The sequence below is a fragment of the Bartonella sp. EBT8 genome (assembly GCF_055796165.1).
Genome location: NZ_JBTTDJ010000001.1, coordinates 56,196 through 286,881, shown reverse-complemented (window position 1 = coordinate 286,881; position 230,686 = coordinate 56,196). Strand labels below are relative to the sequence as shown.

The window sequence follows — 230,686 nt, the reverse complement described above, 5'->3', positions numbered from 1 at the left end:
GATGAAACTGGTCATAGAAGAAAATGTGCTGTTAAAGTCATCCGCCCTAATATTAGAACGCGTTTTGCTAGAGATCTTAGAAGTTTTTATCTCGTTGCTCATTTACAAGAACGTTATATACCAGCTTCTCGACGGCTTCGCCCTGTCTGTGTGGTTGACACCTTGGCACAAACGACACGTATTGAAATGGATTTACGGTTAGAAGCAGCTGCCATATCAGAAATGGCTGAAAATATTCAACATGATACAGGCTTTCGGGTTCCACAAATCGATTGGGAGCGAACAGGACGCAATGTTTTAACAATGGAATGGATCGATGGTATCAGAATATCTGAAATTTCTGCTCTCAAAGAAGCTGGTTTTGATTTGAAAGTGCTTGCAATTACGCTTATTCAATCTTTCCTTCGTCATACTTTGCGTGATGGTTTTTTTCACGCAGATATGCACCCTGGTAATTTATTTGTAGACCAAAACGGATGTATTGTTGCTGTTGATTTAGGAATTACAGGACGGCTAGGCAAAAAAGAAAAGCATTTCCTTGCTGAAATTCTTTACGGCTTTATTACCCGCGATTACCACCGGGTAGCACGCGCTCATTTTGAAGCAGGATATGTACCTCCACACCATAATATGGAGAGCTTTGCTCAAGCAAATCGTGCTATTGGTGAACCAATTCATGGACAATCAGCACAAAGCATTTCTATGGCTAAATTGCTCACCCTGTTATTTGAAGTTACTGAACTCTTTGACATGCAAACACGTCCTGAACTTTTATTGCTACAAAAAACGATGGTTGTCGTGGAAGGTGTTGCGCGTACATTAGACCCTCATTTTAATATGTGGAAAGCCTCTGAACCGGTTGTCAGAGAATGGATTGGAAAAAATTTAGGTCCTGTTGGAATTGCAAAAGACTTCAGTGAAGGAGCACAAGCACTCCTTTCTCTGGCACGCAAAACACCGCAATTGATACAAAATTTCCAGCGTATGGAAGAAGATCTTAACCAAATAGTAAAAACCGGATTTAATCTTTCACCGGACACTCTTAAGCAACTTGCTGTTGAACAAAGTCGTACCAACCGTTTTGGACGTTATAGTTTGTTCATTATTGCTCTTTGCTGCGTTTGTTTAACTTTTTACATTTTTCGTTTTTTTTAATCCACTCAATATGCTAAAAAATATAAAGTATGCAATCATTGCAATCAATTTATTTCTTGGAGATATTTTATGGCTAGTCTTACTATTCGCAACCTCTCTCCTGAAATCAAAGAAGCTTTACGTATACGTGCCGCCAAAAATGGCATTTCTATGGAAGAAGAAGTCCGCCGCATTTTAAACAATCCTATCGCTCAATCTATCTCTCCCTCTCAAGCAACTGTCATTGAAACGCAATCATTGCAATCAAAATCACTGCTCCTTATTATTGGTGGTAGTATTGCAGCCTATAAAACTCTTGACCTCATTCGCCGTTTGCAAGAACGTGGCGCGCACTTAAACATTATCATGACAAAAGCAGCACAAAAATTTATTACACCTTTAGCAGCTGAAGCTCTAAGCGGTCGTAGTGTGTATTGCGATTTATTTTCACGAGAAGAAGAGCATGATATTGGGCATATCCGCTTGGCACGCGATGCTGACCTTATTATTTTAGCTCCTGCCACTGCTAACCGCATTGCAAAAATAGCCAATGGCATAGGAGATGATTTGGCTGATTGTGTGCTTTTAGCTGCACGCTGTCCACTCTTAATTGCACCAGCTATGAATCCAGCGATGTGGAGCCATCCAGCAACTGTTCGTAATGTTGCAAAATTACGCATAGATGGCGTTCATATAGTAGGACCAGAAATTGGCAAAATGGCTGAGCGCGATGAAACAGGTTGTGGACGCATGAGTGAACCTCTCACTATTGTAGCTGCAGCAGAAGCTCTTTTAGGTGTGCAAGAAAAACCTCTTGTTGGTCGCCATTTTATTGTTACTTCTGGTCCTACCCATGAACCAATTGATCCTGTGCGTTATCTCGCTAATCGCTCATCTGGCAAACAAGGGCACGCCATTGCAACAACTCTTGCACATTTGGGTGCCAAAGTGACACTTATTTGTGGACCGGTTAATCTTGCCGCCCCACAAAGGGTGAAAACCCTTCATGTTGAGACAGCATGTCAAATGTTACAAGCCGTTCAAGCGGTACTCCCTGCCGATGGTGCCATTTTTGTCGCTGCTGTTTGCGATTGGCGCAGCCAAACACACTCTTTGCACAAGATAAAAAAGGATGCTCAGAAAACACCACTATCCTTACAGATGGTTGAAAATCCTGATATTTTAGCAACAATTGGTCATGCTCCAAACCGCCCCCCTCTGATAATTGGATTCGCTGCCGAAACCTCTGACATCATTGCAAATGCGCAAAAAAAATGTATCGAAAAAGGTGCAAATTTTATTCTTGCCAATGATGTTTCTCTTCATACGGACGGCACAAGCGTCATGGGCTCTGATACAAATCAAGTTTGTCTTGTTAGCAAAGACACTGTCGAACAGTGGCCGCACATGAGTAAACACCAAGTAGCACAAAAACTAGCAAAGGTTATTATAGCATTCTTCGAATCTCATAGCCCTGCTCATTCATGAGCAAAGAACTCTTTGTTACAAATGAATATAAAAGTTCTTTAGAGAGAAAATAAGTAAATGCTTAAAAAAATGCAAAACAGAAATTGAGATGTATTCACAAAATCATGTAAAGCTATTTGTAAATATGATTTTATTCATTCAATGATCACCTTTATACAAACAGTGAGCTTCTACCACTTTGAAAGAAATGAAAATTTTGAAGTGTTTTAGATTATTTGCAAAATGATCAGTTTTGGCATTTTTTACCATTCACTCTCGCTGTTCAGTTCTGAGAATTACAGAAAAATCACAAGGGGACTTTTCTGTAATGTATAAAAAATAACAGCTGTTAGCTCTGTACCTTTCATTAACAAAATTATACAATCTATAAAATCAAGTGTATATAAAGCTCTCGCCATCCTCTTTTTTGTTTTCACTTTTTTTAATTTACTTAGTTATTATGATTTTTACTTCCGCTTATCGCGCTTTACAACGTCTTTTGACCCCGCAATACCGCATTATGATCTTAAAAGCATTGGGTATTACCTTTGCTGTACTTGTCATTGTATGGTTAGGTGTGCACCAGCTTTTTGTATCCTACTTTTGGCCTTGGGTTTCTCATTTTTTCCCAGGATTACCTAGTTGGGCGGGATGGTTAGGTTTGGGCATTCTTATCATTTTTAACCTTGGTTTAGCTTTGCTAATGGCTTTTTTGATTGCTCCAATCACCGCTATGGTTGGTGGTTTTTTCATTGATTCTGCTGCTGAAATTATCGAAAAAGAAGATTATCCAAACGAGCCTATTGGACATGCCCTGCCTTTTGGACGTTCTTTGATTCTTTCCTTGAAATTTGTCCTCTTAAGTCTTTTCGGCAATGGAATCGCTTTTCTTCTCTTTTTCGTTCCAGGGATTAATTTGATTGCCTTTTATGTTATTAATGGCTTCTTGCTTGGCCGTGAATATTTTGTGTTTGCAGCCTACCGCTTTCGATCTGAGCAAGAAGCACATGCTTTCTTACACGCTCATTACCTAACGGTTTTTGGCGCAGGGTTATTGATCGCACTTTTTGTTTCGATTCCTATTCTTAATTTAGCAACACCACTTTTCGCAGCCGCTTTTATGACACATCTCCACAAGATGCTTTCCCAAAAAACCAATGAACATGCTACACAAAAATAATGATCCTCATTCACTTAAAATCTACAAAAATCCTTGAATAAAGGAGAGCTTAAAAGGAAATTTTTCTTTTAAATGTCCGTCTTCACTCCTCTCATCAAAAGAGCCTTTTTAAAAAAATCTTGCTCTGATGCTGGTAGCTCGTTAAAATACTATTGTGTCCATTGTTTTTATGAACTGTTATAATCTTATTGATATTTTATAATGCAATGTTTCTCTGCTTAAAAACTATTGATGTTATGATTAAATAAATGAGGAGTTAACCAAAACAGGGAGGAGATTTTGCTCTCGAAGCAAGAGAACGGAGAATGCAAGTTATTAAAACTGCTAAGAGATTTATTGTAAGGAATACTCTTAATGCTAGTGATTGCTGAGACATTGGAAAAAAATTAAAAGGCAATCAAGAAAGAACGATGCGTATACTTGTAAAAGTATTTAAAAAATTCGTTTATTGAGATGCAAAGCGAGTTTAATCATTTAAATCCTATATTCTTTAAAATGGTACAAAAAGTTTATAATATTTAAAGAGAGGCGATAAAGATGAACTGGATTACAAATTATGTTCGTCCTAAAATTAATTCTATATTGGGACGCCGTGAAATTCCAGATAATCTATGGATTAAAGATCCCACGAGTGGTGAGATGGTCTTCCATAAAGATCTCGAGGTAAATCAATATGTAATTCCTAGCTCTGGTTATCACATGCGTATCAGTGCCAAAGACCGTCTTATGCATTTTTTTGATGATGGTGTTTATACGCCTTTGGAAAATCCAAAAGTTATAACAGATCCTTTAAAGTTTCGCGATGAAAAGCGCTATATTGATCGGTTAAAAGATTATCGTTCTAAACTTGGAGTTGATGACAATATTTTAAGTGGACGCGGCACGATTGAAGGCTTACCTATTATAGCTACTGTTCAGGACTTTGCCTTTATGGGTGGATCCCTTGGTATGGCTTCAGGAGAAGCTATTATCAAAGCTTTTGAGACTGCCATTGCCGAAAAATGTCCCTTGGTTCTTTTTGCCGCTTCTGGTGGTGCACGTATGCAAGAAGGAACACTCTCACTCATGCAAATGCCCCGCACAACCGTAGCAATTGAAATGCTGAAAGAAGCAAAACTTCCCTATATTGTGGTTCTTACCAATCCTACTACCGGTGGTGTTACGGCTTCTTACGCTATGCTTGGCGATATTCACATTGCTGAACCCGGTGCTATGATTGGTTTTGCAGGGCCACGTGTGATTCAACAAACCATACGTGAAACTTTGCCTGAAGGTTTTCAAAGCAGTGAATACCTACTCGAACATGGTATGATTGATATGGTTGTATCACGTTTAGAAATGAAAGCGACCATTGCACGGCTTTTACGGTTGATGATGAAGCATCCTGCGACTGTTCATCCTTCCAATCCATCTCCAACAGATTCTCAGATATCGCTTTCTAACAGAGATGCTGCTTAATCTTATGGGGAAAAATCAAATACAAGGAATGGTCGATGATTTACTAAAAAACTATCCCAAAAAATTTGATCTTTCTTTAGAACGTATTCTTCATCTTTTAGAACATCTTGGTAACCCGCATTTAAAACTCGCACCTGTTATTCACATTGCCGGAACAAATGGTAAAGGGTCTGCTTGTGCAATTTGTCGTGCTCTTTTGGAAAGTGCAGGCTATCGTGTTCATGTCTACAGCTCACCCCACCTTGTTAATTGGAATGAACGTTGCCGGTTAGGTCAAAAAGGAGGGGGGCAACTTGTTACAGAAAACCAATTAGCTGAGACAATTCGTGAAATTATAAAAGTAAATCATCAACAACCAATTACTATTTTTGAAATTTTCACAGCCGCCGCTTTTATGCTGTTTAGTACACACCCAGCTGATGTTGTTATCTTAGAAGTCGGATTAGGAGGACGATTTGATGCCACCAATGTGATTAAAAAACCTGCCGTATCACTTATTATGCCTATAGATTATGATCATGAGACTTTTCTTGGAAAGACAATTGCAAAAATTGCTTTTGAAAAAGGGGGGATTATCAAACCAACAGTTCCTGTCGTCATTGGTAAGCAAAATCACGAGGACACTCTTTCTATTTTAACATCTATTGCGGATAACAATAAGGCACCTTATTCTCTGTTTGATCAAGATTATCAAAGCTATACAGAACATGGGCGTATGGTCTTTCAAAATCGTCAAGGTCTCATGGATCTTCCACTTCCTAACCTCATTGGCGCTCATCAAATTGCTAATGCAGGAGCTTCTCTTGAAGCAGTTTATCAAGCAGGTTTTCAACTTTCAGAACAAGCAGTAAATCACGCTTTACAAAATATTTATTGGCCCGCACGGATGCAACATCTTACCCATGGATCTTTGGTCGATCAACTCTCTTCCAATATTAATTTATGGTTAGATGGTGGCCATAATCCCGCTGCTGGAAAAGTTGTTGCGGAAGAAATTGCTCAATGGAGAAAAAAAACAAACCGTCCTATTATTATGATTGCTGGTATGCTTAACACTAAAGATGCTATCAGTTATTTTCGTCCTCTAGCCAATCTCGTAGATAAAATCTATACAATCCCATTAACAGATAATACTGCTAGTATTTGTTCAAAAAAATTAGCGGAATCCGCTCAAAAAGTAGGGCTTCTTGCCAGCCCCCAAGCCCATCTACAAGATGCTTTACAGAGAATTAATTTAGAGCATAAAGATGCAATTGTCTTTATTGGTGGTTCCCTTTACCTTGCCGGTGATATTTTGCGTGACAATAAAACACCACCATGCTAGGAATTGATTATTCATAGAGCTTTGAAAGATAGACCTTGTAATCATGCAACTTGATTGTGCACTTTATCAACATCCTAAACTTATTACTGTTTTCGGCGGCTCTGGTTTTGTGGGGCGGCATGTCGTTGAAACTTTAACAAAACGAGGTTATCGCGTTCGCATTGCCGTTCGTCATCCGCAAAAAGCTTATTACATGCTGCAAATAGGAGAAGTAGGACAAACCCAAATGCTCAAGACTGATATCAAGCACCGCGCTTCTGTTGCACGGGCATTGCTTGGAGCAGAAGGAGCCGTGTTTCTTCCTGGTAGCTTAGGGCAAGCAAATCAAGCAAACTTTCAAAAGACACAAATTGACGGCACACAAAATGTTGCTGAATTAACAGCTGAAGCTGGTATACCGCTTCTCTATATGTCAGCGCTGGTAGCTAACGAAAACGCTTCATTTCTTTATGGACGTATCAAATCTATGGGTGAGAAAATTGTTCAGGATAAGCATCCTCAAGCAATTATTATGCGTCCATCCGTTATCTTTGGGCCAGAAGATTGTTTCTTTAACAGCTTAGCAAACTTAGCACGCTTTTTACCAATCATGCCTCTTTTTGGAGGTGGGCAAAGTAAATTGCAACCCGTATATGTTGGTAACGTTGCTGAATTTGTCGTGCGTGCTTTAGAAAATCCTGCTCTTTCTGGAAAAAGCTATGATCTTGGTGGTCCCCAAATTATCACATTTCAAAATGCCCTTGAAAATATCTTAAAAATCATTCATCGGAAAAAAACAATTCTCTCTATGCCTCTTTCTATCGGTCTATTGTTTGGAGGTACTTTAGGACTTCTCGGTAAATTACCCCTCGTGCCAACACTCGTGACAGCCGATCAAATACGCTTCTTGCAAGTGGATAACATTGTTTCTCAAGAAGCTAGAGAAAATGGATATACTTTAGAGGGTGTCGGAATTACCCCGAGAGCAATGGTCGCTCTCTTACCAAGTTATCTCTGGAGGTTTCGTCCACAAGGTCAGTTTTCCAAAAATTTACAAGCTTAGCAAAAATTCTTGCAAGGATGAGCTCAAGAACAAGCAACGATATTGATTTACAATAATTCTTTGTTTTTCCTATGTAAAATTAAAGTACTGAAGAGAACAAGACTTTTTCATTTCAGCTTTTTGCATTCAAAATGCATATAAGTGTTCACTTCTACATCAAAAGAAAAAACATTTTAGGTCAAAATGGCGTGAACATGAGCCAAATATGCCTGTTTATAAACCCTCTTAATACCGGAGTGAGTACAAGATTGAAACTGGAAAATCTCATTATAATTTTGTCTTATGATGACAAGTATGAAGGTGGTAGTGTTCCATGAACATGCATTCATTTACAAGGCAACGCATTGATTTATAAAGATATATCATCGTTTTTCAACTTGTATCATAACCTCGAATAGTGTAAAATTTTCTCATTTCAAACCTTCTCCTATTGAGTCAAATAAAATTTCTTGCTTGCACGTCATAAGCAATGTTGATTGTGAGTAACAACACTAGAAGAAAGAAGTAAAAACGCCTCTTATGAATCGCGTTAATGCAAGGGCCGTCGCAACATTGGACGTTAGTAGAGATAATGATATTGTCAGTTTACGACACCATCATAGAAGAGAATGAGAAATAAGGTGAGGCATCCCTTTAAAATTACATAAATGCACAAAATAACAACGGACTTTTTTTCGTGAAAGGACAGAATATTGTGAAAGAACGCAATGCATAAAGTTATAATGTATTATGTAGTCTTATTATTTTAAAAGATATTACTCTGGATATTTTTGAAAATTGCAAGTTCAAACTAAAGAGGATAACAAGTCTGAGAGATCTTTCTATTTTCGCTTCCATAATCTCTACAAATAAAACTGTATTCTAATTTCTGATATAAATTAGATAAAATAAGCAATACCTTCCTGTCTACCCTGCATAATAGCTAGAACAATTTAGCTTTATCCACCCAACATCTTTGTTCTAAACGTGCAATATATTAGAATTTAAAACTGATTTATAGACAATAATAGAGCGTGTGTTTCATGAGATCATCTTCTTTTTTAAGAAAATATACCCTCATAAAAGCCTTTCTTATTAGGCTTCCCTCCTTATAGCTCAAATACAGATAAATATTGATAAATTTTTCTTACTCAAAACAATTTCTTTAAGTCCTCCTAAATTTTGTCGGTAACATCATAATTTACTCCATAAAATGTGTTTTTTTGCGTAAATTTATGGGAACTTGAAAAGAATTTTTCACAGAGAGAAGTCGTGCTATTGGCTTGCATTTTTTTTTGATTTCTCCTACCGTCTTTTTTAATTTCTCCTACCCTCTAGAGAAAAATAATTTTAAAGGAATGAAAGAATGGCAACCCCAGATTATGTTGTCAAAGACATCGCACTTGCTGCATACGGGCGCAAAGAGCTTGATATTGCCGAAACAGAAATGCCTGGTTTAATGGCTTGTCGTAAAGAGTTTTCTTCTAGTCAACCTTTGCGCGGTGCTCGCATTTCTGGTTCATTGCACATGACGGTTCAAACCGCTGTTTTGATTGAAACATTAAAAGCAATTGGGGCTGATGTACGGTGGAGTTCTAGCAATATTTTTTCTACACAAGACCATGCAGCCGCCGCTATTGTAGCCACAGGTACTGCTGTTTTTGCGGTCAAGGGCGAAACACTTGAAGAATATTGGACTTATATAGATGCTATTTTCCAATGGCCTGATGGCAATCTTTCAAATCTTATTTTAGATGATGGAGCTGATGCTACAAACTATATTTTGATGGGATGGCGTGCAGAAACAAATAAAGATGTCCTCTCTTATCCCAAAACAGAAGAAGAGGAATTTTTTTTCAAACAAATTCAAAAACGTATGACTCTCACACCAGGATTTTTCACACGCCAACGCGCAGCAATCAAAGGTGTGAGTGAAGAAACGACAACAGGGGTGCACCGCCTTCTTCAATTACAAAAGCAAGGGCTTTTGTCTTTTCCTGCCATTAATGTCAATGATAGTGTCACAAAATCAAAATTTGATAATAAATATGGATGTAGAGAATCATTAGTGGACGGTATCCGACGTGCAACAGATGTCATGATAGCTGGTAAAACAGCCATTGTCTGTGGTTACGGCGATGTGGGTAAAGGTTCAGCAGCCGCTCTTTCAGGTGCAGGAGCACGCGTTAAAGTGACAGAAATTGATCCAATCTGTGCTCTTCAAGCAGCTATGGATGGCTATGAAGTGGTTCATTTAGATGACGCCGCGGCCAGTGCTGATATTATCATCACAACAACAGGCAATAAAGATATTGTCCGTTTAGACCATATGCGGCAAGTGAAAGATATGTGTATTCTTGGAAATATTGGCCATTTTGATAATGAAATCCAAGTAGCAGCCCTTAGAAATTTGCCATGGACGAATATTAAACCTCAAGTCGATATGATCACCTTTCCTGATGGAAAACGCATCATTTTACTCTCTGAAGGGCGTTTACTTAATCTTGGTAATGCTACAGGACATCCCTCTTTTGTCATGTCAGCTTCATTTACAAATCAGGTTCTAGCGCAAATTGAACTCTTTAACCATTCAGAACACTACAAAAATGAAGTGACTGTTTTGCCTAAACATCTCGATGAGAAAGTTGCACGCCTTCATCTTGATCGATTGGGAATAAAATTAACTGTTTTATCAGAAGAACAAGCTACCTATATTGGAGTTACACCTCAAGGACCCTATAAACCAAATCATTATCGTTACTAGATGTTTCCTTAGGTTAAAAGAAAAAGGAAAAGGCGCCATGCCCCGTTGTGGTGACTATGATCCCAAAGAAAAAGTTCAAAAAATGATCCGAATCTGTCAGCATGTTTTTTGTCTTCTTTTCCTTTTTTTTCCAGCAACCGTTGTTGCTCAGTCATTGGAAATCCATCTACCTTTCGGATTCACTTTGCCAGATGGTCCATGGCTGCTTCTAGCACTGTGTGGAGGGATTGGGTGCGCCTCGCTTTTCACCTGTATAGCAGTTATTATGCGTGCGAAAAAAGCTTCACAAAAACCCCTACAGGCTCTTCAAGCAGACTTTTCTGAAAAACTTAAATATTATGAATGGCTTCTGGAAGAAACAGAGCAATTGCTTCTTATTTGGGAAAATCCAACGGTTTCTCCTCGTATGGTTGGTAATATTTCCGCGTTACAAAAAGTAGGAATTATGCAGCAAGATTTTCAGAATTTTGATCTTTGGCTCGAGGAGAATTCTCTGCGAGAACTTGACTACGCATTAACGCAATTACGTTACGAGTCTCATCCTTTTGAGCTTTCTATCACCACTAAAAATAATATGCTGTTACACGTTACAGGAGTCATTGCTGGAACAGTAGCCATTGCACGTTTTCAAGATATCTCAACCCAGCAGAGTGAAAATGTGCGTTTACAGAAAGATATCGCCAAAATTCTCATCGAATTAAGAATGCAACGCAATCTTCTTGATCGCATTCAAGAACCTGTATGGATAAGAGATTGTGAAGGAAAGATTTGTTTTATCAATCGCGCTTTTAAAGAAATAACAGGTTTTCGAGAAGGCAGCAATGAAGTCAATGACCTTTTCAATGAAACAACACAGCACAAAACAGATGAGACAGAAACAATTTTTCAGGAGCATGTCCATACAGTTATTGATGGAGAACGACACTGTTTTCACCTCACAAGAATTACGACAGCCGAAGGAATGGCAGCTTTTGCACATGATGACAGCGCATATGAAAATCTTACTAATGAACTAAGACGCGTTCTCCAAAGCCATTGTGAAACACTTGATCAAATCTCAACAGCTGTGGCTGTTTTCGATACCAATCAGAAATTAAAATTCTGCAACCACGCTTTTAAAATTTTATGGCCGTTGGAGAGTTCTTTTTTAGAAAGTGAACCAAGCCATACACTGCTGCTTGAACGTTTACGTGAAAAAGGATTCATTGCTGAACACCCTGATTGGCGTGGATGGAAAGAAGAACTTTTTAAAGCTTCCCAGCAAACAGAATCGAATCAACAAATTTGGAATCTTCCAGATGGGCGTACAATACGTGTTATTTCCAGCCCTCATCCACAAGGAGGCGCCACTTGGCTTTATGAAAATCTTACAGAAAAAATTGATCTTGAACGACGCTATAACACACTCATTAAAATACAGGGCGAAACCCTTGATAAACTTTCAGAAGGCGTGGTGGTTTTTGGTACGGATGGACGTCTTCGTTTATCGAATCCTGCTTTATCAAAATTATGGTCTCTCCCTTATAATTTATTGGTGGAAGGCACCCATATTACGCAGTTAAAAAGCCATTGCGCTGCCTTAACCATAGGAAAGGAATGGGATCAATTTACCAAATTGATTACAGGCTTGGATGAAAAACGCGACACCTCTTCAGGTCGTATGGATCTCATAAATGGAATAATTATTGACTATACACTGGTTCCGCTTCCCAATGGGCAGACGATGCTTACCTTCGTGAATGTTACCGACAGTGTTCATGTTGCACGCGCGTTTCAAGAAAAAAATGAAGCTTTAGAGAGTGCTGATCGTTTGCGAAATGAATTCGTTCAACATGTTTCCTATGAACTGCGAACACCTCTTACCAATATTATTGGATTTTCTGATATTTTACGTGATCAAATTTTTGGCTCTGTCAATAAACGCCAAAAAGAATATCTTGGACATATTCATTCAGAATCAGGCACACTTTTGAATATTGTTAACGATATTCTTGATCTTGCAACCCTTGATGCTGGTATTATGGAGTTGGATGTGCAACCCGTTAATATTGCCGATGCCATGATGCAAGCAGTAACACGCGTAGAAGAGCGTCTTAATGGACGTTATATTGTGCTGTCACAACAAATCTCTCCATCCTTAAATTTTATCTTCGCTGATGCAACACGTTTGCATCAAATTTTTGTTAATCTCCTTAGCAATGCTATTAATTTTGCAACAGAAGCGAGTACGATTGAATTTTGTGCCGACGAACAAGATGGTAATATCGTCTTTAGTGTTCATAATGAAGGATCTGATATTCCAGAAGATGTTCTGGATCGAATTTTTAAACGTTTTTCTTCCCATGCACATCATGGTGGGCGCGCTGGAGCAGGTCTTGGTTTGTCCCTCGTTAAAAGCTTTGTTGAGCTCCATGGTGGACGTGTTGAAATTCTTACCGGTGCCGGACAAGGAACAACAGTTAAATGTTTTTTTCCGATTCCCAAAGGAGATAAAGTTCTTTAATCTCATTCTTTCTTATTAAAAAATTTTGTACATCCATTTTACGGAACTGTTTATGAATTTTAGTTTTTTTCTTGAAAATGAAGAAGCAACCAAACTTTTTGCGCAAGATTTAGCCCTTGCTTTAAAATCAGGTGACCTTGTAACACTGCAAGGTGATCTTGGCACAGGAAAATCAACCATCGCACGAACAATCATTCATACACTTGCTAACGACAATACTCTGGATGTTCCAAGCCCTACTTTCACTCTTGTTCAAAGCTATCAACTTCCACAATTTGAAATCATTCATGCTGATCTTTATCGCCTTTCTATGCCAGAAGAAATTGATGAATTAGGACTTCATGAAGCACGTGAAAAAAATATTTTACTTATTGAATGGCCAGAAAAAAGTGAAGATCTTTTAGGACCAGTTACCTTTGCTCTCACTTTACAATATAAAGACCATGGGCGTTACGTGATTCTCACATCAGCACAACATTCTACGGAACGTCTTCAAGCGATCTTTTGCAATTCGCACATTTTTAAAAACCCATAACCGTGGTCATGTTCATCGTCATTTTTTAGCTAGTGATGCTTCCCCACGTACCTATGAATTTCTCAAAGGTGCGAATCATCAAGAAATCCTTATGAATACACAAACTATGCAAACAGATCTTTCCTATGCAACAATGACATACCTTGCGAAAGATATTCGTCAATTTATAGGAATTAACCAGCTTATCTTAGACAACGGATTTTCTGTTCCTCATATCTTTGTCGAAGATTTTGAAAAAGGTCTTTTGATTTTAGAAGATTTCGGATAGGAAGGGCTCTTAGATCAAAACAATACCCCTATAGAAAAGCGTTCTATTGCTTGTAGCAAATTATGGGCTGCCTTTCATCAAAAATTATGGCCTTCACAAAAGCAATTTGCAACATTTTTGCTTTTCAAATCCCCTCCTATGATTGTCAAGCACTACAATCAGAGCTTTCCTTATTGCTTGATTGGTATTTGCCTTTCCAAACACAAAAAAACTTAAATCAAGAACAGCGTAAAGCCTTTTTAGCTGTTGGCAATCCTATCTCATAAGCCTCATTCAAGGAGAAAATACCTTTGTTATGCGTGATTATCATTCACCAAATATTCTTTGGCGTATGCATCAGGAAGGAATTGCCCACATTGGTCTTCTTGACTTTCAAGATGGTTTAAAAGGCCCAACGATCTATGATATTGTCTCTTTAGCGCAAGATGCTCGCACCTTTATTGCTCCAACACTTGAGATGAAAATTCTCGATGCTTATTGCACTGCACGCCATAAAGCACCACGCCCTTTTGATGAAAAAGAATTGCGCAAGCTTTATGCAATCGCAGGTGCCCAAAGGGTTTCAAAAATTCTAGGGATTTTTATCCGTTGCCATCAACAAGATGGAAAATCATCTTATCTTAAGCATCTTCCCCATATGTAAGATTATCTTGCTCGCAATCTCTCACATCCAATGCTCGCACCTTTACAAAGATTTTATCAGGAAGCAGGACTCCTTGCAAAAACGGAATAAAGTCTCATAGTTTAATCTTTGGATATTCTTCATCCAAATGATCATTTTTGCTAAAAAATATGAAGATCAATATAGCCCGTGACCATGCTTTTTTCCACACCTTTGATGAAAATATATAGAGATTATCTGGAAAATTGGCTGTTTAACATAAGTTAAAAAATGCATTGCGCAAGTATAGCTTTTTAGTTTCTCTCTGCATGAAAATTGTATACAGTAGAAATAACATAAATAATACCGAACATTTCCACGCATCCCAAACGAGATTACATGACCTACAAACCACGTGTCTTTTCTATTTCTCCGGGAACAGCTTTTCTACCGCACTTTGTTGATGCACTGCTCTGCGGTGCTCTTATTGATAATTTTGCACCAAATGGGGATCTCCAAATAGCCCTTGCTGATACCCTCATTTATGTGCCAACACGCCGTGCTGCCCGCGCTTTACGTACAGCCTTTGTTGAAAGAAGTGACACAAAATCAACCTTCTTGCCAACCATTCGTCCTTTAGGAGATCTAGATGATGAGAGTTTTCTTTTTCTAGAAAATCATACCAACACCCTGAATCCTCCCATTGGAAACACTGAACGTCTTTTACTTTTAGCACGTCTTATTCGCCCTTGGCGTGAAAATTTGCCAGCACATTTGCGTGCCATGTTTGGTACAGAAGACGTGCTTATTCCTGCTCATACTGCCGATGCAATTTGGCTTGCTCAAGATTTAGCAAATTTGATGGATGAAATCGAAACGGAGGCAGCGGATTGGTCAAAACTTAAAGAAATTGCGCCCGATATGGTAGCAGAATGGTGGCAAATAACTCTCGATTTTCTCACGATTGTTACACAAAATTGGCCAAAAATTTTACAAGAAAGACAACGAAGCAATCCAGCAGAATGGCGCAATCAAGCACTCAAAATACATGCCGATATTTTACAACACACACAACCTGATAAACCTATTCTTGCAGCTGGAATATCAGGTTCTATTCCCGCAGTTTCTGAGCTTTTAAAAGTGATTGCTTCCCTCCCTAAAGGTGCGGTTGTTCTTCCTGGACTTGATCTTCATATGGATGAAGAACAATGGGAAGCCTTAGGCACAATCCATAAAGAAAAAACAACTTGTGATATTTTCGATCATGCAAAGAATGCTTTTAGCCATCCTCAATATCATTTAAAAAAACTTCTCTCTCTCATGAAATGTCATCGCATTGATGTTCGTGAAATTGGTCAACAAAGTACAATAAAGAAAAAGCGTATCGCTCTTTTATCAGAAGCATTTCGACCAGCCTCGACAACAGATCGCTGGATACAAGTTGTCCGTGATGATTATGAACAGCTTTGTGCAAACTGGTCATTCATTGAAGCTATCAACGAGCGTGAAGAAGCTCTTGCTATCGCTGTTGCTTTACGCACTGCTATTGAGGAACCTCAAAAAAATGCAGCTCTTATTACAAATGACCGTAATTTAGCACGCCGTGTGGTAGCTGAATTACAGCGTTTTGGTATTGAAGCAAATGATTCAGGAGGGATTCCACTTGCACAAACATTGCCTTCAACCTTATTACGGCTTCTTTTAGAAAATGTGTTTCAACCTCATGATCCCATTGCTTTTCTTTCTCTTCTTAAACATCCCCTCACAAGGTTAGGACAAACTCGGCATTGTTTACGTGAAATGGCAGAAAATTTTGAACTCTTTGTTCTTCGAGGAAATACCAGCTGTATCAATCTTTGCGAATGTGATCAATTTGTCGAAAAATGGATAGAAACCTACCCCCAAAACACTTCTGAAAAGAGTGCCCTTGATCAAAAAAAGTGCGAAGAAGCACGTTTTCTTTGTTATCTTTTGGTCAAAGCTGTCGAGCCGTTAGCATCTCTCATGAAACAGGGAAAAGAATACACTCTCAATGAAGTCGCAATAGCGACCGTTGAAGTTTTTGAAAATTTTGGGCGTGATGAAAATAATTCGCTTGTACATCTTTATCAACATGAAGCAGGGCAAGCTTTAGCAACTTTTTTGCGTGAATTGGCCAGTGATCAATCAGAATTAAAATTTTCCTTTCGTGAATGGCCCGCTATGTTTTCGGCTCTGATCGCACCCCGCTCTGTAACCCCTCCACCCGGAGGGCATCCACGTTTATTCATCTGGGGCACGTTAGAATCACGCCTGCAAACGGTTGATACAGTGGTTATTGGCGGTCTTAATGAAGGATCATGGCCGATTATAACCCGTAATGATGCTTTTTTATCACGACAGATGAAAATGATGTTAACGCTTGAACCACCAGAAAAACGTATTGGCCTTTCCGCCCATGATTTTCAATGGGCTATGGGAATGAATAACGTGGTAATGAGTCGAGCTATGAGAGTTAATCATGCTCCTTCACTTCCTTCACGCTGGTTACAACGTTTAGAAACCGTTATAGGAAAACAGGTTTGGCAACAAATCCGTGCACGAGGAGAAATATTGCTTCATTGGGCGAAAATGCTTGATGATACAAATAGGGTCGCCTGTGCACAACGCCCTTGTCCTGTACCACCTCTTGAGACACGCCCGCGTTATTTTTCGGTCACTGAAATCTCAACGTTGCGGTATGATCCTTATGCAATTTATGCCAAAAAAATCTTGCGTCTTAAACCCCTTAAAGAACTCATCAATGCTCCTAGCGCTGCTGAACGCGGAACACTTTATCATGCTATTCTTGCTGCTTTTTGCACACAAATAAAAAATCCACATGCTGCAAATGCATTGAATGCATTGCTCTCTCTTGCACGTAAAGAATTTGATAAATTAAATTTACCCCCCGATATTGAAGCAATTTGGTGGAATAATTTTGAAAATCTTGCTCCCTTTTTAATCCAATGGGAACAAAGTCTAAGCCCTCGGGAACGACATGCCGAAGTGGTCTCACAAAAAATACCTATAGGAACAACAGGTGTAACTCTTGCTGGGCGTGCTGATCGTATTGATGTTTTACCAAACAAAAGGGTTGAAATTGTTGATTTTAAAACCAGTACGCCTCCCTCATCAAAGCAAGTTCGTGATTTATTATTTCCACAATTGGCATTAGAAACAGCCCTACTCATGCACGACGCCTTTACAGATTTCCAAGATCTTACTCCTGTCAATTTATTTTACATTGCTCTTAATGGAAAAGGTAAAATATCGCCTCAATCAATTTTTTCAAAAAAAGAGGAAAATGAGCACCAAAGTGTCATCAGTCTCGGTGAAAAAGCATGGCAACACCTTATCGCATTAATGGAATATTACCAAAATCCACAACAAGGCTACCTTTCACATGCAGTCCCTTTAAAAAAAGAATATGAAGGTGATTATGACCATCTAGCACGCTTGTGGGAATGGTCTAATGATCTTCATAAAGCAGGCCAATCATGATTCCTTTTTCTATCCCTAAAGCAGCGCTTGAAGCACAAGCAACGGCAACACACCCTAAAACAAATGTATGGGTTTCTGCAAATGCTGGATCTGGAAAAACCCATGTTTTAACCGAACGCGTCATCCGCTTGCTTTTAAATGGCACTCCTCCAGCACGTATTTTATGCCTTACTTACACAAATGCAGCTTCTGCTGTTATGCAATCGCGGATTTTTCGTACACTTTCCAGCTGGAATGAACTTGATGATGAACAGCTTCAAAAAACCTTATCGCAGCTCGAAAATACGCCCATCAATGCGCAAAAGTTAACCTATGCACGTCAACTCTTTGCTCGTGCCCTCGAAACACCAGGGGGCTTAAAAATCCAAACTATTCATGCTTTTTGCGAATCTCTCTTACATCACTTTATGTTAGAAGCCAATATTGCAGGGCATTTTGAACTCATCGATGATATTAATCGAAAAAAATTATTACAAGAATCGCGTCGCCAACTTTTAGCCCATAAAGATGCGCAATCCGCTTTGAAACAGCTCCTTAAAGTCGTCAGTGAGCATACTTTTAATCAGTTACTTTATGAAGCAACCGAAAAACAACATAAATTGTCTTATTTTTTATCCTCTCTTTTGTCTGAAAACAAAGAAGAAAAATTGCGTGCACTGTTTAATTTAGCGCCCGATGAGACCAATCAACAATTGCTAGAAAACATTCAACAGACTGCTCATCTCCCTCTTTATGCTCTTATACATTGTCAAACCTATGGTAACAAAAACACCAAGGATATCATTGAGACACTTTCTCAATTAAAAACCACTGATGATGAAACAACTATCATTAACATTATTTCCAATGTTTATTTTAACAAGAAAGGTGATCCCCGTAATTTTTCACCTCTCTCTTCTAAAAAATCAGATGAAATTTGGCCCTTTATTCAACAAATGGTTGAAGATAAACAAAGCAAACTTTCTGTTCTTTTAGAAAAATATCAATGTGCAAAAGTTCTCACACTCAATCAGGCTGCTTTTCAGCTTTGTTCTATTTACCTTAAAATCTATGCGAATTTAAAAAAAGCCAATGGCTTGTTAGATTTTGATGACCTCATTGAACGAACACTTCATTTGTTACAACGTAAAGGCGCAAGCCAATGGGTGCACTATAAACTTGATAGTGGTCTTGATCATATTTTGCTCGATGAAGCACAAGATACCAATCCTGACCAATGGCAAATCATTCAACTTTTAGCGCAGGAATTTTTCACAGGTCACAGTCAACGCACGAATATACGAACTCTTTTTGCTGTTGGAGATGAAAAGCAATCCATCTATTCCTTTCAAGGGGCTGCTCCAGAAAACTTTGCTGAAAATGGACGAATAATTCAAAAAAAAGCGCAGCAAGCAAAACAGAAATTTGAAAAAATACAATTGAACTATTCTTTCCGCTCGACAGTTGATGTCCTTAAAAGCGTCGATCTTGTCTTTGAAACACCAGAAAATTACAAAGGGCTTTCTGCAGAAAACACAAAAACAGTGCACGAAGCTATTCGTGTTCATAGCCAAGGTGATGTGATTTTATGGGATGCATTTTCCAAAGAAACAAGTAAATTTCCTAGTGATTGGCATGTAACTGTTGATCATTTAGATACGCCGGCAAGACATTTAGCGGAAACTATTGCGGAAACCATTGCGAACTGGTTGAATAAAGGAGAAATTCTGCCAGCAAAAGGACGCTTAATGCGTGCGAGCGATATCATGGTTTTGGTTCGTAAGCGTGATGAATTTGTCTCTGCACTTACTCGTGCACTTAAACAGCGCAATATTCCCGTAGCGGGTGCTGATCGTTTACAACTTACCAACCATATTAGCGTGCGTGATTTGATGGCACTTGCGCGTTTTGTTTTGCAACCACAAGATGATCTTTCTCTTGCTTGTGTTTTAAAAAGTCCTCTTTTCTCGCTTAGCGAAGAAGAACTTTATCAGATTGCAGCAAACCGTACAGGATCCCTTTGGCAGAGCCTCTGTATGCACACATCATCGCATACATCTTTTAAGGGCGCTTTTGAAAGTTTAAGTCATTATCGCACTCTCGTGGATAAAATACCAGTTTTTGAATTCTATAGCCATATTCTAAACAATGATAAAGGACGACAAAAAATTCTATCCCGCTTAGGATCGGAAGCAAATGACGTGCTCGATGCTTTCATGGACTATACACTCACTATTCAAAAAACCGGATTGCCAGGGTTACAAGCTTTTTTGGAAACATTAAGCGCAAGTAAACCAGAAATTAAACGTGAGTTTGATCAAAATCATGAAGAAGTCCGTATCATGACTGTTCATGCTGCTAAAGGAATGGAATCTGCTGTTGTTTTTCTCATCGACCCTGGGAGTGCCATTTGGCATCCTCAACATGCACCACATCTTCTGAAGGTTCCCTTAAACAATGCACAACTGAGCGATCAACAAGCTTTTATCTGGCATCCCAACGCGGAATTTAACACAAAACCCTCTGAAAAAGCACTTTCGCATTTAAAAGAGCGTGCTGAAGAAGAATACAAACGTCTTCTTTATGTAGGAATGACGCGTGCTGAAGATCGATTATTTGTTTGCGGTTATAAAAATGAGAGAGCCTCCTCTGGGACATGGCTAGAATTGGTAAAGAAAGCGCTCAAACCACACATGGCGTCAATAAAAGGTCCTGCTGAAGATATTGCAGCTTGGCGCTATTGTATAACGCCCGCTTCTCACGCCCCAACAAATCAAGAAGGACCTTCCGCGAATAACCAAGCACTCCTACCTTTACCCGAGTTTTTCTTCCATAAAGTACCGGCAGAACCAACCCTACCAAAACCATTAAGGCCCTCTGTTGCTAGTCTCTCCATTGAGGCTGATAATGAGATTTTTTCCAATACAAAACAGCATAATATTTCACCTGTTTTAGGAGAAACAAATACCAATAGAGCTTTTTACATTGAATATGGTAATATTATTCACCGATTGTTACAATATTTACCTCATTGCCCTCTTGAAAAACGTCGTGATTATGCCCAACACTATCTCAACATCAAAGCCTCTCATTGGCCCAAAGCAAAAAGAGAACAAGCTCTTCATCATGTTTGGCAGATTTTAGAGCACTCCTACCTCAAACCTCTCTTTTCTATTGATTCACGTGCTGAAGTCTCCTTAATGGGTATTGTTAAAATTCGTGGAAAAGAACAAGCAATTTCCGGTCAAATTGACCGGCTATACATTACACAAAATAGCATTATCTTTGCTGATTTTAAAACCGGAACCCCACCAGACAATGAAAACGCTATCGCCCCACGCTATTTGTTGCAAATGGCTCTTTATCGAAAATTGCTGCAAGCTATCCATCCCGATAAAAATATTCAAGCTCTTCTTGTCTACAGTAAAGACGTGAAAGTTTTTAAACTCCCTCCAGAAAAACTCGAAGCACTTCTTGATGAAATTGCTTTATGAACTGCGAAAACCTTTTTTACAAAGACTTCTATAATTTATCTTTGCAATACAACTTGATATGAATGGTTATCGTACCAATCTATAGAAGTGGATATAAAGGATAAACCTATGACCTGTATAAAAGTTGATAAGAGCAATTTCGAAAGCGAAGTTCTGACCTCCTCTACCCCTGTTGTCGTTGATTTTTGGGCAGAATGGTGTGGACCTTGTAAAATGATTGCTCCGATTTTGGATGAAATTTCAGCAGAAATGCAAAATCAAGTTAAAATTGCCAAAGTCAATATTGATGAAAGTCCAGAACTCGCTACCCAATATGGAGTACGCTCGATTCCTACCTTGTTGATGTTTAAAGGTGGAAATGTTTCATCAAATATGGTTGGAGCCGCTTCTAAGGGGCGTGTTTGTGAATGGATCAAAGATGGTCTTCGTTAAAGACTATCCATAATGATTTTTCTAAAAAGGAGAGAGATCGTGGCTCTCCTTTTGTTTGTTTTTTTAGAAAAATTTCTCTGTCGGCAAAAAAGATATCTGTAAAGGTCTTCCCTTTATTCAGAACGTATTTGATAATCCTTAAAAGCTGTAAACTTTACGTTCGGTGCTCGTTCTGCTTCATAATTTAAAGAAAAATGATTTTCTGCTAAAAAAACTGGATCGCCTTCTAGGTCATGGGCAATAGCAGAACGGTGATTGATAAGAAATTTTTGCAATTCATCTTTGTTCTGTGCTGAAATCCAACGGCATATATTAAAGCGTGCTGGTTCAAAACTCACTGGCAAGCCATATTCTGCCTTCAGTCGTTCCTTCAAAACATCAATTTGCAAAGCACCAATCACACCAATGAGAGAAGGTGATCCATCATCAGGGATAAATAATTGCACTACCCCTTCTTCAGCCATTTGTTGTAAGGCTTCTTTGAGTTTTTTTGCTTTCATCGGATCGCCCAAACAAACACGACGTAAAATTTCCGGTGCAAAATTAGGCACACCTTTAAAAAGAAGATCTTCCCCTTCTGTTAGGGTATCACCAATCCGCAATGTTCCATGATTGGGAATCCCTACGATATCACCAGCATAAGCTTTATCAGCAATTTGACGTGAGCGTGCAAAGAAAAATTGTGGGGCAGAAAGTGTGATTGGCTTTCCGGTTCTTATCAATTTTGTCTTCATACCACGTTCAAGTGTTCCCGAACAGACTCGAAAGAATGCAATACGATCGCGGTGATTAGGATCCATATTAGCTTGAATTTTAAAAATAAACCCTGTCATTTTAGGTTCAGTTGCTGTGATATTGCGTTGATCTGCAATCTGATCACGAGGGCTTGGACCAAAATCCGTGAGTGCATTGATCAAATCACGAACACCAAAATTTCGTAAAGCCGAACCAAAATAAACCGGTGTCATATGTCCCTCACGGAAAGACTGCAAATCAAAATTTTTGCAAGCACTTCGCGCAAGTTCTATTCCTTCTATAAAAGACAAACGTTGGTTTTCAGGAAGTAAGTTTGCAACTTCTTCAGGTCCTTTCACCGTCTGTTGCGTTATCTCATCATCTTTTTGACGAAAATGATTATGATGGAGATCAAATGTTCCAACAAAATCTTTACCCGTACCAATCGGCCAAGTTATTGGTGCGGTATCAAGGGCGAGTTTTTCTTCAATTTCATCTAAAAGTTCTATGGGGTCACGCGCTTCACGGTCCATTTTGTTAATAAACGTAACAATAGGAATATCTCGCATCCGACACACCTCAAACAACTTCAGTGTTCTAGGCTCAATTCCCCGTGCACCATCTAGCACCATGATAGCACTATCAACTGCTGTAAGGGTGCGATATGTATCGTCAGCAAAGTCCTCATGTCCTGGGGTATCGAGGAGATTAAAGATATGATCTTCATATTCAAATGTCATCACCGATGTTACAACCGAAATACCGCGATCCCGTTCAATATTCATCCAATCAGAACGGGTTTGAATACGATCTTTTTTTGCCTTCACCTCACCAGCAAGCTGAATAGCTCCACCAAATAATAAAAGCTTCTCTGTTAGCGTTGTTTTTCCCGCGTCTGGGTGGGCGATAATCGCAAATGTACGACGCCGCTTTACCTCTTGTGCTCTTTTTTCCATTATTCCCCCGCAGATCGCGCAAGCGCTTCAGCAATCAGTGCACGCGTCTCATTAATTCCATATAAAGCAATAAAGGACCCCCAACGTGGTCCTCGTTCTTGCCCTAACAAAACTTCATAGAGCATTTGAAAAAAGACATTCGAAACACCCGGCCCCCCTTCAGGGCTTTTCTTGCTATGATCTTGATAGCGCTCCGTTAAACGTGCAACATCAAGAAGCGCATTTTGAAGGGTGTTTCCATCAGCAGTTTCAGGCAAGTTGGCTAATTTTTCATCAATTTGCGCTAATGTTGTTCGTTCACTGTCATCTGGTGTTCGAAACTTTTTGTTTGGTTTGACAAAAAGTTCAAAATATTTAAGAGCAAATTGCACCAACTGATCAAGTTCTGGATAAGTTTGTGCATTTGCACCATTCGCGTAACGAGAAATAAAACCCCAAAGAACACCTTTATTTTCAGCATTTGAAGCACTTACTAAATTCAGGAGCATGGCAAAGGATACAGGCAAATCAACCTGCGGAGGAAAGCCATTATGGATATGCCATACAGGATTATTAAGCCGTTCTTGCCACCTTTGCCGACCATAGGCTGAAAGATGTGTATAATATTCATCAACAGCTTTTGGAATGACATCAAAATAAAGCCGTTTTGCTGTTTTGGGCTTGGAAAACATATAAAGCCCGAGACTCTCCGTTGGTGCATAGGTTAACCACTCATCAATGGTTAAACCATTTCCTTTGGATTTAGAAATTTTTTGCCCCTTATCATCCAAAAAGAGCTCATAATTAAATCCTTCTGGCGGATTTCCACCAAGCACTTTGCAAATTTTAGAAGAAAGATTGGTCGAATCAATAAGATCTTTTCCTGCCATTTCATAATCAATGCCAAGCGCTCTCCAACGCATTGCCCAATCTACCTTCCATTGGCATTTGACTTTTCCCCCTGTAACCTCCGTTTCAATGGTTTCTCCTGTTTCAGGCTCAATGTAAGTAACAGTGCCTTTTTCAACATTACGAGAAATCATTGGAACCTGTAAGACTTTTCCAGAAAATGGGGAAATGGGTAAAAACAATGAATAGGTAGCGCGTCGTTCTTCACCCAATGTTGGCAAAACAATTGCCATCACCTTATCATAACAAGCAAGTATCTTTAAAAGCGTTTCATCAAAACGACCGGAACTATAATAATCCGTGGAACTTGCAAATTCATAATCAAAACCAAAACGATCAAGAAAAGCACGTAAGCGCGCGTTATTTGCTGCTCCAAAAGAAGGATAAGTATCTCCAAAAGGATCTGGTAGGCGGCTAAGAGGTCGACCAAGATAATTTTCCATTTTCTCGCGATCAGGAACATTATCAGGAACCTTGCGTAAACCATCCATATCGTCAGAAAAACAAAGCAGTTTTGTTTTAACTTTATTCTCTGTGAGAATATGGAAAGCATGACGCACCATGGTTGTACGTGCTACTTCCCCAAAGGTTCCAATATGCGGTAAACCAGAAGGACCATAGCCTGTTTCAAATATTACACTTTCTGGATAACCTGTCTTTTCATACCGCTTGATAATTTTGCGTGCTTCTTCAAAGGGCCAAGCTCTCGATTGAACAGCCGCATCTCTTAATTCTGGCGTAAGGTTAAGGGCATCATACGGATCACGCATCATTATCTTTATCCTAAAATTACATTCTTTAATAGTATGGTGTATGGTTCTTGAATTTATTCGTCAATAATAACAAGCGAAAAGCTCCTAAAATCTTTTATCACGCTTTTGTTATGACCCGTATTTGCTTTATTCTTTTCATTGCATTCTCTTATTGTTCCTTTTTATATTAACAAAGTATAAGCATCATGAAGCGTAATTTACTCATTTTGAGTATTGGTGTTTAATTGCCATTACTCTAAGCTTTTCCTCCTCAAATTATCAGCAGAAATAAAACTTCTAACACCAAATTAAAAATTGGATAAAGACCCTAGTCGTCAATACCACTACGTTAGAAAAAGTGCAAAATTAAACGTTCTATACAAAAACACCCTTTTTGTTACACTAGAAGGGTGATTTTATAGGATTGTTTATTTTCACTCAGACGAACGCGTTGCCAATGTGCGCAAACGTAGAGCATTTAATTTAATAAAACCAGCAGCATCTTGTTGATTGTATGCACCTTCATCATCTTCAAAAGTCACCAATTTATCAGAGTAAAGCGACTTTTTGCTTTGGCGTCCTTCAACAATTACATTACCCTTATAAAGCTTTAATGTAACTTCACCTTCAACATTTTCTTGGGACAAATCAATCGCAGCCTGCAACATTTTCCGCTCAGGTGAAAACCAAAAACCATAATAAATAAGCTCTGCATAACGCGGCATTAACTCATCTTTCAAATGCGCCGCCCCTCGATCCAATGTGAGAGATTCCGCCGCACGGTGAGCAACCAAGAGAATGGTTCCTCCTGGCGTCTCATAAACACCCCGCGATTTCATGCCAACAAAACGATTTTCTACCAAATCTAACCGACCAATACCATTATCGCGCCCATAATCATTCAATTTAGAAAGTAAATTTGCAGGAGATAAGTTTTTTCCATTGATCGAGATAGCATCACCTTTTTTAAAGCCAATGGTGATTCTGGTGACTTTATCTGGAGCAGCTTCCGGTGAAAGAGTCCGCATATGCACATATTCAGGGGCAGGAAGTGCTGGATCTTCTAAAACTTTCCCTTCTGACGACGAATGGAGTAAATTTGCATCCACTGAAAAAGGTGCCTCACCTTGCTTATCTTTTTCTACTGGAATTTGATGTGCATGCGCAAAATTAAGCAAATCCGTCCGACTTTTAAAAGACCAATCACGCCATGGAGCGATAATTTTAATATCAGGATTAAGGGCATAAGCAGAAAGTTCAAAACGTACTTGATCATTGCCTTTCCCTGTTGCACCATGAGCAATTGTATCTGCCCCTGTTTCTTTGGCAATTTCAATAAGGCGCTTTGCAATAAGCGGACGCGCAATTGATGTTCCCAAAAGATAGGTTCCCTCATAAACGGCATTCGCTCGAAACATTGGAAAGACAAAATCACGCACAAATTCTTCGCGCAAATCTTCAATATAGATTTCTTTAACACCAAGCATCTCAGCTTTATGACGGGCAAGCGCTAACTCTTCCCCCTGCCCCAAATCAGCTGTAAAAGTTATAACTTCAACACCCAATTCACTTTGTAACCATTTAAGAATAATTGACGTATCCAATCCCCCTGAATAAGCCAAAACGACTCTCTTTACATTCTGCCATTTTTTCATTTTAAAGCTCTATATGATTCGCTTTCCCTTCTTGTACTCAGAAAGTAAAACGATGTAAGCAGTATAAAAATAAATTCTCTTTAAGCAACATGAAAAAAACGCAAAAAAAATGTAAGGAAGCGTGTTCTCAGAGCATAAATGGTGAGAACCGCTTACAAACAAGAGGAGATTTACGTGTCATTTCTACCGGAGTGGTCTATTGTTATACAATTCGCTTTAGCATCGCTGATTTTAGCAATCATTCCAGGACCTGATCTCATGCTATCAGTAGGACGTACTATTGCACAAAGTAAAAAAGCTGGGATTATGTGCGCTTTAGGGAGTGCAACAGGTTTTGCCATTCAAGTAACAGCTGTAGCACTTGGCTTATCAGCGCTCATTTTCGCTTCGCCACGTGCTTTTTTCCTCCTCAAAATTGCAGGAGCTTTTTATCTTTTATGGCTTTCTTTGCAAGCATTATGTAAAAGCTCAACACTTTCTCTCAAACAAACTCCTCAGAAAAACCAAAGTTTTAGGCGTCATTATTTTGCCGGCATTGGAATTAATCTTTTAAATCCTAAAGTTATTCTTTTTAACGTGACCTTTTTACCGCAATTTATCAATGCTAATGATCCTATGGCTACACAAAAATTACTTATTTTAGGACTTTCTTATATCCCTATTTCTCTGCCAATTACAATTTCTATGGTTTTTATGGCTCATAAGCTTACTCAGAGCCTTAAAAAAAATCCCTCTTATCTTCGCTTTCTAGATTGGTTTATGGCTAGTATTTTTACCAGTTTTGCTTTACGTCTTCTTATTAGCCAAGATTAAAACTATTGATTGCTCACTGCATCTTCAAATTTTAAACGTTCAGATCTTCGTAAGCGCTCTGAAGCCGATTTAAGTTGACCACATGCAGCCAAAATATCACGCCCCCGCGGTACTCGAATAGGAGAAGCATAGCCTGCTTGATTAACCACATCAGCAAAACGCTCAATTTGTTCCCAATCAGAACATTGATAGTTACTTCCAGGCCATGGATTAAAAGGAATCAAGTTAATCTTCGCTGGAATCCCTTTCAATAATTGAATCAACCGTTTAGCATCATCCAAACTGTCATTTATATCTTTCAGCATAACATATTCAAACGTAATTCGCTTAGCATTAGAAAGACCAGGATAATTACGGCAAGCATCCATTAATAGAGAAAGCGGATATTTTTTATTAATTGGAACAAGCATATCTCGTAGCGTATCATGCACTGCGTGAAGCGAAATCGCTAACATAACTCCAATTTCTTCTCCAGTTCGAATAATTCCAGGAACAACCCCACTGGTTGAAAGCGTAATTCGGCGTTTTGATAAAGAAAGCCCTTCCCCATCAGATGCAATCAATAAAGCTTTTTTAACTTCTTCAAAATTATAAAGTGGTTCGCCCATCCCCATCATAACGATATTGGTTATTTTACGCCCTTCAATTGGAACTATTGCTCCCTCAGGAGTATTTTTATCAGGAAAATCACCCAAACAATCACGTGCCACTAATAATTGTGCTAAAATCTCTTCCGCTGTCAGATTACGAACAAGGACTTGTGTTCCCGTATGACAAAAGGAACAAGTTAACGTACATCCTACCTGTGATGAAAGACACAAAGTACCACGCCCTTCTTCAGGGATATAAACTGTTTCAATTTCAACCGGTCTTCCTGCCCCCCGTGCTGGAAAACGCAGCAGCCATTTACGCGTACCATCTCTTGAGATTTGTTCTCCAACAATTTCCGGACGTGCAATGGAAAAATGATTTTTAAACATTTCTTGCATTGGTTTAGAAATATTCAGCATTTCATCAAAGTTTGAAACACCACGGACATAAAGCCAATGCCAAAGTTGACGTACACGCATACGTGTTTGACGTTCTGGCACACCAACTGCCTTTAAAACTTGCATCATCTCAGCTTGCGATAAGCCAATTAAAGGAAGCTTAGAACTCTCCTCCACGATAACACCGTTTGTTTCTCGTGCTAAACGTGAACCAACCGGTCTAAGGTCATATGAAATGGCCATTGTTTTCCAATTCACTCGTTTAAAATTACAGAGACCTTAATGGCACTTCTGAGCAGCATTTAATGCAGCAGTGATCCCTTTTAAGGAATAAGTATAGGTGGTATTGGTTCCACGTTTTGAGACTGCTTTTACTGTCATATTTATCCCAGAACGCATAGCAGAAACAAGCTGCTTTTCCAACGCTGATGATGCCAACCAAGCTGATGAATCCTTCGTGAAAAATTCAAAATCCATATTTCCAATGGTCACTGTAACTTTTGACCCATCTTTAAGGGTGTAACCTGCCATAAATTGTGGTTCAAATGAGATCGGTGAATTTGAACGTTTGGTAACCAAAAAGAAATTATCACCATGATTAACTGTCGTTGGAAGGGCCTCCAAGGGTACTGATAATACATAGCAAATTGTATTTTTGGGGGATTTATAAGAATAAGCTCCCCATGCCTCAAATTGGTTTAAACGGCTTGGCGTTTGTGCACACGCAGCTCCAACAGCAACCAAAATCATTATAGATGCAGCAATAGCAGACTTTCCAAACATCTTCATTTAGCTCACTTCTCTAGTCTCTAACAAGATTCTCTTCATTGAAAAAGCTCAACAAAAGCTCTCGATGCTTTAGTGTAATATTCTCATCTCTTCAACAAGCGAAATATTTTCGCGCCAAACAGAAAAGACCTTTGCATTTAATTTTAACCTTTCAGTTGTTACTAACATGAATTCTTTACTCAGTAATTAGGTTTAAAAAATATGAATATAGCACCACCCTGTTAACAAATAAATTCTGCCCCTCTACCATAAACAATTCGTTGCAAACCTCGCAAATGACCCCTCTAAAGGAATATGCTTCGCTGCACTTCCTTTCAAACACACTATAATTTAACATATTCAACGCATTTGCGTTAATAAAAATCGTAAAAAAATACTCATTCTTTTATCAATTATAGTGTGTCAATAGTTCGTATTCAATAGCATCTAGATGCTGCCTTTTTATACTTCTCAAATCATAAGGTTGGTATTTTTTCTGTTTTTTGAAACAAGAACCCTCCTTGGTGAAAATTCCTTCAAAATGATATGATATAAAGAGTAAACCTTAACTCTTTGAATTACAGACGATATCATTACCATTTTCCAACCTGTGCTGTAGTGCACTCTTCCATGGACACCACACCCTTTTTTAAGCTGCATTCGATTCTGAATTTTTAATTAATAAAGCATAAAGCGCATAAGCATCATGCGTATTGCGCAATTTTTGCACAACATCAGCATGACGCAAAACACGCGCAATCTGTGACAAAGCTTTTAAGTGGTCTGCACCAGCATTCTCAGGCGCTAAAAGGAGAAAAATAAGATCTATTGGCTCATCATCAAGAGCTTCAAAATCAACAGGGCTCTCAAGGCGTGCAAATATCCCAATGATTCGGTTCATATCAGGCAATTTCCCATGTGGAATCGCAATACCACTCCCCAAACCTGTTGAACCAAGTTTTTCACGTTGTAAAATAATATCAAAAATCACACGTTCACTCAAACCTGTCAATTCAGCAGCTTTTTTGGATAAAATTTGTAGAACTTGTTTCTTTGAATTCGCTTTAAGAGCCGGAATAATTGCTTCCGGTGCAATTAACTCACTCAAATTCATATTTTAATTTTCCTTTTACACGCTCAAATGCTCAGCAATAAACCTCTAAACAGTGTTATCTAAAGTTCTCTCACTTTTTGCATCATTGCATAGAGCTTTATTGTTCAATTTATAATGGGTGATGGCTTATTCATTTCATATCACTATCAGTGCAGCAATAAATAGTTACTCAAATCCTAATTAACAGCCTGACAAAAAGGAAATGAAGCTGTCCATAAAATTTAATCTCTCTATGATACTCTTAAAGTCTATCATTCATAAATTTATTGACCTTTTTGTCACAAGAGTTAATGTACAATCCCTCATCAGATTATCCTCTTCCTTTTAAGTTCTAACTCCTAATAAAACGAGAAGCACCCCGAAGCAAAATGATATTTTACTTTGACAATCACTGTGCAGCTTGAGCACTGCTCAGCGAAAACGATTTAAAAAGTTTTAAGTCGTTCAACAATTATTTTAAAAGAAATTCACATATTTAGATGAATACCCGCTGTTCTAAACCCGCTTTTAAATGCGTAATGCAAACCAATAAAAACTCACAAACCCTATTTGATAACTGTAATTTATAACCTCTGGTGCTACCATCAAAATACCCGAAACAATGTCATCGATCTGTTGTTTTCAACACAGAAAAGCATTATCAATCTTATACACCCTCCAGCAATACGCGCATTTATTTAAAACCTCGTTTACCATTCATTATAAGATTAATCTAGTATATCTTCTTCATGTACAATCAAAAGCAAATTCAACTTATAAAATAATAAAATTAAATCATATTGATGTTTTTTTACACGCAGAAAAAATCCGGTGTGAGACGCCAATTATAAAAAAAGTTTTGGCACAAATAAGAAATTTCTTAACATTAACGCTATGCGTGTATCAACACTAGAAGGTTTATTGTTTAATCCAATTAAAAAATATCTCCGCTCATTTTGTCCATAAACCATTGTATCTGTTGTTTTAAAAACCCTTAATAACATAATTATAGTTTTCGCAACGTGCCAATAACCGTTCCTAATTTATGGGCTGGAAATGCATACCGCTCTCCCCATAGAATCAAAATACAATTTCAGTCTCTTCTGTGTAATGGGCTTTTAATTGCCTGAATAAAAAATAGAAGGCTTGTGCTTCCCATAACCCGTTTAAGCTTAAAAAAGACTCTTTGAAGTAGAAAAATTAGAGAGAAAACTGATTCCCCAAATAAATTCTGCGTACATCAGCATTGTTGATAATATCATTAGGACGACCGTGAACTAACACACGTCCTGCATGAATGATATAAGCACGGTCTACAAGACCCAATGTTTCGCGCACATTATGATCCGTTATCAACACACCAATTCCACGCTGAGTTAAATAACGAATAAGCTGCTGAATATCAAAAATGGCGATAGGATCAATTCCTGCAAACGGTTCATCAAGTAACATAAAATGAGGGCGAGAGGCTAAAGCGCGGGCAATTTCAAGCCGTCGGCGTTCTCCCCCTGACAAAGAAAGTGCTGGCATCTTGCGTAAATGATCAATTTTAAATTCATGTAAAAGAGCATCTAATTCTTCATGCCGCTTGAGGCGATCTTTTTCGACCACTTCCAAAACAGCCTTAATATTATTTTCTACTGAAAGACCACGAAAAATCGATGCTTCTTGGGGTAGATATCCAATACCTAAACGCGCGCGCCGATACATTGGAAGATGGGTAACATCAAATCCATCAATTCGAATAGATCCTCCATCCGATTTAATAAGCCCCGTAACCATATAAAAACAAGTCGTCTTGCCCGCACCATTAGGACCTAAAATACCAACGGATTCTCCGGTACGAATACCAAAAGAAACACCATTAACAACTTGCCTTCCACGGTAAACTTTAATCAAATGACTGGCAATTAAGGTTCCCTTTAAGCGTTTTCTTAAAGTTTCACTTGCAAGATCATGTTTGTCCGTCGGTTTTTTTCTTTTGATTCCAAACATGAAATCTTAATGGCCATCCTTTTGATTTTGTTTAAAAATGATAGAAACACGGCCTTTTTTCTCGGATGTCTCACAACCTTCTAGAAAAGCCTTTCCACTTTGCATATCTGCTGTCAATTTGCATCCTGTTGCCACATTATCACCATCGGTTAAGACGACATGATTCCCTGTCAAACGCATTATTTTTGACTGACCATCAAAAACGCCCTTCTCACCTGTAGCGACTTGCGTAGCAATTTTTATATAAACTTTGCCTAAAGCTTCCATTTTCCTAATACCTGTCGAGCCAAACCAAGCAGACGAAGATGCCTTCGTATCTCCTTGATCTTTATTAGTGCTTTTATGCGCTTTATCGTAGTAAACAACTAATTTTTCTGTTCGCAAAAGGCGTTCACCTTGCCTCACCGAAACATCACCATTAAAGAGGGCTATACCATCTTTATCGCGTATTTCTAAAGAATTGGCATAAAGTTCTACCGGTTCTTTGTCATTTGATAAATTAATTCCAAAATTTGTACCTTCAGCATAGCAAAAAACTGTTAAAAACCCTAGGACTCCGAAGCTTAAAACCAGAGAAAAATCTATCCATTTTTTGTATGATCCCCTCGACTTCATCTCATCACTCTCAATTCTTCTCTTTACGTATACACAAGATTTCTCTTTCATAAAGGTCATTTCAAGATTTCATATTGAGACTCTCTCATTGCTTATCAAGCACTAAATGCACACCACCATGAAAGTACATGTTTTGTCCTTTTTCTCGGATTTGTAAAGCATTTGCTATAAGATGGAAACCCGCACGTTGAATTCTGACACGTTGATCTGTGTTTAATTGCCCCTCAGATAAATTAATATTTGCTGTCATAAATTGCGCAGTCATTCCGTCATTTATTGTAATAGTGAATGGTTTATCCAACTGTAAACAACCATTAATATTATCGTAAATTGCCCCTTGCGCATCGAGAAAAACCCGTCTTTGTTTGCCCATAAACGCTTCAGCGGTAAGATTCTGCAAGCCAATCACTCCAGCACGGGTACGATCTTGAAATGCCTTTTCTGCTTTCAGCCAATAAGGCTCATGAGAGCGCGTATAACCTTCTAATTTGGGATTGAGCATTGTCAATTTTGTAATTTCTCCTTCTTCATTATTTAAAGTGACGGATTCAGAAGCAACGGGAACAAAGAAAAATGTAAACCAGCAAAAAACAAGTGCTATAGTCAATGCTAAGAGAGGTAAAAAAATTTTTAATATTCTAATGCAATACGAATGACGAGATGCTTTTTTAAAAACATCTCCAAAAGACGATTTTGTTAAAACAACTTCATAATGATTTTTTACGGACATACTGTCTGAGTCTCTCATAATCCTCCACATTTTTCAATTCGTATACCCCTTATAAGAGATATTTTCAAATTTTGGTTCTTGCAATTTGTTTTTTCTTGGTTTTAACCATTTATATGTTGTAATATGTATGCATGAAATGCACAATAACAATTATAGAGATCCTTTTTGTATGAAAGCGAGGCTATTTTGGTTAAATCAGAGCTCGTGCAAATTATTGCCCGTCAGAACCCACATCTTTTTCAACGCGATGTGGAAAATATTGTAAATGCTATTTTTGAGGAAATTTCAACAGCACTTGCGAACGGTAATCGTGTTGAACTTCGCGGTTTTGGGGCTTTTTCTGTTAAAAGCCGTTCAGCCCGTAATGGCCGCAATCCACGAACAGGTGAAGCCGTTATCGTTGAAGAAAAATGGGTTCCTTTTTTCAAAACTGGCAAGGATTTACGTGATCGGCTTAATCAGTGAGTAAACTTATGACAATTAAACGTATCCTTTTAGCAATTGTTTTGCTTATTCCCACAGCGCTTTTGATTGCTTTGATGGTCGTTAATCGTCAGATGGTTACATTAACTCTTGATCCTTTTTGGACAAGTTCTGAAAATCTTACTTATCACGCTCCTTTTTCTATATGGCTCTTTCTTTTTTTCGGTCTTGGTATTTTATTAGGAAGTCTAATGAATTGGGTTGCATATCATAAATGCAAAAAAGCTCTCAAAAAAAGCAAAACCGAACTCGAAAAACTGAAAAGATCAATTACAGATATGGTATAAGAATACTATTGTCTTTTAAAGAATTTATCTCCTGCTGTGTTCAATACAGAATTAAAAGTGTCTTTCTCTTTTTTCCTATACATGCTTTAATTGATTTTAAGCTTTTATACTCTTATGAGAGTTTTAAAAACCTTCTAACGCTCGTTTTTTTATATCTGTATCGTGGTACCGAATATGCCTGCACAATATTTCCAATCTCATCTCAACGATAGATATCCGCAGGAAAAGTTACCTCTTATTTTAGAAACAGGTAGGAGTGAAGATTATGCTCTCATTGACTCTGGTAATGGAAAAAAATTAGAGCGTTATGGTGCTTACCGCATTATTCGTCCTGAAGGTCAAGCATTATGGAAACCCACTTTATCACAAAAACAATGGGCTAATATTGATGCTATTTTCACCGGCAATCGAGAGGAAGAAGGTGTTGGTCGTTGGCATTTTCCCAAAAAACCACTTGGTGAAACTTGGCCTCTTTCTTGGAATGGTTTGTCTTTTCTCGGTCGTTTTACTTCCTTTCGTCACGTAGGGGTCTTTCCTGAACAAGATGCCCATTGGCGCTTTATGGAAGAACAAATTATTAAAGCTACACGTCCAATCAAATTGCTCAATCTTTTCGGCTATACAGGTATCGCTTCTTTGATTGGCGCACGTGCCGGTGCAAATGTTACACATGTTGATGCTTCTAAAAAAGCTATCGCTTGGGCAAAAATTAATCAAGAGAAAGCAGGATTGTCAAATCACCCTATTCGTTGGATTTGCGATGATGCTGTAAAATTTGTCGAGCGCGAACTGCGTCGTAAAAAAACTTATGATATGATTCTTCTTGATCCTCCTGCATATGGGCGTGGTCCTCATGGCGAAATTTGGCAACTCTTCGATCACTTACCAACTATGATCACAAACTGTCGCAAACTTCTCTCTGATACTCCCCTTTCTATTGTACTGACAGCTTATTCTATTCGTGCTTCTTTCTATGCACTTCATGCTTTAATGCGTGATGAATTGATAAATCTTGGCGGTACAGTCGAATCAGGAGAATTAATCTTGCGTGAAGAAGCCGCCGGACGCGCCCTTTCTACTTCTCTTTTTAGCCGTTGGACTGCCTGAATATGTGTATAAAAAAAACTGGTAAGGTTAAAGAAATTACCTCCCTTAGCAATCCCATTATCAAAGATCTTCGAGCACTCAGCCAAAAGAAAAATCGGAGTCGAGAAGAGCTTTTCATGGCAGAAGGGCTTAAATTAGTGATTGATGCTCTTAATCTCGGCTGGACTATACAAACACTTATTTTTTCCAAAAACACAATCGGTAATCCCACTATCGAAAACACTGCCGCACGCACTGTGGCCAATGGTGGTTTCGTCATCAAAGCCTCACAAAAAGTGATGGAATCCATTACCCGCCGCGATAATCCACAAACAGTTATTGGTATTTTTAAACAACAGTGGCAATCACTCGAAATGATAAAAGAAAAGGTCGAAGATGTTTATGTTGCGCTTGATCGAGTGCGTGACCCTGGAAATCTTGGAACCATTATTCGCACTGCTGATGCCGTGGGAGCTAAAGGTGTCATTTTGATTGGTGAGACAACAGATCCCTTTTCCCCCGAAACAGTACGAGCAACAATGGGATCAATTTTTTCCATACCACTTTATCGCTGTGATGAGAAAACCTTTTTAAAATGGTCTAAAAATTTAAAAGGCATGGTTGTTGGCACACATCTCGAGGGTTCTACCGATTATCGCACAATTAATTTCAAAAATGGACCAATTATACTTCTCATGGGGAATGAAAAACAAGGATTACAAGATATTCTGACGAGTTGCTGTGATAAACTTGCGCGTATACCACAAAGTGGAGGCGCTGATTCTCTTAATCTAGCAATAGCAACAGCTCTCATGCTTTATGAAATACGCCGTCCTTATTTAAAACTGTAACATGTGAGGCCAAAATATGATACGTAAATCACTGCCTTTTTTCCTCCTTGGTTTGGCATTTACAGTAGGAATTGACCAAGCCGTAAAATACTGGGTTATACACAATATGCCCCTAGGAACAGAAAAACCGCTTCTTCCTTTTCTCTCTCTATACCATGTGCGCAATTCTGGTATTGCATTTTCGTTTTTGTCTTCTTTTTCTCATTGGGGGCTTATTGCTATTACGTTTATTATTCTTATTTTTCTTTTATGGCTCTGGAAAAATGTTGAATATCACAAATCTTTAACGCGCTTTGGCCTTACTCTTATTATTGGAGGAGCAATTGGCAATTTTATTGACCGCATCTGCTTTCATCATGTTACGGATTATATACTTTTTCATATAGATGATGTTTTTTATTTTGCTGTTTTCAATCTTGCCGATAGCTTTATCACTTTAGGCGTTGTTGCCATACTTATTGAAGAATTACGAACTTGGATAAAAACAAAACGTCATTCCAATCAGACATTTTCTAAATAAAAGTCCGTTTATTCATTTTTCTCTTTGCTTTTTATATATTTCTCAATCACAAAGGTAATATATTGATTTTAAAGATACATAACCTCTTTTTATTTTGAATTCGGACTCTTTGATCGTGTTGTTTTTTCAACACTTCTTATTCTGAAAGATAAAAAGCATTCAATAGATTAATTTACAGATCTCCAAAAGGGCTTTTTTTAAATTCACTCTGTTTTTGATAAACTATGAAATTACACTATTGAGAGCTGAAAAAAATAATGATCTGCTTATTTTCTCTCTTCATGAACACAAAAATGCTCGCACCTCATGAATTTAATCATTTAAATGAGAAATAAAAAACGCATATTCTAATAATTTTCCTTGCACAAAATCTTACAAAAAGACGGAATAATTTTACGCAAAATAAGGTTTTTCCTTACCAATTTGTAAGGTTTATCTCTAACGAAAATCTCTTGTAATTTTAAAATAAATCCCCATAATAAGAGGAGGTATGCTGGAATTTCATCAGCAGCGCCTGGGGTTGCTTATGGAGGTAAAGTAAGAGCTCACATAAACCTGTTGCTTTAACAGTATAAGTTTTAACCCCGACATCTGATGGAACATATGCTAAAGGACTTTATATTATGGCTGATTTTAAAAATTTACGTTCGGCGTCTGTTTCCCATGCCGATGCATCAATTGATCAAGGATTGCGCAGCTATATGCTGGGCGTTTATAATACGATGACTATTGGATTGCTTATTACAGCAGCTGCTGCTTACGCAATTGCATCATTAGCAACAACGACAGATATGAGCCAAGCAGCCGCTCAAATCAGTAGAAGTATTTACTTGACTCCATTTGGAGTGACGTTTTACACATCGCCACTTTCCTACATTGTCATGTTTGCACCACTTGTGGCGGTATTATTTCTCAGTTTTAAAATCAACACATTGAGCACAAGTGCAGCGCGTAGCCTCTTTTTTGGTTATGCTGCCCTCGTTGGACTTTCACTGTCCTCCATAACTTTGCGTTACACGACAGAAAGTGTTGTACAAACTTTTGTTATTACCGCTGCAGCTTTTGGTGCTCTTTCGCTTTATGGTTATACAACAAAGCGTGATCTCACAGCGATAGGGTCATTCCTCTTTATGGGTTTGGTTGGTTTAATGCTTGCTATGGTTGTGAATATCTTTCTTGGATCAAGTGCTTTGCAATTCGCAATCTCCGTGATTGGCGTATTGGTTTTTGCTGGTTTAACAGCTTACGATACACAAAACATTAAATTAATGTATTATGAAGGAGATGGGGCTGATACTAAAGGACGTAAAGTTATTATGGGTGCTCTCAGTCTTTATCTTGATTTCATAAATATGTTTGTTTTCTTGCTACAGTTTCTTGGCTCAAATCGTGACTGAGTATAAAAATCATAGCTCAATTAAAGAGCCTTGTTTCTTTTAAGAAACAAGGTTCTTTTATTTTTAATCGAGCGTTTACCCTTTACCTTTTAGGTAAAACCCTCTTCATAAAATAATAAAGATGCCTTATAAGCAAAAATTTCCTTGGTTTACCGCATTTATCCAGAAAAAGCTCCATAGCTCTCTTTTAAAGGCTATCCGTAATAGTTCTTATTATCAATCAGATATAATCAACCGAAACAACCATTATGATCTTACCGTTGCTTCCTATAATGTTCATAAATGCATAGGTGTTGATAAGGTTTTTAACCCTACCCGTATTGTAAATGTTATTGCTGAATTGCAAATTGATATACTCGCCCTTCAAGAAGCAGATAAACGTTTTGGAGAACGCGTAGGTTTGATTGATCTTGAACTGTTAAAAACCGAAACGGGATTGATTCGAGTGCCTTTGAATCCCATGTCCCCTCACGGACACGGTTGGCATGGTAATGCTCTTTTTGTGCGAAAAGGACGTATCCGTGATATCTTACAAATCGCTCTTCCTGGTATTGAACCACGTGGCGCTGTAATTGTAGAGTTGGAAATAGATGCAGGCCTTATTCGTATTATTGCTGCTCATTTTGGTTTACTACGCCATTCTCGCAATCAACAAACAAAAACGCTTCTCACACTCTTACAAAAACGCCCCCTTATGCCTACACTCCTTATTGGAGACTTTAATGAATGGCGTGTGGGTAAAGGCTCATCCTTAAACCATTTTTCTCCTTATTTTGACAGCACACTTGGAACTGTGCCAAGCTTTCCTTCTCGTTTTCCCTTTCTAGCTCTTGATAGAATTTTTGCTTTTCCTCACCAATTGGTAACAAATATTGAAAACCACCATTCACCACTTGCACGCATTGCCTCAGATCATTTGCCTATCAAAGCCTATCTTAATCTTGCCAATGCAATGACCATTCTTGAAAAGAAAATAAGTGGAAAGAACTAATGTGCCTCATCCCAATTTTGAGCAACCATTACTTTCACCTCAAGCGGTACAGACAAAGAAAGGACTGGCATTGTAGCATTTTCCATAACTTTTTTAACAACAGCCATGGTTTTTTCACTCTCATTTTCTGGTACCTCAAAAATCAATTCATCATGCACTTGTAGCAACATTTTTGCTGACAATCTTTCTTTTGCCAAAGCATCTTCCATTTGAATCATAGCACGACGAATAATATCTGCCGCTGATCCTTGAATTGGTGCGTTGATAGCAGCCCGCTCATTAAAGGCACGTACCTGTGAATTAGCTGCTTTTATTTCTGGATAATGGATACGACGTCCAAAAATTGTTTCTACATAACCATTTTGGCGTGCAAATTCTTTAGTCGTTTCCATATAGTCTTTAATTCCTGGAAACCGTTCAAAATAAAGTTGGATATAACGACTTGCCTCTTGGCGTGAAAGACCCAATTGGTTTGCTAAACCAAAAGCTGAAATACCATAAATAATGCCAAAATTAATCGCTTTTGCACGTCGGCGTATATCTGAATGCATTCCCTCTATCGCAACTCCAAACATCTGTGATGCTGTAATAGCGTGAATATCCTGGCCTTGTGCAAAAGCTTCTTTTAAGGCCGTAATGTTGGCAATATGCGCGAGAATGCGCAATTCAATCTGGCTGTAATCAGCCGAGAGGAGCATATGCCCTTTTGGAGCAATAAAAGCTGCTCGTATTTTACGTCCCTCTGTTGTCCGTACAGGAATATTTTGTAAATTAGGTTCCGATGATGATAAACGACCCGTTGATGTTATTGCCAAAGAATAATTCGTATGAATGCGTCCTGTTTTTGGTAAAATATAAGAAGGTAAAGCATCTGTATAAGTCGATTTTAGTTTTGCAAGTTGACGCCAATCGACAATTTTACGTGGTAAAACATGACCATCAGCCGCCAACTCCTCTAAGGTCTGAGCAGAAGTTGACCATTGACCACCTTTGGTCTTAGCACCTCCAGGTAAACCCATTTTGCCAAAAAGGATATCCCCTAATTGCTTTGGTGAGGCAAGATTAAATTTTTCACCAGCTAGCTGATAAATTTCTTCTTCCAGAATCAAAGCAGCTTGTGCTAATTCTCCTGAAAGGCGTAATAAAACTTGCCTATCAACCAGAATCCCACGTTCTTCCATTCTTGCAAGAACTTCTATCAGTGGTCGATCAAGGCGCTCATAAATTTTTGTCATTCTTTGAGCTATAAGCTGTGGTTTTAAGACTTGCCATAAACGAAGCGTCACATCAGCATCCTCAGCAGCATAAAGAGTTGCCTGCTTCAAATCTACTTGCGCAAAAGAAGTAATCTTTTTCCCATTATATGTTAAATCTTTGTAAGCTATCGGTTGATGTCCCAACCAACGCTTCGATAAATCATCCATATTATGTGTTAAAGTTCCAGCATCTAAAACATATGATAAAAGCATAGTATCATCAAAAGAGCGTATCACAATGCCGTATTGTTTCATCACTAACCAATCATATTTGATATTCTGACCAATTTTTAACACTGCTTGATTTTCTAATATCGGCTTTAAAAGTGTCAAAGCCTTTTGTGTCTCAATCTGTTTGACAATACGCCCCCCTCCTAAAAGATCATCCCCTCCTTCAACATGTTCAAGAGGCACATAAGCCGCTTTTTCCGGCTGTAATGCCAAGGAAAAACCAACAAGCTTTGCTTGCATAGGATCAAGAGAAGTCGTTTCAGTATCAAAAGCGAAAAAACCTTGCTCTTGTGCTTCCAAGAGCCATTCTTTTAAAATTTCTTCATCAAGAATGGTCGTATAGCCATCTCTTGTAATTTTTTGAGCCAGCGCTTGATCTTTGCGTTTTTGTGCTAAAAATTGTGGAGAATCTTCAGAAAAATTATCAGATGTTGCTTTCTCAGCATTTTTAATATTCTGATCCCGCTCTTGTGCAGAATTAACCCATTCAACATCGATATCAAGTGCATCAATAGCTGCTACGTCACATGCTGTTGCCTCTGCTACACGACGTGTTAATGTTGTAAATTCCATAGATTTAAGAAAAGCGATTAAACGTGGACCATCTTGTGGTTCTAAAATAAAATCATCTAAACTATTGTCTAGCGGCACATCTCTTTTAAGTCGAACCAATTCACGAGAAATTTGTGCCTGTTCACTGTAGGCTTGAAGATTTTCACGTCGTTTTGTTTGCTTAATTTCCAAGACATGCTGAAATAAAAGATCAAGGGTACCAAATTGATCTAACAATTGAGCTGCAATTTTAGGACCAATACCTGGAATACCAGGAACATTGTCAGTTGGATCCCCAATCAAAGCTTGCAAATCGACCATTTTTTCCGGTGCAACACCCCATTTTTCTATAACCTCAGAAACACCAATATGCTTATCTTTCATCCCATCATACAAGGATACATGCCCATTCACCAATTGCATAAGATCTTTGTCAGAAGAAATTATTGTTGTTTTTGCTCCAGCCTTCGTTGCCAATTGCGCATAGGTAGCAATTAAATCATCCGCTTCAAATCCTTCCTTTTCAATACAAGGTAAATTAAAAGCCTTCGTTGCTTGGCGTATTAAAGAAAATTGAGGAATAAGATCTTCAGGAGGTGTTTCTCGATTCGCTTTATATTGTGGATAAATTTGTTTGCGAAATGTATCGGATGAATAGTCAAAAATAACAGCAAAATGCGTTGGAACAACACCGGTAGCTGTATTTCGCGCATCACAGAGCAATTTCCACAGCATATTACAAAAACCAGCTACAGCTCCTACAGGAAGTCCATCCTTTTTGCGCTTTAAAGGCGGCAAAGCATAATAAGCACGAAAAATATAGCCCGATCCATCAACCAAAAAAAGATGATCTGTTTCTTTCATGACAGGTTCATTCTCTCCATTTCAATCAAAAAATAATTCATTTTCATATATTTTTTTACTTTAAATTTTAAAATTTATCGAATTGCCTCTAAAAAGCCATTTTTTGTTTTCATAAAGCGTGAAGTCGTTGCACTGTAGTACCTAGAGCTTTTCTTTGCTGTTACAGGATATAATAGCTTTCATTTTGCTCCTCCTATGATAGCTGAGGTACGATGTAATGACAGGGTCGTTGTGGTGTTCCCCTCCCCACAACGACCATATTTTTTGAGCTGTTTTTTAGAGATTTTTTTCTTTCTAACTTTTTAAATAATCTTCTTAAGAAAAAGAGGGGAAAATTACTCAGGAATTTCGAAGTCATTCCACAGAGCCTTTTCACCCATTTTACTAATAAAATCAGCATGCATATTTCTTTCTTGCGCACTTAATCTTGAAGGTAAGGTTTGTGGACGAAATTTAACTGTGTTAAGAGCATCTTTGTCATTTTGAGTACTTTCATAAACATCCTCTCTATTATCAAAACTCAAGACGCCCTGTTTTCCACCAATGAGTTCAATATAAACATCAGCAAGAATCTCTGCATCAAGCAAAGCACCATGAAGAATACGATGGCTATTATCAATTCCAAAACGTTTGCACAAAACATCAAGAGAGTTAGGACCCATAGGAAATTTACGCCGTGCCATAGCCAATGTATCAAGAATATTATCAACACTGATAAGCGGTTTATTTGCTCGTCCTAGCTCTGCATTAAGAAAACCAATATCAAAACTAGCATTATGCGCAATCATCATTGCACCATTGATAAATTCTAAAAATTCATCAGCAATATCACTAAAGCTTTTCTCATTTTTCAAGCGCTCATTGGTTAATCCATGAATTGCTACAACTTCATCAGGAATAATAACGCCTTGTGGGTTCAAATAAACGTGGAATCGGCGTCCTGTGAGATAACGATTAACCATCTCTACACAACCGATTTCAATTATGCGATCTTTCTCTTTATCTAAACCCGTTGTTTCTGTATCAAAAATAATTTCACGCATGATTTCAATTCTTTAGTAAACTCTTTATTACATAAAAAACTTGTTGCCGTGTATTCTCTAAATCTTTTCCTGTATCAATAACAAAATCAGCACGTTCTCGTTTTTTTTCATCAGACATTTGCCTAGCATTTATAAAGGCAAATTTTCTTTCATTCATATTTGAGCGAATCAGAGCACGCTCCTTCTGTATTGATAGTGGTGCAGAAACAACAATCACACTGTCTACACGCTTTTCACTCTTTGTTTCAAAAAGAAGAGGAATATCGAGAACAACTAATTTTTCTCCTTGTTGGCGTGCTGTATCAATAAACTCTTTTTCTTTCCTTTGTACCAAAGGATGAATTATTTTTTCTAATGTTTGTAATTTTTTATTATCGTTGATCACAATCTCCGAAAGCTTGAGGCAATCAATTTTGCCATTTTCAACAACACTAGGAAATATACGTGCTATGAGTGATAAGATTGGCTCACTTTTATAAAGTTGGTGCACTGCATTGTCAGCACTAAAAACAGAAATACCAGCTTGTTTAAAAAAATCAGCAACTGTTGATTTTCCCATAGCGACTGATCCGGTCAACCCTATAATTTTCATCCTATCTCTTCACCCATATCCTTTAAAATTGCTGTTCGTAGTGCCTTTGTTACCTGTGGTCTTATGCCAAACCATCGTTCAAAACCAGGAACAGCTTGATGTAAAAGCATACCAAGTCCATCTACTATCCTTAAACCATGCGCTTTTGCTTGTTGTAAAAAAGGCGTTATCAATGGCGTGTAAACTATATCTGTTACTAACGCTGTTGTTTTTGTTTTCTGAAAATCACAAAAAAAAGAATCACTTTTTTTTTCGTGTGAGTTTGTCATACCCACCGAAGTTGTATTAATAATTAAATCAGCTTTGTGAAGTACTTCATCAACACGATACCAATCATGGACCTCAACAGGTTTTCCAAAATGCTCTGCTAAATCATCGGCACGTTGTTTTGTACGATTAAGTAACAAAATACGTTCAAATCCACGTTTTTTTAAAGCATATAGGACAGCTCGAGCAGCACCACCCGCACCAAAAACAAGTGCTGTTTCACCACCCCACTCAGGAACAAAATCATCAAGATTGGCACTAAAGCCATAGGCATCGCTATTTGTTGCACAAAGTTTATCCCCTTCATACCACAGTGTATTAACAGCACCAATTATTGTTGCTACATTATCTTTATAATTTGCTAAGTGAAAAGCTTCTTGTTTATAGGGAAGAGTGACATTTCCCCCGCAAAAACCCCTTCTTTGTATAGATGTGAAAAAATCTTTAAATTTTTCAGGAGCTACTTCCTGTGCTAAATATTCACCTTGCAAATTATATTGTTTAAGCCAAAAATTGTGAATTTTTGGTGATTTTGAATGGTGAATAGGTGTGCCAATAACAAAAACACGTGGAAAAACTGTTTTTTTATACCCTGTTGTCAACTCAACCATCTATAGCCCCTAAATACCGCAATTTTATTAATAAAGGCAATAAAGGTAAACCAATAATGGTAAAAAAATCTCCATCAATCTTTTCAAAAAGTTGGATTCCTTCCCCTTCAATTTGATATACTCCCACACTGTTAAAAACATCTATTCCTACACGTGTTAAATAACCTTCAATAAACTCTGATGAAAGAGAACGGACTGTCATCTGTGCACTAAAAGCTTCATTCCAAATTTCTTGACCATTTTTAAATAAAGCCACCGCACTATGAAGGAAATGTGTCTTTCCTGATAAATCACATAAACGTTGATGTGCTTCCTTTTTACTTGTAACTTTATGGATAACTTGTCCCTCTAAATCAAGAACTTGATCACAACCAATGACTACAGAATCAGGAAAGCGATCAGAAACATTTTTTGCCTTTGCACTTGCAAGAAAACAACTCAGTTTTTTAGGATCTTTTATTTTTACTGTTTTTTCTATTTCTCTTTCATTAAAAGAAGCTCCTTCAATGAAAAAGTTTAAACCTGCTTTTTTCAATAATTGTGCACGATAAGAACTAAGAGATGCCAATATTAATCTATCTGCTACCATATTTTCTCATTTTCCTTCACGGAATCGCGACAAAAGCTCAAAGATAGCAGCAGCTGTTTCTTCAATAGAGCGTCTTGTTACATCAAGAATAGGCCAACCGAAGCGTTCGCAAATACGTTTTGCATAGATTAACTCTTCAGCTATACTGATTCTATTCGTATAACTTTCAATAGCAGGAGACTCTCCTAAATCTCGATTTTGACGAACATGTGAGATTCTTTCAGCTGAAGCAATTAAACCAATAATCAAAGCATCTTTTGCTTCTAAAATAGCTTCTGGTAAATCAATACCCGGAATAAGAGGAATATTAGCTGTTTTGATTCCACGATTTGCTAAATAGATACTGGTAGGTGTTTTAGAAGTTCTTGAAATCCCTACAAGGATTACATCTGCCCCTGTTAAATCATTGGAAGACTGTCCATCATCATGCTCTATTGTAAAATCTAATGCATCAATACGACGAAAGTAATCTGCATTGAGATCATGCTGTGCACTCACACGTAAATTTGTTGGTATTCCAAGGTAAGACTGAAAAGCATCCAAAACAGGATGTAGTATATCAATACAAGGAACTTCTATTTTTTCACATCTTTTCCTAAGAAGTAGCTTAATTTTTTTATCAATAATTGTATAAAGAACAATACCCGGTTCTTGCTGTATCTCATCAAGAGCTCTCTGCAACTGTGTTTCATTACGAATCATAGGATAGATGTGCTCTATTGCGTGACTCATCGTGTATTGCGATGCAACCGCTCTTCCAACAGAAATTAATGTTTCCCCCGTTGCATCAGAAAGCATGTGTAAATGAAAGAATTTTTTCTCTTTTGTCACAAAAATTTTAACTCCTTGTTAACAAATGTGTATATATGATCAGCCTCTTTTATAAAACTAAAATTTAGCAAAAAAATTCCATTTTTATGCACAAATTGAACAGCTGTGATAATTGAATTTCCTCTTATGATGAAACAATGGGGATAATGCTTTTAAGATCATGTTATAACTGTTCTTTTTTCTTTTATTTTTGGGGATAAAATTGAGGACAGAGAAAGTATAATTAATAATTCACATTATACACAGACATAAATAATAAGAATCCCCTTTTAGAATCTATATTAATATAAAAAATATAGGAAAAATAAAAAAATAATATATTATCTCTTATAAAAATGTTTTTTATTTTTACTTAAAATTATATAATCAATTTTTTTATAAAATTATTTAATATCATATGATAATAATTCATGTAAATGATGCTTGCAGATTTTAAAAATTGAGTGTAGAATTCTTTTTTCTTATAAGAATATTTCATTCTTTTTATTCTAAGGATAATTCCCCCATCACTTAAAGAGCGTATTTCATGCAAGAAATGAAACTACAAGAACTTAAAAGTAAAAATCCCGTTGAACTTGTTTCTTTTGCTGAAGCATTGGAAGTTGAAAATGCTTCCCTAATGCGAAAACAAGAGTTAATGTTTGCCATTTTAAAAAAACTTGCTTCACAAGACGTAGAAATTATTGGAGAGGGAGTCGTTGAAGTCTTACAAGATGGATTTGGATTTCTGCGATCTGCTGATGCCAATTATCTTCCAGGACCTGATGATATTTACCTTTCTCCTGCACAAATTCAATCTTTTTCTTTAAAAACAGGTGATACAGTTGAAGGTCCTATACGGAGCCCAAAAGAAGGTGAACGCTATTTTGCTCTTCTTAAAATTAATACGATCAATTTTGAAGATCCTGAAAAAATTCGTTATAAAATTCATTTTGATAATCTCACTCCTCTTTATTCAAATGAACGCTTTCAGATGGAAATACAAAATCCTACAGAAAAGGATATGTCATCACGGGTAATTGATTTAATATCTCCATTAGGAAAGGGACAGAGAGGACTCATTGTAGCACCTCCTCGGACAGGAAAAACAGTTTTACTTCAAAATATTGCCCATTCTATCACGACTAATCATCCTGAATGTTACCTTATTGTTCTTTTGATTGATGAACGACCAGAAGAAGTTACTGATATGCAGCGTTCTGTAAAAGGAGAAGTTGTTTCTTCTACTTTCGATGAACCAGCAATACGTCATGTTCAAGTTGCTGAGATGGTCATTGAAAAAGCAAAACGACTTGTTGAATATGGGCGTGATGTTGTTATCCTCCTTGATTCTATTACACGCCTTGGACGTGCTTATAATACGGTTGTTCCTTCATCAGGGAAAGTTTTGACAGGTGGTGTGGATGCAAATGCTCTACAGCGTCCTAAACGTTTTTTTGGTGCTGCACGTAATATTGAGGAAGGTGGATCTTTAACTATTATTGCAACGGCTTTGATTGATACTGGTAGTCGTATGGATGAGGTTATTTTTGAGGAATTCAAAGGAACAGGTAATTCAGAAATTGTTCTTGATCGTAAAGTTGCTGATAAGCGTATTTTTCCCGCTATGGATATTTTGAAATCTGGAACACGTAAGGAAGAGCTTTTAGTAGCACGGCAAGATTTGCATAAGATTTTTGTACTTCGTCGTATTTTGACACCTATGAATGTCACTGATGCAATTGAATTTCTCATTGATAAATTAAAACAAACGAAAAATAATAGCGATTTTTTTGATTCAATGAATACATAAAAACATTAAGTTTTTCGCTTAGGATATATCCTGTGGATACAATCTTTGCTGTTTCGAGTGGGTTGTTGCCTTCAGGGGTTGCAGTCATTCGACTTTCTGGTCCTCATGTTGTGAATATTGTTAAGACGCTTTGTGGTTGTCTACCTAAAGCGCGCTTTATGCATTACGGAAATCTTACTGCTTGTGATGGTAGTTTTTTAGATTCTGCTTTGACTGTTTTTTTTCCTGCTCCTCATAGTTTTACAGGAGAAGATTGTGCAGAGTTTCATTTGCATGGAGGAAAAGCAGTTGTTAATCGTTTTCTCGATGAATTATCTACATTTTCTGGATGTCGTCTTGCAGAAGCGGGTGAGTTTTCACGTCGTGCATTTATGGAGGGAAAATTAGATCTTGTTCAAGCAGAAGGTCTTGCTGATTTAATAGAAGCAGAAACGGAAAGTCAGCGACGTTTAGCTGTTATGGGGACAAGTGGGCATTTAACAACGCTTTATCGTGATTGGCGTCATAAAATTATGAAAGCACGTGCTTTTATTGAAGCAGAACTTGATTTTGTTGATGAAGCTGATATCCCAAACGCAATATCTGATAAAGTTTGGAAAAATATAGAAGATCTTTGCGCTTCTCTTCATAAACATATTGATGAAGGGGAACGTGCGAGTATTTTACGTGATGGGTTAAAAATTGTTATTGCCGGTTCACCAAATTCTGGAAAATCAAGTATTATGAATCGTTTGGCTGGAAGACCTGTTTCTATTGTGACAGAGGAAGCGGGTACAACCCGCGATGCTTTAGAAATGAGGTTGATTCTTGGTGGTTTACCTGTTTTTTTAACGGATACTGCTGGTTTTAGAGAAACAGAAAATAAGATAGAACTGTTGGGAATAGAAGTAGCTAAGCAGCATGTTAGGGATGCTGATTTGGTTGTTTTAGTTTATGATATGGGAAATCCTAAAGAGATTGATTTACCAGAAACATCAGCTGAAATATGGCATGTTGGGAATAAACTTGATCTTTATGAAGAAAATAAAAAACATTATTTTATACAATTTTCTGCTTTAACTGGTTTAAATTTTGATTGTTTTATTAAGGAACTTGAATCCTTTTGTTTACGTCGTGTTTCTGAAATTGGGAATCTTGTTCCAGCACGTAAAAGACAACTTCAGTTATTAAAAGAGGCTGTTAAAGAAATTGAGACTTCTGTGAATTATACTTCTCTTGATTTAAGTTTACGGGCAGAACATCTTCGTCGTGCGAGTGATTTTCTTGGAAAAATTACTGGAGATATAGATGTTGAAGATTTGCTTGATATTATTTTTTCAGAATTTTGTGTTGGTAAATAATGATTCACGTGAAACATTGATTATTTCAATAGACACATTTAAAAGATGATGTATTTTATATCTTGTTTCACGTGAAACTTGAAAAGTGTTATTTATGGAATGAATTCTGATGCAATTCTATGATGTTATTGTTGTTGGAGGTGGTCATGCTGGTTGTGAAGCTGCTTCAGCTTCAGCTCGTGCAGGTGCGCGGACAGCTCTTGTTACACAGAAAATATCGGCATTAGGGACAATGTCGTGTAATCCCGCTATTGGTGGACTTGGAAAAGGGCATCTGGTTCGTGAAATTGATGCTTTGGATGGTCTTATGGGAAAAGCAGCAGATGCTGCTGGAATTCAATTTAGACTTCTTAATCGACGAAAAGGACCAGCAGTAAGAGGACCTCGTACACAAGCTGATAGACAACTCTATAAAAAAGCAATTCAAAATTTTTTACAAGAACAAGATAATCTCATTCTCATTGAAGATGAAGTTGTTGATTTGATTATTAAAGATGGTTGTGCTTCAGGTGTTGTTTTAAAAAATAAAGGAACAATTTTTTCTGGTGCTGTTGTTTTAACAACAGGGACGTTTTTAAATGGTTTTATTCATATTGGTGGTAAAACGTGGACTGCTGGACGGATGGGAGATGAATCGAGTATACATCTCGCTGAACGTTTAAAAAGTTATAAAATAAATCTTGGAAGATTAAAAACAGGAACTCCTGCACGCCTTAGCAAAAAAACAATAGATTGGGATTCTCTTCAAAAACAGCAAGCTGATGAAGATCCCGTTCCCTTTTCTCTTTTAACAGAAAAAATTGAACAACCACAAATTGAATGTGCAATAACACGTACAAACGCCAAAACACATAAAATTATTAGTGAAAATATTCATCGATCTGCTTTATATTCTGGAAATATTGAAGGGTTAGGACCACGTTATTGTCCTTCTGTTGAAGATAAAATTGTTAAATTTGGAGAACGTGATGGACATCAAATTTTTTTAGAACCTGAAGGGTTAGATGATGATACTGTTTATCCAAATGGTCTTTCTACTTCTCTTCCTGAAGATGTACAAATTTCTTTTTTGAAAACTATTGAAGGTTTGCAAAATGTTAAGATCCTTCAACTTGGTTATGCTATTGAATATGATTTTGTTAATCCACAACAATTAACAAAAACATTGGAATTACGCTCCTTACCAGGTTTGTTTTTAGCAGGTCAAATTAATGGTACAACGGGATATGAAGAGGCTGCAGCACAAGGTCTTTTAGCTGGATTGAATGCCGCACGTAAGGTCGGTAAATTAGAGGAAATACTTATAAGCCGGTCTACAGCTTATATTGGTGTTATGATCGATGATTTAGTCTCACGTGGAGTTTGTGAACCCTATCGAATGTTTACATCACGTGCTGAATTTCGTTTGTCTTTACGGTCTGATAATGCTGATGTTCGATTAACACCTTTAGCACAGCAATGGGGTATTGTAAGTAAAGCCCGTTGGGAGTGTTATAAACAAAAACAACAACGTCTTGATCAAGCACGATCAATATGTCAGGAGCTTTTTCTAACCCCCAATCAAGCTTCTGCATATGGGTTGAAAGTCAATCACGATGGCGTTCGACGTTCAGCTTATGATTTTCTTGCTTATCCTAGCATAACTATAGAGCGCCTTTCACAATTTTGGCCGCAACTACAATCACTCGACTCTAAAACTGTTGAATCCTTAGAAATTGAGGCACAATATGCAGTTTATTTAGAAAAACAAGCACAGGATATAGCTTCTCTTCAGCGTGATGAACGTTTAGAAATCCCTTCTTCTCTTGATGTTCAATCAATTTCAGGTCTTTCAAATGAATTGAAGACAAAGATTCAACAAATATCACCACGTTCAATCGCTGATGCTCAAAAAATTGATGGAATGACGCCAGCAGCATTATCCCTTATTATTACATCTATTCAACGTCAACGACGCGAAAAGGCTAAATCAGCTTAATGGATATTTCTATACAGAAAAAATATCAAGAACTCTTAAATATTGTTCCTTCTGTTTCACGTGAAACGATGGAAAATTTAATACAGTTTGAAAATTTAATAACACAATGGAATACACATATTAATTTAGTCTCTCATGCGACAGTACCAGTTTTATGGACACGCCATATCTTGGATTGTGCACAAATTTATCCCTTGCACAGTGATTTATTAAATTGGTGTGATCTTGGATCAGGTGGTGGATTTCCTGCAATCGTTATTGCCATTTTTCTGAAAGAAAAAAAAGAAGGGCATATTGATCTCGTTGAGAGTAATGGGAAAAAAGTAGCTTTTTTGCGAACAGTTATTGCTCAGCTTAATCTTCCAGCAAAAGTTTATCATTGTAGAATTGAAGATGTATACAAAAAAATAGATGCACCAGAGATTATAACAGCACGGGGATTAGCTTCTCTCGATACGCTCCTACAACTTATTTTTCCTCTCTTAACAAAAAAAACAATAGCTCTTTTGCAAAAAGGTCGGGATTACTCTACAGAAATAAAAAATGCCTCTGCCAATTGGCAGTTTGATCTGCTAGAACATAAAAGTAAAATTGATGAAAATTCTGTTATTTTAGAAATTTCTCATGTTCGATCATATAGAGGGTAAAGCAAAATGAGCGAAACACGGATTATCGCTATTGCAAACCAAAAGGGTGGAGTCGGAAAAACAACCACTGCAATTAATCTTGCTACAGCTTTGGCAGCTATTGGTGAAAATGTTCTCATTATGGATATTGATCCACAAGGGAATGCAAGTACAGGATTGGGAATTGATCGTAATAGCCGTCCTTTATCTTCTTATGATGTGTTTATTTCAGGAATTTCAGTCACACAAGCAGCTTTGAAAACAGCCGTCCCAAATCTCCATATTGTACCCTCTACACTTGATCTTTTAGGTGTAGAAATGGAAATTGCTTCCTCTCAAGATCGTATACAACGATTACGTAAAGCTCTCTGTGATGATCCAAAGATGGAAAAAAAATACAGTTATATTTTAATTGATTGTCCGCCGTCTCTTAATCTTCTCACACTTAATGCTATGGGGGCTGCAGATTCGGTTTTAGTCCCTATGCAGTGTGAATTTTTAGCACTTGAAGGCTTAAGCCAATTGCTTGAAACAGTAAAGCAGGTGCGATCTGTTCTTAATCCGTCTCTAGAAATTCAGGGTATTGTTCTAACAATGTATGATGGACGTAATAATCTTTCAAATCAAGTTGTCCAAGATGTTCGCTCTTTTATGGGAGATAAAGTTTATCGCACTGTCATTCCGCGAAATGTGCGGGTATCAGAAGCACCTTCTTTTGGTAAACCAGTATTGCTTTATGATTTAACATGCGCCGGTAGTCAGGCTTACTTGCGTCTAGCTTCGGAAGTCATTCAACGCGAAAAACAAGCACATGCTGCTGCTTAAAAATATAAAAAAACAATTTTTATAAAAAACTCAAAGAGAAAAACTATGAATGATGATCAATCAAAAAAAAGACTGGGTCGTGGATTAGCGGCATTAATTGGGGATATCGGTTTAAACAATGATTTTACACGTTCATCAAATACTGACAAATTTACAGAGTCCTCCACAGTATCCCCTGTTTCTGAAAAATTTGTTTCTCTTGAATCCATTTCGTGCAATCCACATAATCCACGACGTCATTTTACCGATTCAGAACTTGATAATTTAGCGCAATCAATTCGCCAGCATGGTGTCGTTCAGCCTGTTATTGTGAGACCTTCCCGTGATAATTCTCACCGATTTGAGTTGATTGCTGGTGAAAGACGGTGGCGTGCTGCACAGCGAGCCAATTTAAGTAAATTACCAGTTATTGTTCGCGATGTAGATGATAAAACAGCTTTAGAATTGGCAATTATTGAAAATGTTCAACGTGCCGACCTTAATCCTATCGAAGAGGCAATGGGGTATGAAATTTTGCTCAATGAGCATGGATATACGCAAGCAGATTTGGCACAAGTTATTGGGAAAAGCCGGAGTCATGTTGCTAATACGCTTCGTTTATTAAAACTTCCACAAAAAGTGCAGCAATTTTTAACGGATGGACAACTTTCAGCTGGTCATGCACGCTGTCTTATTACTGTCGATAATCCACAAGATTTAGCTGAAAAAATTATTCGCGAAGGACTTTCTGTTCGTCAAACGGAAATACTTGCATATGAACAAGCAAATCCTAAAGTCAAAAAAAGAACCGCCATGGAGAAAGATACAGAAACAAAATCTTTAGAAAAATTACTTGCAGATGTTATTGGAATGAAAGTTATCATTAGGCATGGAAAAAAAGGCGGTGATCTAAAAATACATTATTCTTCATTAGAGCAATTGGATGATATTTGCCGACGTTTACAAGGTTAAATTCATTGTCTAAAAAGAGATAAGCTATTTACAACTTCCTTTTAAAATAACAAGCAATCGATATAAATGTTTTTTACCAAATTCCAAATTGCTTAAAAATATAGGAGTTTTTTCAGGAGAAGAAAAACCTTCTCTTTTAAGCTTTTCAGGGGAAGATTCAAAAGATTCATTTAAAAGTTCTGTTACTATTTCTTGAATTGCCAAATTACCAAGAGCAAAATCTCTTGCTGTGATCTTATTTTTTCTTAAAAGAGCCATTAATTTTGGTTGATTAGAAATAAGAGCGATAAATCCTTCAAGGTTACTATTATAGTTCTTATGAGATGTTTTTAGCTCTGGTGGTAAGTTTTTACAATCCTTTTCAATTTGTTCCATTTTTAAAAGGAAATCTTCTGTTAAGGTATAGTTTTCTATAACATATGGAAAATTAAACGAATTGTTTTTTTCCTTTGCTGTTGTCATTTGGATATATAGTACGAAAAGAAAAAGGAAAAACAAAAGGTATATAAACCTAAACATGGTTAGAAATTATCCTTTCTTCTTCGGATTTCAGCAAAAACCTCTTCATCTGTTTGATTTTCCATAGAAAGTTCTTTTCGCAAAGGACTACTATCCCAGCGAAGAAAAGGGTTGGTAGCTTTTTCTTGCCCTAAGGTTACTGGTAAAGTCATGGCGTTTTTTGCGCGTAGTAAGAACACTTCTTCTGTTCTTTGATGAAGTTTTTGATTGTGTGGGTCAATTGTTAATGCGAAAAGAGCATTGGCTTTGGTATATTCATGACCACAATAAAGAAGTGTTTCATCGGGAAGATAACGAAGCTTTTTTAAAGAGTTTAGCATTTGTGAAGGCGTCCCTTCAAAAAGACGTCCACAACCGAGAGAAAAAAGTGTGTCTCCAGAAAAAAGGATCCCCTCTTCAGGGAAATAATAAGATAATGCACCTAAAGTATGACCTGGTGTTGAAAGAGCTAAAAGTGGGCACGTACCAAAGAAAAAACGTTCATCAGGTTGAAGTGTTTGGTCAAGATGATTAATCTTTTCTTTTTCTGGTCCAATCACTACGGCTTTATAAATTTGTTTTAATTCTTCCAGTGCTTCTACATGGTCATAATGATGATGCGTTACAAAAATAGTTTGAAGAGTCCAGTTGCGGCGTTTTAGAGCTTTTTGAATCGCATTGCTTTCCGGTGCATCAATTGCTGCTGTGTAGCCACTTCTTTCATCATGAATGAGTACACCAAAATTATCTTCTCGACACATGAACTGTTCAACTAACACGTATTCTCTCCATGAATAGTCTATGGCGATGAAGCTACAAAACAATTTATAGTAATAAAGGTGTTGTTTTCAAGAATTAGATTTGTCCTCTTCTGTAAAAAGACCTGTTGAATGTTTGATTATAAGAGGCATTTGAATGAGCATAAAAAGAACTGTTATAGGCATAACACCAAATACTTTAAAACTGGTCCAAAAGTTATCGCTAAAATTACGCCAAACAATTTCATTGAGAAGAGCAAGAAAAATGAAAAAAAATGCCCAACGATATGTGAGTTTTTTCCACCCTAAATCATCAATTTTTAAAGTAGAATCAAGAGCATAACGCAAAAGTGGTTTTTTAAAAAGCATGCCACCAAAAAGAATAAGAGCAAATAAAATATTAATGATTGTTGGTTTCATTTTGATAAAAGTGTCATTATGAAGCCAAAGCGTTAAAAATCCAAAGACTAGAACAAAGATTCCTGAGATAAGAGGCATTATAGGAATTTTTCGTGTAAGAACCCATGATAGGCTTAGGGCAACTATGATCGCTACCATGAAAATGGCTGTTGCAGGAAAAATAGGTTTACTAAAATTTTTAAAAATTCCAATGTTGTTTATCAACCACTCACCCTTATAATTAGCAAGAAAAAAGGCAACCAATGGTCCCATCTCTAAGAAAAATTTAAGTGTGGGTGAAAGGAGATCTTGTTGATTATTCTTGATATGGTTAGAATCGGGATTATTATGCGAATGTGGCTTAAATGAAGTTTTTTTCATGCGTGTCTTCCTGCAATAGTTTCGGCGAAGTCAGAAGCAGAAAAAGGTTGAAAATCCTCTATATTCTCTCCTATACCGATAAAATAAACGGGTAATTTATATTTTGCTGCAATGGCAACAAGAATTCCTCCTCGTGCAGTGCCATCGAGCTTTGTCATGATGAGACCATTAACGCCAGCAATTTCACGGAAAATATCCACTTGGTTTAGTGCATTTTGCCCAGTGGTTGCATCAAGCGTCTGAAGGATTGTATGGGGTGCTTGGGGAGAATGTTTACCTAGAACACGAATAATTTTTGCCAATTCATCCATCAGTTCAGTTTTATTTTGCAAGCGTCCAGCTGTATCAATAATCAAAACATCACTGTTTGCTTCTTTTGCTTTTTCATAAGCATCATATGCTAGACTAGCAGCATCTGCTCCTAGTTTAGTTGAAATAACAGGAGATCTGGTGCGTTCACCCCAAATGTGTAATTGTTCAATAGCGGCAGCACGGAATGTATCACCAGCAGCCAGCATAACTTTTAACCCTCCTGCGGTGAGTTTTGCTGCAAGTTTTCCAATAGTTGTCGTTTTTCCAGTACCATTTACACCAACCAATAAAATAACATGAGGCTTATGATTAAGGTCAAGTTCTAGCGGAATTGCAACAGGTTCCAACACTTTTTTTATTTCGTCAACGACAATAGTATGAATGTCATCTGGAGTTAAATTTTTTCCATAACGATTAGAAGCCAAAATATCAGTGATCCGTGTAGCCGTTTCTATACCAAGATCAGCTTGAATAAGAATATCTTCTAATTCTTGTAATGTATCTTCATCAAGTTTTCCCTTAACAAAAAGGTCACCAATCGATCCACTTAAGCGTTGTGAAGAAAGGGCTAATCCTTTTTTTAGACGCCCAAACCACGCTGTTTTTTTCTCTTCAACAGAAGAAATCGATGAAAACTCGTCAATTTTTTTTTCACTAATTGTATCTGTGACGATTATTTTTCCAGAATATGGCGCAAAAGATGGAGCTTTTTCATCACACTTTTCAGATGTTGTCTTTTGATTTACTCCTTGTACCTCTTCTTTTTCTTTATCGATAGAAGATTGATTGTTATTTATGCTTTTATTTTTGTCGTCACTTTCTTTCGTCGTACCTGCTTCATAAGGGATACGCACTTGTTCATTTTCTTGTTCTTTAGATTTTTTAAAAGAAAATATTTTTTTTATAAAAGATTTTGTCATAAGGGCTTTCCTGCTCAAGCGGCATTCAATTTTGGAAGAACAGCAATCAATTTATCACCATCATGGTCAATGATAAGGGCCTGAACAATTGTTCCAGCTTTTGCACCTTTTATTTGTACAAGGGTATAATCTTCTGTTCGTCCAATTTCATCTTTTTCAACGAGGATTGTTTGTTGACTATTTTGTAAGTGAGAAAGATGTTTTTGATATGCTTCATCACCAGCTTTGCGTAGTCTTTCTGCACGCATTTTTACTATTTTACGGTTAATTTGCGGCATGCGCGCAGCAGGTGTTCCTTCTCTTGGAGAGAAAGGAAAAACATGAAGATGTGTTAAATTACAATCGTTAATCAAAGAGAGACTCTTTTCGAACATCTCTTCTGTTTCAGTTGGAAAACCAGCAATTAAATCAGCACCATAAACCATTGTAGGACGTTTGGCACGCAAATCTTGGCAAAATTGAATTGCATGTTCACGCAAATGCCGCCGTTTCATCCTTTTTAGTATCATATTATCGCCTGCTTGCAAAGATAAATGCAAATGTGGCATTATTCTCTTTTCATAGGCTAAAAGATTGATAAGTTCTTCATCTGCTTCAATAGAATCTATTGATGAAAGGCGTAGTCGAGGCAAGTCAGGAACATGATGCAAAATGGTTGAAGTTAATTTTCCTAGAGTAGCTTTTCCTGGAAGATCATGACCGTAGCTTGTAAGATCTACACCTGTCAGAACAACTTCTTGAATACCATTGTCTGTCAGTTTTTTTATTTGTTCAATAACAGCCCCCATGGGAACTGAACGTGATGGACCGCGTCCATAAGGAATAATGCAAAATGTACAGCGATGATCACATCCATTTTGCACCTGTACAAAAGCACGGGTGCGTTCTTCCATTGCACTTACCATATGGGGGGCAATTTTTTGTACCTCCATGATGTCATTGATACGCAACTTTTCGGAATGGTTGATACCGAAATCAGGAAGTTGACGATAAGAATGAGCATGGAGCTTGTCTTCATTCCCTAAAACAAGATCAACTTCTGTCATTGAGGCAAAATTTTGCCCTTCTGTTTGTGCGGCACATCCTGTCACAATAATGCGGGCATGAGGATTTTCACGTCTTGCTTTACGGATAGCTTGTTTTGCTTGTCGCACGGCTTCGGCAGTGACAGCACAGGTATTAAAGATTATAGCACCGTCTTTGAGTTGACCTAGTCCTGAAGAAGTACTTTCTTTGCGTATGATTTCCGATTCGTAGCTGTTTAGTCGACAACCAAAAGTTACAATTTCTACTGTCATCAAAAGTGATCCTTTTTGGAACTCCCTGTTAAAGGGTTAAAAAAACCACTAAACTCATATTTTACTGGACCGGTCATAATAACGTGATCATCTTCTCGATAAAAAATATTAAGTGTTCCCCCTGGGACATTCACATCGATCTGGCGTTTTGTCAGTCCACGTCGATAAGCCGCTACCGCACCTGCACAAGCTGCACTTCCACATGCTTGCGTTAATCCTGCTCCACGCTCCCATGTGCGTAAATTTAGGCTTTTTTTTGACGAGACAGAAGCAATGGAAATATTGCACCGTTCTGGAAAAAGAGGATCATGCTCAAGTTTTGGTCCATAGATTTCTAATGGAATATTTTGAATATTATTCTCAATAAAAAAAATAGCATGGAGATTACCCATAGATATAAGGCAAGCATCTTTTAAAGGACCAGCAGCAATCTCTACGTGATTGGTATCAAGTATTTCACGTGAAACAGGCATCTCTTTTGCATTGAAATGAGGCTTTCCCATATCAACAGAAATGAGTCCGTCAGCGTGGCGTTTACCTTCAATCATTCCAGCAGGCGTTTCCAAATGAAAAATTTCACCAAGATTGTTGTCTGTGAGCCATGCAATTACGCAACGAGTACCGTTCCCACAAGCTTTAGCCATTGAACCATCAGCATTCCATATTTCAATACGAAAGTTGGCTTCTTTTTTAGTTGATGAATGGATCGCCATAATTTGATCAAAACGAGTTTGAGGATCTTCCGATAAAGCAAGGATTGCTTGCTGTGTAAGCGAATGTTCACTTTCACGCATATCAGCAACAATGATTTGATTACCAAGACCGTTCATTTTGCTGAAAGGCGTTTTCATGAAATTTCTCTATTTTTAGTGATGGCCATCATAGATGTATGACTGAAAATCTTATAAATTTCTAGTACTTAATCATGAAACTGGTGGTAAAAAATTATTTATTCTTTAAAATAATCGATTTTCGGCCTATTTTTCTTAATTTGTTAATTTATCTTTGTAAAATGCCCTATAATGATGTTTACCTATTCCTTTGAGTGAACTTATTTAGTTGTGGGAAAGAGTATGGATATGCCATTTTCAAAAATTTCGTTTTTCATTGCAATCTCAATGGTAATGTTCTTAGCGGGATGTTCTACATCGCGATTTGACAGGAATGTTCGTGACAACACAGCAGAAATTTTTTATCCACTTCAAGAAATGCCAACAGAAGTAATGTCTGATCCTGCCTCTTCTTATTCGTTAGAGTCTGAAGCATCAGATGTTTCAATGTATGAAAAAGGCGATTCTCAGAGTGATGGAAGAATGGCTAGTCTTGAGTTGCCAAGTAATGCTGTTGATTTGTTTCCTGCAAGTATTGCTGGAGTATGGAATCTTTCTGTGGGGGGTAAAGTTTGCCGAATTGCAACGCCACAAACGAAATTTGGCCAAGGGTATCGGGCTGGTCCTTTACACTGTCCAGGAATCATTTCTCAAATAAACTCATGGGCTGTTAAAGGGAAAAGATTATATTTCTATAATAATTCGGGACGCGTTATTGTTTCCCTTTATTCTTCCAATGTTGATCGTTTTGAGGGGTATACACTTGATGATCGTCCAGTTGTTTTAAGCCGTTAGAGTGTTTTTGACCGGTTATGAAAAAGTAAGAAATATGGACACTGGTTTGTGACGAGAACTTGTATTTTTCATTGAAAACAGGTTGAAAAGGTTATTTGGATGGTTTTAGTGTCAACGCGCTATAAGGAGCTGGTATACAAAGGAGACATCTATTTTGATCCTGCTCAATTGGCTTTAACAGAACATTTTGATCATTTGTTACAAGATGTTATGGATCAAAATGTTTCCCGCCCTTGGCAGTTCTGGAACTTTTTCAAGAGGATTTTTTTTCCCCGTCTTTCAAGGCAAAAAGAGGGTTCCTTTCGAGGGTTATATCTTTATGGCGAAGTAGGACGAGGCAAAACCATGCTTATGGATTTGTTTTTTTCTTGTTTACCGCAAGGGTATAAAAAGCGTGCACATTTTAATGATTTCATGGCTGATGTGCATGAACGCATTAATTTTTACCGTCAAACATCAACGAATGTAAAAACTGGAAAAGATAGTCCTATTTTAGCTGTTGCTGAAGATCTTGCACAAGAAGCGCGCGTGCTTTGTTTTGATGAATTTAGTGTCACAGATATTGCTGATGCTATGGTGCTGGGGCGTCTTGTTTCTGCTTTGTTTGATAAAGGCGTTTTCTTCATTGCGACTTCAAATGTTGCACCCGATAATCTTTATTATAATGGTCTAAACCGAGAGCTTTTTTTGCCTTTCATTCAAGTTTTGAAAGCGCATGTTCGCATTGTCAATCTTGATACAAAAACAGATTATCGCCTTGAAAAGTCAAATCTACAGCATGTGTATATAACGCCGTTAGGGGGGGAAGCAAATGAGTGTATGGATCAAGCTTGGGCACTGGTGCTAAAAGGACACAAGGAAATCTCTGATGAACTTGCGATAAAGGGGCGTTTGATTCATATTCCACGCTCTGGCGGGGGATGTGCACGCTTTGATTATCAAGATTTATGTGCAAAACCTTTGGCAGCAGCTGAGTATTTAGCATTGGTTGAGCGTTATCACACGATTTTTGTCGATAATGTGCCTGTAATGGATGATACATGTCGCAATGAAACGAAACGTTTCATTCTACTCATCGATATTCTTTATGAGCGCCACATAAGATTATTTATATCAGCGGCGGATATCCTTGAAAATTTATATAAAGGGCGTGCTCAGACGACGGAAACATTTGAGTTTAAAAGAACACAATCACGTCTTTTTGAAATGCAAAGCCAAGATTATTTGAAACTTTGGGCAGAACGTTTTCTTTGAAGGGGAAAAGCTGAATAGAACTTTACCTTTACGTAAACTGTAAGAATAATAATTCCTTGCACTTAAAAGAACATTGATAATTCTGTTGTATTTTTTTTAAATACACTTTATCGATACTTCATGGTAATTTTCTAATAATTATTTCTATGGAGAATTGTTACTGTTGTAAAAAGAGAAATTTGGTAGGTTTTATATTTTTCTCTTTTTGTTGATATTGTTAAAATATAACTAAGGTCAAAGAAATATTCAGTGTACTGATGCTGATAAACGTGTGCTGAGTTTTTAATGTTAGGAAGAAATAAAATGACCCGAAAAAAAATAGCTCTCATTGGTTCAGGTATGATCGGGGGTACTTTAGCGCATATTATTGGATTTAAAGAGCTTGCCGACGTTGTCCTCTTTGATATTGCGGAGGGTGTTCCACAGGGTAAGGCTCTTGATATTGCTGAATCTTCACCCGTTGATGGTTTTGATATCAGTTTAAAAGGTGCAAATGCTTATGAAGCCATTGAAGGTTCTGACGTTGTTATTGTAACAGCAGGCGTTGCACGAAAACCTGGTATGAGTCGTGATGATCTTTTGGGTATTAATCTAAAAGTGATGGAACAAGTTGGTGAGGGAATTAGAAAATACGCGCCTTCAGCGTTTGTTATTTGTATTACAAACCCCCTTGATGCAATGGTATGGGCATTGCAGAAATTTTCAGGTCTTCCTGCCCATAAAGTGGTTGGTATGGCTGGTGTTCTTGATTCGGCGCGTTTTCGTCATTTCTTGTCTGAAGAATTTAAGGTCTCTGTTAAAGATGTGACTGCATTTGTTTTAGGAGGGCATGGTGATTCGATGGTGCCTCTCGTGCGTTATTCAACAGTTGGTGGTATTTCTTTGCCGGATCTTGTGAAGATGGGGTGGACAACACAGGAAAGAATTGATCAAATTATCCAGCGTACCCGTGATGGTGGTGCAGAAATCGTTAGTTTGCTAAAAACAGGTTCTGCTTTTTACGCACCAGCAGCTTCTGCTGTTTCTATGGCTGAAGCCTATTTAAAGGACACTAAACGTGTTGTTCCTGTTGCAGCCTATCTTTCAGGGGAATATAGAGTTAATGACACCTATGTTGGTGTTCCTGTTGTCCTTGGTGCAGGGGGTGTTGAACGGGTCATCGAAATTGATCTTGATAAAAACGAAAGAGATGCTTTTGAGTATTCAGTAAATGCGGTGCAAAAGCTTTGTGAGGCTTGTATCGCTCTTATGCCTCGTCTCAAATGAATTGAGCAAGGTTTTGTTGGTTAAAACAGAGTATTTTAAATATTAAGGTTTAAGGGTTAGTGAAATAATCCGTAAAAGAAAAGGACAAATGCATGAATATCCATGAATATCAGGCTAAACGTCTGCTTCATGAATATGGAGCACCAATTGCAAATGGTGTTGCTGTTTATTCTGTAGAGCAAGCTGAAAAGTGGGCAAAAAAATTACCAGGGCCACTCTATGTGGTTAAAAGCCAGATACACGCCGGTGGTCGTGGTAAAGGTAAGTTTAAAGAACTCAGTCCTGATGCAAAGGGTGGTGTTCGGCTCGCAAAGTCCGTTGAAGAAGTTGTTGCAAATGTCCAAGAAATGCTTGGTAAAACTTTGGTAACAAAACAAACTGGTCCAGAGGGTAAACAGGTTAATCGCCTTTATATCGAAGATGGCGCCGATATCGAACAGGAGCTTTATCTTTCACTTTTGGTTGATCGTACAGTTGGTCGCGTTTCTTTCGTTGTTTCAACGGAAGGTGGAATGGATATCGAAACAGTTGCTGAAGAAACACCAGAAAAAATATTAACTCTCCCCATTGATGCTATACAGGGTGTTACTTCTGATGATTGTACAAGGCTTTGTGATGCACTGAATTTGCGTGATAGTGCAAGAGAAGATGGGGAAAAGCTTTTTCCAATTCTCTATAAGGTCTTTTGTGAAAAAGATATGAGCCTTCTTGAAATCAATCCGCTTATTGTGATGAAAGATGGCCATTTGCGCGTTCTTGATGCAAAAGTTTCTTTTGACAATAACTCTTTGTTCCGTCATCCAGACATTTTGGAATTGCGCGATATCTCAGAAGAAGATCCAAAAGAAATTGAAGCCTCAAAGCATGATCTTGCTTATGTTGCTCTTGAGGGCACAATTGGTTGCATGGTCAATGGAGCGGGTCTTGCTATGGCGACAATGGATATCATTAAACTTTATGGAGCTGAACCAGCGAATTTCCTTGATGTTGGTGGTGGGGCTTCAAAAGAAAAGGTAACCGCTGCTTTTAAAATTATCACTGCTGATCCAAATGTTAAGGGCATTTTGGTCAATATTTTTGGTGGTATTATGCGTTGCGATGTTATTGCTGAAGGTGTGGTTGCTGCTGTGAGAGAAGTTGGTTTAAAGGTTCCTTTGGTTGTCCGTCTTGAAGGCACGAATGTTGAGCAGGGTAAGGCGATTATCAGTGACAGTGGTTTGAATGTTATTCCCGCTGATGATTTAGATGATGCTGCTCAAAAAATCGTTGCAGCTGTGAAGGGAGCTTAAACTATGTCGATTCTTGTGAATAAAGATACAAAAGTTCTCGTTCAAGGGCTTACAGGAAAAACAGGAACGTTTCATACAGAACAAGCGCTTGCTTATCATGGCACGCAAATGGTTGGTGGTGTTAATCCTAAAAAGGGTGGTGAAACATGGGAAGGTTCAAAAGGTGAGACACTTCCTATTTTTTCCAGTGTTGCAGAAGGAAAAGAGAAAACCGGTGCAGATGCTTCGGTTATTTATGTTCCACCAGCAGGAGCCGCGGCAGCTATTATAGAAGCGATCGACGCTGAGATTCGCTTGATTATCTGTATTACGGAAGGTATTCCTGTTATGGATATGGTTAAAGTCAAAGCTCAATTGGAGAAATCAAAATCACGTCTTATTGGTCCCAATTGTCCTGGTATTCTCACTCCCAATGAATGTAAAATTGGTATTATGCCTGGGTCTATTTTTAGAAAGGGCTCTGTTGGGGTTGTTTCGCGGTCAGGGACTTTGACTTATGAAGCTGTTTTTCAAACGAGCCATGAGGGGCTTGGTCAGACAACAGCTATTGGGATTGGTGGTGATCCTGTTAAGGGCACCGAGTTTATTGATGTCTTGGAAATGTTTTTAGCTGATGAGGAAACTCAGTCTATTGTTATGATTGGTGAAATTGGTGGTTCTGCTGAAGAAGAGGCGGCACAGTTTCTTCAAGATGAAGCGAGAAAAGGTCGTAAAAAACCAGTCGTTGGTTTTATTGCTGGTCGTACAGCCCCTCCAGGACGTACAATGGGGCATGCTGGTGCTGTTATCTCTGGTGGTAAAGGAGGAGCAGAAGATAAAATTGCTGCAATGGAATCCGCTGGGATTCGGGTTTCTCCTTCACCGTCACAGATAGGAAAAACCTTGATGTCGGTTTTAAAGGGATAAAAAACTTCATCTGAATAAAGATAAATTTTATTCAGATGAAATATTGAGTATAAAAAGGCAAAATTTTTTCGAACTTTTTGACCCTCATTTGCTTTATAAGCATTAAAGGTTGAAAGAAACTATAAGGAGACGGAATCGATGTTCCGGAGAGAGATATGGCAAGGCAGGACGAGATAAATAGTCTTTTTGCACAAACGTCATTTCTGTATGGTGGAAATGCGGATTATATAGATCAGCTTTATGCCGAATATGAAAAAGATCCCACCAGTGTAGATTCACAGTGGCGTACTTTTTTTGAAAACCTTCATGATAAAAAAGAAGATGTTCTAAGAAATGCTGAAGGTGCAACATGGCAACGGGATCATTGGCCGTTAAGGGCAAATGGTGAGTTGGTTTCTGCTCTCGATGGAGATTGGTCTGTTCTTGAAAAACATGTTGGTGATAAATTAAAAGAAAAAGCAGCAACAAGTGCTGCGCAAAAAGGAAAAGCCACTAGCGAACAAGATATTATTCGAGCAACGCGTGATTCTGTCCATGCACTTATGATGATTCGTGCTTTTCGTGCCCGTGGGCATCTTCGTGCACAGCTTGATCCCCTTCAATTGGCAGAAAAAATTGAAGACTACAAGGAGCTTTCTCCAGAAGCTTACGGTTTTACTCCTGCTGATTATGAGCGACCCATTTTTATTGATAATGTGTTAGGATTAGAATACGCAACTATTCCGCAAATGCTTGAAATCCTCAATCGTACCTATTGTTCAACGATTGGGGTGGAATATATGCATATTTCTGATCCTGCTCAAAAAGCATGGCTTCAAGAGCGTATTGAAGGACCGGATAAGCGGATTGCTTTCACACAGAAAGGCAAAAAAGCTATTCTTAATAAGCTTATTGAGGCAGAAGGGTTCGAACAGTTTTTAGATACGAAATATAAAGGAACAAAGCGTTTTGGACTTGATGGTGGTGAAGCCTTGATACCTGCTCTTGAGCAGATTATTAAATGCGGGAGCGCTTTAGGTGTGCAGGAAATTATTTTAGGAATGGCACATCGTGGTCGTTTAAATGTTCTTTCACAAGTTCTTGCAAAACCACATCGGGCTATTTTTCATGAATTCAAAGGGGGGTCTTATAAGCCTGATGATGTGGAAGGATCGGGTGATGTCAAATATCACTTAGGGACTTCTGCTGATCTTGAGTTTGATGGTAAGAATGTTCATTTATCGCTTTTGGCTAATCCGTCTCACCTTGAGATCGTTGATCCAGTCGTTATTGGCAAGGCGCGTGCTAAACAAGACCAACTCGTGGGTTCTAAGCATACTGACACACTTCCGTTGAATGAACGGGCAAAAGTCTTGCCGTTGCTTATTCATGGTGATGCTGCTTTTGCAGGGCAAGGCGTTATTCAGGAAACTTTTGGTCTTTCAGGTCTTAAAGGTTACAATGTTGCTGGATCTGTTCATGTCATTATCAATAATCAGATTGGTTTTACAACGGATCCGCGCTTTTCGCGTTCTTCACCTTATCCATCAGATGTGGCGAAAATGATCGATGCGCCAATTTTTCATGTGAATGGTGATGATCCTGAAGCGGTCGTCTTTGTTGCAAAAGTAGCGACAGAGTTTCGTCAAATTTTCCATAAGCCGGTTGTAATTGATCTGTTCTGTTATCGTCGTTATGGGCACAATGAAGGTGATGAACCTTCCTTTACACAGCCGCTCATGTATAAAGCAATTCGTAATCATAAAACAACACTTCAGCTTTATGGTAACCAGTTGGTAACAGAAGGTGTGATTACTGCAGAAGATATTGAGCAGCAAAAGAAGCAATGGCGTGATAAGCTGGAGAATGAATTTGAAGCGAGTGCTTCTTATAAACCTAATAAAGCGGATTGGCTTGATGGAAGCTGGACAGGACTCAAGGCTTCCAATAGTGCTGAGGAGCAGAGTTGTGGAAAAACAGGCGTTGAGATAGAAATTTTAAAGGAAATTGGTCAGAAACTTGTAGAGATTCCAGCAGATTTTCATGTGCATAAAACGATACAGCGTTTTTTAAGTAACCGCGCTAAGATTTTCGAAACTGGTGAAGGTGTTGATTGGGCAACAGCTGAAGCTTTAGCTTTTGGTTCACTTTGCTTAGAAGGAGCGCCGGTGCGTCTTTCCGGTGAAGATGTTGAGCGTGGAACTTTTTCACAACGCCATTCAGTTCTTTATGATCAAGAAAATGAGGCACGTTATATTCCTTTGAATCATTTGAGAAAGGATCAAGCTCTTTATGAAGTTGTCAATTCTATGCTCTCTGAAGAAGCTGTTCTTGGTTTCGAATATGGATATTCTCTTGCTAGACCACGGGGATTGACGCTTTGGGAAGCACAATTTGGTGACTTTTCTAATGGAGCACAAGTCATTTTTGATCAATTCATTTCCTCTGCTGAACGTAAATGGCTTCGTATGTCTGGTCTTGTCTGTTTGTTGCCTCATGGTTTTGAGGGACAAGGACCGGAGCATTCCTCGGCGCGTTTGGAACGTTTTCTTCAGCTTTGTGCTGAAGATAATATGCAAGTTGCTAATTGTACGACCCCTGCGAATTATTTTCATATTTTGCGTCGGCAGATTAAACGCGATTTCCGTAAACCTTTAATTTTAATGACACCAAAATCACTTTTGCGTCATAAGCGAGCTGTTTCTTTTCTCAATGAAATGGGACCAGAAATGGGTTTTCAGCGTTTGTTACTTGATGATGCAGAATGTCTCAAAAATTCTGTTATTAAATTGCAGAAAGATAATAAAATTCGCCGTATTGTTCTTTGTACGGGTAAAGTTTATTACGATCTTTATGAAGAACGTGAAAAAAGAGGCGTTGATGATGTTTATTTGCTCCGCGTTGAACAACTTTATCCTTTTCCTGCAAAGGCTTTGGTCGATGTGTTGTCGCGTTTTTTACAGGCAGAAGTTGTTTGGTGCCAAGAAGAACCAAAGAATATGGGGGCTTGGTCATTTATTGAGCCTTATTTAGAATGGGTTTTGACGCATATTAATGCGCAATATTCACGTGCGCGTTATGCGGGGCGTCCTGCAAGCGCATCACCAGCCTCTGGGTTAATGGTGAAACATCTTGAACAACTGGCTGCGTTTCTTCAAGACGCGTTAGGTTCTTAATTTATGACTACTCTGATGTATGGAAGAATATTATGACTACTGAAATCCGTGTTCCTACTTTAGGCGAATCAGTTACCGAAGCGACAGTTGGCAAATGGTTTAAAAAGCTTGGTGATGCTGTCGCTATGGATGAGCCCTTGGTTGAATTAGAAACCGATAAAGTAACAGTTGAGGTTCCTTCACCTGTTGCAGGAAAATTATCTGAGATCATAGCAAAGGAAGGCGATACGGTTGAAGTGAAAGCGCTTTTGGGAACAGTTGAAGCTGGAGCAGCTGGTGTTTCTAAGGCACAAGCTTCTTCTGAGACATCCGTGTCTACAGCTCCATCTGAATTGAAGCAGCCTTCTTCGAGCGATACAATGCCTCCTGCTCCTTCAGCAGCAAAATTAATGGCTGAAAATAATATTGCAAAAAGTGATGTTTCAGGTTCTGGAAAACGCGGGCAGATTCTTAAAGAAGATGTTCTTAATGTGTTGGTGCAAGGAATAAAGACACCACCACCTGCTGTTCCAGCACCCAGCTCTACTCCTGCCTCTGTATCTAGCTCTTCAGCGGTGCCTGTTCAAGAAATACGTGAGGAACGGGTTCGTATGACGAAATTGCGCCAAACAATTGCGCGCCGTCTTAAAGATGCACAAAACATAGCTGCAATGTTAACCACATTTAATGAGGTTGATATGTCGGCGGTGATGGATTTGCGCAAGCGTTATAAGGATCTTTTTGAAAAGAAACATGGTGTTAAACTTGGTTTTATGGGATTTTTTACCAAGGCTGTTTGTCATGCTTTAAAGGAGCTTCCTGCTGTTAATGCAGAAATTGATGGAACGGATATTATTTATAAAAACTATGTCAATGTCGGAATTGCTGTTGGAACAGATAAAGGACTTGTTGTTCCTGTGGTTCGTGATGCAGATCAGATGTCGTTAGCAGAGATTGAAAAAGAAATTGGTCGTTTGGGACGTCTCGCTCGTGATGGAAAATTAGCGGTTTCTGATATGCAAGGTGGGACTTTTACCATTACCAATGGGGGAGTCTATGGATCATTAATGTCAACACCGATTTTGAATGCTCCACAATCTGGTATTTTAGGAATGCATGCTATTAAAGAACGGGCAATGGCTGTTGAGGGACAAATTGCGATCCGTCCTATGATGTATTTAGCACTTTCTTATGATCATCGTATTGTAGATGGGCAAGAGGCTGTGACTTTCCTTGTGCGTATTAAAGAAAGTTTGGAAGATCCGGAACGCCTTGTTCTTGATTTGTAAAAGTACAATTTTCAGGATGAAAGGAAAAACGGATGTCTTATGATGTGGTTGTAATTGGAGCGGGACCAGGTGGTTATGTTGCAGCAATCAAAGCTGCGCAACTGGGGCTTAAAACAGCAATTATTGAAAAGCGGACGACACTAGGTGGCACTTGCCTTAACGTTGGTTGTATTCCTTCTAAAGCATTGTTACATGCTTCGGAAGTGTTTGCTGAAACACAACATGGCTTTGAAACGCTTGGTATTTCTATTGAAAAATCTAAGCTTAATCTTAATCAAATGATGGCGCATAAAAAGGCTGTTGTTACAGCCAATACCAGCGGCGTCTCTTTTTTGATGAAAAAGAATAAAGTTGACACTTTTTTTGGTACAGCCAAAATTTTAGACGCAGGTCAAGTTGAAGTGGTTGCTAGGGATGGTCGGCAACAAACAATTGCAACAAAAAATATTATTATTGCAACGGGGTCAGAGAGTTCTAGCATTCCGGGTGTGGATGTTAAAATTGATGAACAGGTTATTGTCTCTTCTACAGGAGCCCTTGCCCTTGAAAAAGTACCAGAACGCATGATTGTTGTTGGTGCTGGTGTTATTGGTTCAGAGCTTGGTTCAGTTTGGAGTCGCTTAGGTGCTAAAGTGACTATTATTGAATATCTTAACAAAGTTTTAGGCTCAATGGATGGTGAAGTTTCACGGCAATTTCAGAAAATAATGGAAAAACAGGGGCTGGAATATAAGACTGGCTCTAAAGTGACAGAACTTACGCAATCTGGTTCAATGGCTCAAGTGAGTTTTGAAGCAGTTAAGGGCGGTACTGCTGAAACTTTGGAGGCTGATGTTGTGCTTATTGCTACTGGACGTTCTCCATATACGGAAGGTCTTGGTTTGGTGGAAGCTGGTATCAAAGTGGATGAACGTGGCTTTATTGATATCGATGCGCATTGGCAGACGAGTATTCCAGGAATTTATGCAATTGGTGACGTTGTTAAAGGTCCTATGTTGGCGCATAAGGCTGAGGAAGAAGGCGTTGCTGTGGCAGAAATTTTGGCAGGTCAAAGGGGACATGTTAATTTTGATGTCATTCCTAGTGTTGTTTATACACAGCCGGAAATTGCTAGTGTGGGAAAAACAGAAGAAGAGCTTAAAGCGGCTGGCATTGATTATAATGTGGGTAAATTTCCTTTTATGGCCAATGGTCGTGCACGTGCGATGCAAAAAAGTGATGGGTTTGTTAAAATTCTTGCCGATAAAAAGACAGATCGGGTTTTAGGTGGACATATTCTTGGATTTGGTGCTGGTGAAATGATTCACGAAATTGCAGTTCTGATGGAATTTGGTGGTTCATCAGAAGATTTGGGGCGTTGTTGCCATGCGCATCCTACTTTATCGGAAGCAGTGCGAGAAGCGGCTTTAGCAACATTTGCTAAACCACTCCATATTTAATATTTAAGTTCTTTTTAGAGTCCCATGATCTTTAATAGCTTTTTTATCGATTTATGCGGTGTCTGTTAAAAAAACGCCCCTTTAAAAGGGGCGGTTTTTTTGTCTGTATCGCTGTATGGGGAATAAGTTTAAAACTGTAGTTGTTTCTCTTCTTGTTGTTCTCTTATCCACGTTGAAAGCCCCATATGCTCAAGATATTTGAGGAAAGGACGCGATGGTAATTCCTCTACATTAACCATGGTTTTAACATCCCATTCGCCGGTGGCAATAAGAAGGGACGCAGCTGCTGCTGGTACACCAGCTGTGTAAGAAATGCCTTGTGCACCGGTTTCATTAAAAGCTTGTTTATGATCCGCTACATTATAGATAAAAACTTCTCTTGGTTTACCATCTTTTTCGCCTTTAATGAGGTCTCCAATACACGTTTTTCCTGTGTAATTTGGTGCTAAAGAAGCAGGGTCAGGTAAGACGGCTTTCACAACTTTTAGAGGAACAACTTCTTGTCCTTCTGCCGTTTTAATAGGCTGTTCGGATAACAACCCAAGATTTTTCAAAACAGTAAAAACAGTGATATAATGTTCACTAAATCCCATCCAGAAGCGAACATTTTGAACATCGAAATTTTTGGATAATGAATGAATTTCATCATGTCCTGTCATATAGGCTTTTTGTTTCCCAACAACGGGAAGATCCCATTCATGGCTCACTTCAAACATTTTATTGGAAACCCATTTTTTATTTTGCCAAGACCATACTTGACCTGTAAATTCTCGAAAGTTGATTTCTGGATCAAAATTCGTGGCAAACCAATGCCCATGGTTTCCAGCATTAATATCAATAATGTCAATATCGGTAATTTTATCAAAATAACACTCACGTGCTAATGCTGCATAAGCATTGACAACACCTGGATCAAAACCGGCACCTAAAATAGCCGTTATACCAGCTTTTTCACATTCTTGACGTCGGGGCCATTCATAATTGCTATACCAAGGGGGCGTTTCACAAATTTTCAAAGGATCTTCGTGAATTGCAGTATCGATATAAGCGCATTTTGTTTCTATACAAGCTGAAAGAACAGACATGTTAAGAAAAGCAGATCCAACATTGATGACAATTTCGCATTTTGTTTTTTGGATGAGTTTTACAGTCTCTTCTACATTCATTGCATTGAGCATATGGCTCTTAAGAACACCTTGCTCTTTCATTGTGTTCTTTTCTTTAATGGAAGCAATGATGGCTTCACATTTTTTGAGTGTTCGTGAAGCAATATGAATTTCACCGAGAATATCATTGTTTTGAGCACATTTGTGCGCAACAACCTGTGCAACACCTCCAGCACCAATAATGAGAATATTTTTCTTCATTGTGGGTTTATCTCCTTTTTAATACCGTTCTACACCGTTTTTTATACGGTTATTTTTTATGAAAGACTTTCCTGATAGTCACTGTAGCTAAATTGGCGTTGAAGCGTTAGTGTACCATCAAATTCTTTTATAACAATGGCAGGCATTGCAACGCCATTAAACCAATTCTTCTTAACCATTGTATAGCCTGCTGTATCTTGAAAGGATAATCTGTCACCTATTTTAAGGGGTTCAGGGAAACGAAATGTTCCAAAAATATCACCAGCAAGACAAGATTTTCCGCAAACCATAATTTCGTGTGGTCCTTGATTTGGTTCTAACTTAGCATTTTCACGATAAATTAAAAGATCGAGCATGTGCGCTTCAATGGAGCTATCAACGATAGCAAGTTTTTTTTCATTATATAATGTATCAAGAACACTTACTTCTAGAGTGGTGCTTTTGGTTATAGCGGCTTCTCCTGGTTCTAGAAAAATGGTGACACCATAGGTTTTTGAGAAATTTTTTAAGCGTTTTGCAAAAGTTTCTAGAGGATAATTTTCAGCGGTAAAATGAATTCCACCGCCAAGACTTATCCAATCAACTGCAGCGAAAAGTTCTGAAAACTTTTCTTCCATGTGATTCAGCATTTGATTAAAAAGATTAAAATCAGCATTTTCGCAATTGTTGTGGATCATTAAGCCATTGATGAGAGGGAGAACTTCTTTTATAGCGCTTTTATTCGTTTCTCCTAAGCGACTAAAAGGGCGAGAGGGGTTGGCAAGATCAAAATTGGATGCACTGATTCCTGGATTTAACCTTAGTCCTCGCTGAATCGTTTTTGTTGCATCAGAAAAACGTTGAAGTTGTTGGATAGAATTAAAAATAATTTTGTCTGCGTAACCACATGCTTCATCAATTTCATGATCTGCCCAAGCAACCGAATAGGCATGGGTTTCCTTGCCGAATTTCTCTCTTCCCAAACGCAGCTCATAAAGGGATGATGATGTGGTTCCATCCATGAACTCAGACATTAAATCAAAAACACTCCATGTAGCAAAACATTTCAAAGCAAGGAGAACTTTTGCGCCAGACATTTCGCGTAAGCAAGCAATAGTTTTCATATTTTTTATGAGTTCAGATTTATTTATAAGATAATAGGGAGTTCTTATCATTGTTTATCCATTCTCTTTTGAAGGATCTTATTGCAAAGTTCAACGTTTAATACAAAGAGCAACAGAATGTCTCAAAAAAAAGAACTTGTTTCTTTCTTACATTAAAAAAACTTTCTGTCACTGCATTTTAATTTTGTAATGTTGAGATTTGCGTTATGTATATGAAAAAAAAATTATATTATATTTGGAGTCTTGTATTTATTGGTGTTTTTTTCATTGTGACAACCAATATTGTTAATTTAATGCAAAATAAGAGTAACGTTGAAGCTAAAGCCATTCATCAGGCTTTTGTTCCAGAGAGTGTAGTGCCTTTGACTTTTACAGGGCGTAGAGAACTTAACGGCTTTAAAGGGTATCATAACTATCGACGTGGTTATCGTAAGTATAAAGACAATTGGTGGTATCCTGAAGCAGCTTTTGTTGCGTTATCACATTTAAACACAAAACCTACATTATTAAAAGCTGTATCAGAAGCAAAAAAGTTGCCTCAACAACATATCGAATCTTGTCGTGCACGTTATCGTTCTTATAATAAAGATGATAATAGTTACCAACCTTTTCATGGAGCTCGTAAGCAGTGTCTTTCACGCTTTTTTAAAGGGTAGCAATTGTTAAATGTGAAAAATCTCTCTTGAGCCTTATCATGCTTGTTGTTGCTCTTAAAATAAAAGAGCAAGTTGTATGATATGGAGCTTTTTTTCACGCAACAGTTGTTTTTTGAAAAATTTAAATACCTTTAAGTTTTATTAAAGCTTATTATCATAAGTCTGGGATGAGGGGGGTAACAGTGTAGTTTTTATTTTGTTGACAACAAAATATTAAGAGAAAAATGGAGTCTAAAGAATGACAACATGGGAAGCAATGTTGATATTGCTCGTTTTGCTTCCCTTTTGTGGAAGTGTTGTTATCGGTTTTTTTCGTTCGACAGCAAAAAACAATGAAGCGTGGTTTGCCGGTGTCATTGCACTTTTCAGTCTTCTTTTTACAATAATGCTTTATCCAGCGGTTCGTGGAAATCGCGTGGTGCGTTTAGATATTGCTTGGCTACCAGAATGGGGCGTTAATTTGATCCTCCGTATGGATGGTTTGTCTTGGCTTTTTTGCTTACTCATCACAGGAATTGGACTGCTCGTTGTTGTCTATGCACGTTACTATATGGATTCGGCGGATTCTGTACCGCGGTTTTTTTCTTTTTTTCTTGCCTTTATGGGATCAATGACAGGAATAGTCTTGTCAGGAAATCTCGTTTTTTTAGTTGTTTTTTGGGAACTCACCAGTATTTTTTCTTTTTTGTTGATCGGTTATTGGTACCATAATGCAAGTGCGCGTGAAGGGGCGCGGATGGCTTTAACAATCACAGGTTTTGGTGGTTTTGCTCTTTTTATTGGGATTTTATTGATTGGACACATCGTTGGCAGTTTTGATTTGGATAAGGTATTACAGTCTGGTGATATGATTCGGTCAAATCCTCTCTATAATGCTGTACTTATTTGTATTTTATTGGGGGGATTAACAAAAAGTGCACAATTTCCTTTTCATTTTTGGTTGCCCAATGCAATGGCTGCTCCGACACCCGTATCCTCTTATCTCCATTCAGCAACGATGGTGAAAGCAGGATTGTTTTTGCTTGTTCGTTTATGGCCCGTGCTCTCTGGAACAGAAACTTGGTTTTGGCTGGTTGGCTTTTCAGGTCTCTTGACGCTGTTGCTTGGGGCCTATTTTTCCATGTTTCAGCAAGATTTAAAAGGGCTTCTTGCTTATTCAACCATTAGTCATCTTGGATTGATTACGACCCTTTTAAGCCTTGGTAGCCCACTTTCATGTGTTGCGGCAATTTTTCATATGGCCAATCATGCTACTTTTAAAGCTTCTTTATTTATGGCTGCTGGCATTATTGATCACGAAACGGGAACACGTGATATGCGTAAGCTGACAGGGCTTTATCGTTCGATGCCTATTACAGCAACTCTTGCTTTCGTTGCGAGTGCAGCGATGGCCGGAGTTCCTTTGTTGAATGGCTTTTTATCGAAAGAGATGTTTTTCGCTGAAGCCGTTGAAACGCATATGGAATCATGGCTCGATTGGATTGCACCTTATGTAGCAACGCTGGCAAGCTTGTTTAGTGTGACTTATTCTATACGCTTTATTCATGGTGTCTTTTTAGGACCAAAGCCTATCGATTTACCTAAAACACCCCATGAACCACCGCATTTTATGCGTTTACCAATGGAACTTTTAGTTTTTATTTGTTTAGCCGTTGGTATTTTTCCTAATATAACAATAGGTCCCATTTTGGATAATGCTGTTATGTCTGTTTTAGGACCAATGACAGTTCCTTATAGTTTAGCTGTTTGGCATGGAGTTAATACCCCATTAATGATGAGTTTAGTGGCTTTATTAGGGGGTGGATTGCTCTATGCTGTCGGGCACCGTTATTTTTTATCTTGTGATGATGGGGCTCCTTTCTTTCGTCATTTGAATGGACCGCGTATTTTTGAACGCATTCTCGTGATTATTTCATGGAAATGGGCGCGTTTTGTGGAATCTGTTTTGTCAACACGTCGTTTGCAAATACAGTTGCACTGGATTTTTTTGGTGTGTTTTGTCTTTGTTGGTCTTTTACTCCGGTTTGATGGTTTAATCCCAGCGGGTGCGTTGCCGCTTTTTCCGCTTGATATTCCTTTTCTTGCTCTTTGGTTGGTCGGTGGATTGTGTGCGCTTTTGGTTGCTTGGCAAGCAAAGTTTCATCGCCTTGCCTCATTGATGCTTTTGGGGGGAGCCGGCTTGATGACATGCGCAACATTTTTATGGCTTTCTGCTCCTGATTTGGCAATAACACAATTGGTTGTTGAAGTGGTGACAACTGTTCTATTATTGCTTGGTTTGCGCTGGTTGCCTAAGCGTTTGTATAATCCTGCTCCGACTCCTGTTCGTTTTTTTGTGCGTTTGCGTCGTGTTCGTGATTTCTTTATAGCTCTTTTGGGAGGCGCTGGAGTCGCTTGGCTTTCCTTTGCGATGATGACACGTCCTCAAGGGACAACAATTTCCGATTTTTTTCTGAAAAATGCTTATTCTGGTGCTGGTGGTCGTAATGTCGTAAATGTCTTATTGGTTGATTTCCGTAGTTTTGATACCATGGGAGAAATTGTCGTTTTGGGTGTTGTTTCACTCACTGTTTTTGCTCTTTTACGACGGTTTCGTCCTGCTCCTGAAAGTATTGATGCGCCGTTTCAACAACGTATTCAGAAAGCTTTTGATATGGAACAACCTGATAGAAATGTAGGGGATACAGTCGTGAATTATTTAACTGTTCCTGTTGTCATTATGAGTTGGCTCTTTTCAGTTATTATCGCTTTTTCGATTTATTTATTTATGCGGGGGCATGATCTTCCAGGAGGGGGATTTGTCGGTGGTGTGACCTTAGCAATAGGCTTTATTTTGCAATATCTTGCCCGTGATATTCGTTGGGTGGAAACCCGTTTGAGGGTTTTACCTTTGCGGTGGATGGGGTTTGGCTTACTGTTGTCAGCGGCAACGGGAGTAGGGGCTTTGTTCGTTGGCTATCCCTTTTTAACCTCCTTTTTTCAATATAAGTATTTTCCATTGATTGGAAAGATTCCTCTGGCATCTGCTTTTTTGTTTGATTTTGGTGTGTTTTCTCTCGTGCTAGGTGCAACTGTTCTCATTTTAATTGCCCTTGCACACCAGTCAATTCGTAGTTACCGAATCGGTAAAAAACCACTTTTGAAGGAGAAGGAGAATTAATGGAAATTGTTCTTTCTTTGAGCATCGGTATTCTTGTTGGATCAGGTATTTGGCTTATTTTACGTCCACGAACTTTTCAGGTCATTCTTGGTTTGTCTTTGATTTCCTACGGTGTTAATCTTTTTATGTTTTCAGTAAGTAGACCGCGGAGCAATGCTGCTCCTATCGTTGATCCTTCTATGGTGATTAATCCAGAAAATTACGTTGATCCTCTTCCACAAGCTTTGGTTTTGACAGCAATTGTGATTGGTTTTGCAACGACAGCTTTATTTTTGGTTATTCTTCTGGTTTCACGCGGATTAACAGGTTCAGATCACGTTGATGGACGTGAGGTACAGTGATGCACTTTTGCGTACAGCATCTTCTTATTTTGCCTATTCTTTTACCGTTAAGTATCGGAGCAGTCCTTCTTTTTTATGATGAACGCTATTCAAAATTTAAATCATTCGTAAGTCTTTTTTCTGCGGGATTATTGGTTGTTGTTGCTGTTTTATTGGTTGTACGTGCTCTCGAAGTTGCGCCGGTTTCAGATGTTTATCGACTAGGCAATTGGCCTTCTCCTTTTGGAATTGTTTTGGTCCTTGATCGTTTAAGCGCTATGATGCTTTTACTTTCCAGTTTGTTAATGACTTGCGCGTTGGTTTTTGCACAGGCTTATTGGTATAAAGCTGGTCCTCATTTTCAGTCGTTCATGCAATTTTTCATGGTTGGAATAAATGGCGCTTTTTTGACAGGTGATTTGTTCAATTTATTTGTATTTTTTGAAGTGATGTTAACAGCTTCTTATGGTCTTGCCTTGCATGGTTCTGGTCAATTACGCGTGCGTGCGGGGTTGCATTATGTTGCCGTTAATCTTGTTGCTTCGCTGTTTTTTTTAGTTGGGACGGCACTCATTTATGGAGTCGTTGGTACCCTTAATATGGCCGATTTGGCTGTAAAAATGAAAGATATAGCGTCTAGTGATATTGTTTTATTCGAAATAGGTGCTGCGCTTTTGGGAATCACCTTTTTGCTCAAAGCTGGTATGTGGCCTCTTAATTTTTGGTTGATGCCTACTTACAGTGCCGCAGCAGCGCCTGTTGGGGCTGCTTTTGCGCTTTTGAGTAAGGTGGGTATTTATATTATTTTACGTTTAACATTGCTATGGTTTGGTCCTGAAAGTGGATATTTTAGCAATTTTGGTCATACGATTTTGTTTTATGGTGGACTTGCCACTATGGCTTTCGGTTTTATTGGGACATTGGCTAGCCAAGTTTTGGTGCGTTTAGCAGCTTATAGCGTTCTTGTCTCTTCCGGTACATTATTGACGGCAATTGGGATTGGCAACACAGAATTGATAGCAGGTGTACTCTTTTATATTGTTTCTTCAACGTTAGCTCTTGGTGCTTTTTTTCTTCTCGTAGAGCTTGTTGAACGCTGTCAAGATGTAGCTGCCAATGTTTTGACTGTCACAATGGAAGTGTATGGTGATGATGAAGAGGAGGAGGAAGATGAAATTGGTACTTATTTGCCGGTAACTTTGGCAATTCTTGGGGCTTGTTTTGGTATTTGTGCTGTTTTAATTATTGGCTTGCCACCTTTTTCAGGTTTTGTTGCTAAATTTATGATGTTCACGGCAATATTAAACCACACTAAGGAAGATTTATCTGCTTCTTTACCGGTTTATTATGATTGGATTTTTGTAATTTTTGTTACCCTCTCTGGTTTTGCGGCTCTGATTGCTCTAACACGTGCAGGTATCCGGACTTTTTGGGTTTCTCTTGAAGGAAGGGTTCCGCGTGTACAGGTGATTGAATTTGCACCTATTGCTGTTCTTCTTGCTTTGTGTTTTCTTATAACCATTGTCGCTGGCCCTGTTAGTCATTATATGTCTGAAACAGCTAAAGTTTTATATCATCCTCAAAATTATATTGGCAGCGTTTTAGATGATTTTTCTCTTGAAAAGGCGGAGATGAATCGGTGAATTCTTTTTGTCCTTTCCCTTTTTTCAGTGTAGCAATTGTGTTTATGTGGTTGACCTTAAACGGTTTTAGTTTAGGACAATTGCTTTTAGGGATTATAATTGCTTTGTTTAGTGGTTGGATGATGCGGTTTCTTGAACCCGAAAAGATCACTATCAAGAGTTGGCGTGCAGTTTTTCGTCTGATTTTTCGCGTATTTATTGATTCTATAACTTCAAATATCTCAGTAGCTTGTTTGGTTTTTACAAAAAGGTATCGAAAACAGCAATCTCGTTTTGTTGTGGTGCCTCTTTTGCTTGAGAGTCATACAGCTTTAGCTATTTTAGCATGTATCCTTGCGGTAACGCCAGGTACTGTTTGGATTGCTTATAATAGAAAAAATAGTGAACTTTTGCTCCATGTCTTAAATTTTAAGAATGGATATGATTACCAACAGTTGATCAAACAACGATATGAACAATTGCTTTTGGAGATTTTTTCATGAGTATGGTTATCCTTTATTGGGGAATTTTCCTTTCACAGTTTTTTTTGAGTTTAGCGATGATTCTCGCCTTATTTCGGTTGATTCGTGGCCCTCGGGCGCAAGATCGTATTGTTGGTTTGGATGTTCTTTATATAAATACAATTCTTTTGTTTCTTACATTCGATATCCGTTCAGGAACAACAATTTATTTTGTAGCAGCTCTTATTCTTGGGCTTTTAGGGCCTGTATCGAGTATCGCTTTAGCAAAATTTCTTATGCGTGGGGAGATTATTGAATGAAAGATGATATATCACTTGTGGTTGCTATTACTATTACAGTCTTTTTAATAGTGGGATCTGCTCTTACACTCATTGGAGCGATAGGATTGGTACGTTTTTCCAGTTTTTATGAACGCTTGCATATGCCTTCCTTGAGTACAAGTTGGGGCGCTGGGAGTATTCTCATTTCTTCTTTTCTTTATTCAATATTTGTAGACCATAATTTTGTGTTTCATGAACTCTTGTTGGTGACCTTTTTGTTTGTAACAATACCAGTCGCTTCTATGCTGCTGTCACAAGCAGCGGCTTACAGAAGTCATTCAGAAAACAAATCAGAAAAACCGCTGGCTCTTTTATCTCATCACATGGAAGAAAAAAACTCTACATTAGAAGAAACATCAGAAGAGTGAGAGCCAGCGTATAAGAGCCTTTTTTATTTTGTATCTTGTTCTTCTACACAGAGAAGAGGTTTTTCCTCCTTTGGATCATTAATGAGGTCATAAAATGAGGCTTCGTTTCCTTTTGTCCACCAAATATATTCAGCTCCCACATATTTTGCTCCAGAAGCGGCAATGACATTGGAAGCGATAATACGCTTTCCATTCCATTTGAGATCAACTAATGAAATCTCACCGGCATTATGGTAGGTAGCTTCAACGCGCACTTTTTTTGTTCCCATCTCGCATTGATAGGCAACAGTTTCTGTCGTTGGTTCTGGAGTGTCTGGCACTTCAATGACTAAAGAACCAGCATGGGCAGCGACTGAGCTAAACAGTGATAGATTTAAAATGGCAAAAAAACGTAAATTTAAAAAAGTTTTTTTCATAATGTTTCCTTTGTTGTTTAAAACAATAATGTTGATTCATCTTTACAATGGATGAGTTTTTTTCCTTCTGGATCATGAATAAGATCACGAAGTGTGACTTCGTTATTGTTTTCCCACCAAATATATTGTGCTCCTTCGTATTTCTTCCCTGTATCTGCGATTACATTTGCAGCAATAACGCGATTCCCTTTCCATCTGAAATCAACCAATGAAATATTATTAACATTGAGATAGACAGCTTCAACACGTTCTTTCCTTGTTCCAGTATCACATTGATAGGCAATGGTTTGTGTTTTTGGTGCTGGAGTGTCTGGTACTTCAATGATTAAAGAGCCAGCAAATGCATTCATTGAGCTGAACGATGATAAAATTAAAGCGGCGAAAAATCCTAAAAGTTGTAGAGTTTTTTTCATAATGCTTCCCTGTATTATACGGAACGAAATAATTTGATTGATAGGATGGTGTCTACGGCAGGATTCGAACCTGCGACCCCAGGATTCATACCACTTCGATTTTCACCGCCAGCTTTACAAGGCTGTTTGTGGTCTGGACTGTCTCTTCACCTTGGAGCTTAGGCTCTTTAGGTGCTGCCCGTTCAGTCTCTACACCTTCCTTTTGTTGAAAAAAAGGCTTGGCTCGGGATTGGCATATAGTCTCCTATGAAGCTTTCCCCGAATTTGAGCAGATCCACTTTAAAAATTTCTCTTTAAGGCGCCCAATTTCTTTAGGAATCCTGTGCTCTATCCTCCTGAGCTACGCAGACATCATCATACTTATTTCTTTAATAGAAGTATAAAAACGAATCAATTATATTCAATATGAATTAACGAATTTCTGCTAATTTTTGTTCCAGAAAGGACAAAACTGCTTCCGGAGAGACATTTTTTGCAATAAATGATTGGCCAAATCCACGTGTTAGAATGAAGGTCAAGTTATTTTGCGAAACTTTTTTATCTTGAGCAAGGAGGGTCATGAGTGTTTTCGCATCGGGGAGTTCACCTGGAATATCTTTTAATTGTGTCGGTAATCCCATAGCTTTGAGGTGCGTTTCGACACGTTGTGTGAGTGTGGGGTCTATTAAATTCAGTTGAGCAGAAAATTGATGGGCTAGAACGATGCCAATTGCTACAGCTTCACCGTGGATTAAGCGGTTTTTGTCATAGGTGGTTGCTGTTTCAAGCATGTGTCCAAATGTATGGCCAAGGTTTAAGAGTGCACGTTCTTCTGTTTCATATTCATCACGGGCTACAATATCAGCTTTAAATTGGCACGAGCGGACAATGGCTTCTGTTCGTATTGGACCGTTAGAAAAGATTTTTTGCCCATTTTTTTCAAGCCACTTAAAAAAATCAGGCTGGTTAATGAGACCATATTTTACCATTTCTGCGTAGCCAGCACGAAATTCGCGCGGTGGAAGTGTATCAAGAAGACAAGTATCAGCAATAACACAGCTTGGTTGATAAAAAGTACCAATAAGATTTTTACCATATTGGCTATTGATACCTGTTTTTCCACCAACGGAAGAGTCAATTTGTGCAAGGAGAGTTGTAGGCATTTGAATGAAATTCATACCACGGCGTATAATGCTTGCGGCAAATCCTGCTAGGTCGCCAATGACGCCTCCACCAAAAGCAAGAACATAGTCACCTCGCTCTAAACGTGCAGAAAGAATTTTATCGATAACAGTTTGTAGAGTTGAAAATGATTTTGATTGTTCTCCTGCTTCTATGATAATTGGGACAGTATGGATTTCGTTCTTTGTTAATTCTGCCTGTAACTTAGCCAAATGGAGAGATGCAACATTTGTATCTGTAACAATGGCTAAACGTATTTCATGAGAACTTTTTGGGTGAAGAGAACGTTTAATGTGTGAAGCAGCTTGTGTAATCAGATCCGGACCAATGATGATATTGTAACAGCGTTTGTCCAGTTTAACAGTGACGGTCTTGGTTTGCATGTTTGTTATCCCCTATCGTTATTTTCTGTATTAAAGTAATGTTCTACAGACCGTATGACATTTTTTGCTACGGTATGGCGGCTTTCTTTATGACTGTTAATTGTTAAGTTTGCTTTTGCATAGATAGGATAACGCTGTTCCATGAGTTTTTGCATGGTTTCTTGAGGATTTGCGGTTTGAAGGAGTGGGCGCGTTGGGCGCTTTGCTACACGTTGCATGAGGATATTGAGATCGACTTTGAGCCAGATAGATATCCCATTTTTATGTATGGCTTTTCGAATATTTTCATTAATGTAGGCCCCGCCGCCTGTTGCTAAAACAAGGGGACTTTTTTTTATAATGTTTAAAATAACCCGCTGTTCAAGAGCCCGAAATTCGGGTTCACCATAAATTTTAAAAAGTTCCGTGATGGTCATTTTTGAAGCTTTTTCAATTTCCTCGTCCGAATCATAAAAGGGTAAATGAAGCATGGTGGCGACGCGTTTTCCGATGACTGATTTCCCTGCACCCATCAGACCAATAAAGACAAGTGCGCGGTTATTAAGAGAGGATAAAAGTTGTTTTTTTATCTGTGTCATCGGGATATGTTGAGAACGATTATTTTTCATAACGTATTTCGATATTTATCTGCTTTAAAGTCAATTCCTGTTAATCTTTGTGAGACATAATCAGAGGATAGAGTAGTTTAGGGTAGTTTATTGTTTTATGCCAACATTGACTAGATTTTTAATGATTCTTTTCATTTTATTTGCTGTTTTTCTCGGTATAATGGTGACTCTCGTCGTTTTGGTGGAGCCGGTGACGGTGGATATATCTATCGATGTTCCTTTGGATTCAGCAAACCTTTCTTCGAAAGCGAATCAATGAAAAGTGGTATTGTGATAGATCGTTTTCTTGAGATGATGAGTGCTGAGCGAGGCGCTGCTACTCATACGCTTGCGGCTTATCAGCATGATTTGCAGTGGGCACAAGAAACATTGTCTTCACGTTCTGCTTCGCTTTTTTCAGCAAAAAAAGAAGATTTAATTGGTCTTTTATCTCTTATGCACACTCTTGGTTTTACAGCGTCTTCGCAAGCGCGTCGTTTATCGACTTTACGTCAGTTCTACCAATTTCTTTATGCAGAAGGGTTAAGAGCAGAGGATCCCTCTTATGATATTGATGCCCCTTGTCAAGGGCGCTCTTTGCCAAAAACTATCAGTGAAGGTGCAGTGACAAAATTGCTTGATTTAGCACAATTGGAAGTGGAACAAGCAGATTATGGGTCAAAAGATCATTTTCGTGCCCTGCGCCTTCAGTTGGTCATTGAAATGCTTTATGCGACGGGGCTACGTATTAGTGAGTTGGTAAGTCTTCCGGTGCAGGCTGTTCGAGGGGAGGAACGTAGTATTTTGGTTCATGGTAAGGGCAAAAAAGAGCGAATGGTCCTTTTATCAAAGAAGGCATGCCAAGTTCTTTCGCAATGGTTGGATTTGCGTGATCAGGGAAAGGATGCAGTAAGTCCTTATCTTTTTCCTGCTCATTCAGAGACAGGATATATTGCTCGACAAGTTGTTGCACGGGAGTTGAAAAATCTTGCAAGCAGATCAGGAATAGAAAGTCGTCACTTTTCTCCTCATGTGTTGCGCCATGCTTTTGCAAGCCATCTCTTGCAAAATGGTGCGGATTTGCGTGCTGTTCAGCATTTGTTAGGTCACTCTGATATTTCTACCACTCAAATTTATACACATGTATTGGAAGAAGGTCTTTATCGTTTGGTTAATGAACATCATCCCCTTGCAGATGAGCAGAAGGCTGAGTAAAGAAAAAGGTGATGTTTTTTAAAAATACTTTATAAAACAGTTTATAAGTCTATAAATGACACAAAATAAGTTGAGTACAATGTATAATTATCTTGATTTTGAAAAACCGGTTGCTGATCTTGATGGGAAAATTCTTGAGTTAAAACAAATTTCTCAAGAAGAGGGTAGTCTTGATATGAGTGATGAGATCGCTCGTCTTGAAAAACGTTCTCAAACGGCATTGCGCGATCTCTATAAAAAGTTATCACCATGGCAAAAAACGCAAGTAGCGCGTCATCCTGATCGTCCCCATTTTATGGATTATGCTGCACGTTTGCTTAGTGATGTTACAGCTTTGGCGGGAGACCGCAAATTTGCTGAAGATGAGGCTATTCAAGCTGGATTTGCACGTTTTAAAGGTGAAGCTGTTGCCTATATAGGGCAAGAGAAAGGTCATGATACGCAAACCCGTTTGCGCTATAATTTTGGGTCTGCGCGTCCGGAAGGATATCGCAAAGCCGTACGTATTATGGAAATGGCTGATCGGTTTGGTTTGCCATTACTCACTTTTGTCGATACAGCAGGAGCTTATCCTGGTGTGAGTGCTGAAGAGCGCGGTCAGGCAGAGGCTATTGCTCAATCAACAGCTGCAACTTTGCGCCTAAAAGTGCCCGTTGTTTCGGTGGTTATTGGAGAAGGTGGTTCAGGAGGGGCGATAGCAATTGCAGCAGCCAACAAAGTTTATATGTTGGAACATGCGATTTATTCTGTTATTTCTCCAGAAGGAGCAGCTTCTATTTTATGGCGCGATCCAGCTCGTGCAAAAGATGCGGCGATGAATATGCGTATTACTGCTCAAGATTTATACCGATTAAAGATTATTGATGACATTATCCTCGAGCCTTTAGGAGGTGCACATCGCGGTAAAGAGGCCGTGATTGATGAAACGGGGAATGTAATTTCTTCTGCTTTAGAGTCTATGGCGGGAAAAGCTGGTGAAGTTCTTAAACGAGAGCGTTGGGAAAAATATCTTCAAATTGGCAGGTCTCTAGCATAAATATTTTTGTGAGGGGATAAAGTGGAGTTTTATTCGATGACATTCAACAGATTCCTCACAGTGTGTGTTTTATTTGCAATGGGAATATTGACGGCATGTGGAGGGAGATTGCCGGCATCTATTCGGGCTAAAGTGGAGCAACCACTTCCACAAGAAATCCACAATAGAATGGCTTTATACAATATCGATCCTTATGCACCGATTATGATGCGGTTTTTTAAAGAGGAAAATGTTGCTGAAATTTGGAAGCAGTCTCGTTCTGGGCCTTTTGTATTAGTGGCTCGCTATGGTATTTGCAAATGGTCGGGGCAGCTTGGACCTAAATATAAAGAAGGCGATCTTCAGACACCGGAAGGTTTTTATACCATTACGGCAAATCAAATGAACCCTTACTCAAAATATTACCTTTCCTTTAATATAGGCTTTCCAAACCTTTATGATCAAGCACATGGTCGTACAGGAAGCTATCTTATGGTTCATGGTTCTTGTTTTTCCGCAGGTTGTTACTCTATGAGTGATAAAAATATGGCGCAAATTTATGCTTTTGCACGGGATGCTTTTAGAGGGGGACAGAGAGAATTTCAGTTGCAAGCTTTGCCTTTTCGCATGACCGAAGCTAATATGGAACGCCATCGCTCTGACCCCCATTATCAATTTTGGGTAATGCTTAAAGAAGGTTATGATTTCTTTGAGGAGAATCGTACTCCCCCGACAGTTGAGGTTTATGAAAAACGTTATGTTTTTAATCGTAACACTGATAAACTTTCCGCTTCTTTAATACTGAGAAAGTAGTCTTAAATAATCGTAGATTTCTTTGCTCGTTTTGGAATGTTTTGTGATTAACGAATGGTGTGTGAGTGCTTGTGATGAGATGTGGTGAAGTGTGTTCAAAAATCCGCTCTTTCTATCCGTTAAAAATTTTCATTTATTGAAGATTAAAGGAAAAATTAAAATTTCATCCCTGGAATGACTAAGGGATTGTCTAGGAGAGCAGTTTTGTCTGCAGTATCTATTGCTGGCTTATTTAGAAAAGCATCGAAGAGTTTTTGTATCGCTTCTTTTTCAATTCCGTCTGCAATGATGACAAAACGGGTTTGTATGATACCTTGTGGCCAAGCTGAAAGTCTTATGGGCGGATGGAAAAATGTTTGTACACCGTGTAACACAAGGGGGCGATGGGGGTCATCACGCAAGGCAATAATTGCTTTGAGACGTAATAATTTGGTACCATAACGTTCTCTTAGGAGATCTAAAAAAATTTCAATAGTTTTGTAATCAATTGGCTCATCGTAGTCTAGTGAAAAAGCATGAATAGTTCTCTGATGCGTATGCTCTTGTGGTGAAAGAGTAAGCCATTGTTTAAGTTCTGAGTTTTCTTGTTTTTCATCCCATAATGTCTTACTCATTAATAGATTTGAACAGCAGTGGTCGGAATGCACATCTATGATTTGCGCTGTAGGATTTATCGTTTTGAGTGTTTCGATGAGCGTATTTGGAAGCGTTTTTTGGTCTATAAGGTCTGTTTTGGTAAGGATAATTTTATCAGCAAGGGCTAATTGTTTTTGTATTTCAGAATAACACTCAAATATGGAAGGCCTGCTTAATGCATCAAATGTTGTAAGAACAGAATCAATTGATAATGTCTGACTTAAGAGTGGTTGGCTTAAAAGAGCTTGTAAAATAGGGGCGGGGTCAGCTAGTCCTGTTGTTTCAATGATGATACGGTTGAGTGGTTTAAGATGCCCTCTATGGATGCGATCAAGCAAATCAATTAATGTATCGATAAGATCACTCCGCAAATTACAACATAAGCAACCATTTGTAAGTTCGATGATTCCTTCGGTCGCTTTTTCAACCAGAAGATGATCAATCCCCACTTCGCCGAATTCATTGATGATAACAGCACATTCAGCTAAAAGAGGATCGCGTAGCATACGATTGAGCAAAGTTGTTTTGCCAGAGCCTAAAAATCCGGTAATGAGAGTGAGAGGAATGCGCGTTGTTTTCATAATCATCGGCTGTGGTTTGCTGTCTTTGTTATAAGGCGGTTTTCTTGATTTTTATACGGGATATGAAATTTTTTAAGTGGTTTTGCTTTGCTGTTAGAGGTCTGTGGTGTACTAATAAGACGTACTGGTAAAGGAAAACTCGAAGAAGGTGAAGGTGTGATAAAAGGCGAAATGAGGATAATATTTCCTTGATCATCATAGGAGTTTGCGTGCATTTTTACGGCTTCAGGTGTGCATGTTTGTTGGCTCATATCACGTGCTTGTGTTCTTTTTGTGCCATAAGGTTTCAGTGTTGCCAATGTTGATTGGAATGATCCCTTGAGTGAAAAACCTGTCTCAAGCAGTTGTGCGGCTTTTTCTTCTCTTTCACTCACGTTATTAGATCCTAAAATAACAGCAACGATTGTGCGTTTATTGCGGGTTGCTGAGGCAACAAGATTGAAACCAGAAGCACAAATAAAGCCTGTTTTCATGCCATCTATTCCATCAAAACGACCGATGAGATTGTTTGAATTTTGTTGAATTTTGCGGTTGTTACCAAAATCAATGGCTGGAATAGAAAAATAATGGGCATATTGAGGAAATTCTCGACGAATCTGAACTGCTAAAAGAGCAATATCACGTGCTGTAGAATAATTGTATAGGTCTGGTAATCCACTTGCATTAGCAAAATGCGTTCCAAACATGCCAAGACGCCGAGCTTCAGCATTCATTTTTTTTACAAAAGCTTCTTGCGAACCAGCAACCGCTTCGCTCATGGCTATAGCCAAGTCATTGGTCGATTTAACCAGAGTAATCGTTAAGGCGGTATCAAGGGTGAGAACGGAACCAGCTTTATAGCCCGAACGGTGAGCGGGAGCTTTTGCTGCATATTCACTAATGGTGATGTGTTTCTTTGGTGAAATTTCCCCTGCTCTCATGGCGTGAAAAATGACATAAGCTGTCATTAATTTTGTTAAAGAGGCAGGATACCAACGCTCAAAAGCTTGATTATGTTGTAAAATTTGTCCAGTTGTCACGTCAACAGAGATAAAAGGTTGAGCGAGAGCAAAGGGACTCATACAACTAAAAATGAAAGCTAAAAGTAAATTATAAAAAAACTGCCGCATTAAATTTAAGTCCAATTTCTACCTATCAGTGATTTAGAACTGTTTTAATGTAGCACACAAAACTTTTGAATCCATAATAGAGGTGATAGATGGTTAATACCCTTTCAATTCTTGAAGTTTTTTTACAGCAGAGGGTGGCATAGGTGGAGGGTTAGAATCTTGTGCTGCTAATAAAAGCAATTCATCGCAAGCTCTTTCTGTTTTTTGAACAAGTTGATCTAGAAAATCACGTTTGCTTAAACCAGCTTCTATGGGAGGAAGAATGCGAACGCGGATTGTTCCAGGATAGCGGCGAAAATTGCCTCGAGGCCAATATAAACCAGCATTGTGTGCAATGGGAACGACTTGAAGTTCCAATTCATTGTAGAGAGCAACAATTCCCGATTTATAATCTGGTTCTTGACCTGGCTGTCGACGTGTCCCTTCTGGAAAAATCAAAATTTGGCGCCCTTGTTTTGCCTTTTCTTTTGCTTTTTGTATAATGGTTTTTAAGGCTTTAATGGGGGTGGTTCGGTTAATGGGGATAATTTGTGTTTTTGCCATATACCAGCCAAAAAATGGAATCCACATCAGTTCACGTTTTAGGATGAGAGTAGGGTCATCAAGAAAGGGTACAAGACCAAAGGTTTCCCATGCGGATTGATGTTTGGGAGCAATGATATAGGGGCCTTTGGGGAGATTTTCTAATCCTTCAATTTCATAGTTGGTGCCGGCAATATATTTTTGTAAAAAAAGTGTAACACGCGCCCATGTTTTAGGAACAATCCATGCTTTTTTGCGTGGCATTAAAAAATAAACAGGAGCATAAAGAATCATTTGTACAAAAGTTGTTGTATAAAAAGCAAATGTGAAAAGAAGAGAACGAAGAATAAGCACTATATTGTCCATTTTATATCTGTAAAGAGACTGTGTATATAACGTACTTTATATGAGAAAACATCTCTCTTTATGTTTTTCAAAACTCTATTTTTTCGATAATTTCTTTTCTGATATTAAAAAATATAAGGAAACGGGCTGATGAAACAGCAGGATAGCCGAAATATTCTTTTTATTCCACGAATTTTATCTATTGCGGGTACTGATCCTTCTGGTGGGGCTGGCATGCAAGCAGATTTAAAGGTGTTTTCAGCGATGAAAACCTATGGCATGAGTGTGGTTACAGCTGTTGTGGCACAAAACACGCAAGGTGTACATGCTTTTCAGGCGCTGGACGCTTCTTTTGTTGCTGACCAAATTGATTCTGTTTTTGAGGATATTCATGTCGATGCCGTTAAAATTGGTATGGTGGCAAATGCTCAGATTGCGCAGATTATCGCAGAGCGTTTAGCTTATTACAAACCCGCTTTTATTGTTTTTGATCCTGTTATGGTGGCAAAAAGTGGCGATGTTCTTTTAAAACCTGATACGATTGAAATTATGCGCGATGTTTTGGTGCCAATATCAACTTTGATTACGCCAAATTTGCCTGAAGCAGCTTTGTTGTTGGGAAGTGAAGTGCAATGGTCGTTAAACGCTCTGTATCAATATGGTCCGCAGCTTTTGACATTAGGTTGTCATGCAGTATTATTGAAGGGTGGACATTTGAGCACTCTTGCTAGAAAGAGTACGGAAAATCACGATAATTCCAGCCCAGATCTTTATTGTGATTCCAAAGATCTTTTCATGCTTGAAGCTCCTCGTGTCATAACCACTCATGATCACGGTACAGGGTGCACTCTTTCGGCTGCTATTGCCGCTTTATTGCCAACGCAGCCTTTGCTTTGTGCTGTTAAACAAGCGAAAAACTATATAAATGGAGCCTTATCTACTTCAAGCGCTTTACAAGTAGGAAAAGGGCGAGGGCCACTTCATCATTTTTATGAGTTATGGAAAAATGGATAAAGCCTTTGAGGTGAAAAATTTTTTATTCTATGGCTTGTTGAGGCATTCTGCTTTGTTTTGCAGTTATATAAAACTTGATAACGGGTTGTTGTTTGGCAATTTTATACTTATTAGCAAAAGATGAGATGAGAGAGGATACGTGATACCCTGTTGTTTTTATGCATATTTTTTACTATTAAATGCGTGTTTTGTCAAATAAAATTTTGATACCTGAAATTTGATACCTGAAAATAGAAAAAAGAGAAAAAACCAGAATTCTGCGTTAAAAAAGGGAAAAGATTTTGAAAGGTCTTTAAAAATTTTTAAAAAGTCTGTGAAAGTTCAGCAAACCGCCTTTGAAGACCCTTTAAAAAAATAAATTGAGGCAAAACATTTTAATATCTACAGATAAAGAGTAAGGAAAAAAGTCATGGGACAAGTCAACTTCGTAGAGTGCAGTGCGCTAGAAAATCAAATGGACAAGTTGCTATTTGTGCATGCAAATTAAAATGCAAATATTGCACTTTGATCTTCTGATGAGAAATTGTGTCAAGTTGTTCCACTTTCTCAAACAATTAATGGTATCTCTTCAGATCACGATGAAATTGTGTGTGAAGGGGATGGAAAATCAAAGGGTCAACTTTCCCCTTTGCTCGATGATGATAGGCATTTGGAGAAATTAGTGCAAGTTGCACCAATTGCGTGAGGATGAGAAAAAGGGTAATGTTTACCCAATTGCTTAAATGCTTTTTCTCTTTTTAGTAATATGCTTGGGATAGGAAAAAACGATTATTCAATTTCCAAAAGAGGCACTAAATGACCTTTTAAAGGTCTTTGAAGACCCTTTGAGAGCCCTTTGAAAAAATGAAAATCCTTTGAAAATGAAGTCATTTTTGCAAAATATCATGCAAATGATACAAAATTTACTGATCTCTGCATGCATATTTTAGAGATTTTAGGTGTCAAATAATGGGATTGTTGGAAGAAATGAATCATCTCAAATTGTGATTCTGATCCAAAGAAAATAAGACTCAGGAAAGCGGCTCTAAACACCTCTTAAAGCTTCTCTGAGAAGCGCCTAAAAACGCTTTTGAAAAAAATGAATTGCTGCAAAACCTAGTGGCAAATTATGCAAAACTTGGTGGCAAGCTACATACAGCAAGCTACAATAATCAAAGTATATTATTTGCGATTTATGGAGCGGGCGATGGGATTCGAACCCACGACCCCAACCTTGGCAAGGTTGTGCTCTACCCCTGAGCTACACCCGCTCACCGATTCGAAACATATTTTGCTTCAGATGCTGCTTGTATGGCGTAGCCTTTTGCGAATTGCAACAAAAAAATAACATTTCAGTTTGATTTATTTTATGAATGTTCCAGAAATAAAAATAAAGATTGATTTTGAAAGAGCTCTTCAATAGGTTATTACCTCTTTAATTGTTGTGAAAAAGGGGCGGAGTAGAATGTCGAAAAAAATAAACCTATTAGGGATTGTGATTGCAGCTGTTTTTATCATGAATGGTTTTGCAAAAGCAGGGAATCATATTCAACATGTTAAAGTTGCAATTACGCAATTTATGGCGCATCCCGCTGCAGATGCAGTGCGCAAAGGGGTTATAGATGTCCTTGCAGAAAATGGCTATAAGCAAGGTGAAAACTTCGAACTCACTTTTTTATCGGCACAGGGCAATATTTCTACAGCAACCCAAGTTGCACGCAAATTTGTTGGTGATAAACCTGATGTAATTGTCGCTATCAGTACGCCTTCAGCACAAACAGTCCTTGCGGCAACAAGAACAATCCCTGTTGTTTTTGCTGCGATTTCTGACCCTGTCGGGGCAAAAATAGTGTCTTCACTCACTAAACCCGGTGGCAACGTGACGGGAACTTCTGATTATATAAATGTTGCAGAAAGTCTTAAGCTTTTAAAGGAAGTAAAACCAGATTTGAAAAAACTTGGTTTTCTTTATAACGCTTCTGAAGCGAATTCTGTTTCAACACTTAAGATGTTGAAGGATGTAGCAGATAAAGCGGGCGTTGAAGTTATAACTTCATCTGCGTCTAAATCTTCTGATGTTCAGGTAGCAACACGTGCTTTAATTGGTAAGGTGGATATCATTTTTATTCCCGCTGATAATACGGTTCTTTCCGTTTTAGAGGGAGCATCAAAAGTTACACAGGAAACCAATACTCCTTTATTTACTGTCGATGCTAACTCTATTGGGCGCGGTCCTTTTATGACGCAAGGTGTAAATTTCTATAATGTGGGCATGGAAGCTGGGAAAATGGTCGTGCGTATTTTGGAGGGTGAAAAACCGGGCGATATTGATGTTATGCAGGCAGCTAATAATGATATCCGAATTGATATGAAAGCAGCTAAAAAAGCCGGTATTATCATTCCACAGGCAGTTACTGAACGCGCAACAAAGGTTATTCAGTAGCTTTCCATTGACATGATAGTGACACGATAAAAGTCCGTTTAAGTTTTCATGAGGTGGGTTTTTGGATGAGTATATTTGCATTTTCTGGTGCTGTAGAATTAGGTCTTATTTATGCATTCGTTGCACTTGGCGTTTATCTTTCGTTTCGTGTCTTGGATTTTCCTGATTTAACTGTAGATGGTTCATTTCTCCTTGGGTCATGTGTTTGTGGTGTTTTGATTCTTTTAGGTTTCAATGCATGGACGGCTATGGTATGCGCTTTTTTTGCAGGTATGGCAGCCGGTTTATTGACAGCTTTGCTGAACTTGCATTTTGGCATTTTAAATCTTTTGGCTTCCATTTTAACGATGTCGGCGCTTTATACGATTAATCTGCGTATTATGGGGATTTTAGGAGGATCTAGTGTTAATTTAGCGCTTGCTGATACTGCCTTAACACCTTTTTATGATCTATTTGGTTTACCTGCTATTTTTGTGCGACCTCTTTTTGTTGGTTTTGTATTGCTTATTGTGGCGTTTTTGATTTGGCGCTTTTTGGAAAGTGAAATAGGTCTTGCTATGAGAGCAATGGGCTCTAATCCACGGATGGCTACCGCGCAAGGGATTCATAGATCGGCATTAATTTATTTTGGTATGGGCCTTTCAAATGCGTGCGTTGCGCTTGGTGGTTCTCTCTATATTCAAACCGCTATTGCTACCGATATTACCGGTGGAACTGGGACAATTGTCTTTGGTTTAGCCGCGGTCATTATTGGTGAAACTCTTTTTCGTACACGCAATATTTTGTGGATTATTGTCAGCTGTATTGTCGGCTCTGTTCTTTATCGTGTTGCAGTACAATTCGCTTTTGAGGCAAACGGGATTGGTATTGATACGTCAACGGATCTTCAGTTGATCACTGCACTGTTAGTTGCTTCAGCTCTCATTATACCACGCTATTGGGGGAGGCGTAAACATGATTGAGTTTTCTCATGTCGGAGTCACATTTAAACCGCAAACGCCTTTGGAAAAACAAGCATTAATTGATATTAACCTCAAGATTGATCGGGGGAGTTTTGTCACAATTATTGGTTCAAATGGTGCTGGTAAATCAACTCTGCTTAGTGTGTTAGCGGGTGCTATTCTTCCTACAGAAGGAAAAGTGATTATCAATGGGCAAAATGTTTCTAGGCAATCAGTCAGTGAGCGCGCTGGAAGGGTTGCTTGCGTTTTTCAAGATTCGTTGGTGGGAAGTTGCGGTTCTTTAACAATTGAAGAAAATTTGGCTCTTGCAGCTCTCCGTGGTAGTCGTCGTGGTCTGCGTTCAGCTTTAAATCACAAAAAACGACAATTTTTTCGTGATGAAATTGCCCAATTAGGTATAGGTCTTGAGGCGTGTATTCATAATCCTATGGACAGTTTGTCAGGTGGGCAACGGCAGGCTGTTTGTCTTGTGATGGCGACTTTGGCTCATGCCGATGTTTTATTGCTCGATGAACATACTTCAGCATTAGATCCAGGAATGGCTGATTTTGTCATGCGGTTGACCGAAAAAATCGTTGAAGAGAAAAAATTAACCACTATTATGGTGACACATTCTATGCGTCAAGCTCTTGATTATGGAGATCGCACATTGATGTTGCATGGTGGAAAAATAATTTTGGATGTGTGTCAAGAAGAACGTAATGGTTTGAATGTAAATGATTTAATAGGCATGTTTCAGAAAGTTCGTGGGGAAGCTCTTGATGATGATGAACTTTTAATGGATTAATATTTTGGCTCAGAAAAAAGCGCATGAAGTTGATCATTTTCTAACGCGTTTTTCACGTTCTTTTCCTATTGTTCTCATTTACGGGCCGGATCGTGGTCTTGTTTGTGAACGTGCGCAACGTTTTGCTAAGCTTACAAAGGTGGCTGTAGAAGATCCATTTTCAACGATTCGTTTGGATGCAGCTGAAATTGATAAAGATCCTCCTCGCTTGGAAAATGAAGCACGAACTTTATCTCTTTTTGGGGGAGATCGTTTGATATGGATCTCTAATGGTGCTAACCAAAAAGGTTTTCTTACAGCTTTAAAGTTTTTAATTGACGAACCACCAGAGAAAAGTTTTATTCTCATTGAAGCAGGGGATTTGAAAAAAGGAACAGGATTGCGCAATGTCGTTGAAACGGCAACAAAAGCAATGGCTTTGCCCTGTTTTGCAGATGATGCTCGGTCTCTTGATGGACTAATTGATGAGGTTTTGAGTCATTTTAAGAAGACTCTTTCTTTGGATGCACGTAAGTGGTTGCATGAAAGTTTGGGAGGGGATCGTCTTGTATCACGAAGTGAATTAGAGAAGCTTTGTCTTTACGTTTCGGATACTCATATTACTCTTGAAGATGTGAAAGCTGTTGTAAGCAATGTGAGCGCTCTCTCTATCGATGAAGTGATTGATGCTCTTTTATTGGGCGATATAACAAATTTTGAGGCTCATTTTAGTCGACATGCAACACTACAGGGTACAGTGTTTTCTATTTTGAGTACGGCACAAAGACATTTTCAACAATTGCAACTGTTACGTTATCAAGTTGAGGTTGAAGGGAAATCTCCTTCTGTAGTAACTTCACAAGCACGACCACCAATTTTTTTTCAACGAAAAAAAACAGTTGAGCAAGCTTTAAGATATTGGAAGTTAGAACATATTTCTTATGCAATGGAAAGAATTCAAAGTGCTGTTTTAGAGAGTCGTAAAAATCCGCTTTTGAGCGAAGCGATCGTTCGTCAAGTTTTGCTAGGACTTACAATTACTGCGCGGCGTCAAATGGTTGCTTAAGATAAGCAGTTCGTCTTTATGGTAGTTTATTTGAAAACTTTTGAAGTTTTATAAAATAATTGTTCTCTTATAAAATTTATTTATTTTTTTAATAAAATGGCGCTCTTTGAAAAGTAAAATGAAAAGGAGTTTGCTATTCATCATTCTTGTTTGTAAGCGATAAATTGACAAGTTTTAGGGCTTAATGTTACGTGCTCTGTCTCTCTTTTTTGCACATTTTCTAAGGGAAAAATGATCTGTTGGTCGTTTGCGCAAGGGATTATTGAAGGATGCATGACTTTATTATTTGTTTTCTTGTCGCTTGTGGTTTTTTAAATGTTTGATACATAAATCTTGAATAAACAGTAGAGATAAACTTTGGTTTTGTTGCTGTTTTCAAAGAGTTCTTAAAGGTGGAAAATGCTCCAAATTCAATTTGAAAAAATAGCACTCATTGGGATTGGCCTTATTGGCTCTTCTTTAGCAAGAGTGATTAAAAAGAAAAATCTTGCTGCTCATATTTCTATTGCAACACGTCGTCAAGAAACATTGAAAAGAGCGCGTGAATTGGAACTTGGAGATTTTTATACAACGGATAATGCAAAAGCTGTTGAAGGAGCAGATCTCGTGATTGTTTCTGTTCCTGTTGGAGCAAGTGCCGAGGTAGCAAAAAATATTCATGATCATTTAAAGCCTGGAGCAATTGTGAGTGATGTTGGGTCTACGAAAGCGTTGGTCATTGCAGAAATGGCACCTTTATTACCAAAATCAGTGCATTTTATTCCTGGTCATCCGATTGCGGGAACAGAGTATTCAGGACCAGATGCTGGTTTTGCTGATTTGTTTATGAATCGCTGGTGTATTTTAACACCTTTTGCTGAAAGTGATGTTGTGGCTGTAGCGCAATTGACAGCGTTTTGGGAAGCTTGTGGCGCACGGGTTGAAAAAATGGATGCTAAACATCATGATCTTGTTTTGGCCATTGTTTCACATTTGCCGCATTTGATTGCATATAATACTGTTGGAACAGCGAGTGATTTAGAAAAAGTGACGAATTCTGAAGTAATTGCTTATTCTGCTTCAGGTTTTCGTGATTTTACCCGTTTGGCTTCTTCTGATCCTGTTATGTGGCGCGATATTTGTTTGCATAATAAAGATGCTATTTTAGAAATGTTAAGCCGTTTTAGTGAAGGACTTGCTTCTTTGGAACGGGCAATTCAGTTGGGAGATGGTGAGACGTTGTTTAATTTTTTTACACGTACCCGTGCTGTGCGCCGTAGTATTATTGAAGCTGGGCAAGAAATTGATGCTCCTGATTTTGGACGTCAGAATGTTTCTAAAAAGGGTAAGTAAAAAAGTTTTTGTTGAATTCCGTTGGTTGCTTCTGGAAATTTCTGTTCCTTTAAGTTGTGAATTGTCATAAGGAAGAGAGGGGACTTTGGGATACAGATGATCAATGTTCAAAAAGTTTTACGGAAGCAAGATTATCATTTGGGGCATCTATAGGATGTAAAAAGGGATTACGGAACTCAAGAAGAGTTCTTCATATTGTGTGATTGGTATATTTTTTAGAAGACAATGCTTTTTTTATGCGCGTTTAAAGGTTATTTTTCGATAACTTCGTGTGTGCATTGGAGCTTTCCAGCTGTAATTGGTCTGTTTCGAAATAAAAAGATTATTTGGTCTACCCTCAAATTTTCATCATAGATTCGTTTGGGTAGGGTTTTGAGACGTATCACTTTTTTATCGATAATCGCGATGGTTATAATGTATTACTCTTTAATTCTTCATGCGTAAAATTTGTTCATTAGTGTTTTTCGGTTTTGCTACAGAGTGAGGCTTGACGGTATTGATTATTGTCTTTTATAGTAAAGAAGGTTTTTTATTGCGATGATTTTTGTGAAATTTTGAGTGGTTAAGAAGACAGTATTACCAGAAAGTATTGTGGTTTGTTAAAAAATATCTTTTGGTATAGCTATCGTGTTCTTGTTGATGCAATAAATCATTATTGGCGTGATAATGGCAGTGTTTTTGCTAGTCATATCGCGTTGTCAGGGCTTTTAGCGTTTTTCCCTTTTTTCATTTTTGGGACATCTCTTGCTAGTTTTATCGGTGCTTTTACATATACACCGCAAAAAATCAAAGCTTTGGTGCAGTTGTTACCAGATGTTATTGCAGAGCCTTTATTGAAAGAAATTATCAATGTTTTAACTATTCAGCGGGGAGGAGTGTTGACGGTTTCTGTCATTGGGGCGGCTTATTTTGCTTCTAATGGGATAGAAGCATTACGGTCTGCTTTGAATAAAGCTTATCGTGTTGTTGATCGGCGTAGTTTGTTATTTTGCCGTTTTCAAAGTTTGTTTTTTGTGATTCTTGGAGCTTTTGGCCTTGTTGTTATAAGCTTTTTATTGATTTTAGCACCTCTCTTAATCAAGATTATGCAAAATCATTCTTTTTTCATGACTGAATATATTGGGGTTATTCGTTTATGGCGTTACATAATCGCAGCAGTTGTTTTATTTGTAAGTCTTTTGATTGTTCATAAATGGCTCCCAGCGGAGCGGCGGAAATTTATAGATATTTTTCCAGGAATTATGGTGACAATGGCAGTATGGTTTGTAGCTTCCATTGCTTTTGCGCAGTATTTGGCAATGTTTGATTATATTTCTACCTATGCGGGGTTAGCATCTATTATGGTGGCTATTATTTTTCTTTATATATTAAGCGCAATTTTTATTTTTGGCGCTGAAATAAACGCTGCGATGATGTTTTACCGCAAGCGTTTACAAAATTCAGAGGGGTGAAAGAACTTATTATTGCGTGAAAATCAAAATATCAATATCCCGATAAAACCTGCTATCACTTTGTTTATTGATGCGGATGCTTGTCCTGTAAAAGACGAAGTTTATCGTGTGATGAATCGTTATCAGCTTAAAACATTTGTTGTGGCAAATCGTTTCTTGTCCCTTCCAGATGAAGCACTCATTGAAAGAGTGGTTGTTGCTGGTGAACTCGATTGTGCCGATGATTGGATTGTGGACCATGTGCATGAGGCAAGTATTGTTGTTACCAGTGATATCCCTTTAGCAGCACGGGTTGTGCAGGCTGGTGGTGCGTGTCTTTCGCCAACGGGGCGTATTTTTGATGTAAGCTCTATCGGTCAAGCTTTAGCAATGCGCAATTTGATGGAAGATTTGCGAGGACAGGGCAACATGACAGGTGGGCCCCGTCCTTTTTGTCGTAAAGATCGTTCTGCTTTTTTATCAGCATTGGATCTCATGATACAACGTTTAAAAAGACGTGGTTATTAGGTTACAATGCTTCTTTTATGACGGCTTTTATAAGTGCTTTGGCATCGTTATTAGCCCATGGAGCTGCACCATTGAAGGAAGCAATGAGATGACCATTTTTATCAATGAGAAATGTAATGGGTAATCCTAAAGCGAGCCCTTGTTTTCTAACATTGTTGAAAATATCCATTGTTTCATCACGATAGTAGAGCAAATTATCAGCATGAACATCTTGTAAAAATTGCTGAATTTTTTCAGGAGAACCAGTTTTATCGATATTAATGGCTATCACATCAAAATTTTCTCCAGCCAGTTCACGTTTTAATTGCGCCAAGTCTGGCATTTCTGTGCGGCAGGGTGCACACCAAATAGCCCATAGATTAACTAAGAGTGGTTTTCCGGTAAATTCGCTGAGTTTACGGTTTTTTCCTTGAATATCTTTAAAAGAGAGCTGATTCATATCGGAGGGTGTATCAGCAAATCGTATGTGGGTGAAAAATCCTTTTGCGGCTTTTCGGATTGCTCTCATTTTTTCTTCTTGTTCTTTTACGGTCTTTTCTCCTGAAATAAAGTCTGTAAAAGAGGACTCTCTCTTGTTATAGGAGTTTTTTATTGCGTATAAACTTATGGCAGCTAAGATGACGACAATAAAAAAGGATGCGATGAAAATCCTCTTTTTGTTCTTTTTTTTTCGGTTGGTAAAAGTTTGAGGAATCATGATTTTTGTCCTTTGTATGGGTGTTTTTAGAGTATGACAGATAAAAAGTTAAAGAACCAGATGTGGGGTGGACGGTTTATAGCAGGGACTGCTGCAATTATGGAAGAAATTAACGCCTCAATTGATTTTGATCAAAAGCTTTATCGGCAAGATATTGAAGGTTCTCTCGCTCATGTGGCAATGTTAGCGCACACTAAGATTATTTCACAATCGGATTATGAAAAAATTGTTGATGGTTTAAAGCTTATTCATCAAGAAATTGAGGAGGGGAAATTTGTTTTTTCACGAAAACTTGAAGATATTCATATGAATATTGAAGCGCGATTGAACGAATTGATTGGTCCTGTGGCAGGACGTTTGCATACGGCACGTTCTCGCAATGATCAAGTGGCTGTTGATTTTCGTTTGTGGGTGCGTGAAGCCTCACAGAGAATTGTGCAAATTTTAAAAAGATTGATAGAGCAATTGCTTGTTCGAGCAGAACAACATGTTGAGACCTTTATGCCAGGTTTTACACATTTACAATCGGCACAGCCTGTAACATTTGGTCATTATATGATGGCTTATGTTGAAATGTTTGGGCGAGATTTGTCGCGGATGCGAGATGCCGTTGAGCGAATGAATGAATCACCTTTAGGAGCTGCTGCTTTGGCAGGAACAAGCTTTCCAATTGATCGTTTTATGACAGCAGAAACATTGGGTTTTCGAGAACCAACACGCAATTCGATTGATAGTGTTTCCGATCGTGATTTTGCACTGGAATTTTTAAGCGCTGGTGCTCTTTGTGCTATGCATCTTTCCCGCTTAGCGGAGGAAATTGTCCTGTGGTCAAGTGCACAATTTCAGTTTATTCGTTTATCGGATGCTTTTTCCACTGGTTCCTCTATTATGCCACAAAAGAGAAATCCCGATGCTGCGGAACTTGTGCGTGCTAAAAGTGGTCGACTAAATGGTGCATTGATGGGGCTTTTAACTGTGATGAAGGGATTACCTCTTGCCTATTCAAAAGATATGCAAGAAGACAAGCAGTATGTGTTTGATGGAGCTTTGAGCCTAGAATTATCGCTAGCAGCAATGATAGGGATTATTGGTGATTTGCAAGTCAATAAAGAAACTCTCAAACAAGCCGCTGATTCTGGTTATGCTACCGCAACTGATTTTGCCGATTGGCTTGTGCGTGAATTAGGGTTTCCTTTTCGTGAAGCACACCATATTACTGGGTGTGCTGTGGCATTGGCAGAAAAAAAACAATGTGATTTGAATGATTTATCCTTGAGTGAACTACAAACGATCTGTCCACAAATTAATGCAACGCTTTTTGAGGTTTTAACGGTTGAAAAATCAGTTAAAAGCCGTAAAAGTTTTGGTGGCACTGCACCTTCAGAAGTGCTTAATCAAATTGCTTATTGGAAAAAACGCCTTGTAACTGCTTGAATGGTTGATTTGTAAATCCGAAAAAATAACAAGAGGAGAGAAAAGGGCGTATGAAAGTCATTTTAAAAAATTTAGCAATTGTTCTTTTGGGGAGTGTTATTCTCGTTGGATGTGGACGTAAAGGGGCATTAGAATTGCCGCCTTCAGCAGTGAAGAATTCTTCGCAAGAAGCATCCGATCTTCAAAACAAAGTAGATACCCCTTTTGTTCTCGATCCATTGATACAATAGGGGATTTTATGCATTTTTTTTCTTATCAGCAAGATGTTTTACACGTTGAAGGTCTTTCGCTTTTGCAACTTGCGCAAGATGTTGGAACACCTTTTTATTGCTATTCAGCAAGTGCCCTCATTACAAATTTTAAAGATTATCAGAATGCATTTCGGGATATGCCGAGTTTGATTGCTTATGCGGTTAAAGCGAATTCTAATCAAGCGGTTTTACAGCTTTTAGCGAATAATGGAGCGGGAGCTGATGTCGTCTCAGAAGGAGAATTACGGCGTGTCCTTGCTGTTGGTATTCCTGCTCATCGCATTGTTTATTCTGGTGTTGGTAAAAAGATTGAAGAGATAGATTTTGCTCTTGCACAGGATATTTGCTGTTTTAACGTTGAATCAGAACCAGAACTTGAACAATTATCGGCACGTGCTGTTGCTCTTTCAAAAAAAGCACGTATTTCTTTGCGTATTAATCCAGATGTGGATGCTAAAACGCATAAGAAAATTACCACAGGGAGATCAGAGAATAAATTTGGTATTCCGCTGTCATTGGCAAGGGATGCCTATAAAAAAGCAGCTCAATTGCCTGGTGTGGATGTTTGTGGTGTTGATCTCCATATTGGTAGCCAAATTTGTGACTTAAAGCCCTTTGAAGATGCATTTATGATTGTCGCAGATTTTGTGCGTCAGTTATGGAATGATGGTTATGCAATAACCCATATCGATATTGGCGGGGGGCTTGGTATTTCTTATGGGTGCGAGCAGCAACCAGTCCCAGCTCCTTTTGATTATGCACAACTGGTAAAAAAATATATTGCTCCTCTAGGAATCAATATTATCCTAGAACCTGGGCGCAGTATTGTTGGTGAAGCTGGTCTATTGGTGACATCTGTTGTATATTTAAAAAAGGGGGAAGGGCGGAATTTTGTTATTGTTGATGCGGCGATGAATGATTTCATGCGTCCGACACTGTATGATGCGTGGCAAAATGTTATACCAGTGAAGAAAACACCAATCGATGCTCCGCTGATCAGGGCAGATATTGTGGGTCCTGTTTGTGAAACTGGGGATTATTTAGCATTAAAGCGTTGCGTACCGATTTTAGCGGCAGGTGATTTCCTAGCAATTACTGGAGCGGGTGCTTATGGCGCCGTGATGGCAAGTACCTATAATAGTCGACTTTTGGTGCCGGAAGTTCTCGTTCAGGATAGGCGTTATGCAATTGTTCGTCCGCGTCTTGATTATGCCCAATTGATAGGGTGTGATCATATTCCAGATTGGATTAAACAGTGCTAAGGATTATTGGTCTTATTTTTACTAAACTTTAAGGGAACAATTTATTTTAATGTCTGGAAATTGTATCGTATAGAATTTTTCTGGAGTGTTGTTTCTCTCTGATTTCAGTTTTCTTTTGCATCAGCTAAGTGTAAAAGTGTAAAGTTGAACGGGTTTTTCTGGGTAAAATTTACCTAGTTATCTTGGAAAATGGGTTGCGTAAGTGATCAGAGGGTTAAGCCTTCTTGAAAAAATAATCTGGTTGCAAATGAGTGGGGGGTAAGAATCTTGGTTTTTTTAGGGCGAAGAAGAGATTAGGGTTTCGATTCACCACTGTAAAAGGGGACAAATGCTTGTCTATGAGAAATGAAAACGTCAAAAGTTTTGCGAGAAGAAAGCTTTTGTATGTGCGCATTTTTATGTGGTTTATCCTCTTATTGGAGCGAATATGGATACGGTTGTTGCCGCTTTTTCTCGTTCTCAGTCTCTTTTGTTCGCTTAGTTGGTTGGGTATTTTTGGAATTTTAGATTATTGGCCACATGTGCTCTTGCTTGGGCTTATGTTTTTTTTGGCTGTGGGGAGTTTATTTTTTCTTATTCATTTTCGCTTTCCCATAATGAGGGAAGTTGATCAGCGTCTTGAACGCGTAAATAACCTTGAAAATCAACCTTTAAGCACTCAAACAGATCGTTTGTTTTCTGAGAATGATGAAGATTTGAGTGCACTTATTTGGCGTGAACATCAACGCCGCATGGCAGAACAATTATATCCTTTAAAAACCGGATTTATCGATCCTAAAAGTGCGGCTTTTGATCCTCTAGCTTTGAGGACTTTATGTATTCTCCTTTGTGTGTGCGCTTTTAGTTTTTCTTTTGGCTCATTAGGAGGTCGTTTGGCAGATGCGTTCGATTTACGTCCTGTAATCGATGAGACATCAATGCGGATTGATGCTTGGGTAACACCTCCTGCTTATACGAGTGTTCCACCCCTTTATTTAACAAAAGATAACAAAACACAGCTTACTGTTCCTGAAGGGAGTGATTTAGTTGTCCGTGTTGTTAACGGTGCTGGTATTACAGTAAAAGCAAATACTAAAGAAGATGCGCGGGAAATTTCGTTTTCCAAAAAAAATGAAAAGGAAGCTTTGAATGATCCAATTGTTCATTTTGAAACACGTTTAGAACGTTCAATCAATTTAATTGTATCATCGCGGCATAAGAGACAGCAATGGGATTTGCAAGTGATTAAAGATCAGCACCCAACAGTTCGTTGGTTAGAAAAACCAGGACGGATTTTAACCGGTTCTTTGGAGCTTCAATATGAGCTCGATGATGATTATGGGGTGACAAAGGCTTTTGTTGAAATAGAACCTTTTTTTAATGTACATAAAAATGCTTCTTCTCTTTATAAGGCACCTGAAATAAAACTTCTTCTACCCCGTGGTGGAAAGGGTAAAATGCGCACGGTACAAGATGTATCAGCACATCCTTGGGCTGGTTTAGAAGTCAAAATTACTTTGGTGGCAGAAGATGGTGCAGGGCAGAAAGGGCGGAGTAAAACTTTTGTTATGACGCTTCCACAACGTGTTTTTTCCAATCCTGTTGCGCGTGCAGTGGCTGAATTGCGTCGTATGTTAGTTCTCAATGCTTCTGCAAAAGAGCGAGTCCTTGATATGCTTTCTGCTTTGCTTGTGCGGCCAAAAGAGGGGCTGCAAAATCTCACACATTTTCTTGTCTTACAGAGTGCATGGACAAGGCTTTCTATGGCAGAAACAGAAGATGATTTGCGTGGTGTTGTCGATTATTTATGGCAGATTGCTTCAGGCATTGAAGGCAATCAGCTCGAATCTGTTCAAAAAACTCTAAAACAAGCGCAAGCTGCTTTGCGTGACGCACTTCGTTATGGTGCTCCAGCGGCGGAAATTGAAAGGCTTATGGCAGATTTACGCCAAGCTATGGATAATTATATTCATTCTTTGGCTGAAAGTGCACAGGATAAGAGTAATCCTCACAATAATAATCTTAGTTCTCCTAATCTTTCGGAGGATTCATTAGAAAAAAAGCTAAATTTAATTGAGGAAATGGCCAAGATGGGCTCTTCTTTAGCAGCTGAACAGTTGTTGGCAGAAGTTGAACAAACTCTTGATCATTTGCAAGTTCGAAAAGGCAATAAAAATGGAAAGCAGGATCAGAGCCAATCTGCAAGGATGAAAGAAAAAATGGATAAGTTGGGAGATTTAATGCGTCGTCAGCAAGAAATTCTCAATGAAACACACCAATTAGAAAAGCAAAAACAACGTGGAGAAACGCTTTCCGAACAACAAAGAAAATCTTTAAAAAAACGACAGGCTGAATTGCAGTCTGAATTATCAATGTTAGAAAAAGAATTATCAGCGCAAGGATTTGCGTCGAATGATGCATTCAAGAAAGCAGAAGAAAAAATGAACTCTGCAGAAGATGCTCTTGATCATGGAAACAATCAAGTGTCCATGCAGAATCAGTCGGATGCTTTAGAATCTTTGCGGCAAGGTGCGCAAAGTGTTTTGGAAAAAATGCGTGAAATGCTTAAAGAAACCAGCGGTAGTCAAGATGCTGTTCGTAGTCCTGTCGATCCCTTAGGGCGTTCACTTTCTTCAAAAACAGATCAAGAAGGGAAAGAAGGTGCAGTATTACCACAAGAAAATGATCAAATGCGTGCACGGCAGATTTTAGAAGAAATTCGCAAACGCCTTGGTAAGGAGCATCTTCTTGAAGCAGAAAAAAACTATCTTGAAAAGCTCCTTCATTTTAATTAATCGCTTCCTCTTTTAACTGAGGTCAAAAAGAGCGCATTAGAAGCAGTATGAAGTTCAAAGATAAAGAGCATGATTAAAGCGCTTTTGCATGAAGTGGTTATGAAAAATATTCTATGCGATTTTTTATTATTTGGGTTTACAATATGAAATATTAAAATTTTTGCCATTGCGGAAAAAAGGCAAAAGTCCATATAAGTGAGGTATGTGAAAGCACCTGTTAGGTTTGAAGTTTTTTCTATATGGTATGTTGAGTTGGATATAGTCACACTGAGAGATTTTTACGATTCTGCCCTTGGATTGCGTGTACAAAGGACGTTGTGTGAGCAATTAAATTTATGGTGGCCCGATCTTACTGATAAACGCGTTATGGGTTTAGGGTACGCTCTTCCTTATCTTTCTGCGTTGTGTACACGCGCTCAACAATGTTTCGCTTTTATGCCAGCTGCTCAGGGAGCTTCGCCTTGGCCTTGTGCTGATAAGGTCGCTACAGCACTTGTTTTCGAAGAGGACTTACCGCTTCCTGATGCTTCGGTAGATTGTATTTTATTGGTCCATGCATTGGAATATACAGAAAATTCATTTGAAACACTCAATGAAATATGGCGCGTTTTAGCGCCTAATGGTAGTTTGATCGTTGTTGTTCCTCATCGTCCTGGTTTTTGGGCGCGCAATGCTTGTACACCTTTTGGTTATGGTGAACCCTATAGTCGACAGCAAATCGCTCGTTTGTTTGAAAAAACAAATTTTATTTCTGGACCAGTACAAGAAATTGTTCATTATATGCCTTCTTCAGGACGTGTTTCACGGTTGTTCTCATTTTTTTATGAACCATTTGGGCGTTATCTTTTGCCTTATTTTGGTGGACTCTTAATGTGTCAGGCGCAGAAACGTGTTTATCAAGGTTTACTCGTACAGCGTCGTCAATCGCGGCGTGTTTTTATTCCAGCATTATCGCCACAAGCCTATGAGAATTCTTCTCAGCTTGGTACCAATTTCACTTCACGATCGCATCTGAAGAGTCACAAAATCGATAGAGTATACAACCTTTCTTTCTGTGAAGTTCGAGTCAGAACTCTCATTCTCTTTGCCAGCTTAATATCGCGATGGTTGTGACATTGAGATAGTTTTGAAGAGTATATGTTAAGTCTTTTCTAAGGAATTACCCATCGTTAATCTTCTTTGTGATGTGCAAGAAAACGGTTTTATTGATCTATCATAAAGGAAATTTGTAATAAGAAAGCTTATTTAAGCTGTAAAATTATAAATTATAATTATTAATCAATATATTAAATATATTCATCTTATTGTATTTTTATATTCGAAAAATTAAGAATCCTAAAATCGCTTTTGAAGCAGTTACTGTTAAAGACGTGTTAAAGATTTAAACGATAGCCATTTTGATGGGTCACAAGAATTTGTGCGTTGGAAGGGTCTTTTTCGATTTTTTGTCGCAGACGATAAATATGGGTTTCTAAGGTATGGGTGACAATATTTGTATTGTAACCCCAAATTTGTTCTAAGAGTGTTTCACGGCTTACAACTTTGTCAGTGGTATAATAGAGATATTTAAGAATTGCTGCTTCTTTTTCTGTAAGGCGCGTTTTGTTGTTGGATTGATCAATGAGAAGTTTTTGTCCAGGTTTAAAAGTATAGGGACCAATATAAAAGATTGCCTCATCATTTTGCTCATATTGGCGCAATTGGGCACGAATTCGTGCCAATAATACTGCAAAACGGAAGGGTTTTTTTACATAATCATTCGCACCTTCTTCAAGATCTAAAAGGGTCTCGGAGTCTGTATCGTGATTCGTAATCATGATGATGGGAGCACGAAATCCTTGTGCACGTAATTTTTGAACGGCCTTTCCGCCATCAAAATCAGACAGTTCAAGACCAAAAATAGCCAGATCAACATTTTTCTCTTGCGTTATTGTCATTCCTGCTGCAGCCGTTTTTGCTTGCAATACTTTAAACTCTTTATACATTTGCAATTGTTCTACCAAAATAGCGCGCAGATCATCATCTTCTTCAACGATTAAAAGGGTATAGCAGTTCATTTTTGTTCCTTATAAAATAAGATAGAGTGACGCACCGATTGGTGAGGAGTAGTTTCATGAAAAATAAGTTTTCATGCAAGGAAAATTAAAAAGTAAGCCTCTAGAAAACGAAATTTTGTTGCTTTTATGATTATTTGCCAAAAAATGAAGAATTGCACGCATGACATTGCATGCATTGTTTTGGAGGATTTCGCAGAAATTCCTCTTGTTCTTTTTTACTTTTTTCTGCATTCGTACTAGGATCGGTGCTGTGAGGCGAGTGGTGATATCAATTGTAATTGTTTTGTAGATTTGTAGCTGGTCGGCACCATCATTACATTTGACAGCTTCTAATATTGCGACAGCCCTTGCATTAAGACAATTCATTAAAGGCATTTTTACTCCTTTCTAAATGTTTTTTATCCACACGCCATCTCCGCTTGTAATGTACAGGTATGAGATTTACTTGATTCAAAATGAGATGATTTAGACTGAGAGAATTTTACAATACTCGGAGTTATGATATAAGCTAAAAAACTATGATTTATTTTATAAATCAATGCGTTGTTCTCTAACAACAGTGTTGAAAAAATGTATCGTGAAGATAGATTTTATTCAATAGTTTGGGTTTTGAAATAAAATATTATAGAACGAAAAAGTGCAAGAGAGAGCTATTTTTGTTTATTGAGCATAAAATTATACGCACACACCAGGGTATATTATGCTTGCCTGCCGTGATACATGGAATATCTTTTTTCGCATGTTCTTCGATGGATGGAAATTATAATTTTAAGATGAAAGCATTTCTTTCTTAAGATTACCCATCAAACAAACTTCTTTCCATTCATCTTCTGTCACGGGTTGTACAGATAAGCGAGAGGCGTTGACGAGCACCATATTTTTCAGCTTTGAATTTGCTTTAATCTGTTTTAATGAAACAGGCGTTGGCATATCGCAGAGGGCACGAATATCTACACATTCCCAGCGTGGATCAGAGGTGGTGGAATCAGGATGTGCTTCAGCGCAGATTTCTACAATACCCACAATTTCTAGCCCTTTATTGGAATGATAAAAAAAGCCTTTATCACCTAATTTCATAGCGCGCATATTGTTGCGGGCTTGATAATTGCGCACGCCATCCCATTGTTCACCGGCAGTACCTTTTTGCTTTTGCATCTCCCATGACCATTTATGGGGTTCAGATTTAAAAAGCCAATAAGCCATCAGATCTCCTTTTTACAGATTATTGATATTGTACAAGATAGACATTTTTTCCATGCATTTATAAATACTCTTAAGTATGATTTTTAAAATACAGTAAAAAATGCACAATATCGATTTTTTGCTTCTTTTTTAGAAAGGACCCAATTGTGGTAACATAACATGTTACGCATCCTTCTTGTTTTCATGGATTATATGATGTTATCTGGTCTTCGCTTTACTATCAGAAGAGAAAAAATGTGTGCGTGGATCAAAGAATAAATTAAATATAAAATATAATAGATTTTGTTATTTTTTGACTTCTATCTAGAAGGATTAAGTCTAGATTATATTGTCTCTAAAAAATGGTGTAAGAAAACTGCTTCTAGGAAGATCAAATTCTGAAAGGATAATAACATGTTAGATGGCAATGGATTATAGGAGATTTTTTAGAGAGCATAAGCACTCATCTGGTTTGTTATGCTTTTGTTCCACGGCGTCCCATCCCTATGAGGGGCTTAGATTTTTCATCTAATGGCCAACGTGAACGAGGGGCAATATCAAGGGGGCTTGTTTCTCCGCGTGCGAGTTTCTGTGCACCAACAAAAGCAATCATTGCAGCGTTATCGGTACATAAGGAAAGAGGCGGGGCTATAAATTCAAAACCATGTTGTTGAGCGAGTTCTTTTAATGTCAATCGAATAGCTTGGTTAGCAGCAACTCCGCCTGCGACAACTAAAGCAGGAGGATGCCCCCCTTTATCATGAGAGGGGGGATATTGGTGGGTGAAATATTGCAAAGCTAAATGAACGCGATCATGGACTGTGTCTGTTACTGCTGCTTGAAAGCTTGCTGCAATGTCACAAACATCGCTTTCTGTGAGAGGAGCCATGGCTGTTGCGGCTTGGCGCACAGCGGTTTTAAGACCTGAAAAGGAAAAATCTAACCGTTTTTCACCTTTTAAAGGGCGTGGAAGGGGGATACGATTTTTATCACCCAATGAAGCCGTTTTTTCAAGTGCTGGACCACCAGGGTAAGGAAGGCCTAAGAGTTTTGCTGTTTTATCAAAAGCTTCCCCTAAGGCATCGTCAATTGTGGTTCCTAAACGTTGGTAATTGCCTACTTCGTGGACAAGAATTGTTTGTGTATGACCACCGGAAACCAACAGCAATAAATAGGGAAAAGAAACCTTATGGGTGAGCACGGCTGTTAAGGCATGGCCTTCTAGGTGATTGACAGCAATAAAAGGTTTTCCTGTGGCAAGAGAAAGTGCTTTTGCCGTCATAACACCTACTAAAAGTCCCCCTATCAAACCTGGTCCACTTGTAGCTGCAATAGCATCGATATCCCTTAATGTTATGTTCGCTTCTGTTAGCGCTTTTAGAATTAAACTGTCGAGAATTTCCACGTGGGCACGGGCGGCAATTTCAGGAACAACACCTCCGTAAGGGGCATGATGATCAATCTGGCTCCAAACAATATTAGAAAGAATTTTGCTGTTTCCTTCATTGTCCTGTTCAACAACAGCAGCAGCAGTTTCATCACAACTTGTTTCTATTCCTAACAGACGCATTTTAGACAAAACCTTGTGTTGAAGATTCTTTGATTGTGTGCGTACCACAGATAGGCAAAGATGCAAAGAATTTCTCTTGGGGTTAATAGCTCTCATGAAAAATGCGCTGTAATATTTTCTTTAAATATAACAGTTATGTTAAATAAAAAGTTAAGCTGTTTTGTTTAGTATAAAATGATGATTTTTTTAAAAACACTTTTTATTAAAGTATATAATTATAGATTTTTCTGATAAAGATGCGGTATTGAAAATTTCTGTAAAGTTATATTCGTTGTAAAAAAATTGAAAAACAAGCTATGATATTTGAAAAAGCTTAATTTTTAAAACTTTTTTCATTTTATTCTTTTATAATTATCAGCAGAATGTACACAAAGAATGACTAAGATGGTAGATTCTTCAAAACCAAAAGCGAAAACACACTACATTACTACGCGCCGTAAAAAGCCGGTAATTGAACATGAAACTGTAAGCCATGATGCAGAGAAAGTAACACAAAATTCAACAGAATTTGATGTACGAGAGAAACAAAACAAGAAAAACATGCAACATCAATCCATATCTCATCTCTCTTGGCTGTCTTTGTTTCTTTCAGGAATTTTAGGTGGTCTGATTGCTTTAGGTCTTTTTATAGGGCTTCAATGGACACGTGTGCTGCCTTTTACTTTTGTAGAAAATGATGATGAAGGCAAAAAAGCTGTGCAAATTGCTGAAATCGCAAAAAGTCAAAGTGAAGAAGCAAGAGAACAATTAGGGCGTGTCCTCCAAGAAATTGATGCTTTGAAAACAGAGTTTTCTTCTTTTTCATCACAACAGGTTGAAACTGTTCAAAGTGATGAAGTGTCACAAAAAGAAAGAAGAAAAGTTTTTACTGTTTTAGAGGAAAAGGTAAGAGGTCTTGAAGAGTCTGTACAGACTTTAAGTGATAGATCAAAAGAGATGGAAATGGCTTTGTCGGTTGAACAAAGCAATGCAAACGCTCTTGCTCTCTTAAAGCAACAGTTAGAGACTGTGCAGGGGGAAATTGCTTCTAAAGGGAGTGAGAAACAAGAAAGAAGCACTGCATTGTTTATTGCGATCAGTTCGCTAAAAAATGCTATAGAACGCGGAGGGTCCTATAGTAATGAATTGAAAACATTACAGCAATTAATGCCTTCAATTGATGGATTTGATTTGTTGCAAAAAACAGCTGCTATAGGACTTCCAAGTTCAGCGCAACTCTCAAGTGATTTTGCTAAAGTTGCGGATGCAATCGTTAGTCTGAAAAATAGTGTTGCCTCAGATGCTGCTTTTTCTGAACGGGTTTGGTCATGGATAAAAGGTTTGGTTGTTTCACGGCCAACTGGGAATATCGAAGGTATGACACTCGAGGCGATTGCGGCACGAATGGAAGTTGCTATTCAAGTGGGTGATTATGAAAAAGCTCTGAGTGAATGGCAAGCATTGCCTCAAAATGCGAAAGATGTTTCGGTGGATTTTGTTCATAAACTTGAAAGACATATTGCTATTCATCAACTTCTTCAGAAGTTGCTATTCTCTGCACAGCAGGGACCTTTTAAGGCTTTGAAGAGGTAAATAGGCTCAAGATGATACGTGTTTTTATTTACAGTTTTGCTGTCTGTATGATCGGCCTAGCTTTTGGGTGGGTTGCTAATTACAACAGTATTTTAGTTATAACATTTTTGCACTTTCGGTTTTCTGTTTCACTCTTAACAGTTTTATGCGCACTCGTTTTATTTCTCGGAATTTTAGTGCTTTTATGGTGGTTGCTCTCTACCCTTTTTTCTGTACCTCGTGCTCTCTCTCGTTATTTTTACCAACGTCATAAAAAGCGCGGTTATCAAGCTCTTTCACAGGGAATTCTTGCCGTTTTTGCCGGCGATGGTGTTTTGGCACAACAAATGGAGGCGCGGGTTGTTAAATATCTCGCAGATAAGCAGGAACCGTTGGTAAAACTCTTACAAGCTCAAACTCTCTCTTTGCAAAATAATTCTGCTTCTGCCATCAGTCTTTATGAGGAGATGAGAAAAGAAGCACCAACAAAATTGGCGGGGCTTTACGGCTTGTTTCGTGAAGCTATAAAAAGCAAAGCCTATGAAGCGGCGCAACAATATGCAGAAGAAGCCTTGGCTTTATCGCCAGCACTTTTATGGGCGCATCAAACTGTGCTTGAGCGGTTGAGTGTTGAGGGGCAATGGGATAAGGCACTCGCTGTTTTTGAACGTGCGCAAAAAGCTTTACCGCGTGCGATCCGTTCAGCAGCAGAACGGCAACAGATACAAGCTTTGTTGTTATGTGGGAAGGCTCTTCAACTGTTTGAAACGCATCCTGCACAAGCGCGTGCCGCCATTTTGAAAGCACATAAATTGGTACCTGATTTTGTGCCTATAACGGTTGCTGCTGCTGATATTCTTTATAAACTCCATGAAACACGTAAAGCTGATAAAATGGTTATTACTGCTTGGCAGAAAGAGCCTCATCCTGATTTGGGGGCGCTTTATCTTGAAAGAGAAGAAGGCGCTGTTGGGCGGTTGAAAAAAGCTAAAACACTTGCTTCTTATAATAAAGAGACATTTGAAGCGACTTTCCTTATTGCCAAAGCTGCTTTGGATGCTGGTGAGACAGTTCTAGCAAGGAAACAGGCTGAAAAAGCTCTGAAGTATCATCGGCGCGAAAGTGTTTATTTATTGTTGGCAGATATTGAAGAGGCACAAGGAAATAATCAGGGATCCGTACGTCAATGGCTTTCCTTAGCACTTCGGGCTGAACGTGATCCGGTGTGGATGTGTGAGGGGACCATTTTCCCTGCTTGGTTGCCTGTTTCTCCAATGAGCGGACGTCTTGGCTGCTTTGAATGGAAAGCGCCTCCTCGTATGGTTCCTTTTACATTGGAGGCCACCAATAGTGAGTCGGAAAAGCAGGATAAAGATAAAAAAAATATTGTGGGGAAAAGTGGTGCTGTCGAAAATAAGATGCTTGAAGAGTCACCTCCTATAGAAAATTCTCTTTTGTATAATGCACAGGGACAGAAGCATGAGACAAAAAATCAAGATATTACAGCATTCCGTCAAACTCACTTAAATGTTGATGATCCAGGTGTTAAAGTGGAAGAAGAGGCTGTATTTTTGTCAAGAAAGAAATTTCGTTTATTTTAAAGAAAGAAAATTATAGTGCGTATTGTTCGCAAAATTATTTTCTTGCGTTGAAAAAATAAAACGCGACTTGGTTGCAAAAATTATTGGTTAAAGAATGTTTTTACGTCAAAGATGTGTTAGTGAAAAGCAAAAAAAGTGCAAACCAAGAATTGCGGTGGTTATCCATCGTCAATCTACATATACTGGCCGTTTGGGAAAATTTTTGCAACAAAATGGTTTTGTTCTTGATGTTTACCGCCCTATTTTAGGACAAAAACTCCCCGATACATTGGATCATTATGCTGGTGTTGTTATTTTGGGGGGGCCAATGAGTGTAAATGACAGGGAAGTCTATATTGGTAAGGAGATTGATTGGATTTCCTTATCGCTGAAAGAAAATAAGCCTTTTTTAGGGATTTGTCTTGGAGCACAAATGTTAGCGCGAAATCTAGGGGGACGTGTTAGCACAAGAAGTGATGGAACTGTTGAAGTTGGTTGGTATCCTCTGGAAGCAACCTCACAAGGCAAGGCTTTGATGAATTGGCCAGAAATGGTTTATCATTTTCATGATGAGGGTATTTATGATTTACCTAAAGAGGCCGAGCTTTTGGCAACAGGTCATACATATCCTACACAAGCTTTTCGTTATGGAGATAATGCGTGGGGTTTGCAATTTCATGCCGAATTTACACGTGCTATGATGCGGCGTTTAGTGGTTCGTTCGGCGCACAAATTGACTGAAAAAGGGGCTCAACCTGCTTCTGAACATTTGAAAGGTCGTTTAATTTATGATCAGGTTTTGAGCCAATGGTTTGAAAATGCATTACAACAGATTTTTTGTATGCCTGTTGCCCATGTGTGAGAGTTAAGAATTTTTTTCATCTACGTTAAAGAAAGTTTTCATTTTGTCTATGTCCTCTCAATTGACATTGCTACGGAAAAGCCCTCCGCTAAGCTATTTGCTTTGTGGGTTATTTTGTCTTGTTCTGATCTTGATTTATAGTTCATTCTGGTTTTTTTTTCACGTAAAATAGAAGATCGTATTTCTGATCTCTTCGCAGCAGCATCCGCTCGTGATATGAGAGTTGTATGCGAAAACTTTAGCAAGAGTGGTTATCCATTACGGATTGGTGTTGCTTGTGATCAATTTCACTTTGCTTGGCCTTTGCATAAAATTTCCTTATCAACTGCGCGTTTAACGGTTGGGGCACCAGTTTATGCCCCTCATTTTGTAGAGTTTAATGCTCATTCTCCTGCATCAATTGTTTTTTCTGGAAAAACACCTATCGTGTTGCAATGGCGCAATTTTGCGATTGAAACAGAACCTTATTGGAGAACGGTGAAGACATTTAAACTGATGGCTGAAGGGCTTGAAATTTCCACCTTTGCTTCTTCTCTTGAAGACCAAAAACCTCAAGGAAAATTTGAATCACAAACGGAAAACAAAAAGGTAAGACAAGAAAATGTTGAGGATAAAGCATCTTTCAGAGATACTGCGAATGTCATTGAACCTTCTTTAGATCAAGAGGATCTACCTCAAAAAATAACGGCAGAACTTTTGCGACTTGATCTTAAACACGAGAAGAATCATTTATTTGGGCATCTTACTTTCGATGATGTTGACTCTTCCATGTTTTTTGCACCTTACTTTATTGATATTCCAAAAATTGATGGTAACTTAAAATGGGTTTTCAATGATGTGTCTCATTTTTTTGACAATAGAGGAAACCGTTGGAGACAGCGTTTTTATGGGGAAAGTGGTGTTTTAAAGCATGGTGAATTAATTTTTCATACAGGGGGCACCTTGCGTGTCAGTGGACCCTTTTCCTTTGATGATGAAGGATATTTGACCGCAAAATTTGAGCTTGTCTTTGTGAAGCATATGGAGCTACTTACCACTATGCAACGCTTGTTTCCTGAGCAAGCGCATAATTTGCAAGCTTTATTTTTTGTTTTGGGTGTGATGCCTAAAAGTCCAGATGGTTACCCCATTTTGTCATTGCAGATTACCCATGGATGGGCAAAATTAGGTTTTTTAAAACTTGGCCGTCTTGCACCGCTTTAAGTTTAAGATGTCCTTTTCGACGTTGCACAATCAACCCTACCCATGGGGATAAAGTCTTTTAAGTGCTTTGTTTAAAAGTGCAGACGGTAGGCTTTTTTTCCTCTTATTAATTCCCTACAGCAAGACAAAATGAAATTTTGTAAAACTTTGATGCTTTGCAATGCTTTAAATCTGAAAAGACTGTTTTAAAGTTGTGCAATCATACCTGCTGCGAAGGTAAAGCGAGAAATATTGAGATCATTTTCAATGAGGGCACCAATGCGATTTGTTACATTATGAATTTGATCTTCTTTTATTTTACTCCAAGCCGCAAAGGGATCCTCTTTTGTTCCATAATTTTTCAGGATTTTCAGAACAATTTTGCGTAAACTTTCAGCAATATTTTCTTTAGCTTGGCTTAAGGCCATACTATCATAATAATCAAGTACAGGAATTGTTCGACTTGCTTCATTAATGCGGTTTATACGGATGATTTGTGCAAGTGAGAAATAGATCTCTGCGGTTTTAATAAGATCTCTTTTGCTTTGTTTTGCAATCAAAGAAATGTCACAAATTATTGGAGCAGCTTCTAAGAGAGCCAATTGTTTTGCTAAAGTTTTTGGTGCCCCTTCTTCACTATAATGGTTTGTTTTTTCTTTAATTTTTTGATTGATATCTTTATCATTGGGATATGTCAGCAATTCTTCAAGAACAGTACGAGCTTGCTTTATTGTTTTCACAAGTTCTTCTAATGGAAGCGAGAGATCCATATTGCGCAAGCCCCAATTGGTTGCCTCAAAAAGCATTGATGTAATGGCTGCGTAAAATTTGTTTTGGACAAGACCTGGTATTTTATTGTCGAGTTTATCAATTTGATCAGACAATTGAGGTATTTCAAAACCATCACACAATGCGATGAAAACACGAATGATATTTTCAACCTTTTGTTCAGTGGAATCTTGTAGCCGACTAACAAATGTTGGTCCTCCACGATTCACAATATCGTTGGCAATGAGGGTTGCAATAATATTACGACGCAATTGATGGTTAATGATTTCTTTCTTAAAGCTTGTCTGAATTTGCGTTGGAAAATAGCGCAATAAGATTTCATCAAAATAACGCTCATCAACAATAGCGCTATGGGCAATTTCTTCTTTTAGGGTTAATTTAGCATATGCCAAAATGACCGCGAGTTCTGGACGTATTAATCCTTGACCTTGTGTTATTCTTTGCCGCAAAGTTTGTTCATCAGGAAGAATTTCAACCCTGCGGTCTAGAAGTTTCTTCTGTTCCAAATCATGCATAAAGCGTATTTGATAAGGCAAATCCGTAATGCTTTGGTTTTCAGCGAGAGAAAGAGCAAGGGGTTGTAGATAATTGTTGCGCAGGACTAATTGTTCAACTTGGGGAGTCATTTGTTTCAAGAGTTCATTGCGTGCTTCGCGGGTAAGCGTTTTTGCCCGAAGGGCTGATGCGAGAACAATTTTGATATTAACCTCAACATCTGAACAATTAACACCTGCGGAGTTATCAATGGCGTCTGTGTTGCATCGCCCACCATTTAAGACATATTCAATACGACCGCGTTGGGTAACACCAAGATTAGCACCCTCACCAATAACTTTTGCACGAACTTGTTCACCCGTAATGCGGAGTGCATCATTTGCACGATCTCCTACTTGTGCATCGGCTTCTGTTGTTGCACGAATGTAAGTCCCAATGCCTCCAAACCATAAAAGATCAACAGGCGCTTTGAGAAGTGCAGAGATAATTTCAAACGGGGTTCCGGTTTGTTTTTCAAAACCAATAGCTTGTGCTGCTTCGGGTGAGAGAGTAATGGTTTTCATTGTCCGTGAGAAAACACCACCACCCTTGGATAATTTTGTTTGGTCGTAATCTTGCCAACTCGAACGAGGGAGTTGAAAGAGGCGCATTCGTTCCGCATAGCTTTCAGCTATATTGGGATTTGGATCTATAAAGATATCACGATGGTCAAAGGCGGCAATGAGTTTTGTTTGTTCGGAAAGAAGCATTCCATTGCCAAAAACATCACCTGACATATCACCAACCCCGATACAGGTGAAAGGGGTTGTTTGAATATCGTGATTAAAGGATTCGCGAAAATGTCTTTTAACAGCTTCCCACGCCCCTTTTGCTGTAATCCCAATCTCTTTGTGGTCATAACCTGCTGAACCTCCAGAGGCAAAAGCATCATCGAGCCAAAAGTGATTCGATTGGCTGAGTGCGTTGGCAGTGTCAGAAAATGTTGCTGTTCCTTTATCGGCTGCAACAACAAAATAGGGGTCATGATCATCATGGCAAATGATATTGTGAGGAGCGTTTATTTGGCCGTTCACCAGATTGTCGGTAATGGAAAGCAAAGCTGTGATGAAATCAATGTAAGCTTGTCGTGCGGCTTCAATGATGACAGCACGATCATTCGTTTGGGGAAGGCGATGAGGATAAAACCCTCCTTTTGCTCCAACAGGAACAATAACAGCATTTTTAACCTGCTGTGCTTTGACTAAGCTTAGAACTTCAGTGCGGTAATCGAGGGCACGATCAGACCAACGGATTCCGCCGCGGGCAATAGGACCAAAGCGCAGATGAACCCCTTCAACTTCTGGTCCATAAACGAAAATCTCTCTATAGGGACGTGGTTCAGGTAAGCCTTCAATTTGGCGGGGGTCTAATTTTGTTGCTAAAATACGTCGCGAATTGCCATTTGCTAGAGGAGTAAAGGCGTTGCTTCGTAAACTTGCATCGATAAGATTACGATAACGGCGTAAGATTAGATCATCATCTAAACCAGAGACTTTTTGTAATTTTTCTTCAATGCGTTGTTGAATGATCTGTTGGTTCTTTTCTCGCTCTTTTTCTGTATGACTTTGATGGAATTTTAAATGAAATAAAGCATAAAGATCTTTCGTGATGCCAGGGTAAGCATTTAAAGTTTGGGCAACACGATCTTGTGAATAGGGAATTCCAGCTTGTTGGAGATAGCGTCCATAATGGCGTAGAATGACAATTTCACGCCAATTAAGCTCTGCTGTTTGCGTTAAAGCATTAAAGGCATCATTATCAGCATTCTGCGACCAAATTGCTTCGAATGTTTCAGCGTGTTTCTGTCCATTTTTATCAAAATCAAGAGAGAGTTGGAAAGCACTTTCCAGTTGCATATCATGAAGATATACAGAGTCTCCGTTGCCATCTGGTAATTCAAGGGTTTGTTCAGCAATGACTCTAAATCCCATGTTTTCAAGAAGGGGTACGCGTTTAGAAAGAGCAAGTGCTTGGTGGCGATGAAAAAGCCGGAGAGAAATGGTTTGTTTTTCTTTATTTTGTGCCTGATAAAAAGTAACAAAAAGCGGCTTTTTATCATTAAGGCTTAGAATATGACCGGCATCTTCAATTGCATCTTCAGCTGAGAATAAATCACGATAGCTATTGGGAAATTGACTAGCTAAACGGGTTTGTTGGTCTGTTGCTTTGCGGGTAAGAGCTATGGTTTGGACGCTGTCTTCCCAACCCCGTGCGATAGAACGAACCTTTTGTTCAAGTGTCATACGCTCGATAATAGGGGCGCTGTCGCTTCCTTTACGATGGATGATATAATGGACGCGAATGAGTGTACTTTCTAAAAAGAGCGGATAGGATTCAAAGAAATCACCCTGGTAGAGTTCGACAAAATATTCGCCAATTTTCTCACGAATGTTACTGCTATATTGATCACGGGGGACATAAACAAGGATCGAAACAAAGCGTCCAAAAGGATCAATATGTGCAAGCACTCGTAAACGTGGACGTTCATCTAATTGCAGAATAAGCTTGGCATTTTCTGTTAATGTATCAACATCGGAACGAAACATTTCATCTCTTGGATAGGTTTCCAAAACACTGATGAGGGCTTTCCCAGAATAGTCAGTTAGATTGTAGCCAAGGCGCTGAATGATGGTTTTAGCTTTTTCTTTTAAGAAAGGGATTTGTAAAATAGAGCGCGTATAAGCTGAGGAGGTGAACAATCCTACAATGCGCAATTCTCCACATAGCTTGTCTTCTTTATCAAAGATTTTAAGACCAATATAATCGAGCCAGACAGGACGGTGGATTTTTGAACGACTGTTTGCTTTTGTGACAATAAGCAAGTTATCACTTTCCATAAAGGATAAGATTTCTTGTGGAGGTTCTTCCACACGCGCATCACCAATAATGCGGATAGAGGCATCGGTGAGAATACCAAGCTCAATATCGCTGGCTATGAAAGCTTTTGTAGGTTCTTGGTTTTTTATGAAATGATAAGTACGCATACCAAGGAAGATGAAATTATGGTCCATCAACCAGTTAAGAAACTCAATGGTTTTTTCACCTTCTTGTTTGTAGTTTTGTGGCAGGTTTGTTTGATAGGCATGGATATGCTTTTCGACTTCTTCAAGCATCGGTTTCCAGTCTTGTACAGCTGCATTAACCTGTTCAAGAACGAGGGCGAGTTCCTCTTTGAGTTTTTGTTTTTGCTGTTCGTTTAAGGGTTCAATGTGAATTTGCATCAAGCTGATGCGTTGCCCAGAGGCACAATCAAGCACCGGATGGGCAATCAAATAAATATGATGTTTATCCTGGTTGAAGACATTGAGAATAGAATCGAGCAGGAATGGTTTGTTATCGTTTACGAGCGTTATAACGGTTATAGGTTTGTTTTTGCGGGTTAAATTTTGTTCAAAGCAGATGATTGTTTTTCCTGTTTGGTGGAGCTTAAAAGCTTCAACAGCGGTTGTTGCGGCTTTTTGGAGTTCTTTGTCTTCATAACAGGCGATATCTTCTTTATCGGTATGAGCAAAAAGGATTTGTTCTATTTTATCTTGATTGTTTTTTGTTTCTGATGTTTTTTGTTGTAACACAATAATCTTCCCTTTTTTGCTCTTAGGGGTCTTTTCTTCATTGGAGCAGACCATTATATCATTCCTCGCAGTGTAACACCTTCTTCTCAAAGAGAATAGTTATTATTTTGAGAATGGATACACTTGTTTCTTCCATTTTAAAGTAATAATTTGCGCTTTTGGGAAGATATCTTGTGTCGATAACAAGAATATTTTTAGTATTTTTATGTTAATATTCTGTTCTTAAAATATAGCAATGGAAAGTAAGAAGAGAATGACGCGTTTACCACAAAGACTTTTAAGCGGTTACCAGTCTTTTATAAAACATCACTTTTCATATGAAACAGCACATTATCAACAACTGGCCCTTGAAGGGCAGAAGCCTGAAGTTTTGGTTATTGCTTGTTGTGATTCGCGGGCAGTACCAGAAACGATTTTTGATGCTAAGCCTGGTGAAATTTTTACGTTACGGAATGTGGCAAATTTAGTTCCTCCCTTTTCTCCTGATAATCAATATCATGCAACATCAGCTGCTCTTGAATATGCCGTACAATTGCTTGAAGTTAAGCATATTGTTGTTTTCGGCCATGCTCACTGTGGAGGGGTGAGTACTGCTCTTAAAGGGACGTATAAGTCTTTATCGTCAAAAGATTTTATTGGTCAATGGATTGATCTTTTGGCACCAGCCGCGCAAGATGTTGTTCGGGATAAATCTCTGACTAGGCAAGAGCAGCAAATCGCATTAGAGCAGATTTCTATTCGTCATTCGTTGAAAAATTTAGAGACATTCCCATGGATAAAGGCACGTAAAGAGCAGGACGTTTTGACCTTACATGGGGTGTGGTTTGATATCTCAAGCGGTGAATTGTGGAGTATAGAACAAGAAACAGGAGATTTTGTGCGTGTTAAGATTGAAGAACTTTGAAGTGTAATGTTTGCTATCTTTTAAAATAACTTTTAAAATAAAAGCTATTACATGATAAATCTTGACAAAGTTGGGGTTTTATTGTTTGAAAGAGCGAGCTTTCAGTGACAAAATTAACTTGGAGCCACCGACTGAGACCCCATTTTTAAGGGTATAAAGAGATCTCAGAGGTCAACATCCGACGGCGCGATGCGTTCTCGGATGTCATTTTGGTTTGTTTGTTGTGTAGCAATGAGGTAGATGATGTTTGAATCCTTACAAGAGCGGCTTGGTTCCATACTGTCCCATTTGACAGGGCGTGGTGCTTTGTCGGATCAGGATGTAACAGCGGCACTGCGCGAAATTCGTCGCGCTTTGTTAGAAGCCGATGTTGCACTTGATGTCGCACGTTCTTTTACTGATAGGGTTCGTGAAAAAGCTGTTGGGTCTGCAATTGTTAAATCAATTAAACCTGGACAGATGGTTGTTAAAATTGTTCATGATGAATTGGTTCGTGTCCTTGGAAATGAAGGCGTTGTGAGCGATTTAAATGCTCCGGCACCGGTTGTGATCATGATGATTGGTTTGCAAGGTTCTGGAAAAACAACAACAACAGCAAAGCTTGCAAAACGTTTTACGGACAAAAATAATAAAAAAGTTCTCATGGCGTCATTAGATACACGCCGTCCTGCGGCACAGGAGCAACTGCGCCAATTGGGAGAACAAGCAAAACTTGCAAGTCTACCTATTATTGCTGGGCAGTCTCCCGTCGATATCGCATCACGTGCGGTACAGGCCGCAAAATTGGGTGGGTATGATGTGCTGATTCTTGATACAGCAGGACGGAACCATATTGATGAAGCTTTGATGCTTGAATTGGCTGAAATTAAAGCATGTTCTTTGCCCCATGAAATTATGCTGGTGGCTGATAGTCTTACGGGTCAAGATGCTGTGCATTTGGCACGCTCTTTTGATGAGCGGGTGGGAATTACAGGAATTATCTTAACGCGGATGGATAGTGATGGTCGCGGTGGTGCTGCTCTTTCAATGCGTGCCGTGACTGGAAAGCCGATTAAAGCGATTGGAATTGGTGAAAAAATAGAGGCTTTGGAAGAGTTCCATCCCAGTCGTATTGCTGATCGTATCCTCGGAATGGGCGATATTGTTTCTTTGGTGGAAAAAGCTGCTGAAACAATGGATCATGAGAAAGCAGCTGCTTTGGCAAAAAAAATGCAAGCTGGAAAATTTGATCTCAATGACCTTGCAGAGCAATTGCAGAAAATGAAAAAACTTGGCGGAATGGGTGGCATTATGGGAATGTTACCGGGTATGGGTAAAGTAAAAGATCAGATTGCGGCTGCTGGACTTGATGACCGTTTGTTTAATCGTCAATTGGCTATTATTTCGTCAATGACACCCTTAGAGAGAGCCAATCCTGAGATTTTGAAACATAGCCGTAAACAACGCATTGCTAAGGGATCTGGTACAAGTGCTGCTGATATTAATAAGCTTTTGAAAATGCATCGCCAAATGACTGATATGGTCAAAGCTGTAGGTGGTAAAGGTAAAAGCGGACTGATGGGGAAAATGTTAGGAGGGCTTGGTGCTAAGATGGGGTTTGGTAGTATGGGAGCTGTTGGTGGAGATTCTGGAGCGCTTCCCGATTTATCAGGATTTGATCCAAAACAGCTCTCGACACTTCAAAAGCAGATTGAGAGTGGGAATGGAGGGAAGGGCCTGCCTGGTCTTCCAAGGCGTGGATTTACATTTCCTGGACTTTCCAATGGACCTGTAGAGAGGGGAAAATTTCCTCTGCATCCCAAGAAAAAATAAGATGCAAAGAGGGAAGGAAATATGATGCAGGAAAAAATGTTGGATGAATTGGCTCATTTGCGAGCGTCCATTGATAATTTTGATGCGGCCTTGATTCATATTTTGGCAGAGCGTTTTCGTTGTACAAAGGCTGTGGGGCATCTAAAAGCCCGTTATAATTTGCCTATAGTCGATCCTGTGCGCGAGGAAAGCCAAGTTGCGCGATTGCGACAATTGGCTGTAGAGAGTCATCTCGATAACGATTTTGCTGAGAGATTTTTGAAGTTTGTCATTGAAGAGGTTGTGCGTCAGCATGAAATCATTGCTGAAGAGCGAAAACAAAGTCAATCAATTTAAACGAAAGCCAAGACTGATATAGGAGATAAAATATGGCATTAAAAATTCGTTTGTCCCGTGGAGGTTCAAAAAAACGTCCTTACTATCATATTGTTGTGGCGGATGTTCGTAGTCCGCGCGATGGGCGGTTTCTTGAACGTGTTGGTGCATGGGACCCAATGTTGCCTAAAGATGGACCGCGTGTAAAACTGAATGAAGAGCGTATCCAGTATTGGCTTGGTCAAGGGGCGCAGCCAACAGATCGCGTTTTACGGTTTTTGGATGCTGCTGGCTTGAAAAAGCGTCCAACCCGCAATAATCCACAAAAAGGTGAGCCTGGTAAAAAAGCACAAGAACGCATAGCCGCTGCAAAGCAAGCCGCTGAAGAAGCTGCTGCAGCCACAGAAGAAGCGTGATTATTCTGAAAACAGAATTAACTTTACTTTTAAACGTTTTTTGAAGAAAAATGATGATTATCCGTTTTTGTTTATCAAAAACGGGTCTTCTTTAAAAGGATGTTTGATTTTTTCAATCAACATTGGTTTTTTTAGAGGTCAAAGATTTTTTTAAAAATCAATGGCGCGACCTTTGATTTCCCAATCTCCATAGCGTGAGGGATCTTTGCCGCCGCGTCCGCCATTTTCTAAGGGCTTTTCTTCATCTGTTTCATATTTGCGCCTTTCTTCAGCTTCATGGAGAGCGCGTTGTGCCGCGGGAGAAAGGGGTTGCTGTTTATCAACTGGTGCTTTTTGTTCGCTTATTTTTTGGTCTTTTTTATCCATTTTACACCTATTCCATTGAAGAAGCAGAAAGAAAACCCCATCATATAATATTAATTGTATTTTATCATGGAGTTTTTTGAGTAATGAACATAATGCGTACGGCCATGCTTTTGGCTTTTATGACGGCTCTGTTTATGGGAGTTGGTTATCTTGTTGGAGGGGGCGGGGGGATGATCATTGCGCTTGTGATGGCAAGTGGTTTAAATTTTTTTTCTTATTGGAATTCGGATAAAATTGTTTTACGCATGTATAATGCACGGGAAGTTGATCAGAATTCATCACCGATTTATTATAAAATTGTCAGTGATTTAGCGAGGAATGCTTCTCTTCCTCAACCAAAAATTTACGTTATTGAGAGTGTTCAGCCAAATGCTTTTGCTACTGGGCGCAATCCGCAAAATGCGGCCGTTGCGGCAAGCACTGGACTATTGAAGATGTTAAGTGCAGAGGAAATTGCCGGCGTTATGGCGCACGAACTAGCGCATATTGAGCATCGTGATACGTTAACAATGACGTTGACTGCAACGATTGCCGGAGCAATTTCTATGCTTGGGAATTTTGCTTTTTTTATGGGGGGAACGCGTCATTCTTCAGAACATTCTCATGGTGGAGGGCTTGGGAGTCTTATAGCTCTTCTTGTGGCGCCTTTTGCCGCGATGTTGGTACAAATGGCCATTAGCCGTACGCGTGAATATGCTGCTGATCGTCGTGGAGCTGAAATCTGTGGTAATCCGTTATGGTTGGCTTCTGCGTTGCGTAAAATTGCCGATGGTGGACGTGGGGTCTATAATGAAGAGGCAGAGCATAATCCAGCAACAGCGCATCTGTTTATTATTAATCCCTTGAGTGGTGAAGGAGCTGATAGCCTTTTTTCTACCCATCCAGCGACGGCAAATCGTATTGCTGCTCTTTATCGGCAGGCGGAAGAAATGAAGGGAAAAATGGTCAAAAATACAGGATGGGATGAAGAAGGTGGTTTGCAGGAAAAGAATTCTCTTCAACGCGTTACAAAGCGTCCCTCTTGGCTTCGTTATGAAGATACAAAGAAATCTTGATCATAAAGTTTTTGAGGGAATAAAGACGTAAGGGTATTGATTTGAAACACAAGAAAGCGGGGCATGTGTCCGAAAAAAATGTTCCTGGTTTAGCTGTTCGGCAGGTGTGTGTTCGTCTTTTGGGGGCGGTGCTTGATAGGCATGCCTCTTTTTCTGGTTTAACAGATAATGAACATGGGCATCCACAATATTTAGGGTTTTCACAACGAGATCGTTCGTTGTGTCGTGCTATTTTGGCAGCAGCTTTGCGTCATCGGGGGCAGATTACAGCTGCTTTATCACGCTTTTTGATGCGCCCTTTGCCTTCGCAAGCCTTTTCACTTCAGCATCTTTTGCATGTCAGTGTGGCACAAATTCTTTACCTAGATATTCCTGATCATGCTGCACTTGATTTAGCCGTGCGTGTGGCTAAACTTGATCCACGTATGCGCCGTTTTTCGGGGGTAGTCAATGCTCTTTTACGCAATGTTGCTCGTGAGGCGGTGTTTTTACGCCAACAAGTGTCTACTATTGAAGAGGTTCCAGCGTGGTTTGGGCAGCTTTTGGTTTCAACTTATGGCAAAGAAAAAGCTGATCAAATTTTGGCCATTCAAAAACTTGAGCCTCCTCTCGATTTGACTGTTAAATCCGATAGTGTTGGGTGGGCTAAACGGCTTGAAGGTGTTGTTTTGCCTAATGGTTCTATTCGGTTGAGTCGTTTGAATTGTTCTGTTACTGATTTACCAGGTTATACAGAGGGGGCTTGGTGGGTTCAGGATTTTGCTGCGGCGTTGCCTGCTTCTTTACTTGGGAATATTAAGGGTAAAAATGTTGCTGATCTTTGTGCAAGCCCTGGCGGAAAAACAGCACAATTGGCTTTGCAAGGAGCTAAGGTGACAGCAGTCGATCTGTCTGCTAATCGGTTAAGGCGTTTAAAGGCGAATATGGAAAGGCTTCATTTTTCCGTTTGCACTTGGCTAGGGGATGTGAGAGATTTTCAACCTCAACAGCTTTTTGATGCTGTTCTTCTTGATGCTCCTTGCTCTTCTACAGGAACAATCCGTCGTCATCCAGATATTTTATGGACAAAATCGGGCGAAGATATCGCCAAATTAGCGGCGTTGCAATATGACTTGCTTGTCGCAGCAATTGCTTTGGTGAAAAAGGGGGGGTGTCTTGTTTTTTCCAATTGTTCCTTAGCAAGAGAAGAAGGTGAAGATCTTATTGAGAAAATTTTATCGGAACGTAATGACATTGTTTTAGAACCTATTGGTAGGGAGGAAATGGGCGCAATGGCGCATTTGCTCTCAGTTAAGGGGACTTTACGAACAACTCCTGCGGATTTTTGTCAGCAAAATGTTAACGTTGAGAAAAACCTGTTTTTAGGAATGGATGGTTTTTTTGCGGCACGCTTGCGGAAAGTGGCTTAATTAACGGTTCATTTACTAAAATGGCTGAAATTGTACATGATTCAGTACGGATGGAGTTGAAATTGTGGCGATTGCAGTAAAAGGTTCTCAGATAAAGGCATCGGACTTTGGGTATAGGATACACCAGTTTATACGGCGTTTATCGGTTGGTCCTCTGTTTCGTTGGCGGTTTTCGGGATTTCGTCCCCATAAAATTTTAGCGCATCCCATTGATTTGCATTTCGCTGATCCGATGATGGCGCACGAATTTTATCACGGTCGTTTTGCTTTTGCTGGCCATATTGTTCATGCTGGTGCTGTTTCGCCTTTTGCGTTGGTTCCACCCGCACCGGAATGGGAAGCGGCTTTGCATGATTTTCATTGGTTGCGCCATATGGCAGCAGCAGAGAGTGATTTGGCTGTAGCACATGCGCGTTCTCTCTTAGAGGATTGGCTTGATCATGGTGGTAAAAAAGTAAAGGGGCTTGCTTGGAGCGGGCCGGTTGTGGCACGACGTTTGATTTCGTGGATTTGCCATTCGAAAATGTTGTTGCAAGGGGCAAGTGAGCGGTTTGAAAAACGCTTTTTACGTGCGCTTGGTTTTCAATTTCGTTATTTGCGCACAACGATTTGGAGTATGGAAAACAATGAACAACGTTTACAAGCTGCTGCTGCTTTGACATTTGCCTCTCTTGCTTTGCCTATTTCTGCGGCAATCAAAAAAAAGGTGCATACCTTCCTGAGAGAGGAGCTTTCACGCCAAATCTTGGTTGATGGTGGTCATATTTCACGTAGTCCTGCCATCTTGCTCAATTTGTTATCGGATTTATTATCTTTACGTCATCTTTTTATGAAAAGTAATGAAACAGCGCCGCGTATCCTCATTGATTCTGTTGAACGGATGTTGCCAGCTTTACGGTTTTTTATCCACGAAGATCAGACATTGGCGCATTTTAATGGGGTTGGACCACTGGTCTGTGAGCGTTTATCAACCGTTTTAAAGCTTGATGAAACAGCTGGACACCCTTTTAGTTATGCACGTTATTCAGGGTTTCAACGTTTACAAGCCAATCAAACGACAGTGCTTGCAGATACAGGAAAATTTCCACCACGCTTTGTTGCACAACATGCTGGATCTGGATGTTTGTCCTTTGAAATGTCTTCACGAGGGAGCCGCTTTATTATCAATACCGGTGTTAACCCTTATGGACGCGAGGAATATCGGCATTTAGGACGTGTCACTGCTGCACATTCAACAGCAACGGTTAATGATTGTTCAGTGGGCATTTTTCATAAAAAAAAGAGGAAAGGCGCTTCACTTTTGCTTGAGGGACCAACGGATGTTAAGGTGCGCCGTATAGAGGATTCAGAAAAAACTGGTTTTATTGCTAGTCATGATGGCTATGTGCGTCCTTTTAATCTTGTCCATGAGCGTGGTCTTATTTTAGCAACAAATGGGACAATGATCGAAGGTTTTGATCGCTTTTTCACGCCACCTAAGGGCCTTTCAAAAAGATATAAGGCAGATCAAAATGAACAGCATAATGTTGCTGTTCGGTTCCACCTTCATCCACACGTAGAAGTTAATTTTGATGGCAATGGTGTACGGTTAGTCGCTAAAGGGGGACAAGAGTGGTATTTTATATCACCTGATGCTGATATTTTTCTTGAAGATTCGATTGATTTTGCCGAACGCATAGGTCCGCAACGCACACAACAGATCGTGTTGTATTTCCGTCCTGCATTTCAAGAAAAAGTTCGTTGGCGCTTTACGTGCCATCCATAAACAATGATCAGATTCTTTATACGGATAAAGAGGAAACTATTCTTTGTGCGTTAAAAAAGATATTGTCTCCTTTCAGTGTATTTTGATAACGGCATATGCTATAAATGTGAGCGTATCTTTCTCGAATTGTCATTGTTTTTATTTTTAGGATTCTTCTTATGGGCGTTGTTGCAAAAAGTTTCCCCATACCTGATCTCCATCGGGTTCGTCGTGCTCTTCTTTCCGTGTCGAATAAAACCGATTTGGTTCCATTTGCGCAAGCGCTCCATACTTATGGTGTTGAATTGATTTCAACAGGAGGGACAGCTAAAGCTTTGATGGCTGCTGGTTTACCTGTTAAAGATGTTGCTGAAATTACAGGATTTCCAGAAATAATGGATGGGCGTGTTAAAACACTTCATCCTTTGATTCATGGTGCTCTCCTAGGTGTAAGACAGGATCCTAGCCATAGGCAAGCTATGGAAAAGCATGGTATCCATGGAATTGATCTTCTGGTGGTCAATCTTTATCCTTTTGAAGAGACTTCTCAATCCGGTGCTGATGAACAAACAATCATTGAAAATATTGATATTGGTGGACCGGCAATGATTCGCGCGGCGGCAAAGAATCATGCTTACACTGGTGTTCTTACAGCCGTGAGTGATTATGATGCAGTTCTTGCGGAATTAAAGAAGCATGATGGGTGCTTAAGTTTATCTATGCGACGTCAGTTGGCACTGCGTGCTTATGCACACACCGCTGCTTATGATGCCGCAATAGCGGCATGGTTTGCACAGAATTTAAAAGTTGAAACGCCATCGTGGCAGAGTTTTTCTGGTCGTCTTGAAAATGTTATGCGCTATGGAGAAAATCCACATCAAAAAGCGGCATTTTACCGTAATAGTGAGAAACGTTTTGGTGTTGCAACAGCTAAACTTTTGCAAGGGAAAGCACTCTCTTATAACAATATGAATGATACAGATGCGGCATTTGAACTTGTAGCAGAATTTGATTCTCAAAAGACTGCGGCTGTTGCGCTTATTAAGCATGCTAATCCTTGTGGTGTTGCAGAAGGGCGAAGTTTAAAAGAGGCTTATTTGAAAGCTCTGATGTGTGATAATGTTTCAGCGTTTGGTGGAATTGTTGCGTTAAATCAAACTCTTGATGAAGAATGTGCAGAAGAGATTGTCAAAATTTTTACAGAAGTGATTATTGCTCCTGATGCGACGGTGGCCGCACGTGAAATTATTGCTAGGAAAAAAAATCTTCGTTTATTGATAACAGGGGGTGTTCCTGATCCACGGAGTGAGGGGCTGCTTGTTAAAACACTTGCTGGCGGACTGTTGGTACAATCGCGTGATAATAGGGTGGTTGATAATCTCAAACTGCAAGTGGTGACAAAGCGGGCACCAAGCCAAGATGAAATGCGTGATCTTCAATTTGCTTTTCGGGTGGTGAAGCATGTTAAATCAAATGCTATCGTTTATGCAAAAAAGTGCGCAACTGTTGGAATTGGTGCCGGTCAAATGAGCCGTATTGATTCAGCAAAAATTGCTGCGCGTAAAGCTGAAGAAAGCGCGCAAAGAGCGGGCTTAACAGAGTCTCCTGCTAAAGGGTCGGTGGTTGCATCGGATGCATTTTTCCCTTTTGCAGATGGTCTATTGGCAGCTGTGGAAGCTGGTGCAACAGCGGTTATTCAGCCGGGGGGGTCAATGCGCGATGAAGAAGTTATTGCAGCAGCTGATGCCCATGATTTAGCTATGGTCTTTACAGGTGTTCGGCATTTTCGCCATTGATGCTTAGGGTAATTGCTCTCTACCCATGGGATCAGTTTCTCATGTTATAAGTGCATATCTGTTATGAAGTTATAGCACAACTCTTTTTTGTAATTTGCTCTATCTTACACTCAATGATGAGTTAAATGAGGTTTGGGGGTGAAGATATGAATATTCTACGTTCTTATAGTAATTGGCGTCGTTATCGACGCACAGTTAATGCATTAAGCCATCTTTCAGCACATGAATTGAATGATCTTGGCATTTATCGTGGTAATATTCATTCAATTGCACGCTATTATTCGCATAAATCTTTTTAGAATTTGTTCATGATAGCATTTAAGAGAGCATGTGTTGGAGTGGCATTTGTGTGCTTGCTGGTTGATATCACGTGCTGTTTTTTGGAAAAGCAATAAAGTGGTGTGTAAAATTTCAATACAACAGAACAGGGTATGCTCTGTTGTAGAACTTCTGTTTCTCAAAGAAAGAGCGTTTTATAGCCATATTTCAGCGGGGAGGTCTTTTTTCTCTTTTTTAGCGTTTTTGTCGCAAGAGGAAAAGAGAACCACCTAGAACACCAGCAGCTAAAATAAACCACGTGATGGCATAGACAAGATGATTATTTCGAAAATGCACAACCGTTAAGCCAGCAATGGGCAAGCTTTTTTGCGGGGCTGTTTTTTTTCCAGCATCAATAAAATAAGGAGCAACGCTGGATAAACCAAGTTTTTGAGCCATAGCAGGAAGATCACGGGTATACCATAAATTACTATCAGGATTATTTTTGCGTGGGAAAAATCCATTTTTTTCACTCATACGTAATAAACCTATGATCGTTATTTGCTCTGTATTTTGATTAGAATATTGATGGGTTGATCTTTCGTTATGTGTTTGCTCGGCTTTTTGAAAGTCATGACGTGCATCCATGGGAATAAAACCACGATTCACAAAGGTTAGGGTGTTTTCAGCTGTTTGTAAGGGGGTTAAAACCCAGTAGCCCGTGGTATTTTGCGCAACAGCAGTGACAAAAATATTTTTATCTGTCAAAAATTTCCCTGTAATGATGACAGGGCGATACTCATCTTTTTCAAAAGTAACATGTTTCCATTGATTTGGTGGTGGTGCTTTGATGGGAGGCAAATGGATACGTTGATTGGCACTGGTGATAAGATTCGTTTTCCAGTCTAATCGTTGTATTTGCCAGACACCTAGTGCGCTAAAGAGAAGAAAAAAACACGTCAATAAAATGCCAAAGAGAAGTGAAGAAAAACGGCTCTGTTTTTGTTGAGGCTCTGTCATAGTAGGAACTGTTGTGCTCATGATTAATGCTTCCCCTTGTAGAATGACACGCATTCTTTTAGCACTATTGGGTGTTAAAAAAAACATTTTGTACGTCTTTTATGGGAAATCATGCAAAAATTAGCTTACAAGAGATGCAAAAGATTCTACAAAAGACTTGACCTTTTGCTATCGACACCCTATTAGAAACAAAACTTCTCAATAATACCGTCCAAGGGATTGTTGTGCGCTTTTTGCGTTGATTCTGTTTTTCGGGTATTGAGATTTAAGAGTTTCTTAGAGTTTAAAGGTGAAGTTTATGTCTCGTGCCTGCGAATTGACAGGGAAAACAGTTCTTTATGGTAATAATGTTAGCCATGCGAATAATAAAACGCGTCGTCGTTTTTTACCAAATCTTTGTAATGTGACGTTGATTTCAGAGGTGTTACAGCAGAGTTATCGCTTGCGTGTTTCGGCAAGTGCTTTGCGTTCTGTTGAGCACCGCGGTGGGCTTGATAGCTTTTTGGTTAAAGCTGATGATAAAGAATTGTCACAACGTGCCCGTTTGTTAAAACGCCAAATTATTAAGAAAAAAGCTGAAGAGAAGGCTGAAAAAGCAGCGTAGTTGCTTTTCGTTTCTAAGCTGTCGTTTGGCTTTTTATGCTTTGATTACTGTATTTTATTGGTTCCATACCCCAAGTTAAAAAAATGTCTTCAATACAGAGTCTTTTATTTGCACAGCGGGAGAGAAAGTATGTTGTTTTCTCTATCTTTGCGATGTGTTTTGCTGTAACCGCTTCTAATATTTTGGTGCAGTATCCTGTCTATTGGTTCGGTTTAAATGAAATTCTAACCTATGGTGCTTTTACCTATCCAATTGCTTTTCTGATCAATGATTTGACCAATCGTTTTTATGGTCCAGCCGCGGCACGGCGCGTGGTTTATGCTGGTTTTGTTTCTGGTGTCGTTGTTTCTTGGATCTTGGCTACACCGCGACTTGCAATCGCTTCTAGTTTAGCATTCTTATTGGGACAACTGCTTGATATTATTGTTTTTACTCCTTTGCGGCGTAAAACATGGTGGAAAGCACCTTTAGCAGCAGCGTTGGTTGGTTCAGCTTTGGATACGGTTTTATTTTTTTCCCTTGCTTTTGCTAGCTTTTTTTCCTTTATCGATCAGATGACAGGTTATCCCAATAGTTCGCTTTTGGGGACTACTCTTTTGGGAAAGGTTGAGATTCCAATTTGGCTCTCACTTGCTTTTGGTGATTTTTTAGTAAAAATTATTATGAGTCTGGTTATGTTGATTCCTTATGGAACAATCCTTAGAGCTGTAAAAGCTCCTCTTGGTAAAAATCATTCAAAAGATAAATCATCCTTTGTTGGGAACGAATAAGATTGATTTATCCCCTTCTGATTCTTGGAGGAAGAAGGGGATCGTTTTGTCTTTATAGAGGAATAATTTATAACGATCATTTATTCTTGCACATTTTGAACGAGAGTCTCGGATGTAATAGGTTTTTCCAATTTCAAATGCTCTCATCATCCATCAATAAAGATTGTTTCCTTTTATGTCATAAGGAGGCGGGGAGTGGTCAAAATCGTTTAAGAAAAAACGAACGATGTTTCTCGTGAAGCGTTTAAATATGAAAGTCTTTAACAGTATTGAGAGCTGAAAAATATACAAATGTAATATAATGGTGCTAGTTTGGATAGATGCCTCTTCCAAGGTCATAACGTGCTATCGTGCGGCTGATTTAAAAAGTTCTTTTTAATCTTTTATGGCGATGAGATTTTTTATTGCTAAAGAGCCCTTCTAATTGCTTTGTTATAGCACTGGCGAGCTCTTCAGCATTCATAATTGTAACAGCATGTTGATAGTAGCGCGTGACATCATGCCCAATACCAATGGCAATGAGTTCTATAGGAGAATGGGTTTGGATTTCTTGAATCACTGCGCGTAAATGTTTTTCCAGATAATTGCTGGAATTAACCGATAGAGTTGAATCATCAACAGGAGCTCCATCAGAAATGACCATGAGAATGCGGCGTTGTTCTCGTCGTGATAAAAGGCGTTGATGAGCCCAAATCAAGGCTTCACCATCGATGTTTTCTTTTAGCAATCCCTCCTGCATCATTAAACCTAAATTACGCCGTGCTCGACGCCATGAGGTATCGGCACTTTTATAGATGATATGACACAAATCGTTGAGGCGTCCTGGATTATGGGGTTTATTTTGGCTAAGCCACTGTTCGCGCGATTTTCCGCCTTTCCAAGTTTTTGTGGTAAAGCCTAAAATTTCAACTTTGACACCGCAACGTTCAAGTGTTTGTGCTAAAATATCTGCACAACTTGCCGCAACAGTAATTGGTCGTCCGCGCATTGATCCTGAATTATCAATGAGAAGAGAAACAACGGTATCACGAAAATGAGTGTTGCTTTCCATTTTGAAAGAAAGTGGTTGCATTGGGTCAATGATAAGACGGGAAAGCTTTGCTGTATCAAGATATCCTTCCTCAAGATCAAAATTCCAATTACGATTTTGTTGTGCCATAAGACGGCGCTGTAGGCGATTGGCTAAACGCCCGACAATGTTTTGCAGATGATTGATTTGCTTATCAAGATAATGACGCAACTGATCCAATTCGTTTTCAGAACAAAAATCTGTCGCTTCTAGAACTTCATCAAATTGTCGGGTAAAAACTTTATAATTACCAAGTCTTTCCATTTGTTCTGAAACAGTGAAAAGGCGTTTGGATTGGCTCGATTTTTTTTGCCAAGGTCTTTTGTCTTGTTTTTCCTCGGCTTTATCGCTGTCATTTGATTGTGTTGCTGGCGTTTTCCCGTTGTTTTTTGCATCACTTTCTTGTTCTGTTGTTGCTTGTTCCTCACTTTGTGTCTTTTTCTCTCTGTTGCTTTCTTCTCCTGCTTGATGTTCAGGTTCACACTGGTTTTTTAATTTTTTATTGTTTTCACTGTCAGAAATTTCTTCTAGTTGGACCGCCATTTTTAAGGCAACAAGCATTTGACGAACAATTCGTGCAAAAGCAGGTTGGTTGTAAATATGGTGTGTTAGTTCGTTCAGTTCTTTTGCAGCTTTTTGTTCAATTTCTTGACGCCATAATTCTAAGACAGGTCCAGATTCTTTTGGGGGAGGGCGTTTCGTTATTTTTTCACGTAATAAAAGCGCAATGGCTTCTTGGATGGGGGCTTCACTTTGAGTGTTAATCTTTTGATAATGGGCCCTTTGATATTTATCGGCAAGCATACTGTCGAGATTTTGGGCAATTCCCTCCATGGTTAAAGTGCCGATTGCTTCAACACGTGTTTGCTCGAGAGCTTCAAAGACGGCACGTGCTTCTGATTCTTGTGGAATAAATTGTGCGTGAATGCGACTATCATGCCATGCCGTGCGTAGAGCCATGGAATCGCCTAATCCGCGTGTAATCGTTATGTCTTTCTTTGTTACATGGTGTGGCAATTCTGGTAAACGCGCATAATGTTCACTCAAAGATGGTCTGTTATGGCTAAAGGAAACTTCAAGCTTGTGCGTACCAGCAATGGCACGGATACAGGTGGAAAGTGCTTTTTTAAAAGCTATAGCATTAAGAGTAGAGGCGGGAGAATCATTGGTTAAATTTTTGCTGTTATCGCCAGTATCGGTAGTCATCATTGACAGATTCCTTAAGGCGAAACACCATGAATGAGTGATTCGGGAAGTTCTTCTCCAAAGGCACGTTGATAAAATTCGGCGACAGTGGCGCGTTCAAGTTCATCACATTTATTGAGAAAAGTCAGTCGAAAGGCAAAGCCAACATTTTGAAAAATGTCCGTATTTTCTGCCCAAGTGATGACTGTGCGTGGGCTCATGACTGTTGAAAGATCTCCATTCATAAAAGATTGGCGTACCATCTCAGCAACATGGACCATTTGTGAGATTGTCTTTTTTCCTTCTGTTGTTTGGAAAGATTTGACCTTTGAACAAACAATGTGAACCTCTTTATCATGAGGTAAATAATTGAGTATTGTCACAAGAGACCAGCGGTCCATTTGGGCTTGATTGATTTGTTGTGTGCCATGATAAAGTCCTGTTGTATCACCAAGACCAATGGTATTTGCAGTTGCAAAAAGGCGAAAGGCTGAATGCGGCGTGATGACACGGCTTTGGTCAAGCAAGCTTAGTCGTCCTGAAGCTTCGAGAACGCGTTGAATGACAAACATAACATCGGGACGACCTGCATCATATTCATCGAAAACAAGAGCAATGTTGTTTTGATAAGCCCAAGGCAAAATGCCCTCTTTAAATTCAGTGATTTGGAGTCCATCTTTCAAAACAATGGCATCTTTTCCTACAAGATCAATACGGCTGACATGGCTGTCGAGATTAATTCGTATACAAGGCCAATTAAGACGTGCCGCAACTTGTTCAATATGTGTCGATTTCCCAGTGCCATGATAACCGGAAATCATGACACGACGGTTAAATGCAAAACCCGCTAAAATCGCTAAAGTTGTTGGCTGATCAAAAATATAATCAGGATCTATATCGGGGACGTGGGCGCTTTTCGTGCTAAAAGCAGGGACTTTCATATCCGTATCAACATTAAACAGATCACGAGCACAAAGGGTGAGATCGGGCACATTTTCAACTGTTAGCTTTGTTTTTGTCATTGTTTTTCCGGAAGGGAAAGGGTGCTCTTTGTTCATTCGTTAAAAAACGATACAAGAGTTAGAACACTTATGCAATGCCCTATAATGAGACTTTTGGATATCAGAGAAGCCTTTTATCAGATGTTCTCTCATATGTTGCAACAAGTTGGCACCATTACACTCTTTTTTAGCGCAAAATGTTGCAACAATTCCTGCTATTTAGACGTTTCATTAAAGGCATTTTTACTCCTTTTTTTTCGTTGTGTATTCGCACGAGAGGCTTACTTGTGATGTGCAAAGGGATGGTTTTGATTGATATTCAACATGAGCAGGATTGAAATGAGAAAATCTGAGGATATTTGTGCCCCTCATTCAAGAGGCAAAACGACAAATTATAGGCATGTAAAATATTACGAAAACGTTCTTCTGAAGAACGGTTGCCACCATTGGAATCGGGTTATCTTTATAAATCAAGACCTTGCTAAAAGTATGCTTCGTATAAGAATAGGTTTATATGGGGATGCGTTCCTCTAGCACAAACCAGATTTTTTAAGCAAATTATAGGCATGCAAAACATCGCGAAAACGTTCTTCTGAAGAACGGTTGCCGCCATTGGAATCGGGATGGTGTTTCTTTACAAGCTCTTTATATTTTGTTTTGATATCTTCAGATGAAGCGTTTGCTGGTAATCCCAATGTTTCAAAAGCTTTCGCTTCTAAGGGCTTTAATTTTCGTGATAAATTATTGGTTGAATGACGTTTGGTAAAGAGCGTGAAGGGATCACGCATACGGTTTTGGTAAGCAGCTGTTCCAGAGCGAATTTGTGCGTAATGTGCAGCTGTTTTTTTTGATGTGCCATTACTAAAATCGGTAGGCCATGTTGGACGATGTCCTGTAAGGGCATCCTTTTGGAACTTTGCAATATCTTTATCACTAAGGCCAGAGAAATAATTGAAATTTTTATTATAAGCACGCACGTGATCAATACAAAAAAACAGATATTGACCTTCGTGATTTCGACCTGCTGGCGCTTTATGGGCGCCTGCTTTCTCACAGCCTTCCCATTGACATTGCTGTACTTGTGATTCAGCCTGATCTTTTTTATTGGAGCTGATTCGAATTGAGTCGAATAATTTAGATGTTGTTACCATGTCTTTAGGTTTATGCAAAATTGATCGGTTTGACAAGAATTGACTTTTGAAAAATTTGTTCCCACACTCTTTGTTGACTAAAAAAGCCCATTCCAGAATTCATTTTTTTAAGGAACAAAAATGTCTACTCCAATTCAAACAATAATCACGATGAAACTCCAAGATGCTTTTCATCCACAAAAACTTGAAGTCATTAACGAGAGTCATCTTCATGAAGGGCATCCCCATGAAGAGCATGCTTTTGATGGGAAAGGGGAAACGCACTTTCGGGTGAAAATTCTCTCTTCTTCTTTTGCAAGCATGACGCGTGTGGAGATCCATCGAGCAATTTATCAAGTCTTGCAAAAAGAACTTGCTACTTCTGTTCATGCTTTGGCACTTGAAGTTGGATCCGTTTAATTTCTCTTTTTGTTTAAATTTTTCAAGAACGGGGATGCGCTTTTTGATAAATTTCTAATAAGCGGTCTGTATCAATATGGGTATAGACTTGCGTGGTGGAAAGGCTGCTATGGCCAAGAAGTTCTTGAATGGTTCGCAAATCTCCCCCCCGTGATAAAAGATGGGTGGCAAAAGAATGACGCAATGTATGGGGGGTGGCGGTTTCTGGTAAACCAAGACTTGCACGTAAGTTGCGAACAGCACGTTGAATTATGGCTGGCTGTAAAGGACCACCACGAGCACCACGAAACATTGGTTGGTTATTTGCCAAAGGATACGGGCAGCATTTGAGGTAATTGTGGACCGTTTCGTAGACAATTTTTATGAGCGGAACGAGGCGCGTTTTTTGACCCTTTCCAGTGACAAACAAACTCGTTTTTTCAGGATCAGAAAATTGTTCCGGTGTAAGTGCTAGAGCTTCTGATATCCGCATGCCACAGCCATAAAGAAGCATCAAAACAGCAGCATTGCGGGCAGTAATCCATGCCTCATTCTCCTGTTGATTTTCTTGTTTAACGATATGAAGGGCTGATTTTATAGCCAAAGGTTTTGGAAGCGATTTTGGTTGTTTTGGGGTTCTAACAAGCTTAGCAGCAGGGACATTGACGATGCCTTCTCGAGATAAATATCTAAAAAAAGAACGCAAACCCGCTATCCCACGGCTTAAAGAGCGAGCGCTGACCTTCTGTGTCCGACGATAAGCCAAATAAGCGCGCAAATCAATAACGCGCAAATTGGCTAGATCATCAAAAGTTGGCTCACATCCTAAATGTTGACAGAGAAAAAACAAAAATTGCCGCGTATCGCGTTCATAAGCTTGTGCTGTTTTTGTTGCCATACGTCGTGTTTGCACAAGATTATCTAACCAGTTTTTCCTTGCCGTTAAAAGGGCATGGTTGGCTGGAATCAGCAAGACATCTTTGCTTTTTCTATTGTCTTTTTTTGTGGGCATTTCTTAATTGAGGGTTTCTTTCTTTTTCAGTGTTTCCTTTTCAGAGTTATCGCTGTCTTTTTGTAGGGACTCTTCGTGATTCATAAGGCGCTTTTCACCTTTTAGAGAGAGTATTTTTAAAAGATTGTGCGTTGACATCAGATGCGCAAAAATTAACCCTAAAAAGCCGTTTTTATGGAGTTTGGCAAGTTGATTTGCCGAGAGTTTATTGAGTTTTTCTTCATCAACAACCCAAAAATGTTCCAATTGCGCTGAAAGGCCTTTGTCATTTTTTACATTGATGGATTTTTGACTAAGAAGGTCCATCTCCACAAGAGCATCAATAAATTCAGTGGTTTTTTCCATAGCAATTTTAAAGCTTTCAAGAAAATGAATACGCTCTTCCATAAAAGGAGAAATAGATCCATCTGAATTAAAGAGCTCTGTTCCTGCAACTTCATTGAACATGCCTGATTGCTGATCAAAACAAACGGAAAGTTCTTTTTCATTTTGCAGTTGTGCAAGAACAAAAGGATAACGACGGACAAAGGCCGGAACATAAGTATTTCGTTCCCAATTTTTATCAGAGGTGATGTAATCATTTTCGTCGTTAGAAAGACCGACAAGAGCAGCTGATGTGTAGTGTTTTTTCTTATTCTCGTCCTCTGCACACATAAACAAGATAGGGTAATCTAGGGCAGCTTGAAAATACTCACTACTTGCTAAAGGAACCCAATGTGTATCTTTGGCGAAGGACATATCGCTTGGAGGAGAAAATTTAAGGTTTTTATGGGTAACTTTATTAATTGGGGTAATATCTTTGTACAACAGCATAATATTTGCCATAAGGCTTCTCCTTATTATTCATTTGTTTTTGTTACCAAGAAAGGTCTTTTTGGAAGATTTTGATATGGCAACAAGATTTAATAGCAAAGTTATAAGACTTAGGGAATCATTTTGAAGAGATGATATTTTTATATGGAATATAATGGAAAAAAGCTTAAAAATAAAGTCCACCTTGCCATTATTGGTGTCCCTCATGGTATAAAAGGGGATGTTTTGATCAAAGTTTTAAGTGCTGAACCCCAGCGCTTAAAAGCTTATGGTACTCTTTATGATGATGGAGGGCGCTCTTATGAAATTGTAACGCTTCGCATGCAAAAAAAGAATGCGATTGTGCATTTTAAAGGGATTGAAGATCGCAATGCTGCTGAGAATTTAAAAGGGATTCACCTTTATGTTTCTCGTGATCAATTGCTTGATGATTTGGATGAGGATGAATTTTATCAAGTTGATTTAATTGGGCTTCGTGTTCAAGATTGTGTTGATCAAATTTTAGGAGAGGTGAGTGGTTTTTTTAATTTTGGAGCTGGTGATTTGCTTGAAATACGCTTGAATACAGGAAAAACTGTACTTATTCCGTTTAGCAAGGCAGCAGTGCTAGAAATTTGCATTGCTTATGGTTTTCTTGTTGTTGATCCAGTGGCCGCTGGTTTGAGCGATGATAAAAAGATTGAGGGTTTGAAGCAAAAATAAAAAATTAAAAGTGACGGCAACAAAATGAAAAGTGAAAAAAACACAAGAATTAAGTTTTTGAACAGATGTGTTGGCGTTTTATCCTGAAATGTTTTGGGATTTTTAGAGCTTCTTAGCAGGGTAAGCACTCAAAAGAGCCGATAGGGTGATTGGAGACAGTGCAAGTGAGCGATTTTGCTTTGGATAAAGATTATAGCGTTGATGATACACTGGTTGATACTGATTGTAGTATGACTTGGGCGAAAGGTGAAATGAAAGAATAAAATGAAGTTTCAAGCACGCATTTTAACACTTTATCCTGAAATGTTTCCTGGATTTTTAGGGTATTCCTTAGCAGGGCAGGCTTTAAAGAAGGGAATATGGTCATTGGAGACAGTGCAAATTAGAGATTTTGCTTTAGATAAACACCATAGCGTTGATGATACACCAGCTGGTGGTGGCGTTGGTATGGTGATGCGGGCGGATGTGTTAGCGGCCGCACTCGATAGTTGTCCACATGATTCGCCAAGATTGTTGATGAGTCCACGTGGGCGACCTTTTAACCAAACTTATGCGCGCTCTTTGGCATGTGAATCGGGAGTAACCTTGGTTTGTGGGCGTTTTGAAGGCGTCGATGAGCGGGTCATAGAAGCGCGGAAATTGGAGGAAGTCTCCATCGGTGATTATATTCTTTCAGGGGGAGAAACGGCGGCATTGGTTGTTTTGGATGCACTTATCCGTCTTCTTCCTGGCGTTATGGGGAATGCACTTTCTGGAGAGTGTGAAAGTTTCGAGAATGGTTTGTTGGAACATCCTCACTATACGCGTCCTGCTGTTTTCGAAGGACGAACTATTCCACCAGTGTTAACATCAGGCCATCACAAAGCTATCGCGGATTGGCGCCAACAACAAGCTGAACTGATAACACGTCAACGTCGTCCTGATCTTTATGCACGTTATCATAAAAATCGTCAGAAAACTTGATTCATCTTGTAAGGTAGTGTATTGCATAGCTCTCTCTTGAGAGCGTTTTTCTGTGAAGAATGTTCTGTCGTTCCAAGATAATGAAGAAATGGTGTATTCGCTCCTGCATAAAGCATAGCCTAAAGAACTTCTTTTCTTTGTATGAAAAGGCTTTTTCGGTAAAAGTTGAGCGCTCTGACTGTTCGATAAAGAATATGAAGGATGAAAGAAATGAATATTATCGCACAGCTTGAAGCTGAACAATGTGCAAAAATTGAAGCAAAGCGCCAATTACCTGCTTTCCAACCAGGCGATACAGTTCGTGTCATGGTGCGCGTGACTGAAGGCACACGGACTCGTGTTCAGGCATATGAAGGAGTTTGTATTGCACGTTCAGGCGGTGGGTTGAATGAAACTTTTACAGTGCGTAAGATTTCTTATGGCGAAGGTGTTGAGCGCGTTTTTCCAATTTATTCTCCCTTGATTGAAGCTGTTGAACTTGTGCGTCGCGGTAAAGTGCGTCGTGCAAAACTTTATTATCTTCGTGGCTTGAGAGGTAAAGCTGCGCGTATCGCGGAAAAAAGAGATTACCGGAAAAAAGCTGAAAAAAATGCTGGACCTACAGAAGGAACAGCCGTTGATTTAGATGCCGCAACACAAGTTTCCGAGTAAGGCTTGTCTCTGCTGGAATTTATGTCAAAGTATCTTTATGCTGCTTCCTAGAAGCTCAAGAAGTAGCTTTGCGTCAGTCTGTAATGTCAAACTTCTCAAAATTTCTGTTCCTTATAATGATGGCTAAAATCTGAAAGTGAAGTTTTCAGAAGAAGAATTGTTGATGTTCAAAAAAAGAATTAAGTATACTTGAAAAAATGTATGTTTCTCTTTGAGAAAAGATGTTAGACCTTTGACGTAAAGATAAAATTGTATTAAATTAAGGCGGGTTTTACAGCTTGTGGCTGTGGAGCAATCGGTTTTTTTATGCGTGACCTTTAATCCGTTATTTGAGATAACCGACCTGTAAGATTGGTATCTTTAAGATGCCAAATTAAGTGGAAATGATAATGCATTTGGCCGTTTTGTGCGAATTTTATCGCTCATAATGCGGTTGTAATAAAGCCAGGTCAGGATGTTTTATGACAGAGACAATTAGGATGAAAGAGCGCCCTCGTTCTCCCCATGTGAGTATTTATCGTTGGACCATCACCATGGCGATGTCCATCGCACATCGTATTACCGGTATGGCTCTTTATTTCGGAATAGTCTTTCTTGCCCTTTGGCTGGTTGCAGTCAGCTGTGGGGCGGAGGCATTTAGAATGGTCAATGAGATTTATAGTTCTTGGCTTGGCCTTTGTGTCTTGTTTCTTTATACTTTAGCTGGGGTTCATCATATGGTTGGTGGTATTCGTCACATTGTTTGGGACCTGAAACCTTGCCTTTTGGCTAAAAAAAAGGCTACGGTGACTGCTTGGGCAACAGTGTTTATTTCTCTTATTGTTACCCTTGTCATTTGGGCTATTGGCTATAGCAATATTTAGCTGGGGGGTGGAGAGGCTATGAAAAAAGATTTTCGAACAGAACTTGCAAAAGTACGCGGGCGTGGAAGTGCTCATGAAGGAACAGAGCATTTTTGGTTGCAGCGTTTGACAGGTTTTATCAATCTACCGCTTTTGATCTTTTTTATCGTTGTTATTCTTTCCCTCGTTGGAAAGGACTATAGCATTGTCCGTGCACGGCTGGCGCACCCTGTTGTTGCTGTTTTAATGGGATTGATGACTCTTTCGGTCCTTTATCATATGAAACTTGGAATGCAGGTGGTTATTGAGGATTATATTCCTCGCGAGGGTTTCCGGTTATTGTTCTTGGTCTTAAATATTTTGTTTTGTTTTGTTTTGGGAGGTGTCATCATTTTTGCTCTTTTGAAAATTGCGTTGGGGGGCTAAAAATATGGTAAGCACAGGATCTCCTCTGAGTGCTAGAGCAGGGAATGTTCCTTATAGCACTGTAGATCATAAATTTGATGTTGTTGTTGTTGGTGCAGGGGGAGCTGGTTTGCGCGCTACGCTTGGTATGGCAGAGCAAGGATTAAAAACAGCTTGTATCACAAAGGTTTTCCCAACGAGGTCACATACGGTTGCAGCACAAGGGGGTATCGCTGCCTCACTTTCTAATATGGGACCTGATAATTGGCAATGGCATTTGTATGATACGGTAAAAGGGTCTGATTGGTTGGGTGATACTGATGCAATGGAGTATTTGGTGCGTAATGCACCTGCTGCTGTGTACGAATTAGAACATTATGGAGTGCCTTTTTCACGAACGCAAGAAGGTAAAATTTATCAACGTCCTTTTGGGGGGCATACAACACAGTTTGGTGAAGGTCCACCTGTGCAACGCACTTGTGCAGCAGCCGATCGCACGGGACATGCCATCTTGCATACCCTTTATGGACAAAGCTTAAAACATAATGCGCAGTTTTTTATTGAATATTTCGCTCTTGATTTGATCATGACTGATGGTGTGTGTACCGGTGTTGTGGCGTGGAATCTTGATGATGGTACAATCCACCGTTTTTCGGCAAAGATGGTGGTTTTGGCAACTGGTGGTTATGGACGAGCTTATTTTTCAGCAACATCAGCACACACCTGTACTGGTGATGGTGGTGGAATGATTGCACGTGCGGGATTGCCCCTTCAGGATATGGAGTTTGTGCAATTTCATCCTACAGGGATTTATGGTTCCGGCTGTCTCATTACTGAAGGAGCGCGTGGTGAAGGGGGCTATTTGGTTAATTCTGAAGGTGAACGCTTTATGGAGCGGTATGCACCTTCCTTTAAGGATTTGGCTTCACGTGATCTCGTTTCACGCTGTATTACACTTGAAATTCGTGAAGGGCGTGGTGTCGGTCCAAGAAAGGATCATATCCATTTGGTCCTCAACCATATTGATCCCGCTATCTTGCATGAGCGTTTACCAGGAATTTCTGAATCCGCGCGGATTTTTGCAGGGGTTGATGTAACAAAAGAACCTATCCCTATCCTTCCTACGGTTCATTATAATATGGGCGGTATTCCTACCAATTATTATGGGGAAGTTCTCAATCCAACAGCTGATTCGCCTGATCGTGTTCAACCAGGTTTGATGGCTGTAGGAGAGGCTGGATGTGCTTCTGTCCATGGTGCTAATCGTTTGGGGTCAAATTCATTGATTGATCTGGTCGTCTTTGGGCGTGCCGCTGCAATTCGTGCCGGTGAGGTCATTGATCGGGATGCGGAAATTCCACCCCTTAATGAGGATGCTGTTGACCAAATTATGGCGCGTTTTGATCGTTTGCGTTTTGCTCAAGGTGGAACACCAACTGCTGTGTTGCGCGAAAAAATGCAACGGACTATGCAAGAAGATGCTGCCGTGTTTCGTACAGAAGAGTCTTTGCAACAAGGATGTCGGCGGATAAGCCAAATTTGGGATGAATTGTCTGATCTCAAAGTAACAGATCGCTCATTGATATGGAATTCTGATTTGGTCGAAACATTAGAGCTTGAGAATCTGATGGCCAATGCAATTACAACTGTTTATTCTGCAGAAGCGCGTTTAGAAAGTCGGGGTGCGCATGCGCGTGAAGATTATCCAGAGCGTGACGACAAAAATTGGCGTAAACATACCCTCTCGCATTTGTCAAAAGAAGGTAAGGTAACTTTGTCCTATCGACCTGTCCATGTCGATCCGTTAACATCTGAAGCAGATGGGGGAATCGACTTAAAACGCATTGCACCTAAAAAACGTGTTTACTAAGGGGAGAATAAACTATGGTACAGATTAAGCTTCCCAAAAATTCTCAAGTAAAACCGGGAAAGGTTTGGCCTAAACCTGAAGGTGCTACCCAACTGACAGAATTTCATGTTTATCGTTGGTCACCAGATGATGACAAAAATCCTCATCTTGATACCTATTATGTAGATCGTTCCGCTTGCGGTCCAATGATTCTCGATGGACTTTTATTTATCAAGAATCATATTGATCCAACTTTGACACTTCGTCGCTCATGCCGTGAAGGAATTTGTGGTTCATGTGCCATGAATATTGATGGGACGAATACATTGGCTTGTACCAAAGGGATGGATGATGTGAAGCATCCCATTAAGGTATATCCTTTGCCTTCCATGCCTGTTGTTAAAGATTTGGTGCCTGATTTAAAGCGCTTCTATGCCCAACATCGTGTGATTGAGCCTTGGTTGCAAACCGTTTCTCCTGAACCTGCGAAAGAGTGGTTACAAAGCCATTCCGATCGTCAAAAAATTGATGGGCTTTATGAGTGTATTTTGTGTGCTTGTTGTCAAACATCATGTCCAAGTTATTGGTGGAACGGTGATCGTTATTTAGGACCAGCTATTTTGCTTCAAGCTTATCGCTGGATTGCTGATTCACGTGATGAGATGTGTGGTGAGCGCCTTGATAATTTAGAAGATCCTTTCCGACTTTATCGCTGTCATACGATTATGAATTGTACGCAAACTTGTCCAAAAGGGCTAAATCCAGCTAAGGCAATTGCTGAGATTAAAAAACTCATGGTTGAACGCCGTCTTTAAAAAACTTATCAGTTCATCAGAATCATATGAGAAATGAGAAGATCGGTAAGGTTTTTGCATTTTTTCAAAGGTATACACGGAATTTAATTTACAAAAGCTTATTGGCTTTATAGGCAAATTAAAAAATAATACTTCTTACCCTTAAAAAGGGAGCGTCTTTTCTTTTGAGCAAAAAAGATGATTCATTGTAAAACTCTATCTTGAATGTCAAATACATAAAGAAAGGGATTTACGCTGTCTAGAGAGTTATGGTTCCCCCATAAGGCGCGCTTAATCCTCATAAATCTTTAGAGGCAACCAATTTTGTCTTCTTTTATAGTATGAAAACAGAAATCTTCACTGTCGTTTAAGTTTTTATTTTCTCATAATTTTTGAACAGTAAAGTATAGGCGGTGTATATTTTTTAAGCAGAAGATTATAAGCACAATTGTACCGATCATTGGGAAGTAATCTGCAATACTGTAAAATTACGTAGAAGAATAATCCATACAATAAGGCAAATTAGCATCAAAGAAAGAGTGGAAATTGGTTTCAAGATATTTGGGGACGCAATTTTGGTTTGTTTGCAAAAAAGAGTATGGCACAAAAAAGCATTCAATGGCAATTGATCGTAATGGCACTTTAATGAGCTGCAATAGATTATTACTCTATTAGCGAATTGGAATGTAATTTTTTTCAAGTTGAACTTATAATGCATGAAGCTTTATTCGTATCGATAGATTGTATAAAAAATATTTGATTAAAAAACATCTGTGTTGATGGCAAGCAGATGAAGCATAGAGTTTTTGAATGGTAAGTCGCTGTCTTTAAGATGGCAATAATTTGTGCTTTTCGAAGGTGCGTCTTTCATAGAATTCTTCATTAAGATGTGAATTGTTAAGATATCTATTTTTATAACGATTTAAAAAAATATCGTGCTTGATTTCGTTTTTCTGAAGGCTTTTTACCGTCAATTTCTTCTTTGTTATAAAAGCGTGAGAGTTATCAAAGATAACAAGGAGAAGAAAAATTTGTTTCAAAGGGTTGTAAAAAAAGACGCAACAACTTGTTGCGTCTTTAGTTGTTTGCAAGATCTTCATTAGAAAAGATTCCTATTTAGACTATCTTGGATTTAGAAAAAATTGGATCATAAAAGACCTCAGAGAGCTTTCTATCCTTGAAAAACAACACGACATCCACTGTCGTGTAAAGCACTATCTTTATCATTTCTAAATCGAGTTGACGACCAATCTCAGACCTTTTGATCAATGTGGCGCATCGTTCGAATGTTTGCAAAGCATTGTTGGCGTGTGTTGTTGTAATTGACCCAGGATGCCCAGTATTCAAAGAGTTGAGATATTCCCATGCCTCGTTGCCACGAAGTTCTGCAAGGAAAATACGGTCAGGTGATTGACGCATACAGGCATCTAGGCACTCATCAGCTGAAACACGGCCTGCACCATTACCATAAAGCATATGGACATGGTTAGGGTGATTGGGAAGAAAAAGCTCATGAACATCCTCAATGGTGATAATACGCTCTTCTATAGGCACTTTTTCAATTAAGGAACGAGCAAATGTTGTTTTTCCCGATCCTGTTTTACCTGCAATGATGATGTTGCGTTTATACAGTACGCATTTTTCTAAAAACTCAAGAATCTTTCTCTCACGTTTAAGATGCAAGAGTTGTACTTCAAACGGCTCTAACCGAGTAAAATCTTGCTTTGATAATAAATCATTTGCTGCTTTCTCTGAAGGTTTGTTGAAACTCACATCGGAAAAATCATTCAGTGCGCCTTCACTGTTGAGTTCCTCTAACGTTTTAACCGTGAGAGAATGTTTGCGAATCATAAAAGAGAGTGTCCCATCTATGACTGTGGGGCTTTGTACAATCGTACCACGCTGTCCTCCAGGTAACCGCACATAATTAATGCTTTTGGGAGCCATACCATTATAAACAATAATCGCTGTGATAAGCGTCTGCAAAAAAGCGACTGTTAATTCTGGTACGCTATGAACCTGCCAACCTGTAAAACTTTTTGTCCACACTTCACAAGGACGGCAGATCGATAATTCAGTAACTTTTGGATCTTCTAAGAAATGATCAAGTGGTTGTAAAAGTTGTGCAACTGCTTGATCTTTCTGTATTGGGTTAGCGTGTAACGAGGCTGTAGACATCACTGAAGTCCAGATCACGAGCAACAAAAATATTCACTCTCTCACCTTGGTTTTTATAAAGTGTGGGGACAATGTTGATTGAATTTTGAAGGACATCAGTCACGACCGATTGAGCATTCTGCACACTTTGGACCCCACCTTGAGATTGTGTTTTTTCCTTTTCTTTATTTCCTTGAGTAATTTTTCCTTTTACCCATTCTCCTAAATCACCAATTATACTCACCATGATTGCACCACCGAACCGTTCCCAAAAATGTCTATCGACCCAACCACCGATACCAGCTTCACCAAGAGGGCCCGTGCCCGGTGAGTCGAGATTTACGATAACACCAGAGGGCGTTTCAATACGTGACCATTGTACGAAAACACGCGTTTGTCCCTGTTGTATACCGCTTTGGTAAAAACCAACAACTTTAGATCCGCGATCTAGTAAAACAACACGACCGCTCGTAGAATAAACATCACGCGTTAAATGACAAGTCGTCATTCCTGGTTGTGATGTGATGATTTTTGTTTCTAATGTACAGTCTATCTGAGTCCCCTGCGTAATCAAGAGATCACGGTTATGAAGTTGAACTGCATAGGATTGACCTAATCGTACAGGTTGTAGCTGATCGAATAATACACCACTATTTCCATCGTTTACAGATGCATTATTTTTTGAATTTTTTACAGAGCTTTCGCTACCGCCACCGTTATTAAGACCTGAACTGAACATACGTTTGCGTGCTAACTCTTCAGTGTCTTTGAGCAACTGTGGCGGGAGCGTTGTTTGAAGAAGTTTCGCCCAAGCAGGTGGAATTTCTTGTGTTGAATCCTCAGTTTCTGTTGGTTTTTCTACCTCTTCGACAATCTTGGGTTCTTCTATGACACGAGGAGTATAGCTAGGGATAATTTGTTGCACCGTTTGTTGTGGTTTTTCTTCCTCAACTTCGACTGCATTGCGCATTTTTAAAGCTTTCCAAGTCAAAGCAAGTGGCACTGCTACTACAGCAATGAGCCCTACCATTAACAATGCGCGCGCACCAGGAACTGTAGGACGGCGTTCTTTACCTAGTTCAGAGCTGCCATACGCGCCTTCAATGTATTTTTGTTGGGTGTCGTCCAGTTCTGTAGTCTTGTTGTTCTCATCCCCTTTCTTATTATCGAACATCATTTGTCTCCTTTATTGATGCGATGAACTGCTGAAGATACTGTTCCAGTTGTGTTTGGTATACCATTGGGATCATAGGCTTCATTAAAAACAGCTAAAGCACGTTTGCCAAGTCGTATGAGCCATTTAGGATTGACCTTGTGAACAGCGATAATATCATTGGAACTGCCGATAACTGTCCGTGGTATTAAACTTTCGTTGCCTTCGGCATCCACTACGTAAATTGATGGCATGTCCATATTGGCGGGAAATTTGAAATAGGTAATGCGTCCATTGTCCCAAGCGTTTATCGGAGCAATATCTTGATTGCCACTCATGGTGTAGCTCAGATTATAACCTGCCGCACCTTGATGAAAAGCACGTTCAATGGCAAGTCGTTGTTTGTGTTCCTCTAACCTTTGGGAACCTTCTCTAGGATAATGGAAAGCTAACTCATAAGTAGCTCCAGCACGGTCATTGCGGAATTGTAGTCGAAATTTGTAACTACGTTTATCGGTCACAACGATAAGATTTGTATTGGCAAGTTCCGCTTTAGGTTTAATAAAAATATGTCGCCCTTTATGTGCAAAGGCATAAGCCTCTGAATCACCAAAGGCGTGAGTAATATACTGCTCTCCTTCTTCAAGGATAATATGTGTCGCTACGCCGAGAACCGTTTCAATTTGAATCACATCAGCGGCATTATACATAACATAACGAATGCGATGATCATATTGTGAATTAGATGGAGTTTTGAGTGCCTGCACAGGTGCCGTATAAAAAGCGACAAGTGAGGATAGTAAGGTTATTAACACAATTTTTTTCATAATAATCAATTCCTTAATTATTCAACAATATTTCCGGATCAGCACGGTAACTTGTCACTTGGAAACCAAGTGGATTAAGCAATCGATCAGATGATTTCATTGGTGTACCAACATAGGTGTAACCAATTGTTGCAATTTGATGTTGTTTTGGTCCAACGGTACCAGTAGTGTCATGTTGTTGCGTTGTAAAACGCACTGTTGCTTGGCCACGTCCATTTGGCTGGATTGATCGTACTTTAACTGTAATGCGCCCTTTATTGGAAAGGACTTTGTCACGCCCATTTTCACCTTCGTAGATCTTATAAAATTCCTGTTGAACAGTTGCTGCGCTTAAAAGTGCTGTCGTGCTATAGTTTAGCTGAATGGTATCGTAGTCGTAAGTTTCACGGTTAAGCACATATTGATTAAGCCAATATCTGTCCACAACCTCACCATAACTCGTTTCATGTTCGCGCATCACAGAGATCACATCGACTGCACCAGTTGCGTTATCAACGCGTAACACTAAAGGTGTTGGAGCTGGTTGGGAAAAACCAACAACGCCACACATCATGCCAAACAATCCAAAAATACCAACGACACTGGCTACACGCCATGCTGTTCTGCGTGACCTTAAGAATTCGCTAATGAGTTCACGTTCCAAACCTCGGCTTTCTTCGTAATAACTGTTGAGCTGTTCTGCTTTTACTGGTTTAGCTTGTTTTTTTCTCATATTGCTCCTCGCTGAATTTCATCAGGGACTGTTTTGTTAATAGGTACGCGGTTCCATTGACTTGGTTGCTTTGGCTTAGGAGCCAATCCGCAAGCGGATAAAAGGCTTGCAATCAAAACTGTAAAAATGATTTGTTTCATTTGAACAATCCTCTTTTTTGACTGTAATATATAACTCTAACACTTTTTTATCATTATTTCAATTTTGATTATAAAATAAAGAGTCTATAGTTTTAGATAGTTTTTCTTTTGTTAATTTTGTTTTTCTTATAAAAATATTTTTCTGTGGAACAGATATTTTCTCTTTTGTGGCTGCTATGGGATTATTGTTTTCTGCTTGATGTATTTAATTTCCATAGATGTCCAAATGTAATACCTTTTGCCAAAGCATTAGCAATGCTTGATATTTTGAGTAACAGCACAATGGAGATAATGGACAAGATGAGTGCTCCACCAAGAGCATAACTCACATTCTGATTGCCATCAAATTTTAGCTCTTTCATGTAATTTACAAAGATACTCATCATTAGATTGGATATGGTAGTTAGGAATAGCAGGAGAATTGCATAGCTTAAGATTTGGGTTATCCATTGTTCAAAAAAGCGATAGGTTGGTTGCCAGAGCAAAGCAATGATAAAGATTGGTCCAAGTCCTAAAAGAAGGACAAGTGCGATTTGAGTCAGCAGAATGAATGTGCCGCTAATTGCCGTTAGAGAACTTGTTGCAACTAAGATGAGGATACCAAAGAGACCGTACAGTAGTCCACCAGCATCCAAGAAAGCAGCTTCTTCAAAAGCTTCACTTGCACGGTTAAAACCTTCGGTAGCTGCCATATCAAGTGCGGCGGTCATTTGGGGTATGGTTGATTGAGTTGTTGTTAGTGCAGATAATAAGCTATTAAATGTGTTCATTATCAAATCTGCAATTTCTGACTGATAAAGTCCCGAAGTTAATGCCATTGAAGTAATAATGCTTATCCGTAGGCAACGGTTTACGAAACCAGAGAGAGGCATATCGACTGCACCGCGAATAATAAGCCACCCATATACAATGAAAGCGATACTGAGACCGATTGAGACAACAGGCGTAATTGTAACGATCGCTTTTGATGAAATGTCTGTGATGTATGTATTTGTTATTGTATTAATTTGATTGTAAAGAGGTGTGAATATTCTAAAGTGCATGGTGTTTTTCTTTCATGAATTTTCACTTTTCCATTGTTTTGGAATATTAGTGTATGGTGTCGTTTTTCGCATTTACGTTATTCACAAAAAATATTTTTGAGACTTAAGGAGATTAATTTTTCTATATGTTCTTTAGTCGGTTGGGATTGCACTAAGCATTACACACTAACTTTTTATGATTAGAGAAAGTTTATGGTATGAGCTTGTTATAAAGAGCTTATTGTATTCCTGCAGCTTGTATATATCGTACTTTTATAGTTGGCATTTGTTTGTTGTTATGGCTTAAAATTTTTACATTGCGTTTATATTTTTGCTGGTCGATCAATTTTTGTTCTGCGTCACGTAAATGTGCAACCATTTGCAACTTTGTAGTCTCATTTTGGATCATGGCGAATATACTCTTGATGTGCAGTTGTAATTCAGCAATACTTTTTAGATCTTCTGTATCCCTGACTTTCATTAAATATTGTGCAATGTGCATAAAACGGTTTTCTACTTCATCAAAAACTTGCAAGCTCACGATTTTATCCAAAACAGCTGCATATTGACTGCGGTTTTCGATAAATTTACGTATTTCATAGACTGTATTTTGAAAACTCTCCTCTTCTTGTGTTTGAATGTCTTTAATCAATTTAGGAAATTGTTCTGAAATCTCTGATTGTTTATCTGTAACATAGATGTATTTTGGCTGTGTAAGTAGAAGATCATTGTCATCTTGTAAGTTGCTACTTTGTATTCGAATACCTGTTATAGAATTATGTATTTTTTTTATTTCTTGGTGTTGGGTCTCTGTTTCAATAATCTGTTTTTTCATAACATCGAGCAACTGATCTTCGAATGTTTTTTCACTCTCTTGTGCTCTTAATGTTGAGTTTAATATTCCAAAGAACACACTTATTGCTGTTACAATAATCAGTTTTCTCATGTTACTCTCCTTTAATTCCATATATTACAGGAATGCTAAAAGTTGTTTCGTCATTTTACATGACCTTAAGAATTCGCTAATGAGTTCACGTTCCAAACCTCGGCTTTCTTCGTAATAACTGTTGAGCTGTTCTGCTTTTACTGGTTTAGCTTGTTTTTTTCTCATATTGCTCCTCGCTGAATTTCATCAGGGACTGTTTTGTTAATAGGTACGCGGTTCCATTGACTTGGTTGCTTTGGCTTAGGAGCCAATCCGCAAGCGGATAAAAGGCTTGCAATCAAAACTGTAAAAATGATTTGTTTCATTTGAACAATCCTCTTTTTTGACTGTAATATATAACTCTAACACTTTTTTATCATTATTTCAATTTTGATTATAAAATAAAGAGTCTATAGTTTTAGATAGTTTTTCTTTTGTTAATTTTGTTTTTCTTATAAAAATATTTTTCTGTGGAACAGATATTTTCTCTTTTGTGGCTGCTATGGGATTATTGTTTTCTGCTTGATGTATTTAATTTCCATAGATGTCCAAATGTAATACCTTTTGCCAAAGCATTAGCAATGCTTGATATTTTGAGTAACAGCACAATGGAGATAATGGACAAGATGAGTGCTCCACCAAGAGCATAACTCACATTCTGATTGCCATCAAATTTTAGCTCTTTCATGTAATTTACAAAGATACTCATCATTAGATTGGATATGGTAGTTAGGAATAGCAGGAGAATTGCATAGCTTAAGATTTGGGTTATCCATTGTTCAAAAAAGCGATAGGTTGGTTGCCAGAGCAAAGCAATGATAAAGATTGGTCCAAGTCCTAAAAGAAGGACAAGTGCGATTTGAGTCAGCAGAATGAATGTGCCGCTAATTGCCGTTAGAGAACTTGTTGCAACTAAGATGAGGATACCAAAGAGACCGTACAGTAGTCCACCAGCATCCAAGAAAGCAGCTTCTTCAAAAGCTTCACTTGCACGGTTAAAACCTTCGGTAGCTGCCATATCAAGTGCGGCGGTCATTTGGGGTATGGTTGATTGAGTTGTTGTTAGTGCAGATAATAAGCTATTAAATGTGTTCATTATCAAATCTGCAATTTCTGACTGATAAAGTCCCGAAGTTAATGCCATTGAAGTAATAATGCTTATCCGTAGGCAACGGTTTACGAAACCAGAGAGAGGCATATCGACTGCACCGCGAATAATAAGCCACCCATATACAATGAAAGCGATACTGAGACCGATTGAGACAACAGGCGTAATTGTAACGATCGCTTTTGATGAAATGTCTGTGATGTATGTATTTGTTATTGTATTAATTTGATTGTAAAGAGGTGTGAATATTCTAAAGTGCATGGTGTTTTTCTTTCATGAATTTTCACTTTTCCATTGTTTTGGAATATTAGTGTATGGTGTCGTTTTTCGCATTTACGTTATTCACAAAAAATATTTTTGAGACTTAAGGAGATTAATTTTTCTATATGTTCTTTAGTCGGTTGGGATTGCACTAAGCATTACACACTAACTTTTTATGATTAGAGAAAGTTTATGGTATGAGCTTGTTATAAAGAGCTTATTGTATTCCTGCAGCTTGTATATATCGTACTTTTATAGTTGGCATTTGTTTGTTGTTATGGCTTAAAATTTTTACATTGCGTTTATATTTTTGCTGGTCGATCAATTTTTGTTCTGCGTCACGTAAATGTGCAACCATTTGCAACTTTGTAGTCTCATTTTGGATTACGGCGGCTGTACCTTCAACATATGTATTTAATTCGCTCATACCTTTTATATCATTCATCTGTTCCGCTGTAATTAAAGCTTTTTTAATGTACTTAAAACGGCTTTCTACTTCATCAAAAACTTGCAAGCTTACAGCTTTATCTACAATTGCTGCATATTGACTGCGGTTTTCGATAAGTGCACGTATTTCAGGAACTGAAAAAAAATCAAGATTTTGCTCTAATATTTGGTTCATTACACTTTCTTCCATTTTAGAAATATTTGGATTTATTGAAGAGTTTTTCTTATCAAACCTGCTTTTATTGTAGATGGAGTGTGGGTTGTAAAAATAAATAGTCTCCACATTTTTTGCTTGCGGAATATCAAATTTACGAGAACCTATTATAGACTGGTGTATTTGTTTATAGCCTTCAAGTTGTTCTTTCGTTATTTTAAGCTGTTCTTTTACTAGAGAAACAAGAGCTTGTTTTCGCTCTTGTTTTTTTCGTTCTTCGTATTCTTTCTCGAGTTGCCGATTCTCTTCTGCTTCTCGCATATCTTTTATAGAAATAGGGGGAACATTTTCCTCTCCAAAAGAATTTTCATCAGCCATCAAATGCGCGCTCTGCATTCCAAAAATTGTTGCTATTGCCACTAAAAGAATAGTTTTTTTCATATTATTTTCTCTTTTAATTATTTTATATATCCTAACAGATTCTTATTATAATTCTAATTTTGATTATAAATTTTATAATTTTTAATCGTTTGTATTTTTTATTTTGTTCATTGGAATATTTATTTGCAATGTCGATAATATCTTTAAGCCGTTGGGTTCTGATTATCTGACTGTTATTGAGAGAGTCGTTCCTACTCTATGTAATTTATTAAGTGTGCAAATGTAACATCTTTTGCCAATCAACATATTTACAGTATAGCTATTAACAATAGCACGATGAAAGCGTTGGAAATGGTAAAATCCGTTTTCTAAGCGTATAATTCGCGTTTTGCACATGTAGTTCATATTTCCCATTGACTATGTAGAGTGCGTGGCTCGCTAAAACGTTTAATTATAAGACTAAGTGTAATTACTAAAAGAAGTACAGTTAAATATGAAAAGAGAAAGCTGATAATATAAGCGAGTCATTATGAAGTTTTTATCGTATAAAATGTATGGTAGGCATTTTTTTATTTTTACTATTCAACATCCTCATGTTGCGTTTATATTTTTGATGTTCGATAAATTCCCGTTCAGTTTCACGTAAATGCGCGACCATCTGTAATTTTGCATTTTCATTTTGGATTATAGCGAGCATGCCTTTTATGCGTGCTTGCAATTCAGCAATGTCTTTCAGATCTTTTGTTTCATCAATTTTCTCTAATAATACTAAGATATGCTTTAAACGGGCATCTGTATTTTGAAAGGCTTTTAGACTTATATTTTTGTCTATAGCTGTTGCATATTGTCTACGTTCTTCTATAGATTTGCGTGCTTCATGGATGGAATCAGGAATTTTTTCCTCTTTTAGGATATCATTGAATGACTCGGATTTAGATGCGGAGATATTAGAATTTTTATCATATATTAATTGGGGATCTTTGAGAAAAAAACTGGTTTGATCTGTTTGTATGTTTTCCAGTTGTTTAGGGTTTATTCCTCGATTCCCTGTTATAGACTTATAGATATCCTCTGACTGTTTGAGTTCTTTTGTGTTTATTTTAATCAGTTCTTTTATTAGTTCAAGGAGTTCAATATAATGCTGTGGTGGAGAAGCCTTTGGTGGAGAAGGCTTTCTTGAAGGAAGTGCATCTTTTTTAGGAGACCATCCCCAATTAAAATCCCAACTAAAAGCTGGGGTTGAGCTTGGTATTTCAAAAATTGCAATAATTACTGCTATAATAAATAACTTTCTCATATTTTATCCTTTTATTTTTTTCATATTTAGGAAGTTCGGAAAGTACATTAGAATTTTATAAATTCGCTAATGAGTTCACGTTCCAAACCTCGGCTTTCTTCGTATAATAACTGTTGAGCTGTTCTGTTTTTATTGGTTTCGCTTTTTGTCTCACATTGCTCCTCGTTGAATTTCATCAGGAACTATCTTGTTGATAGGTACGTGGTTTCATTGACTTGGTTGCTTTAGCTTTGGAACCAATCCGCAAGCGGATAAAAGGCTTGCAATCAAAACTGTAAAAATAATTTGTTTCATTTGAACAATCCTTTTTTTAACTGTAATATATAATTTAACACTTTTTTATCATTATTTCAATTTTGATTATAAATGTATGCGATTGCTTTTTTGAAAAATTTTGTGAACGCATTGGAGAGGATGGTATCCCTCTGTAACAAGTCTTTACTTTTTGTTATACGCGTAAAAGATACTTAATATAAAAAATGCTGTTATAAAGACTTATCGTATAAAATGTATGGTAGGCATTTTTTTATTTTTACTATTCAACATCTTCATGTTGCGTTTATGCTTTTGATGTTCGATAAATTCCCGTTCAGTTTCACGTAAATGCGCGACCATCTGTAATTTTGCATTTTCATTTTGGATTATAGCGAGCATGCCTTTTATGTGCGCTTGCAATTCAGCAATGTCTTTCAGATCTTTTGTTTCATCAATTTTCTCTAATAATACTGAGATATGCTTTAAACGGGCATCTGTATTTTGAAAGGCTTTTAGACTTATATTTTTGTCTATAGCTGTTGCATATTGTCTACGTCCTTCGATAGATTTGCGTGCTTCATGGATGGAATCAGGAATTTTTTCCTCTTTTAGGATATCATTGAATGACTCGGATTTAGATGCGGGGATATTAGAATTTTTATCATATATTAATTGGGGATCTTTGAGAAAAAAACTGGTTTGATCTGTTTGTATGTTTTCCAGTTGTTTAGGGTTTATTCCTCGATTCCCTGTTATAGACTTATAGATATCCTCTGACTGTTTGAGTTCTTTTGTGTTTATTTTAATCAGTTCTTTTATTAGTTCAAGGAGTTCAATATAATGCTGTGGTGGAGAAGGCTTTGGTGGAGATTTCTTTTGGGAAGATGATCCCCAAAATTTGGGCAATGATGTTGGAACTGATGCACCTAAATCTGCCGCTCCCGCCCCGAATCCCCAAAAAGCCATTGCTGGATTATTGCTGGACACAACTACTGCTGTCGCTATAGTTACTAAAATAATAGTTTTTTTCATGTTTCCCTCCTATCATTTTTTACATGTTGTAAAAAAATTGGTAACCATACTGCCGGATCATCGCCTACTTCAGCGATAATGCTTTCGGCTAACTCTGCGTTGTCAGGGGTACCTGATAACACCAAGAGTTCGTTACTAAAGTCACGCTCAATGGTTTTTCCATCGATTGTTACATGGAATTTGCCGAGATTTAGCTCTGCAAGTGCAGATTGGTCGCCCTGCTTAATAAGGAACTGCCGACTAAACTCACCAAGTCCTTTGATCAATTCAAATTCAGCATCTGTAAGTTTAAAGCCTTCTGTATAATCTTCATAATTTGCTTTGGGGTTTGCTAGAAAAATGTAAGTCGCACACTGTTGAATGAGCGTTTTGGCGATATTGCTTTCTAGGGCATCACCGGGCTCTTGTGTCGCGTACACAAAAATACCATTTTGTTTACGGATTGTTTTTTGTTTGTTTTTTGCTAAATCTTCAAAATATGGGTCTTGTAACGGTTTCCAAAACTCATCGAAGATATACATGAACCGCTGCCCACTAATCATTCCTTCCGTACGGTAAAGCAAATACATCATGACCGGAGTGCGAGTCTCTGGGTTATCTAAGAATTCGGTAATATCAAAGCCGTAAATTTGATGTGTTGAGAGATCAAGTGCATCATTGGGATTATCAAATAACCATCCATAATCACTACCCTCACACCATTTTATTAAACGAGCATGCACTGATGGGTGTGCGTTATAATCACTCAAATGTGGGTTTGGTAAGAATTGTATCAGAAAAGACAAGCGGCGTAGCGATTTGTCAATATTATCACTCATAATAGATGTGACAGCTTGGTTAATTTCCTCTTCGTCATGGTGTGTGACTTCACCACCAGCTTCTGCCAACTTCTTAACAAATTGTTTCAAAAATATCAGATTATCTTGTGTGGGGGGAAGCTGGAATGGGTTAAAACCGCTTGCTTTACCGGCTTTAAATGACAGATATCGCCCTCCCATTGCTCGAATGGCAATTTCCATACCGCGATCTTTATCAAAAACAACAGTTGTTGGCTTGAATTTTTGTGCTTGCGCTAACAAAAATCCGAGAAGCACAGTTTTACCGGAACCAGACTGTCCAATGAGAGCGGTATTTCCAAGTAACCGTTTGTCTGTTGAATCTTCTTCAAGTTTGGAGGCGTGAAAATTGAAATAAAGTGGTGTTTTGCTTGTTGTTTTAAGAATTGTAACCGCTGGTCCCCATGGGTTTCCAGTTGGTTTACCTGACATAAAATTATGAAAGGATGAAAATGACAGAAAGTTCAGCGATGTAATTGGTGCTGGACGTGGTCGCCATTTCCAATTTGCAGGAAGTTGTGCCCAATAACCAGCCTCTATGGCTAAATCTACGGGTTTGGGCAACACTGCAACGTCTAGCAGCGCTGCACTCGCTTTTGCCATATGGTCGCGAACTTGTTGAACTGTATTACCGTAGACGGTTAATGTACAGTGGTGCTCACCCATGACAAAATGTCCACTGACAAGTTGATTTAGTGCTTCGTCAATTTGTTCAATTTGACTCGTTGCCACATCGCGTGCATCGATAAGATTACGTTGATGCCGTTGTAGGTAATCTTTGGCAGCATGCCGTGAGAGCACAGAAAAGCTTTGGGTTAATACGAACTCGAAATCACTTTCCAGCAAAACATTCAGTTGGCCTGGTTTGGTCGTCGTATCGTATTCCTTAATTTCTAGCATGCCAAACCGACGCATGCCACTGGTTGTACGTAGTTCACCAAGAGCTCCCCATTTTGAAAAAAAAGGCCGATTAATAGACATATAGTCGGCAAATCGATCGTAGCATATTGGCATAGGACGATATTCACCATTAACAAGCATGCCAAGAAATTCGAGCGCAGAAGAGTAAGCATGCCCATTTTTTTCATAAGTACCAAGAAGTTCTGCTCCGTAACGTTTTAACGATTGACCTAAGGTGTTGTTGATGTCATTGAGAGCTTTGATACAGGATTCTTGCTGCATCTTTTTTTGATCAAGAGTTTCACGTTCATGCCGAGAAAAAAATGACATAACCTTATCAGCTATCGGTTGAAAAACGATGGTCAAATACAGATCATTGACCATTAAATTATAACCGGTAAAACTCTGCTGGTATTTCTCATCAAGCTGATAGCAAAACATTTGATCAAATGTTGAATTGGGATATTCATAAACGCGCCGACGTACGATATGAGTCCACAGCGATAAATTGGCTGATGCAATGCCGCGCAAGGTATTGTTTAACTCTTTTGTCCACTGAAAAATATCTTCTTCTGAAGCACTTTGGTGCGAACGCCCGTCAATCTTCCAGATCGACAAATACTCCCCATTTTTTGTAGAGATGATTGTGTCTGTAATGTGGTGTGAATAGGGTATGAACAGACTCACTGGCGTCTCTGATGCGAGGCGTTTGCTGCTTTCAACAGCCGTCATATTTATCTCCTTTTGCGGTAATTAGAGGGACTGTAACTTGAGGCGCCCCAAAAGTCTTTGTTACGGTTGCGAAACTTAGTATCAAGCCATAACCACCAGATACGAAACGCTTTATCATCATTTTTGGTAATTTGCACCATAATGAACCATAGCGGTGGTGCAATTACCCACAAAAAGATATTTACTGTCATGGCAACAGTAGCGACACCTATAACCATCACAATAAGTGGCATCATAGGCACCCCCCAAATTGTTGGAACACGGGTTGCACCTTTGAATAAAGGAAATGCTTCATGTTTTTGTGGTTTCACTGGTTGCTCCGGTTAGTTGATGTAAAACAATAGACTGCTAAGATAAAATGCTGCGCTTGCAATGATAATACTGAATGACCATCGTATGAACGTAGCTTTTGAGATGATGCGAAACAGATAAATAGGCAAAAGCAATAAAAGAAGAACAGCACCAACAATGGGAATCAACATACTTAACCCATATTGCATACCTATAAAAATATCTATAGACTTGCCTTTTGTTTGAGCATATGCAGATTGGATCGTTAAAAACATAATTGATATTATAAAAAGAGTGCGGATCCTTTTATTTTTTGCTTGAAGAATATTTATCTGTTTCATATTTCTACTCTCCTTATGACTGAAATCGCCATAAATAATATCCCCTTTGTAGTATAATAAAGATCATTACAAACACATGCACAGTCAATTAACATGATTAAAAAACACCCTGTGCCGTGCCAATTTTTATATTGGCTTCACTTACCTGTAAATAACAGGGTGGCAAGTTGGGTTGCTGAACCAGCAATGATGACACCAATTGCCCATCTTACAAATGTATCTTTTTCGATATAGCGTCCTGCATAGCCAATTGCTAAACATAAAAGGATAACAGCAGCGGCAATAGGAATAATTTTGTTAATGAGTTCGTCCCGCAGAGTTTCTAAAGCGGTTTTAGCATTTTTTAGATCTGCATATGCAGGATGAGCCATAAAAAATACAGTTACAGCTGCAGAGATTGCGATAATTGTCTTGCTATTTTTTGATCGGAAGTTATTGAAATGTTTCATATTTTACTCTTATTTTATACTTTACAATAGAGATGGTACAATTATTAGCTTATTATAGCTAATGAGTAATTTTAGCACTTTAAAAGAATGTTTTGAATTTTTTTATTTTATATTAAATCCATTACGCTTTAAATAACATAGTGGCAATTTGGGTTGCTGAACCAGCAATAATGACCCCAACCGCCCACCGTACAAACGTATCCTTTTCGATGTAACGCCCTGCATAGCCAATTGCTAAACACAAAAGGATAACAGCAGCGGCGATAGGAATAATTTTTTCAGTGAGTTCTTTTTGCAGAGTTTCTAAAGCGGTTTTAGCTTTACCCAGAGTTTTATCAGCATACACAGGACTGCTTATAAAAAATACAGTTACAGCTGCAGCAATTGTGCTGCTTATATTACTTTTTGAATAGAAATTCTTGAATTGTTTCATATTTTACTCTTATCTTATATTCTAAATGTAAACGAGACTATCATTAATCTTTTATAATTTATGCACAATTTGTATTTAACGTGTTCGTAATCGGCTTTAATTAACTGCTTTAAATAACATAGCGACAATTTCAGCTGCAGAACCAGCGATGACAACACCTATTGCCCATCTTACAAATGTATCCTTTTCGATATAACGTCCCGCATAGCCAATTGCCAAGCATAAAAGGATAACAGCTGCAGCAATAGGAATAATTTCAATCAACTGAGTCTTTAACTTTTTTAAAGCCTCTTTTGCATTTTCTAAATTCTGTGCCTGAGCACACACAGGATTCATTATAAGAAAAGCGCTTATCATTATCGCAATTGAGATGGGTTTATTAACTGTTGCTTGAAATGTTGTTAATTGTTTCATATTGTTTATTCCTAATTTGGATTATGGATTCTACCAATAATAAACTTTTTCTTAGATGCTAAATAATATTTTATATCGATATGAAAAAAATAATTGAAATTTATAATTCATTCTCATTATACTTTTGTGAATAACATATTAGCAATCTGTAGTGCAGAACCAGCGATGACAACACCTATTGCCCATCGTACAAATGTATCCTTTTCAATATAACGTCCCGCATAACCAATAGCTAAACATAAAAGGATAACAGCAGCGGCTATAGGAATAATTACATCTAATTCTTTTTTGAGCGTATTTAGAGCTTCTTTTGCATTTTCTAAACCGTTTACTTGAGCATATACAGGGTGTGTTATAAAAAACGCACTTATCATTGTGGCAATTATATTAGTTTTATAGCTTATTTTTGTTCGAAGAATGTTTAACTGTTTCATATTATTTACCTTAATCCAGAGTGTTGCTGGCATCAAATAATCTTTTTGTTTTCTACTAAGTCAAATTTATATTGATATGGATAAAATTATTTAAATTTATACTACTGTTTGAATAAAAAGATATTGTATATCACATAACTTTATAATTCATTGTCATTATGCTGCTGCTTTAAACAATAAACCAACAATTTCAACAGCAGAACCAGCGATAACAACACCAATTGCCCATCGTACAAATGTATCTTTTTCGATATAACGTCCCGCATAGCCAATTGCTAAGCACAAAAGAATAATAGCAGCAGCAACAGGAATAATTTTGGTTAATTCTCCCTGAAATTTCTTTAAAGCCCCTCCCATATTTTGCAAACCTTGTGCTTGAGCATTCACAGGATGTGACATAAAAAATACAGTTATAGTTGCAGTGATTTTATTGTGAATCACTTTTGAAAGAATATTTGCTTGTTTCATGTTTTTTATCCTGATTAAGTTTAAAATTGCCATAAACAACCCCTCTTTCATGAAGAAATTTAAGGAGATATTTGGGATCAGCCCAAGTTCTTAATTTTCCCCTTTGTGTAAGAAGTGTGTACTTATTTGGTTTCCCAGTTATCGGATCATCTGCAACAAATGTGAAATACCATTCCCTTTCTGAGCGCATCACGATTGTAATTTCACGTGCGGCCTTTTGATTGAATGCTATATCAACACTGTTTTGCTCTATCATTTTCATTCTTTGTGCCCTCAATTAGAAAAGATTTTATATAATCTTTCTAATTTAGAGCTTTAATATCCCTTTATCTACCTCTCATTCTTATATCCTATCAAAATTGTAGTTTTAATTTATAAATAGAGTGAGCGTTATTCCTGTTGCTTTTCCAATGAGGGGATATCTTCTTTTGTAAAAGCATCACGCACACCACTTGCTTTGTGCGTGAATGCATCTGCTAATTCTTCCGAGGGGGAAAGAAGTGGATCTAAATTAATTTGTTGTTCTTGCTTCTTTCTATGAAGTTTTACAGGTTCTTGTGATTCTCCACTTGTAATTGCAGAAGCTTGATCTTCAGAATGAAAAGCAACTTTTTGTCTATAAGCGCTAGGAGAGCCACCTTTGAAACTTTTTAGGTTATAAAAATTTAACACGGTTTGCAATTTAGTTCGCTCAAAATTGTACCTTGATATTGTTTGTTCAGAACAATGATTTAAAGCAGATTGTACAACTTTAAAATTTTTGCACGGATCAAAAACATCAGAAAAAGAAATATCAAACCATTTCAAATTTTGAACATGAATTTGCTTCAAATATACGTCAAAATTATGTCTATTTTGTCTAAAACATTCTGTTGTTTCTTTAAATATGGGCATTTGATGTGATAGTTTATAATTATCACGCACATTTATTGCACAAAAATCATTTTTCGATTTTTGCATAACAACATTTTTAAATGTTGTGGGATGTACAGCGGAGGCGTATACAGCAGCCAACATTATGAAATTTGGAATAGTCATAAACAGTACACCCGCAAAGATCTTATTGATATAAATATAAATTCCGTGTGACTTTTTTAGCTGTTGCCACACTGGATTTGGAGAGATTTGCGAAGTGAAATTGTTCGGTCTAGAGTACCCCTTGTAATTATAGATGCTCCTTTTTCTAAGAATAGTTTTAAGACAGAGCAATACCCGATCAATTATGTAAATTTGTGATACAAAAGCGAAGACATTACACCAGCGAATATTACAATCATTTTGTTTACGGAAAGAGAGCTTACTCTCAGGGAATAACCGTTTTTTGGAAGTTATTGATTCTTTTGTATCATCTTCTGATTGTTCAAATCTTTTTGAGAAGGATTGATACGAAGGAGAAAGCTGGTCTCTGTAAAAAATTTCCTTATTATTAGAAGGAACTGTATCATCGTTATGCGTAGAGGGCTTGTCCTTTGTTGCGTATTGCCATAGTTTATAAAGTGGCGATTTATGTTCACTTGTAACCGCTGGTTCATAAGAAGCAGAAAGGTGCGATCGAGTCTGTACATTCCACTTACCAATTTCAGTGCTCAAACTGAAAGACGATAGGGTTGTGATAGCTGAGACACAAATAAATGATTCTTCGTGGTTCAAAGCACATCTCCGTTAAGTGATATATTTATCGTAATTTAAATTTCGATAACAAATAGGCGAAAATCGTCTATAATTGTGGTAAAAATATGGCAAAGTGAAATTCTTTTTTTGCAAGGGGAGTAATAAAGGTGAATAATCTCAAAAATATGAATTTTGATGAACTGCAAGAAATGCGTGCTCAAATTGAGGTGGAGTTAAAAAAACGGCAAGCAAAAGAGAAGCAAAATGCACGGCGGAAAATTCTTGAAATTGCTAGTGCACATGGAATTAATATCGCTGATCTTGTCAATAAAGAACGTCATTATAGAAATCCCAATAACCAATGGGAATTATGGAATGGACGGGGGCGTAGACCTAGGTGGATTAAAGAATGGTTGGAAAATGGTTATACGCTTGAAGAATTAGAAGTGACATAGAGTAAGATTTACGATGAAGGGATATGACTCAAGTATTGTCTTCTTTTAGTGATTTTATGGATAAAAATGCTGAAATGATATGTTGGAAAACAGTCTGCCAAATAAAACTACAGGAAATACAAAAGCTTTTATTCGAGAATAAAGTATATTCTTTTACATAGGTTCTTATGTTTTTGTGTAGAATAGTCGTTTGATACTTTTAGAATTTTTTGTCTTTCTTTTGTATGATTAGAGAGGTGAGGTGTCTATTTTAGCTTTTTCGTGCTCGTTATTGTTTTCGTAGTTTAGATTAAAAGATTGCTTTGAAAATAAAGAAGTTGGGCAATTTCTTAACTTTTAGCTGTTCTCTTTTATTGTGTGAGAGGGGGAGGGTTGCATGCTTAGTTCATAAAAAAACAATCACGATAGAGTGTGGGTAATTTTGTTGTGCATCATAGATGGGTTTTTCTAAAGTCTTGTTCAAAAGAAGCAAAGGAATCATTTTGTTAAAAAAGCGTTGGTTTATAAAGGAAAAAATGAACAGAGTATGACTTGTGTTTAAAGTGGGAGACCGTGTAGGAGACGTGGGGCATTAGGGGTGAGTCCGGAAGCTTCTTGAATGAAATACTTTTTTATCTTTGGTGCTTGATTAATAATTCCAAGACCGGTATCACGAAGCATTCGTAAGAGAAGATTATCATTAGAAAAAAGTTTATTAAGCCAGTCATTACTTAAAGCCATACGTACAGTTTCAAAACGTCTCCAGCTTTGGTAACGTTCTAGAGCTGTAAGGGATCCGATATCAAGACCTAATCGTGCTGTTTCGATAATAACCTCGGCGAGTGCAGCGCTATCACGGAGTCCTAAATTGAGTCCTTGTCCTGCAAGGGGGTGAATTGTGTGGGCGGCATCACCAACAAGAGCAAAACGAGGCTTGATGCAGTGACGCGTTAAAGAAAGGCTCAAGGGAAAAGCTTGGCGTTCTCCATTCCAAGAGATTTTTCCAAATCGATGACCAATGCGTTTTTCGAGTTCTATTTCGAAAATAAGAGTATCAGCTGTGAGGTAATATTGCGCAGTTTTGTGGTGTTCATTCCATACAATGGCAGATCGGTTGCCTTTAAGAGGAAGCAGAGCGAAGGGGCCAGCAGGTAAGAAATGTTGCGTCGCTTGACCATGATGGGGTTTTTCGTGTTCAATTGTACAGATAATTGCTGTTTGTTTGTAGGGATGAGAAAAGTTTTTTAGACCTGCTTTTTGGCGTAATTTTGAGTGCGCTCCGTCGGCTGCAATGAGCAACTTTGTTTGCCAAATGTCTTCGTTGCTTAAAGTGACAGTTGACAGTTGATTTTCTTGATGAAAATCAACGACGCGCATGTTTGCGATGACAGTAATATTGAGATCTTTTACACGCTTTTTTAAAGCATGGATAAGTTTTCTCTGTTCCACCATAGCAGCAAAGGGTTCGTTGGGGGTAATCTCTCCTTCAAAGGTTAAAAGCGTTGGTTTGACAGGATCATTTGCACATGCATCCGTGATGATCATTGAATGAATGGGTTGGGCGTAGGGTTGTATATGTTGCCAACATTGCAATTGTTTGAACATACGAATAGAAGCAGCAGAAAGAGCAATGGTTCGTATATTGGAAGTAGGAAGTTCTTCTTGAGAAGCAGCATCAACAATATTAATTTTTAAATTAGGCGCTGCTTGCTTGAGCGCTATTGCTAAGGTGAGACCAACAACGGCTCCCCCTGCAATAAGAATATCGCATTGTTTTATATTTTCATTGGATTTTGTCTTTTTCTTGGGGTTTACACTTTTATTGCAATTAGAATACACAACGCTTTGTTCCATTGTTGGTCGTTTTTTCACTTTTAAAGTGAACATTTTTAATTTACTTTTCTTCTTCTTTGTTTTTCTTTTTCTAAAACATGAAGGTTTTATCCTCCTGCTGGTGTAGAGATAGATGATTTAGTTTTTTCTCCTGCTGATGGCTTATTTGGTTCAGTTCATAATCTTACAGGGTCGATGTTACCCTTGAATATTTCCTAAAACTCTACACTTCTACACGGGTTGATGCAAAAGAAAACTGAAATCAGATAAAAATAGCATGTTTTTTATGTGTAATGTGTCTTCTCTCACGTTCTTGAAGGAAAATCTTTTAAAGTATTACGGAAAATCTTTTAAAGTATTACAGAGAAGAAGACTGCTATGATTATGATGGTTAAAACTGTGTTAATATTTTGCGGTCATAATTTTATAACTCTTTAATTGTGGAAGTTTTATCTTTGGAATTGATGGATGCAGCGAAGTTCTCCACCTTATGATTTATTAGAAGCGCAGAAATCTTATGGTTCGCGGCTCATTGAAATGTTTTTACGCCAGATTGGTGTTTTCATTGGGCTTGGGCTTTTGGCTTTCCTTATTTTTTGCGTTTTCGCTTTAGCAACGTGGAATGTTGCAGATCCCTCTTTGACACATGCAAGTACCAATAAAATTACAAATTTCATGGGGTGGACAGGGGCAATTTTTTCAGATTTTGTCATGCAGTTTTTTGGTTTGGCAAGTCTTGGTGTTCTTTTGCCGCCATTATTTTGGTCGTTTCTTTTGTTAGCACAAAAGGATATCCACAATTTGATTTTTCGCCTTTTTTTATGGGTGATATCAACGATTTGTTTTTTAATTGCTTTTGCTCTTATGACACCCGTTGCTGTCTTTACCTATTGGCCATTGCCAATGGGGTTGGGAGGCCTTTTGGGAGATAAAGTTTTAAGTGCTTTTTATGCAATTTTCCCTGTCTTTTTTTCTCCATTTCAGACAGTGCTCTTGGGGTTTGCTTTTATTCTTTTAGGCTTTTTAATGGCTGCTTTTGCCGGTAATGTCGTATGGCGACGCCGGACAGATAAAAGAAAAATAAAAAATGTCCAAAAAAACCAAGGAGTTGATCCTTTTCTGGATGTGTCAGAAGAGACAGAAGAACTTGCCGAAGAGAGGGGGCAGAACGGTTTTTTTGCTACAACTTTTGGAGCATTTTTACATCTTGTTTATTTTTTTCAAGCGCGTTTTTTTCGCCTTTTCTCCATCAAGAGTCGTTCTAGTCGCTCTAAAAGACAAGGAAAGTCCTTTGATCGAATTGAACCAGTTTTCTTGGACGAAAAAACAAAATGTCAGGAAAAACAAGAAAAGGTTCAGCCTCTTAGAAGCCGTGCTTTTAAGCCTTTAAAGACTTCTTCAAATGGTGGTTTTCTTCTTCCTCTTTTGGATTATCTTGCTGTTTCTCCTCCAGCAGCAAGGGATGCAAAACTTTCTCCTGCTGCTTTAAAGGCCAATTCTCATGAACTTGAAGGTGTTTTGTTAGATTTTGGCGTTAAGGGAAAAGTTATTGATGCGCGTCCCGGTCCGGTGGTAACTTTGTATGAATTTGAACCGGCAGCGGGTATTAAGTCTTCTCGTATTATAGGTTTGGCAGATGATATTGCACGCTCGATGCGTGCGATTTCAGCGCGCGTTGCTGTGGTTCCAGGGCGGAATGTGATTGGAATAGAATTGCCCAATGCAAAACGTGAGATGGTTTATTTACGGGATATTTTGCAAGCGCAAGAATTCGTGGACAGTAAAGCAAAATTAGGGCTTGCTTTAGGCAAAACAATTGGGGGGGAAACGGTGATTGCGGATTTAGCAAAAATGCCGCATCTTTTGGTCGCTGGTACAACAGGCTCAGGAAAGTCTGTTGCTATTAATACCATGATTTTGTCGCTGCTTTATCGGATGACCCCTGAACAATGTCGCCTCATTATGGTTGATCCAAAAATGCTTGAACTCTCAGTTTATGATGGTATTCCCCATTTGTTAACACCTGTGGTAACGGATCCTAAAAAAGCGGTCATTGCCCTGAAATGGGCCGTTCGTGAAATGGAAGAGCGCTACAGTAAAATGTCAAAATTGGGGGTTCGCAATGTTGATGGCTTTAATGCGCGTCTTAGAGAAGCAGAAGGTCAGGGTGAGACAATGACGCGCACAATTCAAGTTGGATTTGATCATGAGACTGGTGAGCCCCTTTATGAGACCGAAACACTTGATTTTACGCCTATGCCTTATATCGTTGTCATTATTGATGAAATGGCCGATTTGATGATGGTGGCTGGGAAAGACATTGAAGGTGCCGTTCAACGCCTTGCGCAAATGGCTCGTGCTGCTGGTATCCATGTGATTATGGCGACACAGCGCCCTTCGGTTGATGTGATTACGGGGACGATTAAAGCTAATTTTCCTACACGGATTTCTTTTTCTGTCAGTTCAAAAATTGATAGCCGGACAATTCTTGGTGAACAGGGGGCTGAACAATTGTTGGGGCAAGGAGATATGCTCTTCATGATGGGAGGAGGGCGTATCCAGCGTGTGCATGGGCCTTTTGTGGCTGATGATGAAGTAGAGCAGGTAGTGGCACATCTCAAAGCACAAGCGCTGCCTGACTATTTGGAAACTATTACAGAAGAGATTGCAGAAAATAATGCGGAAGTTTCCTTAACGTCTCCTGCAGCAGATGATCCCTATAGTCAAGCTGTTGCTATTGTTCTTCGTGATCGTAAGGCTTCAACCTCTTATATTCAACGTCGTTTAGGGATCGGATATAACCGTGCTGCTACATTGATTGAGCGGATGGAAGAAGAAGGGATCATTAGTGCAGCAAATCATACCGGTAAACGAGAGGTGTTGATACCTTCTGAAGAGGAACGCTTTTGAAATAAAAATCTTTTGATAGTCTCTGCAAATAATATCTTTATCTTTTAAAGAAGGATATTTATTGTTCATTTTCTACTTAATAAGATAATAAATATTCTTTGGGAGCATTTTTATGAAAACGCCTTTTTTAACACAAAGAAGAGTCTTTGGGTTTGTTGGAATTCTTTTTTTTGGGTGCTTAACTTTTTCTGCTTTTTCGCAATCCTCCAATAAAGTGGTAAAGGCGCAAACTATTGCTAATCGCTTTGCGGCAATTAAAACAATGACAGGCGATTTTATTCAGTTTAGTCCGAAGGGGAAAATGTCTCAGGGGACATTTTACTTAGAGCGTCCAGGGAAAATTCGTTTCATTTATAAAAAAATACCCTTACAGATTATTGCAGATGGTCAATTCGTAGGAATTAATAATCGCGCTCTGAATACTTGGAATTTTTCACAACTTTTTCAAACACCAATGAAATTTCTGTTAGATGATAAAATTGATGTGTCATCGGGGCGTTTGTTAGCATTCCGTGAAGATCCAGGGGCGGTGACAATTGTGCTGCGGGATAAAAGCATTGGGGCAGGGCAAATAAGAATGGTGTTTGATTCTAAAAGCACTGCTTTGCGTCAATGGACAATTGTTGATCAACAAAATTTGGAAACAACTGTTCAAATCATGAATGTACGAACGGGCGTTAGATTTGCTGATGGGATGTTTACACTTCCCTCGAAGAAATAATGTTGTGGTTCATCATCGGAATTGAAATAGATGTTCTTTCGTCTTGCTACTTGGAATATTAATTCTATCCGCTTGCGTCTTGCACAAGTTTTTCAATATTTGGATCTTTTTTCTGTGGATATTTTGTGTCTCCAGGAGACAAAATGTCCAGATGCTCTCTTTCCACGGGAGGCTTTTGAAGCAGCAGGTTATCAGCATATCGCTTTGAGTGGACAAAAATCTTATAACGGTGTAGCAATTCTTTCGCGCTTGCCTTTTAAGGCTGTTGAAAAACGTTTTTTTTGTCAAAAACAAGATTGTCGTTATATTTCAGTGATTGTTGAAGTGTATGGCAGGGACATACAAATTCACAATTTTTACGTTCCCGCGGGTGGTGATGTGCCGGACGTGGAAATGAATGAAAAATTCCGTCATAAACTTGACTTTTTAGAGGAAATGTCCTCGATCCGTGCTGATCAGAGAAAGGATTTTTCTTCTCTTTTGGTGGGTGATTTGAATATTGCACCTTTGGCAGAGGATGTTTGGTCTCATCAACAATTATTGAAGGTTGTAAGCCATACACCTCTTGAAACTGAGCGTTTAAAAGCTCTCTGTTGTCAAGGTGGCTGGGTTGATCTGATGCGTATGCATATACCTGTTCCTACCAAGCTTTATACATGGTGGAGCTATCGTGCACGCGATTGGGCGCTTGCTGATCGTGGACGGAGGCTTGATCATATTTGGTCTTCGCCAAATTTAGCACCTTTTGTTGTAGATTTGTCGATTTTTCGTCGTGCACGGGGGTGGAATCAACCTTCAGATCATGTTCCGGTACAAACTGTATTTGATTTTTCAAAGTAAATCTGGAATAAGAAGTAAATAAAGTCTTAATAATAATGATTCTGAAAAAATGCAGGGGTTTCAATGCATATCAGAAAGCTCAAAGAATTTTTTTATAATCTGTTGCATTATAGTGCTTTGTTTTGTTTTTTTATATCGGGGTGTATGGTTGGTCCTAATTATCAGAAAACATCTTTTCGTGTTCCGAAAAAATGGGGAGAGCAAACAGCACTGACTACAGGGCGTTCAGTTGTGCTTGCCGGATGGTGGCGGCGTTTGAATGATCCTGTTTTGAACGCGTTAATGGATTCTGCAATTTCTGGGAATAATAGTGTTGCTATTGCTAAAGCACGGGTTCGTCAAGCCCGTGCGAGTTTAGGGCAAGCTGTGGGATCTCTTTTGCCTAATCTATCAAGTTCAGTTGCAGCAGATCGTACTGGTACTCTGGAACCTCATGGTATTTTAAACCAATATATGACTCAATATAATAGTCGCTTTGATGCGGGTTGGGAATTAGATTTTTTTGGTGGACGTAAGCGAGAAATTGAAGCAGCGCGTTATGGTCTTGAAGCTGCTGTGGAAGATATGCGTGCTACCATGGTCACGTTGTTAGGAGATGTGGCAACAAATTATATTCAAATGCGTGGTTGGCAACAAAAGTTGCACATTGTGCGGCAAATTGCCGTATCCCAGCGTCAAACATATGAATTAATGCGTGCCAAATTAAAGGCTGGTGATGTTTCAGAACTTGATGTCTCAAATGCGCAAGCACAAGTGGCCAATACAGAAGCCGATATAGCACAGATGGAAGAAAATTTGGCAATGAGTATTCATCGCCTTTCTGTCTTAACTGGTCGTGTGCCGATGGCTTTAAAGGATCTTTTACAAAAAAATGCAAGGCAAGCAAAAATTCCGCAACCACAATGGCCAATACCAGCAGGAATTCCGGCTGATATTTTGTTAACACGTCCAGATTTACGGCGGGCAGAGCGCCAATATGCGCAAGCGACAGCACGGATTGGTCAACATGAAGCAGATCGTTATCCATCCCTCACTTTAACAGGGAATATTTCAACAGCAGCAGAGACAATTAATCAATTATGGAAGGCGTCAACAATTGCTTGGATGTTGGCACCTGGTCTTCGTATTCCTTTTTTTAATGGGGGACAGATTGAGGCTTCAATTGTCGCGGCACGGGCGCAACGTGATCAAGCTTTTATTACTTATCGGGCGGCTGTGTTGGAAGCTTTAGAAGAGGTAGAAAACGCGCTTGTAAGATTAGCTAAAGAACATCAACGTCTAAAAAAGCTTATTGTTGCAAATGAAGCTTCTCTGCATTCTTTAAAACTTTCACGGAGCCTTTTTGAAAATGGAAATATCAGCTTCCTTGAATTGTTAAATGCTAATCGCTCTTATTATTCTGCACAAATGGCGCTTAAAGATAGTCGCGTTTCTTTTGTTACACAATATGTTGCATTGATGAAGGCGTTGGGAGGTGGTTGGGATGGTGAAGTTGATGCGTCACGTCCTGAAATCGTTGATGGTAAATCTCGTGCGCTTACAAAGGTAAGGTAATGAAAAAAAGTTTCATAAAAAATTTTATTACAAAACGTAAAAAACTTTCCTTCTTTTTAACGGTTTCCTTTCTTCTCATCTTATTCTTTTGGATGCGTTCTGTTGTTTTTGGAACATCATTACCCACTTATATGACCGCCGTGGTGAAGCGTGGAGATATAGAGGAAAGTGTTTTGGCTTCTGGTCTTGTGCGCCCCTATCGGTTGGTCGCTGTTGGTGCGCGTGCAACAGGGCGTGTGGTGTCAATGCGTGTTGTTCCTGGAAGTGTTGTCAAAGAAGGGGATCTTTTAGCTGAAATTGATCCTACAGATCAGGAAAATGATCTGAAGAGAAAAAAAGCAGCTCTCGCACACTATGAGGCGAGTTTGGTCGAACAAGAAGCCTATCTTTCGCTTGCACAGAAAAATTTAGAACGTCAGAAAAAAATGATTGAATCGCATGCCGTTTCGCGCGCTAATCTCGATGAAGCTGCGACACAAGTAAAAATACGGGAGGCACAAATTGATCAGCTTCGTCAGCAGATTATACAAGCGCAAATAGATGTGGATAGTGCAAAGGTCAATTTGGGTTATACGCGCATAACCGCTCCTTCAGCGGGAACGGTTCTAGCAACAGTTGTCGAAGAAGGGCAGAATGTCAATGCTGTTCAATCGGCGCCAACAATTGTTATTTTAGGTGATTTGTCAAAGATGACTATTAAAGCACAAATTTCAGAAGCTGATATTCTTAAAGTTCGAGCTGGACAACCGATTTATTTTACAGTTTTGGGCAATTCGCAACGTCGTTATGAGGGCGTTTTAGAAAGAGTGGAGCCCGCTCCTGAAGAAATTCGTGCTGATGTGAGTATTAATTCTGGCATGGCTGGTTCTAGCGCTTTAATATCATCGGCCATCTATTATAACGGAATTCTCCATGTCGATAATGCAGACAATTTTTTGCGGACCTATATGACTGCGCAAGTTCATATTATCTTAGGACGTGCTCAGAATGTTTTGTTGGTTCCAAGTGATGCTTTACAGAATGAAACAACAGGGAACAAAGCATGGGTTTCTGTTTTGGAGGATCAAGATAAAGTGGTTACTAAAGAGGTAACAATTGGATTGAATAACAAGGTTGTTGCAGAGGTTATCTCAGGGCTTAATGAGGGTGATGTGGTTATCACAGGCGCACGTGATGGCGTAATGCCAGAATCTTCTGATAAACAGAACAAAAATGAGATTTAAGCCATGAAAACAGAGAAAGCAGATGCTGTCATTGTTTTGGAAGATATTGTGCGTCAATTCCCTGCGGGTGAAACATTCGTTACTGTCTTGAAAAACATTAATCTTACCATTAAACGGGGTGAAATGGTAGCGATTGTGGGTGCTTCTGGTTCAGGAAAATCCACATTGATGAATATCTTAGGGTGTCTTGATCGAGCAACTTCTGGTCGTTATTGGATTTCAGGGAAAGAAACAGCTGCCCTTTCTGCTGATGAATTATCCGCTTTGCGGCGTAACCATTTTGGATTTATTTTCCAGCGTTATCATTTGCTCAATGAATTGACAGCATTGGGTAATGTTGAAATTCCAGCTATTTATGCGGGGCTCCCTGTCGCAACAAGAAAACAACGTGCACAAGATCTTTTAACACGTTTAGGTATGGGGGAGCGGATCAATCATCGACCAAATCAGCTTTCAGGTGGTCAGCAGCAACGGGTTTCTATAGCCCGCGCTTTGATGAATAATGCAGAGGTTATTCTTGCTGATGAACCAACAGGTGCATTAGATAAACACAGTGGTCAAGAAGTGTTGCGTATTTTGGATGAGCTTCATCAAGAAGGACGCACCATTATTATTGTAACGCATGATATGCAGGTGGCTGAAAGAGCAGAGCGTATCATCGAAATTAGTGATGGGGAAATTATTGCTGATCGTGCGTCAAAGGGTGCAGAAACAAAAGCTGTGGAAGAAAAAATAAAAACGGATAATCAATATGGGGAGAAAAATTTCAAAGACAAAAAACAGCTTGGTTTTTTTCATTCTTTTTACGAGCGGTTTCGTGAAGCATTTATTATGGCTTTATTGGCAATGAACGCCCATCGACTACGAACTTTTTTAACAATGCTTGGGGTGATTATCGGTATTGGTGCCATTATTGCTATGGTGGCCTTAGGAAATGGTACACGAGAGAAAATTCTGGAAAATTTTAAAAGTTTGGGTTCTAACACATTAACAATTTTACCTGGAAAAAGTCTCTCTGATCCACAAGCAGAGAAAATAACAAGTTTGGTGGAAGCGGATGCAGAGGCTCTCTCTCATTTGCCCTATGTTGCTGGTGTAACACCACAACTTTCAACAAGCTCTACGATACGTATTGGAGCCGTCGAAGCCAATGCTGTAATTGTTGGGGTAGGAGAACAATATTTTCAGACACAAGGACTCAAAGCGCTTCAAGGAAGATTTTTTGATCAGAAGAGCGTGCATGAGCGAGCCGTTGATCTCGTGATTGAAAAAGAAGCACTTTCTGTGCTTTTTCCTCATGGTCATGAGAATCCCATTGGAAAGGTTGTTCATGTGGGTAACGTTCCCGTGCGTATTCTTGGTGTGATAGATTCACAACATATGGGAGGCACTTCTAATACGTTGCAAATTTATTTGCCCTATACAACAGTGCAAACCCGTTTGCTTGGAACAACACAGGTTCGTGCCATTACGGTTAAGATTGCTGATGACGTCGATTCACATTTAGCAGAGTCCATGGTAAAGCGTTTTCTTACTATGCGGCATGGTGGAGAAGATTTCTTTATTAGAAATTCAGAATTCTTCCGTGAACGTATTATGGAAAGTACACATATTTTAACACTTTTAGTGTCTTCAATTGCATCTATCTCGCTGATTGTGGGGGGTATTGGGGTGATGAATATTATGCTGGTTACTGTTTCGGAGCGGATCAATGAAATTGGGGTACGGATGGCTGTTGGGGCGCGTCAGAGTGATATTTTGCAGCAATTTTTAATTGAAGCGATTTTGGTTTGTGTCATTGGTGGGGCGCTAGGGATCCTGTTTGGATTTTCTATCGGGGGGCTGTTCCTTCTGTTTAAGGCGCCTATCCACTTAGTTTATACCATTGATTCTATCATCCTATCCCTTACTTGTTCAACCCTCATAGGGGTCTGTTTTGGTTTTTCACCAGCACGGCAAGCTTCCAGGCTTGATCCTGTTGTTGCTCTCTCGCGTGATTAAGCATTATCAATTGCCACATGCTTATTGTTATGCTTTCTACTTGCATGAAGCGTTTATGAAGCAAAACATGGATAAGAAAAGTTTAGTATTATTGGTTGCTCTGTTTTAGAAAACGTTTTATTTGTTAAGTGACGTGTACTTTATAACTGTACAATAAAGGGTGAAGTTTCACGACACAACGGATCATAGATGAATTCCCATTGTCTTTTTAGAGCAGTAAAAATACAGCACCGATTAGCTTTAAAATTTTAATCTAAAATAGACAACTCTTAACCCTCAAGAGAACTGTAACAAAAAAGAGTATTCAGAAAGATCTGAACACACATTCAAATCATCAACGTGACGTTCAATCACGATAAAATAGCTTATGAAAATAAAGAGACAGGCAAAACTGAAGATGGTTTACCATCACAGGGCTCTATATCGCTGCAAATCAAGCCTCAATTTTTAGCTAGAGCATTGCCTAATACCCCCCGCTTATTCCTCAAACATGAATTACAGTCGGAAAGGGATTTAATCGGTTCTATGGAGTTTTTAGCAAAAATGAAGGGAATTTCTCCTCATGCCCTTCAAGAAGCCAAATAAACTATGGGGATAAACAAGTTGCTCTTGCTCTTATCGTCAAAAAACATTGCAAGGAAATCATTAAATCACTAGGAGGATATTTGCGAGGGATGGTTGCCAAACAAAACAAAGGTGAACTCTACTTAGAGCGTTCTTTCTATGCTTTGTTGGATGAAGAATTTAAAGAAACATTTAATGATTTGCCCATAGCGGAAAATAACAAAATCAACTCAAATGATGAAAAAATACCCTTGTTTAAATCAGAATTAAATAAAATTCTCAAAAAGTTGGAAATGCCTAAAAATACTAACAAATTTGCCTAGATAAAATGACAGATTCTTTAAAAAATAACATTTTTGTGATTTTAAAAATAAAGAAAGAGGTTAAATTATGAATATCTTGCGGAGACTCCATGCTAACAACCTCTTCCTTAAAAAGAGACTTATATAATAATTTATTGTTTAGCAGGAAAGTATTTTGAAATTTTTATTTCACTCAGAAATTAACCATAAAATTGCTCTTTGTTTTTTCGTTTTAAGCGTCCTGAAACTTTTCAAAAGTAAATATTCCTCTTTGCTAGATATTCCTCCATCACTAGGGTATGAAATATTTTCTTTTGTCGAGATTTCGGTATAAAAAAAGGCAATAGGAACATCCAATATGTTGGCAATTTCTTGCAAACGTCCTGCCCCTACACGATTTAAGCCTTTTTCGTATTTTTGGATTTGCTGAAAAGTTATTCCTAATTGGTTGCCTAATTGTTTTTGAGAAATTCCCATCATTTCTCTTCTGAAACGAATTTTTTTACCTACAGAAATATCATTAAAATGCGGATTTTTAGTTTGCACTTCAAAGTCCCCCACCGGGTGCGAGCGCCCTCGCATTGGTATTCCGGGAGTTGAAAGAGCTGAAACTTGACTCAGCCTTTTGCTTTTAGTGCCTATGGCACCTGGACATAACAAAAGCTCCCGGAAATCCGGGATATCCGTAAAACAGGATAAATATACGTTTCAAGTTTAGGGTCTTTCATTCCCTGCTGATCGTCGCGTAGACGATCAAAACACTTGTACTAATAAAGCAATTTCAGAAAATTGGCAACAAAAATTAAAACAGCTTTTTGCTTTATCATGAGAGGCGGGCAGCCTCTCAAACTCTCTGGAACGTTCACCAAAATTCTGAATGTGGTGTAAAGTAATCCTATCAAAAGTGAAATTTTTATTTGTCAATTCATATTTTTTGCAAGTTCTTGCTTTGCAAGCGGTGTATTGTAATTTGAAATGGAAAAAGAAGTAATTTGCAATTGTAGATTGGATTTCCTTTGAAATGTCTTTGATGTTAATAAATTTTCTATTAACAACCCTATAAGAGCATCGTTTGCTGGCTATGCATTGATTTATAAAGATAATTTATTGTTTTTCATATTGCATTAGCTCTCCGAATATCGTAAAATTTTCTTATTTCAAACCTTCTCATATTGAAACAAGTAAAATCACGGATTTGCATGTCATTAGTGGGGCTGATGTGTGGGTAAAACTAGAGAAGAAAGGCGTTGAAACGCTTTTTTATGAATGTTTTCGAGGGCTGTTGTAAACCTTTGGGGGCGGAAAAGAACCATGGTGCTGCTTGTGGCAAATTTTCAGAATATGAGCAGGGTAAAGATTAAAACATGGTTCTGATGTATACCTCGATTGTTTTGATATATTGGAAAATAAGAATGCGTACTTGATTGATCTGCTGTATCGTACTTTCATTGCCGTTCTTTTTAACGGGATAGGCTATGAAATTGACCTCAGGCATTAAAGTTTTAAGTTCGCGCAAAGAGCGCCACATGTGGTAGTCATGAGTGACAATATAAACTGTTTGGTAGTGGTGCTTTTTAATCCAAGCTGTGCTTTCTTCAGCATTCCCTTTTGTGTTCGTTGCTTTATGGCCGATGTCAACGCAACAGGTAAAGAGCTGTGGGGTAATATGTGTGCTGTGCTTCAGTCTCTGGAGATTGGTTACGGTGTTTACTCCACTGATCAAAAGTCGCGAACCAAGCCTCTTTTGGAGCAGGCTTAACCCCGCTTCTATTCGGTTCTCTCCCCCCGTCAAGACGATGATTGCATCTGCTTTTGGTAAGGGATTTGGTGGTTGAAGCCGCTCAGTTTTTTCGGCAAAGATAATGAAACTAACACAAAAAAGCAGAGTGATGATTAAAAGAGAAAATGTTGTCGGTGGAAAATAACGAAACAAACAGCGTAGAGAGCATAAAGTGCCGTTGGTATGTTTTTTCAGAGAATGCTCTTGTTCATCTTGCATCAATGATTTGGGATCATATGAGTTGTAGGTCATAAAATTAAAATAAGCCGTTTTCACATTGATCAATTTTTTTAAGTTGTGCTAAAATAGTTATGCGGTTTGTAAGCATGGTAAGCAAAGAAACAAAAAAAATAAGACCAATGATTTTTCCATAAGGAATGGAACTTATGGAAAAATGTCCAAACAAAGCGGTGACTTGGCTAGCTTCCACTTTCCCTATGTTATAATTTGTCCAAAAGCTGAAAGCAGCAAACAGCAATGTGCTTGTGATACCACCATATAATGCACCGCGCAGTGCAGTTTTAAAAAAATGCCAATCAAATTGTCGTGCAATGAAAAGGGTTTCAGTTCCTAGGAAGTATAAGACATTAATAATATGCGCATTTTCTGCCAAAGCATTGCGTGTGGCAAAGATAACCGTGAGGATCAATGAGCCTAAAACCAATATTAAAATTGAAAAACCAATGAAAACAGTTGTATGTGCCATTGTTGTAAAACGCTTCACCCAAACACGGTGATCATCAAATTGACCTCCTGGAACTTGTGTTTTAATGGCATGACTAATGGCATGAAAGTCAATTTCTTCTTTCTCGTTTAGTGTTACGATGATAAGACGAGGAAGAGGCAATTCATTTAAGCTTAAACCCGTGCCAAGCCATGGTTCGAGCAATTTTTCAGTGGCTGTTTGGTCAACAATGGTGGCATCGTCTACACCATGAAATGTTTTGACCAACTTAACTGCTTCATGAAGGGCTTTTTCGATATTAATATTTTCAGTTGGACGTATTTGTATGGTTGCTTCATAGCTAATTTGATTACTCCAGCTATGAGCCGCTCGCTGGACGAGATCAACCCCGATCAATGTGAGGCTGGAGAGAAAGGTCATAATAGCAATCACTGCAATCAGCGCTCGGCCTGAAATGTTGTCGCTGGGAATAATCGCAGTTGTGTTGTTTTTATTGCTTGTGAAAATGGGGAAAAACTTATTCATGAATTGTCATCCGTCCATTATGGAGAAGCATTCGTCGTGCTGCAACTTGTTCCATCAGCGCAATATCATGGGTGGCAATAATGACGGCTGTTCCAAAACGATTTAATTCAATAAACAAGCGGAGCAGGCGTTTTGCCAAAGGGGGATCAACATTTCCTGTTGGTTCATCCGCCAAAAGAATTTCAGGTTGGTCAATGAGTGCACGGGCAATCGCTACCCTTTGTTTTTCTCCACCGGAAAGAACGGGAGGTAAAACATGAATATGATCTCCAAGACCTACCCAACAAAGAAGATCTTCTACTTCACTGCGATAAGTTGCTTCTTCTTGTCCCTTAATGCGTAAAGGTAAAGAGACATTTTCATAAGTGGTCATGTGATCAAGCAGACGAAAGTCTTGAAAGACGACGCCGATACGTTGCCGGAGTGCCGGAAGCTCTTGTCGTTTGAGTAATGCCGTATCGTGGCCAAACAGATCAATATGACCGCGTGTTGGCTTGAGTGCCAAAAACATCAGACGCATCAGTGATGTCTTTCCTGCTCCAGAAGCGCCGGTGAGAAATTGAAAGGATCCCGGAGGAATATGAAAACTGATATCACGAAGAACTTCTGGGCCCATGCCATAGCGCAAACCAACATTTTCAAAATGAATCACTTTTCGTTACCACTTCGTTGTTATAGTGCATCATCCTAAGGATTTTTGCTTTCATTGCTATAGGCTCTTGGTTCTTTTTAATATTTTCTTCCACCATTTCCAGTTTGTTATTGAGAAATACTGTCTGTAAGAATATGATCAGTCACTCCCTTTCCTTAATTTTGCCTTTATTTATGATTTTAGCAGGAATTTTAAAGTGTTTCTAGCAGAAACGTAAAAGTCAACAGTCCTGTTTTTGACAGAAGATGTTTATCTTTGGAGGTTGGTAACAGTAGCTTTTCTTTTTTGGATTTTCGCTGAAATTCATACTCTTTAGAATATTTTTTCAATCCGTTCTTGTTGGACTTGAGAAAGAATGTCTGTTTTGAGAGCGGTTGAATGGTTCCATTGTGTTGTTTTTCCCTTTATTGGTGACTTTAGCAAGAATGCTAAGAGAATTTTAGAAGGAAAGCTAAAGTCACCGTTGTTGTTTGGTGTTTAAGCTGCGGATTCTCTATTTTGCCGATTGGCAATCAGATCTTCTACCACTTGTGGTTCAGCAAGGGTCGAGATATCGCCTAAACTATCAAAATTATTTTCGGCAATTTTTCGTAAAATACGCCGCATAATTTTTCCTGACCGTGTTTTTGGCAATTGAGGGGCAAATTGAATTTTGTCCAAGATGGCAATGGAGCCAATTTCTTTTCTGACATGGCGAATAAGGTCTTTGTGTAACTCTTCACTTGGGGATGTCCCTTCCATTAAGGTGATAAAACTGTAAATTCCTTGTCCTTTAATGGGGTGAGGATAACCAACAATCGCTGCTTCTGAAATGGCGGGATGAGAAACAAGTGCGGATTCAATTTCGGCTGTTCCTAGTCTATGTCCAGAGACATTGAGAATGTCATCAACGCGTCCTGTAATCCAATAATAATCATCACTATCGCGTTTACAGCCATCGCCTGTGAAATATTTGCCTTTATATGTGGAAAAATAGGTTTCAATGAAGCGCTCATGATCATTGTAGAGGGTTCGCATTTGACCTGGCCATGAGTCAATGATGCAAAGATTCCCTTCTGCTTCGCCTTCTAAAACATTTCCTTGCTCGTCAACAATTTGGAGCTGAACACCGAAAAACGGACGTGTTGCTGAGCCTGCTTTGAGTGGTGTTGCACCAGGAAGGGGGGTGATCATATGCCCTCCTGTTTCTGTTTGCCACCATGTATCAAGGATGGGACAGCGATCATCTCCAACGGTGTGATAAAACCATTCCCATGCTTCTGGATTAATTGGCTCACCTACTGTGCCTAAAAGCCGCAAGGATGTTCTTTTCGAGTGTTCGACAAAGGAATTGCCCGCACCCATTAAGGCACGGATAGCTGTTGGTGCGGTATAGAGCGTGTTTACTTTATGTTTATCAACAATTTCCCAAAACCTGCCTTTGTCAGGAAAAGTTGGCGTTCCTTCAAACATTAAAGTGGTCGCACCATTGCATAGAGGGCCATAAATCAAGTAAGAATGACCGGTGATCCAGCCAATATCAGCAGTGCTCCAGTAAATTTCTCCAGGATGATAATCAAAAACATATTGATGTGTCATCGATACATAGACAAGATACCCTGCTGTTGTATGCAACACGCCTTTCGGTTTGCCTGTTGAACCCGAAGTGTAGAGAATAAAGAGTGGATCTTCAGCGTTCATTGGTTCTGCTGGGCAATCCGTTTTGGCATCAGAAACTTCTTCATGATACCAAAAATCACGCCCCTCTACCCAATGAATTGCTTTACTGGTGCGCCGTATGACCATCACTTGATCCACATCGACATGTTGGCGTGCTGCAATCTCAATGGCATGATCAACATTGTCTTTTAAGTTAATCTGTTTTCCTCCCCGTAAGCCTTGATCAGCGGTAATGATGAAGGTCGATTGGCAATCAACAATCCGTCCTGCTATTGCTTCAGCAGAAAAACCAGCAAAAATAACTGAATGAATGGCACCAATGCGGGCACAGGCGAGCATGGCATAGGCTGCTTCTGGAATCATCGGTAAGTAAATGGTAACTCTGTCGCCTTTTTTGATACCATGGTTCTTTAAAATATTGGCAAAGCGACAAACATGTTCATAAAGCGCATTATAGGTTATTTTTTTATCATGGTAAGGATTATCTCCTTCCCAAATCAGTGCGATTTCCTCGCCATGGGTTTTTAAATGGCGGTCAATACAATTATAGGCGACATTTGTTATTCCATCTTCATACCATCGAATGGGGACATCTGCGTTAAAGGAAGTATTTTTGACTTTTGTATAAGGTTTAAACCATGCAATGCGTTGACCATGTTTTGCCCAGAAGCTTTCTGGATCATTGATACTTTCTCGATACCATTGTTGATAGATGTCTTCATTGATGAAAGCATTTTTTTTTATATTCTCTGGTATTGGATGGATTTTTTCAGACATAAGTTCCCTCTCTTTATACTTTATATTTGGAAAAATCAGCTGTTGTAGTTTTATATTTTTGGCAGAATTTTTCCAAAAGTCTTTTCTTAAATGAAAATCCTCATGAGGAGATTAGACTAAATTACAAAAATTGGTATAGTCAATTTTAAAATCTGAAGTATTTATATTTAAAGAGAGACTATTTTTACTCTGTTCTAAGGGGTTCAAGTGCAGCAAAGCACATTATAATATTGTAAAAAAATGCATAACAGTATATTAATATCGATAGTTTTTTATAAGCGCATTAAGAAATGAACGTTTAGAAAAATTTCATATAAAGCATTAACATCGATAAGGTGCGGATAATGCATAGATTATCGACATCCTTTGTAAAATTATTTACAAAACACAACTATTGCGATGATAGAGATTTGTTCTTTGCGTAAATGTACAGAGTGTGCTCTTTAGTGCTTTGTGTTATAGTGTTTACGAATAATTTTAGGGGGTGATGTTGGGAGATGGGGACAAAGAGAGATGTTTCTTAAAGATCTCTATAAGTGAGCAATGCATTGAAAATAGAGCATTAACATCTTTTTTGTTTTTTACGACAAAAAAATCAAATGAACTCTTCAATGATGCGCACCCTAAAATATCCTCTTTAACGCAAAAAGAGATATGCTGGATAATGTATTGATTTGCATGTTCTTTGTGTTGTTCTGTCGTTTTGTAAAAGAAAATTTTATTAAGACTTAATATAAATTGAAATATCTCCGTAAAAAATCAATACTAAAGCATATAACACTTAAAAATAAAGAAGCTCTGATAGCTGACTTCCGATTGTAATCTAAAATTTTTCTATAAAAAATAAAAAAAACAGAGGGAAATATAATCATTGCGAAAAACAAATTTGCGATTTCATAATGGATATTCATTATAATAAAATCCTGATTGTAGTGTATGATATCGCATAGATATCTCTGAAAACTATTTCAAGCCTCTTTGTGTTAATTTATTAAGTAGATATTAATATAAAATAAAATATCTATGCAAAATTATAATAATAATTCATAGAATAACTAGTAATAAAAACAATGTAATAGGTAATTTCTAGTTATAAAATAAATGTTTACTGAAAAATAATAAAAATAGAAATATATAATTAATACATAGAATACTTTTATTTATTTAATGCATTTATATAGAAATATAAGAGCAAAAACTGTTGTTAACATAACTAATAAGTACATTATACGCTTTTTAAGATTATATCCTTTCAATTTCAGCACAATTATAAATATTAGTCCAACTAAAATTGTTTGAAATAATGCTTCCAATAATTTATGATAAATATCCATTATAAAAAATTATCTAAAAATTTATATAAACCAATATAGTTCAATAAAAGAATAACAATAAAAAATATAAAGCTTGTTAATAATGAATTTCTTATAGAATCTTTCCAACTGTAAGAAAAAAATTTATAATAAAAAAGATGTATTAAACCAAAAAAAACTATTACCATGAAATATTCAATAATTTTATGATTAAAATCTGACATTACGAAATCAAAATATATAATATGTGCTATAGAATAGATATCATTGAAACCAAATTTATTTGTTTTTATGGTAATTTATTAAGTAAATGTTAATATAAATTGAAATATCTCCGTAAAAAATCAATACTAAAGCATATAACACTTAAAAATAAAGAAGCTCTGATAGCTGACTTCCGATTGTAACCTAAAATTTTTCTATAAAAAATAAAAAAAACAGAGGAAAATATAATCATTGCGAAAAACAAATTTGCGATTTCATAACGGATATTCATTATACAAAACCCTGATTATAATATATGATATGAAGTAGATATCTCTGAAACCTATTTTAGCAATAGACATGATTCAAGTTTAATATCTTTATTAATAATTTCAGAGATACCTTTAAGCTATTCTCTATAAATTAGAACCAACACTCCCAAGCTTTATTTATGAATCCCAAACTAGCACCTGCTACGTACCCATACCCAGCAGCTGTTAAGCCAGCTGCGATTGCACCTGGGCCAGTCGGAGAAGCTGATAATGCTCCCATTACTCCAGCTGGAATTGCCGTTTGCACACCTAATCTGTTCATCTCATGAGAAAAATCATTAAAGCTACATGCTCTTGCATAAACAGGTGTTGAATCATTTAAAGTATAAACTAAACCTGAACCAAAATTACGCATATAAATCCTCCTTTGTTTATTTTGGAATCAACGTATCATAATGATACATGCAAATGCGTATCATTTTTATTTTTAAGATGTAAAATATAATTTTATTATAGATACAAAAATATTTTTGTATCTATATAAATATTCATTATGTAATAAATGATATTTTTTATTTATAATATTTGATATATTAATGTAATATTCTTTTTATAAATTAATAAAAGCAAATAGAACATTTTGAAAAATTGATATTCTTGGTGAAGCTGTTCAAAAGAGCGCAAAGAAAGGGATGTGCATATCGAGCGCAGTCTTGTTGCTCTTGTTTTGTGTGTATGTGTGGGGCAATTGTTTTGTTTTTTGAGTGATTATCAATCGCCTTTTATTCTGTCATGTATGGAAAGTTTCTCTTTCTTTTTGTTGTTTTTATGGATTGTTGTTAGGGTATTAATATGGCTTTTGGTGTTTAATGGGGTATTTTAAAGGCTAACCAATGGGTTTGCATAAGAATTGGTGTCGTCTAAAACACCCAAGCCCATTTTACGACGCTGCCCGTGGATGATAGAGCGTAAAAGCCATTGAGCACCACCATCTTTACGCTTATGAAGGTAAAGGTGGCGCCATCATGCTCTTTGTCAGCCTCAATGTTGCGACAGCCCTTGGTCTTTAGACGATTCATAAGAGATATTTTTAGTCCTTTCTTTAGAGTTTTTTACCTACATGCCAGCTCCGTTTGTGATGTGTCGGCAAGGGATTCAGTTGATGCAAAATGAAATGTTTTAAGATAAGACACACTTACAAGATTTGGGGGTATGATACAAGTTGGAAATGATAATTTATCTTTATAAATCAATATGTTGTCTTGTAGATACGTTTTAAGACTTTTTCTGCTTGCTTTGCATATTTGGCAAAGGAGTGAGCTGCTTTTGTGGATTAGAGCGGTTGAAGCAATTGTCGGTTTTTTAAACGAGAATCTTGGCAATAATTGTACGTAATATTTTTTGCCATTGTTTATCGCGTGATGTCCTTTCTCCTTCGTGTGTAGTGCATTTTTATCATCCTATCATGACAAAGGGGTTCTTTTTTGCAGATTTTAATGAAGATGTGTTGAGAGAGGGCGCTGTCCAAATAGAGTAGAGCCAATGCGAAGGACGTTAGAGCCAAATTGTAGAGCTGTTTTAAAGTCATTGGACATGCCCATTGAAAGTTTTGCAAGATCAGCTTTTTTTGCTAATTTTGCTAATAGGGCGAAATAGGGTCCGGGGTTTTCTTGTACTGGGGGGATTGCCATAAGGCCGATGATGTTAAGTCCGTAATGATTTTTGCACTGGGTCACAAAAGGGACGACTTCCTCGGGTGTAATACCACTTTTTTGCGGTTCTAAGCCAATATTGACTTGAATATAGCAGGGGAGGTGTTTGTTCTGTTTTTGCATTTCGTTTGCTAAGCTCTTGGCTATTTTTTCACGGTCAATGGTTTGAATGACATCAAAAATTTTAACAGCTTCTGCTGTTTTATTGGATTGTAAAGGTCCGATGAGGTGAAGTTCGACCTTTTCAAATTGTTGACGCAGGTGGGGCCATTTTTCAGCAGCTTCTTGCACACGGTTTTCGGCGAAAAGGCGCTGTCCTGCTTGCAAAATGGGGCGTATGTTATCGGCTTGGACAGTTTTTGAAACAGCGATAAGTTGGACTTCTTCTAAGGGGCGATTATAGCTTTGGCATGTTGTAGCAATGTCTTTTTGAAGGTTTTTCCATGCCTCAATGGAAGGATGAGGGGAAGGATTATTTTCTCTGTTCATAAGTGTCTTCTTTCTGTTTTTATTAAAGGATTGAACAATTGTTGATAGCGATTGCTTATAAGGGCTTTGTAAGATACTTAATAAAATATTGATTGAAAATATTGACGATGGAGTTAATCCATGGTCAAGCATAAAAACAAGTTTTTAGTTCAATTTTATTAAAGAGTATAATGACAATGACAATTGAACGTTCTAATTTAGGTGAACGCTATAATCCACGTGCCCACGAACAAAGGTGGCAAGAAATTTGGGATGAAAAAAAGATTTTTCAGACCGTTCAAGAAGATTGCCGTGAAAAATATTATGTTTTAGAGATGTTTCCTTATCCTTCTGGGCGCATTCACATGGGGCATGTGCGTAATTATGCCATGGGAGATGTTGTTGCGCGCTATAAACGCGCAAAGGGGTTTAATGTGCTGCATCCCATGGGGTGGGATGCTTTTGGGATGCCAGCTGAAAACGCTGCTATGCAAAATAAAGTGCATCCCAAAACTTGGACCTATCAAAATATCGCAGTGATGCGTGGGCAATTAAAGCAATTAGGGCTCTCTTTGGATTGGTCACGTGAGTTTGCAACGTGTGATGTGGATTATTATCATCGCCAACAAATGTTGTTTCTTGATTTCTATCAAAAGGGTTTGGTGGCACGCAAAGTGGCCAAGGTCAATTGGGATCCGGTTGATCACACTGTGTTGGCAAATGAGCAGGTGATTGATGGTCGAGGATGGCGTTCTGGTGCGTTGGTGGAACAGCGTGAATTGACCCAGTGGTTTTTTAAAATTAGTGATTTTAGTGAAGATCTTTTGGCTGGTCTTGAAAAGCTTGAACAGTGGCCGGAAAAAGTGCGCACGATGCAAAAAAACTGGATCGGTAAGTCACAAGGCTTACTCATTCGTTGGACTTTAAAGTCAACAGATCCTGATGATGAAGTTTGTGAGGCATTGAACGAAGTCGTTTGTTATTCAACACGTCCTGACACGCTCTTTGGTGCTGCTTTTTTGGCGCTATCTATTGATCATCCTGTTGCTAAAGCTCTTGCGCAAAAAAACAAAGAATTGGCGGCTTTTATTGAAGAGTGTCGGTGTGGTGGAACAACAACGGTGGCTCTTGAAACCGCTGAAAAACAAGGGTTTCGTACATCGCTTTTGGCTGTTCATCCCTTTGAGCCAACGGTGCATGTTCCCGTTTATATCGCCAATTTTGTGCTGATGGACTATGGAACAGGGGCTGTTTTTGGTTGTCCTGCCCATGATCAGAGGGATTTGGATTTTGCCCGTAAATATGATCTTCCCGTACAGCCGGTGGTTTTGCCGAAAGGGGTTGAGAGAGAAGATTTTGTGATTGGGGAAACGGCTTATACCGGTGATGGTGTGATGATCAATTCACGCTTTTTGGATGGCTTGACACCACAACAAGCTTTTGAAGAAGCAGCGAAAAGGCTTGAGGGGCAAATGCTTCATGGGAAGCCCCAAGGGCAAAAAACCGTGCAGTTTCGATTGCGGGATTGGGGAGTTTCGCGTCAACGTTATTGGGGATGTCCGATTCCAATGATCCATTGTACGTCTTGTGGGGTGGTTCCGGTGCCTCGCACTGATTTGCCGGTGGTGTTGCCGGATGATGTGACTTTTGATCAGCCGGGCAATCCTCTTGATCGCCATCAAACATGGCAAAATGTTGCTTGCCCTGTTTGTGGGCAGCAGGCACGACGTGAAACCGATACTATGGACACATTTGTCGATTCTTCTTGGTATTATGCGCGTTTTACTGCGCCTTTTGCACAAGAACCCGTTGATAAAAAAGCAACAACGGAATGGTTGCCTGTGCAACAATATATTGGTGGAATTGAACACGCAATTTTACACCTTCTTTATGCGCGCTTTTTTATGCGAGCCATGAAAAGTGTGGGGTATGTGAGCGTTGATGAGCCGTTTAAGGGCCTTTTTACCCAAGGGATGGTGGTTCATGAAACCTATCGCGATGAGAAAGGGTGGGTTTCACCAGAAGAAATTGCGATTGTTGAAAGGGATGGAAAACGGCAAGCTTATAAATTGTCTGATAAAAGTGAAGTGACAATTGGTTTGATTGAAAAAATGTCAAAATCAAAAAAGAATGTCGTGGATCCTGATGATATTATTGCATCCTATGGAGCCGATACTGTGCGCTGGTTTGTGTTGTCAGATTCTCCTCCTGAACGCGATGTTATCTGGACGGAATCTGGTGTGGAGGGAGCGCACCGCTTTGTACAACGTGTTTGGCGCTGTGTGGTTGTGAGTGCTTCAGTGTTAAAGGACGTTGCACCATGTGCAGGGCAACAAGGGGAAGCTTTGGAGCTCTCAAAGGTCGCCCATCGCACCCTTTGTGCTGTGGAGGATGATTTGGAAAAATTTGCCTTTAATCGTGCCATTGCACGCCTTTATGAGTTCTTGAATATTATGGCTCCGTTGTTAAATAAGGTAGAAAGTGTTGAAGATGAAATGAAGGCTGCTTTGCGCCAAGCGATGGATTTTTTTCTTGCGCTGATTGCGCCTATTATGCCTCATTTGGCAGAGGAATGTCATGCTGCTTTAGGTGGAAAATCCTTGATTTCTGAACTTGCGTGGCCTGTTTATGACCCCGCATTAACTGTTGAAGAATGCTATACTTTACCGGTACAGATTAATGGTAAAAAACGTGGTGAGGTGCGGGTGGCAGCAACAGCGAGTGAAGCAATGATTGAAGAAGCTGTATTAGCTCTTGATTTTGTACAGGCGCATCTTGTTGAAAAATCGGTCAAGAAAATGGTTATTGTTCCAAAAAGGATTGTCAATGTCGTTATTTAGGAAATTTATTTTTGTCGGCTTAGCGGGTTTTCTTACGCTTTTGTGTGGATGTAGAATTGAACCGCTTTATCAGCAGGGATCACAGATTTCGACAACAATAAGATCTGTCGATTCTGTTTTTGAGGATTCATCTGCGAAACAAAAACCTTTGAGTCTTTCCCAAAAATTAGCCTCCATTGTTGTTGCGGAACCATCCGATCGTTTTGGTCAAATGGTCCGCAATCATTTGCTGTTTCTTCTGTATGGAAATGGGCAGACACCTTCTACACCAGCTTATCAATTGGCATTGAAAACATCGACCTTTACACGCAATTCTGTACAGATCGAGATGGATCGCGAGAGAAAAAGAGAGGGGCGTCCTTCTGTTGGAACCGTGATGGGTAAAGTTTCCTATGTTTTGCAAGATATGAAAGGTGTTTTGCTTGCTGAAAGTACGGTAAGCATGAGCGCGTCTTTTGAACGACTCCGCCAAGAATATGCAACTTTGCAAGCAGAAGAAGATGCACAAAAGCGTGTGGCGGAAGAATTGGCTGAAGAGATTCTCCTGATGCTTTCAAAAGATCTTTCAAGTCATTAGGCAATATTTTGTCCGGTTTTTTTTCCAATCTTTTGGGAAGATTTGTAAGCCTTTATCGGTTAAGGGATGTTTGACCAGTGCTTTTAAGATTGCTGGTGGAACAGTTGCGACATTTGTTGGAACGCGATGGGTAAGGTTTCCTATGTTTTGCAAGATATGAAAGGTGTTTTGCTTGCTGAAAGTACGGTAAGCATGAGCGCGTCTTTTGAACGACTCCGCCAAGAATATGCAACTTTGCAAGCAGAAGAAGATGCACAAAAGCGTGTGGCGGAAGAATTGGCTGAAGAGATTCTCCTGATGCTTTCAAAAGATCTTTCAAGTCGTTAGGCAATATTTTGTCCGGTTTTTTTCCAATCTTCTAGGAAGATTTGTAAGCCTTTATCGGTTAAAGGATGTTTAGCCAGCGCTTTTAAGATTGCTGGTGGGACAGTGGCAACATCTGCACCGCTTAGTGCCGCTTCTTTGACGTGGTTAACGGTGCGGATTGAGGCTGCTAAAATTTGTGTTGTAAAACCGTAGTTATCGTAGATTGCACGAATCTCATGAAGCAATTGCGTACCATCTATGGAACAATCATCGAGTCTGCCGATGAAAGGTGAGATAAATGTTGCCCCTGCTTTGGCAGCTAGGAGAGCTTGATTGGCTGAAAAACAAAGGGTAAGATTTGTTTTTAATCCCTGTGTGGTCAGGGCTTTACAGGCTTTCAATCCCTCGAGCGTTAAGGGAAGCTTTATGCAAATATTCTCAGCAATTTTTGCTAAAACAGCGGCTTCTTTCATCATGCTTTCAAATTGTGTTGCTGTCACTTCAGCAGAAACAGGCCCATCAATGAGATGACAAATTTCTTTTATAACCTCGAGAATATTGCGTCCCGATTTGAGAATGAGAGAGGGATTGGTGGTGACACCATCCACGAGGCCTAAATTTTGTAATTCTCGGATCTCTTCAATATCAGCACTATCGACAAAAAATTTCATCTCAAATCTCCTCGTTTGGGGGCTTGTTCCTTCATGGACGCTCATTTTTTATTCTGTTTTTCGTTATGCGCTCTTGTTTGGCGCAAAAGCAAGAGGAAGAATTCTTCTTTATGTTCTTATTCCACATGATGCTATTAAAGCCAACAGGAGTTTTGAAGGTTTATGCGCAGATTTTCTATGTCATCACATAAATTTGCTAAAAGAACAAAATTGGGGAGGGAGTTGTTTGTCTTGTGAGCTTAGCATTCTTATTCATGCTGAAATGGATAAAACTCCATTTTTATGAAGGGGAGGATGCATTTTTGTTTGTTTTTTATGGGGGGATGTGAAGACGCTTCTTGTGGAAAAGATGCTTTCGTAAAACAGCGTCATTGGTTTGCCCATTTACGGGCTTTTTTAAGAAACCTTTCTTAAAGCACTCCAGCGCATTTCACGACGGTGCTTGCGAGAGGTATAGCGTTAAAGTCCTTGAAGGATCACCATCTTTATGTTTGTAAAGAAAAGCCTGCACTATCATTCTCTTTGCTAGCCTCCAGCGTTGTAATAGCCCTTGCATTAAGATGACTTATAAAAGATACTTTGCTCCTTTCTTCTCATTTTTATTCATCCGCAAGTTTTGTTTGTGACATGTGGGAACATGATTTTACTTGATTCAAAATGAAAGATTTTAAGGTGAGAAAATCTGACATATTGCGGGTCTTATTCAACAGAGAAAATGATCAATGATCGTTATCAATTAGGGTTGTTGATGAGGAGAGGATCATAAATCAGAGAAATGATTTTCTGCAATGCTCTCAAGAAAACAAGTGGTGTGAAGACACTCTGTGCGCAGGCTGGCATGGTGATTGTAGAAAAGAACGCGTGTGACATTTCGAGAAAAAATGATGGAATCTGTAATAGCGGAAGAGTTTCTCTTTTGGTGTTTTTTTGTTGTGGATGCTTATCGTTCTTGGCTTTTATCTGCTATGGAGAAGAGAGAATTTTGTGGTTTCATGATGGTTGGTGTATGGATGAGGTGTTGTTGGAGGGTTGGAATGGAATGTCCTGCTGGGGATGCTTCATCAATGGAAGTTGGAAAAGAAGCCAGATGCGCTTTGTGGAAGAGATTTGTGTAAAATTTGAGACAAAAGATGAAGTCAAATGTGACAGAAGATGTGCGGGAGAGGAAGATCGTTTCGGTATTGGTGCCTCTTCCTGTTGATCAGGCTTATAGTTATGAGGTGCCATCTTCTATGGAGGCTGGAATTGGCTGTTTTGTTCGTGTTCCGGTGATGGGGCGCCAAGTTTGTGGTGTGGTAGTGGATGTTGAAGAGGAGACAGTCAAAGAGGGGCAAGGCGCTGGAGTGAATGGTCGAAAACTCCGTTCTCTCCTTCATGTTTTTGATTGTCCGCCTTTAAAGGCGGAGATGTTAACATTCTTGCGTTTTGTTGGTCGCTATACGATGACTCCTATTGGACTTGTTGCACGATTTGTTTTGTGTATGCCGGCTGCTTTAGAACCAGAAGCGCAAATGCCGGGCTTGCGATATTGTGGAGGAGATGTGGAGCGTCTCACACCAGCGCGATTACGGGTTTTGGAGTTGGTGCGCGGTGGTGGGATTTGGACACGTTCTGGTCTTGCGCATGCGGCGGGAACTTCTGTTTCTGTTGTTGAGGGATTAAAAGCGCTGGGAATTTTTGAAGAGGTTATGGTGCCGCCGCCTGCTCTTGTGGGCAAGCCTGATGCTGATTTTTGTCCCCCTCAGTTGGAAGGAGCACAAAAGGAGGTTGCACGCCTTTTGCGAGAAGCTGTTTTGTCTTCTCGGTTTCAAGTGTTTCTGCTTGATGGGGTGACGGGGTCAGGAAAGACAGAAGTCTATTTTGAAGCCGTGGCGCAGGCACTTATGGGGGGTAAGCAGGTTTTAATTCTCTTGCCGGAAATTGCTTTAACCCAACAATTTTTAGATCGTTTTCATGCACGTTTTGGAGCTGCTGCTGCTGAGTGGCATTCCGATTTGGCGCCGCGGCGGCGTGAACGTGTGTGGCGGCAAGTTGCAGAAGGGCGGGTGCGGGTTGTGGCTGGAGCGCGTTCAGCGCTTTTTCTTCCCTTTTCAGAGCTTGGTTTAATTGTCGTTGATGAGGAGCATGATGGTGCTTATAAACAAGAAGAGCGCGTTTTCTATCATGCACGTGATATGGCGGTGGCTCGGGGATCTTTCGAGCATTTTCCTGTTGTTTTATCTTCAGCAACACCATCGATTGAAAGCCAAGCAAATGTTTTGTCAGGGCGTTATCAAAAGGTGCATTTGCCTTCGCGTTTTAAAGCGGCTGCACTTCCAAAGTTGCGGGTGGTTGATATGCGTCAAGGCGGTGTGCAAAAGGGGCGTTTTATTTCTTCTCCTCTTGAAGACGCTTTGACACAAACCCTTGAGAAGGGTGAGCAGGCACTGCTTTTTCTTAATCGCCGTGGTTATGCACCTTTAACTTTGTGCCGAATTTGTGGACATCGTTTTCATTGTAATGATTGTTCAAGTTGGTTGGTAGAGCATCGTTTACAAGGGCAATTGAAGTGTCATCATTGCGGATATCATCAACCCATTCCAGAGGCATGTCCTGAATGTGGGACGCTAGATCATTTGGTTGCTTGTGGTCCGGGGGTGGAGAGAATTGCTGAGGAGACACGAAAACTTTTTCCACAGGCGCGGTTGTTAATCCTCTCAACGGATCTCAAAGGTGGAATTGGTCAGTTGCGGCGCGAATTGGAAACAATTGCTAATGGTGAAGTGGATGTTATTATCGGAACGCAGCTTGTCGCTAAGGGACACCATTTTCCTGGGTTGTCTCTGGTTGGGGTAATTGATGCTGATCTTGGGCTTGCCAATGGTGATTTACGCGCCGCAGAGCGTACCTTTCAACTCTTGTCTCAGGTTACAGGAAGAGCAGGGCGGATGGGGTTGGAAAGTCTAGGATTGTTGCAAACCTATCAACCAGAGCATCCCGTCATACAGGCTTTGCTTTCTCAACAATGTGAGGATTTTTATACGCATGAGATTGCACTGCGTCAGCAGCATCATCTTCCACCTTATGGACGACTTGCCTCTTTGATTGTCTCTTCAGAACAACGTCAAGCTGCAGAGCATTATGCCCGTGTCTTGCGCCAAGTGGCACCACGGGAGAAAAATATCTCGCTCATGGGGCCAGCAGAAGCACCATTAGCTCTGATTCGGGGGCGTTATCGTTTTCGGCTTTTACTTCAGGGACAGCGTTCCTTTGATATCCAAGGCTTTATTCGTACAATGCTTGCAAATGCACCTAAAATGCCTTCTTCTGTTCGGGTTCAAATTGATATTGATCCACAAAGCTTTCTCTAAAAGTACGGTAAGATGATCATAGCGTGGGGAGACTTCTTTGTGAGATGCCTTAAGGAGAGAGTATAAAAGATTCTGTTTTCCCTTTTTGTAAGGCAATTGAGGGGGGTGCTTATAAGTTTGACAGGATACATTTTTGGCGTAGTGGGAGCTGTTTTTCTGAAAGAAAGTCTAACATTAGAGAAGTTTCTTTTGTTTTTGCTGTTAGAATGTTTGTGAAGCAAAGAAAGAGGCTTGAAAAATCTCTCAGAAGGTGTCAAAAGAAAATACGAAGAAAAACTGTGGTGTTAACCTGCATATTCTAAGAAATTGTTTTCAAAAATATTTTGAATATTTTATTAAAATTTTTAGAAAGCATCAATTTGGAGTGTTGCGAGTCGATTATGTCTGTGCTAGAAACCCAAAAGTTTTTTATTCTAGGTTTTAAGGAGTGAGTTCTTAAAATTTAGAGTGTCTGATTTGTTTCATCTGATAGTTATCAGAGAGTCGCTCAAGGGAAAGAGGCGGTATTTCGTGTCGGATTCATTTTCTCTTATACCGCTGCCATTGGTAGATCAACGCTATGCACAAGCGTTTTTTGATTTTGTTCAAGAAGCAGGGGCTGTTGAAAAAGTTGAAAAGGCAGTGGCATCTTTTTTACTTGTCTTGGATCAAAATGAGGACTTAAAACGCTTTGTGCGAAGTCCCTTTTTTTCAGTAAAAGAACAAGTGAAAGCGATGCGTTCTGTTGTTCAATCACTCAAATTTGATGATGAGAGTGCTGGTCAGATTGTTGGTAATTTTTTACGCGTTATTGTGGTAAATCGTCGGCTTGGTGCCTTGTCTGGTATTTTACATGCTTTTCAACGTCGTGTTGCTCTCTCTCGTAGGGAAATTTCGGCGCAGGTTGTTTCTGCTTATCCGTTAAATTCTCATCAGGAACAAGAGGTGCGGGTGGCTTTGGAAAGTGTCGTTGGGGGAAAAATTTTGCTAAACACCTTTGTAGATCCAACAATTCTTGGTGGATTGGTCATTCGTGTGGGGGCGTCTCAGATTGATACGTCTCTTGCAACAAAATTATCTTCGCTTAAGCTTGCATTGAAAAAAGAGGTTAGTTGATGGATATTAGACCATCTGAAATTTCAAAAATTCTCAAAGAGCAAATCAGGGACTTTGACCAAAAGGCTGAAGTTTCAGAGATTGGTTGGGTTCTCTCGGTGGGGGATGGTATCGCCCGCGTTTATGGTTTGGATAATGTCCAAGCAGGAGAAATGGTGTCCTTTTCAAATGGTGTGCGTGGTATGGCACTGAATTTGGAAATCGATAATGTCGGGGTTGTGATCTTCGGGTCAGATCGCGATATTCGTGAAGGTGATACCGTTAAACGGTTGGGCACTATTGTCGATGTTCCTGTTGGTCCTGCTCTCCTTGGACGTGTTGTTGATGCATTGGGAAACCCTATCGATGGGAAGGGGCCCATTAAAGCAACAGAACGCCGTCGTGTTGATGTGAAAGCTCCAGGAATTATTCCACGTCAGTCTGTGCATGAGCCAATGTCGACCGGATTGAAAGCTATTGATGCGCTCATTCCCATTGGGCGCGGACAGCGTGAATTGGTGATTGGTGATCGTCAAACTGGAAAAACAGCGATTCTGCTCGATACATTTTTAAACCAAAAGCCATTTCATGAAAAAAATGCGGGGCAAAACAAAGATAAGGTCTATTGTATTTATGTGGCTATTGGGCAAAAGCGTTCAACGGTTGCGCAATTTGTTAAAGTGTTAGAAGAACGTGGGGCGCTTGAATATTCCATTATCGTTGCGGCTACCGCCTCTGATCCTGCTCCGCTGCAATTTATTGCGCCTCTTGCTGGGTGTGCGATGGGTGAATATTTCCGTGACAATGGTCAACATGCCCTAATTGGTTATGATGATCTTTCCAAACAGGCCGTTGCTTATCGCCAAATGTCCCTTTTGTTGCGTCGTCCACCAGGGCGTGAAGCTTATCCTGGTGATGTTTTCTATCTTCATTCACGCCTTTTAGAACGGGCTGCAAAGCTCAATGCTGAAAATGGTTCGGGATCGTTGACTGCTTTGCCCGTGATTGAGACGCAAGCAAATGACGTTTCTGCTTATATTCCTACCAATGTGATTTCCATTACCGATGGACAGATTTTTCTGGAGACTAATTTATTCTATCAGGGAATTCGTCCTGCCGTGAATGTTGGTCTTTCTGTTTCGCGTGTTGGTTCTGCTGCACAGATTAAGGCGATGAAACAGGTTGCTGGTTCGATTAAAGGTGAATTGGCACAATATCGGGAAATGGCTGCTTTTGCACAATTTGGTTCCGATTTGGATGCCTCCACGCAACGTCTTTTAAATCGTGGCGCGCGCTTGACAGAACTGTTGAAACAGCCGCAGTTTTCTCCCCTGAAAACAGAAGAGCAGGTCGCTGTCATCTTTGCTGGGGTGAATGGTTATCTTGATCCTTTGGCTGTTTGCGATGTTGCGCGATTCGAACAGGGACTTTTAACCCTTCTGCGGAGTGATCACCAGGATCTTTTGCAAGCAATTGCTAATCAGAAACAATTAACCGATGAACTTAAGGATAAGTTGCTCATTGTTCTTAAGTCTTATGCGAAAAATTTTTCGTGATAAATTGATGGAATGCTCGAATGGCATCGTTGAAGGATCTTAGAGACCGTATCGCCTCGGTTAAGGCAACTCAGAAAATTACCAAAGCCATGCAGATGGTTGCGGCAGCGAGGTTGCACCGTGCGCAAGAGGCAGCTCAGTGCGCGCGCCCTTATGCACAGCGCATGGCTGCTGTTTTAGCGAATGTTGCTGCTGATGTTGATGCGATTGATGCGCCTCCCCTTATGCGCGGTACCGGTCGAGATGATGTGCATCTTTTGGTGGTGTGTACCGCTGAGCGGGGATTGTGTGGTGCTTTTAATGTGCAGATTGCTAGGCGTGCACGCGAACAGATTAAAACACTGCTTGCTGCTGGTAAAATCGTTAAAATTTTAACCGTGGGTAAAAAGGGGGCAGATATTTTATCGCGTGACTATAAAGCTTTGATGGTTGATCACATTGATTTGCATTCTGTCAAACGGATTGGTTTTACTGAAGCAGCGATGATTAGTCAGCGGATTATTGATTTGTTCAATGAAGGCGCTTTTGATGTCTGTACGCTGTTTTATTCTGAATTTGTTTCAGTGATTAATCAGCGTCCTACCGCTTTTGGTTTGATTCCAATGACTTCTGCCAAAGGAGCTGCTGAGACAAGAGAGACTGTTAAAAAGACAGAGAAGAGCCAAGATCTACAGACGATGGTTTATGATTATGAGCCCGATGCGGCCTCTCTTTTAGAGGCGCTTGTTCCACGCAATCTTTCCGTGCAAATCTTTAGGGCTTTGCTGGAAAATGTTGCTGGTGAAATGGGCGCGAAGATGACGGCTATGGATAATGCATCACGCAATGCGGGTGAAATGATTAATAAATTGACGGTGGCTTATAATCGTCAGCGTCAGGCACAAATCACGACAGAATTGATCGAAATTATTGCGGGCGCTGAAGCGCTTTAAATGGAAAAGGTAAGAATTGATGGTAAAAGCAGTGACGTCAAGCAAGGAAGCAGTAAAAGTTGAGAAAAAGAAAACAGCTGCTCGTTCAGGCGTGAAAAAAGCCGCCTCAAAATCTCAAACGAGCGTTAAGGATTCTTCGGATCTTAAGCGTGCACCTTCTCAAAAAGATGTGCGAACAAGTTCTAAAGATGTTCGTCAAAAAGGCGCTGTTGGTGAGATTAAACAGGTGATTGGTGCTGTCGTTGATGTGCAGTTTGAAGGTGCGTTGCCAAATATTCTCAATGCATTGGAAACAGACAATTTAGGAAATCGGCTGGTTTTAGAAGTTGCACAGCATTTGGGTGAAAACACTGTTCGTACAATTGCTATGGATACCACCGATGGGTTGACACGTGGTCAAAAGGTCTTTGATACAGGAACACAGATCTGTGTGCCGGTAGGAGAAGCAACGCTTGGTCGTATTATGAATGTGATTGGAGAACCGGTCGATAATGTTGGTCCAATTGCTGCGACGAAAATGCGCTCTATTCACCAAGATGCTCCTGAATATGTCGAGCAATCAACCGTGTCAGAAATTCTTGTCACCGGTATTAAGGTTGTTGATTTGCTCGCGCCTTATTCTAAGGGGGGAAAGATCGGTCTGTTTGGGGGCGCTGGGGTTGGAAAAACCGTTCTCATTATGGAGTTGATCAACAATATTGCAAAAGCCCATGGGGGGTATTCTGTCTTTGCTGGTGTGGGAGAGCGCACACGTGAAGGAAATGACCTCTATTATGAAATGATCGAAAGTCGTGTGAATGTGAACCCAAAAGAGAATAATGGTTCAACGGAAGGGTCAAAATGTGCGCTTGTTTACGGGCAAATGAATGAACCACCAGGTGCACGTGCACGCGTCGCTCTTTCCGGATTGACGATAGCAGAAAGCTTCCGTGATGAAGGGCAGGATGTTCTTTTCTTCGTGGATAATATTTTCCGCTTTACGCAAGCTGGTGCTGAAGTTTCTGCTCTTTTGGGACGTATCCCTTCTGCTGTTGGATATCAACCAACTTTGGCAACCGATATGGGGGCTTTGCAAGAGCGTATTACCAGTACGAAAACAGGGTCTATTACTTCTGTGCAGGCTATCTATGTTCCAGCAGATGACTTGACCGATCCAGCACCCGCAACGTCTTTTGCCCATTTGGATGCAACAACAGTTCTTTCACGCTCGATCGCTGAAAAGGGAATTTATCCCGCCGTTGATCCGTTGGATTCTTTCTCACGTATGCTGGATCCTCTGATTGTGGGGGAAGAGCATTATACTGTTGCTTGTCAAGTGCAAACCATTTTGCAACGCTATAGAGCGCTCCAGGATATTATTGCTATTCTTGGCATGGATGAACTTTCTGAAGATGATAAGTTGCTGGTGGGGCGGGCACGTAAAATTGAACGCTTCCTTTCGCAGCCTTTCCATGTTGCTGAAGCCTTTACAGGTTCACCTGGAAAACTCGTGCCTTTAGAAGAGACAATTAAAGGCTTTAAAGGTCTTTGTGCTGGTGATTATGATGACTTGCCAGAAGCAGCTTTTTATATGGTCGGTTCAATTGATGAAGCCATTGAAAAAGGAAAGCGTCTTATTGCAGAGGCTTCTTCATAAGAGGTAATTTGTAAGGGATGCTTGTTGTGAAGAGAATGAAAATTCCTTGTTTCGAGCTTCGTGGAGATTTTTGTGGAACATAATAAAGAAGAGCATTTTTTGTTTGAGCTTGTATCGCCTGAGAAGATTGTCTTTTCAGAGCAAGTGGTATCGGTTGTTCTTCCTTCAGCGTCCGGTGCTTTGACAGTTATGGCGCATCATGCTCCTTTGGTCGCAAGCATTGTGTTGGGCAGTGTTCGTATTTGTACTTCTTCAGGGGAAAAGCTATTTGCCGTTTGTGGCGGTGTTGCTAATATTACCTTTTCGGGATGTTCTCTTTTGGTTGAGCATGTTGTTGCTGTTGAGCATCTTTCTTTTGATGCGTTGGAACAGCAGATTTTGCAAGTTCGAGCAACATTGGAAGGGGAGAAAAGTGATACGGCAAACCGTAAGAGGGAAGAATTCTTTCATCAATTGGCAGTTGGTGCTGGAGTGAGTGAGGCGTAAAGGATTATACGGGAAAAAGCGGCATGAGCGGAAAAAAGAGTACGGTTGTGTCTGCTAAAAGAGGAGGAAAACCTTTTCCACGTCCGGGCCGTATTTTCGCGGGGCCGTTACCAAAATGTTTCGTTTATATTTTTGCTTCTTTCATTTTGCAATGGGCTTATGGTTTAGGAGCAAATATTGTTCAGTCTAACATTATCCATCTCACCGGTGACTTCCATGCAACTCTCATAGAAACCACATGGTTGGTTGCTGCTTATATGGCACCAAATGTTAGTGTTGCGATCATGTTGATCAAAATTCGCTACCAGTTCGGCTTGCGCGCTTTTGCTGAATTATCAATTCTTGGCTTCGTTTTGGTTTGTGTTTTGCAGCTCTTTGTGACAGATTTGCGTTCGGCTCTGATCATTCGCTTTTTTGCTGGTATTGCTGCGGCGCCTTTGGCTTCACTCGCGCTTCTTTATATGATGGAGGCTTTTGCTCCAGCAAAAAAGTTTACTGTTGGTCTTAGTTTGAATTATATGAATGCGACTTTAGCCCTTCCCCTCTCGCGTTTGATTTCACCAGATTTATTGGAACATGGTGGATTTTCTAGTCTTTCAGCGTTGGAGATGGGTTTGGTTCTTATTAGTTTGGGCTGTATTTTTTCGCTTCCACTGACTCCCGTTGTCCGTAGTAAAGTCATTCAGAAGTTAGACTGGGTGAGTTATGGTCTGATTGCCTTTGGTCTTGGTCTCAATGCGGTGGTTATGTCTGTTGGAAAATTGTATTGGTGGTATGAAGCCCCGTGGATTGGTTGGGGGCTTGCGCTTGCTGTGTCTTCTTTAGTGATTGCAATTATCATTGAGCTTAATAGAGAAAAACCATTGATTGATTTACGCTGGCTTTTCAGTAAAGAAATGGTGCAATCTGTTCTCATTTTATTGGTCTTTCATGTTTTTTTATTAGAGCGCTCAACCTTAGCAGCAGAATTTTTTAATCTTTTTGGTTTGCTCAATCGTGAAATGATGCCTATGTATCTCGCCGTTATAGTTGGTGCTCTGTTGGGGGGAGGGATTTGTGTCTTTTTCTTACGTGCTGGGCGTGAGGATTATTTTTATTTGGTCTCTTTGGGATGTTTAGCACTCGGGACTTATTTAGATAGCCATGTGAACCAATTCACACGTCCGCAAGATATGATGTTGAGCCAAGGGTTGATTAGCTTTAGTTATACACTTTTTTTACCTGCTGCTCTTTCTAGGGGATTTGTGATAGCTGGTGGGCGAGGACCGCGTTACGTTTTAAGTTTTATTACACTTTTTTTGCTGACACAGGTGACGGGTGGATTGATGGGGTCGGCTCTTTTTGGGAGTCTACAGTTTTTTTTCGCCCATAAGAATTTTGAATTTTTAACACAAAATATTATTATAACAGATCAAGCTCTTTCAGTTGAAATGAGCGCCTTATTTTCGCCTTCTTATGGCGATTCCTTTGCCAATATTTTAGGAGATAGGCAAGCGGCGGCTCAGCTTATTGAGAAATTTAAATTAGCAGCAAATATTTTTGCTTATGATGATGTTTTTCGGCTTTATTTTTATATTGCAATCGTTGTATTTGTGGTCTTTCTTGTCAAAATATTCGTAAAGTCATGTTCTTTCTATGTATTGATAAAGCAGAACAATATCCGTGAAGAGGGATGCAAAAAATGATAAAAGCATTACGGTCGAGATCGACGCTTATTGCATTCTTCTCAGGTGTTATGGGTATTTTGTTGATTCTATGGGCTTGGAAACTCCCTCCTTTTGTTAGTACGATCCAAGTCACTGATAATGCTTCCATTAAGGGGAATATTACTCTCATTAGTTCACAGATCTCTGGGGTGATTGCGCGGATTTATGTTCAAGATTATCAACGGGTTGAAAAGGGAATGCTGCTTTTTGAACTCGATGATGCTCTCTTTCGCCAACAGTTAGCAAGAGCACAGGCTGTTTTGGATGCAAAAAATGCAAAACTTGAAAGCATTGTTTTTCAGGATAAGCTTTTGCAAGGAGAAATTAATACAGCAGAAGCAGAATTGGCGCGGTCGCGTGCTTTTTCTAATGGTCTTCCTCAAAGCAAAAAGTTAAGTTTTGGCGATGCTGAAAATTCTGTTTCTCGGCCTCTTTCGCAGTTGTTGGCAGCACTTGAGACAAAACGGCAATTACAAAAACAGTTAGATCTGGAACGAAAAAATTTAGAGTCAGAGGTTGCAGAAGCAAAAGTTGGCGTTGAATTAGCGAAGCTCAATTTGGATCATACGAAGATTTTATCCCCTAAAACGGGATCTGTTGGCTTGGTGGGGGCACGGGTGGGACAATATGTTGTACCTGGTAGGCAATTGGTATCGGTCATTTCTGATGATATTTGGGTTATTGCCAATTATAAGGAAACCCAACTTTCTCAAATGCGTGTTGGGCAACCCGTTATTTTTTCTGTTGATGCATTGGACAATAAAAAATTAACAGGGCGTGTGGTCCGTTTTGCACCTGCAACAGGTTCAGAATTTTCACTGTTAAAAACAGATACAACTATTGGCAATTTTATTAAAATTGCGCAACGTATTTCCGTGCGTATTGCTTTAGATCCTGGACAGGATGGGGCTGAAAAACTCATCCCAGGGATGTCTGTCGTCACCTATGTAGATACTTCACAACGCGCTGCTCCTGGAGGTTAAGGTTTTGGGTTTGTTGAGTTTGATTTTTATTCCGTTCGTTTATAGCAAATGGGCATTTACTCTAGAAGATTTCGTTTGGTTTGTTATGATGCATCTCTTTAAGTTTTTCTACGCTCTGTTATAAAATATCATCCCAAAATCTTTAGAGAAAACACATTCACGTCTCTTAAGGGTTCCGTGTCGTTTTTTTCTGATGATAGGTTTCTTTTGCATAGATTTATGTGTTGAAGTGTAAATTTCAATAGAGGCTTTAGAGCAGAGCTTTTCTGGTGAATTGATCAAGGAATCATATAAGCTCTGAGGATCTGGAATCTAAGCAAAAAATCAGCGTGTTATCGGATTGGCAGTGCGCAGGAAACTCCTCCTTTAGAGGGAGGTGATCCTTGAACTTGGATGGTTATGATGTGTCGTCGCGTTTTTTAAGTTGTGCTTTTTAAGCTACAAAGACTCGATTCAAAGTAGGCATGATATAAGACTAGTTGTGTTGTGAATTTTTACGGATCAACCAAAGACTTGTTAAAATCGATCCTGCTATTAATGCAAGGGTTGTTTTTGGGTGCTCTTTAGCTTTTTTCTTCAATTGTGTCGTATACTCATTGAGGTAGCGAAGCGCATGATGCCCTTTTTGTTTCCATGTGTTAAGCATATCGGAAATGATCTCAAAGTTGCTGTTACTGGAATGCCAAGAGCTTGTCGGTGTGCGTTCATTTTTTAATTGTTCAATCTGTTTTTTCATTTTAGCATTTTTGGAATGGGTTGAAAAGAAACACATCTGTTGGCTCCTTCATCTTTTATAGTGTTTTATGACTGTTGAAATTGTGTTTGGAGTTTTTGTATAACGGCTTAAAGATTGAAAGGTTGCATTGATTGCTTTACTTATTGACGTGGGATGAAAGTCAAAAATTGTAGTTCAATGACGGAATTTCTTCATTCTTTTTTAAAATTGTACCTTGGTAAGCCTTGCCATAAATGATGATCAAGAAATGCTAAATTTTGAATTTGAGGGCTTGATGAGCACAGCGTATCCTTTATCGAAACCTCTTGAGCGTCGCCGCTCTGTTGCTGTTGCTGTTGGCAATGTGATGGTTGGTGGCAATAACCCAATTGTTGTTCAGTCGATGACCAATACCGATACTGCTGATGTTGATGCAACCGTTGCACAAGTTGCTGCTCTTTGGCAGGCTGGTTCGCAATTGGTTCGCATCACCGTTGATCGTGATGAAGCTGCTGCTGCTGTACCAAAAATACGGGAACGATTGGAGAAGCTAGGCTTTTTTGTGCCCTTGGTGGGGGATTTTCATTATATTGGTCATAAGCTTTTATCAGCACATCCTGCTTGTGCTGAGGCTCTGGCAAAATATCGCATTAATCCTGGAAATGTAGGATTTGGGGCAAAAAAGGATCGGCAATTTGCCGAAATTATCGAGATTGCTTGTCGGTATCGTAAATCTATTCGCATTGGTGTGAATTGGGGGTCCCTTGATAATGCGTTGTTGACACGGCTTATGGATGAAAATGCACTGCAAGAAAATCCCTTATCTGTAGCTGAAGTTATGCGGGAAACTGTCGTTCAGTCGGCTTTACTTTCAGCTGCTTTCGCTGAAGAGTTGGGGTTGGGACGTGATAAAATTATTCTTTCTGCTAAAGTGAGTAATGTCCAAGATCTTATCGCTGTCTATTGTATGTTGGCGGGGCGTTGTGATTATGCGCTCCATTTGGGTTTAACAGAAGCAGGAATGGGAACAAAGGGTGTCGTTGCTTCTTCGGTGGCTCTGGGAATTTTATTACAGCAAGGAATAGGGGATACCATCCGTATTTCATTGACTCCTGAACCTGGTGGAGATCGGACAAGAGAAGTGAAGGTGGGACAAGAACTTTTACAAGTGATGGGGTTTCGGCAATTTTTACCTGTTGTTGCTGCTTGTCCTGGTTGTGGTCGTACAACCTCGACAGTGTTTCAGCAATTGGCACAAAAAATTGAAGCCGATTTGTATAAAAATATGCCTATCTGGCGTGAAAAATATCCTGGTGTTGAAAGTTTGAAGGTGGCAGTGATGGGATGTATTGTCAATGGACCAGGGGAATCAAAACATGCTGATATTGGAATCTCTTTGCCTGGGGTTGGGGAAAGTCCGGCAGCGCCTGTTTTTATTGAGGGACAAAAGGTAAAAACTTTGCGCGGCAGTCATATTGCTGAAGAATTTGAATCTCTCTTAAGTGATTATATTCATACCCGCTTTGGGCAGGATTGAGAGAGCGTTGAAGAGATTCTAAAATAGACAAGATATTGATTATAACGATAATTTATCGTTTTGCATGTTGAATGAGCGTCTCGAATATCCTAAGATTTTCTCATTTCAAATCCTGTTTATGTTGAATCAATCAAAACTATTCCCTTGGACATCACAATTGAGATTAACGTGTGGATAAAAAATAGAGAAGAAAGGAGTAAAAATGCCTCTTATGAATCGTCGCAAGGGCTGTTGCAACATTGGGGGACGGTAAAGAGTATGATGGGGCCGGCTTGTACCTTCATAAGTGTAAGGATGGTGGTGCTCAATGGATTTACCGCTATCCCATTCACGGGCGGTGTCGTGAAATGGGTTTAGGGGCTTTAAGAGATATCTCTTTAAAAAAGCCCGTGAATTGGCAACTCAATGGTGTTTTGTTTTGCATGAGGGGCGTGATTCCATTAAAGAACGTGAAAAACAAAAGCGTGAGGCAATGCGTAATCTCTATTATCTAAAAGATATTGCTCTCGATGCTTTTGAAAGCCGTAAAGCTGAATTCAAACATGATGGTAAAGATGGGAATTGGTTTTTACCTTTAAAATTTCATATTCTCCCTAAATTAGGTTGTTTACCGGTTTCAGAAATCACTCAAACAGATATACGCAATACGCTTGCCTCCATTTGGCATACAAAAGCTGGGACTGCTCGAACGGCATTGATACGCCTTAATCTTTGTTTCAAATATGCTGCTGCATTGGGTTTGGATGTTGATTTACAAGCAACAGAAAAAGCAAAAGCTTTGCTAGGCAAACAACGCCATAAAGTTCCGAATAGACCGGCAATGGATTGGAGAGATATACTGGCTTTTTATAAAACACTTTGCGAAATAATAGCCATACCACAATTGGCTTTGCGGTTGCTTATTCTGACAGGTGTTCGTGCATATCCTTGACGTCATATCCATAAAGATCAGATTCAAGATGATATATGGATCATCCCTGTTGAGAAAAAAACGCTTTTATTTTATATCCTCTTCTGTCTGTATTGTGGTTTGTGAATTTTAATTTTTTCGTGTTGCACTAAAGCGGGCTGCTTGTTCGAGTGGTTTTGCTTTGATGCCAAAAGGGCGGAGAAGTGCTTCTGCTTTCGTAATGAGCGCGTCTCGCTTTCTTTGTGTTTCTTCAATGCCATAAAGACGAACAAAAGTGGCTTTATGCGCTGTTTCATCTTTGCCGGCAGTTTTGCCTAAAACCTCGCTGCTCGTTGTTACATCGAGAAGATCATCCGTCAGTTGAAAGGCTAAACCAAGATATGTTCCAAAAGCAGCAAGTTTTTCTGTTAATTCTTTTGAAGCGTTGCCGATGATTGCTCCTGCTTGGCACGCAAAGCTTATAAGGGTAGCTGTTTTCATGTGTTGGAGAGTTGTGATGTTGGTGCTCTCTTGAGTTTTTTTTTCCGCTTCAATGTCAAGCATTTGACCCCCTATCATGCCGCCTAGCCCTGATGCTTGTGCAAGAGCTGTGATCAGCTTTATTCTCGTTTCAAAAGGAAGGGCGGAAATTTTATCGGCAATGATTTCAAAAGCAAGGGTTAAAAGGGCGTTGCCTGCAAGAATCGCTGTTGCTTCATCGAATGCTCTGTGAACAGTCGGTTGTCCGCGTCGGAGTGTGTCGTTATCCATGGCGGGAAGATCATCATGAATGAGTGAGTAACAGTGCACACATTCTAAGGCGCAGGCAACATCAAGTGCGTGTTCGGGAGGGATATCAAAAAGTGCTGCACTTTGCATAACAAGAAAAGGACGCAGGCGCTTTCCACCATTCAAGACACCATAACGCATCGCTTTGAGAAGAATTTCAGGACGGGCAATTTCACCATTTTGAACGTGATCATTTAACAGTATGCTAAGCCGTTTTTCAAGGTCATGACCATGTTTCGCAAGAAGGGTGGTAAATTCGTGCATTCTTGCTTCCTTTATTTTTTTGCAAAATAAGATAAAAAGAGAAAGGCTATCGTTTTTTCTTATTTGAGGTAATTTGCATAAGATTTTTTTCTAAGAAATCAATTTCTCTGTTGATCTTTTAGACAGACTGTAGGCCGGAATTGTATTAAAGCCAAATGAAAAATGAAATAAAAATCTTATTAAAAGGTTTTCGTGAAGGGTGAAAATGTCGTTTCTGGTAAGAGTATTGCTATTTTTGACGTTGCCTCTTCTTTCTGATCAGTGTATAAGGGCAGAAAATATCGAATTTATGATTTTTGATACAGGCTCTGTTATTTTGACATTGCCTCTTCTTTTTAGTGGATTTGGAGTGTCTCTTTATGGCTGTACCTAAACGAAAAACCTCTCCCTCGAAGCGGGGTATGCGCCGTTCGGCTGATGCCTTGAAGGCGCAAACTTATATCGAGGATAAAAATTCTGGTGAATTGCGTCGCCCTCATCATATTGATTTGAAGACCGGGATGTATCGCGGACGTTCAGTTTTGCCTGCGAAAGATTGAAATCCTCCTCTCTCTTAAGGGATAGGGTTTATTTGATGCACAGGTGGTTTCTGTGCACGGGTGGTTGCTTCTCAGTTATCTTCTTCAATGGGGATAAGTGAAAAGCAAAGCTTCCTGTTGTACGGTGGATGTTCTTGTAGCTCTTTTTTCTTAAGGGGTCATGGTAATCATTCCGTATGCACTTTGTTAAATTCCATGAACTTTGTTGAAATTCCTTGTCTTGAGGACCGTAGGAGTTCTTTCCCCCTTATGGTGTTAATAAAGCTGAGGTTCTTTGCCATCTGAAAGATGACCGGAAGATTCTCATGCAATAGGGTGTGTGTTTTAGGAGAGCGGTGAAAGAATTCTCTATCGCTCTTGAGAAAATAAGATTGGTGAGGAAACTCGTTTTCTCAATCACGAAAGTGCTTTTAGAGTGACAAAAGCAAGATGAGAAGTGCAATCTTGTTAAGAAATGGTGGATAGAAAGAGATAATACACCAATTGCGCCAATCTCTATTAGAGGGTAGCGCTTGGCCAAGTCGAAAATGTTCTTGTCGCACTGAATTTTTTTTAGGACAAAAATAAAATCAGCAGAATGCTAATTTTACTTTTTTTACTTTATTTTCAAGATTAATTATGCAGCGTAAACAGCCTCATCATTTGCGTTTACTTTATCTTCCTCAGTTTTAAATCCGCGCTTTGGCTTGCTCGAGAGATGCATCTCTATAAGATTGATAGCTTCTGTTTCAGAAAGATTGTTAATAACAGCAATTTCACGGGCCATTCTTTCAAGGGCAACAGTATAGAGTTGACGTTCAGAATAAGATTGCTCGGGTTGTAGGTTTGAACGAAAAAGATCACGCACCACTTCAGCAATACAAATAAGATCTCCCGAATTGATTTTAGCATCATACTCTTGAGCACGGCGCGACCACATGGTCCGCTTAACCCGTGCTTTTCCATAGAGAACTTTTAAGGCGCGTTCAACAGAATCACCCGCTGATAATTTGCGCATTCCAACGGAAAGAGCTTTTGCAATGGGAACTTTGACATCCATTTTATCTTTCGCAAAATGAATAACAAAAAGTTTTAATTTATGTCCTGCAACTTCTTGATCTTCAATCGCTATAATTTGCCCTACGCCATGGGTAGGGTAAACGATATATTCAGAGGTTGCAAATCCTTTAGCATTAGAGGGTGTTCCGTGTTGGGATGCCATATTTTAATTTACTCCCTTTATAACCAACAAATGTATCGGAAAACAGGCTATAAACCTGAATGCTGAAGTTCTTAACCAAGTATATTACAATAATTAAGTGAACATAAAAGCCGCGTACTTTTAAATTCAACAAAAGTACATTGCTTTACAACAAATAAAGCAATAAAAATACTCAGAAAGATGAACATGTTAAAATAACATTAACATCAAAATTCAAAAGAATCAATCATTTCACTTGAGAATTTTTATTTTTGTAAAAGAATAGTTTCGACTCTTTAAAGGGGAATGAAAGAGTATTGTTATTCTTCACCATTTCCTGGTTTTTCTGAAAAATACTTTTCTAATTTATTTGGAACGCCATCCATTTCTTTTGCTTGTGGAAGAGGATCTTTCCTGGTGGTTAAATTAGGCCATTTGTTCGCATAATGAAGATTAAGCTCTAACCACTTTTCTAACCCCGGTTCCGTATCAGGTTTAATGGCTTCCGCTGGACATTCTGGCTCGCAGACACCACAATCGATACATTCATCAGGGTGAATAACAAGCATATTCTCACCTTCATAAAAACAATCTACAGGGCACACTTCAACGCAATCCGTATATTTACAATGAATACAGTTGTCGGTTACTACATAAGCCACGATCGAGCTCCAATTTATTTTAATGATCTTTGGAAGAAAGTGTCTGGGTGTTTTTGTTATTTGTGAGTTGATCGCGTAGCGCTGCTAATTTTGCAAAAGGTGAATCAGAATGAGAGCGTTTTTCTTTTTGAAAGGGTTTACGCTTCATATGTTTAGTGTGAGGGATATTAGATTTGTGAGAATGTCTCTTGGGTGAGATGGCTTCTTGAGAGCTTTTTTCATCTGTGCTTGCCCTTGTTTTAAAAGATTTTTTCGGTTTATTTGACCACCTGTTTCCGGATTTTTCACGATTTTTATGTGTATGATGGTGAGATTTAGGTTGATAACGCCAGAGTAAAACCACTTTCTCTTCTGCTGTACTTGGTTTTTGCTTGGCAAAATCACCAACAGGTTCAGCAGCCGGTAAGAAATTTATCGCATTGGTGTGTGTTTCAAGACAACAAGACAAAGTGCTTTTTGCTTCCTCTCTTGTTGCTAAGGTTTTCATAATTTGCCATTGATCACCAACACATTCTGCCGCTGGAACAGCTGGTGTTGTGGGATATGCATGAGAAGAAGCTTGATCTGCAAGGCAATGTTGTTCAAGATCAGTCTTGCTCATGGGATGAGATTGATAGCCAAGTCCTTTAAGAATTTCTTCCATATCGGTTCCATTGGCTCCAAGAATAGACATCATGGTTGATGTGACAAAAAAACTTTTGCCATCATAGGCTCCATCAGGTTTAGGTTCAGTTCCTTGTCTCCAATGGAGAGCAGGGCGGATGAGGTTGGCAAGTCGTTCTAAAATATCAATGCGTACTGCTCGTTGTCCTAGGATTCGATAACCAGCTAATTGATAAAATTTGCGGTTATAGGTGGGGTCAACAATCAAAGAAGTGCGTCCAGCTGAGAGTGCGGCACAAATTTCATCCATGCCTGTTTGGTTTTGTCCCTCATTTTGAAGAATCCATAATAGCGTAAGGGCTTGGACTGGAGCGGGCTTAATCATTGCTGCAACGTAAATATGAAAAGCGCCAAAACGCACACCGAGTTGCCGCAACACAGTACGCGATTCTTGATCAAGGCTTTTGACAATGGTAGCAACTTCTCGTCGTGGTAATCTTCCTAAGGCATTGACAAGTTGTGAAGCAAGGTCGCGTGTTGAATCCGTCAAGCTCTCAGCATTGCGTAAATCAAACAGGGGTTTTAAAGCCGTTTCAAAATGAAAAGTAACAAAACGCTCCAATCGTTTTGTCACGTTATCCCGCGCTTCTCCTGTTAATTGCGTATCTGCCAAAACAATCAGTTTGGGTTTAAAAAAATCTTCCGTTGTAACAAGTTGCCCTACAGGTTGGCCTATCCAGCGTACAATTCCATCAGAATTAAGGCTAAAATCTCCATTAGAACCAGCACAAAGGCGTGCTGCTCGTTTGGAAAAGGCAAGAATCAAATCGTCATTATTGAGAGCGTTTTGCGCTTCAGTGGTTGAATCGCACTCCTTTTTGTTGGCATAAAAACGTAACCCTTCAAACGTACCATTGCCATGTTTTTCAAGGAAAATATCATTTCGTTGAATAATCTTGCTCTCCATAACCATTTTCTTTCTTAGTATTCCACTGGTAAAAAGCTTATTCTCGACAATCTCATCATTGTCCTGATCCTTTAACATGTTTGTCGCGTTTGCTTCAATCATTCTTGTCATTTTTTGATGCTTTAATTTTAAGTGGTTCTTTTTTATTCATTCTGCAGGTTTATCATATATTTATTACACTTATTGGTTGTGTTGTGAAGTTAGAAAAATAAAATAAATTTTTCATGAAAAAGAAATAAGTCAAAGTTTAAACAAAAGAGGATTGATCCTACGCAACCATTTTCTTTTTTCTGTTCTGGTCATGATGAGGGGAAAATAAGATTTTTTACACAATTTTTGTCGGTAAATAAGGATGTATCCTATCGCCATTTTGTTGGTAAATTGCTGGCTTTTTATGGGAAGTTTTACCATGACAAGAAAAAAACAATTGCGATTATAAAAATACACGCTAAAGTAGCAGCCATACAAAAAACAACTTTTGAGTTCTTTTTTGCGAAAGAACGATGGTGTCGTTGCCAAATCAATTTTGATAATTTTAATCGCAAGGGGTTATTATGGGTCATCTTTCAAATGCTGTGTATAAAAGCAGCAAAAATTATAGCGATGCAGACAAAAGCTTGGGACGTAATATGATGCGTTCTGCTATGCAAGCGCCTTATCTTGAACGACAAAAAGAGCATGATTTGGCTCTGCGATGGAAAGATAAACACGATGATGAAGCTATGCATCAAATTGCAGCGGCTCATATGCGTTTGGTGATTGCAATTGCTAACCGGTTTAAACATTTCAAAATGCCGTTAGGGGATCTGGTGCAAGAGGGATATGTTGGGCTTTTGGAAGCTGCCGCTCGTTTCGAGCCTGATCGGGAAGTGCGTTTTTCAACTTATGCAACATGGTGGATACGCGCTTCTATTCAAGATTATATCTTGCGAAATTGGTCTATTGTTCGAGGGGGAACCAGTTCTTCGCAAAAGGCGCTTTTCTTTAATCTTCGACGTTTGCGTGCGAAATTGGTGCAGGATGATAGTGCTCTTTCAAAACAAGATATCTTTCGCACAATCGCTGAAAAACTCGGTGTTTCAGTGCGCGATGTTGAAACAATGGATTTTCGTTTTTCTAGTTCTGATAATTCCTTGAGTGTTTCTGTTTCTGAAAACAGTGATAATCCTGTTGCTAAAATGGATGCTCTTGTCGATGATAGTCCGCTTCCCGATGCTCTCATTGAACAGGTGATTGATGGCCAACGGCGGACACAATGGCTCTACGATGCATTGCAAATTCTCAATGAAAGGGAGCTTGAGATTATTCGTTTTCGTCGCCTTAATGAAGAGGGGGCGACATTGGAAGTTTTGGGCGAAAAGTTGGGAATCTCGAAAGAGCGGGTGCGCCAGATTGAGGCGCGGGCTTTGCAAAAATTACGCTCTGCTTTGCTTACAGCGAATTCAGCAGATGCTTATGAAGTGTAAAAATTTGACGGTTTTTTCGAGAGAGTTTTGATGAGCAGTGAGACATTACGGGAAAAGGAGAACATGATGAGGCTGGTTTTAAAGGGCACTCAAAATGTTGCGGGGAATGTCTTACAGGGTCAAGGGATGCGGATGCTAGAAAGAGAAGAGGAGGGGATCAAAAGTCCCCAAAAGGGTGGAAAAGGCTCTTTCTACTGCGTGACAAGTTTGACCTTTGACCCTATCCGTAAAATTTGGGTTGGAGAGAGGCCATTGAGAATGCGAAAGAGTTTTTCTTTCTCTGTGCTACAGAGCATCTGATTGGCAAGGCTTGCAACGCTTTCGCCCTGTTTAACGCGCACAATACGGATTCTTAAAGGTTTCAGTTTTTTTAACTGTAAGGATGAAAGGGGCTGAAAACTTTCTACCGCCTTTTGAGCAACCGCTGCAAAATTTTCAGAATCATGGGGCGCTGCTGTCAGAAAACGAAAAACGTGATGGTTGAGGAGAATGACAGTTATATCAAATTGCCATTGCTTATTGGTTGCGCGGGCATGAGCTCCAGAAAGATCTCGAATCATAATTGGCTCAACAGACGATTCATCAAGTCCTGCAATCCATCCACTTTTTAAATAATCACTCGCAGACAGTGCAAGAGGATTTGGTAAAGCATCAAAGCGAATGGCAATTTTATCTGGACTGCTGGCCCAAACAGTGTGTGCTGAATTTTCTATTGTGAAATTGTCTGGAACGGAAAAAGTTATGCGCAGTTGCGGGTGAATAAATTGGTTTCCTCTTACAAAACCTGTCTGAAAGCTCCCTCCAAAAATCATACCATCAATGCTTTTGAGAAAAAAATCACGATCCGTTCTTCCCTTGTTCTTGGCACTGATTCTGCGTGCTTTTTCCATGGCAAGATGAATCCGTTGTGGTGTGGTTGGATGGCTTGCTAAAAAGTCTAATGAGGCATTTTTTGTGCCTGAGATTTTACGAAAATCACTATAGGCTTCCATTGATTGAAGAAAACGCGGAGAAGCAAATGGATCATATCCTGCTTGTTTGAGCATTTCTAATGCAAGCGAATCAGCTTGTAATTCCTGATCACGTGAAAATTGCGCAAGTTGCTGCTTATTTTCAAGGGGATTGTAAGATTTTCTTGCGGCATGGGAAAGAAGGGGGGATGACAGGTGGTTTGCCATCTTCAATTCGGCTTGCTTTTTAAGGCGTAAAATACCGTGATGGGCAGTAATATGCGCTATCTCATGGGCTAAAATTGCTGCAACTTCTGAAGAATCATTGGCCAATGACAGCATGCCACGCGTGATGTAAATAAAACCGCTTGGTAATGCAAATGCGTTGACGCTCTCGGAGTTTAAAATGGTGACAAAATAGCGTTGGTGAGAATTGCGGGATACGGTTGTGAGTTTCTGCACAATATCTGCCAGCAGGCGCTCAAGTTTTGCATCATGATAGGCACCGCCATAGATTTGTAAAATACGTGGGTGTTGTATCGTGCTTAATGTGACATAGATATTATGGTTGCTGGCATATTTAGTCCCAGAAGAATCTGAAGAATAAGGCATCTTGTTTTGGGAAATGTTCGTATGACAAGCGGAAAGGAGAAGTGTTAAGCTGATGAGGATTCTAGACATTTTTCTGTGAAAAGAAAAATTTCGTTGAAAAATTGAGTGCCAGAAAAGAGGGTGCTTTTGACAATTATAATTATTATGCACTTTGTTTTCTGAGTGTCTTTTGGCAAATTTCATTTGTCTCTTGTATGTGTTTTTAGAATAAAGGAGCTTTTAGGGTGAGGATTTTTTCGCCTATAGCATGGTTAGTGTTGATAAAAAACGGCATTTTTATAAAAAATTTATAAAATTGCTTTAAAAAGAGACCTTACGAAAGGCAGAGTATGGGATGACAACATTTACAATATTGTTAAATGGAGATGTTTGTGTCACTGATCGTTTGTGCAATCAAATTCGCAACAGTCGTGTGATTGCTGCTGATGGTGGAATGCGTCATGCAGCAGTTTTGAATGTCATGCCTGAATTGTGGATGGGGGATTTCGATTCCTCTGATCAGGATTTACGAGACAAATATCGTCATGTTCCTTGTGAGGTCTTTCCCGCTGATAAAGATATGACCGATAGTGCTCTCGCCTGTGAGAGGGCGTTACAAAAGGGTGCTACGCAAATTATCCTATGCGGGGCTTTGCAAGGAGAAAGAACAGACCATGGCCTTTCTCATATGATGCAAGCATTGGTGATGGCAGAAAAAGGCATTTCAGTCTTATTAACCAGTGGTCTTGAAGAAGGGTGGCCCCTTTTACCAAAACCTTTTTCATGTGATTTGCCTAATGGTTGCTTATTTAGTATCATCGGTTTTACAGACTTGCATGGATTAACACTTACAGGTGTAAAATGGCCAATTTATGGTAAAACTGTGTCTTTTGGGTCATCTTTGACACTTTCTAACCGTATTTGTGGAACCTTTTCTTGCGATTTAGGTTTTGGAAAAGCTATATTATTGGCGTCTGTACCTCTTTCATAAAGCTCTTCCGGTATATTTGAATAAGGCAGAGGGGGGCATCGTGATGAAGGACCGGCATGAATGATATATTTAATATATTGATTTTGAGAAGGAGAGTTTTTATATGTTGAAATCGATTTTGAAAATAGCTGTTGTTTCAGCTCTTGGTCTCAGTACAGTGGCATGTACGACGACTGATCAACGTGTTGCCGGTTATGGCGTGGGAGGTGCTGCAATTGGCGCCTTGGCAGGAACAGCAATTGCTGGAAGTACACCTGGAGCAGCGTTAACCGGTGCAGCATTTGGTGCTCTTGCCGGAACAGTAACGGGGGCTGCTGTAAATCAGCAAAAACAACAAAGACAGGTTGTGGTTCAGCAGTCATCAATGTGCACATATCGCAATCAGAGAGGTCAGATTTACCAAGCACCTTGTGCTCAGAGAATACGGACATCACAGACAAAACGTACGCCAAAATTGTGCGTTTACCATGATGCAAGAGGGGTGATGTATAAGGCACCTTGTCATCATCGTCACGCTCATTAATGTCGGTGCCGCTGTTGCGGCTTGACCGCATTTTCCTAACTTTTGGGATGAATCCCTTGCTTGACCAAGCTTGCTTGTCGGTTGAGCAAGGGGCGCGTATTGCGTTGGTAGGTCGTAATGGTTGTGGAAAATCAACGCTGTTAAAAATTGCCGCTGGTGTGAGAGAGCCTAGTGGGGGTGAGATTTTTCGCCACCCGCGGGTCACTGTGCGTTATGTTTCGCAAAATCCTGATTGTTTAGGTTTTGAAGATGTTCATGCCTTTGTGGAAGATGGTCTGGACAATGCACCTGATAGACAATGGGTCAATACCTTACGCACCAATCTTGGTTTTTCAGGAACAGAAAAGTTGACAACGCTTTCTGGGGGTGAAAAACGGCGCGTGTCTTTATTACGAGCTCTTGCGGCAAAACCAGATATTCTTCTCTTAGATGAGCCAACCAACCATCTTGATCTTCCAACGATTGAATGGCTTGAAGGCGCTCTCTATGCTCTGCCTTCAGCAATTGTGGTGATTTCCCATGATCGGCGATTTTTAGAAAATGTGACACGGTCAATCGTGTGGCTTGATCGCGGTATGACCAAAAGACTGGAAATGCGTTTTTCGCAGTTTGAAAATTGGCGCGATAAGGCGCTTGAAGAAGAAGCGCGAGATCACCATAAATTGGCACGACAAATTATACGTGAGGAACAATGGTTGCGTTATGGGGTGACGGCACGGCGTAAACGCAATGTCCGCCGTTTGGGGGAATTAAAAGAGCTGCGACAGAAGCATCAAACCTATAAAGGGCAACCGGGAAATGCACTTTTGACAGCTTCTAAAAGCCATGATTCTGGTCAATTGGTGCTCGAAGCAAAGCGAATTACAAAATCTTATGGCGATCGTGTTATTGTAAAAGATTTCTCTTTGCGGATTCAGCGCGGGGATCGTATCGGTTTGATTGGTCCAAATGGTATTGGAAAGACAACATTGCTTTCTACTTTGATCGGTAAGGAGCCGGTCGATAGTGGTATGGTAAAGCATGGATATAATCTTTCCATGGCGCTACTTGATCAACAGCGGACTTTAAATGAAGAAGAAACGTTAGCGCATTATCTAACCGATGGGAGGGGCGAGACGCTTGTGATCAATGGGAAAGAACGCCATGTTGTTTCTTATATGAAGGACTTTTTGTTTTTACCCGAACAAGCACGCACTCCACTCAAAGAATTTTCAGGGGGAGAAAGAGCGCGCATCATTCTTGCTCGTCTTCTTTCACGTCCCGCAAACTTTTTAATTCTCGATGAACCGACCAATGATTTGGATATGGAAACATTGGATTTGTTGCAAGAGTTTATTGCCGATTTTACTGGAACAGTGTTGCTGGTTAGTCATGACAGAGATTTCTTAGATCGAACTGTAACGCATATGTTGGCGCCACAAGGGGATGGTCAGTGGGTCTTATATGCTGGCGGTTATAGTGATATGATCGCACAAAATAAGCAAGCTGCACTGCTAGGGCGCAAAGAGAAAGAATTCTCACACTCTAAAGTGCTAGCAAATCTTCGTTCGCAGGAGCAGGCAACATCCCTCTCATCATCAAATCATTGTCTTGTGGAGCGGGAGAAAATAAAACCACGTAAATTGTCTTATAAGCAGGTTTATGCGCTGGAAAAGTTGCCTGAACAAATCGCTGCTTTGCAGGACGAAATCAAAAAAATTGAACAAGAACTCTCTGATCCAGCACTCTATTGCAATGATAAAGAGCGCTTTGAACGCTTGTCAACAACACTGGAAGAGAAGAAAAAGGCTTGTGCGCAAAAAGAAGAAGAATGGTTGGAATTGGAACTATTGCGCGAAGACATAGAATGTGTGAAGTCATAAACGCTATAGCGTTATTTCTTTCAAGAAGATTGTAATAGATTTAGGTGGGGGGATCTCTTTCACTGTAAATTTGTTTTTTGCTTTGTTCTTTGTGAGGGAGGGGTGTGGAGTGGAGAAGAAGCTTGTGCGCAAAAGAGAAAAAGAGTGGCTGGTGTTTGGTTTTTTATGCGAGGGTCGTAGAAAGAGACTGAATGTGCAAAGATAGTGAAAAAGACAAGTCTTGTTGAGTTTTATAAAAGTTGCATGGTATCATCTTTCAACATCCGGTAAAAATACCTTAATATGCTTTATTCTGCTTTCTTGGCGGCTTTATACGCATCATTAATTCGTGAGGTGAGAATGTGATTCCTCCATTGATCAGAAATCATCAGATAATCTTTCGATAGCTTTCTTTCTCAAAACCAAGATGTTCCAACAAAATTCTACTTCTGGTGTTTTCCGGTAGAGTGTTTGCCATCACTCTATGGAGGTGAATAACATCAAAGATATGAAGGATCAAAGCAGATAAAGCTTCGAACATGAAGCCTTTGCCTTGGTGCTTTTCATCTAGAGAAAAGCCAAGATGATAGGCTTGAAAAACACCACGCACAATATTTGTAAAATTAACGACACCGATGATTGCCCTTTCATTTTTCAATCGTACGGCATATCGGTATGCTCGCCCTTGTGCACTCTCACAAGCAAATGTATTTGCTCGCGTCTTCCAAGCTGTTAGGGTGTTATAATCATCAGATTTTAGTGGTTCGAGTGGACGAAGAAAGTCTGCATTACGCAAATAATAGGAAGACAGTTCATTAGCATCTTCACCATTGATTAATGTGGAAATTGTTCGTTTTGTTTTGATTACCATGGTCTTCTTTTTTCTCATTTGCGTTAATGAAGAGGTTCTTTTATGGAACACTCTTTTTCTTGGGCTGCAATATATTGATTTATAACGATAATTCATCGTTTTTCAACTTGTATCATAACCCCAAATATTGTAAGATTTTCTCATCTCATCTCATCTCATCTCATCTCATCTCATCTCATCTCATCTCATCTCATCTCATCTCATCTCATCTCATCTCATCTCATCTCATTTCAAATCATTTCATTTTGTATCAATTAAAGTCACTTACTTGCACGCCATAAGCGGGGTTATTGTATGGGTAGAAAACCGTTTAGAAAGGAACAAAAATGCCTCTTATGAATCGTCTGAATAGCAAGGGCTGTCGCAACATTGGGGGCTGGTAAAGAGTATGATGGTGCTGGCTTTCACCTTCATAAGTATAAAGATGGTGGTGCTCAATGGCTTTACCGCTATACCCTCCACGGGCGGTGTCGTGAAATGGGCTTGAGGGCTTTAAGAAATATCTCTTTAAAAAAACCGTGAATGTGCAACTGGGTGGCGTTCTGTTACGGCTTAGAGGACTTCCTTTTATGCCCGATTTGCTCGTTTACGAGAATGTTATACGAATGGGAGCGTTCAAGGGTTGCCAATGCATGCCAGCTTGTAATGTGCAAAATGTTGGTGCTGTGTTTCGCCTTTTAATTTGGACCAATACTGGTGGTCAATGTCTTGACACCCATCTGTTTTCTTAAATATCCTTTCTCAATGACTGATCAAAAGAGAAGAATCCTTCTGGGTGTAAGGGACATTATACGGTTTTCTATACTCTCGATTCTCGATCCTTTCTTAAAGATTTATGGCTAGATTGTCTGGTGGACTGTCGATATTTTCTTCATAAGTTGCGCAAATTGCTAACATTTCTGGTAGAAATTCCTGTTCATTATCGATTTTTGGCATTTTTCATTCTCTCTTCATTTTGAGAAAATATTTCATGTCCTCAACGGTATTTATTGATCCACCAGACAATCGGATGCTCTTTTTTTCCATTCGTCCATGGGCTTCTCGTTCACGAAACTCGTGACAGTGCTGTTAAGAAAAAGAAAAATTCTTGTGAACGAAAAGAAGAAGAACGGTTGGAACTTAAACTTTTCTGGGTAAAGAAACGCTATTACGTTAACTCATGCCCAGCGCATTTTTATAAAGCTGGATGACTGCTTCTTCTTCCATTCGTTCATGCTCTTCTTTTTTACGCAATCTTATAATGCTTCGAACAGCTTTACTATCAAAACCAGAGCCTTTAAGTTCAGCATAAACCTCTTTAATATCATCAGAAATGGTTTTTTTTTCTTCTTCTAGCCGTTCAATTCGTTCGATAAAAGCACGTAATTGGTTTACGGATATAGCGTGGGTTTGATCAGTCACTGTATTATTCATTGCATTTTTCTCCGGAGTCTTTGTTTTAAGTTGTTTTTTCGACGATAAATTTGTTTGGAAAAGCTTGAAAAACAAAACGTGACTCAAGCTGTACACTTTCTTACAAGTTGACTTTAAACATTTTGTAAAAGTTTAAGATCTTTACAGGGATAAAAAGGCTATAAAAGGTACAAAAGAATAAAAATATCTCTGTACACACTTAAAAGGTGCTTGAAAAAGAGCAGAAAAGGACTGTATGCTTTGTTTGAAGAGCTTACGTCATATGAGTGGTTTTGTGATTTCTCAAAAACAGCAGTGGATATTTCAGAGAGGATTGAGGGTTTTTCTTTTGAGCATTCTGCTCTCCTTTTCCCTTGTTTTTTTTGCAAAAGCTGACTTTAGAGTTTGTAATACGACTCAGCAGTCTGTTGGTGTTGCTCTTGGTTATCGGACACTTAAAGGATGGGTGAGCGAAGGGTGGTGGACGGTCCCAGTGACAGAGTGTAAAACTTTAATTGAGGGACCTTTGTCTTCACGCTTTTATTATTTTTATGCGGAGGGAGCTCAGAAAAAAGGAAGTTGGTCTGGCTCTGTAACGATGTGTGTGCAAGATAGCCAATTTACCATTCAAGGGGTTCATGATTGTTTCCCTAGAGGCTATCAAAAGGCTGAATTTAAGGAAATTGATACAGGCAATCAAACCAGTTGGATGGTGCAGTTGACCGAAGAGGCTTTGTTCAATGATTCGGTTGTAAATTCCCCCCCTCTTTCAGGAGATTCTCCACCGTGAAGCGTGCACGTAAAGTGAAAATTATTGCAACTCTTGGGCCTTCTTCTTTTTCTCGTACCATGATTGAAAAGCTCTTTAGAGCAGGAGCGGATGTTTTTCGTCTGAATATGAGCCATACTGATCCTGAAACAATGGGAGAGGTGGTGAAGCGAATACGAGAGGTCGAACAAATCGTTCAGCGCCCCATTGGTATTTTAGTGGATTTACAGGGACCAAAATTGCGTATTGGCTGTTTTGCTAATGGGAAAGAGGATTTACACGTGGGGCAAAGCTTTACATTAGAGAGTCGTGATGTTCTTGGTGATGCGCACCGTGTCTTTTTCCCACACAAGGAGGTCTTTGCCGCTGTTAAACCAGGGGATCGGCTGTTGATTGATGATGGAAAGCTGGAACTGTGTGCACAAGTGTGTGATGGTCATTCACTTGTGTGCCGTGTGGTTGCTGGAACCCGTATTTCTGATCGAAAAGGGGTTAGTTTTCCTGATACGGTTTTGCCTTTTGGTTCCATAACGCCAAAAGATATGGCTGATCTCCAAGCTGTTTTGCAACAGCCTGTAGATTGGGTGGCGCTTTCTTTTATCCAGCGTCCAGAAGATATTCTAGAAGTGCGCCGATTGACAAAAGGCAAAGTGTCTTTGATGGCTAAAATCGAAAAACCTCAAGCTTTGGAGCACATAGAAAAAATTATTGATGTTTCCGATGGGATTATGATTGCGCGGGGGGATCTCGGTGTGGAAATGCCCCTAGAAAGGGTTCCTGCATTGCAGATGGAACTCATAAAAGCTTGCCGTTTAGTGGGGAAACCTGTTGTGGTGGCAACACAAATGCTTGAATCAATGATTACCTCTTCTGTTCCAACGCGGGCAGAGGTCTCTGATGTTGCTACAGCCGTTTATGCGGGAAGCGATGCTGTAATGTTATCAGCGGAATCAGCTTCTGGTCTTTATCCTGAAGAAGCTGTGCTTATGATGGACAGAATTGCCCGACAAATCGAACAAGATCCTACTTATGAGGCGCAGATGGGTGCGCAGCATCCTGTTCCTCAGTCAACAGGAACGGATGCGATTTCTCTTGCGGCGCGTCAGATTGCCGAAACACTCCAATTAACAGCCATTGTTGCTTATACTGCATCCGGCACAACGGGTGTGCGGGCATCTCGTGAACGCCCCAATATCCCTATTATTGCTTTATCGCCCATCGTGGAGACAGCGCGGCGCTTGGCTTTAATTTGGGGGCTTCATTGTGTCGTGGCGCAAGATGCACGAGATTTGGAGGATATGGTTGATCGTGCGGCAGCCATTGCTTTTCAAGAGGGCTTTTGCCAAGGAGGGGATCGGTTTCTTGTGACAGCAGGCGTTCCCCTTGGCACACCGGGTGCTACAAACCTCTTGCGGATTGCTTCTGTCTGTGAAGATGGGACAAAGGCGGTTTAACGAGAACTTGTTAGCGTGATGCTTTTTTATGAGCGTCCAAATACCCCCCCCATTATTGCCTTATCGCCCATTGTGGCAACAGCGCGGCGCTTGGCTTTATTTCGGGGGCTTCTCTTCGTGTAGTTGCGCAAGATGCACGAGATTTGGAAGAGAGGGTTGAACGTGCGGCCGCCCTTGCTTTTCAAGAAGGCTTTTGCCAAGGAGGAGATTTGTTCTTGAATGGGTTATGGAATGTGAATGGGTAAAGACCGATAAAAAGAGTGGAATGGTTCATGATGCCCATTGCTCTGTTGTTGAAATGAGTGGCAAACTTGCTTCTCCATTGGAACGGTTTCAAAGGGTTTTTATTGTGAATTGAGAAACAATGAAAATTGTTAAAAACCTTCCAAAATTGGAAATAAGAAAAACTGAAGAGTCTGATGAAGTATGCTTGCTCATAATATCTTTTCTCTTATGAAAATGATGCGATGGTTCGTGAGAGATCGGGGTCTTGTGATAGCAGCTTTTCCCCTTGGTGCTCCCCGTGCTACAAATCTCTTGCGTGCTGTTTTCTGTCTTTTATGATGGAAAAAAGTTGTTTAAATGTTTGTGCACAATGCTCTGCGCTCCTTGGAGGAGATCCTCTATGGGATAAGCTCTTTGATGTGCTTTTAGTGTTTTATGCTGGAAGCAATACTATGGCTTTATCTGCTTATTGCTGTTGCAATTTGCACGATTCTTTTCCACTCATGTCTCTGGTCACTTTAAGAACTGATGGGCTTTTATGAATTTTCTTGTTCTTGAGCACCAAGAGTGTTTTGGTCATCTTTAAGCAATTGATTGGTAAGTTTTTCAATGCGCTCCGTTGTATCTCGCATAATTTTTCCCATGGCGCGATCTCTTTCATTATGGAGGCGTAAAAGAGCTTCATAATCTTCTTGTAGTTTTCTATTTTCTCGTTTTATTTCCTCCATTTCATCAAGTATCATAATACCAGCCATAACCGATAAACGGTGGTCACCGATTTCACCAAAATTGGTCTTCAGATGGGTGATATATTGATCTAATCGAGCTGCAAGCTCAATGAGATGTTGTTCTTGTCCTTTATCGCAAGCCATGCGATAAACTTTACCATCAATGGTGACGGAAACAGTTTCCATACGTTCAAACCTTTATCTATCAATGACAACACGAATCGTTTCCATCGCTTTAATTAAACGTTTAGAAACTTCTTTATTGACCGCCTCTAGTCGTTCAACTTGGGCTTCGGCTTTATCAAGCGCTTGGGCAAGATGACTACGATCAGCATTCATGCGTTGAATTTCCTCTTCCCATTCGTTGGTTTTATCAATAACAGCATTGCGGTTTATAATGGTGATCTCTAAGGTTCTTAGTGCTTTTTCTAATCTCTCTAAAGCGTAGGGTAGAACCGTAGTTTCTTGATTCATGATGCTTTCATCCTTTGGGTAATTGGATCCCTTATAGTTTTTATAAAAAACGAATCACTCGTTTTCTTCTCTTGCGTGAATTTCATTTTTAAATATGTAGGACATTTTAGCAAGCAAAGCAGGGAAGTTCTGTTAATTAAAAGCTGGATTTTTTGAGAGTATTGGCATAAATGATATGGGTATCAAGAGGCGTGAGAGAAATGTTATGCGTGTCACTGAAGTGATAAAGAAATCTCAAGCTGGTGATGAGAAGAAAGAGTTTTTCTCAAAAATTTAAGAGAATTAAAAGAGCAAAAATATAACCTATTTAAGGAAATGGTCTATTATTCATGACAAATACCGCACAACAAAATCAGATGGCCAATGCTATCCGTTTTCTTGCAATTGACGCGATTGAAAAAGCAAATTCTGGTCATCCTGGTTTGCCAATGGGGGCGGCTGATATTGCTACCGTTCTTTATACCAAGTTCTTTGCTCATGATCCTAAAAACCCTCATTGGCCAAACCGTGATCGTTTCGTGTTGTCTGCTGGCCATGGCTCTATGTTACTTTATGCTTTGCTGTATCTTTCTGGTTATGAAGATATCTGCCTTGAAGATCTGAAAAACTTTCGCCAACTAGGGTCAAAGCTTGCTGGGCATCCAGAATATGGGCATGCGGCTGGAGTTGAAACAACGACGGGGCCTCTTGGACAGGGATTGGCAAATGCCGTGGGAATGGCACTTGGTGAGCGTTTGCAAAATGCACGTTTTGGCGATCTTATCAACCATTATACTTATGCGTTGGTTGGTGATGGGTGCCTCATGGAAGGGATTTCTCAAGAAGCACTTTCCCTTGCCGGCCATTTAAAACTTAATAAGCTTATCGTGTTGTGGGACGATAATAATATTTCCATCGATGGAGCAATTTCTCTTGCTGAGAGTACAGATCAGATGGCACGTTTTAAAGCTTCTGGGTGGAATGTACACAAAGTTGATGGACATGATCAAGCAGCAATTGCGCGGGCTCTTGAAGCCGCACGCGATTCTGATAAACCAACCTTAATTGCTTGTAAAACAACCATTGGTTTTGGAGCACCAACTAAAGCAGGGACCAGTAAAGTTCATGGTTCTCCGTTGGGGGCACGAGAAATTGCTGAAACCCGTATCGCTTTGGGATGGGAGGCAGAGCCTTTCGTTATTCCAGCCGATATTCTCGATAATTGGCGCTTGGCTGGTCTTAATGCTGCTAAAAGGCGGCAAAGGTGGGAAGAAAAATTTGCCGATCTTCCTGTCGAAGAACGGCTCGAATTTGAAAGGTTGATGCGGGGCGATCTGTTAAGCGGATTCGATGGGGCTATTGATGCTTATAAACAGCAACTCGTTGAAGAGCGTCCTGTTGTTGCTACCCGTAAAGCTTCAGAGATGGCTCTTGAAGTTATTAATGAGGTTGTTACTGAGACTATTGGTGGTTCGGCTGATTTAACAGGGTCCAATAATACAAAGACAAGTCAGATGGAAAGCATTTCTGCTGAAGATTTTTCAGGGCGTTATCTCCATTATGGAATTCGTGAACATGCCATGGGTGCTGTGATGAATGGTCTTGCTCTTCATGGGGGCTTTATTCCTTATGGTGGAACCTTTTTATGCTTTTCTGATTATATGCGCCCTGCTATGCGACTCTCATCTTTGATGGGATTGCGGGTCATTTATGTCATGACCCATGATTCCATTGGTCTTGGTGAGGATGGTCCAACCCATCAACCCGTGGAGCATTTGGCTTCCTTGCGGGCAATGCCTAATCATCTTGTTTTCCGCCCTGCTGATGCTATGGAAACAGTGGAATGCTGGCAATTGGCTTTGAAAGCACGAAAAACACCTTCTACTTTGGCTTTGAGCCGACAAAATTTACCCCTCTTGCGTCAAGAGTATGAAGAAGAAAATCTTTGTATGCTTGGTGCTTATGAATTGTTGACTGCAAGTGATGATGCGAAAGTAACATTGTTTGCTTCCGGATCAGAATTACAAATTGCTGTAAAAGCCCATGCTCTCTTAGAAGAAAAAGGAATCCCAACGCGTGTTGTTTCCGTGCCTTGTTTTGAACTCTTTGCTCAGCAATCTCTCTCCTATCAGAATGCTCTTATTGGAGAGGCACCAGTTAAAATTGCCATTGAAGCTGCTGTTCGCCAAGGATGGGACCGTTTTATTGGATGTGATGGGGTGTTTATCGGTATGGAGGGCTTTGGCGCAAGCGGAACAATTGATGCGCTTTATGCACATTTCAATATCACTTGTGAGAATGTGGTTGCTACTGTTGAAAAAGAGCTTGAAAAGATCGATAAGGAAAATGTGAAAGGATGATTCACAGGGCAATGGATGGGGTTGATGAGAGTGAGTGCAAAATATTACACTCATTGTTGTGGATTTTGTGATTGATCAAGATGTTGAAGGTGTGGCTGCTCATCATTTGGGATTATTGGAAAGAATGCCCATTTGTTGCACTAAAAGATCGATAAGGAAAATGTGGAATGACTGTTCGTGTAGCAATTAATGGGTTTGGTCGTATTGGGCGTAATATCTTGCGTGCCATTGTGGAAAGTGGCCGAAAAGATATTGAAGTTGTGGCTATTAATGATTTGGGATCGGTGGAAACCAATGCCCATTTGTTGCGCTATGATTCAGTGCATGGACGTTTCCCTGGTTGCGTTAAGGTTGTTGGTGATGCTCTTGATGTTGAAGGTCGTGTGATAAAGGTGTTGGCAGAGCGTGATCCAGCACAATTGCCTTGGAAAGCTCTGGGGATCGATATCGCTTTGGAATGTACAGGGCTTTTTACCGCACGTGACAAAGCAAGTGCGCACTTAGAAGCTGGGGCAAAGCGTGTTCTTGTTTCTGCTCCTTCTGAAGGAGCAGATCTTACCGTGGTCTATGGCGTTAATCACCAGTCTTTGAAGAAAGAGCACCTCGTTGTTTCCAATGCTTCTTGTACAACCAATTGCTTGGCGCCTGTTGCGCAAGTTTTGCACAACACGGTGGGGATTGAAAAGGGCTTTATGACGACAATTCATTCTTATACAGGTGATCAACCTGTGTTGGATACAATGCATCGTGATCTTTATCGTGCCCGTGCGGCAGCTCTTTCGATGATCCCTACCTCAACAGGGGCTGCCAAAGCTGTGGGGCTGGTTTTACCAGAATTAAAAGGGTTGCTTGATGGGGTGTCAATTCGTGTGCCAACCCCTAATGTTTCCGTGGTTGATTTGACATTTACCGCTAAGCGTTCCACAACCGTTGAAGAAATTAATACGGCTATTGCCATTGCTGCACAAGGTTCCCTCAAGGGAATTTTAGACACGACAGAGGAAAAGCTTGTCAGCTGTGATTTTAATCATAATCCACATTCAGCTATTTTCCACAATGATCAAACGAAGGTGATTGATGGTCAGCTTTGTCGTGTGCTGGTTTGGTACGATAACGAATGGGGGTTTTCAAACCGCATGAGTGATACAGCCGTCGCTTTTGCTAAAACAATATAAGAGGATCTTTAGATCCTCTTTTTTTATAAAAGGAAAATTTTATAAGAGTCTTGAAGTATAGTCTTTTTGAAAAAACAGGAGAGATTATCCCTCGTTAAAGATTATTCTTTGTGCGTTAAAAAAATGTTGTCTGAGGTGATGAGGGTGGTATCTTTTCACGCGATGGGTAATTTTTTAAACTGCATGAAAGAGCAGGGGTTGCAAGAGTTAAGACTTGAATGCGGTAGAGCTTGAGAAAATAAAAGATGCTAATCCCTTTGTATAAAATAAAGTGGATGAAGAGAAAGTTAAGCCGGTGCGTTTTTGGTTGAAACAACGATAAGTGGAGAGGAAGCAGTGATGGATTTTCGTGCACTTGATGAGGATGATGTTGTGGGAAAACGTGTTCTTGTGCGGGGCATGGGATGTCTTTAGTTTTCTTTGATTGGAGATGAAAAAAATTGAATGGAGAGAAAGTTAAAGAGATGCGTTTTTGGTTGAAACAACGATAAGTGAAGAGGAAGCTGTGATGGATTTTCGTACACTTGATGATGTTGATGTCGCTGGGAAACGCGTTCTTGTGCGGGTCGATTTTAACGTACCTATGGCTAAGGGGAAGGTTTGTGATCAGACACGTCTCAAACGACATAAAGAGACACTGGTTGAATTGCAAAGACGTGGTGCTAAGATTATTCTTCTTTCCCATTGTGGGCGCCCCAAGGGAAAGGTGGAACCAGAATTCTCTCTATACCCTGTTGTCGAAGCGCTGGAGAAAATAATTGGTCAGCCGGTCGCTTTTGCTTCAGATTGTCTTGGTCCATCAGCGCAGATGGCAATTGAGTCCTTGCAAGATGGTGGGATTTTGCTCCTTGAAAATGTACGCTTTTATTCAGGAGAAGAAAAAAACGATTGTTCGTTCGCTGAAGCTTTAGCACAGCATGGTGATCTCTATGTGAATGATGCTTTTTCAGTCTCTCATCGTGCCCATGCTTCGGTGGAGGGAATAACGCATTTATTACCTTCCTATGCAGGACGTTCTTTGCAAAGTGAATTGCAGGCTTTAGAAAAAGGCCTTGGTCATCCAGCCCGTCCAGTGGTTGCACTTGTTGGAGGCGCAAAGGTTTCTAGTAAGCTTTTTGTCCTTAATCATTTGGTGGAAAAGGTCAATCATTTGGTGATTGGTGGTGGTATGGCCAACAGTTTTTTAGCAGCACAAGGCGTGCATGTTGGAAAATCACTGTGTGAACATGCCCTCATGGAAACGGTTAAAAAAATTGTTGAAAAAGCACAACAATGCCAATGCACAATTCTACTTCCCGTGGATGCAATCGTTGGATTTCGCTTTGAAAAAAATGCGCCACATCGTCTTTATGATCTTAGTGATATCCCTGAGGAGGGCATGATTCTCGATATTGGGACACGTTCCATTGCGCATATCAATGCTGTGATTGATGAAGCGGCTACCTTGGTGTGGAATGGACCGCTTGGGGTTTTTGAAATGCCCCCCTTTGATCAAGGCACGATTGCCGTTGCACGTCATGCAGCACAACGGAGTGTGGCAGGGAAATTGGTTTCCATTGCTGGAGGAGGAGATACGGTTTTTGCACTCAATCATGCTGGTGTTGCGGATGATTTTACTTATCTTTCGACAGCTGGAGGTGCTTTTTTAGAGTGGATGGAAGGGAAAATCCTTCCTGGTATCCTTGCCCTTATGCAGGCTTAAAGGGGTTGTGTGAACGAAAAATTTAAATTGTATATCGGTTAGGAGCAGTGGTCATGCTGCTCAGTTTTGAAAATGAAGAGAGAAGAATGAGGAATGTTTTATGAAGGAACGTCTTGAAGATATCGCACTTGCTCTGGTGAGTACGGGTAAGGGGATTTTGGCTGCCGATGAAAGTACGGCAACAATTGGAAAGCGTTTTGCAAGCATTGGTGTTGAATCCAATGAGGATAATCGTCGTGCTTATCGTGAGATGCTTTTTAGCGCAAAAGAAGCCATGGAAAGCGCGATCTCTGGTGTTATCTTATTTGATGAAACCATTCGTCAAAAAGCATCGTCTGGGCAAATGTTGACAGATCTTATTTGTGAGGCAGGTGCTCTACCCGGTATTAAGGTTGATAGTGGGGCGAAACCCTTGGCAGCTTTTCCTCACGAAACAATTACAGAAGGATTGGATGGTCTGCGTGAGCGTTTAAAAGACTATTATGCCTTAGGAGCACGTTTTGCTAAATGGCGGGCGGTCATTGCAATTGATGCACATACACTGCCAACAAGAGGGGCAATAAGGCAAAATGCACAAGCTCTCGCGCGCTATGCTGCTTTGTGTCAGGAAGCCGGACTTGTGCCGATCGTTGAACCGGAAGTACTGATGGATGGGGTCTCATGTCAGCATTCTATTGCGCGCTGCTTTGAGGTAACACATGCTGTCTTACAGGCGGTGTTTAAAGAATTGTTTGAGGCACGGGTTGTCTTGGAGGGTATGATTTTAAAACCCAATATGGTGATTGATGGAAAAGAGGCACGCCATGCTTCTATTGAAGAAGTAGCGGAAAAAACGGTGCAGGTTCTTAAACAAACTGTTCCTGCTGCTGTTCCAGGAATTGCTTTTCTCTCTGGAGGGCAGTCTGATCAGGAAGCAACGGCGCATTTGTCGGCTATGAATGCTTTGGGTGTGTTGCCTTGGAAATTGACCTTTTCTTATGGACGGGCTTTGCAAGCTGCTGCCCTAAAGGCATGGGGTGGAAAAGTTGAAAATCTTGCTGCTGCACAAAAAGCCTTTTATCACCGGGCGCGAATGAACCATTTGGCTGCTTTAGGGCAATGGACAAAAGAGCATGAGCACTCTTGTGCTTGAAGAATAAGTTCTGTGCTTGAATGCGGGGGGACTTTGTATATTTGGGCGTGATTTATGAGACCCTCATCATGATAAAAATGATGGGGGACGTGTTGATTTTGAAAGTTTTCTCAGAGAATTTTTCTAGGCATTTTTAATGTCGTTATGGGGGCTGTCGAGAGATATGATTGGGGAAGGGAAGAGTTTTCTTTAAAGTCAATTTATCAATGAGCAGCATCATGGCAATGTATTGATTTATAATGATATATCGTTATTCCTATTGAATTAGAATCCTGAAGACCCTAAGATTCTCTCATTTCAATCCTATTTATGATGAATCAAAGCAAATTCTTCCCTTGTCCGTTACAAGTGGGGTTTCCGTGTGGATAAAAAACTCTAAAGAAAAGAGTAAAAATGCTTCTTATGAAACGTCTGAATAGCGAGAGCTGTTGCCATCGGTGGGGGATTGTTCCGTGAGGCGCGTTATTGCTTTTTAAGGGGAGATCTAGAAGTTATTATCATCTTGAAAAATTTGCTCTTATGGTCTTTTTCTTCTTTATGCTACCATTGCTGATCATCAGAACGAGTCATTCGATTACAGTTTTTTAGTGAAAATTTATAAAGTTTTCTTGCCTTTTGTGGTGCTATCATTATCAATAACTCATTTTATAGGATTGTATCTTGAAAATGGGGGGGCTGTGAACGGTATATCTGCTGAGAAGATAAACAGCGAAGAAAAAAATCCAGACGCAAAACAGAGCCTTTTTTTAAAAATAATGCGAAAAACGCTCAAGATAATGCGTATAATATTAGTGTGGATATTTAAAATAATACGGAGAATATTAGCTTTTCTCTTAAGACAACTGCTTTTTATCATTTTTTTTATCATGTTATTATTTCGTGGACCAATTCATGCTGCACTAAATTTCTTTGCGGGTGGTTTTTTTTTGACGTGCTTATTTTTTATTTTTGGATATTACTTAGAACGCCGTGACGCAACAGCAGATCATGCCGGTATATCGCTTACATTAATAACAGCGATTGGCGAAGGCGTTATGTCTGTTTTCTGCATGTATGCGAGTTGGGGGTATGACGCTCTCTTACTCCGTTTAGTACCGCCTGGATATGAGCTTAAACTCTTTGACTAAATTGAGGAGCTTACTTTCGTTTGCACGTGGCTTTATTAAAAATGAGAGGCTTTTTACTTTTCAAAAGTTTATGAATGTTCACTAAAGTGATGCTCTCAGATCGATGCTTCATGAAGTGATTAATAGGCTATGGCTTTGAAGATTAAGGAACCCCTTACAGTGCGGTAACATCCTTGCTTCAGAAGAAAACGGCTTATCCCCTTTTTATGGGGTTGCGAAATCATGCTATAAAGGGGGCTTCTCATGGTGCTCAAGGGCTCTTTGAGAATGCGTTATAGAGAAAAAATATCTGATTTTTCTCTATAGGGAATAAAGTTTCATTCTATCGCGTAATGATATGCAATAGAAACAATTATAATGATAGGATT

Annotated in this window: 197 protein-coding genes, 1 tRNA gene and 8 pseudogenes (1 of these 206 running past the window's edge); 119 read left to right on the top strand and 87 right to left on the bottom strand. The window is 39.2% G+C overall.

Annotation, left to right across the window (positions count from 1 at the left end; translation table 11 throughout):
- From ubiB to trxA, 12 genes and pseudogenes are all read left to right on the top strand, one after another.
- A protein-coding gene (gene ubiB, locus AC0QT4_RS01335; protein ID WP_473199911.1) for a 2-polyprenylphenol 6-hydroxylase crosses the window boundary here: on the top strand, positions 1–1,155 show its 3' portion. It extends 432 nt beyond the left edge of the window; only the last 1,155 of its 1,587 coding nucleotides appear in the window; its start codon lies off the left edge, out of view; it ends in the stop codon at positions 1,153–1,155.
- A gap of 69 nt (positions 1,156–1,224) precedes the next feature.
- Positions 1,225–2,622 (top strand): bifunctional phosphopantothenoylcysteine decarboxylase/phosphopantothenate--cysteine ligase CoaBC, encoded by a 1,398-nt coding sequence (gene coaBC / locus AC0QT4_RS01330; RefSeq protein WP_473199910.1) that lies wholly within the window; start codon positions 1,225–1,227, stop codon positions 2,620–2,622.
- A gap of 439 nt (positions 2,623–3,061) precedes the next feature.
- Entirely contained in the window at positions 3,062–3,781 is a 720-nt protein-coding gene (locus AC0QT4_RS01325) for a sulfate transporter family protein (RefSeq protein WP_473199909.1), read from the top strand.
- Positions 3,782–4,318: 537 nt separating this feature from the next.
- Positions 4,319–5,239, top strand: a complete 921-nt coding sequence (gene accD, locus AC0QT4_RS01320) for an acetyl-CoA carboxylase, carboxyltransferase subunit beta (protein WP_473199908.1) — start codon at positions 4,319–4,321, stop codon at positions 5,237–5,239.
- A gap of 4 nt (positions 5,240–5,243) precedes the next feature.
- Positions 5,244–6,563 carry a bifunctional folylpolyglutamate synthase/dihydrofolate synthase gene (locus AC0QT4_RS01315; protein WP_473199907.1) on the top strand — a complete coding sequence of 440 codons (1,320 nt, stop codon included), beginning with the start codon at positions 5,244–5,246 and terminating at the stop codon, positions 6,561–6,563.
- Between the two features lie 43 nt (positions 6,564–6,606).
- The gene (locus AC0QT4_RS01310; protein ID WP_473199906.1) at positions 6,607–7,605 is read left to right on the top strand and encodes a complex I NDUFA9 subunit family protein; all 999 of its coding nucleotides are present in this window, start codon (positions 6,607–6,609) and stop codon (positions 7,603–7,605) included.
- A gap of 1,345 nt (positions 7,606–8,950) precedes the next feature.
- The gene (gene ahcY / locus AC0QT4_RS01305; RefSeq protein WP_473199905.1) at positions 8,951–10,348 is read left to right on the top strand and encodes an adenosylhomocysteinase; all 1,398 of its coding nucleotides are present in this window, start codon (positions 8,951–8,953) and stop codon (positions 10,346–10,348) included.
- A gap of 37 nt (positions 10,349–10,385) precedes the next feature.
- The gene (locus tag AC0QT4_RS01300; protein WP_473199904.1) at positions 10,386–12,851 is read left to right on the top strand and encodes a PAS domain-containing sensor histidine kinase; all 2,466 of its coding nucleotides are present in this window, start codon (positions 10,386–10,388) and stop codon (positions 12,849–12,851) included.
- A 52-nt stretch (positions 12,852–12,903) separates the two neighbouring features.
- Positions 12,904–14,387, top strand: a pseudogene (gene tsaE, locus AC0QT4_RS01295) (tRNA (adenosine(37)-N6)-threonylcarbamoyltransferase complex ATPase subunit type 1 TsaE).
- Positions 14,388–14,654: 267 nt separating this feature from the next.
- A complete protein-coding gene (gene addB / locus AC0QT4_RS01290) occupies positions 14,655–17,777 on the top strand; it encodes a double-strand break repair protein AddB (protein WP_473199903.1) in 3,123 nt (1,040 codons plus the stop codon).
- Complete coding sequence (addA, locus tag AC0QT4_RS01285) at positions 17,774–21,250, top strand: double-strand break repair helicase AddA (RefSeq protein ID WP_473199902.1); 3,477 nt, start codon at positions 17,774–17,776, stop codon at positions 21,248–21,250. The genes addB and addA overlap by 4 nt, the downstream gene beginning before the upstream one ends.
- 108 nt (positions 21,251–21,358) lie before the next feature.
- A complete protein-coding gene (gene trxA, locus AC0QT4_RS01280; RefSeq protein WP_473199901.1) occupies positions 21,359–21,682 on the top strand; it encodes a thioredoxin in 324 nt (107 codons plus the stop codon).
- A 113-nt stretch (positions 21,683–21,795) separates the two neighbouring features.
- Here trxA and AC0QT4_RS01275 read toward each other — a convergent pair whose 3' ends face one another.
- From AC0QT4_RS01275 to AC0QT4_RS01265, 3 genes are all read right to left on the bottom strand, one after another.
- On the bottom strand, positions 21,796–23,373 hold the full coding sequence (locus AC0QT4_RS01275) for a peptide chain release factor 3 (RefSeq protein ID WP_473199900.1): 1,578 nt from the start codon (positions 23,371–23,373) through the stop codon (positions 21,796–21,798).
- Complete coding sequence (locus AC0QT4_RS01270; protein WP_473199899.1) at positions 23,373–25,034, bottom strand: lysine--tRNA ligase; 1,662 nt, start codon at positions 25,032–25,034, stop codon at positions 23,373–23,375. The genes AC0QT4_RS01275 and AC0QT4_RS01270 overlap by 1 nt, the downstream gene beginning before the upstream one ends.
- Before the next feature lie 413 nt (positions 25,035–25,447).
- Positions 25,448–26,668 carry an argininosuccinate synthase gene (locus AC0QT4_RS01265; protein ID WP_473199898.1) on the bottom strand — a complete coding sequence of 407 codons (1,221 nt, stop codon included), beginning with the start codon at positions 26,666–26,668 and terminating at the stop codon, positions 25,448–25,450.
- A gap of 174 nt (positions 26,669–26,842) precedes the next feature.
- Between AC0QT4_RS01265 and AC0QT4_RS01260 the strand changes: the two genes are divergently transcribed.
- Complete coding sequence (locus AC0QT4_RS01260; RefSeq protein WP_473199897.1) at positions 26,843–27,481, top strand: LysE family translocator; 639 nt, start codon at positions 26,843–26,845, stop codon at positions 27,479–27,481.
- A 2-nt stretch (positions 27,482–27,483) separates the two neighbouring features.
- Here the strand turns inward: AC0QT4_RS01260 and rlmN are convergent, their stop codons facing one another.
- The 6 genes from rlmN to lptC all read right to left on the bottom strand — a co-directional run bounded on the left by rlmN (position 27,484) and on the right by lptC (position 33,671).
- Positions 27,484–28,713, bottom strand: a complete 1,230-nt coding sequence (gene rlmN / locus AC0QT4_RS01255) for a dual-specificity RNA methyltransferase RlmN (protein ID WP_473199896.1) — start codon at positions 28,711–28,713, stop codon at positions 27,484–27,486.
- Between the two features lie 36 nt (positions 28,714–28,749).
- Positions 28,750–29,253: an invasion associated locus B family protein gene (locus AC0QT4_RS01250; protein WP_473200024.1), complete on the bottom strand. Its 504-nt coding sequence runs from the start codon at positions 29,251–29,253 to the stop codon at positions 28,750–28,752.
- A gap of 634 nt (positions 29,254–29,887) precedes the next feature.
- Positions 29,888–30,352: a PTS IIA-like nitrogen regulatory protein PtsN gene (gene ptsN, locus AC0QT4_RS01245; RefSeq protein ID WP_473199895.1), complete on the bottom strand. Its 465-nt coding sequence runs from the start codon at positions 30,350–30,352 to the stop codon at positions 29,888–29,890.
- A 1,179-nt stretch (positions 30,353–31,531) separates the two neighbouring features.
- On the bottom strand, positions 31,532–32,326 hold the full coding sequence (gene lptB / locus AC0QT4_RS01240; RefSeq protein ID WP_473199894.1) for an LPS export ABC transporter ATP-binding protein: 795 nt from the start codon (positions 32,324–32,326) through the stop codon (positions 31,532–31,534).
- 6 nt (positions 32,327–32,332) lie between these two features.
- Positions 32,333–32,941 carry an LptA/OstA family protein gene (locus AC0QT4_RS01235; protein WP_473199893.1) on the bottom strand — a complete coding sequence of 203 codons (609 nt, stop codon included), beginning with the start codon at positions 32,939–32,941 and terminating at the stop codon, positions 32,333–32,335.
- A gap of 85 nt (positions 32,942–33,026) precedes the next feature.
- Positions 33,027–33,671: an LPS export ABC transporter periplasmic protein LptC gene (gene lptC, locus AC0QT4_RS01230; RefSeq protein ID WP_473199892.1), complete on the bottom strand. Its 645-nt coding sequence runs from the start codon at positions 33,669–33,671 to the stop codon at positions 33,027–33,029.
- A 186-nt stretch (positions 33,672–33,857) separates the two neighbouring features.
- Here lptC and ihfB point away from each other — a divergent pair, with 186 nt between their 5' ends.
- The 7 genes from ihfB (at position 33,858) to AC0QT4_RS01195 (ending at position 39,286) form a co-directional block, all read left to right on the top strand.
- A complete protein-coding gene (ihfB, locus tag AC0QT4_RS01225; RefSeq protein ID WP_473200023.1) occupies positions 33,858–34,136 on the top strand; it encodes an integration host factor subunit beta in 279 nt (92 codons plus the stop codon).
- A gap of 8 nt (positions 34,137–34,144) precedes the next feature.
- Complete coding sequence (locus AC0QT4_RS01220) at positions 34,145–34,441, top strand: lipopolysaccharide assembly protein LapA domain-containing protein (RefSeq protein ID WP_473199891.1); 297 nt, start codon at positions 34,145–34,147, stop codon at positions 34,439–34,441.
- A 174-nt stretch (positions 34,442–34,615) separates the two neighbouring features.
- The gene (locus tag AC0QT4_RS01215) at positions 34,616–35,548 is read left to right on the top strand and encodes a class I SAM-dependent methyltransferase (RefSeq protein ID WP_473199890.1); all 933 of its coding nucleotides are present in this window, start codon (positions 34,616–34,618) and stop codon (positions 35,546–35,548) included.
- A gap of 2 nt (positions 35,549–35,550) precedes the next feature.
- Complete coding sequence (locus tag AC0QT4_RS01210; protein ID WP_473199889.1) at positions 35,551–36,378, top strand: TrmH family RNA methyltransferase; 828 nt, start codon at positions 35,551–35,553, stop codon at positions 36,376–36,378.
- Positions 36,379–36,394: 16 nt separating this feature from the next.
- Positions 36,395–36,898, top strand: a complete 504-nt coding sequence (gene lspA, locus AC0QT4_RS01205) for a signal peptidase II (protein WP_473199888.1) — start codon at positions 36,395–36,397, stop codon at positions 36,896–36,898.
- Between the two features lie 623 nt (positions 36,899–37,521).
- Entirely contained in the window at positions 37,522–38,295 is a 774-nt protein-coding gene (locus AC0QT4_RS01200; RefSeq protein ID WP_473199887.1) for a Bax inhibitor-1/YccA family protein, read from the top strand.
- A 112-nt stretch (positions 38,296–38,407) separates the two neighbouring features.
- Entirely contained in the window at positions 38,408–39,286 is an 879-nt protein-coding gene (locus AC0QT4_RS01195; RefSeq protein WP_473200022.1) for an endonuclease/exonuclease/phosphatase family protein, read from the top strand.
- Here the strand turns inward: AC0QT4_RS01195 and polA are convergent.
- The 6 genes from polA to AC0QT4_RS01165 all read right to left on the bottom strand — a co-directional run bounded on the left by polA (position 39,283) and on the right by AC0QT4_RS01165 (position 46,122).
- Positions 39,283–42,189, bottom strand: coding sequence for a DNA polymerase I (gene polA, locus AC0QT4_RS01190; RefSeq protein WP_473199886.1), 2,907 nt, complete (start codon positions 42,187–42,189; stop codon positions 39,283–39,285). The two genes, AC0QT4_RS01195 and polA, sit on opposite strands and share 4 nt — an antisense overlap.
- 335 nt (positions 42,190–42,524) lie before the next feature.
- Positions 42,525–43,232 carry a DNA polymerase III subunit epsilon gene (dnaQ, locus tag AC0QT4_RS01185; protein WP_473199885.1) on the bottom strand — a complete coding sequence of 236 codons (708 nt, stop codon included), beginning with the start codon at positions 43,230–43,232 and terminating at the stop codon, positions 42,525–42,527.
- Between the two features lie 4 nt (positions 43,233–43,236).
- Complete coding sequence (coaE, locus tag AC0QT4_RS01180) at positions 43,237–43,824, bottom strand: dephospho-CoA kinase (RefSeq protein ID WP_473199884.1); 588 nt, start codon at positions 43,822–43,824, stop codon at positions 43,237–43,239.
- Positions 43,821–44,702 (bottom strand): shikimate dehydrogenase, encoded by an 882-nt coding sequence (locus AC0QT4_RS01175; protein WP_473199883.1) that lies wholly within the window; start codon positions 44,700–44,702, stop codon positions 43,821–43,823. The genes coaE and AC0QT4_RS01175 overlap by 4 nt, the downstream gene beginning before the upstream one ends.
- Complete coding sequence (locus tag AC0QT4_RS01170) at positions 44,695–45,291, bottom strand: Maf family nucleotide pyrophosphatase (protein ID WP_473199882.1); 597 nt, start codon at positions 45,289–45,291, stop codon at positions 44,695–44,697. Before AC0QT4_RS01170 ends, AC0QT4_RS01175 begins: the two co-directional genes overlap by 8 nt.
- A 6-nt stretch (positions 45,292–45,297) precedes the next feature.
- Complete coding sequence (locus AC0QT4_RS01165) at positions 45,298–46,122, bottom strand: pyruvate, water dikinase regulatory protein (RefSeq protein ID WP_473199881.1); 825 nt, start codon at positions 46,120–46,122, stop codon at positions 45,298–45,300.
- Positions 46,123–46,648: 526 nt separating this feature from the next.
- Here AC0QT4_RS01165 and rho point away from each other — a divergent pair.
- The 6 genes from rho to AC0QT4_RS01135 all read left to right on the top strand — a co-directional run bounded on the left by rho (position 46,649) and on the right by AC0QT4_RS01135 (position 53,634).
- The gene (rho, locus tag AC0QT4_RS01160; RefSeq protein ID WP_473199880.1) at positions 46,649–47,914 is read left to right on the top strand and encodes a transcription termination factor Rho; all 1,266 of its coding nucleotides are present in this window, start codon (positions 46,649–46,651) and stop codon (positions 47,912–47,914) included.
- A 32-nt stretch (positions 47,915–47,946) separates the two neighbouring features.
- Complete coding sequence (mnmE, locus tag AC0QT4_RS01155; RefSeq protein WP_473199879.1) at positions 47,947–49,254, top strand: tRNA uridine-5-carboxymethylaminomethyl(34) synthesis GTPase MnmE; 1,308 nt, start codon at positions 47,947–47,949, stop codon at positions 49,252–49,254.
- A 109-nt stretch (positions 49,255–49,363) separates the two neighbouring features.
- A complete protein-coding gene (gene mnmG / locus AC0QT4_RS01150) occupies positions 49,364–51,232 on the top strand; it encodes a tRNA uridine-5-carboxymethylaminomethyl(34) synthesis enzyme MnmG (RefSeq protein WP_473199878.1) in 1,869 nt (622 codons plus the stop codon).
- Complete coding sequence (gene rsmG / locus AC0QT4_RS01145; RefSeq protein WP_473199877.1) at positions 51,232–51,879, top strand: 16S rRNA (guanine(527)-N(7))-methyltransferase RsmG; 648 nt, start codon at positions 51,232–51,234, stop codon at positions 51,877–51,879. The genes mnmG and rsmG overlap by 1 nt, the downstream gene beginning before the upstream one ends.
- Positions 51,880–51,885: 6 nt before the next feature.
- A complete protein-coding gene (locus tag AC0QT4_RS01140) occupies positions 51,886–52,683 on the top strand; it encodes a ParA family protein (protein ID WP_473199876.1) in 798 nt (265 codons plus the stop codon).
- Between the two features lie 45 nt (positions 52,684–52,728).
- Entirely contained in the window at positions 52,729–53,634 is a 906-nt protein-coding gene (locus AC0QT4_RS01135; RefSeq protein WP_473199875.1) for a ParB/RepB/Spo0J family partition protein, read from the top strand.
- Positions 53,635–53,658: 24 nt separating this feature from the next.
- Here the strand turns inward: AC0QT4_RS01135 and AC0QT4_RS01130 are convergent, their stop codons facing one another.
- The 6 genes from AC0QT4_RS01130 to dapF all read right to left on the bottom strand — a co-directional run bounded on the left by AC0QT4_RS01130 (position 53,659) and on the right by dapF (position 59,051).
- Positions 53,659–54,096: a hypothetical protein gene (locus AC0QT4_RS01130; RefSeq protein WP_473199874.1), complete on the bottom strand. Its 438-nt coding sequence runs from the start codon at positions 54,094–54,096 to the stop codon at positions 53,659–53,661.
- A 59-nt stretch (positions 54,097–54,155) separates the two neighbouring features.
- Positions 54,156–54,911 (bottom strand): hydroxyacylglutathione hydrolase, encoded by a 756-nt coding sequence (gloB, locus tag AC0QT4_RS01125; protein WP_473199873.1) that lies wholly within the window; start codon positions 54,909–54,911, stop codon positions 54,156–54,158.
- A gap of 69 nt (positions 54,912–54,980) precedes the next feature.
- A complete protein-coding gene (locus tag AC0QT4_RS01120; protein WP_473199872.1) occupies positions 54,981–55,670 on the bottom strand; it encodes a septation protein A in 690 nt (229 codons plus the stop codon).
- Positions 55,667–56,902 carry a signal recognition particle-docking protein FtsY gene (gene ftsY, locus AC0QT4_RS01115; protein WP_473199871.1) on the bottom strand — a complete coding sequence of 412 codons (1,236 nt, stop codon included), beginning with the start codon at positions 56,900–56,902 and terminating at the stop codon, positions 55,667–55,669. Before ftsY ends, AC0QT4_RS01120 begins: the two co-directional genes overlap by 4 nt.
- 14 nt (positions 56,903–56,916) lie before the next feature.
- Positions 56,917–58,200, bottom strand: coding sequence for a tRNA (N(6)-L-threonylcarbamoyladenosine(37)-C(2))-methylthiotransferase MtaB (mtaB, locus tag AC0QT4_RS01110; RefSeq protein WP_473199870.1), 1,284 nt, complete (start codon positions 58,198–58,200; stop codon positions 56,917–56,919).
- Positions 58,200–59,051: a diaminopimelate epimerase gene (gene dapF / locus AC0QT4_RS01105; protein ID WP_473199869.1), complete on the bottom strand. Its 852-nt coding sequence runs from the start codon at positions 59,049–59,051 to the stop codon at positions 58,200–58,202. Before dapF ends, mtaB begins: the two co-directional genes overlap by 1 nt.
- A 228-nt stretch (positions 59,052–59,279) precedes the next feature.
- Between dapF and AC0QT4_RS01100 the strand changes: the two genes are divergently transcribed.
- The 8 genes from AC0QT4_RS01100 to lpdA all read left to right on the top strand — a co-directional run bounded on the left by AC0QT4_RS01100 (position 59,280) and on the right by lpdA (position 70,402).
- On the top strand, positions 59,280–59,825 hold the full coding sequence (locus tag AC0QT4_RS01100; RefSeq protein ID WP_473199868.1) for an AprI/Inh family metalloprotease inhibitor: 546 nt from the start codon (positions 59,280–59,282) through the stop codon (positions 59,823–59,825).
- 99 nt (positions 59,826–59,924) lie between these two features.
- On the top strand, positions 59,925–61,079 hold the full coding sequence (zapE, locus tag AC0QT4_RS01095) for a cell division protein ZapE (protein ID WP_473199867.1): 1,155 nt from the start codon (positions 59,925–59,927) through the stop codon (positions 61,077–61,079).
- A gap of 303 nt (positions 61,080–61,382) precedes the next feature.
- Positions 61,383–62,345, top strand: coding sequence for a malate dehydrogenase (mdh, locus tag AC0QT4_RS01090; protein WP_473199866.1), 963 nt, complete (start codon positions 61,383–61,385; stop codon positions 62,343–62,345).
- 92 nt (positions 62,346–62,437) lie between these two features.
- The gene (gene sucC, locus AC0QT4_RS01085; RefSeq protein WP_473199865.1) at positions 62,438–63,634 is read left to right on the top strand and encodes an ADP-forming succinate--CoA ligase subunit beta; all 1,197 of its coding nucleotides are present in this window, start codon (positions 62,438–62,440) and stop codon (positions 63,632–63,634) included.
- A 3-nt stretch (positions 63,635–63,637) separates the two neighbouring features.
- The gene (gene sucD / locus AC0QT4_RS01080; RefSeq protein WP_473199864.1) at positions 63,638–64,540 is read left to right on the top strand and encodes a succinate--CoA ligase subunit alpha; all 903 of its coding nucleotides are present in this window, start codon (positions 63,638–63,640) and stop codon (positions 64,538–64,540) included.
- Between the two features lie 155 nt (positions 64,541–64,695).
- Positions 64,696–67,695: a 2-oxoglutarate dehydrogenase E1 component gene (locus tag AC0QT4_RS01075; RefSeq protein WP_473199863.1), complete on the top strand. Its 3,000-nt coding sequence runs from the start codon at positions 64,696–64,698 to the stop codon at positions 67,693–67,695.
- A 32-nt stretch (positions 67,696–67,727) separates the two neighbouring features.
- Positions 67,728–68,963, top strand: coding sequence for a 2-oxoglutarate dehydrogenase complex dihydrolipoyllysine-residue succinyltransferase (odhB, locus tag AC0QT4_RS01070; RefSeq protein WP_473199862.1), 1,236 nt, complete (start codon positions 67,728–67,730; stop codon positions 68,961–68,963).
- Between the two features lie 32 nt (positions 68,964–68,995).
- Positions 68,996–70,402 (top strand): dihydrolipoyl dehydrogenase, encoded by a 1,407-nt coding sequence (gene lpdA, locus AC0QT4_RS01065; RefSeq protein WP_473199861.1) that lies wholly within the window; start codon positions 68,996–68,998, stop codon positions 70,400–70,402.
- Between the two features lie 128 nt (positions 70,403–70,530).
- Here the strand turns inward: lpdA and AC0QT4_RS01060 are convergent, their stop codons facing one another.
- Positions 70,531–71,769, bottom strand: a complete 1,239-nt coding sequence (locus tag AC0QT4_RS01060; RefSeq protein WP_473199860.1) for a saccharopine dehydrogenase family protein — start codon at positions 71,767–71,769, stop codon at positions 70,531–70,533.
- A gap of 56 nt (positions 71,770–71,825) precedes the next feature.
- Positions 71,826–72,923 carry a carboxynorspermidine decarboxylase gene (locus AC0QT4_RS01055; protein WP_473199859.1) on the bottom strand — a complete coding sequence of 366 codons (1,098 nt, stop codon included), beginning with the start codon at positions 72,921–72,923 and terminating at the stop codon, positions 71,826–71,828.
- A gap of 155 nt (positions 72,924–73,078) precedes the next feature.
- Between AC0QT4_RS01055 and AC0QT4_RS01050 the strand changes: the two genes are divergently transcribed.
- The 7 genes from AC0QT4_RS01050 to mnhG all read left to right on the top strand — a co-directional run bounded on the left by AC0QT4_RS01050 (position 73,079) and on the right by mnhG (position 79,800).
- Positions 73,079–73,528 (top strand): BA14K family protein, encoded by a 450-nt coding sequence (locus AC0QT4_RS01050; RefSeq protein WP_473199858.1) that lies wholly within the window; start codon positions 73,079–73,081, stop codon positions 73,526–73,528.
- 238 nt (positions 73,529–73,766) lie between these two features.
- Positions 73,767–76,688: a monovalent cation/H+ antiporter subunit A gene (locus tag AC0QT4_RS01045; RefSeq protein WP_473199857.1), complete on the top strand. Its 2,922-nt coding sequence runs from the start codon at positions 73,767–73,769 to the stop codon at positions 76,686–76,688.
- Complete coding sequence (locus tag AC0QT4_RS01040) at positions 76,688–77,029, top strand: Na+/H+ antiporter subunit C (protein ID WP_473199856.1); 342 nt, start codon at positions 76,688–76,690, stop codon at positions 77,027–77,029. Before AC0QT4_RS01045 ends, AC0QT4_RS01040 begins: the two co-directional genes overlap by 1 nt.
- Positions 77,029–78,651: a monovalent cation/H+ antiporter subunit D gene (locus AC0QT4_RS01035; protein WP_473199855.1), complete on the top strand. Its 1,623-nt coding sequence runs from the start codon at positions 77,029–77,031 to the stop codon at positions 78,649–78,651. The genes AC0QT4_RS01040 and AC0QT4_RS01035 overlap by 1 nt, the downstream gene beginning before the upstream one ends.
- Positions 78,648–79,133 (top strand): Na+/H+ antiporter subunit E, encoded by a 486-nt coding sequence (locus AC0QT4_RS01030; protein ID WP_473199854.1) that lies wholly within the window; start codon positions 78,648–78,650, stop codon positions 79,131–79,133. Before AC0QT4_RS01035 ends, AC0QT4_RS01030 begins: the two co-directional genes overlap by 4 nt.
- The gene (locus AC0QT4_RS01025) at positions 79,130–79,411 is read left to right on the top strand and encodes a K+/H+ antiporter subunit F (protein WP_473199853.1); all 282 of its coding nucleotides are present in this window, start codon (positions 79,130–79,132) and stop codon (positions 79,409–79,411) included. The genes AC0QT4_RS01030 and AC0QT4_RS01025 overlap by 4 nt, the downstream gene beginning before the upstream one ends.
- Positions 79,408–79,800 carry a monovalent cation/H(+) antiporter subunit G gene (gene mnhG, locus AC0QT4_RS01020; RefSeq protein WP_473199852.1) on the top strand — a complete coding sequence of 131 codons (393 nt, stop codon included), beginning with the start codon at positions 79,408–79,410 and terminating at the stop codon, positions 79,798–79,800. The genes AC0QT4_RS01025 and mnhG overlap by 4 nt, the downstream gene beginning before the upstream one ends.
- 23 nt (positions 79,801–79,823) lie before the next feature.
- Here the strand turns inward: mnhG and AC0QT4_RS01015 are convergent, their stop codons facing one another.
- The 4 genes and pseudogenes from AC0QT4_RS01015 to AC0QT4_RS01000 all read right to left on the bottom strand — a co-directional run bounded on the left by AC0QT4_RS01015 (position 79,824) and on the right by AC0QT4_RS01000 (position 82,781).
- Positions 79,824–80,216, bottom strand: a complete 393-nt coding sequence (locus AC0QT4_RS01015) for an MliC family protein (RefSeq protein WP_473199851.1) — start codon at positions 80,214–80,216, stop codon at positions 79,824–79,826.
- Positions 80,217–80,233: 17 nt separating this feature from the next.
- Positions 80,234–80,629 (bottom strand): MliC family protein, encoded by a 396-nt coding sequence (locus tag AC0QT4_RS01010; protein WP_473199850.1) that lies wholly within the window; start codon positions 80,627–80,629, stop codon positions 80,234–80,236.
- 410 nt (positions 80,630–81,039) lie between these two features.
- A complete protein-coding gene (gene aroB, locus AC0QT4_RS01005) occupies positions 81,040–82,173 on the bottom strand; it encodes a 3-dehydroquinate synthase (RefSeq protein WP_473199849.1) in 1,134 nt (377 codons plus the stop codon).
- A pseudogene (locus AC0QT4_RS01000) lies at positions 82,148–82,781 on the bottom strand (shikimate kinase). Before AC0QT4_RS01000 ends, aroB begins: the two are co-directional and overlap by 26 nt.
- Positions 82,782–83,036: 255 nt before the next feature.
- On the opposite strand from AC0QT4_RS01000, the gene AC0QT4_RS00995 reads away from it, so the two are divergent.
- From AC0QT4_RS00995 to AC0QT4_RS00985, 3 genes are all read left to right on the top strand, one after another.
- Positions 83,037–83,975: a site-specific tyrosine recombinase XerD gene (locus tag AC0QT4_RS00995; RefSeq protein ID WP_473199848.1), complete on the top strand. Its 939-nt coding sequence runs from the start codon at positions 83,037–83,039 to the stop codon at positions 83,973–83,975.
- 79 nt (positions 83,976–84,054) lie between these two features.
- Entirely contained in the window at positions 84,055–85,011 is a 957-nt protein-coding gene (locus AC0QT4_RS00990) for an acetyl-CoA carboxylase carboxyltransferase subunit alpha (RefSeq protein WP_473200021.1), read from the top strand.
- A gap of 36 nt (positions 85,012–85,047) precedes the next feature.
- Positions 85,048–85,803, top strand: coding sequence for a L,D-transpeptidase family protein (locus tag AC0QT4_RS00985; protein WP_473199847.1), 756 nt, complete (start codon positions 85,048–85,050; stop codon positions 85,801–85,803).
- Between the two features lie 155 nt (positions 85,804–85,958).
- Here the strand turns inward: AC0QT4_RS00985 and AC0QT4_RS00980 are convergent, their stop codons facing one another.
- The 3 genes from AC0QT4_RS00980 to AC0QT4_RS00970 form a co-directional block, all read right to left on the bottom strand.
- Positions 85,959–87,020, bottom strand: a complete 1,062-nt coding sequence (locus tag AC0QT4_RS00980) for a CobW family GTP-binding protein (RefSeq protein WP_473199846.1) — start codon at positions 87,018–87,020, stop codon at positions 85,959–85,961.
- A 2-nt stretch (positions 87,021–87,022) separates the two neighbouring features.
- Positions 87,023–88,129 (bottom strand): D-alanyl-D-alanine carboxypeptidase family protein, encoded by a 1,107-nt coding sequence (locus AC0QT4_RS00975; protein WP_473199845.1) that lies wholly within the window; start codon positions 88,127–88,129, stop codon positions 87,023–87,025.
- A 93-nt stretch (positions 88,130–88,222) separates the two neighbouring features.
- The gene (locus AC0QT4_RS00970) at positions 88,223–89,017 is read right to left on the bottom strand and encodes a lysophospholipid acyltransferase family protein (RefSeq protein WP_473199844.1); all 795 of its coding nucleotides are present in this window, start codon (positions 89,015–89,017) and stop codon (positions 88,223–88,225) included.
- Positions 89,018–89,146: 129 nt separating this feature from the next.
- Here AC0QT4_RS00970 and thiD point away from each other — a divergent pair, with 129 nt between their 5' ends.
- Both thiD and AC0QT4_RS00960 read left to right on the top strand, forming a co-directional pair.
- Entirely contained in the window at positions 89,147–90,010 is an 864-nt protein-coding gene (gene thiD / locus AC0QT4_RS00965; RefSeq protein WP_473199843.1) for a bifunctional hydroxymethylpyrimidine kinase/phosphomethylpyrimidine kinase, read from the top strand.
- Positions 90,011–90,533: 523 nt separating this feature from the next.
- Positions 90,534–90,695, top strand: coding sequence for a hypothetical protein (locus tag AC0QT4_RS00960; protein WP_473199842.1), 162 nt, complete (start codon positions 90,534–90,536; stop codon positions 90,693–90,695).
- Between the two features lie 490 nt (positions 90,696–91,185).
- Here AC0QT4_RS00960 and AC0QT4_RS00955 read toward each other — a convergent pair.
- Positions 91,186–91,260 (bottom strand) — tRNA-Gly (locus AC0QT4_RS00955).
- 194 nt (positions 91,261–91,454) lie between these two features.
- Here AC0QT4_RS00955 and AC0QT4_RS00950 point away from each other — a divergent pair.
- The 7 genes from AC0QT4_RS00950 (at position 91,455) to AC0QT4_RS00920 (ending at position 98,516) form a co-directional block, all read left to right on the top strand.
- On the top strand, positions 91,455–92,432 hold the full coding sequence (locus AC0QT4_RS00950; RefSeq protein WP_473199841.1) for an ABC transporter substrate-binding protein: 978 nt from the start codon (positions 91,455–91,457) through the stop codon (positions 92,430–92,432).
- A gap of 65 nt (positions 92,433–92,497) precedes the next feature.
- Positions 92,498–93,394 (top strand): ABC transporter permease, encoded by an 897-nt coding sequence (locus AC0QT4_RS00945; RefSeq protein ID WP_473199840.1) that lies wholly within the window; start codon positions 92,498–92,500, stop codon positions 93,392–93,394.
- The gene (locus AC0QT4_RS00940; RefSeq protein WP_473199839.1) at positions 93,387–94,181 is read left to right on the top strand and encodes an ABC transporter ATP-binding protein; all 795 of its coding nucleotides are present in this window, start codon (positions 93,387–93,389) and stop codon (positions 94,179–94,181) included. Before AC0QT4_RS00945 ends, AC0QT4_RS00940 begins: the two co-directional genes overlap by 8 nt.
- 4 nt (positions 94,182–94,185) lie before the next feature.
- Positions 94,186–95,226, top strand: a complete 1,041-nt coding sequence (gene holA / locus AC0QT4_RS00935; RefSeq protein WP_473199838.1) for a DNA polymerase III subunit delta — start codon at positions 94,186–94,188, stop codon at positions 95,224–95,226.
- Positions 95,227–95,625: 399 nt separating this feature from the next.
- Positions 95,626–96,558, top strand: a complete 933-nt coding sequence (locus tag AC0QT4_RS00930) for a prephenate/arogenate dehydrogenase family protein (RefSeq protein WP_473199837.1) — start codon at positions 95,626–95,628, stop codon at positions 96,556–96,558.
- A 596-nt stretch (positions 96,559–97,154) separates the two neighbouring features.
- Positions 97,155–98,009: a YihY/virulence factor BrkB family protein gene (locus tag AC0QT4_RS00925; protein ID WP_473199836.1), complete on the top strand. Its 855-nt coding sequence runs from the start codon at positions 97,155–97,157 to the stop codon at positions 98,007–98,009.
- Between the two features lie 12 nt (positions 98,010–98,021).
- Complete coding sequence (locus tag AC0QT4_RS00920) at positions 98,022–98,516, top strand: YaiI/YqxD family protein (protein WP_473199835.1); 495 nt, start codon at positions 98,022–98,024, stop codon at positions 98,514–98,516.
- A gap of 1 nt (position 98,517) precedes the next feature.
- Here AC0QT4_RS00920 and AC0QT4_RS00915 read toward each other — a convergent pair whose 3' ends face one another.
- On the bottom strand, positions 98,518–99,213 hold the full coding sequence (locus AC0QT4_RS00915) for a TlpA disulfide reductase family protein (RefSeq protein ID WP_473199834.1): 696 nt from the start codon (positions 99,211–99,213) through the stop codon (positions 98,518–98,520).
- 33 nt (positions 99,214–99,246) lie between these two features.
- Here AC0QT4_RS00915 and argH point away from each other — a divergent pair, with 33 nt between their 5' ends.
- The 5 genes from argH (at position 99,247) to AC0QT4_RS00890 (ending at position 106,047) form a co-directional block, all read left to right on the top strand.
- Positions 99,247–100,647, top strand: a complete 1,401-nt coding sequence (argH, locus tag AC0QT4_RS00910) for an argininosuccinate lyase (RefSeq protein WP_473199833.1) — start codon at positions 99,247–99,249, stop codon at positions 100,645–100,647.
- 50 nt (positions 100,648–100,697) lie between these two features.
- Positions 100,698–100,877, top strand: a complete 180-nt coding sequence (lptM, locus tag AC0QT4_RS00905; RefSeq protein ID WP_473199832.1) for an LPS translocon maturation chaperone LptM — start codon at positions 100,698–100,700, stop codon at positions 100,875–100,877.
- Positions 100,878–100,885: 8 nt separating this feature from the next.
- Positions 100,886–102,160 (top strand): diaminopimelate decarboxylase, encoded by a 1,275-nt coding sequence (gene lysA, locus AC0QT4_RS00900; protein WP_473199831.1) that lies wholly within the window; start codon positions 100,886–100,888, stop codon positions 102,158–102,160.
- Positions 102,161–102,498: 338 nt separating this feature from the next.
- A complete protein-coding gene (locus AC0QT4_RS00895) occupies positions 102,499–104,934 on the top strand; it encodes a TIGR02302 family protein (protein ID WP_473199830.1) in 2,436 nt (811 codons plus the stop codon).
- A 252-nt stretch (positions 104,935–105,186) separates the two neighbouring features.
- Positions 105,187–106,047: a class I SAM-dependent methyltransferase gene (locus AC0QT4_RS00890; RefSeq protein ID WP_473200020.1), complete on the top strand. Its 861-nt coding sequence runs from the start codon at positions 105,187–105,189 to the stop codon at positions 106,045–106,047.
- Positions 106,048–106,307: 260 nt separating this feature from the next.
- Here the strand turns inward: AC0QT4_RS00890 and AC0QT4_RS00885 are convergent, their stop codons facing one another.
- The 4 genes from AC0QT4_RS00885 to tsaD form a co-directional block, all read right to left on the bottom strand.
- A complete protein-coding gene (locus tag AC0QT4_RS00885) occupies positions 106,308–106,991 on the bottom strand; it encodes a response regulator transcription factor (RefSeq protein ID WP_473199829.1) in 684 nt (227 codons plus the stop codon).
- Between the two features lie 54 nt (positions 106,992–107,045).
- Complete coding sequence (locus AC0QT4_RS00880; RefSeq protein ID WP_473199828.1) at positions 107,046–107,366, bottom strand: hypothetical protein; 321 nt, start codon at positions 107,364–107,366, stop codon at positions 107,046–107,048.
- A 393-nt stretch (positions 107,367–107,759) separates the two neighbouring features.
- The gene (locus AC0QT4_RS00875) at positions 107,760–108,194 is read right to left on the bottom strand and encodes an EVE domain-containing protein (protein WP_473199827.1); all 435 of its coding nucleotides are present in this window, start codon (positions 108,192–108,194) and stop codon (positions 107,760–107,762) included.
- A gap of 454 nt (positions 108,195–108,648) precedes the next feature.
- On the bottom strand, positions 108,649–109,743 hold the full coding sequence (gene tsaD / locus AC0QT4_RS00870) for a tRNA (adenosine(37)-N6)-threonylcarbamoyltransferase complex transferase subunit TsaD (RefSeq protein ID WP_473199826.1): 1,095 nt from the start codon (positions 109,741–109,743) through the stop codon (positions 108,649–108,651).
- Positions 109,744–110,127: 384 nt separating this feature from the next.
- Between tsaD and AC0QT4_RS00865 the strand changes: the two genes are divergently transcribed.
- From AC0QT4_RS00865 to AC0QT4_RS00850, 4 genes are all read left to right on the top strand, one after another.
- Positions 110,128–111,315, top strand: coding sequence for a COG4223 family protein (locus AC0QT4_RS00865; protein ID WP_473199825.1), 1,188 nt, complete (start codon positions 110,128–110,130; stop codon positions 111,313–111,315).
- Positions 111,316–111,326: 11 nt separating this feature from the next.
- The gene (locus tag AC0QT4_RS00860) at positions 111,327–112,895 is read left to right on the top strand and encodes a heme biosynthesis HemY N-terminal domain-containing protein (protein ID WP_473199824.1); all 1,569 of its coding nucleotides are present in this window, start codon (positions 111,327–111,329) and stop codon (positions 112,893–112,895) included.
- 94 nt (positions 112,896–112,989) lie between these two features.
- Positions 112,990–113,736, top strand: a complete 747-nt coding sequence (locus tag AC0QT4_RS00855) for a glutamine amidotransferase (protein WP_473199823.1) — start codon at positions 112,990–112,992, stop codon at positions 113,734–113,736.
- 147 nt (positions 113,737–113,883) lie between these two features.
- On the top strand, positions 113,884–114,939 hold the full coding sequence (locus tag AC0QT4_RS00850; RefSeq protein WP_473200019.1) for a DUF2125 domain-containing protein: 1,056 nt from the start codon (positions 113,884–113,886) through the stop codon (positions 114,937–114,939).
- Positions 114,940–115,124: 185 nt separating this feature from the next.
- Here AC0QT4_RS00850 and AC0QT4_RS00845 read toward each other — a convergent pair whose 3' ends face one another.
- Positions 115,125–119,813, bottom strand: coding sequence for an NAD-glutamate dehydrogenase (locus tag AC0QT4_RS00845; RefSeq protein WP_473200018.1), 4,689 nt, complete (start codon positions 119,811–119,813; stop codon positions 115,125–115,127).
- 253 nt (positions 119,814–120,066) lie between these two features.
- Between AC0QT4_RS00845 and AC0QT4_RS00840 the strand changes: the two genes are divergently transcribed.
- The 4 genes from AC0QT4_RS00840 to rpsP all read left to right on the top strand — a co-directional run bounded on the left by AC0QT4_RS00840 (position 120,067) and on the right by rpsP (position 123,260).
- Complete coding sequence (locus tag AC0QT4_RS00840) at positions 120,067–120,717, top strand: carbonic anhydrase (protein ID WP_473199822.1); 651 nt, start codon at positions 120,067–120,069, stop codon at positions 120,715–120,717.
- A 243-nt stretch (positions 120,718–120,960) separates the two neighbouring features.
- On the top strand, positions 120,961–122,529 hold the full coding sequence (ffh, locus tag AC0QT4_RS00835) for a signal recognition particle protein (protein ID WP_473200017.1): 1,569 nt from the start codon (positions 120,961–120,963) through the stop codon (positions 122,527–122,529).
- Positions 122,530–122,553: 24 nt separating this feature from the next.
- Positions 122,554–122,865, top strand: a complete 312-nt coding sequence (locus tag AC0QT4_RS00830; protein WP_473200016.1) for a chorismate mutase — start codon at positions 122,554–122,556, stop codon at positions 122,863–122,865.
- Between the two features lie 32 nt (positions 122,866–122,897).
- Complete coding sequence (gene rpsP / locus AC0QT4_RS00825) at positions 122,898–123,260, top strand: 30S ribosomal protein S16 (protein ID WP_473199821.1); 363 nt, start codon at positions 122,898–122,900, stop codon at positions 123,258–123,260.
- A gap of 150 nt (positions 123,261–123,410) precedes the next feature.
- On the opposite strand, the gene AC0QT4_RS00820 is transcribed toward rpsP, so the two are convergent.
- A complete protein-coding gene (locus AC0QT4_RS00820) occupies positions 123,411–123,626 on the bottom strand; it encodes a DUF1674 domain-containing protein (protein WP_473199820.1) in 216 nt (71 codons plus the stop codon).
- Between the two features lie 83 nt (positions 123,627–123,709).
- On the opposite strand from AC0QT4_RS00820, the gene htpX reads away from it, so the two are divergent.
- The 5 genes from htpX to AC0QT4_RS00795 all read left to right on the top strand — a co-directional run bounded on the left by htpX (position 123,710) and on the right by AC0QT4_RS00795 (position 129,929).
- Positions 123,710–124,681, top strand: coding sequence for a zinc metalloprotease HtpX (gene htpX / locus AC0QT4_RS00815; RefSeq protein ID WP_473199819.1), 972 nt, complete (start codon positions 123,710–123,712; stop codon positions 124,679–124,681).
- Between the two features lie 41 nt (positions 124,682–124,722).
- Positions 124,723–126,090: an RsmB/NOP family class I SAM-dependent RNA methyltransferase gene (locus AC0QT4_RS00810; protein ID WP_473199818.1), complete on the top strand. Its 1,368-nt coding sequence runs from the start codon at positions 124,723–124,725 to the stop codon at positions 126,088–126,090.
- A 64-nt stretch (positions 126,091–126,154) separates the two neighbouring features.
- On the top strand, positions 126,155–127,855 hold the full coding sequence (locus AC0QT4_RS00805) for a heparinase II/III family protein (protein WP_473199817.1): 1,701 nt from the start codon (positions 126,155–126,157) through the stop codon (positions 127,853–127,855).
- Between the two features lie 158 nt (positions 127,856–128,013).
- Positions 128,014–129,630 carry a bifunctional phosphoribosylaminoimidazolecarboxamide formyltransferase/IMP cyclohydrolase gene (gene purH / locus AC0QT4_RS00800; protein WP_473199816.1) on the top strand — a complete coding sequence of 539 codons (1,617 nt, stop codon included), beginning with the start codon at positions 128,014–128,016 and terminating at the stop codon, positions 129,628–129,630.
- A gap of 146 nt (positions 129,631–129,776) precedes the next feature.
- Positions 129,777–129,929, top strand: a complete 153-nt coding sequence (locus AC0QT4_RS00795; RefSeq protein ID WP_473199815.1) for a DUF1127 domain-containing protein — start codon at positions 129,777–129,779, stop codon at positions 129,927–129,929.
- A gap of 214 nt (positions 129,930–130,143) precedes the next feature.
- Here the strand turns inward: AC0QT4_RS00795 and AC0QT4_RS00790 are convergent, their stop codons facing one another.
- Entirely contained in the window at positions 130,144–130,929 is a 786-nt protein-coding gene (locus tag AC0QT4_RS00790) for an SURF1 family protein (RefSeq protein WP_473200015.1), read from the bottom strand.
- Between the two features lie 277 nt (positions 130,930–131,206).
- Here AC0QT4_RS00790 and rpmB point away from each other — a divergent pair, with 277 nt between their 5' ends.
- Positions 131,207–131,512: a 50S ribosomal protein L28 gene (gene rpmB, locus AC0QT4_RS00785; RefSeq protein ID WP_473199814.1), complete on the top strand. Its 306-nt coding sequence runs from the start codon at positions 131,207–131,209 to the stop codon at positions 131,510–131,512.
- An 83-nt stretch (positions 131,513–131,595) separates the two neighbouring features.
- Positions 131,596–132,282 (top strand): VUT family protein, encoded by a 687-nt coding sequence (locus AC0QT4_RS00780; protein WP_473199813.1) that lies wholly within the window; start codon positions 131,596–131,598, stop codon positions 132,280–132,282.
- A 361-nt stretch (positions 132,283–132,643) separates the two neighbouring features.
- Here the strand turns inward: AC0QT4_RS00780 and cobT are convergent, their stop codons facing one another.
- The 3 genes from cobT to AC0QT4_RS00765 all read right to left on the bottom strand — a co-directional run bounded on the left by cobT (position 132,644) and on the right by AC0QT4_RS00765 (position 136,688).
- A complete protein-coding gene (gene cobT / locus AC0QT4_RS00775) occupies positions 132,644–134,557 on the bottom strand; it encodes a cobaltochelatase subunit CobT (protein ID WP_473200014.1) in 1,914 nt (637 codons plus the stop codon).
- A 14-nt stretch (positions 134,558–134,571) separates the two neighbouring features.
- Positions 134,572–135,558 (bottom strand): cobaltochelatase subunit CobS, encoded by a 987-nt coding sequence (cobS, locus tag AC0QT4_RS00770; protein ID WP_473199812.1) that lies wholly within the window; start codon positions 135,556–135,558, stop codon positions 134,572–134,574.
- A gap of 509 nt (positions 135,559–136,067) precedes the next feature.
- Positions 136,068–136,688 (bottom strand): J domain-containing protein, encoded by a 621-nt coding sequence (locus AC0QT4_RS00765; RefSeq protein ID WP_473199811.1) that lies wholly within the window; start codon positions 136,686–136,688, stop codon positions 136,068–136,070.
- Between the two features lie 120 nt (positions 136,689–136,808).
- Between AC0QT4_RS00765 and AC0QT4_RS00760 the strand changes: the two genes are divergently transcribed.
- A complete protein-coding gene (locus AC0QT4_RS00760; RefSeq protein WP_473199810.1) occupies positions 136,809–137,087 on the top strand; it encodes a BolA family protein in 279 nt (92 codons plus the stop codon).
- Between the two features lie 22 nt (positions 137,088–137,109).
- On the opposite strand, the gene AC0QT4_RS00755 is transcribed toward AC0QT4_RS00760, so the two are convergent.
- The gene (locus AC0QT4_RS00755) at positions 137,110–138,078 is read right to left on the bottom strand and encodes a tyrosine recombinase XerC (protein ID WP_473199809.1); all 969 of its coding nucleotides are present in this window, start codon (positions 138,076–138,078) and stop codon (positions 137,110–137,112) included.
- A gap of 3 nt (positions 138,079–138,081) precedes the next feature.
- Positions 138,082–138,903 (bottom strand): SapC family protein, encoded by an 822-nt coding sequence (locus AC0QT4_RS00750; protein ID WP_473199808.1) that lies wholly within the window; start codon positions 138,901–138,903, stop codon positions 138,082–138,084.
- Positions 138,904–139,035: 132 nt separating this feature from the next.
- Between AC0QT4_RS00750 and rimM the strand changes: the two genes are divergently transcribed.
- The 7 genes from rimM to AC0QT4_RS00715 all read left to right on the top strand — a co-directional run bounded on the left by rimM (position 139,036) and on the right by AC0QT4_RS00715 (position 145,118).
- Positions 139,036–139,593 carry a ribosome maturation factor RimM gene (gene rimM, locus AC0QT4_RS00745; protein ID WP_473199807.1) on the top strand — a complete coding sequence of 186 codons (558 nt, stop codon included), beginning with the start codon at positions 139,036–139,038 and terminating at the stop codon, positions 139,591–139,593.
- A gap of 264 nt (positions 139,594–139,857) precedes the next feature.
- The gene (gene trmD, locus AC0QT4_RS00740) at positions 139,858–140,556 is read left to right on the top strand and encodes a tRNA (guanosine(37)-N1)-methyltransferase TrmD (RefSeq protein WP_473199806.1); all 699 of its coding nucleotides are present in this window, start codon (positions 139,858–139,860) and stop codon (positions 140,554–140,556) included.
- A 210-nt stretch (positions 140,557–140,766) separates the two neighbouring features.
- A complete protein-coding gene (rplS, locus tag AC0QT4_RS00735) occupies positions 140,767–141,207 on the top strand; it encodes a 50S ribosomal protein L19 (RefSeq protein ID WP_473199805.1) in 441 nt (146 codons plus the stop codon).
- Between the two features lie 461 nt (positions 141,208–141,668).
- On the top strand, positions 141,669–142,070 hold the full coding sequence (gene sdhC / locus AC0QT4_RS00730) for a succinate dehydrogenase, cytochrome b556 subunit (protein ID WP_473199804.1): 402 nt from the start codon (positions 141,669–141,671) through the stop codon (positions 142,068–142,070).
- Between the two features lie 18 nt (positions 142,071–142,088).
- A complete protein-coding gene (gene sdhD, locus AC0QT4_RS00725; protein WP_473199803.1) occupies positions 142,089–142,475 on the top strand; it encodes a succinate dehydrogenase, hydrophobic membrane anchor protein in 387 nt (128 codons plus the stop codon).
- A gap of 4 nt (positions 142,476–142,479) precedes the next feature.
- On the top strand, positions 142,480–144,324 hold the full coding sequence (sdhA, locus tag AC0QT4_RS00720) for a succinate dehydrogenase flavoprotein subunit (RefSeq protein WP_473199802.1): 1,845 nt from the start codon (positions 142,480–142,482) through the stop codon (positions 144,322–144,324).
- A gap of 14 nt (positions 144,325–144,338) precedes the next feature.
- Positions 144,339–145,118 (top strand): succinate dehydrogenase iron-sulfur subunit, encoded by a 780-nt coding sequence (locus AC0QT4_RS00715; RefSeq protein ID WP_473199801.1) that lies wholly within the window; start codon positions 144,339–144,341, stop codon positions 145,116–145,118.
- Positions 145,119–146,213: 1,095 nt separating this feature from the next.
- Here AC0QT4_RS00715 and virB11 read toward each other — a convergent pair.
- The 23 genes and pseudogenes from virB11 to AC0QT4_RS00600 form a co-directional block, all read right to left on the bottom strand.
- Entirely contained in the window at positions 146,214–147,278 is a 1,065-nt protein-coding gene (gene virB11, locus AC0QT4_RS00710) for a P-type DNA transfer ATPase VirB11 (protein WP_473200013.1), read from the bottom strand.
- On the bottom strand, positions 147,250–148,428 hold the full coding sequence (gene virB10, locus AC0QT4_RS00705; RefSeq protein WP_473200012.1) for a type IV secretion system protein VirB10: 1,179 nt from the start codon (positions 148,426–148,428) through the stop codon (positions 147,250–147,252). The genes virB11 and virB10 overlap by 29 nt, the downstream gene beginning before the upstream one ends.
- Positions 148,428–149,234: a P-type conjugative transfer protein VirB9 gene (virB9, locus tag AC0QT4_RS00700; RefSeq protein ID WP_473199800.1), complete on the bottom strand. Its 807-nt coding sequence runs from the start codon at positions 149,232–149,234 to the stop codon at positions 148,428–148,430. The genes virB10 and virB9 overlap by 1 nt, the downstream gene beginning before the upstream one ends.
- A gap of 13 nt (positions 149,235–149,247) precedes the next feature.
- Positions 149,248–149,946, bottom strand: coding sequence for a VirB8 family type IV secretion system protein (locus AC0QT4_RS00695; protein ID WP_473199799.1), 699 nt, complete (start codon positions 149,944–149,946; stop codon positions 149,248–149,250).
- Positions 149,943–150,086, bottom strand: coding sequence for a TrwH protein (locus tag AC0QT4_RS00690; RefSeq protein ID WP_241437739.1), 144 nt, complete (start codon positions 150,084–150,086; stop codon positions 149,943–149,945). The genes AC0QT4_RS00695 and AC0QT4_RS00690 overlap by 4 nt, the downstream gene beginning before the upstream one ends.
- Positions 150,087–150,268: 182 nt before the next feature.
- Positions 150,269–151,129 (bottom strand): TrbL/VirB6 family protein, encoded by an 861-nt coding sequence (locus AC0QT4_RS00685; RefSeq protein WP_473199797.1) that lies wholly within the window; start codon positions 151,127–151,129, stop codon positions 150,269–150,271.
- Between the two features lie 217 nt (positions 151,130–151,346).
- Entirely contained in the window at positions 151,347–152,054 is a 708-nt protein-coding gene (locus AC0QT4_RS00680; protein WP_473199798.1) for a TrbJ/VirB5 family protein, read from the bottom strand.
- Positions 152,055–152,114: 60 nt separating this feature from the next.
- Positions 152,115–152,219, bottom strand: a pseudogene (locus AC0QT4_RS00675) (TrwG protein); the annotation flags it as partial.
- A complete protein-coding gene (locus tag AC0QT4_RS00670; RefSeq protein ID WP_241437739.1) occupies positions 152,216–152,359 on the bottom strand; it encodes a TrwH protein in 144 nt (47 codons plus the stop codon). The pseudogene AC0QT4_RS00675 and the gene AC0QT4_RS00670, both read right to left, overlap by 4 nt.
- A gap of 182 nt (positions 152,360–152,541) precedes the next feature.
- Positions 152,542–153,402, bottom strand: a complete 861-nt coding sequence (locus AC0QT4_RS00665; RefSeq protein WP_473199797.1) for a TrbL/VirB6 family protein — start codon at positions 153,400–153,402, stop codon at positions 152,542–152,544.
- A 217-nt stretch (positions 153,403–153,619) separates the two neighbouring features.
- On the bottom strand, positions 153,620–154,444 hold the full coding sequence (locus AC0QT4_RS00660; protein WP_473199796.1) for a TrbJ/VirB5 family protein: 825 nt from the start codon (positions 154,442–154,444) through the stop codon (positions 153,620–153,622).
- 478 nt (positions 154,445–154,922) lie between these two features.
- The gene (locus tag AC0QT4_RS00655; protein WP_473199795.1) at positions 154,923–155,681 is read right to left on the bottom strand and encodes a TrbJ/VirB5 family protein; all 759 of its coding nucleotides are present in this window, start codon (positions 155,679–155,681) and stop codon (positions 154,923–154,925) included.
- A gap of 495 nt (positions 155,682–156,176) precedes the next feature.
- On the bottom strand, positions 156,177–156,968 hold the full coding sequence (locus AC0QT4_RS00650) for a TrbJ/VirB5 family protein (protein ID WP_473199794.1): 792 nt from the start codon (positions 156,966–156,968) through the stop codon (positions 156,177–156,179).
- Positions 156,965–159,436, bottom strand: coding sequence for a VirB4 family type IV secretion/conjugal transfer ATPase (locus AC0QT4_RS00645; RefSeq protein ID WP_473199793.1), 2,472 nt, complete (start codon positions 159,434–159,436; stop codon positions 156,965–156,967). The genes AC0QT4_RS00650 and AC0QT4_RS00645 overlap by 4 nt, the downstream gene beginning before the upstream one ends.
- 2 nt (positions 159,437–159,438) lie before the next feature.
- Positions 159,439–159,747: a VirB3 family type IV secretion system protein gene (locus AC0QT4_RS00640; protein WP_473199792.1), complete on the bottom strand. Its 309-nt coding sequence runs from the start codon at positions 159,745–159,747 to the stop codon at positions 159,439–159,441.
- A gap of 12 nt (positions 159,748–159,759) precedes the next feature.
- Entirely contained in the window at positions 159,760–160,068 is a 309-nt protein-coding gene (locus AC0QT4_RS00635) for a conjugal transfer protein (RefSeq protein ID WP_473199791.1), read from the bottom strand.
- Between the two features lie 137 nt (positions 160,069–160,205).
- Positions 160,206–160,517 carry a VirB2 family type IV secretion system major pilin TrwL gene (trwL, locus tag AC0QT4_RS00630; protein WP_473199790.1) on the bottom strand — a complete coding sequence of 104 codons (312 nt, stop codon included), beginning with the start codon at positions 160,515–160,517 and terminating at the stop codon, positions 160,206–160,208.
- 121 nt (positions 160,518–160,638) lie between these two features.
- Positions 160,639–160,950: a VirB2 family type IV secretion system major pilin TrwL gene (gene trwL / locus AC0QT4_RS00625; protein ID WP_473199789.1), complete on the bottom strand. Its 312-nt coding sequence runs from the start codon at positions 160,948–160,950 to the stop codon at positions 160,639–160,641.
- Between the two features lie 96 nt (positions 160,951–161,046).
- A complete protein-coding gene (gene trwL / locus AC0QT4_RS00620; RefSeq protein WP_473199788.1) occupies positions 161,047–161,364 on the bottom strand; it encodes a VirB2 family type IV secretion system major pilin TrwL in 318 nt (105 codons plus the stop codon).
- A 116-nt stretch (positions 161,365–161,480) separates the two neighbouring features.
- Positions 161,481–161,798, bottom strand: coding sequence for a VirB2 family type IV secretion system major pilin TrwL (gene trwL / locus AC0QT4_RS00615; protein ID WP_473199787.1), 318 nt, complete (start codon positions 161,796–161,798; stop codon positions 161,481–161,483).
- 156 nt (positions 161,799–161,954) lie between these two features.
- Complete coding sequence (trwL, locus tag AC0QT4_RS00610; protein WP_473199786.1) at positions 161,955–162,266, bottom strand: VirB2 family type IV secretion system major pilin TrwL; 312 nt, start codon at positions 162,264–162,266, stop codon at positions 161,955–161,957.
- Positions 162,226–162,528 carry a KorA family transcriptional regulator gene (gene korA / locus AC0QT4_RS00605; RefSeq protein WP_473199785.1) on the bottom strand — a complete coding sequence of 101 codons (303 nt, stop codon included), beginning with the start codon at positions 162,526–162,528 and terminating at the stop codon, positions 162,226–162,228. The genes trwL (AC0QT4_RS00610) and korA overlap by 41 nt, the downstream gene beginning before the upstream one ends.
- 128 nt (positions 162,529–162,656) lie before the next feature.
- The gene (locus AC0QT4_RS00600; RefSeq protein ID WP_473199784.1) at positions 162,657–163,916 is read right to left on the bottom strand and encodes a lysozyme family protein; all 1,260 of its coding nucleotides are present in this window, start codon (positions 163,914–163,916) and stop codon (positions 162,657–162,659) included.
- 128 nt (positions 163,917–164,044) lie between these two features.
- Here AC0QT4_RS00600 and AC0QT4_RS00595 point away from each other — a divergent pair, with 128 nt between their 5' ends.
- The gene (locus AC0QT4_RS00595) at positions 164,045–164,332 is read left to right on the top strand and encodes an H-NS histone family protein (protein WP_473199783.1); all 288 of its coding nucleotides are present in this window, start codon (positions 164,045–164,047) and stop codon (positions 164,330–164,332) included.
- Between the two features lie 537 nt (positions 164,333–164,869).
- Here the strand turns inward: AC0QT4_RS00595 and AC0QT4_RS00590 are convergent.
- Positions 164,870–166,165, bottom strand: a complete 1,296-nt coding sequence (locus AC0QT4_RS00590) for a ubiquinone biosynthesis hydroxylase (RefSeq protein ID WP_473200011.1) — start codon at positions 166,163–166,165, stop codon at positions 164,870–164,872.
- A gap of 447 nt (positions 166,166–166,612) precedes the next feature.
- On the opposite strand from AC0QT4_RS00590, the gene AC0QT4_RS00585 reads away from it, so the two are divergent.
- From AC0QT4_RS00585 to repC, 8 genes are all read left to right on the top strand, one after another.
- Positions 166,613–169,054 (top strand): FtsK/SpoIIIE family DNA translocase, encoded by a 2,442-nt coding sequence (locus AC0QT4_RS00585; RefSeq protein WP_473199782.1) that lies wholly within the window; start codon positions 166,613–166,615, stop codon positions 169,052–169,054.
- A 112-nt stretch (positions 169,055–169,166) separates the two neighbouring features.
- Positions 169,167–169,775 (top strand): LolA family protein, encoded by a 609-nt coding sequence (locus tag AC0QT4_RS00580; RefSeq protein ID WP_473199781.1) that lies wholly within the window; start codon positions 169,167–169,169, stop codon positions 169,773–169,775.
- A 30-nt stretch (positions 169,776–169,805) separates the two neighbouring features.
- Entirely contained in the window at positions 169,806–170,615 is an 810-nt protein-coding gene (locus AC0QT4_RS00575; RefSeq protein ID WP_473199780.1) for an exodeoxyribonuclease III, read from the top strand.
- 63 nt (positions 170,616–170,678) lie between these two features.
- A complete protein-coding gene (locus AC0QT4_RS00570; protein WP_473199779.1) occupies positions 170,679–172,169 on the top strand; it encodes an efflux transporter outer membrane subunit in 1,491 nt (496 codons plus the stop codon).
- Positions 172,169–173,392 (top strand): efflux RND transporter periplasmic adaptor subunit, encoded by a 1,224-nt coding sequence (locus AC0QT4_RS00565; protein WP_473199778.1) that lies wholly within the window; start codon positions 172,169–172,171, stop codon positions 173,390–173,392. The genes AC0QT4_RS00570 and AC0QT4_RS00565 overlap by 1 nt, the downstream gene beginning before the upstream one ends.
- Before the next feature lie 3 nt (positions 173,393–173,395).
- On the top strand, positions 173,396–175,393 hold the full coding sequence (locus AC0QT4_RS00560; RefSeq protein ID WP_473199777.1) for a MacB family efflux pump subunit: 1,998 nt from the start codon (positions 173,396–173,398) through the stop codon (positions 175,391–175,393).
- A gap of 339 nt (positions 175,394–175,732) precedes the next feature.
- Positions 175,733–175,978, top strand: a complete 246-nt coding sequence (locus tag AC0QT4_RS00555) for a hypothetical protein (protein ID WP_473199776.1) — start codon at positions 175,733–175,735, stop codon at positions 175,976–175,978.
- The gene (repC, locus tag AC0QT4_RS00550) at positions 175,888–176,280 is read left to right on the top strand and encodes a replication initiation protein RepC (protein WP_473200010.1); all 393 of its coding nucleotides are present in this window, start codon (positions 175,888–175,890) and stop codon (positions 176,278–176,280) included. The genes AC0QT4_RS00555 and repC overlap by 91 nt, the downstream gene beginning before the upstream one ends.
- 168 nt (positions 176,281–176,448) lie before the next feature.
- Here the strand turns inward: repC and AC0QT4_RS00545 are convergent, their stop codons facing one another.
- From AC0QT4_RS00545 to AC0QT4_RS00515, 7 genes are all read right to left on the bottom strand, one after another.
- Positions 176,449–176,805, bottom strand: coding sequence for a helix-turn-helix domain-containing protein (locus tag AC0QT4_RS00545; RefSeq protein WP_473199775.1), 357 nt, complete (start codon positions 176,803–176,805; stop codon positions 176,449–176,451).
- An 811-nt stretch (positions 176,806–177,616) separates the two neighbouring features.
- The gene (locus AC0QT4_RS00540) at positions 177,617–178,291 is read right to left on the bottom strand and encodes a YdcF family protein (RefSeq protein ID WP_473199774.1); all 675 of its coding nucleotides are present in this window, start codon (positions 178,289–178,291) and stop codon (positions 177,617–177,619) included.
- Positions 178,292–178,295: 4 nt separating this feature from the next.
- Positions 178,296–179,249: a cell division protein FtsX gene (locus AC0QT4_RS00535; RefSeq protein ID WP_473199773.1), complete on the bottom strand. Its 954-nt coding sequence runs from the start codon at positions 179,247–179,249 to the stop codon at positions 178,296–178,298.
- Positions 179,242–179,901: a cell division ATP-binding protein FtsE gene (ftsE, locus tag AC0QT4_RS00530; protein WP_473199772.1), complete on the bottom strand. Its 660-nt coding sequence runs from the start codon at positions 179,899–179,901 to the stop codon at positions 179,242–179,244. The genes AC0QT4_RS00535 and ftsE overlap by 8 nt, the downstream gene beginning before the upstream one ends.
- A 477-nt stretch (positions 179,902–180,378) precedes the next feature.
- Complete coding sequence (gene acs / locus AC0QT4_RS00525) at positions 180,379–182,337, bottom strand: acetate--CoA ligase (RefSeq protein ID WP_473199771.1); 1,959 nt, start codon at positions 182,335–182,337, stop codon at positions 180,379–180,381.
- A gap of 1,940 nt (positions 182,338–184,277) precedes the next feature.
- A complete protein-coding gene (locus tag AC0QT4_RS00520) occupies positions 184,278–184,541 on the bottom strand; it encodes a hypothetical protein (protein WP_473199770.1) in 264 nt (87 codons plus the stop codon).
- Positions 184,542–185,619: 1,078 nt separating this feature from the next.
- Positions 185,620–186,327, bottom strand: coding sequence for a YggS family pyridoxal phosphate-dependent enzyme (locus tag AC0QT4_RS00515; protein ID WP_473199769.1), 708 nt, complete (start codon positions 186,325–186,327; stop codon positions 185,620–185,622).
- Between the two features lie 176 nt (positions 186,328–186,503).
- Between AC0QT4_RS00515 and leuS the strand changes: the two genes are divergently transcribed.
- Together leuS and lptE are read left to right on the top strand one after the other, a co-directional pair.
- Entirely contained in the window at positions 186,504–189,146 is a 2,643-nt protein-coding gene (gene leuS / locus AC0QT4_RS00510; RefSeq protein ID WP_473199768.1) for a leucine--tRNA ligase, read from the top strand.
- Positions 189,133–189,723: an LPS assembly lipoprotein LptE gene (gene lptE / locus AC0QT4_RS00505; RefSeq protein ID WP_473199767.1), complete on the top strand. Its 591-nt coding sequence runs from the start codon at positions 189,133–189,135 to the stop codon at positions 189,721–189,723. The genes leuS and lptE overlap by 14 nt, the downstream gene beginning before the upstream one ends.
- On the opposite strand, the pseudogene AC0QT4_RS00500 reads toward lptE, so the two are convergent.
- Positions 189,720–189,837 (bottom strand): annotated as a pseudogene (locus AC0QT4_RS00500) (fructose-6-phosphate aldolase); the annotation flags it as partial. The gene lptE and the pseudogene AC0QT4_RS00500 sit on opposite strands and share 4 nt — an antisense overlap.
- 12 nt (positions 189,838–189,849) lie before the next feature.
- Between AC0QT4_RS00500 and AC0QT4_RS00495 the strand changes: the two are divergent.
- A pseudogene (locus tag AC0QT4_RS00495) lies at positions 189,850–190,050 on the top strand (hypothetical protein); the annotation flags it as partial.
- Here the strand turns inward: AC0QT4_RS00495 and fsa are convergent.
- Positions 190,047–190,700 carry a fructose-6-phosphate aldolase gene (gene fsa, locus AC0QT4_RS00490; protein ID WP_473199766.1) on the bottom strand — a complete coding sequence of 218 codons (654 nt, stop codon included), beginning with the start codon at positions 190,698–190,700 and terminating at the stop codon, positions 190,047–190,049. The pseudogene AC0QT4_RS00495 and the gene fsa overlap by 4 nt on opposite strands.
- Before the next feature lie 881 nt (positions 190,701–191,581).
- Between fsa and AC0QT4_RS00485 the strand changes: the two genes are divergently transcribed.
- From AC0QT4_RS00485 to AC0QT4_RS00445, 9 genes are all read left to right on the top strand, one after another.
- The gene (locus AC0QT4_RS00485) at positions 191,582–191,815 is read left to right on the top strand and encodes a hypothetical protein (RefSeq protein ID WP_473199765.1); all 234 of its coding nucleotides are present in this window, start codon (positions 191,582–191,584) and stop codon (positions 191,813–191,815) included.
- 15 nt (positions 191,816–191,830) lie between these two features.
- Positions 191,831–194,050 (top strand): primosomal protein N', encoded by a 2,220-nt coding sequence (locus AC0QT4_RS00480; protein WP_473199764.1) that lies wholly within the window; start codon positions 191,831–191,833, stop codon positions 194,048–194,050.
- A 510-nt stretch (positions 194,051–194,560) separates the two neighbouring features.
- Positions 194,561–195,145, top strand: a complete 585-nt coding sequence (atpH, locus tag AC0QT4_RS00475; protein ID WP_473199763.1) for an ATP synthase F1 subunit delta — start codon at positions 194,561–194,563, stop codon at positions 195,143–195,145.
- Entirely contained in the window at positions 195,145–196,680 is a 1,536-nt protein-coding gene (gene atpA, locus AC0QT4_RS00470; protein WP_473199762.1) for a F0F1 ATP synthase subunit alpha, read from the top strand. The genes atpH and atpA overlap by 1 nt, the downstream gene beginning before the upstream one ends.
- A gap of 20 nt (positions 196,681–196,700) precedes the next feature.
- Positions 196,701–197,612 (top strand): F0F1 ATP synthase subunit gamma, encoded by a 912-nt coding sequence (locus AC0QT4_RS00465; protein ID WP_473199761.1) that lies wholly within the window; start codon positions 196,701–196,703, stop codon positions 197,610–197,612.
- 19 nt (positions 197,613–197,631) lie between these two features.
- Positions 197,632–199,248 carry a F0F1 ATP synthase subunit beta gene (atpD, locus tag AC0QT4_RS00460; protein ID WP_473199760.1) on the top strand — a complete coding sequence of 539 codons (1,617 nt, stop codon included), beginning with the start codon at positions 197,632–197,634 and terminating at the stop codon, positions 199,246–199,248.
- A gap of 72 nt (positions 199,249–199,320) precedes the next feature.
- Complete coding sequence (gene atpC, locus AC0QT4_RS00455; RefSeq protein ID WP_473199759.1) at positions 199,321–199,734, top strand: ATP synthase F1 subunit epsilon; 414 nt, start codon at positions 199,321–199,323, stop codon at positions 199,732–199,734.
- 23 nt (positions 199,735–199,757) lie between these two features.
- Positions 199,758–201,419, top strand: coding sequence for an MFS transporter (locus AC0QT4_RS00450; RefSeq protein ID WP_473199758.1), 1,662 nt, complete (start codon positions 199,758–199,760; stop codon positions 201,417–201,419).
- Positions 201,416–202,423, top strand: coding sequence for an HlyD family secretion protein (locus AC0QT4_RS00445; protein ID WP_473199757.1), 1,008 nt, complete (start codon positions 201,416–201,418; stop codon positions 202,421–202,423). The genes AC0QT4_RS00450 and AC0QT4_RS00445 overlap by 4 nt, the downstream gene beginning before the upstream one ends.
- 475 nt (positions 202,424–202,898) lie before the next feature.
- On the opposite strand, the gene AC0QT4_RS00440 is transcribed toward AC0QT4_RS00445, so the two are convergent.
- Positions 202,899–203,195: a hypothetical protein gene (locus AC0QT4_RS00440; protein ID WP_473199756.1), complete on the bottom strand. Its 297-nt coding sequence runs from the start codon at positions 203,193–203,195 to the stop codon at positions 202,899–202,901.
- A 238-nt stretch (positions 203,196–203,433) separates the two neighbouring features.
- Here AC0QT4_RS00440 and ispG point away from each other — a divergent pair, with 238 nt between their 5' ends.
- Positions 203,434–204,675: a flavodoxin-dependent (E)-4-hydroxy-3-methylbut-2-enyl-diphosphate synthase gene (ispG, locus tag AC0QT4_RS00435; RefSeq protein WP_473199755.1), complete on the top strand. Its 1,242-nt coding sequence runs from the start codon at positions 203,434–203,436 to the stop codon at positions 204,673–204,675.
- Between the two features lie 202 nt (positions 204,676–204,877).
- A pseudogene (locus AC0QT4_RS00430) lies at positions 204,878–205,603 on the top strand (tyrosine-type recombinase/integrase); the annotation flags it as partial.
- A 111-nt stretch (positions 205,604–205,714) separates the two neighbouring features.
- On the opposite strand, the gene AC0QT4_RS00425 reads toward AC0QT4_RS00430, so the two are convergent.
- Positions 205,715–206,617 carry a polyprenyl synthetase family protein gene (locus AC0QT4_RS00425; protein ID WP_473199754.1) on the bottom strand — a complete coding sequence of 301 codons (903 nt, stop codon included), beginning with the start codon at positions 206,615–206,617 and terminating at the stop codon, positions 205,715–205,717.
- A 359-nt stretch (positions 206,618–206,976) separates the two neighbouring features.
- On the opposite strand from AC0QT4_RS00425, the gene rpmF reads away from it, so the two are divergent.
- On the top strand, positions 206,977–207,156 hold the full coding sequence (gene rpmF / locus AC0QT4_RS00420; RefSeq protein ID WP_473199753.1) for a 50S ribosomal protein L32: 180 nt from the start codon (positions 206,977–206,979) through the stop codon (positions 207,154–207,156).
- A gap of 616 nt (positions 207,157–207,772) precedes the next feature.
- On the opposite strand, the gene AC0QT4_RS00415 is transcribed toward rpmF, so the two are convergent.
- From AC0QT4_RS00415 to AC0QT4_RS00405, 3 genes are all read right to left on the bottom strand, one after another.
- Positions 207,773–208,357, bottom strand: a complete 585-nt coding sequence (locus AC0QT4_RS00415; protein WP_473199752.1) for a CarD family transcriptional regulator — start codon at positions 208,355–208,357, stop codon at positions 207,773–207,775.
- Between the two features lie 299 nt (positions 208,358–208,656).
- Entirely contained in the window at positions 208,657–208,998 is a 342-nt protein-coding gene (fdxA, locus tag AC0QT4_RS00410) for a ferredoxin FdxA (RefSeq protein ID WP_473199751.1), read from the bottom strand.
- 19 nt (positions 208,999–209,017) lie between these two features.
- Positions 209,018–210,568, bottom strand: a complete 1,551-nt coding sequence (locus AC0QT4_RS00405; protein ID WP_473200009.1) for a hypothetical protein — start codon at positions 210,566–210,568, stop codon at positions 209,018–209,020.
- A gap of 554 nt (positions 210,569–211,122) precedes the next feature.
- On the opposite strand from AC0QT4_RS00405, the gene AC0QT4_RS00400 reads away from it, so the two are divergent.
- A complete protein-coding gene (locus AC0QT4_RS00400; RefSeq protein ID WP_473199750.1) occupies positions 211,123–212,034 on the top strand; it encodes an RNA polymerase factor sigma-32 in 912 nt (303 codons plus the stop codon).
- Between the two features lie 191 nt (positions 212,035–212,225).
- On the opposite strand, the gene AC0QT4_RS00395 is transcribed toward AC0QT4_RS00400, so the two are convergent.
- On the bottom strand, positions 212,226–213,779 hold the full coding sequence (locus AC0QT4_RS00395) for a M48 family metalloprotease (RefSeq protein WP_473199749.1): 1,554 nt from the start codon (positions 213,777–213,779) through the stop codon (positions 212,226–212,228).
- Between the two features lie 151 nt (positions 213,780–213,930).
- On the opposite strand from AC0QT4_RS00395, the gene AC0QT4_RS00390 reads away from it, so the two are divergent.
- The 3 genes from AC0QT4_RS00390 (at position 213,931) to AC0QT4_RS00380 (ending at position 216,951) form a co-directional block, all read left to right on the top strand.
- Positions 213,931–214,566, top strand: a complete 636-nt coding sequence (locus AC0QT4_RS00390) for a thiamine diphosphokinase (protein WP_473199748.1) — start codon at positions 213,931–213,933, stop codon at positions 214,564–214,566.
- A 103-nt stretch (positions 214,567–214,669) separates the two neighbouring features.
- Positions 214,670–215,089 (top strand): hypothetical protein, encoded by a 420-nt coding sequence (locus tag AC0QT4_RS00385; RefSeq protein ID WP_473199747.1) that lies wholly within the window; start codon positions 214,670–214,672, stop codon positions 215,087–215,089.
- Complete coding sequence (locus AC0QT4_RS00380; RefSeq protein ID WP_473199746.1) at positions 215,089–216,951, top strand: ABC-F family ATP-binding cassette domain-containing protein; 1,863 nt, start codon at positions 215,089–215,091, stop codon at positions 216,949–216,951. Before AC0QT4_RS00385 ends, AC0QT4_RS00380 begins: the two co-directional genes overlap by 1 nt.
- A 287-nt stretch (positions 216,952–217,238) precedes the next feature.
- Here AC0QT4_RS00380 and AC0QT4_RS00375 read toward each other — a convergent pair.
- Positions 217,239–217,801 (bottom strand): annotated as a pseudogene (locus AC0QT4_RS00375) (GNAT family N-acetyltransferase).
- Positions 217,802–218,127: 326 nt separating this feature from the next.
- On the opposite strand from AC0QT4_RS00375, the pseudogene AC0QT4_RS00370 reads away from it, so the two are divergent.
- Both AC0QT4_RS00370 and AC0QT4_RS00365 read left to right on the top strand, forming a co-directional pair.
- A pseudogene (locus tag AC0QT4_RS00370) lies at positions 218,128–218,348 on the top strand (Arm DNA-binding domain-containing protein); the annotation flags it as partial.
- A gap of 22 nt (positions 218,349–218,370) precedes the next feature.
- Positions 218,371–218,532 carry a hypothetical protein gene (locus AC0QT4_RS00365; protein WP_473199745.1) on the top strand — a complete coding sequence of 54 codons (162 nt, stop codon included), beginning with the start codon at positions 218,371–218,373 and terminating at the stop codon, positions 218,530–218,532.
- A gap of 421 nt (positions 218,533–218,953) precedes the next feature.
- Here AC0QT4_RS00365 and AC0QT4_RS00360 read toward each other — a convergent pair whose 3' ends face one another.
- A complete protein-coding gene (locus tag AC0QT4_RS00360) occupies positions 218,954–219,214 on the bottom strand; it encodes a DUF2312 domain-containing protein (protein ID WP_241437681.1) in 261 nt (86 codons plus the stop codon).
- Between the two features lie 235 nt (positions 219,215–219,449).
- On the opposite strand from AC0QT4_RS00360, the gene AC0QT4_RS00355 reads away from it, so the two are divergent.
- The 3 genes from AC0QT4_RS00355 to AC0QT4_RS00345 all read left to right on the top strand — a co-directional run bounded on the left by AC0QT4_RS00355 (position 219,450) and on the right by AC0QT4_RS00345 (position 221,774).
- The gene (locus AC0QT4_RS00355; protein WP_473199744.1) at positions 219,450–219,983 is read left to right on the top strand and encodes a DUF1036 domain-containing protein; all 534 of its coding nucleotides are present in this window, start codon (positions 219,450–219,452) and stop codon (positions 219,981–219,983) included.
- Positions 219,980–221,416, top strand: coding sequence for a pyruvate kinase (gene pyk / locus AC0QT4_RS00350; protein ID WP_473199743.1), 1,437 nt, complete (start codon positions 219,980–219,982; stop codon positions 221,414–221,416). The genes AC0QT4_RS00355 and pyk overlap by 4 nt, the downstream gene beginning before the upstream one ends.
- A 226-nt stretch (positions 221,417–221,642) precedes the next feature.
- Positions 221,643–221,774 carry a hypothetical protein gene (locus AC0QT4_RS00345; protein WP_473200035.1) on the top strand — a complete coding sequence of 44 codons (132 nt, stop codon included), beginning with the start codon at positions 221,643–221,645 and terminating at the stop codon, positions 221,772–221,774.
- A gap of 403 nt (positions 221,775–222,177) precedes the next feature.
- On the opposite strand, the gene AC0QT4_RS00340 is transcribed toward AC0QT4_RS00345, so the two are convergent.
- Together AC0QT4_RS00340 and AC0QT4_RS00335 are read right to left on the bottom strand one after the other, a co-directional pair.
- Positions 222,178–222,555: a cell division protein ZapA gene (locus AC0QT4_RS00340; RefSeq protein WP_473199742.1), complete on the bottom strand. Its 378-nt coding sequence runs from the start codon at positions 222,553–222,555 to the stop codon at positions 222,178–222,180.
- 12 nt (positions 222,556–222,567) lie between these two features.
- Positions 222,568–222,843, bottom strand: coding sequence for a DUF4164 domain-containing protein (locus tag AC0QT4_RS00335; RefSeq protein ID WP_473199741.1), 276 nt, complete (start codon positions 222,841–222,843; stop codon positions 222,568–222,570).
- A 329-nt stretch (positions 222,844–223,172) separates the two neighbouring features.
- Between AC0QT4_RS00335 and tkt the strand changes: the two genes are divergently transcribed.
- From tkt to AC0QT4_RS00310, 5 genes are all read left to right on the top strand, one after another.
- Entirely contained in the window at positions 223,173–225,182 is a 2,010-nt protein-coding gene (tkt, locus tag AC0QT4_RS00330; RefSeq protein ID WP_473199740.1) for a transketolase, read from the top strand.
- 167 nt (positions 225,183–225,349) lie between these two features.
- A complete protein-coding gene (gap, locus tag AC0QT4_RS00325) occupies positions 225,350–226,357 on the top strand; it encodes a type I glyceraldehyde-3-phosphate dehydrogenase (protein WP_473199739.1) in 1,008 nt (335 codons plus the stop codon).
- Positions 226,358–226,865: 508 nt separating this feature from the next.
- Positions 226,866–228,059: a phosphoglycerate kinase gene (locus AC0QT4_RS00320; protein ID WP_473200008.1), complete on the top strand. Its 1,194-nt coding sequence runs from the start codon at positions 226,866–226,868 to the stop codon at positions 228,057–228,059.
- A 100-nt stretch (positions 228,060–228,159) separates the two neighbouring features.
- A complete protein-coding gene (locus AC0QT4_RS00315; protein ID WP_473199738.1) occupies positions 228,160–229,191 on the top strand; it encodes a class I fructose-bisphosphate aldolase in 1,032 nt (343 codons plus the stop codon).
- A 587-nt stretch (positions 229,192–229,778) separates the two neighbouring features.
- The gene (locus AC0QT4_RS00310; protein ID WP_473199737.1) at positions 229,779–230,318 is read left to right on the top strand and encodes a hypothetical protein; all 540 of its coding nucleotides are present in this window, start codon (positions 229,779–229,781) and stop codon (positions 230,316–230,318) included.
- Positions 230,319–230,686: the final 368 nt, after the last annotated feature.

Coding starts and splice junctions, on each gene's coding strand:
- coaBC (WP_473199910.1), top strand. CDS start 1,225: ATGGCTAGTCTTACTATTCGCAACCTCTCTCCTGAAATCAAAGAAGCT.
- AC0QT4_RS01325 (WP_473199909.1), top strand. CDS start 3,062: ATGATTTTTACTTCCGCTTATCGCGCTTTACAACGTCTTTTGACCCCG.
- accD (WP_473199908.1), top strand. CDS start 4,319: ATGAACTGGATTACAAATTATGTTCGTCCTAAAATTAATTCTATATTG.
- AC0QT4_RS01315 (WP_473199907.1), top strand. CDS start 5,244: ATGGGGAAAAATCAAATACAAGGAATGGTCGATGATTTACTAAAAAAC.
- AC0QT4_RS01310 (WP_473199906.1), top strand. CDS start 6,607: ATGCAACTTGATTGTGCACTTTATCAACATCCTAAACTTATTACTGTT.
- ahcY (WP_473199905.1), top strand. CDS start 8,951: ATGGCAACCCCAGATTATGTTGTCAAAGACATCGCACTTGCTGCATAC.
- AC0QT4_RS01300 (WP_473199904.1), top strand. CDS start 10,386: ATGCCCCGTTGTGGTGACTATGATCCCAAAGAAAAAGTTCAAAAAATG.
- addB (WP_473199903.1), top strand. CDS start 14,655: ATGACCTACAAACCACGTGTCTTTTCTATTTCTCCGGGAACAGCTTTT.
- addA (WP_473199902.1), top strand. CDS start 17,774: ATGATTCCTTTTTCTATCCCTAAAGCAGCGCTTGAAGCACAAGCAACG.
- trxA (WP_473199901.1), top strand. CDS start 21,359: ATGACCTGTATAAAAGTTGATAAGAGCAATTTCGAAAGCGAAGTTCTG.
- AC0QT4_RS01275 (WP_473199900.1), bottom strand. CDS start 23,373: ATGGAAAAAAGAGCACAAGAGGTAAAGCGGCGTCGTACATTTGCGATT.
- AC0QT4_RS01270 (WP_473199899.1), bottom strand. CDS start 25,034: ATGATGCGTGATCCGTATGATGCCCTTAACCTTACGCCAGAATTAAGA.
- AC0QT4_RS01265 (WP_473199898.1), bottom strand. CDS start 26,668: ATGAAAAAATGGCAGAATGTAAAGAGAGTCGTTTTGGCTTATTCAGGG.
- rlmN (WP_473199896.1), bottom strand. CDS start 28,713: ATGGCCATTTCATATGACCTTAGACCGGTTGGTTCACGTTTAGCACGA.
- AC0QT4_RS01250 (WP_473200024.1), bottom strand. CDS start 29,253: ATGTTTGGAAAGTCTGCTATTGCTGCATCTATAATGATTTTGGTTGCT.
- ptsN (WP_473199895.1), bottom strand. CDS start 30,352: ATGAATTTGAGTGAGTTAATTGCACCGGAAGCAATTATTCCGGCTCTT.
- lptB (WP_473199894.1), bottom strand. CDS start 32,326: ATGTTTGGAATCAAAAGAAAAAAACCGACGGACAAACATGATCTTGCA.
- AC0QT4_RS01235 (WP_473199893.1), bottom strand. CDS start 32,941: ATGAAGTCGAGGGGATCATACAAAAAATGGATAGATTTTTCTCTGGTT.
- lptC (WP_473199892.1), bottom strand. CDS start 33,671: ATGTCCGTAAAAAATCATTATGAAGTTGTTTTAACAAAATCGTCTTTT.
- AC0QT4_RS01220 (WP_473199891.1), top strand. CDS start 34,145: ATGACAATTAAACGTATCCTTTTAGCAATTGTTTTGCTTATTCCCACA.
- AC0QT4_RS01215 (WP_473199890.1), top strand. CDS start 34,616: ATGCCTGCACAATATTTCCAATCTCATCTCAACGATAGATATCCGCAG.
- AC0QT4_RS01210 (WP_473199889.1), top strand. CDS start 35,551: ATGTGTATAAAAAAAACTGGTAAGGTTAAAGAAATTACCTCCCTTAGC.
- lspA (WP_473199888.1), top strand. CDS start 36,395: ATGATACGTAAATCACTGCCTTTTTTCCTCCTTGGTTTGGCATTTACA.
- AC0QT4_RS01200 (WP_473199887.1), top strand. CDS start 37,522: ATGGCTGATTTTAAAAATTTACGTTCGGCGTCTGTTTCCCATGCCGAT.
- polA (WP_473199886.1), bottom strand. CDS start 42,189: ATGAAAGAAACAGATCATCTTTTTTTGGTTGATGGATCGGGCTATATT.
- dnaQ (WP_473199885.1), bottom strand. CDS start 43,232: ATGCGTGAAATTATTTTTGATACAGAAACAACGGGTTTAGATAAAGAG.
- coaE (WP_473199884.1), bottom strand. CDS start 43,824: ATGAAAATTATAGGGTTGACCGGATCAGTCGCTATGGGAAAATCAACA.
- AC0QT4_RS01175 (WP_473199883.1), bottom strand. CDS start 44,702: ATGGTTGAGTTGACAACAGGGTATAAAAAAACAGTTTTTCCACGTGTT.
- AC0QT4_RS01170 (WP_473199882.1), bottom strand. CDS start 45,291: ATGGTAGCAGATAGATTAATATTGGCATCTCTTAGTTCTTATCGTGCA.
- rho (WP_473199880.1), top strand. CDS start 46,649: ATGCAAGAAATGAAACTACAAGAACTTAAAAGTAAAAATCCCGTTGAA.
- mnmG (WP_473199878.1), top strand. CDS start 49,364: ATGCAATTCTATGATGTTATTGTTGTTGGAGGTGGTCATGCTGGTTGT.
- rsmG (WP_473199877.1), top strand. CDS start 51,232: ATGGATATTTCTATACAGAAAAAATATCAAGAACTCTTAAATATTGTT.
- AC0QT4_RS01140 (WP_473199876.1), top strand. CDS start 51,886: ATGAGCGAAACACGGATTATCGCTATTGCAAACCAAAAGGGTGGAGTC.
- AC0QT4_RS01135 (WP_473199875.1), top strand. CDS start 52,729: ATGAATGATGATCAATCAAAAAAAAGACTGGGTCGTGGATTAGCGGCA.
- AC0QT4_RS01130 (WP_473199874.1), bottom strand. CDS start 54,096: ATGACAACAGCAAAGGAAAAAAACAATTCGTTTAATTTTCCATATGTT.
- AC0QT4_RS01120 (WP_473199872.1), bottom strand. CDS start 55,670: ATGAAAAAAACTTCATTTAAGCCACATTCGCATAATAATCCCGATTCT.
- ftsY (WP_473199871.1), bottom strand. CDS start 56,902: ATGACAAAATCTTTTATAAAAAAAATATTTTCTTTTAAAAAATCTAAA.
- mtaB (WP_473199870.1), bottom strand. CDS start 58,200: ATGACAGTAGAAATTGTAACTTTTGGTTGTCGACTAAACAGCTACGAA.
- dapF (WP_473199869.1), bottom strand. CDS start 59,051: ATGAAAACGCCTTTCAGCAAAATGAACGGTCTTGGTAATCAAATCATT.
- AC0QT4_RS01100 (WP_473199868.1), top strand. CDS start 59,280: ATGCCATTTTCAAAAATTTCGTTTTTCATTGCAATCTCAATGGTAATG.
- zapE (WP_473199867.1), top strand. CDS start 59,925: ATGGTTTTAGTGTCAACGCGCTATAAGGAGCTGGTATACAAAGGAGAC.
- mdh (WP_473199866.1), top strand. CDS start 61,383: ATGACCCGAAAAAAAATAGCTCTCATTGGTTCAGGTATGATCGGGGGT.
- sucC (WP_473199865.1), top strand. CDS start 62,438: ATGAATATCCATGAATATCAGGCTAAACGTCTGCTTCATGAATATGGA.
- sucD (WP_473199864.1), top strand. CDS start 63,638: ATGTCGATTCTTGTGAATAAAGATACAAAAGTTCTCGTTCAAGGGCTT.
- AC0QT4_RS01075 (WP_473199863.1), top strand. CDS start 64,696: ATGGCAAGGCAGGACGAGATAAATAGTCTTTTTGCACAAACGTCATTT.
- odhB (WP_473199862.1), top strand. CDS start 67,728: ATGACTACTGAAATCCGTGTTCCTACTTTAGGCGAATCAGTTACCGAA.
- lpdA (WP_473199861.1), top strand. CDS start 68,996: ATGTCTTATGATGTGGTTGTAATTGGAGCGGGACCAGGTGGTTATGTT.
- AC0QT4_RS01060 (WP_473199860.1), bottom strand. CDS start 71,769: ATGAAGAAAAATATTCTCATTATTGGTGCTGGAGGTGTTGCACAGGTT.
- AC0QT4_RS01055 (WP_473199859.1), bottom strand. CDS start 72,923: ATGATAAGAACTCCCTATTATCTTATAAATAAATCTGAACTCATAAAA.
- AC0QT4_RS01050 (WP_473199858.1), top strand. CDS start 73,079: ATGTATATGAAAAAAAAATTATATTATATTTGGAGTCTTGTATTTATT.
- AC0QT4_RS01045 (WP_473199857.1), top strand. CDS start 73,767: ATGACAACATGGGAAGCAATGTTGATATTGCTCGTTTTGCTTCCCTTT.
- AC0QT4_RS01040 (WP_473199856.1), top strand. CDS start 76,688: ATGGAAATTGTTCTTTCTTTGAGCATCGGTATTCTTGTTGGATCAGGT.
- AC0QT4_RS01035 (WP_473199855.1), top strand. CDS start 77,029: ATGCACTTTTGCGTACAGCATCTTCTTATTTTGCCTATTCTTTTACCG.
- AC0QT4_RS01025 (WP_473199853.1), top strand. CDS start 79,130: ATGAGTATGGTTATCCTTTATTGGGGAATTTTCCTTTCACAGTTTTTT.
- mnhG (WP_473199852.1), top strand. CDS start 79,408: ATGAAAGATGATATATCACTTGTGGTTGCTATTACTATTACAGTCTTT.
- AC0QT4_RS01015 (WP_473199851.1), bottom strand. CDS start 80,216: ATGAAAAAAACTTTTTTAAATTTACGTTTTTTTGCCATTTTAAATCTA.
- AC0QT4_RS01010 (WP_473199850.1), bottom strand. CDS start 80,629: ATGAAAAAAACTCTACAACTTTTAGGATTTTTCGCCGCTTTAATTTTA.
- aroB (WP_473199849.1), bottom strand. CDS start 82,173: ATGCAAACCAAGACCGTCACTGTTAAACTGGACAAACGCTGTTACAAT.
- AC0QT4_RS00995 (WP_473199848.1), top strand. CDS start 83,037: ATGAAAAGTGGTATTGTGATAGATCGTTTTCTTGAGATGATGAGTGCT.
- AC0QT4_RS00990 (WP_473200021.1), top strand. CDS start 84,055: ATGTATAATTATCTTGATTTTGAAAAACCGGTTGCTGATCTTGATGGG.
- AC0QT4_RS00985 (WP_473199847.1), top strand. CDS start 85,048: ATGACATTCAACAGATTCCTCACAGTGTGTGTTTTATTTGCAATGGGA.
- AC0QT4_RS00980 (WP_473199846.1), bottom strand. CDS start 87,020: ATGAAAACAACGCGCATTCCTCTCACTCTCATTACCGGATTTTTAGGC.
- AC0QT4_RS00975 (WP_473199845.1), bottom strand. CDS start 88,129: ATGCGGCAGTTTTTTTATAATTTACTTTTAGCTTTCATTTTTAGTTGT.
- AC0QT4_RS00970 (WP_473199844.1), bottom strand. CDS start 89,017: ATGGACAATATAGTGCTTATTCTTCGTTCTCTTCTTTTCACATTTGCT.
- thiD (WP_473199843.1), top strand. CDS start 89,147: ATGAAACAGCAGGATAGCCGAAATATTCTTTTTATTCCACGAATTTTA.
- AC0QT4_RS00950 (WP_473199841.1), top strand. CDS start 91,455: ATGTCGAAAAAAATAAACCTATTAGGGATTGTGATTGCAGCTGTTTTT.
- AC0QT4_RS00945 (WP_473199840.1), top strand. CDS start 92,498: ATGAGTATATTTGCATTTTCTGGTGCTGTAGAATTAGGTCTTATTTAT.
- AC0QT4_RS00940 (WP_473199839.1), top strand. CDS start 93,387: ATGATTGAGTTTTCTCATGTCGGAGTCACATTTAAACCGCAAACGCCT.
- AC0QT4_RS00930 (WP_473199837.1), top strand. CDS start 95,626: ATGCTCCAAATTCAATTTGAAAAAATAGCACTCATTGGGATTGGCCTT.
- AC0QT4_RS00915 (WP_473199834.1), bottom strand. CDS start 99,213: ATGATTCCTCAAACTTTTACCAACCGAAAAAAAAAGAACAAAAAGAGG.
- argH (WP_473199833.1), top strand. CDS start 99,247: ATGACAGATAAAAAGTTAAAGAACCAGATGTGGGGTGGACGGTTTATA.
- lptM (WP_473199832.1), top strand. CDS start 100,698: ATGAAAGTCATTTTAAAAAATTTAGCAATTGTTCTTTTGGGGAGTGTT.
- lysA (WP_473199831.1), top strand. CDS start 100,886: ATGCATTTTTTTTCTTATCAGCAAGATGTTTTACACGTTGAAGGTCTT.
- AC0QT4_RS00895 (WP_473199830.1), top strand. CDS start 102,499: ATGAGAAATGAAAACGTCAAAAGTTTTGCGAGAAGAAAGCTTTTGTAT.
- AC0QT4_RS00885 (WP_473199829.1), bottom strand. CDS start 106,991: ATGAACTGCTATACCCTTTTAATCGTTGAAGAAGATGATGATCTGCGC.
- AC0QT4_RS00880 (WP_473199828.1), bottom strand. CDS start 107,366: ATGCCTTTAATGAATTGTCTTAATGCAAGGGCTGTCGCAATATTAGAA.
- AC0QT4_RS00875 (WP_473199827.1), bottom strand. CDS start 108,194: ATGGCTTATTGGCTTTTTAAATCTGAACCCCATAAATGGTCATGGGAG.
- tsaD (WP_473199826.1), bottom strand. CDS start 109,743: ATGCGTCTGTTAGGAATAGAAACAAGTTGTGATGAAACTGCTGCTGCT.
- AC0QT4_RS00865 (WP_473199825.1), top strand. CDS start 110,128: ATGGTAGATTCTTCAAAACCAAAAGCGAAAACACACTACATTACTACG.
- AC0QT4_RS00860 (WP_473199824.1), top strand. CDS start 111,327: ATGATACGTGTTTTTATTTACAGTTTTGCTGTCTGTATGATCGGCCTA.
- AC0QT4_RS00855 (WP_473199823.1), top strand. CDS start 112,990: ATGTTTTTACGTCAAAGATGTGTTAGTGAAAAGCAAAAAAAGTGCAAA.
- AC0QT4_RS00840 (WP_473199822.1), top strand. CDS start 120,067: ATGACGCGTTTACCACAAAGACTTTTAAGCGGTTACCAGTCTTTTATA.
- ffh (WP_473200017.1), top strand. CDS start 120,961: ATGTTTGAATCCTTACAAGAGCGGCTTGGTTCCATACTGTCCCATTTG.
- AC0QT4_RS00830 (WP_473200016.1), top strand. CDS start 122,554: ATGCAGGAAAAAATGTTGGATGAATTGGCTCATTTGCGAGCGTCCATT.
- rpsP (WP_473199821.1), top strand. CDS start 122,898: ATGGCATTAAAAATTCGTTTGTCCCGTGGAGGTTCAAAAAAACGTCCT.
- AC0QT4_RS00820 (WP_473199820.1), bottom strand. CDS start 123,626: ATGGATAAAAAAGACCAAAAAATAAGCGAACAAAAAGCACCAGTTGAT.
- htpX (WP_473199819.1), top strand. CDS start 123,710: ATGAACATAATGCGTACGGCCATGCTTTTGGCTTTTATGACGGCTCTG.
- purH (WP_473199816.1), top strand. CDS start 128,014: ATGGGCGTTGTTGCAAAAAGTTTCCCCATACCTGATCTCCATCGGGTT.
- AC0QT4_RS00795 (WP_473199815.1), top strand. CDS start 129,777: ATGAATATTCTACGTTCTTATAGTAATTGGCGTCGTTATCGACGCACA.
- AC0QT4_RS00790 (WP_473200015.1), bottom strand. CDS start 130,929: ATGAGCACAACAGTTCCTACTATGACAGAGCCTCAACAAAAACAGAGC.
- rpmB (WP_473199814.1), top strand. CDS start 131,207: ATGTCTCGTGCCTGCGAATTGACAGGGAAAACAGTTCTTTATGGTAAT.
- AC0QT4_RS00780 (WP_473199813.1), top strand. CDS start 131,596: ATGTCTTCAATACAGAGTCTTTTATTTGCACAGCGGGAGAGAAAGTAT.
- cobT (WP_473200014.1), bottom strand. CDS start 134,557: ATGACTACCGATACTGGCGATAACAGCAAAAATTTAACCAATGATTCT.
- cobS (WP_473199812.1), bottom strand. CDS start 135,558: ATGACAAAAACAAAGCTAACAGTTGAAAATGTGCCCGATCTCACCCTT.
- AC0QT4_RS00765 (WP_473199811.1), bottom strand. CDS start 136,688: ATGGTAACAACATCTAAATTATTCGACTCAATTCGAATCAGCTCCAAT.
- AC0QT4_RS00760 (WP_473199810.1), top strand. CDS start 136,809: ATGTCTACTCCAATTCAAACAATAATCACGATGAAACTCCAAGATGCT.
- AC0QT4_RS00755 (WP_473199809.1), bottom strand. CDS start 138,078: ATGCCCACAAAAAAAGACAATAGAAAAAGCAAAGATGTCTTGCTGATT.
- AC0QT4_RS00750 (WP_473199808.1), bottom strand. CDS start 138,903: ATGGCAAATATTATGCTGTTGTACAAAGATATTACCCCAATTAATAAA.
- rimM (WP_473199807.1), top strand. CDS start 139,036: ATGGAATATAATGGAAAAAAGCTTAAAAATAAAGTCCACCTTGCCATT.
- trmD (WP_473199806.1), top strand. CDS start 139,858: ATGAAGTTTCAAGCACGCATTTTAACACTTTATCCTGAAATGTTTCCT.
- rplS (WP_473199805.1), top strand. CDS start 140,767: ATGAATATTATCGCACAGCTTGAAGCTGAACAATGTGCAAAAATTGAA.
- sdhC (WP_473199804.1), top strand. CDS start 141,669: ATGACAGAGACAATTAGGATGAAAGAGCGCCCTCGTTCTCCCCATGTG.
- sdhD (WP_473199803.1), top strand. CDS start 142,089: ATGAAAAAAGATTTTCGAACAGAACTTGCAAAAGTACGCGGGCGTGGA.
- sdhA (WP_473199802.1), top strand. CDS start 142,480: ATGGTAAGCACAGGATCTCCTCTGAGTGCTAGAGCAGGGAATGTTCCT.
- AC0QT4_RS00715 (WP_473199801.1), top strand. CDS start 144,339: ATGGTACAGATTAAGCTTCCCAAAAATTCTCAAGTAAAACCGGGAAAG.
- virB10 (WP_473200012.1), bottom strand. CDS start 148,428: ATGTTCGATAATAAGAAAGGGGATGAGAACAACAAGACTACAGAACTG.
- virB9 (WP_473199800.1), bottom strand. CDS start 149,234: ATGAAAAAAATTGTGTTAATAACCTTACTATCCTCACTTGTCGCTTTT.
- AC0QT4_RS00695 (WP_473199799.1), bottom strand. CDS start 149,946: ATGAGAAAAAAACAAGCTAAACCAGTAAAAGCAGAACAGCTCAACAGT.
- AC0QT4_RS00690 (WP_241437739.1), bottom strand. CDS start 150,086: ATGAAACAAATCATTTTTACAGTTTTGATTGCAAGCCTTTTATCCGCT.
- AC0QT4_RS00685 (WP_473199797.1), bottom strand. CDS start 151,129: ATGCACTTTAGAATATTCACACCTCTTTACAATCAAATTAATACAATA.
- AC0QT4_RS00680 (WP_473199798.1), bottom strand. CDS start 152,054: ATGAGAAAACTGATTATTGTAACAGCAATAAGTGTGTTCTTTGGAATA.
- AC0QT4_RS00670 (WP_241437739.1), bottom strand. CDS start 152,359: ATGAAACAAATCATTTTTACAGTTTTGATTGCAAGCCTTTTATCCGCT.
- AC0QT4_RS00665 (WP_473199797.1), bottom strand. CDS start 153,402: ATGCACTTTAGAATATTCACACCTCTTTACAATCAAATTAATACAATA.
- AC0QT4_RS00660 (WP_473199796.1), bottom strand. CDS start 154,444: ATGAAAAAAACTATTCTTTTAGTGGCAATAGCAACAATTTTTGGAATG.
- AC0QT4_RS00655 (WP_473199795.1), bottom strand. CDS start 155,681: ATGAGAAAGTTATTTATTATAGCAGTAATTATTGCAATTTTTGAAATA.
- AC0QT4_RS00650 (WP_473199794.1), bottom strand. CDS start 156,968: ATGAAAAAAACTATTATTTTAGTAACTATAGCGACAGCAGTAGTTGTG.
- AC0QT4_RS00645 (WP_473199793.1), bottom strand. CDS start 159,436: ATGACGGCTGTTGAAAGCAGCAAACGCCTCGCATCAGAGACGCCAGTG.
- AC0QT4_RS00635 (WP_473199791.1), bottom strand. CDS start 160,068: ATGAAACAGATAAATATTCTTCAAGCAAAAAATAAAAGGATCCGCACT.
- trwL (WP_473199790.1), bottom strand. CDS start 160,517: ATGAAACATTTCAATAACTTCCGATCAAAAAATAGCAAGACAATTATC.
- trwL (WP_473199789.1), bottom strand. CDS start 160,950: ATGAAACAATTCAAGAATTTCTATTCAAAAAGTAATATAAGCAGCACA.
- trwL (WP_473199788.1), bottom strand. CDS start 161,364: ATGAAACAATTAACAACATTTCAAGCAACAGTTAATAAACCCATCTCA.
- trwL (WP_473199787.1), bottom strand. CDS start 161,798: ATGAAACAGTTAAACATTCTTCGAACAAAAATAAGCTATAAAACTAAT.
- trwL (WP_473199786.1), bottom strand. CDS start 162,266: ATGAAACAAGCAAATATTCTTTCAAAAGTGATTCACAATAAAATCACT.
- korA (WP_473199785.1), bottom strand. CDS start 162,528: ATGAAAATGATAGAGCAAAACAGTGTTGATATAGCATTCAATCAAAAG.
- AC0QT4_RS00590 (WP_473200011.1), bottom strand. CDS start 166,165: ATGGAACAAAGCGTTGTGTATTCTAATTGCAATAAAAGTGTAAACCCC.
- AC0QT4_RS00585 (WP_473199782.1), top strand. CDS start 166,613: ATGCAGCGAAGTTCTCCACCTTATGATTTATTAGAAGCGCAGAAATCT.
- AC0QT4_RS00580 (WP_473199781.1), top strand. CDS start 169,167: ATGAAAACGCCTTTTTTAACACAAAGAAGAGTCTTTGGGTTTGTTGGA.
- AC0QT4_RS00575 (WP_473199780.1), top strand. CDS start 169,806: ATGTTCTTTCGTCTTGCTACTTGGAATATTAATTCTATCCGCTTGCGT.
- AC0QT4_RS00570 (WP_473199779.1), top strand. CDS start 170,679: ATGCATATCAGAAAGCTCAAAGAATTTTTTTATAATCTGTTGCATTAT.
- AC0QT4_RS00565 (WP_473199778.1), top strand. CDS start 172,169: ATGAAAAAAAGTTTCATAAAAAATTTTATTACAAAACGTAAAAAACTT.
- AC0QT4_RS00560 (WP_473199777.1), top strand. CDS start 173,396: ATGAAAACAGAGAAAGCAGATGCTGTCATTGTTTTGGAAGATATTGTG.
- AC0QT4_RS00540 (WP_473199774.1), bottom strand. CDS start 178,291: ATGACCTACAACTCATATGATCCCAAATCATTGATGCAAGATGAACAA.
- AC0QT4_RS00535 (WP_473199773.1), bottom strand. CDS start 179,249: ATGAATAAGTTTTTCCCCATTTTCACAAGCAATAAAAACAACACAACT.
- acs (WP_473199771.1), bottom strand. CDS start 182,337: ATGTCTGAAAAAATCCATCCAATACCAGAGAATATAAAAAAAAATGCT.
- AC0QT4_RS00520 (WP_473199770.1), bottom strand. CDS start 184,541: ATGCGTAATTTTGGTTCAGGTTTAGTTTATACTTTAAATGATTCAACA.
- AC0QT4_RS00515 (WP_473199769.1), bottom strand. CDS start 186,327: ATGAACAGAGAAAATAATCCTTCCCCTCATCCTTCCATTGAGGCATGG.
- leuS (WP_473199768.1), top strand. CDS start 186,504: ATGACAATTGAACGTTCTAATTTAGGTGAACGCTATAATCCACGTGCC.
- lptE (WP_473199767.1), top strand. CDS start 189,133: ATGTCGTTATTTAGGAAATTTATTTTTGTCGGCTTAGCGGGTTTTCTT.
- fsa (WP_473199766.1), bottom strand. CDS start 190,700: ATGAAATTTTTTGTCGATAGTGCTGATATTGAAGAGATCCGAGAATTA.
- AC0QT4_RS00485 (WP_473199765.1), top strand. CDS start 191,582: ATGATGGAATCTGTAATAGCGGAAGAGTTTCTCTTTTGGTGTTTTTTT.
- AC0QT4_RS00480 (WP_473199764.1), top strand. CDS start 191,831: ATGAAGTCAAATGTGACAGAAGATGTGCGGGAGAGGAAGATCGTTTCG.
- atpA (WP_473199762.1), top strand. CDS start 195,145: ATGGATATTAGACCATCTGAAATTTCAAAAATTCTCAAAGAGCAAATC.
- AC0QT4_RS00465 (WP_473199761.1), top strand. CDS start 196,701: ATGGCATCGTTGAAGGATCTTAGAGACCGTATCGCCTCGGTTAAGGCA.
- atpD (WP_473199760.1), top strand. CDS start 197,632: ATGGTAAAAGCAGTGACGTCAAGCAAGGAAGCAGTAAAAGTTGAGAAA.
- AC0QT4_RS00450 (WP_473199758.1), top strand. CDS start 199,758: ATGAGCGGAAAAAAGAGTACGGTTGTGTCTGCTAAAAGAGGAGGAAAA.
- AC0QT4_RS00445 (WP_473199757.1), top strand. CDS start 201,416: ATGATAAAAGCATTACGGTCGAGATCGACGCTTATTGCATTCTTCTCA.
- AC0QT4_RS00440 (WP_473199756.1), bottom strand. CDS start 203,195: ATGTGTTTCTTTTCAACCCATTCCAAAAATGCTAAAATGAAAAAACAG.
- ispG (WP_473199755.1), top strand. CDS start 203,434: ATGAGCACAGCGTATCCTTTATCGAAACCTCTTGAGCGTCGCCGCTCT.
- AC0QT4_RS00425 (WP_473199754.1), bottom strand. CDS start 206,617: ATGCACGAATTTACCACCCTTCTTGCGAAACATGGTCATGACCTTGAA.
- rpmF (WP_473199753.1), top strand. CDS start 206,977: ATGGCTGTACCTAAACGAAAAACCTCTCCCTCGAAGCGGGGTATGCGC.
- AC0QT4_RS00415 (WP_473199752.1), bottom strand. CDS start 208,357: ATGGCATCCCAACACGGAACACCCTCTAATGCTAAAGGATTTGCAACC.
- AC0QT4_RS00405 (WP_473200009.1), bottom strand. CDS start 210,568: ATGGAGAGCAAGATTATTCAACGAAATGATATTTTCCTTGAAAAACAT.
- AC0QT4_RS00400 (WP_473199750.1), top strand. CDS start 211,123: ATGGGTCATCTTTCAAATGCTGTGTATAAAAGCAGCAAAAATTATAGC.
- AC0QT4_RS00395 (WP_473199749.1), bottom strand. CDS start 213,779: ATGAAATTTGCCAAAAGACACTCAGAAAACAAAGTGCATAATAATTAT.
- AC0QT4_RS00390 (WP_473199748.1), top strand. CDS start 213,931: ATGACAACATTTACAATATTGTTAAATGGAGATGTTTGTGTCACTGAT.
- AC0QT4_RS00385 (WP_473199747.1), top strand. CDS start 214,670: ATGTTGAAATCGATTTTGAAAATAGCTGTTGTTTCAGCTCTTGGTCTC.
- AC0QT4_RS00380 (WP_473199746.1), top strand. CDS start 215,089: ATGTCGGTGCCGCTGTTGCGGCTTGACCGCATTTTCCTAACTTTTGGG.
- AC0QT4_RS00365 (WP_473199745.1), top strand. CDS start 218,371: ATGCCCGATTTGCTCGTTTACGAGAATGTTATACGAATGGGAGCGTTC.
- AC0QT4_RS00360 (WP_241437681.1), bottom strand. CDS start 219,214: ATGAATAATACAGTGACTGATCAAACCCACGCTATATCCGTAAACCAA.
- AC0QT4_RS00355 (WP_473199744.1), top strand. CDS start 219,450: ATGCTTTGTTTGAAGAGCTTACGTCATATGAGTGGTTTTGTGATTTCT.
- AC0QT4_RS00345 (WP_473200035.1), top strand. CDS start 221,643: ATGGAATGTGAATGGGTAAAGACCGATAAAAAGAGTGGAATGGTTCAT.
- AC0QT4_RS00340 (WP_473199742.1), bottom strand. CDS start 222,555: ATGGAAACTGTTTCCGTCACCATTGATGGTAAAGTTTATCGCATGGCT.
- AC0QT4_RS00335 (WP_473199741.1), bottom strand. CDS start 222,843: ATGAATCAAGAAACTACGGTTCTACCCTACGCTTTAGAGAGATTAGAA.
- tkt (WP_473199740.1), top strand. CDS start 223,173: ATGACAAATACCGCACAACAAAATCAGATGGCCAATGCTATCCGTTTT.
- gap (WP_473199739.1), top strand. CDS start 225,350: ATGACTGTTCGTGTAGCAATTAATGGGTTTGGTCGTATTGGGCGTAAT.
- AC0QT4_RS00320 (WP_473200008.1), top strand. CDS start 226,866: ATGGATTTTCGTACACTTGATGATGTTGATGTCGCTGGGAAACGCGTT.
- AC0QT4_RS00315 (WP_473199738.1), top strand. CDS start 228,160: ATGAAGGAACGTCTTGAAGATATCGCACTTGCTCTGGTGAGTACGGGT.